Raw genomic sequence first — 230,686 nt, forward strand, 5'->3', positions numbered from 1 at the left:
CATAGTGATTTGATGCGTCGTTTGTCAGAAGTTATCCGAGGATTACCCCATAAGGAGCGAATGGTACTCTCTTTGTATTATGAGCAGGATTTAAATTTAAAAGAAATTGGGGAAGTTATTGGAGTTAGCGAATCACGCGTTTCACAGATTCTTAGCCAAGCAACGCATCGTATCAAATCACGTTTACCGGAATAAAAAACAATGGATGTTTTAACTTTAATAGGGATGTTAACCAGTTTTTTAGCAATTTTAATCGGCCAAATGTTTGAAGGCGGAAACATACAGGCTTTAATCAATTTATCTGCATTGTTTATCGTACTTGGAGGAACAATTGGTGCCGTCATGGTGCAAACACCACTCAGTACCTTTAGGAGAGCATTTTATATTTTACCCTGGGTCATCAAACCGCCCAAACTTGATTTTGAAGCCTGTCGAAACAAGATGTTTGAGTTAGCACGAAAAGCACGTCAATTGGGATTGCTTTCTCTAGAGGAACACTTGGAAGTTGAGAAAAATCCGCTCATTAGTAAGGGTTTGGAATTGTTGGTTATTGGCGTAGATAAACTCACTATTAGACAAGTTCTGGAAGACGAGATTGATCGAATTGAAGCTCATGACATTCATGCATCACAAGTTTTTGAAAGTATGGGAGGATATAGTCCAACCATAGGAATTATGGGGGCAGTATTAGGATTGATCCAAGTGATGCGTCACTTATCCGACCCAAGCGAATTGGGATTAGGCATTGCGGTTGCTTTCGTTGCTACTATTTACGGGGTTGGAATGGCTAATCTCATTTTTTTACCAATAGCGAATAAATTAAAAAGTTGTGTTGCCCATAAGGTGCACTATGACGAAATGATTGTAGAGGGTTTAGTTGCCATCGCCTCTGGGGAAAGCCCAGGGATCCTGCTATTAAAACTTAATAATTTTGGCCAGCACAAGAAAAATGAAATCAAGAAAAAAAAGAAATGAACAACATAACGACCATCATCGTTGGGTTGTCTCTTATGCAGATTTTATCACCTTGTTATTTGCATTTTTTGTAGTGATGTACGCTATTTCTTCCGTTAATATTTCAAAATACCGATCACTTTCGGAGGGGATGAAATCGGCTTTCAATAAAAAAGATGCAGCTCGTGCGCTCAAATCAACAGACAATAAAAAAGATGGGCCACAAACCAAACAATTTCACGGACTCTATAATGATGGGCTTGATGAACTAAATCAATCGTTATCAGAATTAGAAGATGGAAATTATAAGATTAATCGTCAGGAAGGCTGGATAGAGCTGGATATTAAATCAGGAGCTTTGTTTGAGTCGGGTGAGGCTGATTTAAAACCTGAGGCTTTTGTTAAATTAATGCGATTGGCCAGTAAGATCAAAAAATCTAACTATATTGTTGCAGTAGAAGGGTATACTGATAATGTTCCTATAGAAACTCCTCAATTCCCATCAAACTGGGAGCTTTCAGCCATGCGTGCAGCAGTTGTTGGTCGGATTTTAAATTCATTTGGTATTTCAACACAACATATTTTAGTAACGGGTTACGGCGAACAATTTCCAGTTGCAGATAACATCACGGAACAAGGGAGAGCCGCAAATCGCAGAGTAAGTGTCGTTATTGCCCTGAGTCGAAGTGTTCCTCGCCTTTTTAATCCGGCATTAAGTGAACAAGTGCACCGTGTAGTCATTGGGAATAAGGAAATAAAATGATGATTTTTCTTTTATGTTTGAATGTGGTTATTTTTTTATTAGTAGTGAATTACTTATTAGATCAGCGAAAAAAATTAATTGATTTTCAGGAAAAATTAGATACACAGCAAAAATCAATTGATCAAATTACAAAAGATCATCCTATGTTAATACATGCTGATTTATTGTTCTCCAAGCAATTAAAGGAAATTAATACCCAATTGATTAGTATGGATAACCAGATTCAGGATTTGGAGAATAAACGAGAGAATGATGGTGGTTATCGTCATGCTTTACGCATTTTGGAAATGGGGGGTAATCGGGATGAAATTGTGGAGAGTTGCCATTTATCTCCTGCGGAAGCTGATTTGTTAATGAACTTGCAAGCCTACCGAACCGCTATGAAGACTTCATAATGTTGTTTTTTTGACTGCATTCACGGTAAAATCTCAAGCTTATTTTTTACCAGATCATACTTAATCGTATTGTAGCCTGGGTGAAGCGAAGCGGAACCCGGGAAAGTAGTATTACCGATCCTGGGTTCCGCTTCGCTTCACCCAGGCTACAATAGAAATAAAAGCTTTGACTCAATTACTATTTTTTAAAGAGACACATATGTTAGAAGTAAACCAAATTAATCTTAATCTGGTGGATCTTGAGAAGCGAATTGAAGCGCTTAGGGGGTATCTTTGACTTTGATGCGAAAAGTGAACGTTTGGAAGAGGTTGTCCGAGAATTAGAATCTTCTACAGTTTGGGATAATCCAGAAGTTGCTCAGGCATTAGGTCGTGAAAGAACGCAGCTGGAAGCAATCGTTTTTACTTTAACTCAATTAAGTCAATCCATTAATGATTTTCATGAATTATTTGAGATTGCACGCGACGAAAATGACGAACAGACTATAAATGAAATTAGCAAAGAATTGTCCTCTATTGAGCAAAAAGTTGCTGATCTAGAGTTTCGTCGCATGTTTTCGGGAAAAATGGACAATTCAAATGCTTATTTAGATATTCAGTCAGGCTCAGGTGGAACTGAAGCCCAGGATTGGGCCGAAATGATATTGCGCATGTATTTGCGTTGGGGGGAGCAACATGGATTTATTACTGAATTAATTGAATGTTCTCCAGGAGAGGTCGCTGGTATTAAAAGTGCTACTATTTATTTCAAAGGCGAGTATGCTTTTGGATGGCTGCGTACAGAAAGTGGTGTGCACCGCTTGGTACGGAAATCTCCTTTCGACTCAGGAAATAGACGACATACTTCTTTTGCAGCAGTATTTGTTTCACCCGAAGTTGATGATGATATTGATATAGAAATTAATCCGGCTGATTTACGTATTGATACGTACCGAGCATCCGGAGCTGGGGGCCAGCATGTTAACCGAACTGACTCGGCAGTACGTATTACTCATGCTCCAAGTGGGATTGTAGTACAATGCCAGAATGATCGAAGTCAACATCGCAATAAAGATCAGGCAATGAAGCAGCTGCGTGCTAAATTATATGAATTGGAAATGCAAAAGAAAAATGCAGAGCAGCAGGCATTGGAAGCCAGTAAATCAGATATAGGTTGGGGATCTCAAATCCGTTCTTACGTATTAGATCAATCTCGTATTAAAGATCTACGCACCAGTGTTGAAACGAGCAACACCCAAGCAGTATTGGATGGGGCATTGGATCAATTTATTGAAGCCAGTTTAAAGGCAGGAGTAGGGCAGCATGAGTGATGAGCAAATAGAACATATCGATGAAAGTGAAGTTTATTATATTCGCAAACAAAAATTGGCTGAATTACGTACAAAAGGGTTTAATTTTCCAAACCAGTTCCGTCGTGAAAATCTAGCCCAGGAAATTATAAAGCACTATGATTCTTTGGATAAGGAAACTTTAGCAGAACAACATGTTAAAGTAACTGTAGCGGGTCGTATTGTATTAAGACGTATTATGGGGAAGGCCAGCTTCTTCCATATTCAAGATTTTTCAGGCCGTATGCAAGTATATATTCGAGCAAATGATCTTCCTGAGCAATATGAAGAGTTTAAGCATTGGGACTTAGGCGATATAGTGGGTGTTCAAGGTGAGCTGTTCAAAACAAATACGGGTGAGCTTACGGTACATACGGAACGCGTTGAATTATTAACGAAATCATTGCGACCTTTGCCTGATAAGTTTCATGGCTTAGCAGATCAAGAAATCAAATATCGTAAACGCTATGTGGACTTAATTGCTAATGATGAAAGTCGTCTTACTTTTTTAACACGCTCACGATTAATTCAGGCGTTTAGACAATTTATGGATAAAAACTACTTCCTGGAAGTAGAAACCCCTATGATGCATCCTATCCCTGGTGGTGCTATGGCTCGACCTTTTGTAACGCATCATCATACATTGGATATGACCATGTACTTGCGTATTGCGCCTGAGCTTTATTTAAAACGTCTCGTTGTGGGTGGTTTTGAGCGAGTTTATGAAATTAATCGTAATTTCCGCAATGAAGGTATTTCAACACGCCATAACCCAGAATTTACAATGGTTGAGTTTTATCAAGCCTATGCAGATTATAAGGATTTGATGAATTTTACAGAGGAATTATTACACTACATCTGTGATACAGTAATAGAAAAACGGCAGATTGAATATCAAGGCCAAATTATCGATTTTAATAAGCCATTTACGCGCATGACCGTAAAAGAGGCAATATTATATTATCATCCTGAAATTGATGCTCAGCAACTTGAGAGTATCGTGAGTTGCCGTGCGATTTTACAGAAAAAAGGATTTCCTTTTAAAGAAACTGATGGCTTAGGCAAGCTGCAAATTATATTGTTTGAAGAAACCGTTGAACACCAGTTATTTCAACCTACTTTTATTACGGGTTATCCCACTGAAATATCACCTTTGGCACGTCGCAGTGATGATGATCCAGAAGTGACCGACCGGTTTGAATTTTTTATCGCGGGTCGAGAAATCGCCAATGGATTTTCTGAATTAAATGATGCAGAAGATCAAGCTGATCGTTTTCGTAAGCAAGTTGAAGAAAAGGATGCAGGTGATTTAGAAGCCATGCATTTTGATAGTGATTATATTGAAGCGCTGGAATATGGATTACCTCCCACTGCAGGAGAGGGCATTGGGGTTGATCGCTTGGTTATGTTATTTACCAATTCACAGTCAATCCGTGATGTAATTTTGTTCCCTCACTTGCGTCAATAAAATGAAATTCTTCTTTCATTTGCGAGAGAGATAGTTTTTTGTAGCCCGGATTACGCTGTGCTAATATGGGCTACAATACACCCAGGCTACATTTTAAGAGTTTTTATAGGTCTCCCAAGTATAAAGAATAATAATAATTATCAGGAGGTTTATGTTTGTTACTCAGTTGCAGAAAGCGCTTGCATACATTCGAGAAACACAGGATATAGCCTTATTTACGACAATGGCTGATGCAGGATTATCAGCAGCATTTCGTGCTTCACCCTTGTTTTACATCATGTTACCTTTTATAGGTTTTTTATTGACTGTAAATGCACTAATGAATGGCTATTTACTTGCAAAAGCCAACAATCGCAATTTTGATCTATGGTTTCTTTTTATTACTTCAACAGTTTGTGCCGTGTTAGCAAGCATATCACTTTATGGTGCAGCGATATCAGCATTCCTTAGTTTTAGCTTTACTGCTGGTCCTTGGTTTTTTTTTAGCAGCTTAGCTGTGGCATTGAGCCATCAGCTGCTGATGCTTGGACTCAATTTATTGAGAGCCTATGAATCTCCCCAAAACAGTATTCAGCGTATGCATTACATCCAGGCGGCACTCAATAACTTGTTTGTGATGGCTATTTTAGCTTCTGCTTTGGGGGCAGTTGTCTTTGTATTGCTTTTTCCAATTATCCCTGCTGCAGGCACAGCGTTTTCAATTGCAGCAGTCTTGTTTACTGGTTTTGATATCTTATGGCGCATGATTCCTCGTGAAGGAAAACAATTAATCAAGGGATGGTTTTATTTGAGTAAACCAGAGGTCATTCAGGATGCAATTGCGAACCAGGAGGAGATCTTAAAACCCAAAGATTCTAAAGAAATAAAACCGAAACATCACAGGATGTTTACATGTTGTGATTACAGTGCAGTTATTCGCTTAATGGAGATGGAGAAGGTCAAACCTTATCTGTTAGAACTGATTCAATATAAATTGCAGTTACTAGTACAAAAAGCCGATCCCCAAAATGAAAAAATAAAAGATAAAATTTCTTTACTAAAAGTACTGCTAAGCGAAATAGAAAAGCCTCAAGAAATTTCTAAATCGGATGCATTGCAAAGGTATCCCTTAGCTTTTCAAAGCTTTTGGGCTGAAAAAGGCGAGGTGGAGCAAATATTTGACGCAGTAACTGTTTCTCAGGATCGGCACCGCCATAGGGAAGAAAACAATCCATCAGTCAGAATATGTGCATAAAAAATATAAATAATGTATAAAATTATGTATAATAGTGTCATTGTATTTGCTTATGAAAAAAAATGCGGGATTGAAAATAGGTTATCCAAATCTCGCGTTATGTTATTCGCTATGGTCTATATTAATAATATGCATTAACAAACTGATCGAGCAGTAAAGGAGAGTTTTATATGCCCTTTGAATATCGATCGATTACAGCAAACTGTGGTAATGACACTCTTGGTCCAAGAGCTTGTAAAAAAATTAAGCAGTTAATTGCAAGTGACGGCGATGGTGCCGGTGCCAGTTTTTTTGTTATTAATTGTCAAGAAGTCCATTTCGGAAAGACTCAAAAGCAGTTGGAAGCTCTATTTCCACCAGGCTCAGGTTATAAAGTAGAATGCTTGAGCCAGATGGTAACCCGTACTAAACTGGACACGGTTTTTGGTACTACAGGGATGGCTACCTTTGTTGTTTGTAAGGAAGATTTGGAGCTAACCGTCGTGGGTAAGCCTGTAGAGGCAAGACGAAGTACGGATATACCATTTGGTTCAGCATACAATAAAGGGGGGTTGGTTACCGATTTTACTGTGACACGAACCTCAAACAATGAAAGCATTAAGGTGCAAGCGGTTACTGGACATTTAGATGCAAGTGATGCAGTCAAACGGAATCAAGACTGGCATAATCTCAATAAAGCAACTGTAAAAAAAGTTACCACTTGGACTGGGCTTGTTTCTGCTTGCCCAAATTTAATGCTTTCTGGATATGATGCAAATACCCGAGATAGACTCAATCAGGACGGTACTGGAAGAAATATGTGGTTGGATCCTAATGCTCATCCTGAAATACATGCGCTTGATCGTGTTTCCCTGGCAGCTTCTCGATTCAGCCGACCAGTAACCTATAATCATGTAAAAAGTGAACAAGAACTAGCTGATAGAAACCGTCCCGGTTATTTAAGACGTGGTATGCTTGATCTTGTAACTATCCATGGTGGTAATATTCCAAATGGCACTATAAACCCACAAGGAATTGAAACTGATGACGTAATACAAATTGAACCAGAGCCTAATGATTCTAAGCGTGATCATTACGTGATTATCAGCCCCCCTCAAACATACACCCCTCTTAACGAGTTTGATCGAGTTAAAACGCTAATGGCTTCTCGTTTATATGGGGTTGCTCCAAAAGTAGCTGAAACAATTCTAGCAATGAAGGATGATGCTACATTGGATCCTGAATTGGATCCTAAATTGCAATTGCTTGATTACTACAATCAATATTTAGGTCCCGATGGATTCTTAGATAAGGCGATTGGTTTGCATGTAGATAAATTAGAATGTGTTCAACGTCTAATGGAAAACCCACAAAATGAGCGTTTAGAAAAAAAGCTAAATGAAGTTCTGTTTGATGAACGTGAATGGTGCGCTGACGAGCCAAAACAATTAAAAGCAAAACAAGAGCTTATGCAAGCATTGCTGGATTCATTAGCTGGGTGTGAGCATGCAACAGGTATCGATGCGCGTTTGAATTGCTATCTTGCTCTGAAAGAAAAGATTGCCAATAAAGAAGAAATTGATGCAGGCAAGGCACTTAAGGATGCAGTAATTAAAGCATATCAGGCTCATTATGAAACCTTTTTAACAGAAGTGAGAAAAGAACCGGACTTTCAACTTCAAGAAGCAATGGAGCGAGTATTAATGCAACTTGATGCAATTTGTGATTATAGAAGTGAATATCAATTGGAAATGCTGGATCCAAAAAAATTGGATACAATGACTCATATTATTGCACAATGTTATAAAAGCCTTAACCTGGCCCACACAGGTGAAAGCGAGGAAATGGAAAAAATTAATGGAGAATTAATGACCCTTTCTCATGAGGCAATGAGAAGTTCTTCTTCATTATGGCGAGCTTTAGCTGAGGCCGTGAAGTGCTTTGTGTCTTTAGTTTCCAACCCAACGTTGACTGGGCAGGTAGGTATTGTTCGAGACAAAGAATTATCTGATTCCATAATAAAATATAACTCTGCTCTTTATAAATCAGTTGTCAGAGTTCCTCAAGAAAAGGAAGAAAGCGATCAACTTATTGGTAGACCTTCAAATGGGGGATAAAATAATGCTCCTAGGGAAATCGTTATTTCAATTTAATTAAAGATTAAATGATGAAAAAATCAAACAAAAACAAAGTTTATGAAACTTATGATCAAATTATTGATTGGTATGATGCTCATCGGAATAAAGAGCTGAATATGGAACAATTATATTTGGGAAAAGTAAAAGAATATTTTCCTCGTGGAGGGAGTGTATTGGATGTTGGATGTGGCACAGGTGAGCCTATTGCACGATTTTTTATTGAAGCGGGTTATGAGTTAACCGGTGTTGATGCCAGTAAAAAAATGATAGCTCGCTGCAAGCAAAATTTTCCGAATGCTCAATGGATCTTAGCGGATATGCGCGCGATGGAATTTAATGAGCAATTCGATATAGTGATTGCATGGCATAGCTTTTTTCATTTACCTCAAGCCGATCAAAGAAGTACGTTGAGTTTATTGTCTTCCTTAGTTAAACCTAAAGGTTTATTACTTTTTACTTCGGGCCCTGAAGCAGGAGAGGTTTGGAGCGATAATGGTGGTTATGATTTATATCATGCTTCACTGGATACCAAGGAATACGAAACGATTTTACATAGCAATAAATTGCAGGTATTGGTACATAAAATTCGCGATCCAGATTGTGGGGGCGCAACAGTATGGCTTGCTCAGAAGAGTTCATTTTTCTAAATTTTCAATAAGTACTCACTTATCGCGCCGCTCACTTCATTATTTTCGTTCAACCACCCCATTTTCCTCATCACTTCCTGACTGCGTTTTCCACTGCCTTGTTTGGAATGACCTTGAGCATGTTCAACTAACTCTTTTAAGGACATGTCATTATTAACATAGCTTGTAGCAAAAAATGAATAGAAACCACACCATGCTTTTTGATCGGAGGTAAATTTTGCATTATATTTTTGAATAAAATCGTTTTTTAACTTTTCAGCTTCCAATCGTTGTTTTTCCAACTCTATATTTTCTTTTGCTAAAACAAGATGTGTATTTAAAAAGTCAATATTGGTGGGATTTCCATATTTTGTAGCTGTAGCCATAATTTGATCAATTTTTTCTTTAGGCAAATCAGTAGGATTAGGATGGATTTTGAAAGCGCGCTGGAGTAAAACAGGTTCATCGAGGGAGAGAGCGGACTTCATGAACTCAACAAAACCCTCGGGAGAAATATTTTTATTTTCAAAGTCTTTTAATTCATTTAACAATTGGGTAAAAAAATTAACTCCCTGCTTTCTTGCTTGAGCTAGAGCTTCATGAAGAATCGCGTCATTGTTTAAAACTTGAATTAAATCATCTTCAATTTCTTTTACAAACGCAAAAGAATGAGATAACTCATTATTTGAGTTTTTATAAGACATTTCGAGCATAGTACAAGCAACGTTATTTGCTAGATGCTCTAATCCTCGAAGAGGATGGTAAAAAAGATCGGATTTGCTTCTAGTGCCTGATTTTAAATCCTCTAGGGTTGGAACATAGGGTAATTCTGGTCCTGAAAAATCTGAGACAACATCCCAAAACATAAAACCTATTACTGGGGGCTCATTAGATTCATCGGGAGGTAATTTAAAATAAAAATGCTGGCTATCATCTAAGGAGCCTAGAATGCCAATTGGCAACGAAAATGTGAATGCGGTTGCATATTCATGGATGATTCTTTCCATCATTTTTACCGCGAATGCCTTATCCTTCAGGCGTTTTTTCATGGCACTAATGTCTGGAGGTGTACCAATAACCCTTTGATCTCCTTTGGGGTTATAAATAACAATGGATTCTTCTTCGCAAAGACTTTCAAAATCTTTTGTCACAAGAACATTAATTGTATGTGGCGGTTTTCCTGGTTCTCGAATTTCAATTGGAGCAATTTCAAATCGTTGTGTTTTTAACCCTAAGTCAGTAATTTGATCAAGTAAGTATTTTTCCGCTTGAATTTTGTTATCCCAATTACCCCAACCTTTATTAGGGATAAAAAAGCATTGGTTTGTGCCTTTAATCTTATAGACATGTTTTTCGGAACCACCACCAATTCGTTCACAATCCGTTTTTTTAAAAGTTTTACCGTTTAAAGTTAAGGTAGTTTCTTGATTTGATGCATAAAAAAGAGTTAGCCATTCTTTCATTTGTTATAGGGTAAAGATTGGGGTGCCCATTATTTTGCCATTTGAATTAAATAATGGCAATGGTTTTTATAAATTGATCATCTTGGGGAGGCAAACAGGTAATATTACAAAAAATCCTGTATACCTGGTATTGAATTAATTGGCTGCAAGATATCAGTTTCTTCAACTGAGAAAGATGGAGTGTTATCCGGTTTAATCCCAAAAATAGTTTGAGTATTTACCCCCAGCAATGCATTAGAGCGTGCTTGCTTTAGTTTCTCTGTTTCTTCATTGACACGTAGATCTTGAGGGGCTAATTTTCTCGCTTCAGCAAGCGAATTTTCTGCTTCTCCCCAATTTTTTTCAAGTCGATAACAGCATGCTATATTTAACCAGGCATCCGCTCGATCTTGAATGTCAACGGTTCGTTCAAGAATCGTTACAAACGTTTTTCTTGCTTCCATGTACATCCCTTGTTTGAATGAACATATACCCATTTGATTGAGTGCAGGAATATGATTTTTATCCAGATCAAGAGTTAAAGAATATAAAATTTGAGCTATTGTATACTCTTTGTTTTGGTACAGATGATGTCCAAATTGCGCATAACATTCGGTTAAATTCTCTGTGATCATTTGGTGAAGTGAATGGTCATCTTTATGACAATGAGCCAGTGCTTCCCGATAATAGTGAATAGCACATATAAAATTCACGCTAATGTCTTCTTGAGTATTTTTCTCTTCTGCTAATTGATTTAGTAGATCAATACATTGTTCGTGCCAGCTCGCCACTGAATGTAAAAGCATTGGATTATCACGGCATAGTGCCAAGGCTGACGTGAGTGCAATTTGCGCATCCCTAAGTAAAATAAAACAATTATTTAAATGCGACTTGAGATAATTTTGAGCAAGCTTCATATAACTTAACCCCAAATTATGTCGTGCCGATACACAATTAAAGTCATTCTCAATCGCAGCAAAATAATATGTGATTGCAACCTCATCTTGGTTGTCAGCAGCATAGCATTGTCCTAAAAGCTCAAAGGCATAAGACCAGTTGTCCCGATTTTTTTTGTTCATAGTTAATTCAATAAAGCGATTTAAATAAGAAATGGCCTCATTTTTTTCATCAGACAAAAAGCATGTTTGACCTAAAAGAAAATAAGTATCCGGTATTTCATGATTTAGACTAATCGCTTGAAGGAATAGTTTTTTAGCGTGTATATACTCACCTTTTTTAAAAGCCTCTACACCTTGTATATGGAGCGAATGAAACATATTGTCATCCTTAGAGTAGTTTAAATGCTTTTACGTTGTATATGCTAAATCAACCCCAAATTTAGAATATAATAAGCAGATGTTTTTGAATAGTCATTGCACTGATGAGGGCATCTTATGGTCATGGTACTGGGCGTTAGTGGGGTATCAGGTGCTGGTAAAAAGAGCTTTTGGATGAGTTGGAATTATATTTAAATGAAGCCAGAACCTTATTTTTTGATGAAGAATTGAAAAAAAACGCAGATTTTATTCTTGATGGCATGTCTAAAATTGAGTTGCAAGTACAAATAATTAAACGTTTTTTTAGCTGTGGGAAAATATGTAATGCAAACAAATCCGATTATTGAACTAGGCATTTGGTTGGAGAGTGAACGAAAGGCAGGGGCACCTAATCCGAACCATGCTGTTTTATCTTCTACTGCATCAGATGGTGCCGCACATGGTCGTGTTGTTGCTGTTCGTGAAATTTCGGAGGAAGGAATTTTATTCTTTACGCAAAAGGCTACGCGCAAAGTAGGAGAATTGAAAAGCAATCCCTGCGTAAGTCTGGTTTTCTGGCTGGAACTTTTGCAACGAGAAGTGATTATTGAGGGTAATGTATACCGTTTAAATTATGAAGAGAATAAAAAATATTGGGAAACTTACCCGCAATGGGCCCAAATTCGTTTTTTAAGTTACGCATCTACTTCGATGCAAGTAATTGATAACAAAAATACTCTCGAAGAAAAGCGTCAGAAGCTTGCGGATTCGTTTGATGGCAAATCAATTCCTTTCAGCTCCGAGTATTGTGGTTTTCGTGTACAACCTCAACGTTTCGTGTTCTATGCCTATCGGCAGGATGAATTGTCGGATGTTTGGGAGTATGGTTTAAAACAAAATGAATGGTATTTACAATGCTTATCGCCTTAAAATGGTGTTCAACGGTATGTAGCTCAAAAATAAGTTTAGTGAAGCAGAGTGAACTGCTTCACCAACGTTATAATTATTTTATTTAGCTGAACTGAAATTGAGAATGATGCTCCATTAACCTATCATGAGCTTGTATTAAACAATCGAGACAACATTTTGTAACTTTTGCATAGTCATCACTGGTTAATACGGTTTCAAGGTGTTTCAATAATTTCTCAATAATTTCCTGAAGTTCTAAGCCTAAAAAGGAAATATTAGCTTGGCTTTCAGTAGAAAATTGCAGTCTTAGATGGCTAATAAATTTTTCAGGTGGTGTACGTAGTAATGAACGGACGAATGGTTTTAAAAGAGGGGCATAGGTCTTTGATAAACCATTTAGTTTTTCATTAGCTTCGTATGCTGTTTGGGTTTCTTTTGCGCAAGCTAATGAAAATAACTGGAGTGCCATTTGAATGGCTGGATTAAATCGTTTATCTTTAAAAACCGAACTTTCTTTTTTTAAGTTGATCGCAGCAAATAATAAAGAATGAGCTATTTTTTCTAGAGATTTTTCAGTTCTTTGGGCTTCTGAATATTCATCTCTTGTATAGAAGTATGCATGAGCCCATTTATTGAATTCATTTAAAAACTTCTTACTATCTTCTGCAGATTGGGATAAATGTGGTTGTGTCCCAAAAGTTTGCACTCCCAGATTAGGTTCTGACATAGGCAGAGCCATAATATTGTCATCATAAGTCAGCGCCATAGGTTCTGGCATGTGCAGAACCATAACGTTATCATTATGAGTTATCACCATGGGGGCAATATCAAGGGCAGCGGTACTTAGAATTTCTAAACCACTCAATTCAAATGGTGTAGTTCCATTTTCAGAATTTGTATTTGTGGAATTTGATGCACTTGTTTGATTATTACTTGTATCTTGTTTTTTCTTTTTTGTTTTGGATAAAGCTTCCATCTCTTCATCTTCATCGAAATCAACTACCGGAGCAGTATTAGTGTGATAACGCTTTGTTGTTTGTTGTGCTGCCGTGGTATCAAATAATTTTTTTGCTAATTTAAACCCTTTATCAATATAATTTAAGAGATCATTATCGATGGAAAGTTGCTCTCTAAGTATTGGATCTTTATAACTCTTATTCAGGATTTTTTTAAAATTATTATATTCATGAATAATGCTTCTTAACTCTTTTCGAATGGAGGTAGTATCTTGTGAATTACTCTTTATTTCTTTTTCAATAAAAAAGAGTCGCATATCAGCTTTAAGGAGTTTAATCTTCTGCAATTGAAAGTTGGCGATGAGTAACTGTTCTGAGTGTTCTTCACTTAACAGTGCAGGGGGAAGTGACTCATTGGTGTCAATAGTTCTCTGAAAACAATCCGCTGCTTTGTTTAAAAGAACAAGTAGATCATCAAGGTTGGTGTTTTTTTTATTTTCAAGTGCATATTGAATGTAGCTGTCTGCGATAATTAAGAGAACCCGGTTATTTTCCACCACATCAAAAGCAGAGGCTCGTTTAAAGATTTTTCTTAAATCAGAATCAGGTATTTTTTCAAATAGCTTAATATTTGCTGCTAATAATTTTACTTGCTTTGGATCAGCTAAATACGTATTAAAATTAGTAAGTACTTTTTTATATATATTCGTTAATATGGACATAGGTACCCTTTGAAGAACAGTCAACAGCTCAACGCTGTTTCACTCATTAAATTAATTAAATTTATAAGGGGCGAATTATGATGCAGAATGTTGAAAAAAACACTATTAAAACAGTATTTTTTGTAAAATTGTTCAATAATGGATTCAATGCAGGTTGAATTTTAAAATCCAACCTGTTTGATCGTTACATACCAGAATAATTAGGTCCGCCACCGCCTTCAGGTGCATGCCAGACAATATTTTGTCGCGGGTCTTTGATATCACAGGTTTTACAATGAATGCAATTTTGAGCATTGATTTGTAATCTAGGACCCTGTTCTTCTTCGATAATTTCATATACTCCTGCAGGACAATATCGGCCTTCAGGGAATGCATAGGTTTTTAAATTGACGTCAATTGCCAATAAAGGTTTTTTCAATACGAGATGGCAGGGTTGATTTTCTTCATGATAGGTATTTGATAAAAAGACAGATGAAAGTCTATCAAAAGTGAGAACTCCATCAGGTTTAGGGTAATCTATTTTCTTGGCTTTACTTGCTGGAATCAATGTATTGTGATCCGCATGATTGGTTAGGGTCCATGGAGAATGGCCACGTGTAATATAAGTTTCGAGCGCTGCATTGAGCAAACCTGGAATCAAGCCGTATTTAAATCCTGGTCGTATGTTACGTACTGAGTGAAGTTCTTGATCCAGCCAAGAATTTTTGACTTTTTGAGAATAAGTGAATAATTCAAATTGGGAAGGGTTTTCTTGCTGTAATGCGTCGAAGCATGCTTCCGCTGCAAGCATGCCTGATTGCATTGCTGTATGTATTCCTTTAATTTTAGGAACGTTAAGAAAACCAGCAGCATCACCAATTAATGCACCACCTGGAAAAGTAAGTTTTGGTAAAGATTGCCATCCACCTTCGTTGAGTGCACGTCCACCATAACTGATTCGTTCACCTCCAGCTAATATAGGTTGTACTAATGGATGTGTTTTGAAACGTTGAAATTCTGCAAAAGGGCTTAACCAGGGATTTTTATAATCCAAACCTACGACAAAACCAATGGCAACGCGTTGATTCGATAAATGATATATAAATGAACCACCATAAGTTGCATGATCCATTGGCCAGCCTACTGTATGAATCACTTTTCCGGGTTTATGTTGCTCTGGTTTGATCTGCCAAATTTCTTTTATACCCAAACCGTACGTTTGTGGATTAGATTTATCTCTAAGATGATAACGAGCCATTAGGTTTTGGCTCAGTTGGCCACGACATCCCTCGGCAAGCAAAGTCTGTTTCGCAAGCAAATGCATTCCAGGTTGGTAATTGTTTGTTTTTTCCTTATTTTTATCGAGGCCCACACTCCCAGTTGCAACACCAATTACTTGATTCTGATCATTATAAAGCGCTTGAACCGCAGCAAAACCAGGGTAGATTTCACAACCCAGAGATTCTGCTTGTTGCGCAAGAAACATGCAAAGCTCACCCAGGCTAATAATATAATTGCCTTCATTATGCATGGGTTTGGGAGTAGGAAGTTTATAGGCGCTTTTTTTAGTTAGAAAATAAAAAAGATCTTCAGTTACTGCAGTATCTAAAGGTGCATCCTGCCAGGTTTCTGGAAGAAGCTCTTTAAGGCTTCTCGGCTCTAAAACTGCCCCGGAAAGAATGTGAGCTCCAACTTGAGCCCCTTTTTCCAAAATGCAAACCGATAATTCTTTTTGAGCGGCTAAGGCCAATTGTTTTAATTTAATCGCGGCAGATAACCCCGCCGGTCCTGCACCGACGATGATTACATCAAATTCCATGGTTTCGTGTTCCACGCGCGCTCCTAACTGTGATTACAAAGGATAAAATAATCGCTTTTCTATGCTTTAAGATCAAGATTTATATTGAAAATTAGTGCCTTGTAGCTCAGCTTCATAAAATCTAACGGTAAATGGAATAGGGATCATTGTCTTCACAACAATCAGTTGTTGCAGAAACAGCTGTCGCTGCTGATCGAGTAAAGAGGGAAATAAGACTATGTGGAATACTAAGAACTGTTAGTAATGCACCTGCAGCAGTTCCAAGAAGTGATAAACCTACTAGTGCAAGGCTGTCTGCGATGCCTTCTAATGCAGTATTACGATGCTCCACACTCATCATGACAATCGACAAAAGGCCATACAACAGGAAGCCAACGAAGTAACAGGCAGCAATAACTGCCGTAAATGCCATAAGGGCTGTACCAATTGTCGAAGCTAATGGATACCAAATCGGCGCCAGTAACTCTCCTGCCAATTCTTTACCCTCCTGATAAGGGGTAAAAAAACCGGGACGCTCTTTATATTTACTAACGGTGCGTTCGATGACTCCTGAAAGATAATGTTCATCTCCTGCTTCATCTTTAAAATCTAATATTTCGCTTATATCATTCCAGCCAATTAAATTGAGCATAAAAATCCTCCGATGATTCAGCTTTGCGCAGAGTATCTAATTTTATGAATACAGTCAATTAGTTAACCCTGAACAATGTCGAATTGTTACTCTTTTATATAATCGAATTTTTGACCAAAATTGTTATATAGGAATAATGAAATGAAGTAACAGAATTTAGCAAAATAGGCTAAACTGATGTGTAGAAAAAGAAAAATCCAAAAGGAGCTTGTGAATGAAAACAGCACTTGGTCTATTGCTTCTCAGTTGCTCAATGATGGCTTCTGCAAATGATAATTCAACTATGGAAGTTAACGCGAATAATCCTAATTTTGTTGTAAGCTTACCTGCAAATCCAACTACAGGATTTCAATGGAAGGTCGTCCATTTTGATAAAAATTTATTAACCCTTAGCAGCAGTACTTTTGAAAGACCAAAGACTAATCTTATTGGTGCTGGTGGTCAAATGCACTTCACTTTTGCATTACAGAAAGGAAAAAGCTACCCTGCAAGTACTGTGATTGTACTTAAATATGCTCGTTCCTGGGAGCCTGAAACTGCAACAGTTAAAAAAATTACAGTGAATTTTGTAAAAACAGATGGGAATTAGGGTGAGTTAGTGTGGATACTCAGCAAAAAACAAAAGGATATTCGTGCTTTAAACCGAATGACTCTATTGAGTACCTAGCTTCTGCAAAAATGAAATAAAAAAAGTATAATCGGAGTACGATTTACCTAATTTTAATTTATTCAACAATGTCTCTCAACAACACTAAGTGACAACAAGCTTGTCTGAGGCTCTTTTTGAATAAGTTCAGCAATACTATTGAAATTTTTGTACTATTTATTACGCTCTTAATGAGAATATTTTAACTACCAAGAGATGTTAGATATTATAAGGATGTTATCTCATGAAAAAAATTATAGTTTGTGGCGCATTATTCAATTTGATCTGTCTTCAAGTATATGCTGCGCAAACCCCAGATGCTATTTCTGAAAAAATATCCACGAGCGTCAAACCCTATCGGGGGTTACAGCAAGCAGAGGCAGTTCATCCAAAAAAGACAAACACTACCCACCAATCAATCGGAATCAATTGTGATTATAGGATTTCAGCTGAAACTCAAATTGATAAAACTTTAATGGCCAACTGGGCAAAATATGCTGTACTCCATTCCTTTGATTTTGATTCTCTATCTCTTGATGGTCAATTGAAAAATTTACGAGCATGTTATACTAAAAATGGATGGCTAAGCTTCACTAATGCATTAAAAGACAATATTAATTCAATTAAAACACAAAATCTAATTGTAAGCAGTACATTGGATGGAGAAGTTCAACTTATTGATGTTCAAGAAAACCAATGGAAAATGAATGTACCTATTAAAGTTCTTTATAAAAACGATAAAGAAGAGGTGACGCATTTTCTCAATGTTTACATAATTATCAGCTGGAGAAACGCATTTAAACTTGGGATAGTTCAAATGGTCGCTACACCCCGTTCTGCCTCATTATCTCAAAAAGCAATATCAATGAGAGAGGCGATGAAAGGTCTTTCTTTTAGTGTGGCTGAGCAAATAAACAAGGCGGAAAGCCTGCAAAAAGAGGTTTCTTCGTTTATGGCCTCTTTATTCGTCAGTGCGCCAAGGGCACCTTTTTCTGAGATAGATGGCGCTCTAAGTCAGCCACAATTAGGTCTAAAAATAGAGCGAGATAATGCAAAACTGCTTCAACATCTCGTTAAGATACAAAAGCATCAATACCATGAGAAATCAATAGAAACTCAGACAGCAAACTTAATTCTTGATGAGTATAAAAATTTGGTGAAAATAGTGGGAATAGAAAAGTCTGCTAAGGCTGGTGTTGAGTGGGCTAAAAATCAGTTCCTTGCTGTTAAAACCGATGTCTTTGATACTAAATTGCCTCAATTACTCTCCTCTTTTAAAGAAAGAGGAACTGTTGGATTTAATTCTGCATTACAAAATTTAAAAGCAATTAAAATTCAAATTCCAGCCAGTCAGCAGAGAGATAAGAAATCACAACGTGTCGAAAATAAAAAAAATCAATGGAACATTACCTTCCCAATGCAAGTAGCTCAACAAAATGATAAGAATCAAATTACCCAATTGAACGTTAATTTAACTATAGGCAGGAACACAAATGGTGAGCCCGTCATTTTAAAAGTGAACGCCATTCCGAGCGGGACTACTTCGTCTTCCAACAATACTGAGATTGTGGCATCCAATGCACACATACCTTCCAGTCAGCAACGAGCAGGTTCGATTCAAAAAATACAAAGGAATAATGAAATAAAACCAGTTCAAGGTCTTGAGATTTCACAAGAAGCTCAAGTTCCCAATATTATTTTTAACACATCATCTGAGCAACTAAATCGGCCAGAGACAATTAATTGTGATTTCAAAATTCCAGACGGAATGGCAAAGATTGATGAAGGACTGGCTATAAAATGGGCAGAAAATGCCGCGATCCAATCTTTTGACTTTAACTCTGCATCTATAGATACCCAGTTAGAGAAATTAAAGTCTTGTTATACTGCAAAAGGTTGGGAACACTTTAAGAATGCATTAGACAAATCAGGGAACATAGAGGCAATTAAATCACAAAATCTCATTATGAGCAGTAAGGTGAGTGGTCAAACAAAACTAGTTGGAATTAAAAAAAATCAATGGAATATGGAGTTACTTCTACAAGTTATTTATCAAAACAAACAAGTCAAAGTAATTAAGTTTCTGAATGTTAATTTATCTATGGAACGTAAACCTTCAGGCGAGTTCGGTATTACGCGAATTATTGCGACACTTAATGATCCAGAGAGCACTAATAAAGCAGCGACTAATTTATCTAATAAGAACATCGATTCAGTTCAAAATACGCAACAACCCACAATGGAACAACAAAAAAAAGTAGATTTGATCGATTGTGATTATAAAATTCCTGTTGAAATGAAAAATATTAATCAAGATATCATCTCGGATTGGGCTGAGTATGCTGTAACTAAGTCTTTTGATTTTGATTCTGAATCTATAGATACCCAATTGAAGAAATTGCAATCCTGCTATATGGAGCAGTCATGGTATGAATTTATAAATTCCTTGGAAAAATCAGGTAAGATGAAAACATTTAAAACCAAAAAATTAAGGGCAACAAGTCAAATAGATGGAAAAATCCAACTCATTGAATCTAGGGATAACATATGGACACTTTCCCTTCCTTTAAAGATTAACTATCAATTCGAAAGTGGTAATGTAATGCAATTGCTCAATGTTGATTTAACTATAGGCAGGAAAAGTACTGGTGGTCTTGGGATAATACAACTAAATTCTTCATTACGTGTCGCGTCCATCCCACGAAGCACAGAGCTTCTTGCAAGTCCTGAGCATGCGTTGGGTTAGGGTTATGTGACGGGTAGCCTGGGTGCAGCGCAGCGAAACCCGGGTTTAAGAAGTTTTGCCCCCGGGTTTCGCTGCGCTGCACCCAGGCTACAGGAATTATCATGCTTTTTTAAATTGAAATGGCAAATATCTTGGTTCCCAAAACATATCTGCTATCAATTTTTCCAAATCTGCATCATGATTTTTTTGCGCGAGCCCAGAATCAATAGCACAACGTGCTACTGCTGCTGCAATTTCCTTAGCAACAATTTGTGCATCATCTAAAGAAGGTAATAAAGGTAAGTAACTTTCTTTTTTACTTGGTGCAAACTTACATAAAGCACGTGCTGCAGCCAGGATCATGTCTTTTGTTAATTTCGTTGCATTAACAGCAAGTACTCCTAATCCTATTCCAGGAAAAACCAATGCATTATTGCATTGGGCAATCTGCACCATACGATTATGGTATTCAACTGCAGGAAAAGCAGTTCCTGTAGCAATTAATGCTCTTCCTTGACTCCATATTAGTATATCTGCTGGTTTTGCTTCGCATTTTTCATCTGGATTTGATAATGGAAAAATGATAGGGCGTTCGCAATTGACAGACATGGTTTCAATGATATCTTGTGAGAAAGCTCCTGGTTGAGCAGAACAACCAATAAGAATAGTGGGTTTAACATGTCTTACAGTGTCAGTCAGGGATGGATGTTGTTTTTCATTAATAGCCCATTTCTCTACCTCTTTAGGATCTCGTGCATAACACTTTTGTGCTTCAGTAAGATCTGGGTCAGTGCTGAGTAGTAATCCTTGACGATCAATTAGCCAAAAACGTTGATAGGCTTCTTCCGGGCTGATTCCTTCGCGAACCATAGCATCAATAATTTGATCACTAATACCCGTTCCCGCTGAGCCTGCACCAAAAACAACAATACGTTGTTCATGTAATTTTGAATCGGTTACATCACATGCTGCTAATAATGCAGCCAAAGTAACTGCACCAGTACCTTGAATATCATCATTGAAGGTACACAATTGATCTTGGAATTTTTCCAGGATGCGTCGTGCATTCCCTCGGCCAAAATCCTCCCAGTGTAAGAATGCATTGGGAAATTGTTTGTGGATTTCATGAACAAAAGTGGAAATAAAGTCATCATAAGCTGCAGGGCTGATGCGTGGATGGCGACAGCCTAGATACATAGGATCATTGAGTAGTTCCTGATTGTTTGTACCTACATCAAGAAAAACCGGCAGAGTACGAGTCGGTTCAATTCCACCACATAAACAATAGACCATTAGTTTGGCAACAGGAATATCCATTCCCCCGATTCCTTGATCCCCAATGCCTAAAACACCTTCCCCATCAGTTACAACGATTACGTCGATTTCAGGGTTGGAACGATTTTTTAATATTTCTTCTATTTGATTTTTATCTGAATGGGAAATATACAATCCTCGAGGTTGCCTGTACTCATGACTAAAACGCTTTACTGCGGTTCCTACTATTGGAGTATATATTGTAGGCAACATTTCACCTAAATGGCGGTTGATCAATTTATAGAAAAGAATTTGATTCTTATCATGTAAATTATTCAAGTAAATATTTTGCTGTAACCGTGTGGTATAACTGGAATACTGCAAATAGGCGCGTTTGACTTGTTCATCCAGTGTCTCAACTCGATGGGGGAGTTTACCTAACAGGCCGAACTCTTTTCTTTCTTCATTTGTGAATGCGGTCCCTTTATTTAATTGGGGCGTAGTGAGAAGTGGTTTACCACAAAGGGAGGTTTCAATATATTGTTCTCCTGTTTGTGGATCACGTAGCAATTTAAAATCAAGCATGGTTATCTCATAAGATGGCGTTAGCAGTTGTCTAATGATAATATCGCTTTTTTGTAGTTTATAATAGGTTGAGTATGAATAAATATTTGACAGTGCTCTTTGTCATTTTAGGATTAACATCTTGTACAGCAAAAAATGAACATTATTACAAATCGCACCCCAATGAATTGCAACAAGCGATAAAAAGTTGCCCAAATAGACAGCCACAGGGCTTAACTTGTGAGCAACTAGAAGCTCTTGCTAATCGTATGAATAAACTCGCGTATCAATTACAACTTAGTCCCCAGGGTTTCGGGAAAAAAATCATGGGATTGCAAACGGCAATTGCGCAACAACAAGTACAATTAAAAACTGTGGGAACTAATGAAAATTTACAAGCCGATTTAACTCAGAATAAACGTGATCTAGCTGATCATTTAGCAGTGGTTAGATGGTTTGAATCACCAACGAGTTAAAGATGAACGTATTGATAAGTAATGATGACGGGGTTTTTGCACCTGGAATTAATATATTAGCTAAAGAATTATCAACTTTTGTAAATGTCGATGTCGTTGCTCCAGATAGAAATAGAAGTGGCGCAAGTAATTCTCTGACTTTGTCTCAGCCCATAAAAGTCAAAAAATTGGATAATGGCTATTATAGTGTTGAAGGTACTCCTACTGATTGTGTGCATTTGGCAGTGACTGGTTTTTTAAGTACTGAATTTGACATGGTTGTTTCCGGGATCAATGAAGGGGCTAACTTAGGAGATGATATCCTCTATTCTGGCACTGTAGCTGCTGCAATGGAAGGACGCTATTTGGGTTTGCCTGCTCTTGCGATTTCTATGGTAGGGGATAACATTCAGCATTATGAAACAGCAGCAATTATTGCCAAACAATTGGTGATGAAATTGGGCAAACACCGTCTTCCTTCCCAAACGATTTTGAATATTAATATTCCTGATGTGTCCATGGATAAATTAAAAGGATTGCAAGTGACGCGACTAGGAACACGACATGGGGCTGAACCTGTTGTAAAAGATCGGGATCCTAGAGGGCGTCCTATTTACTGGATTGGTTTACCTGGTCCACAAGCAGATGCAGGTCCTGGAACAGATTTTCATGCGATAAGCGAAGGGTATGTTTCAATCACACCGCTTCATTTGGATATGACGAATTATAAAATGTTTGATCAATTAGCCAACTGGCTCAATGGGGTTGGCATTGAGTAAAACGATTTGTTTGGGGTGATAAATGATAGTTACATTTTGCCAAAGATTTTTATGTCTTTTCCTTGTCGTAACCTTAGTTGGTTGTGGGAGTAATTGGGCCCCAGTTACTGAGTTGAAATGGAATCCTTGGCGGCATCAAAAAATTTATATTGTGAAGCGTGGAGACACACTTTTTTCCATTGCATTCCGCTATGATACTGATTATAGAACTTTGGCTCGCTTAAATCATATTAATCCTCCTTATTCCTTAAGAGTCGGACAAGTAATCAACTTACAGGGTATTGTTCCAAGGCATAGGCAGACAGCACATCGCCCTGCTCCAATGAGGCATTATTATGTTGCTCCTCGAACAAGACCTTCAATAATTTATTCACCTGCAAATAGATATGTCCGCTCTGCCTCAGGATGGTTGTGGCCTGTTAGTGGACGAGTGGTCACATCATTTGTTCCTGAACAAGGCAAAAAAGGCATAAATATTGCTTGTAAAAAAGGTGAAAAGGTAATTGCGGCAGCAGAAGGCGTAGTTGCTTATGCTGGAAGTGGTTTGGCTGGTTATGGTAACTTAATTATTATTAAGCATAATCATGAATATTTAACTGCTTATGGTAATAATGCGCGAATCATGGTTTCTGAGGGGCAACATGTGAAAGCCGGGCAAGTTATCGCAGAAGCCGGGGTTATCGATCACAAGTATACAGGCGTTCATTTTGAAATTAGAAAATCGGGTGTACCAGTCAATCCTTTGAATTATCTACAAAAAGGTTGACAGATAACTTATAGTTATAGCAACAATAATCTTTGTTTTGAAGTATAATGTAGTTATGGAAAAAATTTCGCAACATGACTAACACTATAGGTGAAAAAGAATGCACGAAGACGATGAGTCAATTAAAGAACCAGAACTTAAGGATGGAGATTGGCCTGAACCAGACGATGAATCGCTCTTAGCGGAAGAAGACATTGATTCGCTTCTTGAAAAAGATGAGGAAGATGAAGAGGTTCATGATTTTACGGATGATATCGCATTCCCTACTTTTCGTGGCAAAAGTGCACTTAAAATGATGGATGCAACTCAGCTGTATTTGAGTGAAATTGGATTTTCTCCTCTACTCAGCGCTGAAGAAGAAGTGCATTATGCTACCCTTGCTTTGAAGGGAGATGTTGCCGCTCGCAAAAAAATGATTGAATCCAATTTACGTCTAGTTGTTAAAATTTCGCGTCGTTATCTTAATCGTGGTTTACCTCTTCTTGATTTAATCGAAGAAGGGAATTTAGGTTTAATGAAGTCTGTAGAGAAATTTGATCCTAAACGTGGTTTTCGATTTTCCACTTATGCTACATGGTGGATTAGACAAACGATTGAACGTGCAATTATGAATCAAACACGAACAATCCGTTTACCTATCCATGTAGTTAAAGAGCTAAATGTGTATCTTAGAGCTGCAAGACAGCTCACACAAAAATTAGATCATGAACCTTCACCCGAAGAAATTGCAGATATGGTTGATAAGCCTCTGGAAGATGTACAAAAGTTGTTGGGGTTAAACGATAAAGTGACTTCTGTAGATACCCCCATAGGCTTTGATGAAAATAAATCATTATTGGATACTATTGCTGATGAAAACAGCGTGAATCCAGCAGAACTCTTAACTAATGAAAACTTACGATTACATATAGAATCCCTGTTGGATAAATTAACTGAAAACCAGCAGCAGGTTATTGCAAGAAGATTTGGTTTAAGAGGCTTTGAAAAAGCTACCCTTGAAGACGTGGGTAAGGAAATAGATTTAACCCGGGAACGTGTTCGTCAAATCCAAGTCGAAGCATTAAAGACATTGCGTGGCTTGTTGGAAAAAATGGGATTAACACAGGAAGATTTGTTTTAAACCTGCACCTGTAAAGCATTTCAATGAGTTACTTATCGTAGCCTGAATCAAACGAATAATTTGAAACTTTCATGACTCTACTTCGTTTAATTCAGGCTGCTTTATTAATAAAATCTGAAAATAAGGAGAATAGTTGTAATGAAAGCAATGATTTTATCAGGATTGATTCTTTTATCATCGGTAGTTCATGCAGAACAATTAACAACATTTACGGACATCGCTGATTCTATCTCCCAAGGAAAAAAAATCACATTAGTAATGAGTATCCATGAATGCAATGCACAAAAATTGCCTTCAAATTCTATTATTGCCTCAGCACAACCTAATGCTTTTCTAGTTATTGATAACAACCGGATTACCGCTTCCGTGAAGCATTTTACTTTGGATAACCCTCTTGCTCGAGGTAATCCTATATTGGAATTTGTTAAATACAATATTAATTCAGATGGAAGTGTTTCTGTAAAAAATACAGTAATGAATGCTACTAATTATGAACAATTAGCAAGCTTTCAAATTGATTGTGCTTTAAATAAAGGATTTAAAGCTTTTGGTTAATCCTTTTTTGTAGCCTGGGTGCAGGGCAGCGAAACCCGGGGAATCAATTCTACTACATTCCCGGGTTCTGCTGCCCTGCACCCAGGCTACAAAGATTTATGGACACTCAAAATTGGCTTTAAGTCCTTTCCAGCAGTCAGCATAATTTTTTTGCATCTGTGGAATACGCATTGCCTGCTCAGTAACAAGCCATACATCTCTGGTTTCAAACATAAAGGCCAAGGTATTCAAATAAGGCTCAGGTTGAAGTTTTTGTGCTACAGCGTTTTCATAACTTATTTGATCAGGTCCATGTGGTGTCATGCAATTATGGATGCTTACTCCACCAGGCGAAAATCCTTCTTTTTTTGCATCATATTCACCACGAATAAGACCCATGAGTTCATTCATGTAATTACGATGATAATAAGGTGGTCTAAATGTATGTTCAGCAACCATCCATCGAGGAGGGAATATGACAAAGTCTAAATTGGCTACGCCGGGCGTATCACTTTCTGAAGTTAATACAGTGAAAATAGACGGATCAGGATGATCAAAGCTCACCGAATTAATCGTATTAAACAAGCTTAAGTCATAACAATAGGGTGCATAATTACCATGCCATGCTACTACATTAAGTGGAGAGTGATTGCATTTTGATGTCCATAATTTATTTTGATACTTACATATAAGGGTCGTTTCGTTAATGTCTTGTTCAAATGCAGCAACTGGATATTGAAAGTGTCGAGGATTAGCTAAACCATTTGCGCCTATAGGACCTAACTGTGGCAGAGTAAGTGGGGTGCCGCTGTTTTCACAAAGATATCCTTTGGTTTCTGTACCAATAAGCTCCATTTTGAATTTAACACCACGTGGTATGACGGCTATCATGCCGGGGCAAATATTTAACTTCCCAAATTCAGTGTGCAAATTAACTTCACCAGAGTAAGGAACAAAAAGCATTTCTCCATCATTATTGGCAAAGTATTTATAGTGCATGGAGCGAGTACAATGATAAAGGTATGCATTCACATTTTGGCTTCCAGCAAGATGAAACATTCCTTCTACAAAATCAAAATCTTCTTCTTTAAATAGCTCTATGGGGGACCAACGCAAAGGATTGGGAGATTGTTCTGCATGATAGGGTTTAAACAGTTCCATTTCATAAGCTTGATAAGTGCCTTGAACCACAGAAGGTACTATTCGGTAAAGCCAGCTATGCAAGTTATTCTGTCTTGGACGAGTAAAGGCTGTTCCACTTAATTGTTCGGCATAAAGTCCTAAGTTACAGTGTTGTGGTGAATTTTGGCTACTGGGTAAAGCACCTGGAACTGCTTCAGTTTGATGATGATTACCAAATCCTTGCAAATACACTGTTGATCTCCTCTAGCGTTATAACTTATTAGTAGCCTGGGTGCAGCGCAGCAGAACCCGGGAATGCTGCATTATCGACATCGGGTTCCGCTGCGCTGCACCCAGGCCATAATATCTCCAATCATTTTAAAATTGGATGCTGGTGGCTACTATAGTCTAAAAAAGTTAAAAATGTCGAGTCCAAATGCAAGTTAAGTTATTCTTTTTAACAAAAGAGCATGTATAATTTATGCTAATTAAACAAGGTTTCGAGGTAGTATTATGGCAGGTCATAGTAAGTGGGCAAATATTAAATTCCGCAAAGGAGTTCAAGACGCAAAACGTGGAAAAATATTCACTAAATTAATTCGTGAAATTACCGTAGCTGCACGTATGGGAGGAGGAGAGGAATCTTCCAATCCACGATTAAGAGACGCAGTTAAAAAAGCGCTTGCTGCGAATATGAAGCGCGACACAATTGATAATGCCATCAAACGTGGTGTTGGTGGACTTGATGGTGAAGCAATGATTGCTATGCGTTATGAGGGTTATGGACCTGGCGGGGTTGCGGTTCTCGTAGATTGTTTATCAGATAATAAAAACCGAACTGTATCCGAAGTGCGTCATGCATTCACAAAAAACGGCGGTAATTTGGGAACAGACGGCTCAGTATCTTATCTCTTTACCAATCAAGGTGAGATTCTTATGGCACCTGGACAGTCTGAAGAACAGGTTATGGAAATCGCCATAGATGCAGGAGCCAGTGATGTTTCTGTAGATGAAGGGCAAATTGAAGTGATTACCCCTGTTGAGGCCTATCATAGTGTATTAAATGCGCTTACCGAAGCGGGTCTAGAGATTGAACAATCTCATTTAACTATGCGGGCGCAAACTTTAGTTTCTATCGATGATGAGTCAGCGGAAACTCTTTTAAAGTTAATTGATATGCTGGAAGACTTAGATGATGTACAAGAAGTATACAGCAATGCAGAGTTTTCGGAAAAATTATTAGAATCAATGAATTAATGACCATTATTTTAGGGATAGATCCCGGATCAAGGATTACTGGATACGGTTTGATAAAAGAATCAAATCGTAAAATTGAATACATTGACAGTGGCTGTATACGTACTACTCCAGATGGTGAATTAAGCCAAAAATTATTGCAAATATATGATGGTATTTGCCAATTAATGGACCATTATTCACCTGGTGAAGTGGCGATCGAACAAGTATTCATGCATGAAAATCCTAACTCAGCTTTAAAGTTAGGGCATGCTCGTGGTGTTGCGATGGTTGCCGCAGCATCCCATCGTGTGAAAGTAAGTGAATATTCAGCACGTGAAATTAAGCAAATGGTTGTTGGTTATGGGGCTGCAGAAAAAGCTCAAGTAAGTCACATGGTCGTGCATCTTCTTGCATTAAATAAGGCACCACAAAAAGATGCTGCAGATGCATTGGCTATAGCAATATGCCATAGTCATATGCGTCATAATTTATCATCTACGATTGGCAGACGAGGATTAAGGAGAAGAAGAAGATGATTGGTTGGTTGGATGGGCATATTATTGATAAACATCAACCAGGAAAATTGGTGCTTAATGTCCATGGTGTAGGGTATGATGTGGAAACCTCATTAAATACTTTTTTTCAGTTAGAGAGCATTAATTCTTCTGTGGGATTGCACATACATACTGTAGTTCGTGAGGATGCTTTATTGCTATATGGTTTTTTAGAACGGCAAGAAAGAGAGTTGTTCAGAGCTTTGATTAAAGTGAATGGTATTGGTCCAAAAGTTGCTATGTCAATACTTTCCAGTACTACCCCGAATGAGTTTATTCAATGCATTCAACAGGAAAATGCTTCTTTTTTAATGAAGTTACCAGGGATAGGTAAAAAAACTGCAGAACGTTTAGTTGTTGAAATGCGTGACAGTATTAAACAATTCTCTGTACCTGTTTCTAATTCGCTCAGCAAATTTATTCCTATGATGAGTGGTCCAGATGAGGCGGTGAGTGCTTTGGAAGCTTTAGGTTATAAATCTCAAGAGGCATTAAAAGCAGTCAATAAAATAAATGATGGTTCTAAAAGTTGTGAGCAGTTAATTCGCGACGCACTACAAGTTTTGGCGGTTCGATAATTTAATAAACAAGTTGTAGTCCTGTGTGTTTTGTAGCCTGGGTGAAGCGCAGCGGAACCCGGGAATGCAGAATTACCGATCCCGGGTTCCGCTGCGCTTCACCCAGGCTACAAAAAACTTCGATGTATAAAAAAGGATTCGCGCTATTTTTCTTGCATAGGTATAAAGAATCTTACAATTAGACCTGTTCCTTCTTTGGGTGTATCCAGCATCAACCTTCCACCATGTAATTCGGCAATTTGTTGAACTATTGCCAAGCCAAGTCCGCTTCCGGGACTTTTGTTTCCAAGGACGCGGAAGAAACGTTCAAAAACACGTGGTTGTAATTCTGAAGGAATACCTGGTCCATTATCACTGACTTCAAGCATTATTTCATTTTGCAGCTTAGCTAAACGCACTATAATCCGACCGTGTTCATTACAGTAACGTATGGAATTGTCTACAAGATTACGAATTAATATTCCAAGAGCAGTTGAATTGCCATAAACAGTTAAGTTTTCAGCATCGCTTTCAAATTCAAGATCAATTTGTTTTTCTACGGCAGCTGGTGCAAGCATAGCCAGTATTTCTCGGGTTAGCCTGCTTAGATTCACTTCATCTTTTTCTTCCATATGAGCCGCTTCGGGTACTAGTCGACTCATAGTAAGTAATTGTTGGACTATATGGGTACTACGGTTAACGCTTGCAATCAGTTTTTGTAATGCCTGATTTTTTTCTTCTACATCATTAGAATGTAATGCAACTTGTGCTTGTGTTTTAAGTGCAGCAAGTGGGGTGCGCAGTTCGTGTGCTGCGTCAGCAGCAAAACGTTTTTCGCGTTCAAATCCTTCTTTAAGTCTGAAGAACAATTTATTCAGTTCATCGATCACCGGCTTAATTTCTTCGGGCACTTCATGTAAATCAACAGGTTCAAGATGGCTGGGGGCACGGTTAGCCACCTCTTCGGCAACCTTGTCTAAGCTATCTAGTCCTCGACCAATAATAATCCAAATTAACAAACCGGATAATGGGAAAGTCAAAAGCATAATGTAGAGGTCATCTTGAGCAATTCGATGACCCAGTTCATTTCGTGTATCATAACGCTCGGCTAAAACAGTACGGATACCTGCTTTATCATTGTAAGTTGTAAAAACGCGCCAATCCTGTTTTGATATTTTTTTATCACTAAATCCATCAACTTCAGAGGTTAAAGGAATTTTTGGGGCTGAAGACGAATGTAATAATAATTTTCCACCATTGGTCCAAACCTGAAAATTAAACTTATCCAGGTAATTTTCCGGTGGTTCTTCATTCAAAAATCTTTTTTGATAGTAGGTATCAATTTTTTGAGGGATTGTTTCAAGTGCTTCTTGAATTTTAGAAAGAGGGCGCTCATGGAGATCATCACCTAACAACGCTTGATATGAAAGTGCAGAAACGGCCATTAAACTATCTAAGTGATCTTGAATGTCTTTTTGATCGAGGTAATAGTTACCTATGGCAGTTAATGTGGTCGTTATAGTAATGGCCAACAACAGATTTATGAGAAGAAATTTTCTTATAGATGATTTCACGATACAGCGATACCATCATTTTTTTCTGCCATATATCCAACACCTCGAATTGTTCTAATAAAATTGGCATTAAGTTTTTTACGTAAATTATGTATGTGAACTTCCAAGGCATTACTGTCCACATCTTCTTCCCAGCCATAGATACTTTGCATCAGTTGCTCACGTGATAAAACTTGGCCGCTGTTTTCCAGAAGTTTTTGCAATAGCGCGAATTCTCTGCGTGGGACATTAACAAGTACATCATCAACGAACACAGAGTGAGTAGCAGGGTCCAGAGTAATATTTCTATATTGCAGAACTGAATCAGCTCGGCCTTGTGAACGTCTGACCAGGGCTCTGATTCGTGCGCTGAGTTCATTGAGATCGAAAGGTTTTATCAGATAATCATCTGCGCCGCTATCTAAGCCTTTTACACGATCCTCAACTGACTCTCGAGCAGTTAAAATAATAACGGGAGTAGGATTGCCATCATGGCGTATACTTTGTAATAATGCGAGCCCAGAGAGTTTTGGTAAACCTAAATCTAAAATAATTAGCTCAAATGATTCAGACTTTAAAGCGGCACGAGCAGCTTCACCGTCTTTAAGCCAATCTACAATATAACCAAACTGAGTTAATCCGGTTTTGACCGCATCACCAAGCAATTCGTCATCTTCAACTAGCAATAGTCTCATTCTTGCTCCTATTGTTTTTCAAGGCCGGTTTCATCCATATGTTTTGTTAGATAAAAAGCTTGAATTAACACAAAAAGCAGAGTAAAACCCACCCCACCAAATAACTTAAAGTTAACCCAGGCATCAGTATTAAAATTATAGGCAACGTAAATATTTACTGCGCCCATTAAAAGGAAAAATAATACCCATGCCATATTAAGCCTATGCCAAATTTTTCCAGGTAGTGTTACATTGGCTTCCATCATTTTTTGGATTAATGGCTTACTTCCTATATAACCTGAGCTGAAAAAGGCTAAAGCAGAGAGCCAATAAATACCTGTAGGTTTCCATTTAATAAACCAGGGATTATGGAAGAAAAGCGTTGCTCCTCCCAAAATCATAATGATTGCAAGGCTGATTAAATGCATTTTTTCATAATGTTGAAATTTTAATCTATAAAAAGCTACCTGACTTAAAGAAGCAATCATAGCAACAGCCGTCGCGGTATAGATACCAAAAAATTTGTATACTATAAAAAATAAAACTATAGGAAAAAAATCAAATAGTAATTTCATATATCTTAATACAATAAAAATAAGTTACTTTGAGTATAACACAAGTTTTTGAGCTCTCCTCCTTGCTTTATGTCAGAAATGAAAAATAATTGTTAATAACGTACAATTATGGAGTTCTTAAAAACGATCAGACCATTTCAGGAGCAGAATGATCGAGGGCTAAAACCAATAATAGTTCTCGATTGTTCTAAAGACAATTTTTTAACCAACGAACAGTTTTTGTCCACTATATAATGGATCATTTCGCTTCAGACCAGGGTTTAATGCAATGATACGCTCTATCTTGGTTTTATGCTGTTGTGCTATGGTGCTAAGACTGTCGCCTTTTTTTACAATATATTGAATGGGTTGATTTACTTTTTTCCAGATTACAAGTTGTTGCCCTGTGCTTAAAGGCTGATTGCTCGCTAATTTATTCCATGTCTGAATATCTTGAGCACTAACCCCATAAGTTTTTACTAATTTTTGATACGTATCATTTTCTTGAACAATGTGAATGACGCGATGATTTCGTAGTGCAGCTATTTGATGTTCTAGAGGCATTGTAGCAGCGGCTGGTTCCGCTTTAGCGACAGCAGGCGTATTTTTGGTACTTGGGATCAAAATAGATTGATTAAGTCTAATTTGGTTGGTTGTTAGCTGATTTAATTGTTTTATTAAATTAACAGTGGTGTGGTATCGAACCGCAATATTATCTAGGCTATCTCCTGGTTTTACTGTATGTATTTCCCAGCTTACTCGTTTTTCTTCAGGAAGATTGGCGAGGTTTAAATTGAATTGGTGTACTTTCTCCGCGGGAATAAGCAATTTAATTGGTTTATGTGGGTCAGTGGTCCAGCGATTAAATCCCGGATTTAATTTAATTAACTCCTTATAGCTAATCCCTGCCATTTTTGCGGCGTGGTTTAAATCGATTGGACTTCCTATACTTACTTCCTCGAAATACGGGAGATAAGGTATTTCAGGCAGTATTAATTTATATCGACCTGGATCTCTAATGATTTCTGCTAAGGCAAGCAGGCGAGGAACATAAATTTGGGTTTCTTTTGGAAGAGATAATTCCCAAAAACTTACCGAGCGTCCACCTGTAGCTTTGATCGCCCGATCAATCGTTCCCTCTCCTGCATCATAGGCTGCTATGGCTAAAGTCCAGTTTCCATTAAAGAATTTATTGAGATAAATCAAGTAACTTAGTGCAGCATCCGTTGACGATCTGATACTGCGTCTGGCATCAAACCACCAATCTTGTTTTAAGCCTAAACCGGCTCCTGTACGTGGCATTAATTGCCATAATCCAGCTGCACCGGCCCCGGAATAAGCAAAAGGATCAAAAGCACTTTCAATCATGGGTAGCAGGGCCAATTCACCAGGCAGTCTTCTTTTTTTAACTTCATCAATAATATGATAAATGTAAGGTTCGGATTGACGGCACACTTTATGAAGATAGCCAGGATGAGCGATTAGCCATCGGATTTGCTCTTGTACTTCAGCGCGTGACGCTTCATGATTTAAAGCAAATTCACCACGCAATACGTCCCATGCATCAGGAGCTGCATGTGTTAATGACCCATTAGTAATGCCAAAAAAAATGAGTAAACAGAATAAAAATACTTTTATTTTGAAGCACTTATATTTCAATGGTAATACCTATGAATATTATTGGGTACTGAGTTTACTAAAATTAGTTATAGGATTAAACCCTTTTTGCATTCAATTAATCCATAAAGAATTAAATTAATTCTTTTTGATTAATTATTTAAATAAGTTTTTTTCTTCTCTTAAGACTCTAAATATTTCTAATGAATTTTTTGTTGCTGCTCCATGCGTTAAGGCATATTTTTGCACTTCAGAATGATCAGTCCGTAAAAAAGGATTAATTAATAATTCTTGTTCTAATGTTGATGGAAGGGTACAGGCATTGGGTGAGTTATGTATTTTTTGCAAGTATTTTTGAATAGTATGGTTATTAGGTTCCACCGTTTGCGCAAAGCGCAAATTTTGCAGAGTGTATTCATGGGCGCAGAAAATTTTTGTAGTTAAGGGTAATGTTTTAAACAGATTGAGTGATTGATGCAGTTGCTCTAAAGTTCCATCAAAAACACGTCCACAACCCGCGGAAAAAAGGGTGTCGCCGCAAAATAATAATTCTTGCTGAGGTTCATAATAACTAATATGACTTGAGGTATGTCCTGGATTAAATAAAATTTTGAAAACACACGTTCCAACTTGGATGGTTTGATGCTCTTGTACGGTACTGTTTACATTGGGGATACGTGAATCACTTGGGCCATAAACAGTACATGAGTGATAAGTTTTGAGTAATTGACTTACACCGCCTATATGATCCTGATGGTGATGAGTTAATAAAATGGTACGCAATTTTAGCTGATTAGCATGAGCAAATTGCATTACTGGCTCTGCGTCACCTGGATCCACACAGTCAAATAATCCTTCGGTTTTATCAATAATTGCCCAAATATAATTATCTGAAAAAGCAGGAATAGGAAAAATAGTCATGAATAGTTCTCAATAATATAAGAAGAAACACCTGGATTAAAATAAACTTTAAGTGAATTTAACACTATTTTCATTTCCTCTGCCAAAGTAAATGGTGGATTTATAATCCATAGACCACAACCGGACATACCTTCCATGGGGGTGGATGTCAGGCTAAACTCAATCCGCAAAGCATTTCTGGCTTTGATTTCTTTCATCCCTCTATGGAGTTTATCTGTTAATTTTTTATCGACCAATGGATACCAAAGACAAAAGACTCCTGTAGCAAAACGAGAATAAGCATGTTTCAATGCAATGGGAATTTCTTTATATTCTTCTTTTATTTCAAATGAAGGATCAATAAAAATCAGTCCTCTTTTTTCTGGCGGAGGGAGTAATGCTTTCATTGTTGCGATACCATCAGCATTACTAAAATGTACTTTTTTATTGAAACGATGCAGTTGGTTCAGTGCTTCAAACTCCCGGGGATGAAGCTCGCAAAAATACATTCTATCTTGCATTCGTAACTTGTTTATGGTCAAAAAGGGGGAACCTGGATAGTATTTTAATGCACCAGTAGGATTGAGTTCCTCTATGACTTGAACGTAATCTTGAAAAACAGCGGGGAGCGAATTTCTCTCAGGCCAAATCAATTTAATGCCTTGTTTGTATTCTTGGGTTTTTTCAGCTTGTTTATTTTTTAAATCATATAAACCTTTCCCTGAGTGCGTCTCAAGATAAAACAGGGGCTTTTCTTTATGAGTTAAATAGTTTAGAAGACGGGTTAAGGTGATATGTTTGATGACATCTGCAAAATTTCCTGCATGATATCCGTGTTGATAACTGAGCATGTGGTTCCTAAAACTTTTTCAAGATTGTCTACTATACTCTTTTTAAGAGAGGATAAAAGGGGAAAGCTATGGGACTTCACGAAGATTATGATGACCAATCGTTCTCTGATTATAATTATGATGAGGATATTGATCCAACTGACTCTACGGATCATCGAAAGAACGTTAGACGTATGCTCGAAGAGAAGCTGGAGCGTAAACGTTTAAAAGAAGAGTTTAAAGATGATTTTGATGAGTTGAGTGGCGATTTTGATTGGGATATTTTAGATAAATAATTTATTTTTAACCTGAGTGAGCGCACGCTGAACCCAGGAAATAAAATGTTTATAAAAAAAGCTACGGTATTTGCTTTGTTTTATTTCTTAGAGTCGCAGCCTTTAGCGTATTTTCAAGCAAAGTAACAATAGTCATAGGTCCTACACCTCCAGGTACAGGTGTAATCCATGAGACCTTGTTTACCGCATTATTAAAATCGATATCACCTCGAATACTACCATCCGCCAATCGATGAATACCAACATCTATAATCACTTGCTCCTTATGGAGCCACGCAGTATCAATAACATCCATTTTTCCTGTTGCTACGACGACAATATCAGCGATACGTACAAACTTCTCTAACTGCTGGGTAAACTTGTGGGCAATTGTGACCGTTGCTCCAGCGAGAAGTAACTCTAAACTCATAGGTCGACCAACAATATTTGATGCACCAATCACAAGTGCATGTTTTCTTTTGACCTCAATCTGATAGTGTTTCAATAAGTTCATGATACCAACAGGGGTGCATGGACGTAATAATGGATTACGTTGAGCAAGCCGTCCTAAATTGTAAGGATGAAAGCCATCAACATCCTTTTCCGGTTTAATGTGCTCAATAATGACACTTTCATTGATGTGCCTGGGTAATGGTAATTGAATGAGAATTCCATCAATTTGTTCAGAATGATTTAAATCATCAATCAGCTTAAGTAATTCTTCTTGTGTTGTTTCTTCAGGTAAATCAAAGGAGTGAGAGGTAATACCTACTTCGGCACATGCTTTACGCTTATTCGCCACATAGACAGTAGAAGCAGGATCATTGCCAATGAGGACTACGGCAAGACCTGGCGCACGGTGAGTTTCTTTCAAGAACTCGCGTACGTGTTCTTTCAGTATATCTCGACGAAGAGAAGAGACAACTTTTCCATCAATTAGAGATGCAGACATAGTTACCCAGAAGAAAAGCAAGGTGATAAATTATGAATTAGAGGGTGTGGTAATGCAATAGGATATACGGTTGCGCTAGCTGTTTAATTTGTTTCTCAGGAAATTGTATGCCCATGCAATGATATAACTACCAATAAAGGTGCTAACTGCCACTGTGACTCCACCTAGCAGGCATTGGAAAAAAGAAAGATCATAGGGAATGTATAATGTTCCCATCATTCCATTAAAGGGCTTCCCAGTATTAAAAATTAAAACCATCAATCCCGCAAAAAAAGTAGATAGCCCCGATAGAATACCGAGAGAGACTGCTAAAGAAACGGGATCTATTTTGCCAAATGTCATGATAATTGCCCTATGATTCATAAATCTATCCCATTATTAATCATTATCATGGCTATTGGAAGTGGTTCATTATGAAAGATAAATTGAAAACATGTATTCAGTAGTATGTAATTTTCTTACTGCAACGAGGAGGGAGTTAAAATTACAAAAAAGGTTTACTGAAGAGCATGATTGACTCACGAGCTTGCTATGTCTATACTGGAAAATCATTGATTTTCTGGTAAATATCGTGGATGAACTTACTGAATTACTTAGGCCATCTTGGGGTGCTGAAAAATGGATTTTAGAAGGATGGAACAAGATTACAGCAGATGAGAAACAGCTCATTAAAAATAGAATAGATGAGTTATTTTGCGATGGCTTACCTTTTGAACTTAAATCTGACAAACTTTTTTATATTTATACCTTTTCACTTTTAGCGCAGCTCGAAGTATTAGCAGTTCAAATTCCTCTTAAATTTGAATCAAAAATGTCTACTGCTGAATACAGAGAACGTATGCGTCAGCAATTACTCGATGAAATATTTCATGGTTTAGTATTTACTAAAATTGTTTATATGCTGTGTGCTCCTTATGCATCTCCACCTCCATATAGTCCGCATATTGAAATTATTTGTACCTATATCCGTAATGAAACGTGCCCCAAAGTAGCAATTATGATGCTTAATCTTATTGGCGAGGGATGGATAGAGGAAATTTTTGAAAGTTTACATCGTTATGGTGTGGCCCCAAAAGTATTCACAACAATTCTAGAAGATGAACATCGCCATGTTTGTGAGGCGGATTTATATCGAGATATTGGACTGCCAGATGTTGATCAAATAAGACCAAAAATTGCTTATCTGGAAGAGCAATTGATCACTAATATTTTTATGCAATATAAATATATGTCTTCAGTTTGTGCTTTATTGGGCGTCGAGGGGGTTATTCATTTTAAAGATTCACTCAATAAAAAACATACTCAGCAACTAAGTAAAGTTAATCTCCAACCCACTGAAAATTGGAAAAATTTCATGGAGTTTACGGATGAACTATTGCCTAGAGTTCAAAGTTACACTGAGGCAAATCGGGAAGTTGAAATGACTCCCATTCGCAAAGTGTTTATGACTCAGTGGGATGGACCAAGTGATCCAACCATGACGGGGCAGTTTAGTATTGATATCTCATGCCTTGATTTTTTTAATAAAAAATTTGCTTCAGAAACTTTGACTACTCTGATGTTGCAGGCTGTTAGTTCCTGGATGACAATGTCTGATCATCATAGAAATTACTTAAGCTTTAGAAAAATCTTTCAAACCAAAGAAGCCTACGTTGGCTTGGTAGTCATGCTGCCAGGATGTGGCGATCATTTAGGTACGATTGTTTTTGAAAATTGTCATAATCTTAATTTTTATGAGTTGTCTGCAAAAATTCGCGTCATTGTGAATATGATGGCTTATTGTTATAAAAAACGCGAACAACTTGAAAAAACAAATCCACGTGTACAACAACTAATGAAAGATATGGTTTATGAATATGCTTATAACACATATCCATATCCTCTCGCGGGAATTCCTTATATCACATTAAGTAATATTGGTGTTTTTGGCTATACCCAATCAGTAGCGCCTCTTCGTAAAACGGAGGCTATGAGATTTACTATAACGGAAGTTGACCGAAAACTTGTTTGGCAAAAAGACACCCAATCATTTGAACCTAAAGATATGTTGCCAGTATCCATAAGTGCAGACCATCGTATTTTTGATGGCAATTCGACAGTTCCTAAAATGGTAGAAGAAAGGTTTCAGGCTATGTTTGCCAAAATGTCCAAAGAAAAGCCGAAAGCAAAGCACTCATTGCATCAGCAAGATCAATTAGAATTACTTATAGATCAATTAATTGCAACGAACATTGAAATGGGATATAAAACTTTGATGTTACTGCAAACTTGCTGGTTTGATTTTATTTCACTTGAAGAATGTTATGCTGCGTCTAATTATCATGGTAACGTAAAAAACCAAGATCAAACTCGGGAAGCGACACTTATCTAATGTAATCAAGTAGGAAGTTGTATATCCAAGCAACTATATAACTACTAATAAAAGTGTTCATAAGTACTATCGCTGCACCTAGACCGGCATTAGCCATGGAGGGATTATATGACAAATACATATTTCCAACCATGCCTACGATGGGTTTATCGGCAAAAAAAACAAATGCTGCTAAGCCCATAAAAAATGAAGCGATTGCTGATGGAATACTAATAGATATCCCCAAAGCAAGCGGGTTTATTTTGGTGAATTCCATGATTTTTATCCCTGTTTTCAATGAATATTAATTGATTCTATTATCAATCATTCTTCTTAAGATGGGAAGCTCATTTTTGCCAGAATTTTTAAACGGGATATGTAAGGGCTCCTATTAACAAATATGGATAATGAATGATAATTTAGAAATGAAAATTCACAATTGAAATATATCTAGATTATATGCTCATTAAAGCTCTAATTGCTTGAATAGATAAGTAAATAATGTTAATTTTTTTATAATTAACTTCCTATCTTCAAACCCCAGTGGGCATGGAGCTCTGATTGAAAAAAACTGCTTTATTTTCATCTTTATTTTCACTTACTTTGCCTATATGTGTTTATGCACTTGGTTTGGGTGAAATGAAAGTAGAGTCAGCTTTGAATCAGCCTTTTCTTGCCGAGATTGAACTAATCGATGTACGCAATAGTTCTTTGTCCAATCTCAGGGTGGGGCTTGCTGATCCACAAAGCTATCAAAGCTTGGGTGTTGAGCGTTCTGAGGTGGTTGGTACTCTTTTTTTCGATATTAGGAAAAATAAACAAGGGAGATTCGTTATACATGTTTATTCCACAGAGCGAATGGATGAGCCTTATATGCAGCTTATTGTGGATTTAACCTGGCCTAAAGGCCAAATCTTTAAAGTTTATACCGTCTTGTTAGACCCACCAGGTTATAAATTAACGAGTACCATGGCGCAAAGCGGTCTAACTTATCAGAGAAAGTTCACTAATTATCGTCAGAATACAACATCTTCCACTGAAGAGTATAAAGGTGAGCTCAGCAGGAAAGCGAAAAAAGCAATTTATGGACCTACAGTATCTAATGAAAATGTATGGCAAATTGCTCAAAGGTATAAAACTCCGGAAGCAATTTTACCGCAAATTGTTCTTGCTATTGTGGGAGCAAATCCTGGCGCCTTTATTGATGGGAATTTGAATGGATTAAAAACGGGCGTTCGCCTTAAAATTCCTTCTGATAAAGAGTTCCTAGAAGTGCCAGCCGATTTAGCTACTGTTGAGGTAATGGCACATGATAAGGCATGGAACGAAAAGACATCGATTAATCATGTGTTGGCTCCACCTTATATGACAGGGCATGCATCCAACGCTACTGCGGTTGAGTATTCTCAAATACCTCCTGTGCCAAAGTTTTCTGAGACCGAAACTTCTATACCAGAGCGTATTTTGTCTTCAATACCGTCTTTGGTAACCCCAAAGCAAGTAAGTCCAGAACAAAGCAGGACACTCAAGGCAGAAATATCAATAACAACTGCAGCAGTAGATTCTTTACGTGAGTCTAATGCCTTGCTAACAGAACAATTGAGTTTTTTACAAGCGCAAAATAAAAAACTGCAAGAACAATTGGATGTACGTGATAAAGAGCTTCAATTAATTCATAATCAAATTCAAACCATGATGAAAGAGCGAATGGCAATAGCTGGGCAAGCCAGCTCCATGAGCTCTCCCAACAATTCATCTTCTGATTTTTGGCTTTTACTTATGTTATTGCTTGTTGCTGGAGGAGGCGGTGGTGTTGCTGCTTATTATTATTTTAAACGATCTGCTCAACTCAAAAAAGAAGTATCAGCAGCAACAGATTCTTCTACCATAGCAGCATCTTCAGCTCCGCCTGTTATTAGTCCAAAAGAGGGTCTGGTTACACAAGAACCATTAAAGGAAGTAACATCAGAATCTAAATTAAAACAGTCTGACTTAAAATCGGAGCCTGAGTTAAAGTCTGGACTTAAGTTATCTGGATCCAAATTAAAGCCTGAGACTAAGCTAAAACCTAAACCTGAGCCTGAATTAAAACCTGAGCCTGAGTTAAAACCTGAGCATGAGTTAAAACCTGAGTCGGAGTTAAAACCTGAGCCGGAATTAAAACCTGAGCCGGAATTAAAACCTGAGCCGGAATTAAAACCTGAGCCTGCGTTAAAACCTGAGCCTGAATTAAAACCTGAGCCTGAGTTAAAACCTGAGTCGGAGTTAAAACCTGAGCCGGAGTTAAAACCTGAGCCGGAGTTAAAACCTGAGCCTGAATTAAAACCTGAGCCTGAATTAAAACCTGAGCCGGAATTAAAACCTGAGCCGGAATTAAAACCTGAGCCGGAATTAAAACCTGAGTCGGAGTTAAAACCTGAGCCGGAGTTAAAACCTGATCCTGAATTAAAACCTGAGCCTGCGTTAAAACCTGAGCCGGAGTTAAAACCTGAGTCGGAGTTAAAACCTGAGCCTGAATTAAAACCTGAACCAGAGCTGAAATTTGAACCTGGATTAAATATAGAATCTGAGGCCAAAACAGAGATAACACCCGATCTTACATCAAATAGTTCACTTGCTATTGAACCTCAATCTACAACAGCAGATGAAGAGCAATTATTGGAAATTATACCGACAGAAAATGAAAATCAAACAACCCAAACTGATGAAAGTAAATCTTCTATAACTGATGTATCTCAGGAAGATAATCTACTTGAATTTGAATCTGGTCTACATCATTTACTTACTAAAAATCCAGTATCCAAGGAAGATAACACCCAAGAGCAAGTCAGTGATGATGGAAATAGCTTGGATTTTACTCCGTCCGCCCCCACCGAGTTACCAACACAGAAGGAGGATCAAAGTAAAAATCTTTCTAGTTTAAAGAACAAAAAAGCATTAGATACACTATTAGCGTTAGCAAGAACCTATATAGGAATGGAAGATATAGAGTCTGCATTACATTCTTTAAATGAAGTAATGGAACACGGAAGTAAATCACAAAAAGAAGAAGCGCAAAGTTTAATTGATGAGATCAAAGGAAAGTCCTAGTATTTTTGATAAAGTGTGTGCTTTGCAACTCGGATTAAAACAGCAAATATAAATTCACTGTCAACTGTTCTCTTCGCAAAGATCAAGTGATTGAGCTTATTCATTATCAATTAATCTGATTAAAAAACAATCATTTTAAATTATTAATGTACTATAATTACATGATGGATAAATGTTTATTTTAACTTTATGGTGAGGGATTATCATGAAAGAGAGAAGGGATAGAAATCCAAAAAGGCAGGAGATTGAGAGGATTAATTTAGAATTACAAAACTTGCAAGAGCAGGTTAAAACGTTAAAAGGTACCTTTTACGATACTTATACGGTACAAGAGACTGTGCCAGACACATATAGATTTAAATCGGAAATTGATCCTAATGCCCCTGATGAGTTTAATATGGAGCCTGATACCTGGAAGAAAGTAGACAAACAGATATGGGTTCCTCGTGATCCAACAACTTTGGAAAGAAATCAACTTGATGAGCTAGCACAAGGAATTAGAGCTAAAGAGAGGGCAATTGGTAGATTAGTCGATGAAATAAACGTAGCAAAGGTTATGGAAACTGTTTCAGACGTTTTAAAGTATCTTGATCCAAAGAAGCATAAAAACGATATTGCTAATTTGAAAAGCTTAGAAGAGCAACATTTTTCTAGTTTGTATGATCTTCAAAATCATATTTCTAGATGGTCAGGTGGTCAATCTAGTGTAACGCGAGAACTATATAAGGCTATTAAGAAATCAGACGGGTCAGATATTGATTACCAGATGGGCAAGGTTGCTAAGCAACTAGAGGACAGAGTGAACGTTCATAAAACTGAAAAGACATTTAACTTTAATGCATTTAAGGAGCAAATACCTCGTGTGAATATAGATGAGGATCTGGATAAAGATGACAGTCACAGTAACTCGTTATAATTCAATGAGAGATTATATTTTCATTATCTATTCTCAAAAATAGTTTTTGAGTTGGTACTAACTTTGCTTTGAATCCTGGACGCAACGAAGAAATCCAGTCCACATAACTTTTTATGAAGCAACCTAATTAAAGAAAATTAGGTTGTTTTTAAAGACAGTATCTAGAAGAGTAGTTTTATCAATTTAAAAATTACATCAATTTTGGTTATCTATGGTTTTATTTTATAAAACTTTTTTCTTTACCGAAAAGATAGGTTGCGGTGACTAAAACCTCATTTGACCTATAGGAGCCAGGATTCAAGGATTGTTCAGCCCATGTATTAATTCCATTACCAGAGGAAATAGGGCCTAAATCTTGATAAATGTAACCTACAGAAAAGATAAGTTGAGGGAAAAATTGCACATCAATCCCTGCACCTACATTATAAGCAAATTCACTGGTATTCGAGTCTCTAAATCCGGGACTGACTCTTGGAGTAACACCGGAAAATGCTTCTTCTCGATAGTTAGATACATTGTTGAATGAACTCCCTATTCCTCCATTAACATAAGGTGAAAATATTACATATCGGAACAGATTAATTTTTCCTGATGCTAATAAAAGATTGGAAGTAAAATCCAAGTTGTAATTGTAGTTAGTAAATTCAGGCAAGGAATATTGTGTTATTTCACCACGAATATGAGTTTTGAAAAAATACTGCCAGAAGACGCTCAATGAGTAGGAAGGAAACCAAAAATTATTATTTTGCCAACGTCGACCTGCAGATGCCGCAATAACCCCACCATTATCATTAGTGATTGAGTATCGATCAAAATCAAAAGGGGATGGAAATCCTGAGCCGTTATTTACTTTCATTTGGGAATGTAACTCAGGAAATTGGGCGCCTCCTCCAAGAGCTATAAACCAACTGCTTTGCGTATTGAAAATAGATGGTGGTACTGTATTTTTTATACTTTCAATATCCTTAGAGAAAGATTGACCATGGTAGACAAATAATAAAGCGGCAATACTTGGATAAAATAAATTCCATTTCATAATTAGTCTCAAAAATTTAATAATCGTTATAGTAATCCGCGTAATTGGTGACAATGATTAATTGCGGCATGAGAAAGTATCATAATTAAATGAATTAAATCAATAAAATGATTGCCTCTGTTTCCATTTCTACTATCTTGGTCAAACTGCCCTGATTTTCTGTGCTCCAATGCTCACATACTTTATGTATGCTGCGCTTCGGTGCTCGAAAATCAAGTCATTTTGACTCAAGCTAGCGACATGGAAACAGACGCTGGCATAAGCCCAAAATAAGCATTAATCATTAAAAATTAGAGCTTAGGACAAGAGAAATTACTATAATAATTAATAAACTTGAAAATCAATTAGATTAGGGTATAGACAAAACATATGCTGTATTATAAATTGGCCTTTTTATCAGGAATAATCAATGCGTATTGCCTTGGTGCTTGAGTACGATGGTAGCCAGTATCATGGCTGGCAAGCACAAACAGGCTTGCATACTGTGCAACAAGCCGTAGAACATGCTTTATCAAAAGTGGCAGATTGCCCTATTTCTGTAGTTTGTGCGGGCAGGACAGATACTGGTGTACATGCTACAAATCAAGTGATTCATTTTGACTGTGATAAAGTTCGAAGCATTCGTGCATGGATTCATGGTGCGAACTCTTTTCTACCTAAAGATATTTGCGTCAAATGGGGAAAGGAGTCGACGGAAGAGTTTCATGCAAGATATTCTGCTTCTGCGCGACGATATCGCTATGTCATTTATAATGGTGCTATTAGACCCGCTTTACTCCGGAGTAATGTTACTTGGCAGTACAGGCAATTAGATCACCGACAAATGCATCAGGCTGCTCAGGTTTTATTAGGAGAGAATGATTTTACCTCATTTCGTTCCGTTGAGTGTCAATCGAATACGCCTATGCGGAATATCCATAAATTACAGGTTAGTCGTATGGGTGATTTAGTAATCATTGATATTACTGCCAATGCTTTTTTACATCATATGGTACGGAATATTGCTGGTGTATTAATTGCAGTAGGCTCAGGAAAACACCCTGTATCGTGGGTAGACGAAGTACTCAGAGCAAAAGACAGAAGATTAGGCGCTGAAACAGCCCCTGCTTATGGATTGTATCTAGTGCAAGTGACTTACCCTCAGGAATTTTCTATATTACAGAATAATCCAGGGCCTTCTTTTCTTTTGGAGAAATAATTGAGTCTGGCACGTATACGAGTCAAAATGTGTGGTATGACGCGTAGCGAAGATATTGCACATGCAATTAATCTAGGTGTTGATGCGATAGGTTTGATTTTTTATCCAAAGAGCACTCGCTGCGTCTCTATAGAACATGCCAAGGTATTATTAAAAGAGCTTCCTGCATTCGTAGACTCGGTTGCTGTTTTGGTTAATCCTGAACAAGAATTGGTCTATAAAATAATAGAGGAATTACCAATCCAGTTATTGCAATTTCATGGTGATGAAACCGTTGAGTTTTGCCAGCAATTTAAGAAACCTTATATTAAAGCCATACATGCTGATTCGGCAGAACATATTCATCAAACAGCTCGAAATTTTGTGTCGGCACATGCTTTATTGTTAGATACTCCTTCTAAGACTGTTAGGGGTGGAACTGGATGTGCTTTTGATTGGAATATTATTCCGCAAAGGGTAGAAAAGCCTTACATATTGGCTGGAGGACTGGATGAGTTTAATGTACTTGAGGCAATTAAATCATGCCATCCTTATGCCCTAGATCTGTGTAGCGGCATTGAGATGTCGCCTGGAGTTAAAGATCATGGCAAAATGAGTCGATTTATGCAGAAATTATTGTAGTAGCCTGGGTGAAGCGCAGTGTAACCCGGGTTTGGTTAACTCTGAACTCCCGGGTTATGCTGTGCTTCACCCAGACTACATTTTTAAAAGTTTATGAAGGTAGATTAATGAATAAAAAAGAGCTTCCTGACGAGCGCGGACACTTTGGTCCCTATGGCGGTATCTTTGTCGCAGATACTTTGATGTATGCATTAAAGCAATTGGAAGAGGCTTACACAAAATATCGAAAGGATCCTGATTTTTTAGCGGAGCTGAATGCTGAATTAAAAGATTATGTGGGACGTCCTAACCCACTTTATCATGCACAACGTTTAAGCCAAGAAATAGGTGGCGCACAAATCTACTTAAAACGAGAAGATTTGAATCATACTGGGGCACATAAAATTAATAATACTGTAGGACAAGCGCTACTTGCCAAACGTATGGGCAAAACTCGGGTCATTGCCGAAACGGGCGCGGGTCAACACGGGGTTGCCTCGGCAACAGTAGCCGCCAAATTAGGTTTAGAATGTGTCGTCTACATGGGTGCTGAAGATATAAAACGCCAATCATCTAATGTTTATCGCATGAAATTGTTGGGTGCAGAAGTGGTTCCGGTCACAGCAGGTTCACAAACGTTAAAAGATGCATTAAATGAAGCCATGCGTGATTGGGTAAGCCATATTGATGATACTTTTTATATTATTGGAACAGTTGCTGGTCCACATCCTTACCCTCAAATGGTTCGCGATTTTCAGACGGTTATTGGTATTGAAGCACGATCTCAATTTTTGGAAAAAAAAGGGCAATTACCCGATGCTTTGGTGGCTTGTGTAGGTGGTGGCTCTAACGCAATCGGCTTATTTTATCCTTTTTTGAATGATTCAACAGTTGCCATCTATGGTGTTGAAGCTGGAGGTAAAGGTTTAGAAAGTGGCGAACACTCAGCTTCACTGATTGCAGGAACACCCGGTGTTTTGCATGGTAATCGTACCTATTTGCTGTGTGATGAATACGGTCAAATTAAAGATACTCATTCCGTTTCAGCAGGTCTTGATTATCCTGGCGTAGGTCCCGAACATGCCTATTTAAAAGATACAGGGCGTGTAATTTATGAAGCAATTAATGATGATGAGGCGTTGCATGCATTCCGTACCTTAACGCGGGTTGAAGGCATTATTCCTGCTCTTGAATCCAGTCATGCAGTTGCTTATGCAATGAAACTCGCTAAGAAAATGTCTGTGAGCCAAAACATTATCGTGAATTTATCAGGTCGTGGTGATAAAGACATGCATACTGTTGCTCAAATTGATGGAATTACCGTATGAATCGAATTGACAAAACTTTGATGCGCCTGAAATCGCAAGGCAAAAAAATGCTGAGTCCTTATATTACTGCTGGAGATCCTTATCCAGAAGTCACAGTGAAACTGATGCATGAATTGGTTAGGGCTGGGGCGGATGTTTTAGAATTAGGTATCCCATTTTCTGATCCCATGGCAGAAGGACCTGTTATCCAAAGAGCAATGGAACGTGCGCTTGCTCAAGATGTGCATTGTCATACGGTACTGAATATGGTTAAAGAGTTTCGTTTAGAGGATCAAGAGACTCCCATTGTGATAATGGGTTACTTAAATCCCATTGAGCATTTGGGTTATGAGCTTTTTGCACAACAGGCCGCAGAAGCGGGCGTAGATGGAACCATTTTGGTAGACTTACCTCCTGAAGAGAGTGAAGATGTAGCAAAAATCTGGCAAAAATATGGTTTATACAGTATCTTTCTGTGTTCACCAACGACCTCAGATGAGCGGATGGCATTAATTAACCAATTCGCTAAGGGTTATTTGTACTACGTGTCTTTGAAGGGTGTTACTGGATCAGAGTTGGATGTTTCATCTGTAAAATCGCAATATCAACACCGCAAAGCGCAAACCGCACTTCCGCTAATGGTAGGGTTTGGTATAAAAACGCCTGAAATGGCCGCAGAGGTTGCTAGTTTTGCAGATGGTGTTATTGTGGGAGCAGCCCTCATTACGCAAATTCTGAATGCTTACAACACGAATAATGATATATTGCAAGCGGGAGCAGATTTAATTTATTCCATGCGACATGCTATGGATAATTTAAAATGAACTAGGGGTTTGTTGACAATTCGCTAGACTGAGCCCAAATGGTGTGATTTTAGAGCACCGAAACGCGGCATACACAAAGTATGTGAGTATCGGAGCGCATAAAATCATGCCATTTTGGCCAGGATAGTAGAATTATCAGCAGCCCCAAATAACAGCGACGGAAAAATCTAATGACAGAATTAACTGAAAAACGAGCTCATTTTATAAGACAACTGATTACTGATGAGCTAGCAAGTGGCAAACATAAGTCAGTAGTTACTCGTTTTCCCCCTGAGCCTAATGGATATTTGCATGTAGGGCATGCTAAGTCTATATGCTTGAATTTTGGTTTGGCTCAAGAATTTAACGGTATTTGTTTTTTACGATTTGATGATACTAACCCAATTAAAGAGGAAGAGGAGTACGTCAATGCAATTATTGAAGACGTACGCTGGCTAGGCTTTGAATGGCATGCAATGACTCATTCTTCAGACTATTACCATGAGCTCTATGATTTTGCGGTATTATTAATTAAAAAAGACTTAGCTTATATCGATAGTTTGAGCATGGATGAAATTCGTGCTTATCGTGGAACTTTGCAAGAGCCTGGACGTGAAAGCCCGTACAGAAATAGACCAATAGAAGAAAGTTTGGATTTATTTGCTCGTATGAAAGCAGGGGAGTTTCCTGATGGTACGCATGTGTTAAGAGCAAAAATTGATATGCAATCCGGTAACTTGAATATGCGTGATCCGGTAATCTATCGTATTCGACATGCACATCATCAGCGCACAGGCGATGAATGGTGTATTTATCCTATGTACGACTATGCACATCCTATTTCTGATGCGCTGGAAAAAATTACTCATTCTTTATGTACATTAGAGTTTCAAGACCACCGTCCTCTTTATGACTGGTGTGTTGATAATTTACCTTTACCTGCAAAGCCGATCCAAACTGAGTTTGCACGTTTGAATTTATCACATACGGTGACTTCAAAGCGTAAATTACGTACCCTGGTTGAAAAAAAGGCGGTCACTGGATGGGATGACCCACGAATGCCTACGCTACGAGGGATGCGTAAACGTGGTTATCCACCTGCGGCAATTCGCCAATTTTGTGAAGTAATAGGGATATCGCGTAGTGATTCTGTGATTGATATGTCTATCCTTGAGGAATGTGTCCGCGATGAATTAAATAGGACAGCGAAACGTGCTTTGTGTGTTATGGATCCTATAAAAGTAGTTATAGAAAACTATCCTGAAGGTAAGGTAGAAATGTTAAAGCCTGTTTTTAATCAGCAGGACCCAGATTCAGAAACACGGGAATTACCTTTTACTCGTGAGCTCTTTATTGAACGTTCTGATTTTATGGAAGAACCACCTAAAAAATATTTCCGTTTATCTCCTGGTGCTGAAGTACGTTTACGTCATGCCTATGTGATTAAATGTCGTGATGTTGTTCATGATGAACAAGGTAATATTATAGAATTACGTTGTACTTATGATGAAAAAACGTTAGGGAAAAATCCTGAAGATAGAAAGGTAAAAGGGGTCATTCATTGGGTATCATGTGCACACGCTTATCCTGTGACTGTACTGGAGTATGACCGCTTATTTAATGATCCTAATCCTGGTCGAGAAGAAGATTTCTTCCAATTTTTAAATCATAATTCATTGCAAGTAAAACAGGCATTTTGCGAGCCGGCTTTAGCGAATCAGCCAGTAGGCGAAGTATTTCAATTTGAACGCTTAGGATACTATTGTGTTAACGAAGCAAAAGAGGGCCATGTTAGTGTATTTCATCGTGTAGTTGATTTAAAAGATACTTGGGCAAAACAATAGAGTCATTGACAATTCTACTATCTTGGCCAAAATGACGTGATTTCATGCGTTCTGATACGCACATGCTTCATATTGTATGCTGCGTTTCGGTGCTCTAAAATCACGTCATTTTGGCTCAATCTGGCGAATTGTCAAAGACTCTAAGATAAGGGGCAGATATGTTGCATTTATATAATTCTCTAACCAGAACAAAAGAACCATTTGTTTCCATTTCTCCTGGAAAAATAGGTATCTATGTTTGTGGTATTACTGTATATGATCGTTGTCATATAGGCCATGCCCGTTCTATGGTATCTTTTGATGTCATTGTTCGATACCTGCGCTCTCAAGGTTATGAGGTAAAATATGTTCGCAATATTACTGATATTGACGACAAAATTATTGCGCGCGCACATGAACGTGCAATACCTATCGATGAATTGACTGCTCAGTATATTGAGGCAATGAATGAGGATACACGAGCTCTAAATATTTTGACTCCGGATGTGGAACCACGTGCTACAGAACATATAAGTAGCATTATTCAGTTAATTGAACGGTTACTTAAGAAAGGAAATGCATATCTTAGTGATAATGGCGATGTGTGTTATCAAGTGGATTCATTTGCTGATTATGGGAAATTATCGCACAAAGACCTAGAAGGTTTGGTTGCGGGAGCACGAGTAGAAATTGTTAAAGAAAAACGCTCTCCATTGGATTTTGTTTTATGGAAAAAGGCAAAGCAAGGTGAACCAAGTTGGCCTTCACCATGGGGAGAAGGGCGTCCAGGTTGGCATATCGAATGTTCCGCAATGGCTATGAGTGAATTAGGTGAGCAATTTGATATTCACGGAGGAGGGTTGGATTTACAATTCCCACATCATGAGAATGAAATCGCTCAAAGTGAAGCGGCTACTGAAAAACCTTTTGCAAATTATTGGCTGCATGTAGGGATGCTTCAGGTTAATAATGAAAAGATGTCTAAATCACTAGGTAATTTTTTTACCATAGCTGATGTTTTAGCCAAACATCATCCAGAGGTTGTACGTTATTTTCTTTTAAGCAGCCATTATCGAAGTTCATTAAATTATTCCGAAGAAAATTTAACCAATGCAAAGAAAGCATTAACACGCCTATACCAGACAATAAAAGAGAGTCAGATCAGTACAGATGGTGAATTAGAAAATCATTGGGTTAATGAATTTAATCAAGCAATGAATGATGATTTTAATACACCTGTAGCGCTATCTGTTCTGTTTCAACTGAGTCATGAAGTAAATAAAAATCGTTCACCTACTTTAGCGAACACATTGAAGCATTTGGCAGGGATCATGGGGTTACTACAAGAAGACCCCGCATCTTTTTTACAATCAGGTTTTGCTGAACAAGATCGAACTGAGATAGAACAACTAATTGCTGAGAGACTTCAAGCTCGTGCTGATCGAAATTGGGAGCGTGCTGACCAAATAAGAGCTGACTTGTTAAGTCGAGGAATTGAGTTAGAAGATGGACCGAATGGAACTACTTGGCGTAGGATGGAATAAGCAATTTTTTACTAACTTATTTGTAGCCTGGGTGCAGCGCAGCGTAACCCGGGTTTCCAGTCTAAATGAACCTCGTTAACCCGGGTTACGCTGCGCTGCACCCAGGCTACGGATCAACAGTTTTTTAAGATCTTTATTTTTATTCAATATTAGGAATACCTTCATCTAATAATAACTGCTTGTCTTTTTTCGCCTGAGTTTGAGTTCTTTTGGTGCGAAATAAAAAAATAGCAATTAAAAAAAACAACAAAAAGAGAGCAATCCAACCCATCAGATAAAAGCAATCATCTAATCCTAAGGCAGTTGCCTGTCGTGTAAGATAAACATTTAATTGAGCGGAAGCGTGCTTTCCTTGAAGATGAAATAATTTTGCACGCTCAAAAAACTGTTGAGTTTCATGGGAAAATGCAGTCAGGCGGCTGCCTAAACGAAGATGAAAAAATACTTCTCGCCTATGCCATAAAATAAAAAATAAAGATACGCCTAATCCACTGCCAAGCAATCGGGAGACGTGAAAGAAGCATATGCTTTCAGCAAGCTTTGTCTCAGGAAAAGCTTGAACTGACAATTGAAAAAGGGGTGATAAAAAAAATGCAAGTCCTATACCGGCCAATATTCGAGAAAAAGCAATCCGATTAAAATCAATATCCACATTAAAGTAGGTGGTATAGAAACATGAAATGGCAAAAAAAAGTAAGGCAATGATTAATGGAAAAAATGGGTCATATTGTTTCTTATTGAAGAGTACAGGAATCCATCCACAAAATGCCATGGTCCCTATAATTAGCGCGATCCAATTAGGCGTATAATTGACATAAAGTTTCAACCATATGGACAATAAGATTACCATACCAAAATAAAGTGCAAAAAATAAGATGATGTAAATCATCGCAAGCGAAAAATAAAAATTTTTAAGCAATTTTAAATCGATGACAGGATGTTGTGCTGACCAAGTACGCAAAATAAAAAAAATAAAACTGATTACGCCAGAAATAAGTAAAAACGTAATTAAAGGGGAACGAAACCAATCTAACTCTTGGCCGGTCGTTAAAGCGCTTAAAATAAAAATCATGCTGATGCAGTAATAAAAATATCCAAGTTTGTCAAAATATGCTTTTTTAACAGGTTCGTGATATTTTCTATAGCCACACCCAACGTACACAATTAAAAACAAACAAATAGGGACATTAGAATAAAAAAGAATACGCCAATCGTAGATGTACGCAATCCAAGCGCCATATGAGGCACCAATTACAGGAATTATTGAGAGGCAAATCAATACTAATGAAACAATATAGACTTTATCTTTATTCGGTGAAAGTAAAGGAATAAGTGTATACGTAATCAGAAGAAATACTGGTCCTGACGCAAATCCCTCTAAAAACCTAAATAAGATAAAAGTAAAATAATTGCTGGCGGTAGCACATCCCAGCGAGAATAAAGCGGTAAGACTAAGACATACCACATAAAGCTGAATGGGGCTTAGTCGTGTTACCGAAGGTTTGCCTAAAGGTACTCCTAATAAGTTGCCAATACAAAAGAAAGCGACAGCATAAGAAGTCATATATGGACTTCCGCCCAGATCACTGACAATATACAGACCAGCCATTATAGGTAAGGTCAGATTGAAAATTACAGCAGCCAACGATAAGAGTAAGATATAAAGAATCATCGTTTATCTATCCATTCAAAATATCTTTATTAATCATCAGCGGAGCATTGGCATATTTCTGAAGATTAGGATCCAAATTGCTCTGAATAATATCAGTGATGAGTTTCTCATTGCCTTTTTCTTCTTTTTGGAAAATGTTAGTCATGTACTGAGGTGAATTTGAAGTCGAAGTAGGTACTAAAGGTCCGTTTTGGTCGGACAGATCTGCGGTTAACTCTAAAGAGAGACCAAGTCGAAGTGGGTGTTCCTTTAGTTCATCTTGAACTAGTGCAACTCGCACAGGTAGTCTTTGAACAATTTTAATCCAATTTCCACTGAGATTTTCGGGGGGCAATAATGAAAAAACATTCCCTGCACCTCCTGGTAAACCAACAATTTGACCGTGATATACAACGTTGGATCCGTAAAGATCAGAAGTAAACTTAACGTTTTGACCAATACGCATTCTTTTCATCTGGGTTTCCTTATAGTTGGCATTGACCCAAATTTGATCGAGAGGAATAATGGCCATAAGCGGATCTTTTGGTGAAATCCACATACCTACTTGAATTGTTCTTTGTGCGATCAGTCCCTCTACTGGAGCATAAATTTTGCATCGATACAATTGTACCCACGCATCGCGTACTTCTTGTGCCGCTGCTTGTACCCAAGGATGTTCTTTAATGGAGGTACCTTGTACAAAAGCAAGCTTTTTTTGATAATTGTGTTTCGTACTTTTTAATGCAGCAGTTGCAGCTTTGAGATCATCTTGTGCATTTTGGTAATCTTCTAATGAAACTGCTTTGGCACCAATGACATCATAACGATGTTTAAGGTTTTGTTGTGTTTTTAAAAGTTCTGCTTTCCTTACTTCAATTTCTGCCGCCAATATAAACACATCATGAAATGCTTGGCATACATTGCGCACTGTTTTGGCAAGTTTCTTTTTTGCTTTTTCCAGAGCAATCAAAGAATCTGTTTCATTTAAAGAAACTATGAGCTGCCCTTTTTTTACCAGAAAACTATCATCTGTATAAATGCCGGTAACAAATCCTGGCCGTAAGGATTTGATGTAAACCTGATTTCCTTCTACATAAGCATTATTGGTATAGGCTTGGTTTCTCCATACAAAAAACCAATATAAAAAAAGGAAAATAAACAGGACTATAAGAATTATTGTAAAATAAAAAGAAGGTGATCTTTTTTTCATGAGTTTTTCACCAATGGTACGGTATTTTGATAGTAACCTCCTCCCAACGCTTTAGTTAATTTGATAGAGGCTAGGTATTGGTTATAAAGTAAAGTAGCATCTACAAGTCTTTTTTGAATCACTTCTTCTTGTAAAATATAAAGATCAAGTAAACTATCCAAACCTTTTTTCTGGCGTAGGTAACTCAATTCATAGCGTTGTTTTGCATACTCAACTACTTGATTTTGTTCCTTTTTCTGTTGGTAAATGTCTTCAGCAAATGCGAGGACATCAAGGACTTCTTGGGTACTGTACAAGAGTAAATTATTGTATGCATCAATTGCTGCATCAAATTGAGCTTTAGTAGCTTTGATATTGGCTCGTATGGCTCCGGCAGTGAAAATAGGCAGATCAATAGCGGGCCTTAGAGCTGCTGTACCACTTGATATATCCAAAAATTTTCTCCAGCCAGTGCTTTCAAGACCAATAAGACCAATAAGGTTTACATTGGGATAATATTCAGCCATGGCTGCCCCGGTTTTATAGGCTAAAGCCTTGGCGCGCCAAATTTGAGCGATAAGATCAGGTCTGCGCGCTAAGAAATCTAATGGCACGATTTGAGGAATTTTTAAAATTTTGGGCAATGTGGGCAAAGAAGGAGAAATCGAAAGTGGATTATCGGGTCCGCGTCCTGCTAAAGTATTCAGTAAATGTTGGTCAACAGAAAGTTCAGCAGTGATGCTCGATAGAAACTTGTTTGCCTCAAGTAAATTTTCTGATGCTTCGAGTGCTGGTAATTTTGAAGACAGTCCCTTTCGTACTAATAATTTTTCTAGTTTTACAATTTTTTTACGTACTTCAATTAACTGTACATACAGCTTTTTTCGTATGAGATTGGTTTTATAAGCAAAATATGCCTGTGCAATTGCTGTACTTGTAATTAATTCTACTTCAGCAGCTTCCGCTTCTTGAGCTTTAGCTTCACCAATAGCAGCACGAAAGAGATTGCGATTTTGTCCCCAAAAATCAAAATCAAAATTAAATGAGAGAGAGAGATCCAAGACTGTAGAATTCAAAGGAAGCCTGTGATTGAATGCACGATACAAACCATTTTTACTTAAGTATTGCCGGTTCTCATCTGCATCAAAAAATACTAAAGGAAATAATAGGGAGCGGGTAACAATGGCTTGTTGCTTTGCAACGGTAATTCGGTTTTTAACTTCTTGAATGGAAGGATTATTTGCCAAAGCCTCTTTAACTAAATTGTTGAGCTCAGGAGCATTATAAGATAACCACCATTGTTCTTTTGGCCATTTGCCTTTAGAAAAAATATCTTTTTTCTGTAAACTTTTTTTAATAGAGTGTTCCATACTGGGAACAGTCTTTATATCTTTAATCTGGCTTTGTTGGGGCAGAGAAACAGTACAGGATATTAATGCGTATAAACTGAAGCAAGTCCATCCTACTATCCAAAGCCGCATAATTGATCCCTTTTATTTGGCACACATCTTAGTCGTTAAGTAACTTCACTGCATATCATCATAAAATGTTTTTTTATGGCACTGAAGCTATCTTATATAGTAACCATTAACATTTGATTTTCATAGGAATTTTCTTTGCTCAATAGAAGCAACAATATTATCAACTAACCTTGTGTTGTTACTCGAAGAATTTCAGCAAGTGAGGTATCTCCGACTAGCACTCGCTTAAATCCATCATCACGAATACTGGGAGTAGTGGGGCGTAAATAATTTTCCATTGTTTGCAGGTTTTCATGGCGATGGATCATTCCTCTCAACGCTTCATCCACCGTAATCAGTTCATAAATCCCCGTTCTTCCCTTATAGCCCAGGTGATTGCATAAGTCACAGCCTTTGGGCTCAAAAACGTTTGAGGTATCCGTGTCAGGGGCAAGTCCCATCAGTTCTTTTTCGTCATCTCTCAATTGATGTGGAGTTTTGCATTGATGACATAATTTTCTAACTAGACGTTGCGCGATAAGTCCAACAATACTTGAAGAGAGAAGAAAAGATTCGACACCCATATCGCGTAGACGGGTTAGTGCACCTAGGGCACTGTTTGTATGTAAAGTTGATAATACTAAGTGTCCTGTAAGACTTGCTTGAACAGCAATTTCAGCAGTTTCCAAATCACGAATTTCTCCAATCATGACTACATCGGGATCTTGCCTAAGAATGGCTCTCAAGCCTTTTGCAAAGGTCATCTGTACTTTGGTATTAACTTGCGTTTGTCCTATCCCTTCAAGATCATATTCTATGGGATCTTCAATGGTTAGAATATTACGTGAAACTTCATTTAATTCTGTCAACATGGCATACAAGGAAGTAGTCTTCCCAGAACCAGTTGGTCCAGTAACTAAAATAATGCCATGAGGCTCGGCAATCATTCGTCGCATGGCTTTCACAGTTGGTTCAGGCATACCCAACAAATTTAAATCCAATTGCGCAGCTTGTTTGTCTAGAATTCTTAAAACCACGCGTTCACCATGGTTGGAAGGAAGGGTTGAAACCCGAACGTCGATATTATGTCCACCAATACGAAGTGAAATACGACCATCTTGTGGAATACGCTTTTCTGCGATATCCAGCTTGGCCATAACCTTGACTCTAGAAATTACTAGGGGGGCGATGGCACGTTGAATTTCTAAAACTTCATGTAAAACACCGTCAATGCGATTACGTACTAATACTCGATCTTCATAAGTCTCAATATGAATATCAGAAGCCTTTTGTTTTATTGCCTGAGTAAATAATGCATTTAATAAGCGAATGATTGGTGCATCATCTTGGTTTTCTAACAAATCTTCACTCACTGGAAGCTGGCTTGCCAGTAAGGACAGATCCATGTCTTCCTCCATACCTCCAGCGGCTTCTAATATCGATGATTTTGATTGATACACATGGGCTAAATGTTGCTGAAATGCTGATTCATCAACTTGTTTTAAGGTAAATTCACATTGTAATAATCGTTTTATCTCAGCAAGTGCTTGCAAAGGAGTATTTGGTAAATAATAAACAAGAACATGGTTATCGCTCATTTCACTGGCAACAACAATCCCATGGTTTTTTGCAAAACTGTATGGGATTCTCAGTGATTTATCTTCATTTTCCATAGTTTAGTTCGTTACTAATAAAGGTGGACGATTAAACGGTTTAGGTAATTCTGCCTGTTTTAAGGCGGGCATCACCGTAGAGTTATTACTTTGTAAATAGGCATCTTGTGATCTTAACCAATCCAGCTCGTGTTGACGTACATTATTATACTTTTCACCGGTCATATGCATTGTATCTCGTTCATTACGTAAAATAATGGGTTTAATAAAGACCATAAGTACACGTTTTTCACGAGAATTTATATTACGCCTGAAAATGCGTCCAAGGCCAGGTATGTCCCCTAACACAGGGATACGATTATTATCATTCCCCAGACTGTCTTGAGTTAAACCTCCTAAAACAACGATGTCACCACTCTCAACATGAACCGAAGTGACTATGCTACTAATTCTAAATGTAGGGGTAGTTGTGTTTGGAGCAACAACGGGCGGATCCAAAGTGTCATTACCTTGATCGATTTGCATTTGAATGCCTTCGCCACGTGTAATTTGCGGTCTGACATAAAGATGTAATGCCACGTTAACCCGATCAAAGGTTGTAAATGGACTCGCAACGGTTGTGCCTCCAGCATTATTAGGGTAATTAGTCGATGCGACTGAAACCTGTTTACCTACCAATATCTTCGCTTGGCGATTATCAAGAACTACTACCGAAGGCGTTGATAAAATGTTCGCTTTATTTTGTCTTGCTAAGGCATATATTTGTGCCTGAAAATCATCAAGTCTGGTTTTGCTATTAATTATAGCAAATCCTGGCCTAAAGCTGGCTGGTTTTCCTGTTTGTTGTTCACTACCCCATTCTATACCTAAGTCATTGACGTCTTCTTGATTTATCTCGGCTACCAAAGCCTCAATGAGAATTTGAGCCGGTTTAATGTCCAATTGAGTAATTACTCTTTTCAGAATCCGTATTACAGATGCTGGTGCATTAAGAATAATGGAATTTGTATTGGGCTCTGCAATAATTTGTACCGATGGTTTGGTGGTGCCTTCATTTTGTGAGGTTGCTGACGTAGTATTTGCAGTAGCCCCAGGTGATGTCAAAGAGGGACTACCAGCTGGATAAAGAGAAGTGGCACTAGGACTTGGCGTATTAGAGCCGTTATTATTACTTACAAGATTGGAGGCAGGGTTAGTACTGTCTAAAGCAGGTCGAGTGATTGTGCCAATGGTTGTCCCAACATTACCACTGAAATTTGCCTGAGCAATACCGGCAAGAATGGGTACCAGGTCTTCTGCCCTGAGATAGTTCAGATAAACGACTTGAGTGTTAGAGTTCAGGCCCGCAGAACTTTCTCTGTCTAATTTTAATATGAGCATCCTCAGGCGTATTCTATCCGTTTTGGAACCACTGATTAATAGAGAATTTGAACGATCATCTGCTGCCACAGTTAACTGAGTTCGCGCGCCTCCCATACTGGGTTGGATTTTTACTAGATCTTTTAAAGTCGCCGCAATGTCCATTGCTAAAGAGTGTCGTAAATGGACCATATCGATACCATTTGCAGATGAGTTATCCACTTGTTTGATAATATCTGCAAGACTATGAATGTTGTTCGCTCTTCCTGACAGGATGAGCATGTTTGAAGGAGCATATGCAGAGATACTGCTCCATTGCGGCATTAGTGGACGTAAAACAGGCACTAATTGCTCTGCTGGAACATAATGAACGGGTACAACAGCTACCATCATGTCATCGCCTTGAGGAGGATGTCTTATTTCGTTCAGAAGATCAGGTGATTGGGTTTTCGCATCAATATTAGGAATAATTTTAATAATCGCACCATTGGGTATGGCGGCGTAGCCTGACACTTGCAAGACTGAAAGAAAAACCTGATAGAGTTCATTATTATTCATCGGTGTTGACGATACTATCGATATTTTTCCTTGAACCCGAGGATCAATAACAAAGTTTTTCCCAGTAACGCGTGATACTTCAGCGATTACAGCTCGGATATCCGCGTTTCTTAAATTCCATATTTGACCATTTGGCGGTAGTGATTCAGTCTGGTCACTTGAACTCTCAGATTGGTTTGTTTGTGTCGAGGAAGGAATTTGATTGTTATTTTTTTGAATTTTTTGAGCAATGATCTTTTGGGATAATTTATTCTGCAATTCTCGAGCTGTAAGGTAATCGCTAATAGGGCCAATTTGTACAAGATATAGTTTCTTATCCGATAGATTTTTAATTTCTATATGCTCACTAACGAGAGCAGACAACTCTTTTTCACGCTGTTTTGCATCTTTTTCCAAATTAAATGCTCCAGCTTGCAGGTAAAAAGTAGTATTCCCGTTCTTAGTTGTGGTGGAAATATTAATTTCGTTTGCATGAATTAATGCAGAGCAAATAAATGTTAAAATTATAATTACTATCGAGCGCATCGAAAAACCGCAAAATCATAAGTAAGTAACATAATAACTAAATTTATAAACTTACAATAGCTTTTTTGGCGAGTAACTGAAGGTATTTTGGAGCATTTTTCCTTTTTGCTTCAAGATTATCTTAATTGTTAAGAAATTAGTGAAATACTATGAGTATCTCTTCGTTTTTTCTCTAAATTTATTTCTGAAAGTTCATTTTCTATACAGAGAAATTACTAGGTTGAATACACTATTGTAGTCCCGGATAACCTGATGTTAATCCGGGACTCACTCTTACCGAGGAGTGTGATTATGCGTATGTGAATCATGTTGTTGGTGATGTTGATTTGGGTATGGATTATGTCCATGCTGATGTGGAGGAAAGAAACCATTAGGATGGGCACCTTGTACTGGAGTCGTAACAACTACTGTAGTTTGTGGTTGAGTAACAATTACAGTAGTTTGTTGGGTAGTTGTTGGATGGCCGTGTTGGTGTGAGTTTTGTTGATGTCCGTGATTTGTTCTTCTCATATTATTTCATCCTCATTAAATAAAGAAATTGAATTTTATTTATTGACGCATACAGATGATTATGAACACATAATTGTACATTTTAAATATCATCTTAACGCATTATATGCAGAGAGTTTGGTAAATGTATATGTCTTTTCAAATACTTCAAAGTTTCAACAGCATCAGCATTTACATAATTTATAGAGAACGGCCTTCTACTTTGATGTGCAGAAGGCTTCTTCAAACTCTAGAAGAGTTAAGGACAATAAATCGTATCAATCACTTCTTCGAGATCTGCATTACTTGGATCTTTTAAATCAAAATTGCCATGAAATTCTTCTCCTGATGAACTGATATAATGCTTTTCGAAAAATCGTGACAACACGGCATTTTCTCTCCGAAGTACGAGAGAGGGCGGCATTTCATCGGGATTAGGTAGTTGAACTAATTGATTTTCTGATAAATCAGCTGTATTTGTTTTGCCTCCAGTAACAAACAATGTTTTTGTTTTTCTATCGAAAAATTTAGTCATGCGTATCTCCAGTGAATGAGTTGGTGATTACCTACAACAATTCAATTGAACTTATATTGCAGACTAAGCTCAATCAACTTTTCTACACGAATGGGCTTGTCCCGTCAACAGCTCCTAGTATTTAGAAGACGATATTTCAATTGTACGATCCCACACCCGATATTTTTTGTATGCAAAAGTTCAAGTTCGAGATCATTCTTCAGAGGTCCAAATAATGACCTGCCAGAACCAAGTAATACAGGAATCAAGGTGATGGTTAATTCATTAATGAGATGTTCTGCAATGAATTTTTGAATGGTGATACCTCCATCAATATAAAGGTGTTTCATTCCTTTTTTGGTTAAGCGTTGAACGAGGGTAGTGGGTGATTCAGACGAAAAGGAAACGTAGTTTTGCAAATGTTGGGGGATACTTACTGCCTTACTACACATAACAATCACTGGAAGTGTTCCATAGGGCCATTCATCAAATGATAATACCTGCTCAAAAGAATGCCTTCCCATGATCAATCCATCGACTGTAGAAATAAAGGATTTATAACCACCATCCTCACCTTCGGGTACAAGAGAATTGACTTTCATGAGCCAATCAATAGAACCATCATTTCGAGAGATAAATCCATCGACACTGGTGGCAATAAATACGGAGCATTTGATGGACATAACAGAATATCCTTGTGAGTAATTGTGCAAAATATGAAGTGTAAACGAATTCAATCCAGTTTTAACTCACTAGAAAAAATATGACAAAAACAATACTTAATATGAAGAGCAACAAATTAATTTTTTGTCGTGTTAACAGTTTTAGCAGAGTATAAAGAATAATACCTCCACCAATTCCATCGGCAATCGATGCAGTAAAGGGAATCATCATGATCGTAACCATACAAGGCGCTGTTTCACTAATATCTTTCAATTTCATATCAGTGAGATGTTTCATCATACAACACGCTACATAAAGAAGCGCAGGGCCTACCGCAAAATTAGGGATCATTCGCGCTAAAGGCGAGAAAAATAGCATCAAGATAAAACCGATTGCAATGACTATTGCAGTGATGCCACCACGGCCACCTGCTTCAATACCCGCTGCAGATTCAATATATGGGGACGTACTGGCTGAGCCCAGCAATCCTGCCACAGCAGAAGCTGCTGCATCTGCTGTTAAACAGTTACTCAGTCGTTTCGCATAGTTTTCTTGTTGTTTGAATACAGATGGATTCAATAACCCAATCAGTGTTCCTGTTGCATCAAATACAGCAATTAAGAAAAAAGTAAATGTTGCCTTGATGGCGAGAACAGTATTTAGACCAGAAAAGTCGAGTTTTAAAAAAGTAGCCTGCATGGAAGGGGGCATAGAAATTAATCCTTGCCAGGTAGATAAACCCATGAACAAACTTAAAATGCTAATACCAAGTATCCCGAGAATAATAGCCCCTGGTATTTGAAAATAATCCAGAATAAGTATCAGAAGAAAACCTAAGAAAAATAATCCACTTTCGGGACGATTGATTTCGCCAAGACGCATTAAATTGTGATTATCCGCGATAATAATTTGATTATTTTGTAAGGTAATTAACGCAATTAACAGACTAATTCCTATTAAGATTGCAATTTGCAAATTATAGGGAATTGCTTCGATTAAAAGTCGTCGCAGGCTAGTGAGTGAAATTAAAAAAAATAAAACACCAGACAGAAACACAATGGTTAAGGCTTGTTGCCAAGGTATTCCCATTCCTTGCACAACCGTATAAGAAAAGAAGATGTTTAAAGCCATGCCAGGAGCAATGCCAATGGGGGTGTTAGCAAATAGCCCTGCGAGTAAACAAGCAAAGGCGGTAATAAGACAGGTAGCCGTAAATACTGCTCCCTGATCCATTCCTGCGTCATGAAGGATGCTTGGATTAATGAAGGCGATATAGACCATGGTTAAAAAAGTGGTAATCCCTGCAATGATTTCAGTTCTTAAAGTAGTGTCTTTAAGAAAATAGGATTTTAACCGTTCCATAGTATTCGATTCCCCTATTAAAAACATTCTTCTCAGTAATGCAGTACTATTAGTATTAACCATAACAAAAATTTGATTTAAAGTATCTACGGCTTATGTAATTATTTGAGAGAAAAGAAAGACTTAATAGTAGACTGGGTTATTGTGACCCAACATTAGAGAAATTTTTAAATTATTTGTTGGGCCAAGGCCCAACTACTAGGCGTATTCATATCAACCCATTGTTCGTGTCGCTTATCTACAGATCAGGATAATAATGTTGTTTAAACAGGTAATTTAATTTATTTTTCTAATCTTATTGCATAAACATCTGTTGTACTTTGACCCTGATGAAAGAAAGAATAAGTTTTAATTTCCTTTGTATTAGCTCGCATGGAAAATCTATGACCTTCAATATGCGGAACACTTTTGACCGCTTCTTTTATCCTCAGGGGGCCATGCTTCGCGTATTGCTTGCAGATAAGCATTAATTATATCTCGTTTTTTGGGGACGTTCTTTAGCATAAGTAGCAAGATTTTGAAAATATTTGCTGTCGATTAAGATGTTCAATTATGTTTCTTTGGTGTTAAAGCAATATTAAGTGGTAATTCCTAATCGGATTGATTTGTATTCCAGGAATTGGTATTAAAAAATGAGAATTAGTAAAATTGATTTTTTTGCTTTATGAAACAAAGTCATAAGTGTTTAGAAGCATCTCAATTTGTATTTATCTATATAGCTGGTGTTAACTTTTTCGTCATGCGATAGTTTGTAAATATAATGCCGTGCAGCTCTTTATTTTGAATTGCCTCAGTAATATACCCTTGGCTCTCGAAAAATGGTTTTGCTGTAATGCTGACGTCTGAAAAAAGTTTAGGTATACCTAAGGCCATCGCTGTATGTTCCCGAGCTTCTAATAAGGCTTTACCAATTCCTTGTTTTTGATAGTCCTTATGTACATATCCTCGATTAAGGTAACCATTTTGTTCCATATCTGAAAATCCAATAATTTTGCTGCTTTCTTTATCAATGGCTACAAAGCTATGGTTCCTATTGAGAGATTCTCGCCATTTGGATAAATCGGGATTCTGAGGAGCCCATGCATCAAGTTGCTCTTGTGTATAATCTTTGCAGTTGACATAGTGGACTGTATCGTAGAAGAGTTGGTAGATTGCCGCTTCATCGCCTGGCTCAAAAGCTCTAATATAAAATTTTTGATCCGATGTTTTAAAGGCAGGATAAAACTCGAGTGGTTTCGTATCAGTCCAAAGTTTCTTAATCTCAAGGAGTATGTTTTCTGACATTTGTTTTAAGTGAGGCAGTAAATTATTTTGGGAGGCGACATGAATAAATGCTTGCAAACGCGATAAAACTCTTGGCCTCACCCAATTTTCTTCGGTGTTCCATAATGAATTTTCAGGCAGAGGTCCTGATGGACCCACTCTGTCTTTCTCTAGAGTTGAATTAAGAAAATGGAGTGTTTGTTGCAATAACCAGAACCCACAAGCTTCCGTATAGGCTTTAGCATAAGCCAAATCATCTGATGCTGCTGGAATTGTTCGTTTGAGTTCTTCTCGATAAATAATCTCTAGAGGGGTTATGACCTCCTCAGGTATGGCTTTGGCACACCAACACGTAGGCATGCTCATTCTAAGATAAGTACCATCCAATAGTGCATTGCGTACAAAAGCCCATTCAAAATCTATGAGTTGCAAATCACGTGTCTCTTCATGGTCAAAAACATTATCCGGACAAATATCCCCATGAGTTAAAACAGTAAATGGGCCGGGTTTAAGTAAAGACTCAATCAGTGAGGTAGATTCATTAATGCATTCTGTTGTTAAAGGTAGATTGAGTTTTTTATTAATTGCGTGCAATTTTTCGAGTAAATCAGTACGAGTGAAGTCTAAATCTTCTTGCAGTGTTTCGGCGTTGCCATGAATTCCATTTAAAATAGCTTCATAGAGCGCTGTGTTAGCAAAACTTGCTGCATGAAAACTTCCTAATGCCTTCATGAAACGTCTTAAGGCAAGAATCGCTTTATCCCGATAGGGACGTGTTAATGCGTCAACTAAACTTACATGCTGCTTCCCTAAATCTTCAATCAGAATAAACCGATGTTCTTTATCACCACCATAAAAGCGTGGAACATTATGCATGGTTTGATGAATTTGATTTGCAAACTCGAGACCTGCCCAATCGCGAGCAAATCGTGCGTATGCGTCTTGATCATCGGATTCTGACTTTTCAGGTAATGATTGTTTGAAAATAATGCTTTGGGGGATAGAGCTCGATTCACTTTTAAGCATGATTCGTAACACAACATTTCGACGTTCTGGTTCACTTAAAAACTGCAAGGAATCAATTTCAACTTTTGCCATAAAAAGTTGCTGAAGCATTTGGGTTACTTTTTGTAGGATCTCCGGATTGATTGTTTGTTGTTGTGTACTCATATTATTAAACCTTTATCGTAACGTTTTCATCAGAAGCAAATAATCTTTATCTTCGCTATACCCAGTGCGTTTAAATCCTGCTTTTTCATAGCAGCGAATTGCATGGTAATTATTAATTTCAGGATCAACAGCAGCAGCACGGAACGTGTTAGGTAGGCTTTCTGTAAAAATATCTAAGATCTGTTTACCTAATCCTTTACCTCGATGATCACTTGCTGCAATAAAGAGATCCAAGCCAACCAATTCATGCGGCTGATATATATGAAATAAAGAATTCCTTGTATCCAAAATACCTTCAGGAAAATGATCTTTGAAGGAATAATATTGAATAAAACCTATCGCTTGTTTCTCTAAGTAAATGATAAAACTAGGGACAATATCATTACCATGAATTCTCGGTAAGTACTTCTTCTTAATATTTTCAAGTGACCAGACCTTATTACGAGCATACCATTGATTAATGGTGGGTTCCTGAAACCAACGATAAAGAAGGATGATATCCTGTTCATGTAAAGGTTTAAAATTGAGCGATTCGAGATGATTCATAATATTATATTTTAATGATGAATTTTATTTTTGAATAAGGTTTTTCTTTTTAGGCATCGGCACTTCGAATGCCGTAATCTTAAAGAGATGAGTTAACCATTCACCTTCATCCCATAGTTCAGCCGAGATAAATAAATAGGGCTTTGCACCTGGATAAGGGATGCCTTCATTATAGTTAATTATAAATTTTTTACCAGCATGAGTGGGTTTGACATATAATTGGTCATCGCAAACTAAAGCAATGACTTTGTTGTCGCAATAGATAGCATACTCACCAAACATCTTTTTCGCATATACACTTCCTGCTTTTGCCGTTTGATCAAGGATAAAATCCACAGTGCTTTTTTTGGAGGCCATTACTCATTCCTATGCTAATCCCGTTTTATTTGTTCTTAATAATGCCAGATAATTTTTAGTTTAAAAAGTTATCAAAAGATTAAAGCCTGGAGCTGGCTAGTTAAAACAAGCCTAGTTGCATGTAACTGTCTTTTGATCACATCTCTGCCTGCGCCGTCTCGACGACTTGTTCGCGGGGGGTAGTATTTTAGGGCATTTTCCTGGATCTCGAGGACAAGCCGCGGGATGTCAGAGAGCAGAGCTGGACTAGGTTTTTCAGCAGGCGTAGGTTGGGCCTTGGCCCAACTTTCTTTTAGCTTCGAACAGGTTAGCGTGTTATTAATTGAGTACCAGTGGCAGTGACTTGGCATTTAGAAACATTATCGCTTGCGGCATTGGTAATATAAGCTAGAGTTTCATTGTCGTTAAACACTAAAAAGCGAGAACTACTGCCTGGAGTAGCGCTAGTAGGCGCGCAATTAATTAAGTTGCCATTTGCATCCACATCAAAACGGGTTACCGTCGGCACCAGTGGTTACCTGGGTAATTCCTTGGATGGGTCGCTAACACATTGAACTGACGTTCATTGATGTTAAAGCGGTTTTTTCCAGTTCAGCTCTTTCTGCATCTAAAGCTGTGAGCTCTTTTACTAACCCATCATGTTTGAGTTTCTTAGCCCAAATTAGGTGATGAGTTTTGTTAGAAATATCAACTACCTCTCTTTTAATAGCACGAATTTGTTCAACACTAAGGTTCTCTGTACGACGATAAAACGCATAAAGTTGAACACATATCTTCTCAATTTTTTCTGATTCACTTAAGTTTTCACTTTCAGGTTTTGTGTGGAAATCAATCACACAACACTCTGTGACGCGAACGTTGTTCATATGAAAAAAAGACCCTAATGCTCGATAAATAGAGTTGTTGCGAACAAATACAGGGATGAACGGATTATCTATGCTCCAGAAACCATCAAGTCTAAGAACACGAATAGCTGCATTATTCTTCACTGCGAGCTTAGCTGCTCCGTCATAGACTCGGTGTGGTTCTTGGCCTATTTTTGCAAAATTACCTTGAGGGAAAAGTGCGAGGCAACCCTTTTCTCTAAGTACTTTCCCCGCCTTTTCTAATGCTTCGGCATTAGCAGATCGTCCATCACCGCTTTTTGTTGCCTGTGCTTTAATTGTTATCGCTTGAAACATCTCCATAAAAGAGCGGACACCGGGTATAAAGTTATAAACATCTGTGGCAAAAATATGAGGTGGTATGCCTTCCATTTTTGAGGCGACAACAGCCCCATCCACGAGACCAGTTCGATGTGGTCCCACTGCAATGATTTGGCCTTCATGGCCGGTAATTTTTAAATCACCACTTTTTGTATGCAAGAGGTCTGTTGTAACTTTTATTAAACCGGATATTATGCGGGCAGAGCGACTTTCATAGTTAAGGCGATTGCGAGACTCAAAGTATCTTGCAAGCAAATACGTTACTGTAACAAGCGCAATAAGTAGGTACAAAAGATTATAAGCACTGGATGCAAAATCATCATTATCATTATGTAGATCTAAACGAGAATCAAGTCCGGGCATGTTTATTACTCCTTTAATAACGATACATCAGCCAGAAAATTGTATTCTAGCAGGTAGGTTGGGTTATTTTGACCCAATATTTATCTTATATGTCTTGTTATAGAGTTACAACAATTAGAGAGTTTGTGTTAAGGAATTCTGTTGTTAATTAGGAGTGTTCCAAAATCGGGAAAGACCCAAGTATTAGCCATCTCTTGGGAATAGAGTTGATTTTAATGGTGGCTATGGGTGGACTCGAACCACCGACCTCAGCATTATGAGTGCCGCGCTCTAACCGGCTGAGCTACATAGCCACAAGACGCGAGATTTTGTCGTTTTAATGGAAAGTTGTCAAGTCTGTTAACCTATTTTTTTTGGATTTTTTTCTGATTATTCTATGCTTTTATGTAACTTTATTATCTCTCCTTCAGTAACCACAATAAATACGAGTGCTATACTCAAGAAAAGTGTTAATGCGTTTAAAAAGAATTGAATACTTTCTTATCAATTAAATGAGTTAATTATGCTGCGATTGAATGATTTAATAATGGCAGTTTTGAGTTTGATTCTACTTTTGGTAGTAAATCAATATGTACCTCTAGAGAACTTAATTAATTTACTATTTAATTGCTTGATGATAGTAATCATTATTATTTATTTTATGCAGTTTTTAAATTTAATAAAACCTATATTGCCGACACCAAAAATCTTTTAAGCTGAATGGCATGTAGTAGTCTGGGCCTAGTAGTATTGTAGCCTGGGTGAAGGCGTAAGCCGTAACCCGGGTTTACCTATTGTAAATTTCCCGGGTTACGGCTTACGCCTTCACCCAGGCTACATTTTGAGAAAGTTAGATGATCAGTAAATACATAGCGCCTGGCCCACGTAATACTTGAACCAATAACTCTTGTTTTTTCTGTTGAGCAATTTGTTGTAATGATTTAACGTCTTTAACTGGAGTTTTATTTGCAGAGATAATAATGTCTCCAGGTCTTAAACCAGCACGCCATCCTGCACTTGTTTCTGAAGCACCGACGACTTGTACACCGATCACGTTACCATGAGGTGGGGTTTCTTGCTCAAAGTTTCTCAATCCTAGTCCATACAGGAAAGGATTTTCTGATTGCAGTTTTTGTTCATGAGATTTAATGTCGGTTACGACCGCATCCAGGCTAATTGTCTTGCCATCACGTTGAACAACCATTTTAACATTTGAACCGACACGTAAGAGGCTGATGGTTGTCTTGACCTGAGTCGCTTGTGTGATTTTTGTATTGTTAATTTGGGTAATTATATCGCCTGATTTTAAACCTGCACGTTCCGCAGGAGAGTTCGGATTAACTTGTGATACCAATGCACCTTGGAAATCTTCAGGATATCCTAATGAATGGGCAAGTTCAGGAGTTAAATGTTGAACAAATATACCCATTAAGCCTCGATGAATTGAGCCAAATTTGATTATTTGCTGGGCAACATCTTTTGCCATGTTAATGGGGATTGCGAAACCAATTCCCACATTACCGCCATAAGGAGAAAGAATAGCAGTATTAATCCCAATCAATTCTCCTTTAGTATTAACCAGCGCACCGCCAGAATTACCTGGGTTGATTGCGGCGTCAGTTTGAATAAAGTTTTCTACTCCTTCAATATTTAAATCACTGCGTTTTAAAGCACTGACAATACCAAATGTTGCAGACTGGCTATTACCAAAACTGTTTAAGCCGAAAGGATTACCAATAGCTACTACAAAGTCACCCACTTGCAGTTGATCCGAATCACCTATAGGCAAGGATTTTAAATTTGTAGCATTGATTTTTAATATGGCTAAATCAGTTTCGCTATCACTGCCAATTAGTTTTGCTTTCAAACGTCGACCATCTTGCAAAGTAATTGTAACAAGGTTCGCATTACGAATTACGTGATCATTCGTGATGATGATCCCATTTTGCGCATCTACGATAACACCAGAGCCTATGCTTTCAAATTTACGCCCTTTTTCAGGAGTTGTATGCTGTGGTTGTTTGTTGTTTTGTGCTTCATCATCATTTCCAGCGCTGCCTGGTGGTGTTGCATTAGCAGGTAAATAACCTTGTACTGCAACGTTTACAATCGCAGGCATTATGTTTTTTAAGGCTGGAGCCAAACTGGGCATGGCAGTGGGGGCTGCTTCATTAGCCGCATAAGTTAATGAGGCCGTTAAAAGAAGCAGGGTACTTATAATGAATTTGATATTTTTTATCATATTATTAGTCCTGAGGTTGATCATTAAACCAGATTAAGGTAGCTATTCTACCTGTTTGTGACGTTCTTCGATAGGAATACAACTCATTTTTTAACTCAAAAGTACATAATCCAGACTGATATACAGCTTTAATGCCATTTGAAGTCAAAACAATTTCAGCGATTTGAGGTAAATTAGCCAACCATTTTCCATTAACAGGTATGAATGCCTGTTTACTTAAAGGATAAGTATCGGTAAACGTTTGATATACCTCTTCGCCAACTTCATAACACTTTTGACAAATTGATGGTCCTATCCAGGCTAATACATCGGATGTCAGACTTTTCATTTTATCAACTGTATTTTCAATGATACCATGAGCCAAACCTTTCCAGCCAGCATGAATTGCTGCAATTTCTGTACCTTGAACATTACAAAGCATAATGGGCAGACAATCGGCGGTAAGAATAGCCAAAGGATGATTCATGGATCGAGATATGGAAGCATCCGCATTTCTATTGGGATCTTCTTCTACAATAACACAATGAGTACCATGTGTTTGATGTAACCATTGAGGCTCGCCGGGCAAGTGCAACAATTCCACAAGCTGTTGCCTGTTTTGCAACACGTGATGTTCGTTATCACCTACATGAAAACCCATATTATTGCTGTCATAGGGAGCTTGGCTATACCCTGATAAGCGCGTGGTACTTAAAGCAGTGATATTTGTTGGAGCTGGCCAATTTGCTAAATTATTCTTCATAATGCTCGTCCAATGTGTTAAGAAGAAGTTGAAAATCATCAGGTATTGGAGCCATAAACGTCATCTCATTTTCTGTTTTTGGATGATGAAATGAGAGTGTACGTGCATGCAATGCCTGTCTTTTAAAATCCTGGAGTAGGGTTCGTAATTCTTCCGTTGCATGAGCTGGGAATCGCATACGTCCCCCATAAAGAGGATCCCCAACAACAGGGTGATTGATATAAGACAAATGAACTCGAATTTGATGAGTTCGTCCAGTCATTAGATTGACATCCAGTAAGGTGAAATCTTGATATTGTTTTTTTACTGAGTAATGAGTTATTGCTTGCCTACCTTGCTCTTGCACGGTCATTTTTAATCGATTTCGGGGGTGCCGCCCAAAACCTGTATCAATCGTACCGCCTGAAATAATATGTCCTTGTACTAATGTAATATAATGTCGTTGAATTTCACGTGCTTGCATTTGGCGTATCAAGGAAGTATGTGCTGGTAATGTTTTTGCTACGACCAACAGCCCCGTTGTATCTTTATCTAATCGATGAATGATGCCTGCTCTAGGTAAGTGTTGTAAGGATGGGGCATGATGTAACAACGCATTAACTAAGGTATGTTCTTTATTTCCCGCGCCGGGGTGAACGACCATGTTTGCAGGTTTGTTGAGTACTAAAATATCTTCATCTTCATAAACAATATGTAAAGGAATTTCTTCAGGGGTACAGTGATTAAAATCCTGATCCATTAAAGTGAAATCAACATTGATCTCAATCAAATCTCCATCTAATGTTTTGTCTTTAGGTTTACACAGTTTCTGATTGAGTGTTACTGTGCCGTTTTTAATCCAATTGCTGATTTGTGAACGCGAATAATCGGGAAGTAAGTGCGCGAGTACACTGTCGATACGTTGATTATGGCACTCGCGTGGAACAGTGAATTGTTTGTGAATATGCTCTATCATCAAATTGTTTCAATCTCAACTTCAATGAGACGCCCTCGTAACGAATTAGGTAATGCTTCATTGATTTGAACAGTGACGAATTGGCCTATTAAATGGGCTGGGCCATCAAAATTCACTACCCGATTGCATTCAGTACGGCCTGAAAGCTGCTGGGAATCTTTTTTAGCATGGCCTGTAACCAATATTTTTTGTGTACTTCCAATCATCGATTGACTGTAACGAGAAGCGTTTAGTAACAGTCTATTTTGCAATATCTGCAGTCGTTGCTTTTTCACTTCCATAGGTGTGTCATCTGGCAAATTCGCTGCTGGAGTACCTGGTCGGGGGCTATAAATAAAGCTAAAAGAGGTATCAAAACCTATTTCATGCACCAAATCCATAGTGTCTTGAAAATCTTTATCTGTTTCTCCTGGGAAACCAACAATTATATCTGTAGATAAACGAATATCTGGGCGTACCTTACGTAATTTTCTGATCTTAGATTTGAATTCTAAAGCAGTATAACCTCGTTTCATTAAGCCTAAAATGCGATCAGAACCACTTTGTACAGGTAGATGGAGGTGATTAGCCAACTCCGGTACTTCTGCATAAGCATTAATTAAATTATCTGAGAATGCCAAAGGATGTGACGTTGTAAAACGAATCCTGCCTATACCGTCTATGGCAGCAAGATAATGAATTAAAAGAGCCAGGTCAGCGATATCACCATTTTCCATCACCCCACGGTAATCATTAACATTCTGTCCCAATAAATTGATTTCTCGCACGCCTTGTGTTGCTAATTGGTAGCACTCCGCAAGCACATCATCAAAAGGACGACTAATTTCGGTACCACGGGTATAAGGGACAACACAGAAACTGCAGTACTTGCTGCAACCTTCCATAATCGAGACAAATGCAGTTGGGCCTTCGGCTCTAGGTGCTGGCAGATGGTCAAATTTTTCAATTTCAGGAAAACTGATATCAACCACCGGTTTTTTCTTCTCTGCTCGCTCATTGAGTAATGCGGGAAGTCGGTGTAATGTTTGTGGGCCAAAAACGATATCGACAAAAGGGGCTCTTTTAATTATATCTTCGCCTTCCTGACTTGCAACGCAGCCACCAACACCAATTACAACATGAGGGTTTTTCGCTTTATATTCACGCCATTGGCCTAATTGAGAAAAAACTTTCTCTTGTGCTTTTTCACGAATAGAACATGTATTGAGCAATATCACATCTGCTTCTTCAACGTGATCCGTTTTGACTAAGCCATGCGATTGAAGCAAAACTTCTGCCATTTTAGTTGAATCGTATTCATTCATCTGGCAGCCGTTGGTTTTGATGTATAGTTTTTTAGCCATATCAAATCTACTTTAAAAATGTATCTGAGTGAACGCATAATCTGCAATAGGGAAACCCGGGTTTCGCTTTGCTGCACCCAGGCTACTAAATCCCAGGAAGTTTCGTATTATTTCATTAATGTACACTTTGGCAATAAGTTTCTTTAATTTTTGGTAAAATAATTAAGGCAATAAGCATCCCTAGAGGAAGAATAGCAAGTCCGGTATGGTAAGCTTCCAATGGATATACTCGAACATTCCCATTCAGCTCTCCTTCCCACATTCTATCAAGGACGAAACCAATAAGTGGTTGTGCTAATGCAATACCTATCATATTCATCATGTTCATAAAGCTTAAACCCGAAGCGACATATTTTTTATTGCATAATTCTTTTGCTACAGTAAACGCAGGTAAAAAACCTGCAGAAAATATACCAAATGCAAACAACAAAATTTCCATATATAGTGCAGTATTAATTGGAGCAAAAATAAAAATCGTAGAACAGATAAGTGCACCGATACATCCTATGTACATGGGGGGTTTGCGTAAACCAATACGATTCGAAAATATTCCCCATAAGGGGCTAGCAATTGCCCAACCGATGAAAACTAAAGAAATATAATTTGCCGCAGTTGTCTTGGTGATCGCCATTTTAGTCATTAGGAAGGGAACACCCCATAAGCCACAAAAAACTGGGGTTGCCATATACATTAGTCCACCATAGCAAGCAACCAACCAAAGTTGCTTGCTTTTTATTAGTGTCAGTAAACTGGGTATTAGAGGTTCTTCTTCAACAGGGTGATGATGAGATATTTCATGATTCGTAGGAGTATCTTTAGCAATGACAATCAATAAGATGGCAAGAACAATACCAATGGTACCCATAATGAGCATGCTGTGACGCCAACCAAAGCTATCAATTAATACTGCTAAAGGAGCTTCACCACCAATTGCCCCCAACATCCCTATGGTAACCATGAGACCAGTAAGCAAGGCAAATCGTTGTGCTGGGAACCAGTTTGCAGCGAGTTTCATAGTACCTACAGCTGCAAAGGCCGAACCAAAACCTATCATTAATCGGGCTACACAGGCCATAAAAAAGCTATTGGTCATCCCAAATGCAATGGTGCTTACAGCGCAAACAAGAGTCGCTAGAGTTAACAATCGATGTGGACCAAAATAGTCCATTAACACGCCACCAGGTAATTGCATTGCAGCATAAGAATAGAAATAGACCCCGGATAGAATTCCTAATGTTTGGCTGGTAACGGAGAAATCCCTCATCAATTCGTTACTCATAACGCTAGGTGAAACTTGCAAAAGACACTCATAAAAATAAAATAAACAACCCAAGCCCCATACCATCCAAGGCATTATCGATTGCATCCCAAAACTAACTACTGGTTCGGACCGTGTATTGTAATGTGCCATGCTTTTATCATTCTCCAAATTCATCTAACTCATCTATATGGAATTGATTTTGCCTATACAACTTTGGTCATAAGGTTAGAGCTCAGTATTACTTGGCCAATTATTTTGAGGCAGTCTTGAATTGAAAAAGATGCTCATATGTAGCCTACGTAACCGCACGTTTTTTCTGACCATAGCGTACTTTTAAAATTTCACTTTGTGAGTATGCAAAGTATGTATTTTGAATAAAAACTGAGATAACTCCGTAGGTTAGATTTGCTAAAACCTCGCGTATTTGTAAATGCAGTTTTTTAAATCACAAAGTCAACCGGCAACGTTATCACACAAATATATAAATTTCACCATATAAAATATTAACAGGTTGTCTATAATTTGTCTATTGTTCGTTTGGGTCGTCAGGAGGGTCAATGATTACGCGAGTACCTTTCATTCCATCACCAGGCAGATCAACAAACTCTTCATTAAGCCAACGTGCATCTTCAATAAACATCCTGACACAACCATGACTTGCTCTGAATCCTGGTACATCATAACTCCCGTGTAATGCATAGCCTCTAAAAAAATGCATGCAATAGGGCATTAAAGCTCCGCCGTCATTACCATCAGCTCTTCTTGGAAATACGGTGGATACGCAGTCTATATCTTGTTTACGAACAATGCGAAATGAACCTGTAGGTGTACTACAACCACCTATGACTCCAGGACACTTTCCTATTCCCGAAGAAATAGGCCCCCACCAGAGTAATTCACCATCTTGATCATAGGCAGCCCAAGCTAATTTTTTTTGACTTACATAAATTGTCTTTTCTCCTGCAGAGTCAATATATCTTGGGAAAGGGGAAACATCATAGATGGTTAAGCGATCGATGTTTTTGGGTACAGCAATAGTCATTCCAGGGCGCAATGAAACATTCATGCGGTTAATTCGTCGTACCATATCTTGCTCTTCGGCATTAGGAAAAAGTTTTTCCCAGCTTTCGCCACTTTTAATTTTCATGCAGAAATAATCAGGTGAATTACATAAAGTTTCACCATACCGTGTGTAGGCAAAAGCAAGTTGACTGACTGTTAGTAAAGCGATGGAGACTGTCATTGATATCATAATTTTCATAAATGATCTCAATTTTGGCCATTGTACTCTCTATAGCGGCACTTTAAAAAATAACTTTAAGCTCTTTTGAATGATTAGAATGCGAAAATAAAAACGCTATTCAGCACAATTTCGATGCCAATAAAATTTTAGTAAAAGGAGGGATATTGAGTAAATAGAGCTAACGTTAATAGGGAGAAATAATAAGGATAATCCTTAGTGAAAAAAAGAAAAAAAGCTTTTAAGATTAAAAACGCTAAGATGTCTGCATCTTTTTGAGGTAAGTGTTTTTTACTTAAAAAAACACAAATCCTCGTAAATTCTTGGGTCAATGAGCTGGCGCGTTTGACCTAACAATTATATGAGGACCTGTGTTTTTAATTAATTGCTAACCTAAGAAAGGTAGAATTGCAAAGTGTCTCATAATTTCTTCTGCTCTGACTCCATATGTACCTGAAGCACCAGGAACACCCACGGTAGTTAGAGCACCATTACCTGTGTCAAAAACTGGAGCTGATGCTGCGCCTACACCCCATGCTGTAGCCGATGCTGTAACAGCGGAGCTTGGGTTTCCAGTTCCAGTGACAATAAGTGCTAAGTTAGCATAAGCTGTAGTGGGAGGAGTGAAGGATGTAGCTGTTGCTGTAGTTGCAGGGACTGTTGTTGTGGTAACAGAGTCATACACGATAGTTGACATAGTTCCGATTGTTGTTTTAATCGGTGTTACTGCTACTGAACTAATACCAGTACAAGAAGTTGAGCTATGAGTATTTGAAGCAGCCCACTTGACAGTTACTGTACCGTTATAGGCAACAGTTGCAGTAGTTGAGCATGGTCCTGTACTGTCAGATACTACTACAGAAATACTTGAAGCTGTACTTCCAGCGTTGCCTGAAGTGGAGTCTACATTACCAAGGCCATTAATTATGACAAGTTGTCCACTTGTAACACCAGCTGCAAACACAGAGCTTGATGCGAATAAGGCAACTGCAAGGGTAGATTTTAAAAAGGTATGTTTTAATTGTTCCATGTTAAATATTCTTCCTTTGATTGATGTTTAAACAACAGAACGTGGAATATACAGCAACCACTCGTGGTAAAGTCTAGCATAAAATTGCAAATCTGCAGTATTTTTTAAAATAAAGTTTTGTAGGTATAAGAGTGGGTTGCCACCATTGATTGAAATGGTTGCAAGTTTATGTTGATACTAATGCGTTTTGCTCGATAAGAGGGAGACTTGGTGGTGTTTTGTAGCCTGGGTGTAGCGCAGCGAAACCCGAAATCTGTGGTGCATCATTCCCGGGTTTCGCTGCGCTACACCCAGGCTACAGTGTTTATTAAGTTCAGTATCTACAATTAAGAAGAGTGCGATGAACCCTATTCTAGATGATCGGGGTTTACCTTTTGCCAGGCTTCATGCAATTGTGCAAGCAATGAATTGGATTGTGCTAACAGCTCTTTGTCATTATTAAGATTGGCTTTTAACAACAAAAATTCAATATGACCATATAATTGGAGTAAGTTCTCAGCTATCTGCCCACCTTGCTCGCGGTTTAAGCTGGTTTTTAAACCCTCAATAATACTTAATGCTTTACTAATATGCTCTCCCTTTTCTTGAATTTCTTTGCGATCAATATTGCCTTGCGCTGTGGCAATATGAGTTCGTGCGCCCTGTAACAACAGATTAATTAATTCATGAGGCGAGGCAGCATCAATACGAGTTTGCAGTTCAATTGTTTTGTATTGATTTATAACTTGTTGATAGGGTTTTTTCATCAATCATGCTCCAATTATTTGGTTTTCAATTTGGGGAGGTTCGACAAGATTTGAGTTAACGTATTACTGGTGTTTTGCATCTGTGAGATTAAGAGATCTACCGCATTCCATTGTTTATAATATCTTTTTTCTAGAATAACGCTACGATCATTAATACGCTTTTGCACTTCATCTAATTGTTTTGCTTGGTCATTTAAACGATCTATCCGTTCTTCAATTTCACCATCTTCATCTACTAGAGAATCTAAATAGCTATCAATCATTGAAGCGAGACCATCGCTAACGATAATTTGGCCTCTATCTCCAGTTTGTCCCGAGAGTACATCGATCGATAGGGTACTGAAATCTCCTGTACCATTTAGAGTAATTCCATCTGTTGAAGTAGCTAAAATGCCACCGATAGTCCCAGACATACTCACTCCAGGAGTATATTCGCCTAATATAACATCATATGATCCTGCTGCGACTTCGGTATCAATGGAATTGATTTTGATGTTTGGATCGGTAGCTGTAATTTTTTTTGCAAATAAGTTACCTATATATTGATAATTATTATCAATAGCTTCATCTAACATTTCCGGGTCAATTTCTAACAGGCCATGTTTATCCGTGGTAATACCTAAGTCGGCGAGACTTTGAATTGGTCCAACCGAAGTTAATGGGTTGGTAGCCAAGTTATATAGGTTAGTTTTTAATTCTCTAAGCTTGCTGTCACCTTGTAACACTCCCTTTTTTCTGGTCTCCATATCAAAACCAGTTAAGTTAGTAAGGAATTTCATAAAATCATTATATTTTTTGACGAAATCATTAATCAAACCTTTTACATGATCAACATCTTTTTCTAGAGTTAAAGTGACTGTTGTTGCTGGGTCTGCTTGTTGTAAGTCGAGTGTGACTCCTGTTATTGCACCTTCAATTTGGTTACTGCTTTCATTTAAAAGTAATCCATTAATTTTTACTAGGCTATTTTGAGCCGCCATGGTCTCGGTTAATGAAGTGTTGCTTGTAGTAGGATCATAATTCAAAGCAGTCAAGCTGCCTGTAATTTGCATGGCGTAATTTTCACCTGTTTCTGATGAGGTTAGGGTTAATCTTGATCCAAGACTATCTTGTACAATCGATGCGGTAACACCTCCATTTGCAGCATTAATTGCATCGCAAACAGCAGTCAGACTGTCGTTTCCTGCAGCAATATTAATTGTTACTGGAGAAACTGCTGTATTTTGTGTGAATATTGTATTGTTATTGCTGTATGTGCCAAAGTTAATGGTAATACTACCACTACCTACCGGAGTACTGCTGTTGGCGAAATAACCACTGGCAAGACTTTGTGCTTGAGCTAATTGTTGGACTTGTATTTGATATAAACCTTCGACTGCTTGCCCCGTATCTGTAAGGGATGCAGAAACATATCCAGTTTCATTGATTAAGCAGCTCATTTGATTAAATTCACTAGCAAAAGATAGAGAATTAAGTGTTGCTTGAAAGGTTGATATGGCACTTTTTAATTGTCCAAATGCAGACAATTCGGTAGTAACTGAATTAAGTTTTTTATCGTGCTTTAGTTGTAATGGCATGAGATCTGCTTTTACCAGGCCCTCAACCATTGATTTAATATCTAAACCTGATCCAATACCTGGCGTTGATAGACCCATAGCATTCCCTTTTTTGTTTTGGTAATTTCCTTCGAAATTACGTTTTATCCATAAATTGCATCAAACATGTTTATCTATAGAACCACTAATTATCCCATCAAGCAAGTGCAGTAAATGCAAATACTCGTCTGAGGGTATTTTACGAATTATCTTAGCCGAGATTTTATCAGTGACTATAGTTTGCAGAAGGCCTGTAGCATGATCAATGGCCTGTTTCGAATCAGTATCCAAATTAAGATCCGATGTGGCGCATTTGGTCACAGGCTTAATGTTTTTGTCTTTTAATTTGACTGAATCTGTCTGTAGCAATTTATTATTTGCTGGAGGAATCGATTCCATAGTCATTTTTTACTCCTTTCCCTTGATTGCTACCTTTAATCATTGGGATACAAATAAGCCGAAAGCGGCAAAATGCCGCATTTCGGTTTTTACTTCTTTTTTTACAACTATCCTAACAAGGAAAGAACAGATTGTGGCATTGCATTTGCTTGTGCCAACATTGCTGTTCCAGCTTGTTGCAGGATTTGGTTTTTAGTTAAATTAGCCATTTCAGCTGCATAATCAGTATCTTGAATACGGCTGCGTGCAGCAGACATATTGTCGGATACGTTTTGCAGGTTATTTACCGTTGCATCAAGTCGGTTTTGTAAAGCACCTAATGAAGAACGGTTAGTGGTAATACTGTCCAGAGCTGCACCAATTCTTAGTATGGCTTTTTCTGCACCAGCTTGGGTAGTGATATCAACTGTATTAACCCCATTGGTATCCAAACTAATACTGGTTAAACCGATATCTGCTGTTGTACCACCCACAGTAATCGCTTCAGCAGCGCTCATAGTGATATTTCCGCGTAGGGTTGAAGCAAATGAACCACCTGTGACGGATAATCCGTTAGTACCAGCAGTAAATCCAGTACCACTTTCTGTGACGGCAATGTTTCTACCATCAGCTGCAGTTAAAGTCATGCTACCGCCGTTGAGTGTAGCCACAACACCAGTTTGTTCGCTTGATGCATTGATTGCATCCAAAAGCGCGTTGTTGGATAATGCAGTGGACACATCTTGGTTAATAAATATATTAACACCATTAATACTCAGGTTATAAGTATCTCCGGCTGCACCACCGATAGCACCAACAGTTGCACTACCACTTGTAGAAGCAGTTACTGTTAAACCAGAGATACCTGCTGCATTAAGTGCTTCTGCTTTGGCAAAAGCTGATGAGCTGTCTTGACCAGTTGCTGCACCGACAAAGTTTGCAGAAGAGCCGATACTGACTGCTGCACCAGAGCCAAGAGCAATAGTAATATCACTTGCAGCGTTGGCACTTACTGTACTTCCTGTTTGATAAGCAATATGACCTATATCTGCAGATGCAATACTGTTTATTGAAAATGAAATGGTTTCACCAGAATTAGCACCTATTTGCAGCGAAGCATTTGTATAGGATCCATTCAATATGGTTTGGCTGTTGAATTCAGTGCTGTAAGCGATATTGTCCATCTCACTCAAAAGGTTGTTTACTTCATTCTGTAATGCTTCACGGTTTGCTTGGCTATAAGTTCCGTTTGCAGATTGAAGTGCTAACTCTCTCATGCGTTGTAAGAGGTCGGTTGATTCTTGCATCGCACCTTCAGCTACCTGAGCTAGTGAAATACCATCATTAGCGTTTTTCACTGCTTGGTCCATACCGCGAATTTGTGATGTCATATTTGTTGCAATTGCAAGCCCTGCAGCATCATCTTTAGCGCTATTAATTTTTAGACCAGATGATAATCTTTGTATCGCAGTAGCCATCGCGTCGCTTGATTTAGATAAGTTACGCTGAGCAATTAACGACGGTACGTTGGTGTTGATAATTTGAGCCATAGTTATAGTCTCCTCAGACCTGAATCCCTGGTTTGGGACATTTGTTATTTGGTAAATTCCTTTTCACCTGCAAATTTACCGTACGCAAGAAGGTTATCGGACATAATGTGAAAAACTTTAGGCTGATACTCGTTTTTTTTGAAAAAAATGGAAAATTTATACATTAAAATTAATAAGTTGTATTTTTTGCTCAGTTTGTTTTTGTTTCAATTATTTTGAGTTTTTGCTTTGTTGTTAGAGGAGATACCAAAAAATGTATCCATAGTTGATGGTAATCTGGACTAAGTGATAAAAGAGGCAAGCTATACTTGATATGGATTTAAGAAAATTTTTTTCTGTGTATAATACTGTGATTCTATAATATTAGGTTCCAATTATGAGTTGGTTTAAAAAACTATTGCCTTCAAGGGTCAGTACGGATGCTTCTCAAAAAAAAGGAGTTCCCGAAGGTTTATGGCTTAAATGTTCAGGATGTAATGAAGTTCTTTATAGTACTGAATTGGAAAGAAATTTAATGGTCTGTCCATCCTGTAATTTTCATCACAGGATATCAGCTCGTGTCCGAATTAAGCAATTTCTTGATGAAGGTGGCCAAGAAGAAATCGCTGCATCATTAGAGCCTCAAGACCGATTAAAATTTAAAGACTCAAAAAAATATAAAGACAGAATTTCACAAGCTCAAAAAGCAACGGGTGAGAAAGAAGCTTTGATTATTGTCAAGGGAACTGTGTTGCAACAGCCTGTGGTTGTTGGTTCTTTTGAATTCAATTTTATGGGTGGCTCCATGGGGGCTACAGTAGGAGAGAAATTTGTTCGTGCAATTCAAGTTGCAACAAAAGAACAAAGGGCCTATATCTGTTTTACTGCGAGTGGTGGAGCACGCATGCAAGAAGGACTTTTTTCTTTAATGCAAATGGCTAAAACTTCAGCAGCTCTTGCAAAATTTTCAGAGCTAGGGCTTCCTTTTATTGTGGTTCTGACTGATCCAACAATGGGTGGGGTTTCTGCAAGCTTTGCTAGTCTTGGTGACGTGATTATTGCTGAACCTAATGCATTAATTGGCTTCGCTGGTCCAAGGGTTATTGAACAAACAGTAAGACAAACTTTGCCTGAAGGGTTTCAACGGAGTGAATTTTTGTTGGAACATGGACATATTGATATGATTCTCGAACGAAAAGATATCCGTCCAGTTGTTGCAGAGCTGATATCTAAATTAACGCGTAAAAACGCAGGGGATTCAGTTGTCAAAGTCGCATCGTATTAGACTTCTTACGAAACTCGCTGTAGAGAGAGGGGGACGCGTTGATACGGAGCATAAAACTGGAGTGTACCCAAGTGTACAAGAAGATTTGAGCACCGTATCGACGAAGCAATTTATTTCTCCAGAAGAGTATCGCAGGTGGTCAGTTGATGAATGGTTACATGATTTAGAAACTAGAAATGCTCAAGAAATACAGCTTGGTTTAACACGCATTAAGGAAGTTGCGCAAAAATTATGCCTTCAACTTCCAGGTTGTCCAGTTATTACTGTTGCGGGTACTAATGGAAAAGGTTCAACCGTAACTGCTCTCGAAACGATTTATCATACTGCTGGATATAAAGTAGGCGCTTACACTTCACCCCATCTTATTCAATTTAATGAACGTATTCGTGTGAATTTAACTCCCATTTCTGATGATGATTTATGTCAGGCTTTTAGTATTATTGAGGAGTCTCGTGGAGAAACCCTTCTAACTTATTTTGAAATGACTACGTTGGCAGCATTATGGTATTTCAAAAAAATGGATTTAGATATTATTATTCTTGAAGTTGGATTAGGGGGGCGTTTGGATGCTACTAATATTGTTGATGCAGAATTATCTATAATTACTACAATAGATTTTGACCATCAGGACTACTTAGGTACAACGCTTGATGCGATTGGTTATGAGAAAGCGGGGATTATCCGTCCTGGTAAACCGTTTATTTACACTGATTTTGACCCACCTAAATCAATAACTGATGTAGCAAAGCAACTTGCAGCACCTGCTTATTTTTTCGGACAGGAGTTTTCGCTTCAAGAACAAGACTCCGTCTGGAGCATTCATTATGACGAAAAACTTCAACTTACTTCAGTGTATGGATTGCCTAAACCCTCAATACAATTGAAATCGGCAGCTGCCGCAGTTACTGCTTGCCTGTTGCTAGCTCATGATATACCGGTGACGAATACTCATTTTCAAGTTGCCATGCAGCGCATTTTTATTGCTGGGCGTTTGCAGTTGCATGAGGACACGGTGAGTACTTTATTTGATGTGTCTCATAATCCTCAATCGGTAAAGTTGCTCGCTGATACTTTATGCACGTTAAAAAAAGCAAAAGTACATGCTGTATTCTCAGCTTTAAAAGATAAGGATATTTTGGGTTTGATAATGCCATTAAAGGATTGCGTTGATTGTTGGTATCCTGCACAATTAGATAGCAAGCGTGCTGCTAGTGCGGATTTGTTGCTTGCATTTTTTGAGGATGCAGAAATTCCTGTGGAAATTTGTTATAATAACCCACTTGTAGCTTTTGAAACTGCATTGAAACAAGCTAAACCTGGTGACTTAATTGTTGTTTATGGGTCTTTTTTTACTGTGAGCCATGTTATGGCTAATAGGAGATTCAATGAAATTAGTAATTGATGAGAAGCTAAAACATCGTTTAGTCGGTGTGGCTGTTGTTTTATCATTAGGGGCAATTTTTCTACCTGCGATGATGAAGAAATCCAGCCAACGTCTTGAAAATAATTTTAGTGTTAATGTGCAGTTACCTCCCAAACCAGCAACTCCTAATGTAGTGATGACTAATGAAAAGGAGATGTTTAAAACTATAAAAGTAGCCAGGATTGAAACTCCTGATTTAGAGCAAAAAGGCTCTGATCTTGGTAAAGAAGATTTTATTCAATCCATTCAGGTAGCTGATAATGCTGCTGTTGGTGCTGCTGTTCCTGTTGCTAAAGCTACGTCAGCACCTAAAACTGATGCACTAGCAAAACCAATCGAATTGGCATTAAGTAATGCAGCAAAAAATGTTGTCAAAAAACAAGTCAAAGCGACCCCTGCTAAACCTGTTCGACCCATTGTACAGGCAAAGGCAAAACCGATAAGTAAGCCGTATGTAGCTAAAGCAAATGTAAATACTAAACGTCTTTTGAATAAAAAGGATATTTATGCTGTTCAGCTGGCTTCATTTTCAAAAGTGACTAATGCCCAAGCTTTAGTTAATAAACTACACAGTAAAGGGTATAAAGCAAATTATATCAAAACCACTGGACGACAAGGTGCTGTCTATAAAGTCTATGCGGGACATTCACCGGTTAAAAGTGATGTGCTGAAATTAAAAAATCAATTAGCAAGTGCCATGCAGTTGAATGGTTTTGTGGTCAATACCGGAGTTAGCTAATGCAATTTCAATGGGTTGATATTATTTTAATAATAATAATTGGTTTATCCACCATTACCGGCTTACTAAGGGGATTTATTAAAGAGTTTATTGCCTTAGGAGTATGGGTTTTAGCCGTATGGGCAGGTTATACCTACTCAAATGCCCTTAATCCCTATCTACAACCTTATATACAAGATCCATCAATTCGTTCTATAGCTGGTTTTGTTATTGTTCTTCTTGGTGTTCTAATCGTTGGTGGTATCACTAATGCGATACTTGGCCTCTTTTTAAGGGGTAGTGGCCTAGGGGCTATGGATAAAGTCTTAGGTGGCCTTTTTGGTTTTGCTCGCGGGGTTTTTATTCTTTCACTTATATTCTCCGTGCTCAGCATGACCTCTTTGCCATATCAGCAATATGTTCAAACTTCTAGAGTTTATAATCAACTTTTACCTGTTATTAACTGGATTTCAGGTTACTTACCAGGGCTTATTAATAAAGCAAAACAAACAGTATCGCTAAACGAATCCTTGAATCTTATTGATATAGTCCCTGAGACTTAATGTATTCATAGACTGTATAAGGGAGCATGTTGCTTACATCAGCTCCCTTTTTTATTTCTTCACGAACTGAAGTGGAAGAAATTTTGTAATTTCCCGCGTCAAATAAAAACACACATCCAGCTTGATTGTTTAAGAGTTCAATTTTATTTTTAATGCTATATTTTTCCAAAAAATTGCTCATGATTTCTGGAATGGGATGACTGGTAAATTCAGATCTATTGATTACTAGTAAATTAGCTAGAGTAATAATTTTCTCCCACTCATACCAAAGAGGTAATGAGATAAAAGCATCATACCCAATAATTAAAGCTATGGACGAGTTAGGGTATTCCATCCTGAAACTTTTCAAAGTTTCAACCATGTAGGATGGGGTATCACGCTCTACTTCACGTAAATCGAGCTTAAAATCCGGTATATTTTTTATTGCCAGTTTAATCATTTCGACTCTTTGAACAGTATTGGCAAGTGTAGGGAGTTTTATAGTTGGTGTTTTACAAGGAAGAAAAACAAAGGAATCAAATTTAAAATGTGTTTGTATCGCTATACTCGTTTGCAAATGACCATTATGTATGGGATCAAATGTACCGCCCAAAATAGCTATACTGTGCATGTGTCACCTATTAAATTCCCTAAACAGAGTGATAGAGCAGCATTTTCTAAGGAGCTCCATACTTGCGTATTTAGATTCGATTTAATTCGTTCGTCAATAAAATAACAGTATCGATGGAGCTGTTGTAACATGGTTTTATTGAGACGATTACAACATATTTTATAAAGGTTAATGCGGTTAGGCCAAATTTTCAATTGATTGCATGCAGTTTGCGCATCAATATTTTGTCCCAATAAATAGGACAATTGCATGATTAATCTTATTTCTTGACTGATCATCCACAAGACTAAAGTTGCTTCTGTCTTATTATTTGCAGCATGGCGTAAAATCTGGATTGCTTTATCACCTTGGCCAAGCAGACATGCATCAACTAATTCAAAAAGATCATGATCACATTGATCGGATAAGTGTTCCAATACTTGCTGCGTATCTACCTTACAGTCGGGTGTGCAAGATAATGCTATTTTTTCAATGACTTGAGAACAAGCCAACATATTTCCTTGGGTGTATTGATGAATTAAATCAGGAACTTGAGGATCATAGCTCATTGAGTTTTTCTTTAATTGTATGGCTATCCAACTTTTGATTGCATCTGAATTAAGCGGGTAGGCCACTGTAAGAACGGCATGTTCATGAGAGGATAACCATTGTAATTGCTTCGCAGGGACATGGGGTGCTCTAATAACAATAAAGCAACGTGAATTAATCGAGTTTAGGTATTCAGTTAGAATTTTTTTTCCAGTAGCGTCTATTGATTTTTTTTCATAGAAAACATTTAAAAATACTGTCTCTGAAAATAAAGAATAACTGTTTGCTTCTTCTCTTACAGTATTCCAATCTTCGACCGATTGGATGGATATGATTTTTTCGTCATAATTATGATTTTTTTTAATTGCCGATTTTATGGTAATTAAAGAGTCTTCCAGCAAGTAATTATCTTGCCCAATAATCATATAAAGCGGTGCAATTTTTTTTTGAACTTGCTGAGCAAGCATTTGCTGTTTGATTTGCATAGATACCTCCCGAGTGACCTACTCTTTTCTCCCCAAACTACTTTTTATCTGAGTGGGGGAGGGGGTACATGACCAAGTCGATAAATTATTTGAGTCACAGCATCTTGTTTCATTTCACCGATTAAAATACTTTCTTCGTCTTTAGAGCCAAGGATTCTATTATTATTCAGCGTTAGTTCACGAGAAATATTTATTTGACCAGGAACTTCTACAATCTGGCCTGCGCGTGTTTTCAGTGCAAATAATACAGTTAGGGTTAAAGTATATTGCCTGGGATTTGTGCTTGCTCCAACACTGATAATCTGTTGCTGCAAGTTCACTTCATTAACTATAAGCCAATATTGTGCCCGCGAAGGATCTGGGTTAACTTGAACTTTTGCTCCTTCGAGCCGAGACTCTAATATTGAGATAAATTGCTTGTCATTATTCTCAGAAATGATAGCTACATTATTAAGCCAACTGGGTACAGTGCTTATTCCTCGCAGATGAAAACCACAAGCTGATAGTAATAATACGAGCAAAAAAGGGGCTGTACAACGCAAAGCTGAAAATGAGCGTGCTGGTCGCCTCTGATGACCCGTAGGTTGTTCTTGAAGTCGATACGAGACATTAGAAGAGTCAGGGTAATTATACTTCATTAGCCAACAACCAAATTAATTAATTGTCTGTGTGCTACAACGATCGCTTTTTTTACTGTTTTATCGGCAAGAAAATCTTTTGCATGTTGTTTTGCCGCAGTAATTAAATCCTCTTCTGAAGCATCAACGCTAGCGGTAAATTGAGCTCTTAATTTTCCATTAACCTGAACCACATAATCTACTTCATCAGTTTTTAAAGCACCTTTATCTACTCTGGGCCAATTCGCATCAATAATTGCTTTTTCAAAGCCTAATTGTTGCCAGATGTGATGTGCAATATGTGGTGTTATAGGAGCCAATAATCGCAACAGAATACTTAGACTGGAATGAATAAAAAATTTATCTTCTTCAGTTTCTATAGCGTAATTGGAAATTTCGTTAAACAGTTTCATACAACCTGAAACTACTGTATTGAATTGATTTCGATCATAATCATGAGTTGCTTGTGCAAGAATTTGATGCACGACATGACGTGATTTTTTTAATCGGCTTTCGGCTTGTTGCCAGTTCACATGCCCATTGCCACTCAGGATGATGTCATTGACTTCAATGAACATATTTTGGTGCTGGTAAGCAAAAGCCCAAATTCGTTTTAAGAAACGATGAGCGCCTTCCACAGCAGTATCTGACCATTCCAAGGATTGCTCTGGTGGGGCTGCAAACATAACAAATAATCGTGCTGTATCTGCACCATAAGTATCAATCAGGTGGTTTGGATCGACGACATTACCTACGGATTTAGACATTTTATGTCCGTCTTTTAAAACCATGCCTTGGGTTAGGAGGGCTTTAAATGGCTCGTCTGAATTTACTAAGCCTTCATCACGCATTAATTTATGAAAAAAACGGGCATAAAGCAAATGCATCACAGCATGTTCAATGCCACCGACATATTGATCTACAGGAGTCCAGTATTTTGCTCGATCATCAAGCATTGCGTTTTCCTGGCCTTTACATGCAAAACGGGCATAATACCAAGATGACTCAACAAAAGTATCAAAGGTATCCGTTTCACGATATGCATCCTGACCGCATTTAGGACAGCTTACATTGACGAATTCTGGGCATTGAGCTAATGGTGAACCGGTTCCCGTAAATGTCACGTTTTCTGGAAGAACGACGGGAAGCTCTTCATCTGGAACAGGAACAGTACCGCATTGGTCACATAAAATCATGGGAATAGGTGTTCCCCAGTATCTTTGTCTCGATACACCCCAATCGCGTAATCTGTAGTTAATCGTTGCTTTACCTACATCATGTTCTTCAAGGTAGCTGGTTATAGTTTCTACTGCTTGAGAAGAGCTTAAGCCATCGAACTGGCCTGAATGAATCAATGTACCTTCTCCTGTATAAGCAGAAGCATTGAAATCATGTTTTGTATCATTTGCAGGTTTAATGACTTCCTTAATGGGTAGTTGGTATTTACGTGCAAATTCCCAGTCTCTTTGGTCGTGTGCTGGGACTGACATTACTGCTCCGGAGCCGTATTGCATGAGTACAAAATTTGCAACCCATATAGGGAGTTCTTCACCGGTTATGGGATGGATTGCTGTCATGCCTGTAGCCACGCCTCGCTTTTCCATGGTAGCAAGCTCCGCTTCAGCCATTTTGGTGCCTTGGCAGCTGTCAATGAATTCTTTGACTTCTTTACGGGTACTGGCTGCTTCTTTAGCAATGGGATGATCCGTTGCTATGGCAAGATAGGTTGCACCCATTAAGGTATCTGGTCGTGTTGTGTATATTTTTAAGCGTTTAGGATAATTATTAACGTTAAAATGAATTTCAGTCCCTGTGGAACGACCTATCCAATTACGTTGCATTTGTTTTACTTGTGCCGGCCATTCGTCCAATGTATCCAGTGAGCTGAGTAACTCATCAGCATAAGCCGTGATTTTTATAAACCATTGAGAAATTTCCTTTCGCTCAACAAGCGCGCCTGAACGCCAGCCGCGTCCATCAACGACTTGTTCATTTGCCAAAACAGTTTGATCTACCGGATCCCAATTCACTACGGCATTTTTTTTGTAGACTAAACCCTTTTCAAATAATCGAATGAAGAACCATTGTTCCCATCGATAATATTCAGGTGAACAAGTACAAATCTCACGTCTCCAATCATAAGCATTGCCTAGACGTAAAAATTGCTTTTTCATAGATTCAATATTTTTCCGAGTCCATTCAGCAGGTGGAATTCCATTTTTAATGGCCGCATTTTCAGCGGGTAAACCAAATGCATCCCAACCTATAGGTTGAAGCACATTTTTGCCCAAAGCACGCTGATAACGAGCAATCACGTCTCCAATGGTGTAGTTGCGAACATGCCCCATGTGCAATGTTCCACTCGGATAGGGAAACATGGATAAACAATAAAATTTCTCTCTGTTTAAATCTTCTGAAACATTAAACGATTGTTTTTTATGCCAATACTGTTGAGCTTGTTCCTCAACTTCTTGTGGTATATAGGTATTATCCATAGTCCAATTTTTAAGTGACTCTAAATCTGCTAAGGATAACTCCTCTTGTGTCTGCCAGCAATAGATTATTGTTGGAATAAGCGACGAAGTTGAATAAAAAGTATAAAAATAAGGAAAATTGAGCAAAAAATGAGAGAAGGATACTCATACCAAATGATCCAGGGAGTCAAACCTTCAGCAGGAAATATACTACTTTGTAAAAGACCGGGACTAAAAGGAGGAAGACTTTCTATTATATCTCCGTTGGAGGCTATGACTGATGATAGACCGTCATTATTGACAACTACCTGATAGCGACCTGTAAGCAGAGAAAGGACTTGGGCCATTTGTAATTGTTGGTAGCTGGCTAATGAGTGTCCAAACCAGCCATTGTCACTAATGGATACGATCCATTGAGCTTTAGGCATTTGTTCGCGCAATAGTTTCGGATAAACAATCTCATAACAAATGAGACTAGCTATTGGATGGTTTTCAATTCGAATTAGAGATTGTTTTCTTTTTCCGGGCAATAAATTGGGTTCAGGTAAATTAAGCCAACGATTAATCTTAACTAAAGGTTTGGGAATGTATTCTCCAAAAGGAACGAGTTGGCGTTTGAGTTTTTTTCCTTTTGCTTGTCCAAGCGTAATCACTGAGTTGTAATAATTAGTTTCCCTATCATTTGTAGGCTGTAAAATACCTAACATAAGCGCACTTTTTGCTTTCAATGCTTTATTATTCAGCTTAAGTAAATATTTATCCAAATAACTTGCGGGAAGCGGTATGGCTGACTCGGGCAAAATAATTAATTGTTTTCCTAAAAGTTTATTAATCGCATTTTCATAGTACTTTAGTAAGTTCCAAAATAAGGTTTCATCCCATTTATCTCGCATGGATAAATTAGCTTGAACAGCGCCAATGCTAATAGGCTCTTGCTTGATTTGAGACCATGAAATATTTTTGCATAGTGTTGGGCTGATAAGAATCAGCACAATAACGATTAAATAGTGGTAACGTTTTGGGGAGTTTTGTGAGACAGCTAAAGTGAGTAATGCCGAAATAAAGACACAAACTAAACTTAGTCCATAAACTCCTAAAATAGGAGCAATGTATTTTATTGGCGTATCAATAAGAGGTGTGCCTACTAACAACCAGGGGAAGCCAGTAAATAAAGAAGCGCGGCAATACTCGCTCAAACACCATAAGACACAAAATAGAGTTAAAGAGAGAAGCTTTCGATTTTTATCTTCAAGCAATTTATATAGGTAAGCAACAAGTGCGGGGAAGAGCGAAAGATACATAATGAAAATTAATGTAACTAATCCCGCAAGGCAATAATTGAGTTGACCATAATCATGAATACTGACTATGACCCAAGAAACTCCAAACCCGAAATAACCGATACCGTAGAGAAGTCCCAGAAAAAAACCTTGTTTTCTAGAGCAATTTTGAAGGCTAGAATAAAGGAATGCCAAACTTAATAGTGTCAGCCCTGGTATATGAAAAGGTGCAAAACCAAAGGGCGCCATTAGGCCTGCTATAAATACAAAAAAATATTTAACATAGCCAAGACGAATTGAGGAATTCAAGGGAATGGCATTGGCTAAAGCGGTTTGCTTCATGGGTGTAAAAAAATTATAAAAGAGTAAGATAATGGAGTCCTCTTCTTAGGTCAAGAATTAGTGAAACATTTTATAATCCTGGGCACTTTGTAGCCAGGGGGAAGCGCAGCGAAACCCGGGTTTACGGACATGAATAAAACCACCAATCCCGGGTTTCGCTGCGCTTCCCCCAGGCTACAGCTCAAATCAGGCTTTTCCTCAAGATTTTAAAATTGTGATGAATGGTAGATTTTATGCTCAGTACGCTCTCCAGGAGATTTATGTTATTTTTTCAGAACATAAGTCCCTGGTGCATCGCAAAGTGGCCTTATATTTTTTGCGGGGTTACCCAGTTCAGGTGGTTTCTTTTTAGGTCCTGAATAATCCACAAGCCATTTTTCCCAGGTTGGCCACCAGGAGCCTTCAAAATGAGGCGCTCTTTCTAGCCAAACATCTGGAGCTAAATGCTTATCATCTAGTTTATGTGTTAGCATTTGATAGCTTCGGCTGGAATCACCTGGCTCATTAACAATCCCTGTGTTGTGTCCTGCATCAGTTAATACAAATGTAATATCACTATCAGTAAAGTAATGAATTTTATAAACGGATTTCCAAGGTGCTATGTGATCTTTTATGGTACTTACGGCAAAAATTGGTACCCTGATGTCGGCAAGATTGACAGTTTCATCAAGAATGTTAAAACGTCCTTCAACTAAGTCGTTATTTAAAAATAAACTACGTAAATACTCGCTATGCATTTTGTAGGGCATTCTTGTAGTATCATAGTCCCATGCCATTAAGTCACTGACCTTCTGTCGTTTACCCAATAAATAATCATAAACCAGGCGAGACCAAATGAGATCTATAGACCGTAACATACTGAACGCACCGGCCATTTGAGACCCGTCCAGGTAGCCTTTTTCCCACATAATGTCTTCAATGTAAGTAAGTTGGTTTTCGTCAATAAATAACTGCAGTTCACCTGCATCCTGAAAATCAGTTTGGGCTGCAAACAAAGTCATTGATTTTAATCGATCATCTTCTTTTGCCGCCATTTTTGCTGCAACCATGGTTAATAAGGTTCCTCCGATACAATAACCTACTGTATGGATTTTTTCATTTGGGATAATTTGATTAATTGTATTTAATGCATCCATCACACCATGTATTGCATAATCGGAGAAATCTAAGTCCCGATCTTCAGAAGTTGGATTTTTCCAGGAAATCATGAATACCGTGTGTCCTTTATCCACTAAAAATTTAACCATGGAATTGTTAGGTGAAAGATCGAGTATGTAATACTTCATAATCCAGGCAGGGATGATTAAGATAGGTTCTGGATAGACAGTGGATGTTGTTGGCTCATATTGGATAAGCTCAATTAATTGATTTCTATAAATAACCTTTCCAGGTGTTATCGCTATGTTTTCTCCTACTTTGTAGTGTTCACTGCCTGCAGGCGGTTCATTATTTAGATTCCTGGTCACGTCATCAATAAAATTATTCCATCCTTTGATAAAATTCATACCTCCCTCATTAAGTGTCTCAGTAATTACTTCAGGATTCATTCCAGGAACATTTGAGGGAGCACAGACATCCAAAAATTGACGTGTGACAAAATTAACAATATTTTCATTATGTTTGGAAACCCCACGAAGATGTGTAGTGGCATCATCCCACCATTCTTCAGTTAACAAAAAAGATTGAGAATATACGTTGAATGGAAATTGAGACCATAACTCATTTTGAAAGCGATAATCTGTTTGACGCACTTCGATACAAGGTTCGCATTCATCCTGACTCTGTTGTTGTATATACAACAATAAATGGCCCAATTTTTTGAGTGCTTCTTTATTTAAGTTGGCTAGTTTTGCTGGTGAAAAATATAAATAAATTAACCAATCTGCAAAAGATAGCAAGAGCGTACCAGGTGATAACCAGTTGCTGAATTGGCTGATTGCTGCATGGAATAGTCTATCGTAACTAAGCCCTTCATAGTCGCATTTTTTTTCTGATTCAGTGGATAGATGGGGTTGTATATTTCCAACTGATTTTGGATGCTTCTTTTTTGATTTATACATGACAAACTCCTTTTGCCAAATCCAAAAAATATTTTTAAATAGAGGTTTTTACAACATTATGCATCAAAAATAGGAATAACTCGATTTTTAAAAAATAACACGTTGAGTTTCTTGAGTATAGTTCAGAGAATACTATCCAATTCCCAATATTTTGTGTAGGATGATCGCGTTTTATAATGGGAGAGGGATTAAATGTATAATGTAATGATTACTGGCGCAGGGAAAATTGGTAGCTTAATCGCTTGTTTATTATCAGACAGTGGTTCCTACCAGGTTCATTTAGTTGATATCGATTTTAATGGATCGGATGTGAAAAGGCTGTTGGAAGCAGTACCCCAAATTAAAACTGTAGCCTTAGATGTTAAAGATCAGCAGTCAACACAAGCTTACATGGAAAAACATGATATTGTTGCTGTGATTTCAAGCCTTCCATATTTTTTAAATACCTATGTTGCTGAAGCTGCAAAAGCTGCTAAAGCGCATTATTTTGATCTCACGGAAGATACAGCAGTTACAGAAGCTGTAAAGGCAATCGCGCTTGATGCAGAAACTGCTTTCGTTCCTCAATGCGGATTAGCTCCTGGCTTTATTAGCATTGCAGCGAATAGTCTTATGCAGGAGTTTGAAGAGAATTATCATGTGAAATTACGTGTAGGAGCTCTTCCACAAAATGCAAACAATGCACTTCAATACTCATTAACGTGGTCCACTGATGGGGTGATCAACGAATACGGCAACCCGTGTTATGCAATTAAATATGGAAAGGCGGTCACTTTGGCACCTTTAGAAGGATTGGAAACCATTCAAATTGATGGTTGTGAATATGAAGCGTTTAATACTTCTGGAGGGTTGGGAAGTTTGGCAGAGATGCACGCTGGTAAAGTACAAACCATGAATTATAAAACAATGCGCTATCCAGGCCATTGTTCAAAGATGCGTTTATTAATGAACGACTTAAGACTAAATCAAGACAGGCCTACTTTAAAACGCATTTTGGAAAATGCAATTCCCAAAACGTATCAAGATCTTGTTATTGTCTATGTGTCCGTTGAAGGAATGAAGCGTGGCGAGTTGACGGAAAAAAATTATGTGAAAAAGATTTATCCCGAAGAAATTTGTGGTTTGGAGTGGTCAGCAATTCAAATAAGTACTGCTTCAGGTGTTTGTGCAGTAGTGGATTTGGTACTGGGACAATCTAATGAATATAAGGGTCTTGTATTACAGGAAAAATTCCACTTGTCTGCTGTTTTAGAAAATCGATTTGGTCGCTATTACGCGTAACCTGGGATGTCGTTGTACTGTTCCCGGGTTTTACATAGTTGTACCCGGGCTACTATGGAGATAATGAATGGATATATTAAAACGCTTGAAAATTCATGCAGTTAATCCAGGCGCGTATAGTGGTCAGGGTTGGCAAAGTGGAGTTCATGAACATCAGTTAATCTCTTATAATCCAGCAAATGGTGAAAAGCTTGCAGAAATAGCAACCTGCACTATGGATGATTATGAGGAGATTATGACCCGTGCGCAGTATGCGGCACATGAGTGGAGAAAAGTTCCAGCTCCAAAAAGAGGCGAAATAATAAGGCAAATTGGTCAAGCATTGCGTGAACATAAAGATGCCTTAGGTAGTTTGGTTTCTTTAGAAATGGGTAAGTCCAAGCAGGAAGGGGATGGTGAAGTTCAGGAAATGATTGATATTGCTGATTTTGCAGTAGGTCAATCACGAATGTTATATGGGAATACGATGCATTCTGAACGTCCTCAACACAGAATGTATGAGCAATGGCACCCCTATGGTATAGTAGGTGTTATTTCTGCATTTAACTTCCCAGTAGCAGTTTGGTCTTGGAATGCTTTTCTTGCGGCTATTTGTGGTAATGTGACTCTGTGGAAACCTTCGGCAAAGACTCCCTTGTGTGCCATAGCCGTTCAGCATATTTGTAATGATGTGTTAAAAGCTAATGGTTGTCCTGAAATATTTAGTTTAGTTATTCCGGAAGACCATGATGTAGTTGAGGCTCTCGTTAATGATAAACGCATTCCTCTTATTTCATTTACTGGCTCAACGGCAGTAGGAAAGCAAGTTGCCGCAAAAGTTGCTGCCCGATTGGGTAAGACTATTCTGGAGTTAGGTGGTAACAATGCGATAATTCTTGATGAGTCAGCTGATCTTCATTTAGCAATTCCTGCGATTGTTTTTGGAGCAGTGGGTACTGCGGGGCAACGATGCACTTCTACACGTCGTTTATTTGTTCATCATTCCAAGTACGATTATGTCGTTGAACGGTTACGTTTTGCTTATGAACAGATAACAATTGGTGATCCTTTAGATAAGATCAATTTAATGGGTCCGCTTATTGATAAACAAGCTGTAGATCAATTTAATCAAGCAATAGTTCAAATCAAAGAAGCAGGCGGGCGAATTATTTTTGGTGGTCAACCAATACATGGCCCAGGCTTTTTTGTACAACCTACATTGGTATGTGATGTAAAAAATCATTGGGATATTGTACAAGAAGAAACATTTGCACCGATTTTATATGTTATGCCTTTTCAGACCATTGATGAAGCGATTGCGTTACAAAATCATGTACCTCAGGGTTTATCTTCTGCCATGTTTACTCAAAATTTAAAAAATGCAGAGCATTTTTTAAGTGCCTGGGGAAGTGATTGCGGTATAGCCAATATCAACATCGGTACTTCAGGTGCCGAAATTGGCGGCGCGTTTGGAGGAGAAAAAGAAACCGGTGGTGGTCGTGAGTCGGGGTCTGATTCCTGGAAAGCATACATGCGTCGACAAACCAATACGATTAACTGGGGAAACGAATTACCTTTAGCTCAAGGTATTCGTTTTGATTTGGCTTGATTGATACTGAGCCGCAAATTATAACCGCGCGAAGTACAGTAAAAATTGTAGCCTGGGTGAAGCGAAGCGTAACCCGGGTTGTTTTGTACGATAAGAAACCCGGGTTACGCTTCGCTTCACCCAGGCTACATTTTAATTAACGAGGGAAAATGAAATGCAGGGACCTTTTTTTATTAAAAAAGTCGCAGTTCTGGGAGCCGGTGTTATGGGGGCACAGATTGCGGCGCACTGTGTTAACGCAGGTTTTGAAACCTTACTTTATGATTTGGCGTCTAAAGAGGGGAACACGAATGCGCTGATCGATAAAGCAATAGCTAATTTAGGGAAGCTAAAACCTGCTCCGCTTGCAACAACCCAAACTGGTGCGTTATTGCAAGCACGAAATTATGAACAACACCTTGCTGATTTATCTTCATGCGATTTAATTATCGAAGCAATTGCTGAACGCTTGGACTGGAAAGAAGATTTATACAAGCGTATTTCACCATTTATAGCAGAACATTCTATTCTAGTGAGTAATACATCGGGTTTAAGTATTGATTCATTATGCTCTGTTTTACCCGAAGCGCATAGAAAGAATTTTTGCGGTGTGCATTTTTTTAATCCCCCACGTTACATGCATCTCGCTGAACTGATTCCTGCTAAAACTACGGATAAAGAATTAGTAGATAATCTGGAGACGTGGTTAACACGTTATTTGGGTAAAGGAGTGGTGCGTGCTAAAGATACACCTAATTTTATTGGTAATCGTATTGGCGTATTTTCACTCTTAACGACTTTGCATCATGCTTTTGCTATGGATATGGGATTGGATGAAGTCGATGCATTAACTGGCCCTTTGTTGGGGCGACCAAAGTCTGCAACTTTTCGTACTATGGACGTTGTTGGTTTAGATACTATGCAACATGTAATCCATACAATGCAGCAACAGTTGCAAGATGATCCATGGCATCACAGCTTTAAACTTCCTGAATGGCTCACTAATCTGATTAAAGAAGGGCATTTGGGGCAAAAAACTGGTCAAGGTATTTACAGAAAAAATGGCAAGATTATCGAGGTGTATGATATTAAATCCGCGACTTATCGCCCAGCTCAACCTGCTGTGAATGATGAGTTAAAAGCAATTATGCGTGAGTCTGATCCTGCTGCGCGTATGCAAAAACTTATCACTTCCAACAATAAGCAAGCGCAATTTTTGGCGGCATGTTTCAGAGATTTATTTCATTATTGTGCGTATCATCTTGAGGCAATTGCAGACAATGTTAGAGACGTTGATTTGGCAATACGGTGGGGCTTTGGTTGGATGCAAGGACCATTTGAAACATGGCAGTTAGCTGATTTGACAAGAATGACACAGTATATTAACCAGGCTATAAAAGAAAAATCAGCACTTAGTACAGCACAATTACCTGGGTGGCTTTTTGAAATCGATGCCTTCTATACCGAAAAAGGTGCTTATTCTCCACAAATAAATAATTATCAGCCTCGAAGTCAACTGCCTGTTTACAAACGCCAATTTTTTACCGACCGTGTCATTAAGGAAACAGCTCATTCTACATCTGTAATTTATGAAAATGAAGGTGTGCGCTTATGGCATTTACAAGATGATGTTGCTGTAGTGAGTTTTAAAAGTAAAGCGAATACAGTGGGGCAATCAGTTCTTGATGGACTGGAAGCTGCAGTTGACGTTGCAGAGAAACAATGCCGTGGGATGATCATTTATCAACAAGACGCAACTAATTTTAGTTCTGGTGCTGATTTACATGGTGTTCTAAGTTTAATTAAAGACAAGAAAATGCAAGCTTTGGACGATATGATTGGACAATTTCAACGTGTGGTTTTGCGTTTTAAATACAGTTCTATCCCAACAGTTGCGGCTCTGAGAGGACGTGCTCTTGGTGGTGGTTGTGAATTAATGATGCACTGTGATGCTGTTGTTGCTGCTTTTGAAGCTTATCCAGGCCTAGTTGAGTTTGGGGTCGGAGTGATACCTGCTGGTGGTGGGTGTAAGGAGATGGCAATGCGGGCTGCTCATCTTGCTCCTAAAGGTGATTTAATGACAGTGTTACAGAGTTACTACCAACAAATAGCTACTGCACAAGTTGCTGGTTCAGCTGCCGATGCAATGCAGATGGGGTATTTGCGCAGTACAGACAGCTATGTGATGCATGCGGATGAGGTACTTTATGTAGCCTTGGCCAAGATTAATTTTATGCATGCAGCGAATTATCTGCCTCCTTTAAAGAAACAGTTTCAAATTGCAGGAATTGAAGGTAAAGCACGATTGCAAGCAGGTTTAGTTAACTGGTTAGAAGGTGGATTCATCTCTCAGCATGATTATTTTATTGCGACGGAGTTGGCAACTGTACTTTGTGGTGGCAATCTCAATCAAAACACTTTTGTTGATGAAAACTGGATGCTTAAATTAGAGCGTGAAGCCTTTATAACACTTGCTGCATCACCATTAACACAAGCACGGATTAGTCATTTATTAGAGACTGGCAAGCCGTTACGCAATTAAGGGAGATTTAAAAATGACTAATGTATATATAGTTGACGCATTACGTACTCCTGTTGGTAAAGCACCACGTGGTGTATTTAAACATACTTTACCGGACGATTTATTGGCTCATGTAATTAAAAATTTAATGGAGCGTAATCCATCTGTGGATCACCAAGAAATAGGGGATATTGCAATAGGTTGTGCTATGCCTGAGGCTGAACAAGGCATGAATGTGGCACGTATTGCAGCGTTACTTGCTGATTTACCTCAATCTGTTCCTGCAATGACAATCAACCGTTTTTGTTCTTCTGGAGTACAAAGTATTGCTACAGTTGCAGAGACCATACGTTGTGGGGATATACACTTGGCCCTTGCAGGTGGTGTTGAAAGTATGTCCATGGTTCCTTTAGGTGGAAATAAATACACAGCTAACCCTATTATATTCAATAACGAAGATATCGCGATCGCATATGGCATGGGGATTACTGCAGAAAATGTTGCAAAACGCTGGGAAATTACTCGTGAACAGCAAGATGAATTTGCTGCTGAAAGTCATAAGAAAGCGGTAGCGGCACAACAACGGGGTGATTTTAAAGCAGAAATTAGCCCCGTAGAAATTACTATAAGACAGGCTGACTTAGGTCATTCTACCACTTTGGTAAAGAAAAAGTGGATTAATGATGATGAAGGGCCACGAGCAGATACTTCTTATGAAGTCATTTCTAAATTAAAACCTGTTTTTGCCGCAAAAGGAACAGTTACTGCAGGAAACAGTTCACAAACTAGTGATGGAGCCGGTATTGCTTTACTCGCCAGTGAGCAAGCTTTGCGTCAATATAATTTAAAACCGATTGGTCGATTGTTGAGTTATGCTGTAGCTGGTGTTCCACCTGAAATTATGGGAATTGGTCCTATAAAGGCGATTCCTGTCGCCTTAAAGCGAGCAGGTATTACTATAGAGCAACTTGATTGGATAGAGCTTAACGAGGCATTTGCCGCTCAAGCTTTGGCTGTAATTAAAGAACTCGATCTTCCTTTAAGCAAGGTAAATCCTTTAGGCGGAGCTATTGCCTTAGGACATCCTTTAGGTGCTACGGGGGCGATAAGAACGGCTACTTTATTGCATGGTCTAAGGAGGATTAAAGGACGATATGGGATGGTCACCATGTGCATTGGTACGGGCATGGGTGCCGCAGCAATATTTGAAGCTTTATAGTCGGTAACATAGTCCCGGGTTATGCTGCGCCAATTCGACTACAAAAGATGAAACCGTCATCTAACCGTAGTTGGTGAGGAGCGAAAGCCATACCCGGGAAAACATGTAGATCACATGTCGTAAAGAAAAGTTTTTTAAATAAGATGCCGCCTAGTTTTTATCGCGGAATATGATGCGGCCTTTAGTTAAGTCATAAGGGGTTAACTCGACTTTAACTTTGTCGCCAGTCAAAATTCTAATGTAATTTTTACGCATACGACCAGAAATGTGTGCAGTGATAACATGTCCATTTTCTAATTCAACACGAAACATGGTGTTGGGTAGGGTATCTATAACGGTACCAGCCATTTCTATATGATCTTCTTTTGCCATAGGTCTCTCAGTGATGTACCAAATAATGTTTATTGGATATGCGTGTATACTGCACTAAAATGAAGAAAATGGCAATCTAAGCGCGTCAAAATTTAACTATAATGTCATTTCGTAATGGGGTTTATTTGTATCACCATCTGTAAACTATTTATCAAGTTAAGTTTGAACCTAAATTTTTATTGATATTGGTTAAATGAGGGGTATCTTCAGTTATAAATGCATCACCAACGTAGCCCAAAAAATGCTTTTCCTTACTCACTTGTGTATGGCTCGGTCTAATAAGTCTACTCAGATCAAATCCATACTCTTCTTTTTTTAATTCGAGGCTTAACATCTTAATTTGCTCGGGGGTAGCTTTTTGTTCAAATAGAGTCTTTGCAGTTTTGATAAAACTCTGCATTTCTTTATCAAATTTTTCCTTATCACGAATATATTTAGTTTTTACCTCGAGTGTAGCAGTAAATGAAGGCTCTTTAGGGGGCTTGGGTACACGTTTCCAACCTTCGTTGGTTAAGCCGAATCGGAGATTTTTTACCATATCTTGTTCTTGTGAGTAATATGAAACAGTCATAAGCCCTTGAAAATTCTTATCTTCTCTAATTAAAAATACGGCTTTAGTTTCTTTTTTTTTGGCATCGTTGTTTTCCAAAATTTTATGTAATACGCTCTCCTCAATTTTTCCAAAAATAACAGGAACCTTTGACGCTGGTTTTGATTCCATAGAAAAATACTCCAGGTGCTTAACACATTACATTATCATTTCATGAGGGCATTACCTACGTGAATGATAATTACTAATTCGCATTGTATAATGATAGTACATTATTGTTATTGTTTGAAATAATTAAGTCAAACAGATGTTCCATAAGCCTTTTTTTGTAGGGTGTTCTAATGATTGATGCAGTAAATGAAGAAATTCTCTACGATCAATAATTTTAGCTCCAAGGTTTTGTAAATGACTCGTGGGAATTTGGCAATCAATAAAATCAAAATTCCATTCTGCCATGGTTTTAGATAAATAATAAAAAGCAATTTTTGATGCATCAGTCATTTTATGGAACATCGATTCACCAAAAAAAGCATGGCCTAAGCTGAGTCCATACAAGCCTCCAACCAGTTTATTCTCATACCATATTTCAAAGGAATGTGCATAGCCCATCGTATGCAAGTGGGTATATGCTTCAATCATCTCTTGAGTTATCCAAGTATTATCAATTCGACCTGAACAAGTAGCGCATGCCATAATGACTTGTCTAAATTCAGTATCCACAGTGAAGGTAAAGGGTTTTTTTAGTGATTTTTGCAAACTACGAGACACCTTGAATTCGGTGGGAATCAATATAAGCCTTGGATTTGGGGACCACCAAAGAATGGGCATTCCAGGTTCGTACCAGGGAAAAATGCCTTGTCTATACGCTTGAAGTATGCGTTGGGGAGATAAATCACCGCCAATGAATAATAAACCCTGATCATCACTATTTTCTGGATTCGGAAAGGAGTAGATTTCATTATAACCCAATACAATCTCCTAGATTTATCTGGAATTTTTCTCTCATAGAGTCTTTTTGTATTCTACAATTATTATAAACAAGAATTGGAGGAAACAATTGGATTATTTGTATAGTTTGGGAAATATTTTAATTCTTCTTAGCCTTAGCTTTAGGAAGGTGCTTTTTATTCGTACCATATTTGTATTATCTGATTTATCGTTTTTGCTTTATGGGGCATTAGCAAATGTTCCTCCTGTTGCGTTTTGGGCTATCGCATCATTACTCATTAATTTCGTACAGATCGGCATCTTGTTAAGAGATATGATCCCCAGAGATTTGCCTTATGATTTACAGCAAATAAAAGATTTATTTTTTTCTGATATGCAAACGAGTGATTTTGTTCGTCTTATTAAATTAAGTTATCGAGGTACTTCCAGTAATAAAGAAATATTAATTAAGGGAAATCCTGTAGAAAATCTCATGTTGATTACAAAAGGGAAAGTCTATATTGAAGTAGAGGGATCTATTCTTGAGCTTGGTCCCTATCACTTTATTGGTGAGATGAGTTATTTTAGAGATGGGAAAGCGAATACTACAATCCATGCACAAGAGCCTGTAGATTATTTGTATTGGCGGTATACCGATTTGCAGCGCTTGCAAGAAAAAAAACCACCTTTATTTATGAAAATGGTTGAGGCTATGGGAAAAGATATTATGTTGAAAATGCTTAACCAACAAAAAGCATCTGAGTCATCAAAAACAGTGTAGCCCAGATTAGCGCCGCGTAATCCGGGTAACAAGATTTACGAGACTATATATTCCCCAAATTCAAATCTAAATATTGTTCTGCATCAAGTGCTGCCATACAACCAAAGCCAGCAGAGGTAATGGCTTGTCGATACACATGATCTGCCACGTCGCCACAGGCAAATACACCTGGAATGGAAGTGCTGGTTGCCATCCCTTCCAGTCCCGATTTAATAACGATATAACCATTATTCATGAGAAGCTGGTCTTTAAATAAATCAGTGTTGGGTGTATGTCCTATGGCGATGAATACGCCATCCACATTTAATAATTCTTTTGTATCATTTTGTACATTGCGGATTAAAGCACCAGTTACTTTTTTATCATCGCCAATTACTTCATCAAGAGTAGCGTTCCATATTATTTTAATATTACCATTGCGTGTTTTTTCAAAAAGTTTATCCTGAAGAATTTTTTCAGCACGCAGGCTGTCTCGTCGATGCACTAAAGTTACAGTAGAGGCAAGATTTGATAAATAGAGTGCCTCTTCAACAGCAGTATTCCCTCCACCAATAACGCAAACTGCTTTATTGCGGTAAAAAAAGCCATCGCAGGTGGCGCAGGCAGATACTCCTCTACCTTGATAAGCTGACTCCGATTCTAATCCCAGGTAGCGTGCAGAAGCTCCTGTTGCAATGATCAGCGCGTCACAAGTATAGGTATCGCTATCGCCATGAAGAGTAAAAGGTGCTTGTGTTAAATTCGCTTTAACAATATGATCAAAAATAATTTGAGTATCAAAGCGTTCTGCGTGTTTTTGCATACGCTCCATCAGGGCAGGGCCTTGTAATCCCTCGATGTCACCAGGCCAGTTATCTACATCTGTGGTGGTCGTGAGTTGACCTCCAGGTTGCATTCCAGTAATTAAAACTGGATGAAGATTGGCTCTTGCGGCATAGACTGCGGCGGTGTAACCTGCTGGCCCTGAACCTAATATAATTAAGCGATGATGATTGCTTGAGCTCATTGTCTCTGCCTTCCTTAATATTTTAATATTTTGTGTTAAGATGGCGAATATTATGACAAAAACGAAGATATGAAAATACCTATGGAAAAACAACATTCAGGAAAAAAAGCGAGCAGTTCTAAAAAACATATGCCTACCTATGTTGTAAAGCGACTTAGCGAGGGTAGTTTTATATTAATTTTAACAAGCGCTCTTTTTGTGCTCTTGTCATTGCTCACTTATAAAATCAGTGATCCGGGCTTTTCACATGGTTCAAGAGCTGGAACTGTTGTTGTGAATTCGGGTGGGCAAGTAGGCGCTTATATTGCTGATGCACTTTATTTTGTATTTGGCTATTTTGCTTATTTGGTACCGATTGCCTTTGTTTATATCTCCTGGGCTCTATTACAAGATTTACGCGCTTTAAAGAGTCTTGATAAATTCGTTTTACTACTTCGTTCCGTTGGTTTAATGCTCATGTTTGCAGGAGGGTGTGGCTTATTAAGTCTTGAAGCCGAAATGAATCAATTGGATTCCGTCCATGGCGCTGGGGGATTCGTAGGACAAGCAGTTGGTGGTGGTTGGTACCAAATGCTCAATTTGCATGGGGCAAGTTTAGTTCTATTAGCCATGCTCTTAGTGGGGACTACTTGGCTAACTGGTTTGTCCTGGATAAAAGCGATCGAACTGATAGGTTTTTATACTTTATTTGCTGTAAATTATGTTTCTAAAGCAGTACAGAAAACACTATCATTTATTAAGTCACAAGTTGAGCGTTCTAAATCAAGCAAAATCGCTATAACATCGAAAATACCGCGAGAAAAACCTGCTCCTAAATTATTTAAACCTAAAGCAGAGAAGGAAAAAGAAGTGAGTGCTCCTCCTGTTTTAATGACTCATGAGGTAAAACCTGAAATTGTCAAACTGGTTAAAGAAGTAAAAGAAATCCGCATTCCCAAAGTGAGTACCTCAGGTGATTTGCCATCACTCAGCTTACTGGATAAAGGTCAACCCGGTAAACCTATGGGCGGATATACCCATCAAGAATTGGAGAATTTATCGCGGGAGGTAGAGCAACACTTACTCGATTTCGGTATCCAAGCGGGTGTAGTGGCTGTGCACCCAGGACCTGTAGTAACCCGTTTTGAATTGCAATTGGCTGCTGGCGTCAAAGTGAGCAAACTGACTGCTTTGGCTAAAGATCTCGCTCGTTCTTTATCCGTAATTTCAGTTCGAGTAGTTGAAGTAATTCCAGGTAAAACTGTAGTAGGTCTAGAGCTGCCGAATCATTCACGAGAGACTGTTCGACTATCGGATGTTTTATTAGCGGATGTATACCAGCAGGCTCATTCGCCAATTACCTTGGCCCTAGGTGTAGATATTGCGGGCCACCCGGTAGTTGTTGATTTGGCAAAAATGCCTCATTTATTGGTTGCTGGAACAACAGGATCAGGTAAGTCAGTTGGTATTAATGCGATGATTTTAAGTATCTTGTTTAAGGCAACTCCAGACCAGGTACGCTTAATTATGGTTGATCCTAAGATGTTGGAACTATCAGTTTATGATGGAATACCGCATTTATTAACCCCTGTCGTCACCGATATGAAAGAGGCTGCCAGTGCTTTGCGTTGGTGCGTTGAAGAAATGGAGCGACGTTATAAGTTGATGGCTGCTTTGGGCGTAAGAAACTTGGCAGGTTTTAATAGTAAAATTTCCGAGGGCATTGCCAATGGTCAACCCATCGTTAATCCTTTATGGAAGCCTGTTGATTCAATGGATGAAACTGCTCCAGAGTTGGAGCTTTTACCACATATTGTTGTCGTGATTGATGAGCTTGCAGATATGATGATGGTTGTGGGCAAGAAAGTGGAGCAGTTAATTGCTCGTATTGCTCAAAAAGCTCGTGCAGCAGGAATTCATATGATTCTTGCAACCCAAAGACCTTCTGTAGATGTTTTGACTGGGTTGATTAAATCAAATATTCCGACGCGAATGTCATTCCAAGTTTCATCAAAAATTGATTCTCGTACTATATTAGATCAACAAGGTGCTGAACAATTATTAGGACATGGGGACATGTTGTATTTAGCACCAGGAAGCGGGGCGCCTTTACGAGTTCATGGCGCTTTTGTTGACGACAAAGAAGTACATCGTATTGCGGATGATTGGCGATCTCGTGGAGAGCCTGATTATATTGATGATATTTTAAAGTTGACGGCTGACGGTAATGAGGGAGGCTCTGATGAAGATGGTCAATCTGTCGAAGATGATGATCCTCTTTATGATCAAGCTGTTGAGTTCGTGATTCAAACACGTAAGGCCAGTATTTCTGCAGTACAACGACGTTTAAAGATAGGCTACAACAGAGCAGCTCGAATGGTTGAAGAAATGGAGCGAACAGGAATTGTAGGCCCATTAGATGGTGGTTATCGAGATGTCTTAGTGTCATCTGTGACGGAGGATTAACAATGAAAAAAATAGTGATCGCATTACTTTTAAGTGTTTCTACTGCTGTATTTAGTGAAACCCCCGATGTGTTACTGCAGACTAAATTAAATGGGATTCGTTCGATGACTGCTGTGTTTAAGCAAACAGTAAAAGCAAAACATCGGATAGTATCTAACTCATCAGGAACTATGGCATTACAGAGACCTGGTAGATTTCGTTGGCAAACCGTTCAACCTATGGCGCAATTAATGGTAGCTGATGGTCAGAGAATTTGGGTTTATGATAAAGACTTAGAGCAAGTAACTGTTAAAACGCAACGAAAAGGTTTAGGGGGTACTGCTGCTTTGTTCTTAAGTGGCTATGATAATACAGTAACCCGAGATTTTACTGTGACTCAGAGCAATGTAGGTAATGAGTTGGTTTTTGATCTGAAGTCAAAGTCACCTAAAGCAAATTTCCAACGAATAAAACTGGTGTTTCGCCAAAATAACCTTACTGGATTGGAGTTATACGATCAATTAGGCCAAGTGACTACGGTTCAATTATCACAAATTAAATCAAACCCTAAATTGGCAGCTAGTTTGTTTCAATTCAAAACGCCTAAAGGGGTTGATGTGGTACAGCAATGAGTTTGTTTAAAACAATGCCTGAACCACCTTTAGCAGAACTTTTAAGACCTAAAAACTTAGACGAAGTAATTGGACAAAGTCATTTATTAGGTGAAGGTAAATCTTTGCGACTTAGTTTTGCAAGTAAAAAACTTCATTCAATGATTTTATGGGGACCACCTGGAGTTGGTAAAACAACAATTGCCCGTATTGCTGCAGAAGCGTTTGATTGTGAATGGATTGCACTTTCTGCAGTGTTTTCGGGGGTTAAGGATATCCGTGCGGCAGTTGAAAAAGCACAGGAAAATCTAACTCATGGTCAACACACTATATTGTTCATTGATGAAATTCATCGTTTCAATAAAGCGCAACAAGATGCGCTATTACCATATACTGAATCAGGTCTAGTAACTTTTATAGGTGCTACAACGGAAAATCCTTCTTTTGAAGTAAATTCCGCTTTGTTATCACGTGCTCAGGTCTATGTTTTAAAATCTTTAACTGATGAAGAATTGAGGCAATTATTTCAAAAAGCGCATCAAGCGGTTTTATCTCCTATTCAATTTGATGATGATGCTATAGAAATGCTCCTTGGATTTGCTGATGGCGATGCCCGACGATTATTGAATAGTCTTGAACAATTACATACTGCATGTACTGCAATGAATAATGTTCATGTGACTAAAGAATTTGTTATGAATGTCTTGGCAGAACAAGTCAGGCGTTTTGATAAAAGTGGAGAAAATTTTTACGATCAAATTTCTGCGTTACATAAGTCAGTACGTGGTTCTAATCCTGATGCTGCTCTTTACTGGCTTTGTCGTATGTTAGATGGAGGAGTGGATCCTCGTTATTTAGCTCGGCGTATTGTAAGAATGGCTTGGGAAGATATTGGTTTAGCTGATCCTCGTGCGATCCAAATTGCAAACGATGCTGCAGTAACCTATGAACGATTAGGTTCTCCGGAAGGAGAGCTTGCACTAGGACAGGCTGTTATTTATCTATCAATCGCTGCAAAAAGTAATGCAGGGTATGTTGCTTTTAACCAAGCGATGGATTTTGTAAAACGTGATAAATCTCGGGAAGTGCCCGTCCATTTGCGTAATGCACCTACTCGTTTGATGAAAGAGTTAGGCTATGGAAAAAAATATCGTTATGCTCATGATGAACCGCATGCATATGCTGCTGGAGAACATTATTTACCCGAAGGAATGCAGGAGCCCGAATGGTATAAACCCGTACCACGCGGCTTGGAAATAAAAATTGCAGAAAAGCTAGCGTTTTTAAAATCATTGGATAAAAAAAATCAAGAGTCATAATCCGAACTACAGGGCACCCTCATAATTTGCAATCCAAAACATTCCAATTTGACTCAATGATATTTGCTCCTGCTTCATCATATCGACTGTAGTTAAATACTAATGGTTTGTCATGACTAAAAAAAGGAGCATAGAAATTTTTATAGGTTATTTGATTATCTGTAAGAAACACTGAACAGGTATTTGGTAACAATTCTGCGACGCTTTTTATGTTTTTATAACGAGTATTCCCACTAATATATCCGTGATCAAAACCTAAGAACGACAGATAGGGCTCCCCACCGCTTTCTTTTTCAATAATTTTAGCTGCATTGCCATTGAAACTATGGATTCTGAATCGTTCATCTCCATCCAGGTATTTTATTTTAAAGCTTTTAATATAGGATAAGATGGCAGGATAAGTATCCAAGGCAACCACACGAATCCCTGCTTTTTTTGCTGCTTTTACAATGTCAGTATAACCAGAAAACCCACAATTGCTTGCTACATCTTTGAAATGCAAATAGGCAGCCAATTCAGTAGGAAGTTCTTGGCTTGGGCTATTAAAATACTCATCAAGCAATTTTTGATGTCGATCGTAAAAGAGAAATTCAAAAAACAAAGTTTTTACTCCTAATTGTTTAAAGTATTCCAAATTTTCAGTTAGAAATTTTTTGGGAAATTTATGATGGTGAATTTCACAAAGATAAATTCCTAAGGGGAATGAATTTTTATTTTTTAACTCACTAAATGATTTTTTTAGTGCTTCCTTTCTTTGTGGCACCGATAGATAAGAATGTGAGGCGTGGGAGAAGTTCCAACAAGTATGGGGATGGTTTGTTTGTTGCGATAGGTCAATAGATAATTGGACCAACGATTTAATTTCAGATACGTATTCTTCTGCTGATTTATTATGCCAAAGCACGTAGCGATTACCATACCAACTTGATGCAAAGGGTTGTTGGGTTATATGAAGTTGCAGTTTGTCGTCATCAAAATTTGTATAAGTGATTAGAACATCCAGTTCGTCAGGATAGTAATCAAAATGAATTTGTCGCTTCTCATCATCAAAATAGATTTTGATGTGTTCCAACAGAAATCCTTTTTTAACCAAAGCATCAATGAATTCCTGATAACATTGTTTAATAATTGGATAATCAATTTCACTAATAGACTCGCTGTTTGTACCTTTCAAAATGCATATGCTCATAGATAAGCCCTCGAGTTTTTAACTAGGGCGCTTTGGTGAGATTTATCCTGAACACTGGTATTGGGAATGTGGGGAGGTTATAGCGCCACATTCAACAGCACATGCCCAACCTGAAAAACAGTGTTCAGGCTGCTCATGTGCATAGTCATGTTGAGACGCATTATTGTCATAAAACTATATTATTGGTTAATTTAATGACAATATTATTAACACGGTTACTATTTGATGTCAATAAAAAGAAGCTCTAAAATTTAAAGTAATTAATTCTATGATTTTAAATGTATTTTCATTTTATCCTAAATTTGTTACAGTCTTATTATTAATTATAATAATTTCATCCAGTATGCATTATTCTAATTACCAAACATGTGCGGTAAGACCACATATACCTCTTTCTGAGTGGGATATTTTATCCAGCTTGCCAACGGCTTTGGTAATTATTAATTCTCAGGGACGTATCGTATGGCTAAATCCTCCAGCTGAAGCAATGCTAGGATATGGATTACTTGATTCTCTATGGTTGGATGTGATTTTACGTGCTTTTGTTCCTCGTGCTGATGATGGCCATGAGGTTTCTCTTGCAGATGGTCGTCGTGTCCATGTAGCCATTTCAACTTTGGACAGCTTGCCTGGCATATTAGTCAGTTTAACTGACATAACAGCTACCAGAGATTATGAAAAAGCGAAAGAGAATGAAAAACGTTTAGTCTCAATTGGTACAATGACTGCACAGCTTGCACATCAAATCAGGACTCCCTTGTCTTCGGCAATGTTGTACACAGAACATTTGAATAATCTTCTTGATTTGGATGTGCGCACTCAAAATTGGATTCATCGACTGCAAGAATGTCATACCAGTATCGAGCAGCAAATTCAGGACTTATTGCTGTTTGCTCGAGGTACTACAATAGAACCATCACGCATGGATATGAATTGTTGGTGTTCTTTACTGGTACAACGCGCACAGCCTTATGTTTTAGCTCGTGATGTAACATTCAATGTGAATAATCAGCTGGTTACTGGTGAGTCATTAATTCATGCAGAATCATTAATTGGTGCTGTTTTAAACTTGGTGATCAATTCATTGCAGTCTGATGCAACAGAAATTAATTTAACACTTGCATCTATGGATGATTCAGGTATACAAATATCAGTAGAGGACAATGGTAAAGGAATGACAGAAGAGGTGAAGAGTCAGGCTTTTTCACCTTTTTATACTACAAAAGCTCAAGGGAATGGTTTGGGTTTGGCAGTTGTTTACGCAGTAGTAAAAGCACACGGCGGTCGAGTAAGCCTGGAATCTGCAGAAGGAGTAGGTACACAAGTTAATTTGTTTTTGCCGTAATATGTTGAGTCGTCATCCTGAGTATGATGGAATGCCCCTGATTTTGGCTTTTAAAATTTGGGGAGCGTTTTGTCATGCTCGGGATGATATCCTTTTTATAACACTTAGAAAAAAGGACTTTTTTATGAGTCACGTTTTAATCGTTGAAGATGATCCAGTATTAAGGGAAGCGCTGGCTGAAACAATGACTATTGCTGGCCATACATATATTACTGCTAAAGATGGCAAGGAAGCTCTAGCACTTCTTGAAATCCATAATCCATCGGTTGTATTAACGGATATTCGTATGGACGAGCTTGATGGAAATCAGTTACTTGCCGAGATCCAAAAAAGAAGACTTGGATTGCCTGTGATTTTGATGACCGCTTATGGATCAGTACAAGATGCGGTGAATGCGCTTCATCATGGTGCGGTAGATTATTTACAAAAGCCATTCAGTGCTCAGGTATTAACCGAAAAAATCAATCAATACATTAAAGTAGAGTTTGATGAAGATACCGGAGAACCCATTGCTAAAGACCCTAAAAGTCAAGCTTTGCTGACTATGGCATTAAAAGTAGCTCAATCCGATGTTGGTGTTATGATTAGCGGAGAAAGTGGTACTGGCAAAGAGGTTTTAGCCCATTTTATTCATGATCATTCACCACGGAAAAAGCAACCGTTTATTGCAATTAATTGTGCCGCAATTCCAGAGCAAATGCTGGAGGCTACTTTATTTGGCTATGAAAAAGGTTCATTTACTGGAGCTTATAAATCAACTCCTGGAAAGTTTGAACAAGCTCAAGGTGGAACTTTACTTCTTGATGAAGTCAGTGAAATGCCCTTAAGCTTACAAGCTAAGTTGCTACGTGTTTTACAAGAGAAAGAAGTTGAACGAATTGGTGCCAATAAAACAATTAGCTTGGATGTACGCATACTCGCTACAACCAATAGGCAGCTTAAGGATGAAGTAAAAGTAGGGCGTTTTAGGGAAGATTTATTTTACCGTTTGAATGTTTTTCCTTTGCAGTGGCACCCGTTACGTGAAAGAAAGAATGACATTATTCCCTTAGCAAATTATTTGATTCGTAAACATTGCCAGCATAAACAGCCTGTTGTTCCGGTGATTTGCCCAGCAGCTCAGAAACTGATGTTGGCTTACCCTTGGCCGGGAAATGCGAGAGAGTTAGATAATGTGATTCAACGAGCATTAGTATTACAAACACAAGGTATTATAGAAGCAGAGCATTTGCAATTGTCATTAACCACTACATTGGTTCCTGAAACCTCGCCGGCAGCTCACAGTAAGAATTTACAAATTCATGAGTTTGAACTGATCGAAAAAACTTTACTGGAGAATGAGGGGAATAGGCAAAAAGTGGCTGCGTTATTAGGGGTGAGTGAACGAACATTACGTTATAAACTAGCAAAAATGCGCGAAGAAGGGTATACAGTATAAATAAATCTGTAGCTAGGTTTTTAGTTTGTAGCCTGGGTGAAGGCGCAGCCGCAACCCGGGTTGTGAAGTAGAAATTCCCGGGTTGCGGCTGCGCCTTCACCCAGGCTACAAATGCAAAGACTACAAGGATAATAAGCAAATAATTATGAGGTAAATAGGGATATGAACGATATTAATACAGTTAACCTGCTAAACCAGATAAAGACAATGTCTGCTAAGGCTGAGGGTGGAGTTATTGAAACAGAGACTAATCAATCTCCCTTCGGTACCGTATTCCAACAAGCATTAAATCAAGTCAATGATTTAAACCAAACTGCAGATGCTTTAAAAACCCGTTTTGAAATGGGTGACCCCAATGTCAGTTTAGGGGAAGTGATGATAGCAACCCAAAAGTCCAATTTGGGGCTTGAGGCTACTGTTCGAGTTCGTAACAAAGTCGTACAAGCATATCAAGACATAATGAATATGCCAGTATAATTAGGAGCTTGATATGGCATTGGCTGATAGTGCATCAACAGTAGCAGCAAAGTTTGCAAATCTATCTATTGCCCGACAAATTGGTTTATTAGTCGGGATAGCTGCAAGCATAGCAATTGGTTTAGCGGTAGTTTTATGGTCTCGTGATCCGAATTATGTGCCTTTATACACACAAATGAATACACGTGATGCAGCTGAGGTGGTATCTGCACTCGAACGTAATGGTATTGATTTTAAGATTGATAGTAACAACAGCATGGTTATGGTTGCAGCAGATAATCTGCAAAATGTGCGTCTTAAATTGGCAATGGAAGGATTACCACGTGAGCCAGTGGGTTCAGAAGAGCTTTTTTCCAGCTCTAATGCATTTAATAGCAGCCAATTTATGGAAAATGCACGTTATAAACAAGCATTGGAAGCTGAATTGGCACGTACTATAAGTAAATTCAATGATATTAAATCAGCCCGAGTTCATCTAGCAATTCCACGTGAATCTGCTTTTGTTCGTGATGCTCATGAACCGAGTGCATCTGTTTTTCTTGATGTTTATTCAGGTTTGGAACTTAAAAAACATACGATAGCCGCTATTGTGAATTTGGTTGCATCCAGTATTCCTAATCTATCTGCAAGTCGAGTTACAGTGGTCGATCAAGATGGTCAGTTACTAAATGAAGGCGGTGGACAAACTCTCTTTTCTGATACAGAGCGCTTTTTAGATTACAGACAAAATATGGAACATCAATATGCGCAAAAGATTCAAGATATCTTAACGCCGATACTTGGGTATGGTCGTGTTAGAGCAAAAGTTTCTGCTGATATCGACTTTACTAGTTACGAACAAACGCAAGAAATGTTTAATCCAGAATTGCCTTCTTTGCGCAGTGAGCAAACAATGGAAGAAAAACGTAGTTCTTCAAATGATGCAGTCGGAGTACCTGGTACTTTATCTAATATACCACAAAATAACCCTGCTCTTGCTCCCAAAAATGCTCCCCCTAAAAATGCACCACCACAAGCACAAGCACAGGCACAAGCAGCATCCGATACAAATCAATCTACTGATTTGCGTACGCAAAGTACCAAAAATTTTGAGTTGGATAAAACAATTAGTCATACTAAAAATCAACCAGGAACAATTAAACGACTCACTGTGGCCGTTTTGGTGGACAATCGCGCGGTAATGGATGAAAAGACGAAAAAAATGACGAAAACTCCTTTGACTCCAAAGGAAATAAAGCAAATAAAGTTGCTTGTTGCTGATGCAATTGGGTTAAATGCGCAGCGCGGTGATAGTTTGAATGTAATCAATAGTGATTTTGTTAAACCCGATCCTGTAGCAGCTATTCCTGAAGAGCATTTTTGGCAGAAAGATATTTTCTGGTCCATAGTGAAGCAAACAGCGGCTGCTTTATTTGTTTTAGCCTTAATTTTTGGTGTATTAAGACCCATGCTTAAAACGTTAGCAAGTAACCGAAATGTTGCTAATGTCGCGAGTGATGATCAACCTATAGGTGATTTAACGTATGATGGGACCATCTCAATCAAAGACGCAAATGATTATGAGTCGCAATTAAATTTATTACGCCAGGTTGTTGATAAGGAACCCAAACGGGTAGCACAGGTTGTTAAAAATTGGGTTGATCGGGGGTAGTTATGGATGGAATAGAGCGTGCGGCCATTTTGCTATTAAGCATGGGTGAAAAAAATGCTGCTGAGGTATTAAGACACCTAGAGCCGAGACAAGTACAGAAGGTCGGTGTTGCAATGACGACACTCAGTAATGTGACTAAGGCAAAAATGGAAAATGTCTTGATTGAATTTACTAATGCTATTGGGGATCAAACAAGCTTAACTGTAGATACAGAGCATTATTTGCGCACAGTACTCATTGAAGCATTAGGATTGGAAAAAGCAACTCCATTTATTGATCGAATTCTAGTATCTGATAAAGACAGTGGACTTAATCGCTTAAAATGGTTAGATGGTCGATTAATTGCTGATGTGATTCGTAATGAGCATCCGCAAATTATCGCAACCATATTAATTCATTTGGATAGTGAGCAAGCATCTGAAGTAGTACGCTATTTTAGTGTGGAGAAAAGGTCGGAAGTATTATTGCGCATGTGCAATATTGATACGGTTAAGCCTGAGGCCATTTCAGAGCTTGGACAAGTCATCGAAAAACAACTCAGTGGTCAAAAGGTTAGTAAAACTGCCTCTGTAGGAGGAATTAAGAGTGTTGCCGATGTGATTAACTATTTCGATGGTGCAATGGAAGAAGAAGTACTGAATAAGATTAAAGATTGGGACCAAGAACTGAGCGAAAAAATCCGCGACAAAATGTTTGTTTTTGAGAATTTAGTAGATATGGACGATCGAAGCATGCAAACCTTATTGCGTGATGTGAGCCCTGAACAATTAAAGCTGGCTTTAAAAGGTACTACTGAAACAACTAAAGAAAAAATATTTTCCAATATGTCCAAACGTGCTGCTGACTTATTGCGTGAAGATATTGAATTACAGGGGCCTGTTAAAGTTGTTGATGTAGAGCGCGCACAACGTGATATTCTATCAATAGCAAAAAGTCTTGCTGAAGAGGGTAAAATTGCACTGGGCTCTAAAGCTGGCGATGAGATGATTTAGGTTGTAGCATTGGAACAATGCAGTGGACTATATTTTTTGCGTTTATTACAAAAGCTACTTTTTATGATCGGATATGATTTCAGGATGATAAGTATATGTCGGATAAATTTGAACCCTACTTAAAGAAAAAAGAGAATAATCAAGGGTTTAGTACTTGGGAATACGAATCGATTATAAATAATGAAGCAAAAGTAGAAGTCAATGAGGAGGAACGTTTTCTTGCGGAATGCGAACGGTTAAAAAACGAAGCTATCGAGAAAGGTTATGCTGAGGGAATGCAACAGGCGCAGGCAGAAATTAATGAAAAGAGAAAACAATTCATACGGTGGTTTGAAATACTAAAAAATCCGGTAAAACTTCTGGATGAACAAGTAACGCAAGAAATAATTCAAACAGTAATTTGGTTAAGTCAGCATTGTATTGGTGTTGAGTTATCCACACATCCTGATAAGTTAAAAAACTTGTTCAACTCCATCAAATCAGAATTACCTTCCTTAAAAGCCTATAAAGTACTTGCCATGCATCCCGAGGATGTTAATTGGGTTCAACGTGAGTTTGGTGAAAAGGACATCGAAGGATTACACGAAATTTTGGTAGCAGATCCTTCATTAAGTCGTGGTGATTTCTATCTAAAAGGCGATTATAGTGAATTAGATGGTAGAGTATATTCTCGTTTAACAACTTTATTTTCGAAATATATAACTCAAGATAATCTGATTGCACCGATTAAAAATCAGGATTGATCGATGAATGTTTACGAGTCTCATTTGGTTAAAATACTGTCTGAAATTCGCGAGAAAGAGCAATTGGGATTATTGCATTGTGGTCGAATAAGCCGAGCAGTAGGTCTCACTCTAGAAGCTAACGGTTTTAATCAGCCTGTTGGTGCGCGTTGTTTTATTACCATTGATGAATCACATACTATTGAAGCGGAAGTAGTTGGTTTTGGCCATGATCGTGTATATTTGATGTCCATTGGCGCGATCCATGGTCTTGCGCCAGGCATGATTATTACGCCAACTGGACGTGTTGCTCAAGTTGAGGTAGGAAACCAATTGCTAGGGCGAGTTGTAAATGGTTCTGGAGTACTTATAGATGACGGACCTCGTCTTGAGTTAAATGAAGCATATCCTTTACTCAGCCCGGCTATTAATCCTTTAAAAAGAGCTGTTATTGATACACCTTTAGATGTGGGGATACGTGCAATTAATGGATTACTTACTGTTGGGCGTGGTCAGCGAATAGGATTATTTGCAGGATCTGGAGTAGGAAAATCGGTTTTATTAGGCATGATGACTCGTTTTACAAAAGCGGATGTAGTAGTTGTTGGATTGATTGGTGAACGAGGTAGGGAAGTCAAAGAGTTTATTGAATTAAATTTAGGGAAAGAAGGCTTAAAGCGAGCAGTTGTCGTAGCTGCGCCTGCAGATGAAAGTCCTCTGATGCGATTACACGGTGCTAAAGTCGCTACAAGCATTGCTGAATATTTTCGCGATCAGGGCAAACATGTCTTACTTCTTATGGATTCTTTAACCCGGTTTGCCCAAGCTCAAAGAGAAATTGCGCTTTCTATAGGTGAGGCACCAGCAACTAAAGGCTATCCACCTTCGGTATTTGCCAAATTACCAAAACTCGTCGAACGTGCAGGCAATGGAGAACCTGGAAGCGGTTCGATTACTGCGTTTTATACTGTTTTAACTGAAGGGGACGATTTACAAGATCCTATTGCTGATGCAGCACGAGCTATTTTGGATGGACATATCGTTTTAAGTCGGTCTATAGCTGAAGAGGGACAATATCCTGCTATTGATTTGGAAGCCTCTATTAGTCGAGTCATGCAAACTATAGTACCTAAGCAGCAAATGGATGATATGTTATTATTTAAAAAGTACTTATCGCTTTATGAGAAAAATAAAGACTTCATATTGCTTGGTGCTTATGCTAAAGGAAGTGATCCAAATCTCGATAAGGCAATTCAAGTTAGAGATAAAATTCGAGAGTATATGGAGCAGGGCATTAATGAGCGGCTTGATTATAAGGAAAGTGTGGATATGTTGTCCCGTTTAGCATCATCTTTTGGAGCTAATGGATGAGTCAGCGATTAGAGCGTTTAAAACAACTTTTGCAAATTAAAAAGGATGCAACGTATGCTGCTTATCAAGAGCTCTTAAAAGCCCAGGAACAATTCAAGCAAAGTAAAATAAAACATGAGCAGTTAGTGGGTTATCGACAAGATTATTTAAAGCAAGTTGAGAAAATTGGGGAACAAGGAACAATCATTGCTCGATTACGTAACCGCATCGATTTTATTAGCCATTTAGATACAGCTTTAATACAATTGAATACACATTTAGCATATTTAGGAAAAATAAGGGCTAAGGCCGAACTTAATTACAAGCAAGCGAGAATTTCTGAAGAAGGAGTTAGCCAATTGGTAGAGCGAGTTAACAAGAGCGAACAAGTAAAATTGCAGCGCATCGAACAAAAAGAAAATGATGAGTATGCGCAAAAGCAGTGGTATAGTAAACACATCAATGAGTAATCGAACACTAAGCGTGAGCAAAGTACTAAAAAGAATTTGGATGCTTTTAGCTGTCCTGATTATTTTTATGGCGGTATTATCCAGCATATTCCGTTCTCTAACTCCCTGGGCAAAAGAATATAAGGGGGAAGTAGAGCATCATCTATCAATTTTAATAGGACAACCTGTAACTATTCAAACAATGGAAACCGGATGGTATTGGTTTCAACCCGTGCTTAAATTGAATCAGGTCACTTTGGGTGACGATTCAAAACATAATTTTCGTATCAATAAGCTGTTAGTAGGTATTAACTTATTTAAATCCTTATGGAGTTGGCAGATACAACCTGGAGTTCTCTATATTGATGATATGCACCTGAATTTGAGAGAAATAGATAATCATTGGACTATTGATGGCGTTACAACCGACTCACTCAATAGCGGTGATATGACCCCAGAGAAAACGAAACAAATCTTAATCTGGCTATCACAGCAAGAACATTTAATCATCAGACGTGTTTCGGCATATTTTCATTTTAGTGATGGGGGATTAATCCCTGTTAATGGTTTAAATATATCAGTGGCAAATCGTGGAGGACATTATAAATTTAAGGGTGAAGCACGACTTGAACAAACAAGCAGCACTGATTTTCAACTCTTAGGAGATGGGTATTTTGATCCTGACCACTTTGAGGATATTCAAGGACAGTTTTATTTTTCAGCTAAAAATATAATTCCTGCTCAGTGGCAAAGCCTATTTCCAAAGGCAACAGAGCATTTGGAGGGAGGCAAAGGTAATATTAATTTATGGCTTGATGTACATCATGGCGCAGTTTCTTCGGTACAAGCACAGATATCATTTAAGCGACTCGCTTGGAGGCTACTGAACAATCAACAGAGTCAACTTATTCAATCATTTTTTGCCAACCTTTCCTGGAAGCCTGATAAATCGGGTTGGCAGCTCCATGTTGATCCAATCAAATTACGTATTGGTGGTGTGACATGGCCTGAAAATCAGTTATTACTTAAATACAATAGGGAGCAACAAAGTTATCTATTATATGTAAAATCAATCATTATTGAATCACTGTTGTCTAATGCCATTAATTGGCCGAAGAGTATCCAGAGCTTATTAGATATGAAACCTCAGGGAGTCTTAAAAGATACCCAGATTTTTGTTACATTAAATAATAATGTTTCAGTTATTCCTCCAATTCCATTTTTTAGTACGCTTGCAAACGAGCACTCACAATCTTCAACTTCTCCAACTGCAACTCAAAATACCACGGACACATTGCAAAAAAGTGAGAATAAGTTTTCCATTAATGATTATTCAATAAATTATGCTTTAACACGATTTGAGCAGTTAGGATGGAATGCTAAAGACAATATTCCTCAAGTAAAAAATCTTTCGGGTGCTATTAATTGGCAGCCGGATCAAGGACGTTTAGAGCTTGACTCCGAAAATACATCAATTAAAGTCAAGGGGTATCCAGAACAAACATTGACATTATTCAATGGTGCTCTTGATTGGAAAGAATTAAGTGATGGTTTGCGAATTAGTATGGAGCGATTTGTAATAAACCAACCTCAGTTAACGTTAAGCATAGAGGGTGCTGTAGATCAAGTGACTCGCCACTCTGTAGGTCATATTCGTCTTGGTGCAGAGTTTGCTGGTAAAAATTGGCAGCAATGGACCGTGTTTTTACCTAAAAAATACATGAAACCCAAATTGTATCTCTGGTTAAAGAATGATGTGAAACGTATCGCTGAAGCCAGTGGAAAAATTAGACTCAATGGTTTAGCGAAAGATTTCCCTTTTGATAATAATACTGGAGAATTCTCTATAGAGAGCTATGCCAGTGGAGGAGAAATTGCGATTAACTCCAAATGGAAGGTTGTAAAAGAGATTGATGGATACATTCATTTAAAAAACCGTAACCTGAATATTGATATAGTCCATGCTAATTTTCATGGAGTGCCTACAAAAGAAATGCATTTGCTCATTGCTGATATTGGAAAGAATAAAGAGAATTTACTGGTAAATGGAACAATTGACGCATCAGTACAAAAAATGATGAATTATGTTATGGCTTCTCCGCTAAAGAAAAAGCTATCACTTTTAAAAATGTTGTCGATTAAAGGCTCAGCTTTAGTCAATTTAAGTGTAGAAGTCCCTTTATATCCAGAAAATGATGAAGTACTGGCTAAGGGGCGGGTGGTGTTTAAAAAGAATACAATTACGGTCAATTATGAGTTAGCACAATTTGTTGTACGAAATTTATCGGGCCAGTTGATGTTTAATGAAACAGGAGTATCAGACAGCTACCTTTTTGCTGATATTTTGGGGCACCCAATGAATATCAAAATTCAATCGGTTAAATTACCCAAGCCTGCTACAACGATTGCCATTAATGGAAAATGCTCTGTTGATTCTTTGAAGAATCAATTTAAATTACCATTGCTTGATTTAGTGGATGGTACTTTTGATGCGAATGCCTTATTAAAGTTAAGTGATAAACCTTCTGAAGCCGACAGCATTAGTTTTAAAAGCTCTTTGGAAGGATTGGATGTTAACTTACCTGCACCTTTAGGCAAAAAATCAGATGCAAAAGCGCCACTTGAGTTAAATCTTGAACTCAAAGCAAAAAAATTAATTCGCTTACGCGGTAATTATGACAATCGTTTAAGTACTGATTTGTTGTTTAAAAATTCCAAGGAAGGTTATGCCTTTGATTCTGGACAAGTACGTTTAGGCAGTGCAAATGCTGTAAATCAGAATTTACCAGGGCTTTCAGTTGTAGGTACTCTACAAGGATTTGATCTACAAGAATGGAAAGATATATACAATCAATTTTCTTCAGAAAAAACCGATACCTCTATAGTGTCACATCTGCGAATTATTAATGTAACTATAGATAAACTTGGCTTTTTGAAACAGCAATTTAATAAAATGATTGTCAAAGCAAAAATATTGCCTAATAAGGATTGGTCTTTCAATTTGCAACAAAAAAATATTGCAGCTGACTTAATCTATCATCCATCTGCAAATGAATTAAGTGGTCATCTACGCTATTTACATTTGGATAAGATTGATACCGCAGGTGATGATCTTGCAGAGACAACGCAACTGCATCCGAATCAAATACCAAACCTTAATTTACGCGTTGACAATTTATCTGTGGGTAAAATTGAAGTTGGTAATCTAACCCTGAAAAGTCAATCGACTGCTGAAAAATGGAAAATGGAATATTGTCAGATTAATTCTCCAGTATATCAGCTTAATGCCCAAGGAGAATGGATTCAAAAAGAGAATCAAAATCAGACGAATGTTGATGTCAAACTGAATATCACTAATTTGGCTAAAACTTTAGAGCTTTGGAATGTAACACCGTCTGTTCATGCTAAAAAAGGGTATATGGAATTTCATGGGGGCTGGAAAAAAAGTTTGTATCAATTTTCTCTTGCTTCGCTTAAAGGAACTATGTATTTACAACTTAAAAACGGAAGAATTACGCATCTAAGCAAGGAGACGGAAGAAAAATTAGACCTTGGTAAATTATTAAGCATCCTAAGCTTGCAGACTATTCCACGCCGCTTACAATTGGATTTTAGTGATTTGGCACATCAAGGGTATAGTTTTGATATTTTTCAAGGAAACTTCATTGTGAATAAAGGAATTATGGGGACACAAGACAGTTATCTTGATGGTCCTGTCGCTTATGCGAGCATGAAAGGAGATCTGGATTTGGTCAAACACACTTATGACCTGAATTTGAAAATATCGCCACACATCACAGCAAGCTTGCCTGTTGTGGCGACGATTGCTGGTGGTCCTGTCGCAGGTGTTGCTGCTTGGGTTGCGAACAAAATTATTAATCAAAGTATGCAAAAAATTTCTGCATACAGTTATAAAATTTCAGGGCCATGGAATGAGCCTGTTGTGCAACAACTTAATATGGTAAAGAAGTTAGTAAAAAAAGAATCATAGTTTGGGTATTTTGTAGCCTGGGTGCAGCGCAGCGGAACCCGGGAATTTTCTTATATGAATAGAACTTGTTAGACCTGGGTTCCGCTGCGCTGCACCCAAGCTACCAGGCTACCAGGCTACCAGGCTAACTCGGACGTCAAAGGTCTATGCTACAATTAACAAAAAACGAAGAATTAAATGCTACATCTTATATTTGATCGTTATTGGGATATTTGCTTATTAAAAGATAGCCCCGAAAATACACCTTATTCTATTACTCGAATGGTTTTGAGTGGCATTTTGTTGGCGTTACTTATGACGATCGAATGGAATTATTCTTATTTTAACTCTTCTGAAGATATGGTAAATAATGTTTTCATTTCAATATGCTTGGTCATATCCTATATTATTTATACTTATCTAATTTTATACTTTAAAGGATTGACCTCACGACTCGTGCAAACAGTCATCTCATTATACTGTATTAATATTATTATCCATATATTGGTTATTCCTTTATTGGTCCTTGCACCTTATTTATCGCTTATTCATTTAAGAAATCCTTTATTTTTATTTGTTGGTATTGTTTATTTATTTTTAAGTTTAGGTTTGTCTGTTTGGCAATTTGTTATTACAGCACATATCTATAAGTTCGCATTAAACACAACAGCAATTCAATCCGTATTAGCTGCATTTGGTTTAATTGCGGTTAATATTTTAACTGTTTCTTTTTTACAATAAGATTAGGATTATCATGCACTTACATATTTTAGGTATAAGCGGAACTTTTATGAGCGCCCTTGCTCTACTGGCGCGGGAAGCAGGATACAAGGTGACTGGATGTGATGCAAACTGTTATCCACCAGTAAGTGATTTGCTTGCAGCTAAAGGGATAACCTGGACTGAAGGTTATGATGATACTACCTTAGCACTGCAAGCAGATTTGATTATTGTGGGCAATGCAATAAAAAGAGGTATGCCCGTACTTGAAGCAGTAATTGAATCAGGTAAACCATACACTTCTGGGCCACAGTGGCTGGCTGAAAATATTTTATCCAAATATCAAGTGATTGCAGTTTCTGGTACCCATGGCAAAACGACTACTACGTCAATGATTGCCTGGATTTTACATCAAGCAGGACTCAATCCAGGTTTTTTAATAGGCGGAGTATCCTCTGATTTTAAAACAAGTTCATGTCTAGGATCAGGCAAATGGTTTGTGATAGAAGCAGACGAATATGATAGTGCTTTTTTCGATAAACGCCCCAAGTTTATGCATTATCGACCCAGGATTGCTATTTTAAATAATCTGGAATTTGATCATGCCGATATTTATCCTGATTTGGCAGCGATTCAATTACAATTTCATTATCTACTAAGAACAATCCCTGCAAGCGGCGTTGCAATTAAGCCGCGAGATGATAAAGCACTGAATGAGGTTATTGCTCGTGGCAAATATTCACGAATTGAAGAACTGGCTGTGGATAGCGACGCGCAATGGTCAGCGCAATTGATCGAAGAAAATGGTTCAGCATTTAAAGTCTTGCATCATGGTAAAGAAGTGGCGGAAGTCAGATGGCCTTTGATTGGACGTTTTAACGTAGAAAATGGTTTAGCCGCTCTGGCTGCAAGTGTCAATGCAGGAGTCAGTCCCGAAGTAGCTGCGGAGGCTTTAGGGCGTTTTACTCCAGTAAAACGTCGTTTGGAGGTTCGAGCAAATAAACATGGCATAACAGTTTACGATGATTTTGCACATCATCCTACAGCCATTATGCGAACGGTTGACGCTTTAAAACGAAGTAACCGACATCAACGTATTTTTGCAGTGCTAGAATTTGCATCGTATACAATGCGTACAGGAGTTCATGCTGATGAAATGGCTCATGCCTTGAAACCAGTTCATGGTGCATATGTTTTAGAGCCACATGATTTTAATCTGTATGAAACTCTAACAAACTGGACTTGTCCTTATAGGGTTTGTAAAAATCATGATGAAATTATTAAAGAAGTAACGAATATAGTGCAAGAAGGAGATGCCGTTTTAGTTATGAGTAATCGAGGTTTTGATGGGATCCATCAAAAATTAATCAATTCCATAGATGAACGATTTTCTAGATAATTTGTAGCCTGGGTGCAGCGAAGCGGAACCCGGGAAATAGGATGACCGCTTTAATCCCGGGATCCGCTTCGCTGCACCCAGGCTACAATGTTGCGTTAATCCGGCTACAACTCTTATTTTATAAATACTTTTTTATTTAGCTCTACTGAGTTATCCTCGAACGTATTGGCCATAAAAAATCAGAAAAAAAACTTTTAATTCTTTTTATGTTCAATTAGTTAAATTAATAGTTGCAATATTTTTTATAGGTTGCTATAAAAAATGAAGGCGTTTACATTTTTGGACAAAATGACGCGTTGCAGTTATTGCGGGTCAATATTTGCAGGAGGGACGCAATGACAAAGTTTGCCGAATTTCAGCAAAAAGCAAAACAACTAGCGACGTGTTTAGCAAGAACTTATGGACAACATGTAGGGTGTTTCAGTTTTTTTTCACTACTCATCCCTAATCATGTTGCCATGGATGATGCGATTACAATAAGTATGTTGGCTCATAGCTTAGATGAGACATATGACTTAATCCAATATGTTAGGCTCGTTAAAAGAGATCCTCAGCTCACCCTAGATGATTTCAATGAATTTAGAAGAAAGGTTATTATTGGAATATATTTGATAAAGTGGTTTCAGTATGATTCCTTAGTAAGCAATTATCTTCATCAATCGTTGATTGATTTATTTCGAAGTCATTTAGGAGTGCAATCCATTGAGGAGATAGATCAGGATTTTTTTAACTCATGCCTAAGCGAACTCAGTTACTATTGTACTTTTGTGTATGAGCATCGCGAAGAAAAAACATATTTTGATCTAAACAAGCGATTAGGAGCGACAATTCAAAAAGACATTCATGAGGTAAAACACTTTTCGTTTAACAAAGATTCCTCGTCTTTATGTGGGCTTTATAGAGGAATCATGAATTCTTTAGGAATGAGTATGTATTAAGGAGGATGTATGACTTTTATCCCGCCAGCATTTGCAAAACTTAGAGTCAATACACTCAATCTGGAAATTAAATATTCCACTTTATTAGGAAGGTATAAAGTAGTGGATAGCCAGGTTGGTGAAGGGTCCTCAGCAGTACAACCATCTAGTCTTGAGGTACTGATAGCTAGAACAAATGACGTAATAAAATGTAAAACAGGTAGAGATTCACAGCTTGAGGTATTCAATTCATTAGTTAATGATTTGCGTCAAATTCCCAAAGAAGATAGAGAGCAAATCAAACAAGGTACTTTGTTTTTGTTAGGTGCATTAATTCATCGTTATTTTCGACTAATTAAAGAATACGAGAATCCTGATGGATATATTTCTTGGAACTTTTTTGGTTGTGATGTAACCACGTGTAAGTTATTCATCGCTATAAGAAGAGCTTTGAAGTTTAAAGAAATAGACGTTATTAAAAAGAGATATAAAGAGGATGATTTAAAGATTCTTGATGCGGTTACCGCAGTAAAAGCATTGGAGACTTTTCGTGACAATATGTTTATGGAGGACAGTGAGAAAGTTCCTCAATTTATGAATTATCCCCACTTTGCTAAAGATGTAAATTTCAAGCAATATTTGCAGGATATTATCAAAGAACAAACAAAGCGTGGAGAAGTTATCTTACATCGATTTAAAGCAATTTCGTTCATTCAATCTCTGGCAACACAAATCGAAAATGAGCGGCAACTGATTGAAAAAGATATCGAAAAATGGTGTAAGGGCGTGGCAAAAGAAAAAGAATATAAGGATTTTAATACATTTCGAACTTTAAATGATAAAAGCATCAATGAGAGTATCACGAAACACGTTGAATCAGAAAAAGCTAGAAATATAATATTCAGTTTATTTTATACCCCCTTGATTCAAGAAAATTTAGAGTCTATGGATCACGGCGCGTTTCTAATAAAAATGAAAGAATGTTATGACTTTACCTGTAGTTTTATGCTTTTTGGTGGTTATGCATTGTTACTACAACATGAACCAAAGATGTTCGACAAACATTTTTCATTTATTATGCAACAAGCTTTGGGACTGGAGCGATCTCTTGATGATTTGACTAAAGAAGATATGTTTAATGGGGTTAAGTTTCTCAAACAGTTTTTTGAAACAGAACCCGCTGTTGTCTTGGATTTTGAGTTTTTTGATGGAAGGGATAAAATGAATACTGCGCTCGCTACGGCGGAATCAGAATTGCACAGTTTACTCACCACTCCTCAGAAAAAAGAAACTGAATTAGCAGCGCTCACATATTGATTTGAGGTTTTTATAAGGTAGTCTTAGTCTGGATAAAGAATTCATAGAGAGTTCCAGTTCTGCACTCGTCCAGACTACATGTTATTATTTTTTATTATACTATTTAAAAAACTCATTTTCTCGTTCTTTGTAATCAAGATCTAAACAAAATAAATTAAATTTTGTTTTTTTATCATAAATATCAATTTGCTCTAATTTTTTTAGTTTATTAACCAAATTTATAGAGAGAGGAAGCCCACATAACTCCATAAATACCTTAATAAACCACATAGTAAACATCATGGCCATAAACACTGAATCAGGTACTGTTTTATAAAATGCAATGGTTGTGAAAATCATACTGTCGAGACCTGATGCCAAAAATGAGGATAGGAGAAATCGACCAGCCATATATCGTCCCTGAACTTTAATTTTAGTTTTGGCAATAAGATATGAATTGAAGGATTCAGAAATTAGGTAGCTGATGAGCGAGGCTAAAATAATTCTGGAATTAATGGTTAATAGCGCGTCAAAAAGGGCATTATTTGTTGCAAAACTGGGATTGGGCATATGGATTACAAGTTGACCATACAAAATGAAAAACAAATTGAATACGAACCCACACCAAATAGTACGGCGTGCGTATTTATAACCGTATACCTCTGTGATCAGATCAGAAAGTAAAAAGGATAATGGAAAGATCAATGTTCCAGCATCTGTTGTTAACCCCCAAATACTAATTAACCGTGGATCAAACCAATTGGCTAATACGATGATCATTGAATAGGTTAAAGTTAGATACCATAAATGACTTGAATGAATAATAACTGGGGCATTTTCAGATGAGGTATTTATTGTTGTATCCATTATCAAAGCTCTAATGAGAATGGATTGAAATTGGTTTTCACATCATAATGATCGACATTATCTTTTCTTTTTAAATAGTTTGAAACTTGATATGTAATTGGTAGAGCACATACTTCATACAGTACTTTGAGCAAATACATCGTTCCAATGATTTGCCAAATTCCTGCGTAAGGTATTATGAATAAAAACGCAATATGGGTAAAAAGCACTGTATCAATGCCAACGCCAATCACAGTACTTGTAATTGCACGCAGCCAAAGTCGCTCTCCAGATGTTAGTACTTTGAGTTTGGCCAAAATAATTGAATTGGTAAATTCACCGAAAAAGTAACTGATGACTGAAGCTAAGAAAACTCTTAAGGTGCCTTGGTAAACTGTTGCATAGGCTTCTTGATGAGGCCAATAGGGGGATGGGGTTAAATAAATGGTAATCCAGGTACCCAAAAATACAATGGTATTCGCGAGTAATGCCATCCAAATAATTCGCCTGCTCACTTTGAATCCGTACACCTCTGTTAAAATATCATCGAAAACATAAGTTAAAGGGAAAAAAATTAAACCGGCAGCAAAATTGATTGAACCCCAAGCAGCGATTTTAAACGCAGCTAAATTTGATAAGATTAAAAAAGTTGTAAACAGTATCCCTACACTGATAACGCTGGATTTGTTCGCCGCAGTGTGTTTCGGAAATTTTTTGATTAAATCCAGATTATTAGTTTGCTCGGCGGAATATAAAGCCGCAATATGTGCCACATCTTCGCGTGAAAAATTATCCAGCCAATTTTTTTGATACAATTCATTTACAGGTTTATCAAAAGTTGTTGCTTTACCAGTTACTTGGATTTTCACATAAACCTTGGCGGTGTTTTGATAATTGCCATCAACTGCGATAATCCTATACGCATTAGAAATAATTTTATCTGTTGGTATTTGAAACAGTTGTTTTATTTGCTGAAATAATTTATTGATCATGATTTTTAGATTGAGGAACAATAATGTCTGACTCGCTTATTATGCCTAAAAATAAAACAAAAGTCAGTATGCTTGTGCCCGAAATTCTGATTGGTACCACAATTCGAATGGAGCCCCTTTCCATAAGGCATTATGACTGTTTGCGTTCTCCAGCTGATGATGCACGAATTTGGACTTATATGCCAAATAAAGCGAACGGCATGTTTTATGAATCTTGGTTTCAAGATTGTTTGATGAAGCAGATGCAAGGCATGCAACTTACTTATGTCATAAGGCGACTCAAAGATAATGAATTAATTGGAAGTCGTGCATATTATGAGATAGAGCCACAGCATAAAAAACTGGAAGTTGGATACGGTTGGCTTACTCCATCAGTATGGGGTAAGCGATACAATCACGAGTCTTTGCTGTTATTATTTCAGAATGCATTTGAAACATGGAATATTAACCGAGTCCAAATCGCAACCGATCCTCGTAACGTTAAAAACTACAATACTTTAAAAAAATTAGGGGCAATTCATGAGGGAATTCTACGCCAACATATGATCCATCATAATGGCCAAGTCACAGATACCGCCTTGTTTAGCATTCTTGCTGAAGAATGGCCTGGGGTGAAAAAGAGGCTGGTGGAACGACTAAAACGTGTGGAATATTAATTGAAGCGCAAGGCAGAAAAAATCCACTTCATGCCCCAATGCCATATATTCAATCATAATTTAAATTTATCACCTATTTTTTGAATTAGATTGGATCTAAGGCTTAAAATCATTACAATAGTGTTACAGTGAAAACACAGTACGTCATTAGTCATCTGTTAAAGATCATTGTCCCTAACTTGTAAAAGTATATTGAAGTATATTGAAGTATATTGAACATATCAAAAATGAAGCAATGTAATTCTTGTGAGAATATACAAAGAGACTTATAATTGAGCACTTTTTTGAGTGAAATCACTATGTCTAAAAAAATTACAATATCTAAGAGTTCTTTTTTTGAAGATTTAATAACAAAACAACATTTTTTAACTCAGCCTGACGCTCCTTTTCTCTGGGACGAGATGGTTGCAGAGAAAGAAAATATAAAAAAAATAAAAAGAGAAAAAGACAGTGATGTATTTTTTGCTTACATTGAATCCCGATTTGCTTATGCTTATGCCAAGCTCTTTAATGCTAAGTTAATGGAAAGAAATGTAAACGCAAGTGATGAAGAACATTCAGAAGTTAAAAAAATCTTAGCATATTTCATTAGCGATGATATAAGTAGGCACTCTTCCCAAGTGTCTCAAATTAATGCTTTTCGTCGATGGATAGATACAGCCTTCATCTTGAGGAAAATGCATAATTATGAAGGATATTTTTTGGTGCGTGACACCTTAATGGAAATGGAAGAAGAACTTCAATTAACACAAAATAAAGCGTTTAAATCCCATCTTAAAATGTACAACCAACTCGTACAGATCAATGCCACACTAATTGATGAACAATTAAAAACAGATTACAGCAGAATTCCGTTGCAAGATTTTGCAAACCCAGACGGTTTTGCCAAGAGAGGCAAGGCGGGTCCAAGACTTAAAACGTTTTTTGAGGGTAGGGAGTACATAGAGTCTTGCCTTGAAAGAGAGATAATGGGGGCTCAAGGAGGCAATCAAATTAAGATGTTTTGTAAGTGGATTGATATAGCAATTGATCTAAGAAAAAAGCATAATTATGAGGGATATTTTTTAGTGATTACCAATTTACAATTGATCGATAGAGTGATTAAAGCAGGGGATCTTTCTCAGTCTTATCTTAAAAAATACAATCAACTTCTCGCGCATGCAAGTCCATTCGACAATTTTGGAAAACTTAGAAAACTATGGGGTAACGATAATTCTCCTGATAAATTAATCTCTACTTTCTACTGGACCAAGGAGTTAGCTAATCTTAATGAAAAAATGGAGCAGCAAGAAGGTAATGAGGATATACTCGTATTAATGCTTCGAGAAAAAAATAGAAAACTTGCTCTTATCGCTAAAGAGCAGCAAAGTTTTGCAGGTAGGGTTGTAAGTTATTCGACTAAGATACCAAAGCATTTGGAATCTGAATTTGCAACCATAGAGAAGCAATACAACAACAATAAAGAAGAAGTAGCACGAGCAAAATTTTTAAATACAAGAGGAGCCTAGTTTAGGTTTAGAAAATACTTTGTGAACCTAGTCGCCAATTGGAAAAAGGGACAACAATTACAGTGTGCTAAAGCTTCGCACACTTGCACGCACTTGTCATCCTCGCAAAGGCAGGGACGACAAAATTGTGCAGGGGTATATGTGTGCGAGATGTTGTCTACAGTCCTTGCACTTAGTGGCTTTTAAACTTCATTTCACCATCTTTATAAGTCACTTTAATTGTTTCACCTGACTTAAATTTCCCCATCAGTATATCTTGAGCGAGAGGATTTTCCACTTGCTGCTGAATAGTGCGTTTCAAAGGTCTTGCACCATATACCGGATCAAAGCCTGCTTCTGCTAAATGCGTTAGGGCTTCCTGAGTTACATCAAGATGAATATCTTGTTGTTTCAAGCGTTTTTGCAAATAAGCAATTTGAATCGCAGCAATTTTTGCAATTTGGTCTTTTGCAAGAGAATGAAAGACCACAGTATCATCAATACGGTTAATGAATTCAGGACGAAAGTGTTGTCGTACCATCTCCATTACTGCATCTTTAATTTGTTCGTATTTAAATTTATCACCCATCTCCTGAATTAGATTGGAGCCAAGATTTGAGGTCATTACAATAATGGTATTGCGAAAATCAACAGTACGTCCTTGGCCATCTGTCAAACGACCATCGTCCATAACTTGTAACAGTATATTGAACACATCGGCATGCGCTTTTTCTACTTCATCAAGTAATATTACTGAATAAGGTCTGCGACGCACTGCTTCGGTTAAATATCCACCTTCTTCATAGCCTACATATCCTGGTGGTGCACCAATCAGGCGAGCAACAGAATGCTTTTCCATAAATTCGGACATGTCGATACGAACCATAGCTTCTTCAGTATCAAAGAGAAATGAAGCAAGGGCTTTACATAATTCAGTTTTACCTACACCAGTGGGACCAAGGAACAAAAATGAACCTATAGGTCGATTAGGATCTGATAATCCAGCACGTGAACGACGAATGGCATTGGATACAGCATCTATTGCTTCATTTTGACCTATGAGACGATTATGTAGGACTTCTTCCATACGCAATAACTTTTCCTTTTCACCCTCCATCATTTTGGCTACAGGTATACCGGTCCACTTGGAAACAACTTCTGCGACCTCATCTTCGGTCACTTTATTTCGTACTAATTTGTTCTCATGAGACTCCACTTCAGCTACTTGCGCTAAACGTTTTTCAAGTTCAGGAATACGACCATATTGTAATTCAGACATACGGCTTAAATCCCCAGCTCGTCGTGCAGTTTCCATTTCAAGCTTTGCTTGTTCTAGGGACTCTTTAATTTGTGTGGCTCCCTGCATGGTTGCTTTTTCAGCCTTCCATACTTCTTCCAAATCAGAATAGTTATGTTCCAATTCGTCAATGGTATTTTGTAAATCATCAAGTCGTTTTTTAGATGCTTCATCATGTTCTTTTTTGAGTGCTTCACGTTCAATTTTCAGTTGAATTAAACGTCGCTCTAATTTATCCATACTTTCAGGTTTTGAATCGATTTCCATACGAATCAAGCTTCCTGCTTCATCGATTAAATCAATTGCTTTATCCGGTAGTTGTCTGTCTGTAATATATCGATGCGATAGAGTAGCCGCTGCGACTATAGCTGGGTCGGTAATTTCAACTCCATGATGTACTTCATAACGCTCTTTTAAACCTCGAAGAATAGCAATTGTGTCTTCAACACTAGGCTCATCGACCAAAACTTTCTGGAAACGACGTTCTAAAGCGGCGTCTTTTTCGATGTATTGTCGGTATTCATCAAGGGTGGTTGCACCGATACAATGGAGTTCTCCACGTGCTAAAGCAGGTTTCAACATGTTACCCGCATCCATTGCACCTTCAGCTTTTCCAGCGCCAACCATAGTATGAAGTTCATCAATAAAGAGAATAATCTGACCTTCTTGTTTTGCTAAATCATTAAGAACAGCCTTGAGTCGTTCTTCAAATTCACCGCGATATTTTGCTCCGGCAATTAAGGCGCCCATATCTAAAGAAAGCAAGCGTTTGTTTTTTAAACCTTCTGGAACTTCTCCATTAATAATGCGTTGTGCCAATCCTTCAACAATCGCGGTTTTCCCAACACCAGGCTCACCGATTAAAACAGGATTGTTTTTAGTACGTCTTTGCAACACTTGGATGGTTCGACGAATTTCATCATCACGACCAATTACAGGATCTAATTTACCTTGCTCCGCACGGGCGGTTAGGTCAAGCGTATATTTTTCTAAAGCTTGACGTTGCTCTTCGGCGTTAGGATCGTTAATGGTTTCTCCTCCTCGTAACTCATTAATAGCGCCTTCAATTGCTTTAACTTCACCACCTGCTTGTTTCAGGATACGAGAAAGACTACCCTCTTCACTTATTGCTGCTAAAATAAAAAGTTCACTGGAGATAAAATTATCTTTCTTTTGTTGCGCTAACTTATCCGTAAGATTTAATAAACGATTCAATCCGTTGGAAAGATGGATGTCACCTCCAATTCCAGATACTTTTGGAAGTTTATCTAATGCTTGATCTAAAAGTGTTCTTAGTAGAGGGATATTAACCCCAGCTTTACTGAGTAAAGGTCTGCAACTTCCTCCTTGTTGATCTAGAAGAGCCTTCATTAGGTGTTCTGGCTCTATAAATCCATTATCTCTTCCTAAAGCTAATGATTGGGCATCTGCTAAGGCTATTTGAAACTTTGATGTCAGTTTATCCATTCTCATAATATATAACCTTTTTATAATGGGTGTTAATTTTCTTGTATCTACCGTAAAATGAGGTTTAATTTAATTTTTTCAAGTGATTCATTATGACAAATGACCATTCTTCTAATTCTAATCCGGATTCTCAAGCTTTGCTGAATCAAATCATCATTGATTATATGAAAGAAGCAAAAAGGAAACGCAGATGGAAATGGGTAATGCGTGTAATTTATTTACTAATTATTTTGTTCATAGTTTATCGGGTGTCGTTAAGTACTAATGAAGACATAGGTACCAACATTAAACCTCATGTAGGTGTAGTAGATATTACTGGCGAAATGTCTGAAGCTAAAGCCAATGCAGATGATTTTGCTAAGGGTTTGGATTCAGCTTATAAAAATTCTGGGTTAAAGGCATTGATTGTTCGTATTAATAGTCCTGGCGGTAGTCCTGTTCAGGCTGAATACATGTATAACATTGTAAAATTTTATCAAAAAAAATATCCGGATATAAAAATTTATTCAGTATGTGTGGATGCTTGTGCCTCTGCCGCATATTATGTTGCTGTTGCAGCGGATAATATTTACGCCAGTCCCGCGAGCATGGTTGGTTCTATAGGTGTTTTGTATAATGGTTTTGGTTTTGTTGATCTCATCAACAAGATAGGTGTTTCACGTAGATTACAAACCTCAGGTGCTAATAAATCATTTTTGGATCCTTTTTCTCCTGAAACAGATTTTGCAAAACAAAAGTTGCAAGTTATGTTGGATCAAGTTCATCAGCAATTTATTAGTAGAGTAAAAGAGGGACGGGGGAGCCGCTTGCACATTGACGATGAAACATTTTCTGGACTTTTTTGGACTGGTGAGCAAGCTTTAACGATGGGGCTAATTGATGGTTTGGCGAGCAGCGGACAGGTCGCTCGTGATGTGATTAAAGTTCCAGAGGTTATTGATTACACTCATAAGCAAAATCTTTTTGATCGCGTGACCAAGAATTTGGGAACTGCGTTGGCTGATGAACTGCCATTAAGTTTTGGAGCGAAACAAGGATTTAAGTAATTTGTTGTCTGGATTAGCACAGTATAATCCGGGCGTATCCACAAATTTTTCAATCTACCTATCGCGCTTCATGCGCGATTTGAAAAATACGTGAATTACATCACAGAGATGCTTTGATAAGTGATGAATTAAATCAAAATAAAATTTTAAGTACTTGTAGTCTGAGTGAAGCGAAGTGAAACCCGGGTTACGGCTTCGCCTTCACCCAGGCCACATATATTGTTACATCGAGTAGCCTGGGTGCAGCCCAGCGGAACCCGGGATATAGGCTTGATTTTTATTGAAACCCGGGTTACGGCCTTTCACCCTGGCCACTTTTTAAGTTAATGTCATACATGAGCGGATACTAATAATTCTGAACAGCTGATTCTTTATTATTTCAAAACAGGTGAAATCGTTTGTAATAACGATTTAAATACCTTAGGTGTGCCAGCAACAATATCCCCATGTTTTAGAAAATCATCGCCTCCTTGTAAATCACTAATTAATCCACCTGCTTCTCTAATTAATAATGATCCCGCAGCAATATCCCAAGGACGTAATCCTAACTCCCAAAATCCATCAAGTCGACCGCTGGCAACATAGGCCAAATCAAGTGCGGCTGATCCTGTTCTTCTAACCCCAGCACATTTACCAAATAATGCTTCAAAAGTAGGCAAGTATTTTTGTGCCATAGTAACATCGCGTGATGGGAAGCCAGTTCCTAAAAGTGAAGACACAAGTTGAGTTTGTTTGGAAACACGTATTCTCCGATCATTCAATCGTGCTCCGCGTCCTCGGCTTGCAGCAAAACATTCATGGCGTAAAGGATCGTAGATAACCCCATGTTCGATTCTTCCTTTCATTTTTACAGCTATAGAAACGGAAAAGAAAGGAAATCCATGTAGGTAGTTGGATGTTCCATCGAGTGGATCAATAATCCAGATTGACTCGCCATCTCCTTCTTGTACACCACTTTCTTCAGCAAGAATACCGTGCTCCGGATATGCTTTATGAATTGTATGAATAATTGCTTGTTCGGCTTTAATGTCTACTTCACTAAAATATTCATGGTTATTTTTAGCGGTAATTTTGAGGCGATCCACTTGCTCCATATGTCGAATGATAATTTCACCGGCTTGTCGTGCCGCGTTAACTGCTATATTTAAAAGTGGTTCCATGAATATACTCTTTAATCTACAAAACCGGTGATTCTATCATATTTTTTTTGAGCAAAGAGAGTGAAATATGAAAAAAGCAAAAATCGTAAAAAAGGCGGTTCAATGATATGATATAGAGATCCCAATGCATTAATTAAAAGTTTTTTATGAATTTAAGTTCAATCCGTATTATTTTAGTAGCAACATCTCATCCTGGTAATATAGGCTCAACAGCCAGAGCAATGAAAACAATGGGATTAAGCTCACTGTATTTGGTCAAGCCTAAATCTTTTCCTGATTATAAGGCAAGAGAAATGGCGGCAGGTGCTGATGATCTTTTGGAGCGTGCCATTGTCACTGAAACTTTAGATGAAGCACTAATCGGGTGTCAGCTTATTTTGGGAACTAGTGCAAGACCTAGAGGACTTTCCTTACCAGGATTAATTCCTGCTTCCAGCGCGGATTTAATTAGTAAACAAGCTGAAAATACTCAAATTGCCATTGTATTTGGAAGGGAACATGCAGGTCTTACTAATGAAGAACTGCTAAAATGTCATTATCATATTCATATTCCAAGCAATCCAGAGTATGCTTCGCTTAATCTGGCACAGGCAGTACAGATAGTTGCTTATGAGTTGCGAATGAAATTATTAGCACCTAAGGCTGAAGTAGCATTGCGTCAGGATGAATATGCTACAGCAGATGAAATCGAACAATTTTACGAACATCTAAAAAAAGTTTTTATTGAGATTCAATTTTTAAAAGCTTCAAATCCGCGACGTTTAATGCAGCGAGTACGGAGGTTATTTAATCGCGTAAACTTAGAAAAAATGGAAGTGAACCTGTTACGAGGAATGCTAAGTCAAGTACAGAAATCGTTGGAATGGGCAGGTAAAAGAGGCTTAAGTGAACGGGATAATTAAAATACCAATCTATTTTGATTATATGGCTACAACGCCTGTTGACCCACGTGTAGTGGAGCGCATGATCCATTATTTGGGGCCGGATGGTGATTTTGGTAATCCTTCTTCTATAACCCATGAATATGGACGAGTTGCAGCTCTTGCTGTGGAACATGCGCGCATGCAAGTTGCAGATTCAATTCACGCATCAGCATCAGATATAGTATTTACCTCAGGTGCTACAGAAGCAAATAATTTGGGAATAATCGGTGCCGCTCATTTTTACCAGAATAAAGGGAAACATTTAGTTACAATGAGTACAGAGCATAAAGCAGTGCTCGATAGTTTTAACCGTTTGGAAAAAGATGGATTTGAGGTAACTTACCTTCATCCTGAACCCAATGGGTTACTCGATCTGGAACAATTGGCCCAAGTTTTAAGACACGATACCATTTTGGTTTCTATCATGCATGTAAACAATGAAATTGGCGTAATTCAGGATATTGAGTCCATTGGGGCTTTATTACGTAATAAAGGCATTATATTTCATGTGGATGCGGCTCAAAGTGCAGGGAAAATTCCTATCGATCTAACTCGTCTTTCTGTAGATTTAATGGCACTTTCCGCACATAAAAATTATGGACCCAAAGGTGTTGGTGCACTTTATGTTCGACACAAACCACGAATTCGTCTCCAGCCGCAAAGCTTTGGTGGTGGGCATGAAGGAGGCCTACGTTCAGGAACCTTAGCCACGCATCAAATTGTTGGTATGGGGGAAGCATTCGCATTGGCTGAAGGTGTTCGAGAAGAAGAACAATCACGACTTTTAAAATATCGCCAGCGTTTATGGGATGGCATTAAGCATCTGCCAGGTATTCAACTTAATGGAGACAAACAACAGCGGATTGCGGGGAATCTGAATATCAGCTTTGCTGGTTTGGATGGCGATTCCTTATTGTTAGCCTTGAACGAGTTAGCATTGTCTACTACATCAGCATGTACTTCTGCCAGTATTCAACCTTCTTACGTGCTGAGGGAACTGGGCTTAAGTGATGACTTAGCACAAAGTACTATAAGATTATCCATGGGACGTTTTACTAAGGAAGAAGAAGTGGAGCACGCAATTCGTGTTATTTGTACGCAAGTAACTCGATTGCGTGAAATGTCGCCGTCATGATGTATAATAGAACTGTACAAGATTGTTTTTTTTCACCCAGGCATGTGGGAGTTGTTGATTTAACAAAGCGTTTTGCAATCGTTGTTAAAAACAATCAAAAAGGCCAAGGAATTATTGAGTTTTACATGCAGTATAATTCAGAGGGTACAATTGTGCGGGCTTGCTTTAAAGCCAATGGTAATCCTTATGTCATAGCAAGTCTAGAATGGTTATGCAGGCAGCTGGAAGGGCAGACTATCAATACTGCCCCACAAATTGATTACCCATTAATTGTTAAAAAATTGGATATCCCTGTTGCTCAGTACCCTATAGCATTAAGAATTGTGGATGTTTATAAAGAAGCATTGCTATTAATAAAAGAAGATAAATCGAATTGAGAGGTAACATAATGAGCGTCGTAATGCATCATGTAGAAAGTGCAGTACCGGAAATCAGTTTTACTGAAGCAGCGATAAAACACGTAGTGTCTTATTTGCAGAGAAATTCTGAATATACTGGAATTCGGTTATCTGTAAAAAAAACGGGCTGCTCTGGTTTATCTTATGTAGTCGATTATGTCCTTGCTCCTCTGGATGGTGATTTAATACTTGCTTTGACTGAAAATTATAGTGTATGTATTGATAAATCCAGTTATCCCTTCTTGAAAAATATGAGCGTTGATTATGTAAAACAGGGATTAAATTATAAATTTGTTTTTAATAATCCTAACCAGACAGGACAATGTGGGTGTGGAGAGAGTTTTACTGTGGATTAGAAATAATACATTGATGGAACACAATACCGCGAACGATCAGATTTTACCTCCAGCTGCTTCGCTTTAAGCAGTCATTTTTGTGCTTTTGGACCTATCTATCCTTAAAAAATTATATGAACCCGTTTTATTAAGAATATTTTTTTAAAATAAATAAGCACTTACGATTTTTCTTTATTTAAAGAAATAAAAAAGCACAAATTTACTTATTATTATCCAACACTTAAGAAAAAATAATAAAGGTGAATAAATTAATTAATAAATTCGCCTTGTCCATTTTAGTTGTAAAGTGGTAAAATTTTTTTTTACTTAATATTTCCTTAAGAAATGAATATCATTAAAATAATATTTACACTCTTTGAGATGTTTGATACTATATAGGCCATAGTGTTCGGTGAGTGTATGTACTGGGCATAATTTTATTTGTTTATTTCATTAATTTGTACTAGGAGACTTAAATGAGCACAGATACAATGGTGCAAAGCAGCGAAGCACTGTCACATCAAGTAATTCATGCTGTTAAAGGTTATTTAACCAGTGTTAGTAATAAAGACTCTAACTTGAATTTATATCAATTAATCGTTGAAGAAGTTGAAGCACCTTTATTTCGCACGGTTATGGAATTAACCCGTTACAACCAATCAAAAGCTGCGCGTGTTCTTGGCGTGAGTCGTGGTACTTTGCGTACTAAATTAAAGCGTTATTTTGATGACGAATTTATCGGAACTCGTGATTTCTAAGTGATTAGAATAACTTGGTTTCGTCGGTTTTATCTTATTAAATTTGTTAATGTAGTGGTCTTTGACTAGGCACTCTGCTACTATTGATATCAGAGTTGGTCAGACAATCGCTCTTTGCTTTTTGCAAAGGGAGGAAAGTCCGGGCTCCAAAGGGTAGAGTGCCAGGTAACGCCTGGGAGGTGTGAACCTACGGAAAGTGCCACAGAAAATATACCGCCTCTTTGTAGGTAAGGGTGAAATGGTGCGGTAAGAGCGCACCGCACGGCTGGCAACAGGCGTGGCAGGGAAAACCCCACTCGGAGCAAGACCAAATAGGAGTCCATTTGGCTGAAAAGCCATTACGTGTGGCCCGCACGGGACTCGGGTAGGTCGCTTGAGGCATGTGGTGACACATGTCCCAGATGAATGATTGTCCATGACAGAACCCGGCTTATCGACCGACTCTTTTTATTTTCGTACTTATATCGCTCTCCTAAAATCTGGTCAAAAAACTTATCAATTCATGAAATGGCGTTGACTTAAGGATGTGGTCTGGGTGAAGGCAAAGCCGTTATCCGTAGGCCAGGCATCATTCAAGCTTGGATCCTGGGTTTCGCTACGCTGCACCCAGGCTACAATTTTCTTTTAGTTGACGCCATTAGCTCAATAGATCGAAACTTTTGTAGATTAATAGCCTAACTTTCTTATTTCTTTTAAGAAGTCATCAATTTGTCCTTAGTGTATATTGAATTTTCATTTAACTAAGAAATAATGTTATTAGTTGCTCAAATAGGTTATAATATGATCATCTTGTTTTAATGTGTCAAAAAATATTATGATGATTCAACAGCTACAGGCCATTTTTTCTAATCCAGAAGTAATCTCCATTAAGCCAGGTCTCCTAGAGCAAATTAAGGATCTCGCTGAAATCGGGTTTAGTGAAAAACTAAATAAATTCATTAGATCAAATAAAAAGAAATTTGAGTTATACAAGTCTACCAAGTTTGATGCATCAAAATACAATGAGAACTATTTGAAGTTCCTAAATGAGCTCATTGATGCCTTGTCTTTGACTAAAGAAGATATCGTTACAGAAACTATTCGTTGGAAATATGCTGACCTTAAGCATATTAACAGGTATGATAAAACTAAAAATCAGCTTACTCAAACCATTGAGGATTCTGATCTCGCTACGAATGTTATCATACGACTGGAAGCATTTAGAAAAAAGTTAGATCCCATTAAAAATCAACAACAAGTCTTCCAACAACAAATCTTTCAAGCTAAGACTTTAGTAAATTTAACAAACGATGATGTAGTTGCAAATCGGAGCAACCTGACCAGAATGCAAGGCGACTATCTTAATTTGCTGTCAAGTTCAGAAACTTCGCTTGAATCATTAGCTGAGTTTGACAGGAATTTTGATCTTTTGTTTGGTCAGAAAACTTCTTCCGCACTTCAGCAAGAGCTTGCTGAAAGAAAGCGCATTATGGGTAGAATCATAGAAGAATGTGTAGCAACCTCAGTTGAAGAAGGAATTAAGAAGGAGCAATCTAAGCTTAACGAACTCATAAAGAACACTGAATCGATTTTGGAGCAAGCCACAGATTTAAAAAAATTAAGTGAACTGTTTCAGCAAGTCAAAACTATTGAAAGAGTTGTCACACAAAAAGCAGCTGAGCTACTATCACCATCTGATGTTCAAAAACTGAAACAACTCATTCAATTTATTGAAGAGAAGGAAAAAGAGATACTGAGGATTAAAGAAGGGATTACGGGTGCCGAAAAAGTACATCAACAAACTATCCAGGCTATTGAGAAGATTGAGAAATCAATTCAGCAAAAAAAAGAACAAGCCGCATCGTTTTTAGAAGAAATGAGAAACTCAAGCAGTAAAGATCAACAAAAAGCAGTAGAAGAAGACCATGTTCCTGTAGAAGTGGATCAACGAACTGACCAGACTGTTGGGGTGATTGAACAACCCATTCAGCAAAAAAATGAACAAGCCGAATCATTTAAAGAGCAACCACCAACAAGAGAAGATCACCAAGACAATGGCGAGCCTCCTCCGGAAAGCGACCGGATACTCAAAGTAAAGAAAGCGCGACTACAAGAGGCAATCTCATTAATAAACGCATATAAAGAAACATTAGAATACGAAAAAAAACATTCGATAAAATTTTTCCATAGATCACGAAATCAAGCGAAGATTGACTATTGCAATTTATTAAAAAATGAACTTAGCACGAAAGTTGATGGTTTAAAGTCTGATAGCAAGTTACTTTCGATTATTAAAGAAGCCCATGAAAAAGCGATCAAGAGCTGTGATGCTCAAGAAGTCACCAAAGGGGGTAGTTATTTCGGTACAAGCCGCATGCTCAGTGTACAACGACTTTTGGGTATTGCAGAAGCCTGGGAAACGAAAGGGCGCTCCAAGTTTCTTGGATTCTCCAGGAAGTCGGATTTTCATGGGCTTAAAACCTCGGGTATCGTTACTGAGCACGAAAAAAAGACCGTGGAGAATTTTTATAATGAAGAAGCTGAAAGTAATGATGCATACCAGAAGCTAAAAGAACAGGTATTCCCGAAAGCAACCGGCAATAGTAAAACACTGAATTAATAAAATTCACTTAATTTGAACTCAAGAAAGAGTGCTTCTTTAATTTTGTAGCCGGATTAAGCTGCGCTAATCCGAGCTACAATGTTTGTATCAATAATACAAATGTTATCAATTTTTTATCCAAGATTACTAATTTTCTAGCAAGTGCTTTTTTAGCAGAGTATTAATTTGCTCAGGATTAGCCTTTCCTTTGGTTTGCTTCATGATTTGTCCCACGAAGAAGGCCAATAATTTTTCTTTCCCGGCTCTGTAATCAGCTGCTTGCTCAGGGTATTGTTGAATCAATTTAATAATCATTTCCTCCCATGCAGCAGTATCATCGGTTTGTTGATAGCCTTCACGTGCGATAATTGCTTCAATATCTTCCTCACCGGCCCATAGTAAGGCAAAAATAGCGCGTGCATTGTTTAGAGAAATAGAGTTGTCATGGAGTTTATCGAGAAGACGTCCCATAAGTTTTGCTGAGATTCGTGGTGTATCAAAAGTTAAATTTTCTTCATTTAAAGCAGCAGCGTATTGGCCTTTTAACCAATTAATAATCATTTTTTCCGGGGCGCTACATTGACTTTTAATTGATTTAAAAAATTGATAAGCGCTGGGTGAAGAAAGAATAAAATTAATGTCTTCATCATTGAGAGAAGGTGTGTTTTTTAATTCAGCATGTATTTTATCAGGTAAGTCCGGTAAATTATTCTTAACTTCAGCAATAAGGAAGCGGGTGATTTGTATTGGTAGCAAATCAGGATCAGGAAAATATCGGTAATCATTTTCATTTTCTTTACTGCGCATAGCATGCGTAGTATGCGTGTCAGGATTGTACAGACGCGTTTCTTGAATTACTTTTTGTCCACTTTCCAACAGATCTTGATGTCGTGATTGCTCATAAGCAATCGCTTTCTCAATGAAACGAAAGGAATTCAAATTCTTCAATTCAGTTCGTGTTCCTAAAACAGAAGCCCCTTTAGGTTTTAATGATAAATTGACATCACAGCGGAAATTCCCTTCTTGCATATTACCATCGCAAATGCCTAAAAACTGAACCAATTGATGCAGTTTTTTAAGATAGCTCACTGCTTCATGGCTTGAAAACATACAGGGGGCAGTTACTATCTCTAATAGAGGGGTTCCTGCTCGGTTCAGATCAATACCGCTATAGCCAGAATGAACCCCGTGCAATGATTTACCTGCATCTTCTTCTAAATGAGCGCGGGCAATCAAAATATCTTTTACACTACCGTCATTCAGAGTAAGTGCTAATGTACCATTGCTGACTATAGGTTTTTGAAATTGGCTGATTTGATAGCCTTTGGGTAAATCCGGATAAAAATAGTTTTTGCGCTCAAAAACAGATTGATCATTAATGTCTGCTTGAATCGCCAAGCCAAACTGAATGGCCATAATGACTGCTTCTTGGTTCAATACGGGCAAAACTCCGGGAAACCCTGCATCGATAAAGCACGTTTGAGAATTAGCGGCAGAACCAAAAGCCGTAGCTGCGCCAGAGAAAAGTTTCGATTTTGTTTTTAGCTGAATATGTACTTCAAGGCCAATGACTGTATCCCATTCCATAATTCACCTTTATTGGTTTGGACTGGCTAAATGCCAGTTGGTCTGTTGTTGATAATGATGAGCAATCTGGAGCAAGTGGCTTTCACCAAAATGTTTGCCCATGAGTTGCAAACCTATAGGTAATCCCTGAGCGAATCCTGTGGGGATGGAAATTGCAGGGAGCCCAGCAAGATTAGCAGCTACTGTAAATACATCAGCAAGGTAATTTTGAATTGGATCAGCAATTTTTTCACCAAGTTTAAAGGCGCACGTTGGGGATGTTGGTCCAAGAATAACATCAACAGACTTGAGCGTTGTGACAAGTTCTTCCTGGATAAGGCGACGAATTTTCTGGGCTTGTAAATAATAAGCATCAAAATATCCCGATGAAAGTACATGTGTTCCCGTAAGAATTCGACGCTTTACTTCTATTCCAAAGCCTTCACTGCGCGTATTGCGAATAAGCTCAGTTAGTGTTGATGCATGCTCACTGTGATAGCCAAATCGCAAACCATCATAGCGTGATAAATTGGATGAAGCCTCAGCACAAGCCACCACGTAATAGCATGGTACCCATAAAGGTTGCAGCTCCAAATTTAAATGAATAATTTCAGCGCCCATGCTTTCAAAAACCTTTACTGCTTCGAGAATCGCTTGTTGTATTGCGTGATCAACTTGGGGTTGAAAAAAACATGAAGGTAAACCAATTTTTAGTTTGGATAAGGGTTTATTCAGTTCCGCGTAATAATCAGGAATTGTTGATTCAACGGAAGTAGAGTCCTTAGGATCATATCCTGCCATTGCCTGGAGTACCAATGCCAAATCTTCAGCACTGCGCGCCAAAGGCCCGGCCTGATCCAAACTGGACGCATAAGCTATCATTCCATAGCGAGAAATAAGTCCATAAGTAGGTTTTATCCCACTGATTCCGCATAAGGCTGCAGGTTGTCGTATTGAACCTCCAGTATCAGAACCTATAGCGAAAGGAACTAAGCCAGCAGCTACCGCTGCTGCTGAACCTCCTGAAGACCCCCCAGGAACGCGTTCTTTATCCCATGGATTTTTTACAGCACCAAAGTAACTGTTTTCATTGGACGAACCCATAGCAAATTCGTCCATGTTTGTTTTCCCAATCAGCAGGGAACCTTGTTCGAACAACTTACTGACCAACGTTGCTTCATAGGGCGACTGAAAATGTGCAAGCATTTTGGAGGCACAGGTCGTAGGCATGCGTTTAGTACAAAACAAATCTTTTAATGCCATAGGAATGCCAGTAAGGATTTTGCCATGACCTTTTTTTAATTCTTGATCTGCTTTTCGCGCTTCATTAAGAATGTGCTCTTTATCCAAGCTGATAAACGCATTTAAATCTTGATGTTTTTGAATTTGCGTTAGGTAATGTTGGGTTAATTCAACACTAGAGAGTTTACCCTGATGTAACGCTTGGGATAGTTGTTTTAAGGATAAATTTTCCATGATTACTTACTCTGCTCTATAACTTGAGGCACTAAATAAAGATCCTGTTCAAATTGCGGTGCAAGGGCTTCTAATTCAGAAAGACAGTTTTCTTCAGTTACCACATCAGCTCTTAAACGTTGATTTAACGCAAGAGGATGAAAAAGTGGTTCTACTTTTTGAGTATCAATAGAACTTAGTTGGTCGACAAAATTCATTATCGCGTTAATGTCTTCAATGAGTTTGGGTGAATGCTCCATATCTGTATCCAGATAAGCGAGCTGAGAAATTTTCTCTAATTCTTTAGCCGAGATAGTCATAAAATAGTGCCCCATAGAGTGAACACCTCATTATAGCGAGGATGTGATAACTTAAAAATATAATTGTAGTCAGAAGTGTAATATAAGTAGTGATATTCTATTGCAAAGAGTATTCATAATGGAAATTATAGATACAATGGGTTGCGATAAATATGCAATATGATCTTAATCTATTGAGCTCTATGTCCCTCTCGGGACGAAGATAAAAAAATAGCGGCCTACGCTGCGTAATCAGGGCTACCATTGGGACTCTAGTCATATTACTTTTTCAGATAGGGAAACTCATCATGCAATAGTTGGATTACATCGTTTAATTGTTCTTTACTTTTTACAATGAGGAGTACGGTATCGTCACCAGCTATCGTACCTAATATTCCTGAGCTTTGAATGGATTGAGGTGAAAAGGATACGAATTTTCTATCAATAAAAAAAGCCAAACTGTTTGCATTTCCAGGATGAGTATGAAGCACAATAAGACCGTAATCTGACACCTGCATATTCAGCACCAAAGGCAAGTTAGGTATATTGAAGTCAACTACTTGATAAGTACCGCCTATTTTTGCAATTTTTAATTTTTTAAGTCTTCGCGATAGCGTCGCCTGAGGAATCGTATAGCCTCGTGCTTTTAAGCTGTTTTGTAAATCAATTTGTTCTGCAATTTTTTCTGTTTGCACAATATTTAATATATGCCCATCAAGAGCAGCGTCTTGGCTCATTCAATTCTCCATTATTAGTGCTTTTGTGAATATAAAATCATTATTTTGAAATTATATTCAAAATATCTTGACAGAGCAAGTCAAGATTGTTACATTTGAAAAACGCATAAAAACTGGATACATATTCAAATGAAACAATTATTTTTTATCATTCTAGTAGGATTTGCTTTGCTTATTTCTCTTTGTTACGCAAAAATTCCTAATGAAAATACTCAATATATTCATTTTGCTGTGGCGGCGGAATATCCACCATTTGAATACAATGATCATGGGGAGATCAAAGGGTTTGATATTGATCTTGCCCGATTGATTGCAAAAAAACTTGGTAAGGAAGCATTTTTTGATACCATGCAATTCAGCAGTATTTTACCTGCCTTAAGTTCTGGACAGGTTGATGCAGCGATTTCTACGATTACTATTACAGAGCAGCGCAAACTGAATTTTGATTTTACCAAACCCTATTATTACGAGAGTATGGCGGCTGTTTTTCCTGAAAAAAATCCAATTAAAGACGTGCAACAATTAGCTGGTAAAAAAATAGCAGTTCAATTAGGTAGTACTATGGAAATTTGGTTGAAACAGAAGGTCCCGAATGCCAATCTTTTAGTTATGGATAACAATAATCAAACCATCGCTGCCCTAAAAGCGGGTCATGTTGATTTGGTTCTAATGGATGGCGTACAAGGTGTAGTATTTAGTCAGAAAAACCCCGGGCTATCATTTGCTGTGATTGCCAAATCAGATGATGGTTATGGTTTAGCTTTAAAAAAGAACTCAGAATTAACTCAAAAAATAAACCAGGCTTTATATGAACTAGAACAAAATGGTGAGTTGGCCTTGCTCAAGAAAAAATGGCTGGAGGGTACACAATGGAAGAGCTAAAACAAAATATCCTCTATATTGGTGAAGGAACTTTAGTTACTTTAATCTTATTACTTGGTGGTTTATTCATAGGGACTTTATTAGGAACATTGCTGGCTTTATTGCGATATCAAGGGATTATGAAACCAGTAATTAATGGATTTATTTCAGTGATGAGAGGAACGCCAGTAATTTTACAGCTTAGTTTTATTTATTTTGCTGTACCGACATTAATCGGTGTAAAAGCTAATATCTTAATGGCAGGGCTCTTAACATTTGGTCTAAACAGTTCAGCATACATTGCCGAAATTCTGCGATCAGGAATAGAGCATTTGCCCAAGGGCCAGTTTGAAGCAGCAAAAACTTTGCAAATACCTAATTTTTATTTATGGAAAGATATTGTTTTACCACAAGTGGTGAAAAATATTTTTCCTGCCTTCATTAATGAAATGATTGCCCTACTGAAAGAAACAGCTTTAATTGCGACTATAGGTGGAATGGACTTGATGCGTAGAGCTCAATCTATTGCTGCAGAACAATTTACCTATTTTGTACCCTTGTGCACTGCCGGTTGCTTTTACTATGGGATGGTCCTTTTGATCGAGTTCATGGGCAAAAAAATTGAAGAAAGGGGGCTTTATGCTAGCAATTAATCAGGCATCTAAATACTTTGGCTCTCTGCCCGTATTAAATCACATTAGTTTAGAGTTACAGGCTCAGACGGTGCTGGGTTTGGCAGGACCATCAGGAAGCGGTAAATCCACGCTCCTGCGATGCATACAACAATTAGAAACACTGGACTCTGGTACGATTGAAGTAAAGGGTCAAAGCGGCTTTATGTTTCAGGATTTTCAACTTTTTCCTCATATGACTGTGATGCAAAACTTAGTCTATGCACCTCGCTTACAAAACAAAATGTTACAGCATGAAGAGCACGCGCACTCTTTGCTGCAGAGCTTAGGAATTAGTGATAAAGCTTCTGCTTATCCACATCAGTTGTCTGGTGGGCAAAAGCAACGCGTTGCTTTAGCACGCAGTTTAATGATGAAGCCCAATTTATTGCTTTGTGATGAGCCTACCTCGGGTCTTGATCTGGCGACGATTGATGAAGTTATTAGTTTATTAAATTCAGTGAAGTCTTTTGGCGTTACGATGGTCATTGCCTCTCACGATCTCGATTTTCTCAGCAAAATGTCGGATCGATTGATTGTTCTGAAAGGTGGTCAATTAGTCGCCGATGTGGTCCCTAAAGAATTGGCTGAGCCTATTTTGCATTTAAAACAATACTATCAGGAGTAAATCCATGAATGAATCGATTAAAAAAATTGTCCTTGCTTATTCAGGGGGACTGGATACTTCAGTAATGATCCCATGGCTTAAAGAACATTACCAACAGGCAGAGATCATCGCTATGGTTTGTGATTTAGGACAAAATGAAGATTTAGCGGCGATTAAGGAAAAAGCAATAAAAAGCGGCGCCTCAAAAGCCTACGTAATGAATGTTCAAGATGAGTTTGTTAGTGATTATCTGTGGCGACTAGTCAAAGCAGGAGCGCTTTATGAAAATCAATATATTTTAGGGACCATTTCACGACCTCTTATCGCAAAAAAACTGGTTGAAATTGCATTGGAAGAAAAGGCAGAAGCCATTGCCCATGGAGCAACTGGAAAAGGTAATGATCAGGTTCGCTTTGAATATACGGTCAAAGCCTTAGCTCCGGAACTTAAAATTATTGCCCCATGGAGAACTTGGAAGATTAAATCAAGACAAGAGGCGATTGAGTATGCCAAATTACATGGGATAGAAGTACCAGTTACCCCCAAATCACCTTATTCACGCGATCACAATCTTTGGTATATTTCTCATGAGGGCGGTGTTTTGGAAGATCCAGGACAACCAAGACCTAATGATTTATTATTAATGACTGCATCTTTGGAGCAATCAGCTGACAATCCAGAATTAGTGAGCATTGAATTTGAACAGGGGGTACCTGTTGGATTGAATGCTACAAAAATGTCCCCAGTCGAATTACTTGGACAATTAAATCAGATTGCAGGTTCTCATGGAATTGGGGTGGCTGACATTGTTGAAAATCGATTGGTTGGCATGAAAATCAGAGGAATTTATGAAGCACCCGCAGCCGCAGTATTGTACAAGACGCATCAGATGCTCGAAAGTCTATGTCTTGACCGTGCAACCTTGCATTTAAAACAGTCTTTGCAACAAACTTATGCCAATCTTGTTTATGAGGGACGATGGTTTTCTCAAGCCAAGAATGCGATGGATGCATTGATTGACGTGACGCAACAACATATGACTGGAACAGTAAGTGTGCAGTTATTTAAAGGGAACATAATTCCTTATGGAATGTATTCACCATTCAGTTTACATGATCCTGCCTTAGCGACATTCGAAGAAGATGGTGTTTATAATCAACAGGATGCTGAAGGATTCATTAATTTATTTTCCTTATCGGCACAAGTGTATGGCAAGGTACATAAAGGAGGTAAGTGATGGCCCATAAAACTTGGGGAGGGCGATTCAAGAAGGAACTTGACCCTCGTGTCATGCATTTTAATGCGTCTTTGGCTTTTGATAAGGTCCTTTATGCCCACGATATCGTTGGCAGTCAAGCACATGCAAAAATGTTAGCCCGACAAGGGCTTATTACTGACAATGAAGCAGACTCAATCTGTAATGGCTTGGAAGAAATAAGTCATGAAATAGAAAAAGGCATCCATGAATTTGATGAGACATGTGAAGACATCCATATGTTTTTGGAGCAATTGCTCATCAGCAAAATTGGTGACGTGGGTAAAAAACTTCATACCGGTCGCAGTCGCAATGATCAGGTTGCTCTGGATTTAAGGTTGTATTCTCGTGATGCTGGATTGCATATTAACTCACTTTTACACAATTTAAACCAGGTTTTGGAAGAGCTGGCCAAGGCTCATGCCGATGATAAAATTCCAGGGTATACCCATTTACAACAAGCCCAACCCATTTATTTAGGGCATTTTTTTGCTGCTTATCTGGCAATGTTTCAACGTGATTTGGGACGTTTGCATGATTGGCATACACGAATGAATTTTTCTCCTTTAGGTGCTGGTGCTTTAGCAGGGAGCTCTTTACCTTTGGACCGTATATGGGTTGCAAAAACTTTGGGTTTTACTGGGGTTATTGAGAATACGCTGGATGCAGTAAGCGATCGAGATTTTATCATTGAATTTTGTTCTGTTGCTTCAATCGTGCTAATGCATTTATCTCGTCTTGCAGAGGACTTGATTCTTTGGGCTACTCAAGAATTTGGCTTTATTACTCTGGATGATGCGTTTGCTACGGGCTCCTCTTTAATGCCTAATAAGAAAAATCCAGATGTTTTGGAATTAATCAGAGGTAAAAGCGGTCGAGTGTTTGGGCATTTAATGGGGATCCTAACTGTAATGAAAGGGTTGCCATTGGCGTATAACAAGGACATGCAGGAAGATAAAGAATGTTTGTTTGACACCGTAAATACCTTGGCAGCATGTTTGGAAATCATAACTCCTTTTCTGCGAAGTGTGCAATTTAATACAAAACTAATGGCACAGAAAGCCAACAGTGGTTATCTAAATGCTACAGCAATATTAGAGTCCTTGGTATTGAAAGGAATGCCTTTTAGGGATGCTCATCATCAAGTTGGTTTATGGGTTCAGGCTGCAATCGATAGGAATTGTTCGCTTGAGGAAATCATGAAAAGCGAGTCTTAAAAATGTAGCCTGGGTGCAGCGCAGCGGAACGGAACCTCATAAAAATCCCCTCTCCCACAAGTGGGAGAGGGGTAGGGGTGAGGGTTCATTAGCCACAATCAATACCCCCTCATCTGCCCTTGCGGGCACCTTCTCCCCAAGGGGAGAAGGGAAACAAAATTGTGCTGCGCTGCACCCAGGCTACGAGATTCTTGCAGAAGCCCATTTTTAAAGTAGAATGATGTACACACCATAATTATTCTATTGAGTTAGTCATTCATGTTGCAACATTATAAAACCCAAGGGGGCATTGAGTTAGAGTGTTTTCAGGTTTCTCTGGATTATCAACAAGGTATAGAAAATCTTCTTGAACATTTGGATTCACAAAGAGGAGCCCTATTTGCATCAAGTTTTGAATATCCAGGACGCTACACATGTTGGGATATAGGGTTTTATAATCCACCTTTGGCTCTTATTTGTAAGCAGAATTTAATTCAAATTGATGCTTTAAATCAACGTGGCAAGATATTATTAACATTCATTATTCCATTATTGAAAAATGAAACCTGTTTAGAAATCGTTGCACAAAGCGATGCATTGCTGCAAATCAAAATTAAAACTTCCGAAGAAGTTTTTAGCGAAGAAGAGCGTAGCCAGCAACCTTCTGTATTTACCGTGATGCGTCTAATCCTGGCTTTTTTTAAAGTAGAAGATGAGCCTTATTTGGGATTATATGGTGCTTTTGGTTTTGATTTGATTTTTCAATTTGAAGACTTAAAGAAGCATAAAAAAAGAGAGCCATCTCAAAGAGATATGGTTCTTTATTTACCTGATGAAATATATGTGGTTAACCACCGTAAAGAAGAAGCTATTCTTCGACGTTATGATTTCCAATTTCAAGGTCAATCAACAAAGCCTTTGGCACGGGAGGGTGTTTCTGCAAAATACCAATCACCGAATAAACCAGAAAAAGCATGTGATCATGCCCCAGGAGAATACGCGCAGGTTGTAGCCAAGGCCAAAGATCGTTTTGCTTGTGGTGATTTGTTTGAAGTAGTACCTAGTCAGACTTTTTATACCCATTATCAGGACCAACCTTCCTCTTTATTCAGACAAATGCGCCGTTTGAATCCCTCACCCTACGGTTTTTTTATTAATTTGGGTGATGATGAATATCTGGTTGGTGCATCCCCAGAGATGTATGTGAGAGTTCAGGGGAAAAGAGTAGAGACTTGTCCTATTTCTGGAACCATTAAACGGGGTGCCGATGCTATCGAGGATGCAGAAAACATTCAGACTTTACTTGATTCAAAAAAGGAAGAATCTGAATTAACCATGTGTACTGATGTGGACAGAAACGATAAATCACGGATTTGTGAAGCTGGCTCTGTAAAAGTAATCGGTCGCAGACAAATTGAAATGTATTCACGAGTAATTCATACCGTCGATCATGTTGAAGGGATTTTAAGAGAAAGCTTTGATGCGGTAGATGCTTTTTTAACCCATATGTGGGTTGTTACGGTCACAGGTGCACCTAAAATTTGGGCCCTTAATTTTATTGAGGAACATGAAAAATCTCCTCGTAAGTGGTATGGCGGTGCTGTAGGATGGTTCGGTTTTAATGGAAATTTAAATACGGGTCTGGTTTTGAGAACTGTGCGAATTGAAAAAGGAGTTGCTGAAATTCGCGTGGGTGCCACCTTGCTCTATGATTCGGTACCTGAATCGGAAGAGCAAGAAACACGCTTAAAAGCATCTGCTTTTTTAGATATGTTACAAAAGCGGGAGCATGCTGAAAGCAAGGTAATGCATTTGCCTTTAACTGGGAAAGGTAAGCATGTATTACTTATCGATCATCAGGATTCTTTTGTGCATACTTTGGCAAATTATCTTCGTCAAACTGGAGCGGAAGTTAGTACAATTCGTTTTGATAAGGCTTTGCATTATTTGCAAAATCAAAAATATGACCTTGTTGTTTTATCTCCTGGGCCAGGCAAACCAAGTGATTTTAATCTATCGCAAGCAATTGATATGGTTGTTTCTAAGGGTATTCCAATATTTGGAGTTTGTTTGGGCTTACAAGGAATTGTTGAGTATTTTGGTGGTATTTTGGATGTTCTAAAATATCCCATGCATGGTAAGCCATCAATCATAAAAGTGGTTGGTGAACCTAAATTGTTTTCTGGATTAGGGGAAAGTTTCAAAGCAGGGAGGTATCATTCACTTTATGCGCGTTTGAGTGCTGTACCCAAAGAACTGAAAATTACAGCTTTGAGTGATGATGGGGTTGTGATGGCCGTTTCACATCAGCAACTACCCATTCATGCAGTCCAATTTCATCCTGAAACCATATTGTCTTTAGTCAATCAAGCTGGATTAAAAATTATTACTAATTTAATGGGGATGGTTTAAGGCAATGCGCAATAAGATATTGATGCTTTATGCTGTATCTTTTGTTTTAGGCATTGTCGTAGGTCTTGTAGGTTCTACATTTCGACTGTCAATCGATGTGCTGAGTAATTTGTTTGATAACTTTTTTCATTTTCTTAGTGTTCATGGATGGCCTGCGGGTCTTATTTCTGGCTTGGTTTCTATGGTTTTGGTTTATGCAGCTTATTTTGCTGTAAAGCAGTATGCTCCTCAAGCATCGGGAAGTGGCGTCCCAGAGATTGAAGGTACACTACTTCATTTAAAAACCATATTGTGGCGCCGCTTATTACCTGTAAAATTCTTTTTTGGAATTTTGGCGCTTTCTGCGAAGATGATTTTGGGCCGTGAAGGACCCACGATTCATATAGGTGGTAGTTTGGGAGAAATGCTGGGAAGCTTGTTTAATCTGTCTCGACGTAGAAAGGATAGTTTGATTGCTGCAGGAGCTTCTGCAGGTTTAGCGGTTGCATTTAATGCTCCTTTAGCCGGGGTTATTTTTGTTATGGAAGAAATGCGTAACCAGTTCAACTATTCTTTTACCAGCTTCAGTATGGTTGTAATCTGCTGTATTACAGCTACAGTTATTCTTGATTTAATGATTGGCCCTCAACCAACGATTCCAATGAATGTATTTGAATTCCCACATCTTAATTCTTTATGGTTATTTGCTCTGTTTGGTATTGTGGTAGGTTTTGTTGGACTTTTATTTAACCTTTCTCTAATCGGGTCTCTAACACTCTTGGATAAACTTACTGCAAGACAAAAATCATATTACGTCCTAATCGTAGGATTTTTGGTTGGCTATTTAGCAGTAGATCATCCTGCGGCAGTAGGTGGTGGTATGCATATTATTCATCAGGCATTAACCCTGTCACCTGGATTTGGTCTTTTGTGTTTTCTTTTAGTGGTACGGTTTATAGGAACTATGGCGTGCTATGGAACATCTGTTCCTGGAGGAATTTTTGCGCCTATCCTTTCTTTAGGTACTCTTCTTGGTTTAGCGATGTTCCATGTTTTAGAGTTTTTACATATTGATTTTTTAATACAACCTGGCATGTTTGCCGTTGCAGGAATGGCTGCACTTTTTGCATCATCCACGCGTTCTCCAATAACTGGAGCAGTATTGGTGGTAGAAATGACTCATAATTATTATTTGATTTTTCCTGTGATGATGGCATGCATTACCGCAACTATAGTGCTGCAACTTACTCCGAATGGACCTATCTATGAGCAATTATTAAATCGTGCGCTTCGATTAGACGCTAAAAAAGTTACATTCAAGTAAGCAATAGTTTTTTATTAAAAATACCAGCTGGGTATATTGTAGCCTGGGTGCAGCGCAGCGGACCCCGGTTTTCTGGACTCGAATGAACTCCCCGGGTTCCGCTGCGCTGCACCCAGGCTACAATTCAGACATTATTTGATAAGTATTTATATAATCAATCTACATGAACCACAATTTTTCCAAAATGCACCCCTGATTGCATGTGCTGGTGGGCTTCTTCAATGTGTTCTAATTTAAACTCTGAATCAATGATTGGAGTTAATTTTTTTGTTCTTAGATGTTTCTCCCATGCTTTATGAGCTTCGGTCCATAATTTGCTTTTTTCCGCAATGGATTGAGAACGAAGTACAAAGCCAATAATTTGCAATCTTTTTCTCATAATCAGTGCCAGATTGCATTCCACGCTACTTCCTTTAAGACATGCGATTTGGATCAGTTTACTTTGGGGCTTTAATAAGTGTAAGTGCTTATTAAAATAATCGCCGCCTATAAAATCAATAATTAAATCAACGCTGTGATCTTCAATTAAATCTTCAAAATCTTGTTTATGGTAATTGATGATTTGATCCGCGCCAAGTTTCATTGCCTTATCTAATTTGTCATCGGTTCCTACTGTAGTGATTACGTGTGCACCGATTAATTTTGCCATTTGGATTGCTAATGAGGCGATACCACTTCCTGCACCATGAATAAGCAATGTTTGACCTGATTTTAGCTCTCCTAGATCAAACAAGGTAGCATACACAGTCACCAATGCCTCAGGAAGTGCTGCAGCATGTGAATAATCCCAGGTTTCAGGGATGTGCTGGGCTAACGATGCTTCAACAGGACAAAATTCAGCATAAGCGCCACTACCAACCAGTCCATAAACCTTATCACCTAGTTTAAATTGAGTGACATTCGCACCTACTTCAACTACTTCTCCTGCAATTTCCAAACCCAGAATATCAGACTCTCCGGAAGGAGGGGGATATTTGCCATAACGTTGCATAATATCAGCGCGATTTAGAGCAGTCGCTTTTACGCGAACTAAAATTTGTGATTCGCTGTATGCTGGTTTTGGGCCATTTTCGATGACTAATCGACTGTGTGGGCCAGGGTTTTCTATGTGTATGTAGCGCAAAATTTTTTCCTTAAATTAAATAATTAATTGTAGCCTGGGTGAAGGCGAAGCCGTAACCCGGGATAGCTTTTTACTCGACTCCAGAAAACCCGGGTTCCGCTGCGCTGCACCCAGGCTACGTATTACATAAGCTTCTTTACTATTTTATCCCTTTACTTAAACAACCAGAGCTATATAATTGCTTATACAGACCCTCTTATATATTGGGCAATGGCTAAATTTAATCATCAACGTTTTTATGCTTGGCTTTTTATAGTTCCACAGCTTATTGTTACCCTGATGTTTTTTATTTGGCCTGCATGTAATGCATTATTGCAATCTTTTTTTTATACAGATGCTTTTGGCCTACATAAAAAATTTGCAGGGCTTTCCAATTTTCGGGATCTTTTTTTTGATCCGAGTTACAGCAAGGCAATTGGAGTTACCTTTATTATTGCTTTTAGCGTGACGTTCTTCACGATGAGTTTAGGACTCCTTATGGCCATATTAGTGAATAATAGAGTCCGGACGCAAGGGGTCTATAAATCTTTATTAATTTGGCCTTACGCAATAGCTCCTGCTGTAGCAGCTATTTTATGGCGTTTTTTATGTCATCCAACTTTAGGATGGTTGACGCATTTTTTGCAATTGCTTGGGATTAATTTTGATTATGTAAATAATGTTAATCAGGCATTTACCGTGGTGATCCTTACCGCAAGTTGGCAGCAGTTCAGTTATAATTTTCTATTTTATCTTGCGGCACTTAAAGCAATCCCCTCATCGTTAATTGATGCGGCAATTATCGATGGTGCTTCTGGATGGCAGCGTTTTTGGCAAATTATTTTTCCACTTTTATCGCCAACAACTTTTTTCTTAATCATTATGAACTTGATGTATGGTTTTTTTGATACTTTTGGCATTATTCAAGTGATGACACATGGTGGTCCTGGTAATAGTACAACCAATTTGATTTATAAGGTGTATCAAGATGGATTTGAAGGAATGGATTTAGGAAGTTCATCAGCACAATCCGTGCTCTTAATGATTATTGTCATTATTGTTTCTTTAGTGCAATTTAAATACCTCGAAAAAAAGGTTCATTACGCATGAAATCATATTTCGCTCGTGTGCTATCCCATGGATTTTTATGTTTTTTTGTTATTTTGATGTTGTTGCCTATTTATTTGGCGCTTGTTGCCGCCAGTAATGAAGGCAGTGTTATGATGCAATCTCATATTCCTATGGTTCCAGGTACATTATTATTCAAAAACTTGAAGGCAGTTATGACACAGGGTCTGGCGGTTACAGGAGGTGAACCGATTACGTCAATGTTATTGAACAGTTTTTTTATGGCTATGGCCATTGCATTAGGTAAGATTATTTTTGCTTTAGGTTCCGCGTTTGCTTTGGTTTATTTTGATTTTCCATTTAAAAAGTTATGCTTTGCCTTGATATTCACTACGATGATGTTGCCTATAGAAGTCAGGATTGTGCCTACATTTCAGGTAGTTGCTTCTTTTGGCTTATTAAATTCATTTACCGGACTAACTCTACCTTTATTTGTGTCCGCTACAGGGACTTTTTTATTTCGCCAGTTTTTTAAAACCATTCCACCTGAACTTGTTGATGCGTCAAAATTAGATGGGGCAGGAGCTGTTCGTTTCTTTTTTGATATCGTTTTGCCTTTGTCCAAAACTCAAATTGCATCATTATTTGTTATTTTGTTCGTATATGGTTGGAATCAATATCTCTGGCCTTTAGTGATTACTACAGAAACAAAAATGGCTACAGTAGTAATGGGTATTCGCTATTTAGCCGGAGTGGCAGATCAAATCCCACAATGGCATTACATCATGGCTGTTGCATTGATTGCATTAATTCCACCTTGTATGGTGGTGATGTTCATGCAACGCTGGTTTGAAAAAGGGCTAAAATAAGTTATGGCAACAGTCAATCTCATTGAAGTGTCTAAAAGTGTTGGGCCTACAAAGATTCTGGATAAGGTAAACGTTAGCATCAAAAAAGGCGAATTTGTGGTAATTGTCGGGCCTTCTGGATGTGGAAAAACTACTTTATTACGTTTAATTGCGGGTTTGGATGATGTCAGCTCAGGTTCAATTTTAATTAACAATCAATGTGTTAATGAGATTCCCGCTGCCAAAAGAGACATGGCTATGGTTTTTCAAAACTATGCTCTATATCCACATATGACTGTATTCGAAAATATGGCTTATGGATTAAAAATGAGACGTTATAAAAAGGTTGAGATTAAAAAAAGAGTAGCTGAAGCAGCTCAATTGTTGCATTTAACCCCTTATTTGGAGCGCAAACCTCAAGCGCTTTCAGGAGGACAAAAACAAAGAGTTGCTATGGGAAGAGCCATGGTGCGATCCCCGGCTGTTTTTTTATTCGATGAACCTTTATCAAATCTGGATGCAAAATTACGAACAGAAATGCGTCATGAAATTCGTCGGTTACATCAACAATTAAATACAACCAGTTTATACGTAACACATGATCAAACTGAAGCCATGACTATGGCTGAACGTGTTATTGTACTTAATCAAGGTATTGTTGAACAAATAGGTACCCCGCAAGAGCTTTATCAAAATCCAGCAACTTTATTTGTAGCAGGATTTACAGGACAATACCCTATGAATTTAATATCTGGAATCTTCGATAAACGCAGTAACACTGTGCAAACGGATTTGGGAGTTAATTATCCTATTCCAGAGTTGATGTTTGATCTTGAAGATCAAGATGAATTGGTTTTGGCAATTCGCGCCGAACATATTTTGCTTTGTTCTGAAAATAATCCACAAGGTATTCCCATCCATGTCGAATTTATAGACGATATGGGTGCTGACCAATTGATTCATGCAAAATGCATCAAAAACGGTCAGTGTTTTAATTTGCGCGTTACTGCGGATCAACTACTGACGAGTGGACAACTCTGGGTTGAGTTACCTAAAATTAAATTACATCTTTTTCATCGTAGTTCTGGAAAGCGTATTGGAGAATGGCGTGCGTAAAGAAAGAAACAAACTAAAACCAATTGATACCCCGGTTTATCACTATTGGTCTGCATTGTATATGTCTTTTTATTCACGACGTCTTTATGTGGATGTTGGAAAACGTTGGAAAGGATTTGCTCTTCTTTATCTCTTATTGACCATAGCCTTATTTTCAATTCCATTTTCTGTAAGAATGAGCTTCAGTTTGAATCAATCTTTTAAAGAACAAATTACTGATCCTTTATCAAAAATCCCTGTTTTTTATATACAAAATGGTGAGGTTTCTTTTGATAAACCAATGCCTTATTTAATTAAGAATGATCTGGGGCAAGTCGTTGTTGCTATTGATACTACGGGAAAAATCAATGATTTTCCTCGAGATTATCCTTATCTTACGATTTTGATTAATAAAAACAAAATTTCTCTTAAAGTACCGAGCCTTAAACTTTTTAATATGGTGGATTCAAAGCCAAATAAGGGTGCTCCTATAGTGCAAACCTTTGATAAAGGGACTAACCTGGTATTTGATGGTAAAAAAATTGCAGAAGAAAATTCAATTCAAAAATTGAAATATTTTTCACAACTGATGATCTATCCTATGGTTGTTGCAATATTCTTTTCAATTTTTATTGTCTTTTTCTTAGTATTAGCGTTCCTAGGACAAGTATTTTCAACTATATTTTTTTCTTTTAATGTAAGCTTTTTACAATCGAGCCGGCTTTTAATTGTCGCTGGAACGCCTATGTTATTACTTCTGTTTATTATGCTCACACTCAATTCAATTTTTCAGGGGTCAGGATTCATTTTATTCGCCTTGCTTATCGCATATTACAGTTTTGCACTTCATTCTCTGCGTGCAGAAAGTAGACGTATTGTGACTTCATGAAAAAATGTTTTAATTCCTTATGGGGATATAGTTGGGGGTATTCTGGATTATTTATTGAAATTTCTACTGATAGGCAGATGCAAATGGTGACTTTATGAAAGAGTTGATTCATTTTGCGCATGGGAATGGTTTTCCATCTTTATGTTATAAGCAGATGCTAGATGGCCTCGAGAAAGAATTTGATTATTGTTTTATCGATAGAATTGGACATGACCCTTTATTTCCGGTTAGTGAAAATTGGCACAATCTTGTATCGGAAGTTATTTCCAGTATTCAAAAGCAGGCCAATCAACCCGTAATTGCAGTAGGGCATTCTCTAGGAGGAGTTTTAAGCTTACTAGCAGCAATTGAAAAGCCAGAGTTATTTAAAGCGGTGATCATGCTGGATTCACCTTTATTGGGCACGTTTAAATCAAGTATGGTTCGTTTGGCAAAAGCACTTGGCATCATTGATCGGGTTACACCGGCATTTAGAACTCAAGGTCGCCGTATGTATTGGAAAGATCACGAGCAATTAATTGGGTATCTGAAAACGCGAGACTTATTTAAAACCTTTACGGATGCCTGTTTAGATGATTATATTAACTATGGCTTAGAGTATAAAGAGGATGGATATTATTTACGCTTCGATAGACATATTGAATATCAGATTTATCGAACGATTCCACATGTTATTCCAAACTATGAAGGTAAGTTATTAATTCCAGCAGCATTAATTTATGGTGACAAAAGTACTGTGGTTGGTAAAATGGATGTGCGCTACATGAAAAAGTATTTTAATGTAATAAGTTATAAAACCAAAGGGACCCATTTATTTCCTATGGAATACCCCGAAGTTGTGGCAAAGCAAATAATAAAAATTGTATCTGGTTTAAACTTAAATAGTACCGGTCAGAAGGCCCAAAATAATTAAGGAGAATAATGTGCTACACGCTATTTTAGTGCTCATAGTCATTGGAGCTGCAGGGATATTGCTAACAAGGCAGGCAGCAATTTCGGTGTGGGCTATTAGCTTTGGTTTATTTAGTGCTCTTGTTTTCTATTATGGATCTCCTGGCTTGGCGACAAAAATCATTCTCGTTTTAGTCGAACTTGCTTTAATTGCTGGTGCTATAAGACCTTTAAGACGAACATTATTGTCCAAATATTTTTTTAAAGCAGTAAGCAAAGCTATGCCAGCTATGTCTGCAACAGAAAGAGAAGCGCTCGAGGCCGGCACAGTAAGTTGGGAAGGTGATTTATTTAGCGGCGCTCCTGACTTTTCTATACTGAGGAATGCACCTACCGTTCACTTGACTGATGAGGAGCAAGCTTTTATTGATGGTCCAGTAAACACCTTGTGTGCAATGATTGATGATTGGGACATAACCCATAATCTTACTGACTTACCTCAGGAAATCTGGCAGTTTATTAAAGACAATCGATTTTTAGGCATGATTATTCCTAAGCATTATGGTGGCCTTGAGTTTTCTGCCACAGCGCAAATGTCAGTTTTAGTAAAAATCTATGGCCGTTCAATTACAGCAGCTACAACTATATCTGTACCTAACTCTCTGGGCCCAGGTGAATTATTGCTTAAATATGGAACTGAAGAACAAAAAAATTACTATTTACCACGATTGGCAGATGGTAGGGAAATTCCATGTTTTGCTTTGACAGGACCTAATGCCGGTTCTGATGCAGCATCAATCCCAGATAAAGGTATAGTATGTCATCAAGAAATTAATGGTACTAAAGTATTAGGTATTCGGCTAAATTGGGATAAGCGTTACATTACTTTATGCCCAGTAGCTACAGTAATTGGATTAGCATTCAGGTTATTTGACCCAGAGAATTTGTTGGGTAAAGGTGAAGATATAGGTATTAGCTGTGCGTTGATACCAGCAAACACTCCTGGTATTACAAAAGGCCGTCGTCATTTCCCACTAAATACTGGCTTCTTGAATGGCCCAACTCAAGGAAAAGATGTATTTATTCCAATGGATTACCTAATTGGTGGCGTTGCTATGGCCGGTTGTGGTTGGCGTATGCTGATGGAGTGTTTGAGTGCTGGGAGAGCCATATCTTTACCTTCGAGTGCTAATGGTGGTGCCCAGTCAGCTGCTTTAGCTTCCGGGGCTTATGCACGTATCCGCAAACAATTTAGCCAGCCAATTGGCCGGTTTGAAGGGATAGAGGAACCTTTGGCTAGGATTGCAGCGAACACGTATATTATTGATGCTGCTTTAAGAATGGCTGCTGCTGCTATTGATAATGGAGCCAAACCTTCTGTAGTTGGTGCTATATTAAAATACCATACCACGGAACGAGCAAGACAAGTTTCGCTTGATTCAATGGATATTCATGGTGGAAAAGGAATTTGTCTTGGCCCTAATAATTATTTGGGTAGGGGATATCAAGGTTCTCCCATAGCAATTACTGTTGAAGGTGCAAATATATTAACTCGAAGTTTAATTATTTTTGGCCAAGGAGCAATCCGATGCCATCCATATGTGTTTAAGGAACTTGAAAGTATCAGAAATAATAACCTGGTTGAATTCGATAAGGCATTTTTTGCCCATGCTGGATTCATCATAGCTAATTTTACTAAGTCGGTTATTTTTGCCTGGACTGATGCACGTATGTCTAAAGCGCCTGTTAGTAGTGTGAAGCGGTACTATCAACTCGTACATAAATACAGTGCTAACTTGGCGTTTCTTGCTGATTTCTCAATGACGGTTCTAGGTGGTGATTTAAAGCGTAAAGAAAAACTATCCTCTCGGCTTGGAGATATGTTGAGTGCATTATATTTGCTTTCAGCTGTCTTGAAACGTTTTCATGAAGATGGGGAACCAAAAGCTGATTTACCTTTAGTAGAGTGGAGTTGCCAGCAATTATTGCATGAGTGTGAAATGGCAATGCACGGTGTTATCGTGAATTTTCCAGCACGTTGGGCGCGAGTCGTTTTACGCTTGATTATTAAACCACTGGGTAATCGAAGAAATAAACCAAATGATCAGCTAGGTCATAAGTTAGCCCGTATTTTAATCGAGCCTGGTGAAACACGTACACGTCTAACTCATTTAGTTTATAGTAAAGCAGGTGAAAATTGTCCATTGGGTCGCATGGAAGAGGCGTTCCATAAAATTTGCGCTGCTGATGAGTTAGAAAGAAAAGTAATGCGAGCAGTAAAAGATAATGTTTTAAAATCACTTACCTTGCTTGAACAGATCAATGAAGCTTTAGCATGTGGATTGCTTACTGAAGCAGAAGCGAAGCAATTAAAAGAAGCGGAGTTGGCAAGACAAGATGTGATCAAAGTAGATGATTTCAATGATGAAGATCTACGTCGCGCGCCATCAATAAAATCTACTCGAAGCAAAAAAGTCATTGTGAATAAGGACGATATAGAGTCAGAGATGATTTGACTTTGAATTTCTAGTCCTCATGGTAGTTTTTTTGCTTATCAAAAATACTTTAGCATTTGTGCCCCGGATTAACGCAGTGTAATCCGGGTTTACATGCAAAGATCCTCGATGACGATTGTGCTAGTCGGGCTACGATTCTACAATCATCCAGGGTATTTTAGTCTATACTTAGACAAGGCCATTCTGTCAAAGCGATGTTTATCGTCAGAAAAAATTATTCTTTAACTTTGGGAATAATTTGAAAATATGGAGGTTAGCATGAAAAAAAGTTCAATAAAGAACTGCATCATGAAGGCCATATTCATCGCTTGTTTTTTATTGTTAACATCCCTATCGACTATAACCTTCGCAGATCCCCCCAATCAAGTTGCCCGATTAAGTTATATTAATGGAACAGTGAGTTTTTTACCTGCAGGGGAAACCCAGTGGATAGGTGTAATGCTTAATCGACCATTAATCTCAAATGATCAAATATGGTCAGATACAGGAGCACTTGCTGAAATACAATTGTCTGGTGCTGCTGTTCGTATAGGAAGTCAAACCGCTTTAAAAATATTAAATCTGAATGATGAAATAGCACAATTTCAAATCACACAAGGAACTCTTGTTTTAAGTATCAAGAGTACAAACTCTCAGCAAGCTTATGAAGTAGATACGCCGAATTTGGCTTTTGTCGTTACTGAACCCGGGTATTATCGCTTCGATGTCATAGCAGAAGATGATATGACAACTGTTAGTGTAAGAATGGGGCAGGGGACAGCTTATGGGGAAAGTACATCCAATACGATTAGTGTTGGTAATTCATGTAGTGTAACAGGGACTAATTTAGATAATTTTCAGTGTACTACCCTTGGCATAGCATACGATGATTTTGAAGGCTGGAGTTTAGATCGTGATAAGATGGCAGGTACAGTCTCAACTCAATATATTTCTCCAGAAACTATAGGATATGAAGATCTAGGCAATTATGGATCTTGGACTGAAGATCAACAATATGGCCCCGTTTGGTATCCTAATAATGTAGAGCAAGATTGGGCTCCTTACCAAAATGGCCAATGGATTTGGCTAGGTCTCTGGGGCTGGACTTGGGTGGATAATCAGCCTTGGGGTTTTGCACCATTTCACTATGGGCGTTGGGCTTTCATTAGGAATCGATGGTGCTGGGTCCCTGGACCAATAGGTGTTCGTCCTATGTATGCACCTGCATTAACCGTATTTATTGGAGGCAATAATCCTCAATTCATGATAAATGGCGGATATGGTATTGGTTGGTTTCCTTTAGCCCCAGGAGAACCTTATATCCCTCCTTATTATGTTAGCCACCACTATTTTACTGCAATCAATCTGAGTAATACCGTTATTGATCCTGCTTTCATTAACACTATTTACAAAAACCAAAATAAGGTAATTAATTACAGAAATGTACGGTTTGCTAATGCGGTTACCGTTGTATCTTCTGATGATTTTATTAACTCGAGGATAGTGAATAATCTTCGTTCACGGGTTCCTAATCAAATTCTCTTTAATGCCGAACAAACTCATGTCGCACCTGTTGTGCCCCGATCTATTAGCATATTTGGGGGAAAAGGATTTACTCAAGTGATACCCCCTGCTGAAATAATATCAAGACCAATCATAACCAAAACTCAGCCTCCTTCAGCAACACCTTCTTTTTCAGAAGTAAAACCACTTTTATTAAAAAATGGAGGCAGGCCTCTTAGCCCAGTAGAAGTTAAGAATATAAACACTGGACAACAAGGTATCATTACACAACCACCTCCGGTAACAGTTCATCCAGTACCTGGCCAAGCTCCAGGTAAACAACTAGTTCCTAATCAACCTAATCCCAAAGCTCGACCAGGTCTAAATGTTCAACCCAACGAAAATGTTCAACCTGGTGTAAATGCTCCACCTGGTATAAAAGTTCAACCTGGTCCAAAACTTCGACCTGGCCCAAGTGTTCAACCGGGTCCTAATGTTCAACCAGGTACTGGAGCTCAACCAGTTCCTAATGTCCAACCAGGTGTTCAACAAGCTCCTATTATTCATCATGGTCATAAAATACATCCAGGTCCTAATGTCCAACCTGGCCCTAATGTTCAGCCTGGCCCTAATGTTCAACCTGGTCCTAATGTTCAACCTGGTCCAAGTGTTCAACCTGGTCCTAATGTCTATCATGGTTATAAAGTACATCCAGGTCCAAATGTTCAGCCTGCTCCTAATATCCAACCCGGCCCAGGTGTGCAGCCTAGTCCTAATGTCTATCATGGTTATAAAGTACATCCAGGTCCTAATGTTCAGTCTGCTCCTAATATCCAACCCGGCCCAGGTGTGCAGCCTAGTCCTAATGTCTATCATGGTTATAAAGTACATCCAGGTCCTAATGTTCAACCTGGTCCAATTGTTCAGCCAGCTCCAGTTATTAAACAAGGACCTATAGTTCACCCATCACCAGGAATTCAAAATCAACCCATGATCAAACCACAGCAGGTACCTCATAATATGCAAAAACCACAATATTAACAGGTGTTATTAGGACTTCGAATAACCAATTGACGTAAGAATTAATAAGATCTTTCAGAGATCTTATTAACCTATTTCTCAGGAGAAACAAATAAGTGGCAAGTGATCAAAAAAATTAAGTGGGTATTATTGATGAGGCACATAAAATTCCTCGTCTAGTTTTGTTCCTTTTTATTCAGCGTTATGTTTTGTAACTATTATTTACTTATAAGTTAAAAATCTTATGTTTTAGTGGGTTAAACCAAATGATGTTTTTTAAAGAAAAATTAATTGGTTAGGTTTAAACGACTTTTTTGGATAAAAGATATTTTTAAAATCTTATCTCTAAGATAATTGAACAAAAATAAAGCAAATAAAACTATTATGCGATCTCTTTAGTGTCATCCGGCATGGTGATGTTTAATTCAAGCACTGAATTGTCCCCCATGCGCTCAAGGTTCACACTAACCTGATCCCGTGTAACATGTACATACTTGGCAATAACAGCGAGAATTTCTTCCTGAAGCTTTGGCAGATAGTCAGGTGTATTACGTTGAGAACGTTCATGAGAAATAATAATCTGTAAACGTTCTTTAGCAACTGACGCTGTAGCACTTCGTCTACGCAAGTAATTGAAAATACTCATACCGTCACTTCCTCCTTGTTTTTACTGAATAAGCGACGCAATAATCCCTTACGATCATTACTTATGAAGCGCATTGATCTCTCTTCACCGAGAAAACGAGCAATTGCATCTTGATAGGCAATACCGGCGTCACTTGTTTCATCAAGTACTACTGGTGTACCTGTATTTGAAGCTTTAAGCACTGATTTTGATTCTGGAATAACACCTATTAATGGAATAGCCAATATTTCTTTCACGTCAGTAACAGAAAGCATATCGCCACGTTCGACACGCTCTGGGTCATAACGTGTTAACAATAAATGTTCTTGAATCGGTGTTTTATTTTCAATAGCTCTTTTAGTCTTACTTGCAAGAATTCCCAGTATTCGATCTGAGTCGCGCACTGAAGAAACTTCTGGATTCGTCACAACGATTGCATGGTCAGCAAAATACATAGCCATTAATGCGCCTGTTTCAATTCCAGCAGGTGAATCACAAATAATAAAGTCAAAATCCTTTGAAAGATCATTTAGGGTTCTTTCAACTCCTTCGAGAGTTAATGCATCTTTATCTCGTGTTTGTGATGCAGGCAGGATATAAAGGTTTGGAATACGTTTGTCTTTAATTAAAGCCTGATTGAGGTTTGCTTCACCATTTATGACATTAACAAAATCATAAACGACTCGTCGCTCACAGCCCATGATGATATCGAGGTTTCTTAAACCGATATCAAAGTCAATAACCACTGTCTTATGCCCTAAGAGGGCAAGACCTGAAGAAATAGCTGCAGAAGAGGTAGTTTTTCCTACTCCACCTTTGCCAGATGTAATTACGATTATTTTAGCCAACGCTGAACCCTTCCTATTTTTTTTGATTCAACACAATATTTAAACAACAGTGTACACGTTAATTGATAAATAATTCAAGTAGTGCAACGGTAATCTGTGGAAAAACATTTCCCAAAATTAAGAAAGTTAAAGATAATTTTTAACCTTTTTTGATGATTTATTGCTCCCTTTGTTTTTAAGAATATCGAATAAAAAAATTGAATGAGAAATTAACATGAATGTAGATCTGGAATTTTGAAAGAACTAACCAATAACCCCTATAATTAATAGGTATTATTTTTGTTTATTGTAAATTATCTGTTTAATTTGTCCACAATTTATAGTAAACTATTCGGTTAATTTAACCCCTGATAGCGAGAATAAAATGGCGCTTTCTATTGTGCAGCAATCATTAACCTTTGACGATGTACTTCTTGTCCCTGCACACTCTTTAATGCTTCCTAAAGATGTGTCACTGAGAACAAAATTAACTCGTGAGATTAACCTGAATATTCCTCTTGTATCTGCGGCTATGGATACTGTGACTGAGGCTCGCTTAGCCATTGCTCTGGCACAAGAGGGTGGTATTGGTATTATTCATAAAAACATGACTATTACGGCACAGGCTGAAGAAGTCAGAAAAGTGAAAAAATTTGAAAGTGGCATGGTTCGAGATCCAATTACAGTGACCCCCAATATCACAGTTAGAGAATTGCTTGAGGTAATGACTAAATATAATTTCTCAGGTGTTCCTGTAGTTGATGGAGAAGATTTAGTTGGCATCGTAACGAGTCGTGATATCCGTTTTGAAACTAATTTGTCCTTGAGTGTTGAACATGTGATGACTCCTAAGACTCAATTAGTAACCGTCAGCGAAGGTGCAAGCCGTGAAGAGGTACGTAGCTTATTGCACAAGCATCGAATCGAAAAACTGCTTGTAGTAAACGATGCTTTTCAATTACGTGGATTAATTACGGTTAAAGACATACAAAAAGCCAAAGAAAATCCTTATGCGTGTAAAGATACCGCAGAACAATTGCGTGTTGGTGCGGCTGTTGGTGTAGGAGAGGGTACTGATGATCGCATTGGGGCATTAATTGAAGCGGGTGTTGACGTACTTGTTGTTGATACAGCTCATGGACACTCACAAGGCGTGCTTGATCGTGTAAAGTGGATTAAGAAATTCCATCCCGAGGTACAAGTGATTGGTGGAAATATCGCTACAGCTGCTGCAGCTCGTGATTTATATGCTGCAGGTGCAGATGCTGTAAAAGTTGGTATTGGCCCAGGCTCTATTTGCACAACGCGGATTGTAACCGGAGTTGGGGTGCCACAAATTACTGCCATCGCAAATGTAGCAAAAGAACTTAAAGGAAAAATTCCAGTAATTGCTGATGGTGGCATACGCTTTTCAGGTGATGTTTGTAAAGCACTTGCTGCTGGCGCTGATACCGTAATGCTTGGAAGCATGTTTGCAGGAACAGAAGAATCACCAGGTGAAATTGAATTATATCAAGGTAGAACGTATAAAAGTTATCGAGGTATGGGATCAATTGGAGCTATGGCTTCATCACAAGGTTCCAGTGATCGTTATTTCCAAGATGCTTCATTAGGTTCTGAAAAATTAGTTCCAGAAGGAATTGAGGGTCGAGTTCCTTATAAAGGCTCAGCGCAAACAATTATTCACCAATTGCTTGGTGGTTTGCGTTCTTGCATGGGATATACAGGATGTGAAAATATCGAACAATTACATACTAAGGCTGAGTTTGTACAAGTGACTAATGCAGGAATGAGAGAATCACATGTTCATGATGTTAGCATTACAAAACAGGCACCAAACTATCAGGTGGATAATTAATAATGAATGACTTAAAGCAACATCCTATGCTGATTCTTGATTTTGGTTCTCAATACACACAATTGATTGCTCGCAGAGTACGTGAGTTGGGTGTTTATTGTGAAATTCATCCCTTTAACATATCGCAAGAAGAGTTTGCTTCTTTAAGTCCTTGCGGCATCATTTTATCTGGTGGTCCAGCAACGGTGACCCACAATGAGAACCCTCGAGCACCACAATGGTTGTTTAACGCAGGACTGCCTATTTTGGGGATTTGCTATGGGATGCAAACCATGGCAGTACAATTAGGGGGGGAAGTACAGTCATCTTCAGTCAGAGAGTTTGGTTATGCTGAATTGAAATTACATGGTCACAGCAAATTGTTTGCACAGATTGAGGATCGGCTCAACTCAGATGGAAATGCGTTATTAGATGTTTGGATGAGTCACGGAGATAAGGTGACGAAATTACCTCTTGGTTTTAAGGTGATTTGTGAAACACGTAATGCACCAATTGCTGGAATGGCTGACGAAAACCGTCAAATGTATGGAGTACAGTTTCATCCAGAAGTAACACATACACTACAAGGGATGCGTATTTTATATCGTTTCGTTGTGGATATTTGTAAGGCTTCAACTAATTGGACTTCAGATCTTATTATTGATGAAGCAATCAATAAAATCAGAGCTAACGTAGGAACAGATCGCGTTTTACTTGGTTTATCTGGTGGTGTAGATTCTTCTGTGGTTGCTGCCTTACTACATAAAGCAATCGGCAAACAATTAGTTTGTGTTTTTGTTGATACGGGTTTGTTGCGCTTTAATGAAGCCGACGAAGTCATGGAGATGTTTGGCAAGCACATGGGTATTGAGGTAATTGCAGTTCATGCAGAAGAGAAATTTTTTAATGCACTAAAAGGTGTTACCTGTCCTGAAGAAAAAAGAAAAATTATTGGACGTACTTTTATCGAAGTATTTGATGAAGAAGCACTAAAAATTCCTGGGGTTTCTTGGCTGGCACAAGGAACGATCTATCCCGATGTAATTGAATCGGCAGCAACAAGTACCAATGGTGCCTCAGTCGTTATTAAATCTCATCATAATGTGGGTGGTTTGCCAGAAACATTAAACTTAAAATTATTAGAGCCTATCCGTGAATTATTTAAAGATGAAGTACGTAACATTGGTCTTGAGCTAGGTTTGCCACATGATATGGTTTATCGCCATCCATTTCCTGGTCCAGGTCTGGGCGTACGAATTCTAGCAGAAGTGAAGAAAGAGTATGCTGATATTTTACGTCAAGCTGATGCGATTTTTATTGAAGAATTAAGAAAGGCGGATCTTTACCATAAAGTCAGCCAGGCTTTTGCTGTATTTTTACCGGTTAAAAGTGTGGGTGTAATGGGAGATGGACGTAAATACGATTACGTGATTTGTCTTCGTGCAGTTGAGACGGTCGATTTTATGACAGCGCATTGGTCGCAATTACCTTGGGAATTTCTTGGTCATGTATCCAATCGCATTATTAATGAAGTACATGGGGTATCTCGTGTCACTTACGACATCTCGGGCAAGCCACCGGCTACGATTGAATGGGAATAACTCTAGAAATGTAGCCTGGGTGAAGCGAAGCATAACCCGGATTTCCTACACCTGTTTCCCGGGTTATGCTTCGCTTCACCCAGGCTACATTTTTTAAAAATTTTTTTCTATAACTAATAATGAATGATCACTACTGGATGCAAAAGGCATATGAGCAGGCAATTCTGGCCCAAAATGAGGGAGAAGTTCCCGTTGGTGCCGTATTAGTAAGCAAAGATAATCAGTTATTAGGCTTAGGACGAAACGTCATACAAAACAGTCATGATCCATCGGATCATGCAGAAGTCCGTGCAATCAGGCATGCATCGCAACAGGTAAAAAATCACCGACTATTAGATACAACACTCTATGTGACTCTTGAACCCTGCGCCATGTGTGCAGGACTTATTGTTCATGCACGGATTAAAAGGTTGGTTTTTGCAACCCGAGATTTTAAAACAGGAGCCGCAGGATCAGTCTATAACTTATTGCAGGGTTATCCTTTAAATCATAAAGTTCAAATTGATGAGGGAATTATGCAAGCGGAATGTTCTTTATTGCTGACTGAGTTTTTTCAAATTTTGCGGTAAATTTTTTAAAAGTTTTTTCTATTGAGATTTATAGGTGCTTATGAATTACCGGAGATAACTATAAATTACAGAAACATTCACATGCTTAGATGATGACTAAATTTTGGATTGAGTAAATATAAAACTTATATGAACTTAGGTTGGTCTTTTTCATGTATCTCCTGTTGTTTATCCACTATCGTCCGACCCTTAAAAAATCTTAATGTATCTTTTTCAACGGGTGTCATCTTCTTATCAAAGTCCAGAATTGCTTGATAAAATTCGGTAGTTTCTGGCTTTTGTAACTTTTTGGGGCTACGAATAGCTTTCTCGGCAGCTGCTAGGATTTTTATATATTTTTCTGCCGAACTTAAAGTAGGGTCTGTTGCAATCTTATAAATACGCGCAACACGATGAGGAACTGTTTTCTCCTGTCCATCAATAGAAATAGTCTTGCCTCCTCCTAATCCCAAGAAGCCCGTCTTCCATATTCCTTTTTTTATTTCATTTTTGAGTAGATCAATTATAAAACTATTAAAAAATGCATGGTATTTTCTGTTGGGGATATTTTGGGGTATGTAAGTCCTTACAATCTCTGGATTTGACTCCCAAGGGGCTTCTACTTTTTTTAATTGATTGTTTTCGTCTAAGAAGTAAAAATTGATTTGTCCCCGTTCATAATAAGGTTTAAATTGCTCCCAATAGCGGTAAAGAAAGCGAAGTTCAGCAAAAGTTATTTTGTCGAATTTTTTGTCAAAACACAGCTTGTAATCTATTTTGTTCAAAACAAAATGCAGCTTATGTTCATTACTAAGCGTCCAAAAAACGCCCATCTTTGACATTTTTTTAATGAAGGGCATTTTGTCAGTTTGTTTTGTTAAGGGCGAAAGTTGTTCAATTTCATTGTTTAAAAGACTGGCATATGATTTAAATGTTTGTGCGGAGGCATAAAAGGGATTGGTTGGTTTTGCAAAACTGGGATCGAGAAGGGGGTCAAGAAAGGGATCAATAGTTGCATTAAATAGCTCATCTACTCTTGTAGCGAAAACATCTTTTCCTTGTTCTCTCAAAAAATAAAATAAACTAATACGAGAACCGCTTATTCCATAAACTAGATCTCCCTCCTCAAATCCATCTAATAGTGTATCTAAGTTTTCTTCAAGAATATTCGGAATAAATTCTTTTAAATAAAATGGATAATGAGGCTCAGATGGGTTTGAAATTACTTCTATAACATGATGACATTCCTCTTCTATTTCATCGGGAACTTCTTCTTCATCACCAAGATGTACTAAAGTATTATAACTTTTTTTCAGCTCTTCAATTTCATCAATATTGGAGTCCCTATAGGTTCGCAAAATCGAAGCTACCTGCCGTTTTTTCATATTACATCGAGTTAATTATTTGTTTGCTTCAATATAGTCAAATTTAGAGTGATATGCAAATTAATGCGGCATTTTGATGGTTTTTATTTCGCCTCATTTGTTATGATATTCTATATTTCTTGAGATGTTACTTTGAACTAACAAGTAATTCCTGAGTTAGTTTTTGTTTTAAAACTTCCTTTTCGTCCTGATTTAATGACTGATTTTGTTGATTTGTAATATAAAATGTATCTTCTGCACGTTCTCCGGCAGTTACAATTTTTGCATTATGCAAGTGAATATTTAAGGTTGAAAATACCCTACCTATAGTTGCCAGTAGGCCAGGTCTATCTCCAGTGACCAGGAATAATCGAGTATGGTGATAAGTCAGATCATCGTTGTAATGAATTTGAGTTTTGACATTAAAATGTGCCAAAGCTCTTGAAAGTCTTTTTCGAGCTATGGCAGGCAATTGCTCTGTTTTCGCTAAATGGGTACATAAAGCCTGTTGAATATCATGGGAGCGTTGTTTATTAAAAAATGCCTGATTTTGCTCATCTAAAATAATGTAAGTGTCCAAATCATATTGATTATCACAGGTAAGAATCATTGCTTCTTGAATGGTGACATTGTGGTTACTTAAAACAGTTGTCGCAATGGCAAACCGATCATCTCTATGGGGCATGTAGATAAAAACTTCAGTTCCACCTTGGCTATGATGAGGCATAATCATGACTAAGGGAAATTTTGTGCATGCAAGAATTGCCTTGGTATGTCGGGCTATGATTTCGGGAGATTCATGTAAAAAATATTTATCTTTAAATTGTTCCCATAAATCTTCAACAATTTTTGCTGATGTTCCTTCCGCAACCAATATCGACAAAGCATAGTGCTTACGTGCTTTAATGAGTTCTGTTTCATCCATTAATTCTTGTTCTTTATGTAACATATGTTTGGCAGCTCGATATAACTCTTTAAGCAGAGAATCTTTCCAAGAATTCCATAACGTGGGGTTGGTACCACAAATATCTGCAACCGTAAGCAGATACAAATAATCCAAATAGTGGGGGTGGGGTAAGAGTTGGCAAAAATTCTTTATCGTATTGGGATCATAAATATCTTGGCGCTGTGCTGTTTGGGACATGATGAGGTGGTTCCGTACAAGCCACACAAGCAAATCACAGTCTTCTTTTTCAAGATTGTGATTTTGTGCAAAATGTAATGCTTCAACTGCACCCAGTTCAGAATGATCGCCTCCTCTTCCTTTGGCAATATCATGAAATAATGCGCTTAGATAGAGTAGTTCAGGTTTGTTTAAAGTAGACATGATTTGTACGCAGAGGGGAAATTGCTCGGCATAGTTTTTTTCTTTGAAACGTGACAGATTGCGAATTACGAATAATGTGTGCTGATCTACTGTATATACATGAAATAAATCATATTGCATTTGCCCAGTGACCATAGCGAAACATTCCAGATAATGGGCTAGAACACCATATCGGCTCATTCTATGTAAGGCTTTATAAGGTCCATCCGCTGTTTTAAGAATACTCATAAATAATTCAGTTGTTTCTGAGGAAGCTTTAAAGCGCTTATTCATCAGATAAAGTGATTCTCTAATTAATCGAATAGTATTCGCTCGGACTCCTTCAATATCCGGGCGTTTTGCTATCCAGAGAAATAATTTTAATAGTGCTTGTGGATGGTGGATGAATATGCGAGTGCTTCTTACTTCGATGTAATTATTAGACAGTTGGAATTCATTATCTAGATGAAATAGTTTTTGTTTGGGGGAGTGAGCAATGATTTCATCAAACCATTGTAATAACATCTCATTGAGTTCTCTATTCCGTTTAATTACTTTAAAGTAATCTTTCATAAATTGTTCTATGGCTAATGAATGAGGTTTATCTTTATAGCCAAAAAACTGAGCTAATTTGATTTGATAGTCAAAAGACAAGCGTTCTTCTGCCTTTTCAGCTAATACATGTAAGGCAAAACGTACGCGCCAGAGAAAATGTTGACAATACATAAGTTTTTCATATTCTTTATCCGTAATGAATCCATAACCTATGCCATCCGCTAATTTTTTAATATTAAAATGACGTTTGCCAATACTGAGCAGAATGTGTAAATCGCGCAGGCCGCCAGGACCATATTTGACGTTAGGTTCCAGGTTATAAGCCGTTTCACCATACTTTGCATCCCGTTTTTTTTGCTCTTGGAGTTTCGCCAAAAAGTAATCGTGACTAGTCCACATATGTAGGGGGTGGATTTGATAAATTAATTCTTCCATTAATGCGCCGCGACCGCATAATAAAAACATATCCATGAGACTGGAAATAACCGCAACATCTTGACTCGCGAGTTCTGCACAAGAGGAAACGCTGGTGATTTGGTGGCTGAGGTCCAAACCTACATCCCAGCAATCCTGGATAAAGTTTTGTGCGCGTTGTAATTGTAATTTAGAGACTTTATCAGTATGCAGCAACAATATATCGACATCAGAGTAGAGTTGCAGTTCTCGACGTCCATAACTGCCAAGAGCGAGAAGACAAAAAACCTCATGATCCAATTGATTTTTAATGAATAGATTAATAACCAGTTCATCGATGAAGGTAACTAATTTACGAATAATGGTTGTGATATTGGTTTTGTAATCGAATTCTTCGCGTAGATGTTCTTTAAATTGTCGTAGAGTATTTTTAAGATGTTGTAATTCTAAGGCCATCCCTTTTTTTTCTGCATCCTGTAACTGTGCAAAGGGAGGAGCCTTTGTATGTTTATTTTCGTTCTTCATCGCGCAGAGTCAAAATTTCTACACCATCATCGGTAACCAATAAGGTATGTTCCCATTGGGCTGAAAGACTGTGATCTTTAGTAACTACTGTCCATTGATCAGGCAATAAACGCGTATGGTGTTTTCCCACATTGATCATAGGTTCTATCGTGAATGTCATACCGGGCTCTAGTTTCATTCCAGTGCCGGGTATTCCATAATGCAGTACTTGTGGATCTTCATGGAAGATACGACCTATACCATGGCCGCAATAATCACGGACAACCGAACAACGATTTTTTTCCGCATGTTGTTGGATTGCATGGCCTATATCACCTAAACGAACTCCAGGTTTTACTAGGTCTATTCCTATAAACAAACACTCATGAGCCACCTGAGTTACATGTTTTGCTTTGACTGATGGCGTACCAATAATGAACATCTTACTGGTATCCCCGTGATATTCGTTTTTGATTACTGTGACGTCAATATTAATGATGTCACCATCTTTTAAAACCTTTTTCCCAGGGATCCCGTGGCATACTACATGATTGACTGAGGTACAAATGGATTTTGGAAACCCATTATAATTTAGAGGAGCAGGAATTGCTTTTTGTACATTCACGATGTAGTCATGACAAATAGTATTCAGTTCATCAGTGGTGATGCCTTCTTGTACATGAGGTCCAATCATTTCAAGAACTTCTGCGGCCAGTTTGCCGGCAACGCGCATTTTTTCGATTTCATCAGAGGTCTTTATAGTAACTGCCATAAGGTGATCCAAAAGTGTTTATTTGATTTTGTTCCAATATATATAGTGTAGGCTATGTAAAAGCAGCATGTATTCATGGTCTTGGAACGAAGTCATCTTAGCATAATTGATTATGTATGTCATCGAATCCTGTGTGTAGTCAGATTAGTGAAGTGGAATCTGGTTTTTTTGTAATTCATATTTTATTTAACATGAATTTTTGTTTTACCTACTTTTATTTCGGGTACTATACTTTATTAAAATCTGGCCGCTTAACTCTAAGGAAAGAAAATGAAAGTATGTGCCCGCAGTTTAATGTTTGCTTTATGCTTTCTAATCAGTTTTTCTATTTTTGCTTTTGAGGGGCATGTTGGGGGCGGCTATCATGGCGCACCACCATCAAATACCGGGTATCACAATAATGGTTATTACAATAATTATCACGGTAATGATTATTATCACAACGAAGATTGGTATGGAGGTAGTGTTAATGTGAATCATGATGATATTTGGTATGATGATAACTTGAATGATAATGCCGATGTGGTTGTTGGAGTGCCTGGAGAGGGTTATTACGATCCTTCATGTCAAACAGTAGATGATTGCAGTTCAGGTACTTGTGTGTTAGTTAACAGTTGTGAATAGGGATTATGGATAAGAAAACATATCAATGGGCAGTGGTAGGTGCGGGTCCTGCAGGGATCGCAGCAATCGGTAAGTTATTGGATAATGGTATTTTAGCTGAAGATATCTTATGGGTTGACCCCCATTTTGACGTTGGAGATTTGGGTTTATATTGGCGTAATGTTTCGAGTAATACCAAGGTAAAATTTTTTAATGATTTTTTATTGGCAGTTCGTTCTTTTCGTTACCAAGATGCCCCTGATTTTCAGTTAAATCATTTACCAGTGGATGAAACATGTACTTTAAGTTTCATAGTTGAACCTTTGAAGTGGATTACAGAACATTTTTTACAAAGAGTTCAAGCAGTAAAGACAACAATCCACAGTATGTTCTTATCCAAACGTGTATGGTCTTTATGTACCGACTCAAAAAACTATCAAGCAAAAAATGTAGTATTGGCTACAGGTGCATTACCGTCAACATTAAATTATCCCGGGGTTAATGTAATTCCTTTTGATACAGCAATTGATAAAGAGAAGCTGTCTTCTGTTATTCGGCGTGACGAGACTTATGGCGTATTCGGTTCATCTCATTCTGCAATCATCATATTAAGGCATCTTGTAGAATTGGATGTTAAAAGGATCATTAATTTTTATCGGTCTCCATGCTGCTATGCTATAGAAATGGATGATTGGATCCTTTTCGATAATACTGGACTTAAGGGGCAGACTGCGGCTTGGGCTCGTGAACATATTGATGGGGTTTTACCGCCGAATTTGCTTCGCTATAATGTCAGTGAACCTAACATTGCACGTTTTTTACCTGAATGTGATCAAGTTGTTTATGCAGTAGGATTCGAGCAACGGAAAAGTATTGTAATTGGTGACTATGAAAATGCACGTCATAATCCCTATGTTGGCATCATTGGACCAGGGTTATTTGGTTTGGGTATTGCTTATCCAGAGACCAAGACTGATGTCTACGGTAATATAGAATCCCAGGTAGGTTTATGGAAGTTTATGGTGTACCTGAATAAAGTGATGCCCGTTTGGTTGAAGTATCCAACTTAAATTTTAATCCGAGATTAATAAACTGGTATGCTAATGGCTCCAATAATCCTTTATTAGGCTTCGATTATCGCACTTATGACCTAAATACAAGACTACTCAATCCCCACCAAACCTACGTCCTGCGGCTTGTCCGCGGAATCCATGGGTCTTGAGAATAATAAAACTTGGTGTACCTCTAATACACATCACGAATTACTATCAAAGATAAAAAAAAATTTGTAAACTATGCCAAATTTTAAGGAGATAGTTATCATTTTTAAAACAAGTCGTACAAGTTATTGGTCTAGCGAACTAATCACCTTAGTGTGTAGCCTTTTTTTTACCTTAGCATGTAATAGCTCTTTCTGGACGGAGTTACTTCAAGGTAAAGAGTTAATGAATCCACATACCTGGTTTATTATCTTTTGCACCGCAACCGCAATCACGGGTTTACAATGGTTTTTACTTCTTTTAGTGATTAACCGTTGGACTTTTAAATGGTTTACCATTGGTTTGTTGCTGCTTACGTCTGTTGCTGTGTATTTCATGAGTACATTTCATGTTTATATTGACCCAACCATGATTACCAATGTGGTGAGTACTGATTACCAGGAAAGCAGCGAATTTTTACAGTGGCGTATTCTTCCTTATTTTCTATTTTTAGGTGTGCTTCCTTGCTGGATCACTTGGCATATTAAAATTTATAAAAGAAGTCTTCCTTCCTATTGGGCAGGACGATTAGGGACTATTTTTTTATCATTATGTATGATGTTTGGTGGTTCATGGGCCGTATTTCACGAACTTGGTCCAGTTCTTCGCGAAAGAAAGCAAATTGTTTATTTAATTACGCCCTTGAACATAATTTCATCTTCAACAAAAGCATACTGGAGAGCGCGACATGCTCGAGTTGATAAAACAAAAATCAAAATTGGAGCGGATGCACATAAGCTTCCACGATCGGAAAATAGCAAACCTCGTGTTATTATCCTTGTCGTTGGTGAAACTGTTCGTTCTGTAAACTGGGGCTTAAATGGATATCAAAGACAAACAACTCCGGAACTTGCTAAGCGCGAAGTTGTTAATTTCAGTCAAGTAACCAGTTGCGGTACTACGACATCAGTTTCCTTACCCTGTATGTTTTCTCCTTATGGGATGCATGCATACAACAGTAAGAAAATCAATCAGACTGAATCTTTGCTTCATTTATTGGATCATACAAATATCTCAGTATTGTGGCGGGATAATCAGTCTGGCTGTAAAGGAGTGTGCGATGGTTCAATGGTTGAAAAATTACATGTAGATGCTCTATGTAAAAATAGACGCTGTTTTGATGAAATTCTTTTGCATCAACTTCAGGAACGAATTACTCGCAAAAAGGGGGATCAGCTGATCGTATTGCATATGCTTGGCAATCATGGCCCAGCTTATTTTGAACGTTACCCAGAACAATTTAAACATTGGACTCCTACTTGTGAGACAACAGATTTATCCACTTGTTCGCAAAAAGCACTCGTGAATACTTATGATAATGCCATTTTGTATACCGATTCGATATTAGCTCGCACAATTGATTTGCTCGATAATATCAAATCTTATGATACAGGGTTAATTTATGTATCGGATCATGGTGAGTCACTTGGTGAACATAATTTATTTCTTCATGGGTTGCCTTATTTTATGGCTCCTGATGAACAAAAGAAGGTTCCTATGGTTTTATGGTTATCACAAGGATTATCCCAACAATTAGCCATGAAAGAAGATTGTTTACGTAATAAGCAATCTGACCCTATATCGCATGATTATCTATTTTCAACTCTGTTGTCGCTTTTTGATGTAAAAGCAAAGGAATACGATCCAAAATTTGATTTGACATATTCATGTCGTAAATAATTGTAGCCTGAGAAATTTGTAGCCTGGGTGCAGCGCAGCGAAACCCGGGTTGTTCATGTCCAGAAATCCCGGGTTCCGCTGCGCTGCACCCAGGCTACGAGGCTTAAACAACGATACATTTGTCCAGATTATGTTTGGCGCGATCGGTAATTCCAAAACTTTGGAAAAGCCAGGCAACAAATAGTTACCCCGAGAATGCATAATACACCACCTGAAATCAGTGCTGTGGTAATACTAAAGCTAGATGCGATAAATCCGGCGCGGGTATCACCTAGTTTAGGACCACTTAAATAACTGATCATTTCGATGCCAGCTAATCTGCCACGATATTCTGTTGGAATGGTATTGTTCCATAAAGTGGTACGAAATATTCCACTTATGGCATCAAATGCACCAGCAAGTGCCAGGAAAAATAGGACAAGCCAAAGTGAACTTGATAAACCAAATCCAATAATGGCAGCTCCCCATAGAGCAGCGGCCATTGCAATTGCTTTACCATCGCGCTCTATTTTTGCGGTCCAACCACTGAAAAATGAAATAATCAATGCTCCTACTGCTGGCGCTGAATAAAGCAAACCTAAAGTTTTCGCTCCGCCAAACGATTGAGCTATCGCAGGAAGTAACGAGTTAGGCCATGAAAAAACCATGGCAATAAAATCAACAAGATAGCTCCCCATTAATTCTTGTCGATTCAATGCAAAGGAAATTCCTTGTTTTAGTGAAGATACAATAGAAGGATGCTCTTTCACTACGGGCTTGGGAATATTATGTAATCTAATTAATGTGATTAATGACATCAAAAATGTAATCAGATCAATTAAATAAGTGATGACAATGCCATATTGAGCAATAATAAGTCCAGAAATAGCTGGCGCAATAATCATACAAAAACTGAATTTAAAGGTAGCAAGCGCGCCTACATTTTTATAATCACTGGGATTAACAATTTGCTGGATAACGCTATCAAAGGCAGGACGATGTAAGCCGTTAATCGCTGACATAGACGCTGAAACAATAAAAATTAGGCTCAGAGAGGGAGTGGCCTGATAGGAGTTAAGTACAAGTATGCAACAGCCCCCTACAAGAAGTAATTCGCTGATAATCAATAATCCACGACGGTTGTACCGATCTGCAAATACCCCACCAATCAGAGCAGTAATTAGCAGAGGCAGTAATTGCACTAAACTCAATAATCCGACCATGAACGTTGACTGAGTCATTTGATAAATTTGATAGGGCAGTGCGACGCTGCTGATCATAGTACCAATAAATGAAATAAATTGACCAAAATAGAGTAGTCTGAAGTCACGATTTTTTTTAAGAAGAGATAGATCTAAGAGTTGGCTCATTTTGAAACATCCAAAGGTACATAATATAAGCAAATTTTATGCTTTTAAATTGATTCAGTATTGTACTAACTACCTTACAAGAACTCAATTAATTAGATTACTGAACCTAATGGATTAAAAGTCATTATTATCTCTATCTCTATTGTTATCTTTATTTTTGATAATCAATGGTTCAACAAAACTTAATGGGGTAGAGTAGGTCATCGGTATTTTCTCCTCATCAAGTGCTTTTTTAACGCTTGTGAGTACCTCATCAAGTGAACGGCGTTGGTGGTTAGGTTCGGGTTCTGTCCACCAATATATTTCAAAATCAATACCATTAGAGGAAAAAGAAACAACATAAATTTGAATGTACTTATCTTTGGAAACAGTTTCACATTGCTCTACTGCTTTGGTTATGACCGAGCGTGCTTTTTCCAGATCAGCAGCAAAATCAACACTACAACCAATTTTTTCACGTCTTAGTTTTGTATCAGTAAATACGTGTACTACGCTGGTATACATTTTTGAGTTGGGAACAAATACTCGAGTACCATCAGTTTTACGCAGATGAGTATTTTGAATTGAAATACGATGAACATACCCTTGTTGTGAATTGACTTCAATAAAATCTCCAATACCAAAAGGTTCTCTGAACAACAATAAAATTCCTGCAAAAAAATTTTCAAAAATATTTCTGAAAGCCAAACCGACAGCAACAGAGGTCAACCCTAAAGTTGCCATAATATTTGCCGTAGTTACTGAGGGAAATACTATAGCCGAAATAATTAACATTCCTATAAACCAAACTACTATAATGGTCAATTTATCAAAAATTGTTACTAAATTAGTTCGGATTGCCATTCTTGGTAGAAACGAACTGAGTATGCGACTAATTATTTTCGCTAAAAAATAGGTGATAATGGCGAAAAAAATGGCAATAAGTATATTGGGAATTAGCGAAATGAAATTTTGCGCAAATTTATCTAGAGTTTTTAGAATAAGTTGTAAATAGTTCATATTGAATTTCCTTATTCTATTTATTTAATGAATCAGATTAAGATAATAAAATGACTCCAAATTATTCCATCTAATGTTTTTAGTGTAGCAAAAATTGAACAGAAGTAATAATTTCTACTTAGTCATATCTCGAAGTTATAGAATGTGTAGCAACAGTGAGACTGTGAATATCCTGAAAATCCAGATTTTCTGAAGTAAGCCCTCGCTTTCCTTTAATAATTCATATACGATAAATTGATTTATCATATTGTTAATATAAGGAATTATGGCAATACTGCGACGTGATCCCAAATCCAAAGCCTCAAGAAAAGTTTCCATTGCCAGTTTGATTGGAACAACAATTGAATGGTATGACTTTTATCTTTTTGGTACTGCTGCTGCTTTATTTTTCAACACACTTTTTTTTCCTAAGATTAGCCCTGTAGCAGGAATTATGGCTGCATATGCAACCTATGCAGTTGGTTTTTTTGCCAGGCCGTTAGGAGGGCTTATTTTTGGTCACTTTGGGGATAGGTTAAGCAGGAAGAATATGCTTATTATCACTCTTTGTTTGATGGGTACATCTACTTTTTTGATCGGATTACTTCCTACGTATGACAAGATAGGGATATTTGCACCACTTTTACTTGTGATTTTACGATGTACTCAAGGAATAGCTGTTGGGGGTGAGTGGGCTGGGGCAGTAGTAATGTCTGCTGAGGTTAGCCGAGAAAAAGAAAGAGGATTCTATTCAAGTTGGCCAAATGCCGGAGCTCCATTTGGTTTAGTTATTTCCATTGCGGTATTTCTTATTTTTTCTGCACTCCCTAGAGAGCAGTTTCTGGCATGGGGATGGCGTATTCCTTTTTTACTCAGTTTTATTGTAGTTCTTGTTGGACTTTATATTCGTCTACAGATTATGGAGAGTAAAGTTTTTGTAGAAGCAACGAAGAATAAACGTCCTCCCAAAGTTCCAGCATTAGAAATGCTGCGTTCTCATTTTAAAAACTTTCTTCTCGCAATAGGGGCACGTTTAATTGAAAGTTCTTCATTCTATATTTTAACCGTTTTTATCTTAAGTTATGGAACGTTTAATCTGCATTTATCAAAAACACTTCTTCTTTATGCAGTGATGATGGGGGCTATTATTGAAATGCTCCTGATTCCATACTTTGGCATGGTTTCGGATTTAATTGGACGTCGCCCAGTTTATATTTGTGGTGCTTTATTGATGGGGTTGTTTGCATTTCCATTTTTTTGGTTGCTGCAATCAAAAAGCCCACATTTGATCTTTTTTGCTGTAATTTTTGGGATGTGTGGACCTCATGCAATGATGCATGGTGCTCAGGCTGCATTTTATTCCGAGCTCTTTAAAACACGGATTCGTTACAGTGGAACCGCAATTGCTTATCATTTATCAGCAGCATTGTCTGGAGGATTAACCCCATTAATTGCTACCGGTCTTGTAGCGTGGGCACATGATAAAACCTGGCCTGTATCAGTCTATCTAATTATCATGGCAGTGATTACCATCACTAGTGTTTATTTAGCTGCAGAAAAGGCGCAAAAGGATATTTCTTAATCACCTAACTTTTTATTTCCATAGGTTTTGTCGGGCCAAGGCCTGACAAAACCCTTGCTATTTACCCAATCAATTCGTTGTTTGTAATTTATTGGGCAAGCCCAATCATTGTTGGTTCCTTTTTTTAATATATCTGGAGTATTCTGTCAGCCAAGACCCGATCTACACTTGTTCATCTTGCTTATGCTCTTTTTGGAAGTGCCGCCGGGATGCCAGTAAGCAAGATGTAAAAAAAGCTTATAGACGTTTATTAAGCAAATTGATGGTTTGAATTTCCTATACCCATCGAGACAGTCAATTAGAAAATATTTATCTATAATGTATAAATAAAAATCAATCAAGAGATAAATATGTTTCTACGTGTTCGTTGCTACAATCAATATCCTGGATTATATAAAAATTTTGATGCCATGCGAGATGATCTTTCACGACTTAAGAGGATGGGATTTAAGGAAGTTTGGGCGAATCCATTTTATACACCCTGCCAACATAACCCTATTCCTAACATGGAGCATCGAGTTCATAGCCCTTATGCCATGCAAAATGAATCGATCTACCCTCGATATGCTGAGAGTGAAGAAAGCATTATAAAATACACAGAAAGAGCGGAACAACTTGGGTTAACACCGATGTTTGATTTAGTAGCAAGACATGTAGCCATTGATCATCGTTTTGTGAATGGAGATAAGTTTCTACTTGAAAAATACAATATTGATACTAGAACATGGTTTAAACGGCATCCAAATGGAAATTTGGTTATGCATAATATGGATGAAAATTATAATCCATTAAGCAGTAATCCTTGGTGTGATGTTGCTACATTTAACTATGATGACCCTGAGATTCGAAAACAAATTATCGAATATTTTTGGAAACCATTTATCGAACATAATATTGAGCACCTTGGATTTCAAGGAGTGCGTATCGATGCCCCGGCTATGGTAAATAATGATGTATTATTTCAGTTAGCAGACATTGCAAAACGTGCCTGTCAACGAAAGTTTAAGCACGATCCGCTTATTATGGCAGAAACGATAGGTAGAGGCTATATGGAGGAAAACCTTGCCTTGAAAGGCATAGTGACTCATACAATGAATAGTATATTCTGGATGCCGGGGCCTGAAGGTGGATATGGCTATCAATTTGATTTATGGAAGCAAGATGACAATTGGTTTACCCAAAATAAAGGACTACTACAACAAGCTGGACCAACTGTTGGTTTTCCAGGTTCTCATGATGAACCTCGATACGTTCAACAATTAATTGATAAAGGAGTTGTAGACGATGATGTACTTGCAAAACGCATGCGTGAAAAAATTGCCGTAACTGCATTTGGCTCTGATGGCGGTTGGATTTTACAGTATGGCGATGAATTTGGTGCTACCAAACCCATTAATGTTTTTGATCCAACCCCTGTGGAGTATCATCAAAAAGATAGTCTACAACGTTTCGATCTTTCTGATTATATATGCGAAGTTAATACAATCGTTGCACAACTACCCGAACCTCAGTTTCCTGAGTGGGCTCAACGTGTATTTCTTGCGGACCATCCTGATCTGGTGACTTTTATTGTTCATCAAGGGTGGGGCTATACAGGAAGCTCATTTGTTGTCGTAGCTAATACAAACCCATCTCAGCAAATTACATTAACTACAACCGATCTTGAAGAGATAATGCGTGCTAATGGACGAAATGATACAGCGGAAAAACAAGTAGATCCTACAACACTTTATTTATGCGGCGCACTTAGCGCTTCCTCTGGATTACAAAAAGTAACCAATGTTATTACATCCAGTCTTACTACAGGCGCTGAATCCCCTCGCTTTTTTAAACAATATCAGGGAAAAGATCAGCAAAATGGCTCCGACCCAGTTTTTGTAAAAAATAAATGAGTTCCTTTGTTTCGTTTTTGTCATCAAAATCAAAAAACCTTAATGCTTAGATATTGCTACTCAGCTCTTTTATAAACGTATCTATTCTTTTTCTGATTTCTGCTTTTTCTTTAACTTTGATCCTTTTTTCTTTGAAGGATAAACATCAGCTAAAGAAACAGAGGTACCGTGTTCTGAGACGATGCGCGCATGATGTCTTCTTAGCTCCCTGGGTTCTTCAACGCCACAGGAGTGGCAGATTAGGCCAACTTCAAAGGTAAGATTTTTGACATAATGATAAACGCGGACAGCTTTATTTTTGGGGTTTAAACCTCGAACCAGCCATTTATTATGTGTCGTAATCCCCGTAGGGCATGTATTTTTGTGGCATCTCAGAGCTTGTACACAACCCAGCGCAAACATAAATCCACGTGCTGAATTAACAAAATCAGCTCCAACACAGAGGGCCCATGCGACTGTTCCCGGGGTAATTAATTTTCCAGAAGCGATGATTTTAATTCGATCGCGTAAATCGTACTCTACTAATTTATCAACAAGAACTGGGAGACTTTCTGCCAGGGTTAACCCCATATAATCTGCGAGTGTTAAGGGGGCTGCTCCGGTTCCTCCTTCAGCCCCATCTAATGTAATAAAGTCTGGTGCATATTCGATTCCTCGTTTGATGATTTCCTGACATAATTCATCCAACCATTGATAATTACCAAGAACCACCTTAAATCCTGTGGGTTTACCCGTTACTTCCCTGACATGATGAATCAAATTAAGTAATTCAAATGAATTTGAAATCTCAGGAAAACGGTTTGGACTAATGGAGTCTTCATGAGGTTTAATTCCTCGAATTTTGGCAATCTCTTCTGTTACTTTGACAGCAGGTAATATTCCACCTTTCCCTGGTTTTGCACCTTGGCTTAGCTTGATTTCAAACATTTTGACTTGAGGATATGCTGCTGCCTCTTTTAATTTCTCATCAGATAAATTGCCATCTTCATCATGATAGCCATATTTGGCGGTTCCTATCTGAGCAACCAAATCACATTCTCCTGTTAAATGATAGGGTGATAATCCTCCTTCACCAGTATTTAGCCAGCAACCTGCTTTTTTGGCACCATGAGATAGAGCAAGAATTGCATTTTGTGAAATTGATCCATGGCTCATTGCTGAAATATTGATTAATGAGTTCGTTGTGTAGGGATGCCTGCAATGTTGGCCAATCGTAACAGAATGAGCGTTGACCACATCTCTTTTAAGCACGGGAAAAGGGGAGTCAACAAAATATATGGTGTTTAGAGGTCTTCGATCACGAGTTGTGCCAAATCCTATAGTGGTGTCTGTATTTTTGCTTGCTTCGTAAACCCATGTTCGTTCTGTACGATTAAATGGCAGCTCCTCGCGGTCTCGAGCATAAAAATATTGCCTTAAATAGACTCCCAATGACTCAGCAATATAGCGTACATAACCTATGATAGGAAAGTTTCTTAATATGGTGTGTTCTTTTTGAAATACATTCCAAATTGCTAACAAAATGACTAATACGAGTAAACCAGTTAATATCAATCCTAGCAAACTTAAAGAGTGGAAATAATGTTCTTTCATAATTAGCGTCCTAGCTAAAACCTAATCAGAATACACTACAAGAGTATTTTTCAGCAACTATGGTATTCATTGGTAAATATGATCGATCTTTGTAGTAAAAATAAAAATCAAAATGATTTAAAAGTGTTGGTTATTGGCATATAATAGTCATCTTGTTTAAATTAATTAAAGAGATGATATGACAACAAATACGAATGCTCACAATCTTAGTAATGAAAATGAAATCTCAGAATCAGTCACAGAAAATGATCCACAAGTTTTAAAGCCTAATCAAATAATTAAATTATTAAAATCTGAAACCCGCAGAAAGGAAGCAAAAAGCGTTTTTTTATATGCTTTTGCAGATATAGATCCAAAAGCAGTATTGGATTTAATGAGCAAACTGCAAAAGTATCCTATAAATACTCCGGACGAAGTATGCGCAGCAGTAATTCATCAATGGTACCATACGGTTGGAATGGAAAATAAAATTGGATTTGTAATGACTGATAAGGAATATCAGACTTCTAAAGCTGCAAATATTGCTCGTATTATTACATCAGGTTTATCACCACAAAAGAGAGAGCGGTTGAAGGGAAAAGCACTTCTCGATATAGGTGCTGGTGATTGCGCTATGACTTATTTAGTAAGCAGACAACTTCAGATGGAAGGAAATGCAATTGATATTCAATCTGATATTGATTGGGGTGGTGAAAACAGTAGTAAGAAAAAAAGAGAAAATGATTATATGTCACAAATTGATCATCATTATGTCTATGATGGGAGTGATTTACTAGGCGCGCTTAACGGGAAAAAATTTGCAGTTGTGATGTATAATCATTCATTACATCATTTCCCCTCGTTCCAAGCTCAATTTGACAGCTTAAAACAGGCAAGTCAACTTTTAGAGCCAGGAGGAGTTCTCTTTTTATCCGAACATGCGAATTGTTTTGATGATGATATTTTAGATCTCTCCCATATTTTATTAAACCTTAGGTATAGCATTGACAAAAATCAAATTCCTACTCCTGAAGAGGCCATGAAGGCTGTTTCAAAATTTAAATCTGAATATCAATCGCATTATTTTTCTAAAAATATTCTTGATGTGATTATGGGGCAATTGGGATTTACTTTGGTTAAAGAAGATGTTCGTTCTAATACGGACGTAGCTAAAGCAACGTTTTTCTGTTTTGTTAAAAGATCAACTAGAGCAGAATTAACCTATTCACCATACTTCTTTGATATGGATAAAGCAAATAGGCTTCATCACCATATAGAAGATTCAGATCATGATGAATTACCTCAAAGAAGATATTCTGCAGAATCAATTAATTAATATTCTGAGGCCAACTCTAAATGAATAAAACGATTCAGGAAAGGATTCCCTTTACTTGTTAAGATCAATTTTTTAATTAGGGCTTTGCCTGTATTAATTTTTTAAACTTAGGTACAGGCAATGTTCTATTAGTATTATTTAGTGTAGGTAAATGAACGGGTTTCATCCGTTATTAGAGAAGTATCCTTATCAATCGCTTTTAAGGCTTCAGAAGAAATATTTTTATATTCAGGAAATAAATTCGCATAAAAAGTAAGATCCTCGCGTGCCTGCTCGATGGTATTTTTCCTGTATTTCTGAACATATTCTTCATCTTCAAACATAAGAGATTGGCGATCTAAATTGGACAAAACATTCAGCACATTTTGTTGATAGGTTTTAATTAATTCTCCAACATTAGCTCGGTTTGCGAATAAATTTTGATCTGATGAGCTATTGCGAATCGTTGTATCTAATACTACAACAGTTCTATTCCAGTAATCATTATACCGCTCTTCAAATAAAGAATTTTCAAATTTCATAGTAAAAACCTTTTATTAACACGGCTGATAAATATATAGACAAATTATTAAGAAAATATTAAGAAAGCTGATTTCTAAGAGTGACGAAAAAAAGTTGAAGTAACAGGATGTAGGGTGTTGAACCATAAGTTTCAAAATTTATTTTTCTCTTCTAAATGAGCCTTTAGAGGATATTTCGTCCCATAATTCATGAATAAAATCAGTATCTTGTAGTTCATGTATGGTAAGTTCTTGAGGTAATGCAGGATTGAAATTAGCGAAAAGATTTCTTACGGGCTCTCCTTCTACAAGGCCTTCTAAATTAGTTACAAAAGCAACGATTCGATCCTCAGTTAAATTTTCAATAATTGCTTCATTCTTTTTGATAAAATCTGCTACTGCATTAGTCGCTTCTTCTTGGTTTAAACCAATAAAATAATCGCATAAAGGTTCATATAAAGAAGATAACTCGATTACTCTTTCAGGAATGCCCACAATTAATCCACTCTTCCCATTTTCAATTTTCTTATCTTTTAAAAATCCTGTGAATAAGTTTTCAAGAAGAATAGTTCCTCCGTAGGCTACAAGCGGTTTGTTTGTCGATATGTATCTAGCTAATGCCTCAATAGTTACTCTGTCAAAATTACCTCTGGTTGGTAAACCCTTCTCAGGACAACCACCGTGAATCCTATAATAAGGTATATTATGCTCTATTTCTGACGCTAATTGAGTAATACCTTGAGGTTTTGTTTTGAAAAGACTGAATATATTTTTTCCAAAACTCATACCAATACTCCTAAAGACAACATTCTTTAAAAAACAAGAATCAATTAGTGTAAAGCAGGTGCGCAACTAAAGATCGCCTTGATTTAAGTATAGACATTATTTGGCTTTGGAAAAAAGAAATATGTTCATAATGTGGCAATGGGTAAGACATCATCTTATCCTTGTTGCTTGCATATTGACACGATTCGATTATTCTAACTTTGAAAATAATAACAGCTTTGGGAGTTCAATGGATGAAAGCACTTGTTTATTACGGGCCTCAAGTACAGAAATGGGAAGATAAACCAGAGCCTAAAATTTGTTTTCCTACTGATGCAATTGTTCGTATGAAAAAGACCACAATTTGTGGTACGGATTTGCACATCATGAAAGGTAATGTACCCACTGTAGATGGTGGTCGTATCTTAGGACATGAGGGGATAGGGGTAATTGAAGAAATTGGGCCCGGGGTTACGGAGCATCAAGTCGGTGATACAGTGCTGATTAGTTGCATTACTTCATGTGGGAAATGCGCTAATTGTAAAAAAGGAAGCTATGGCCACTGTCTTGGTGGTGGTTGGATGTTAGGGAATACCATAGATGGATGTCAGGCTGAATACGTACGTATTCCTCATGCGGATAACAGTCTGCATCAAGTACCAGCCGATGCTGATGAAGAAGCATTGGTTATGTTAAGTGATATATTGCCGACAGGACTAGAGGTTGGGGTTTTAGAAGGTAAGGTCCAACCGGGTTGTACTCTTGCTATTGTTGGTGCCGGACCAGTTGGTCTTGCGGCACTACTCACAGCACAATTTTATTCTCCAGCGCGCATTTTTGTTATTGATAGAGACCATTACCGTCTCAAAGTGGCTGAGTCTATGGGGGCTACCGATTTAATTGATAACAGTAATGGTACCGCAATTGATGAGCTCATGAAATTAACCCAAGGTATTGGTGTTGATGTGGTGATTGAAGCAATAGGGACGCCCGCTGGATGGGATATCAGTGAAAATAGTGTTGCAGCAGGCGGAAATATTGCGATTCTTGGCGTCCATGGCAAATCAGTGACCCTGCATTTAGAACGCATGTGGAAGAGAAACTTCACCATGACGGCGGGGCTTGTTCATACAACAACGATTCCCATGTTAATGAGGGCGGTTCAATCTGGGCGTATTCAACCAAGGAAATTAATCAGCCACTATCTTGGTTTAAGCGAAATGACTCATGCCTATGAACTTTTTGGTTCTGCAGCGAATCATCAAACTCTAAAAGTCATGATGACTAATGACATTTCAAAAGCACCGATAAAAAAGCGCCACACAGAGTCTGTTGCAACAGTGTAAGGATAATAAAATAAGGAGATGATAATAAATGTCGAAGCGTGTAGCAGTTATTGGCGCAGGACCTTCTGGGCTTGCTCAACTTAGAGCATTCCAGTCAGCACACGGTGCAGATATTCCAGAAGTCGTTTGTTTTGAGAAGCAAGCGGATTGGGGCGGACTTTGGAACTATACTTGGCGTACTGGCTTGGACGAATATGGGGAGCCTGTTCATTGCAGCATGTATCGCTACTTGTGGTCTAACGGGCCAAAGGAATGTTTGGAATTTGCTGACTATACTTTTGAGGAGCATTTTGGCAAAGCAATTCCTTCTTACCCTCCACGTGCAGTGCTTTGGGATTATATTAAGGGACGAGTTGAAAAAACAGTGGCAAGAGATTGGTGTCGATTCAATACGGTAGTTCGTTTGGTCACTTATGATGCGATAAAAGAAACGTTCACTGTTGTTGCAGAAGATCTCGCAGCAAAGAATACTTACTCAGAAGTTTTTGATCATGTGGTTGTTGCGACAGGTCATTTTTCCATACCGAACATGCCTTATTTCGATGGTTTAGATTCCTTTAAGGGGCGAGTGCTTCATGCTCATGATTTTCGTGATGCAGTGGAATTTAAAGACAAAGATATTTTAATTGTTGGTACGAGCTATTCTGCAGAAGATATTGGCTCGCAATGTTGGAAATATGGGTGTAAATCAGTAACAGTTAGTCATAGAACTCAGCCTATGGGATACCACTGGCCTGATAATTGGCAAGAAGTGCCGTTGTTGCAAAAAGTTGAAGATAATATCTGTATCTTTAAAGACGGCACGAAGAAGCGTGTTGATGCAATTATTCTTTGCACTGGCTATTTGCATCATTTCCCCTTTATGACTAATGAGTTGAAGTTGGAAACCAATAATCGTCTTTGGCCTTTAGGTTTATATAAAGGAGTAGTATGGGAAAATAATCCCAAACTATTTTATCTAGGCATGCAGGATCAGTATTACACATTTAATATGTTTGATGCGCAGGCTTGGTATGTTCGTGATGTAATTATGGGACGTATTGCTTTACCTTCTGAAACGGAGATGCGCAAAAATTCAGCGGAATGGCGTGAGCGAGAGCTTGCATTAGCAGATGCTTCTGAGGGAATTTATTTCCAAGGGGCTTATGTAAAGGAATTAATCGCTGCAACGGATTATCCGAAGTTCGATGTGGATGCAGTCGATCAGACTTTTATTGATTGGAAACACCACAAACATGAAAGCATTATGACTTATCGAGATAATGCTTATCGCTCTATAGTAACTGGGACTATGCAGCCAACACATCATACACCCTGGGTTGATGCTTTAGATGATTCGCTCGAGGCTTATTTGCAGATAAGACAGCCGGCTTTAGAGTATGAGAATGAATTAATCAGTTAATTGAGTATCAAATAGATTCTTTCCTGTTTATTTTGTCGGGCTTCGGCCCGACAATTCCTTTGACTAAAGCGCCTTAAAAAATGTTTTTTTATCGTCATGTTTCTAAAAATTAACACTTTGCCGCAGTATAAAAGAGAGATACAATGCGCAAAATTATTGCATTGCTGAGGGTATTATGCCTAGTCCTATTTATGGTGGAAGTTATGTTTATTATTATAATTTTCCAAGCCAGCTTGATTTAGATTTTGTTCCGCTTTCACCTCAAGAGAGATATCCCACAATTACCTCAGAAGAGGATCAATATTCCATTGAAAGCACACGGTTTTCTGAGTATTTAAGTAAAATAAAAATTGAATGTGGTGATAAAATGGCATGGCTGATGAATGCAGTTCCTGCTGCATTGGAATCATTAGAGGATGTGATTTCTCTGAAGCAAATATGTAATTATTTGAATACCAGTGATTTTTGGAAAAAAGATGGCGATTGGCCTGAACAAGTAGATGAGGAGCAGTTAAGATCATTTAACATCGAAGTGGTTAGGAATTGGCTTTTTCAGAACACAGCACGACATTTTTACGAGCAAAACCAAGATACGCTTCCAAGTGTAAATGCATATAAAATGCAACTGGCTATTTATCTAGAACAAATAAAGCAGGGATTATTAGCTCTTGATGCGCTTTATTTGATGAAATCCCACCTAAATAGCTACCTTGTTGGACTTTGGGAAAGTTTTAATCCAGGTAGTAGACTTGATAAATTTAAAGTATTTAATATTTCTGCAATTACAGAAAAGATAGAAGAAAAAGGGTTATTTCCAAACACCATGCAACTTATTATTCATTCTGGTGATTTTGAATATTGGCAACAAGTACATCGCGAGCTGGTACATGAATTAATAATAATAATAAATCGTTCAATTCTTGATGAGTTGAAAAAGAAATGCTCATCACATGGCTTTAAAGTTCCCTTTGAACAATTATATACAACGTATTGGCCCACCTCTAAACGTTTAGACGACTACTCTCCACCATTACGTTCATTACCTGAGATTAATGAGTTCATGGAAAAAGTAGCATTAGCTGAGCAAAAGCGACTCAGAATAATTGAAGAAAAAAGGAAAGAATGGAACGGTTCTCCAGCTGGCTTTGAAGTTGCTATGGAGAGAGCCCAATCTATACTGGGGTCTAGAGATGCAAGTCATGCAGATTTGATGCAAATATTCTCAGAGCAGTTGAAAAAAATTGCTGCCGAAGACGAAGTTGTCGAATCTCTTTCATTAGTTAATAAAAATCCTATAGAGATAGTTACAAAAATACTGCATAAGGAACGTGTTGATGAGGTAGCTACGTTAGCTCCTGTAATCGTTCGCGATATTCAACATGTAATTGAGCATATGCCCGATAAGCCTACATTTGTTGATTACTCGAAGAATGTTCAGGCACTGGATCAATTTGTGGTGGGTGTGCGGTCAGCCTGTAATCGTGCAGCTTTGATCGATCTTTATGATCGTTTGGAGCAAAGTACGAACAAACAAATTGCTGAAAAAATGATTGGCGATTGGGATGTGGTTGGAACTGACATTCGCGACAGTGAACGAATGATGACAGAATCGGATAAACTTCGCATTATTGCTTATGCTCAAGGAAAAATGACAAAACAAGAATACAAAGAAGAAATGTCTAAATTAAATGTAAAACTTGAGCGAGGTGAGATCACCGCTCAAGAAGAAGTAGTCATTAAAATGTTTCCTAAGCTCAAGCGAGCACTCACTCGGTTACCTAAAGAATATTTAGAAGATTTTTCTCTCGTCTTAAAGCGAGCATTTGTACATCAGCAAATTACCCACCCCGAAAAATTTCTCCAAAACCCTCATGAGGCGGCTGTTTTCTCTGCGCTTGGTTTAGACTCTAGCAAAGTTAAGGTGAATAAAGAGCTTGTCCAACAAAAAATCAAACATGTGATTCAAAATGCAGTACTCAATGGCCAGTCAGAACATGAATTCCCTACATTGAAAGAACTGCAACATCAGATTGAACTCATGGCTTTGAGAGAAAAAATTAGTGCTGCTGGTGGTGATCCTTCATTAGCTCCTTTGATTCACAAAGTAACCAGTGCAAGGCAAGAAGTTCTCACAACTGCAACTCATTTGTTAGAACAAGCATATGAGCATTGTAAAAAGGAATTGAATGATGCGAATAAAAATATTTCTCAGCACATAGACAGTTCTTTGAAACAAGCAAAAAGTAGATTATTGCGTACATTAAGTCGCTCGATCGATCAAAAAATTAAAAAAAACCAAGACAGTCTTATTGCATTAACGGATCAATATGAGAAAGTTAAAGAAATGATTTCTCCTCTCAATGATCAGTCTTCAAGTACATTCCATGCAAGTTTGCTAAGCGATGTTAAAAAAGATATTAATTTTTTTAATCAATGGGGCGATCCCATTCAGTATGAAAATATTCAAGGATTTATTGGCGGAATTAGCGAAGTATTAGGAGATGGGGCGTGCCAAGCAAATACCTATAGAGTAATTACTCGAGAAATGACCAGTTTGGGCCGAAATAAAGAACTCTCTGATTCTCAATGGAACGCAGAAGTGAAAATTTCACCACAAGATCGCTATAATCAAGCTTTATATCAAGTAGATGCACGGGATGAAGCGAACAATGGTTTATCAAAAGCAGTATTAAAACGTCTTCATTTAAAGAAAATTCAAGCACTACATAAAGATTTTCATTACGCAGATGAACCTGCTTTGAGTTCTGACTCTATTTATCAAGTACTTTTTCAGGCGGTTAATGAACAACAGAAATCCAAACTCAAAAATTTTGGGATTGTAAAATTATCTATTGGGCATCATGCAACTAAAAAAGACGGAACTCAAGCCGCAGATCAGGAGACCTGGGGGCATGCAATTTATTTGCGTTATGATCCAAAGAAAAAAATTGCCTATTTTTATGATCCGAATCATGGACGAAGTATTAATTTTTACACTTGGAAAAAATTGGAAAGCGATACGGATTTTAAAAAGATGGGTCAGAAAGAGCAGGATGAGACGGTTTTAAATTACATGCTTTTATGCTTTTCGCAAATGATGGTTAATGACTTTAATGACATCAATACCGTCAGATGCTATGAAATGGAAATGGATTTTAGTTTTATTGATAAATTAGTTTCTGCCGGTAATTCGCTCATTGGCGGTCTAAATAATTTCTTTAAAAAGAAAAAAGAACCTGATATTCAAATTGAAAATATGACTGTAAACTTTAAAAGTCCATGATATAACGTAGCTAGCAGTCGGGCCCTGGTCCGACTTTTCTCATGTTTAATGTCGGTTTTGATCTGGATTCAGGTCTCTAAATAAGCAGTGTTTATTTTTACAATAAATCGAAACTTGCAAACTAAAAGTACCATCGCGAAAACGGTGAGAGACATAGCCTAGTAAATGCTCTTGTTTCGTGTCGGATGTTTTGTACAACGAATAACCGATGCCCGCTTGATCGCAACCTTGTTTTTTGGCAATAACCAGTTGTATCTTCTCGCCAGGCAAAATTATATTTAGAATACACCCCGACTCAGGCCACATTCTTGTTTGAGATATGAAATAAAAAAATACTATTACTTAGTAACTCATTTACAGAAATGTTGTATTGAGAGTATTTAGGTGCACTTCAGACTTGATTTATTAATTGCTACGTATTGATGCTTTAAGGGAGGTTAACATATAGTAATTATAGTAATCACATGATGAAGGAAATATTCATATGCGTAATAAATTATTGGTCCTGCTCACAGTAATTGCTCCTATCTCTTGTCATGCAGCCAGTCAGTACCCTTGCGCACCAAACAACACCAAAGAAATAATCCGCGCAATTAAAAATTACATTGTCAAAACGGATATATCGTCACAAGACGTTACTATTTCCGCAAAAAAATGTGTAGGAAACTACGCTTATGCCGAAGTGATCCCAAATAAACCTGTTACAGATAATGCTATGGTTTATTTACATAAAGATAGCAACGGTTGGACAGTTATGAATTGGGGGACAAGTTTTGATGAAACATTCCTAGCTAAATTGCCTAAGGAATTGAGAAAGCCTTAAGTTGTTCCAATTATCAGGGATCTATGGGGCAGGGCTTGTATTCTAATGAAGCAGTAACGATGAACTTGGGTTTATTACTATAGTCCACTTAATCGTGTATATCTGTTGGGATATGAATAGTAAATTAATCCAAATTCTTACCGGGGAGCTACTAAATGTTTGCTATGCGTTTGATGGTTTGTTTTTCTATATCGATATTTTTTTCTACGGTGTGGGCTGGGAATGGAATAAAAAAAGTCAACTTTTATAATATTGAGCTCTCAACATTAAAGAACGCTAAACTGGTTGGACCACTGGATTCCCAACAAGTGATTACGTTTACTGTTTGGCTTAAACTCAAAAATAAAGAGCGGCTCGATCAATTCATAAACGAATTATATGACCCCCAAAGTTTTAAGTACCAAAAATTTTTGACAAAAGAAGAATATGAGGCAAATTATGCTCCCAGTGCAGACGCTGTAAAAGCGGTAGAGAATTATTTCCTCGCACAAGGAATGAACACAAGAAGGGTGTTTACTACGATACAAGTCACTGCAAAAGCAAGTAAGATTGAGGAAGTATTACAGATAAAGCTAAATAATTATTTATATAAAAATAAACTTGTTTATGGTAATGCGTCTGAGCCCAGGATAAATTCTGATATTGCTCAATACATATCAGGGATTAGCGATCTGAGTAATATTGCCTATGGATATCCTAAAATCCATCGCCAATCCCCAGAAGAACTAAAAGCGGTAACAGAATCACAAATTAATAAAAAGACTGAAATATTAAATTTGGTATGGGATTCTTTTGTGCCGCAAGCACTACCGACCACTACTTCTTTGCAAGGCTTTACAGGGCAACAAATGCGGATAGCTTATAATATGAGTGGCATTGCTCCTGTGAATGGCGTAACGCTTGATGGTACAGGACAAACGATCGTTATTATTGATGGTTGTGGGACACAAACCCCGAACCAGATTAGGAATGAGGCAAATGTCTATAATACTGCCAACTCCTTGTCTCAGCTTAGTGCGAGCAACTTCACTGTAGTCGATTATACTGGGTCGCCCTATGTTAAAGGATCTATGGTTTGTGACGATGCTTCTAGCTGGGATGGTGAAATCGCGCTTGACGTAGAAGCGTCGCATACAATGGCGCCAGGTGCCAACATTGTTTTAGTTATGACAAACAATACTAATAATACTCAGGCAGCAACAGCGATCCAAACGATTATTAATAACCAGTTTACTCTAGGCGGCTTTGCCAATGCTTATGTAGTTTCCAACAGTTGGGGTAGTGCTGACGACTTACAAAATGAACCACTGGATGCAACCTTGCAAACTGCTGCGGCAATGGGGTTAAGCATTAACTTTGCAGCAGGGGACTGTGGGGCTCAAACCTATCATAGTTTGTGGCCTTGCAGCAAGGCGAGCAGTGGACTTTCAATAGGGTATCCAGTTAGTTCTACTTATGTTACTGCAGTAGCAGGGACAAGTCTGTTTGTTGATAATAACTATAATTATGCATTTGAATCAGGATGGGGTACCTTCAAGAATGGGACTATTTATTCAGGCAGCATGGGCGGAATTAGTCAGTGGCGTGCTTTTCCATCCTGGCAGGCTCCCATTAGTAATTTTATTGCAGGTGGTTATGGTGTTGTCGGTAATCACAATCGTGCGGCTCCTGACATAGCTATGGATGCAGATTATTATACGGGACTGATTATTTATCAGGGCGGAGTTTTTTTTAAGACAGGTGGAGCAAGTCAGTCTACTCCATTATTTTCAGGCGTACTTACCCTGGTTAACCAAGCTCGTGCACTCTTAAACGGAGGAGCGCAAAAACCAATTGGCTTGGCGGCACCCTATTTTTACACGTTCAATAATCTGTTGATCAATAACAAAGCGATTAATCTCATTACGCCGCCACATCAGATAATAAGTGGTGCTACACCAGTTAACAATGCACCGGCTGGCTCTACTCCACCTAATTCTGCATTTAATATTACCGTTAGTGGCGATATTATTACTTTTAATTGGGATGGTGTACTGAGTATTATTGAGGATCAGTTTTGGAATGATGTTGTTGGTGTCGGTTCTCCAAATCCCCCTAACTTTGTTAGTGTAATGGCGAGTCTGTAAGCTTAAAAGCAAATAGGTTGGATCGTTTTGATCCAACCTATTTAAAGTGCACTGCTCAACTAAGGAAGTTGATTCATTAAGCTTAGAAATCTATGGGGCAGGTAAAACTGGATGGATTAAAATGTATAAAAAATTAAGAAAATGCATAAATTATCTCTCTGTATTGTAAATGCCGGCATTTAGGTTAGTGCTCAATTAACCCCATCTATTTTTAAAACCAAGACACTTATTTGAAACAACTTTATCTATAAAAATGCTAATTTAAGGCTTCGTATGAATTAATGCTATAATAATTATATTGAGCTTACGGAGAGACAATATGCTTGATGGTCATCTTACACCTATTATTTCATTAGTTGCTGGAATTTTAATACTGGTTATGCCTCGATTGTTAAATTACATTGTCGCTATTTATCTGATTATTGCAGGCATACTAGGCTTAGGATTTTTGCATTAAGAAGACTTATAGATCTGAGGGTTATGGGTATATCCATATTTTGGACCACATCTTAGATTTTAATTAATCCATCCTGGGTCGATATGAGTCAAGTTATAAACTTATGTGTTTTTGATACTCCTTCAAATACGCGTTAAATCCGGATACCTTAATATAAATTATCGCCTGCCGGACCTACCTTTTATAGTGAGTACAAGCTGCGTTACTCTGTAAACCAAAAGGTGAAAAAAGTATAAAAAAGATTAATATAACAAATTTATGCTGCAAACCCAGATCAAATAGTGTATAATATCTGACAATTTTTTATCCATTTTAATTTTTATATAAGAGTGCTATGGCTGATTTAAATTTATACAGAAATATTGGTATCTTCGCCCACGTTGATGCAGGAAAAACCACCACTACCGAGCGTATTCTTAAGCTCACTGGTAGAATCCACAAAATAGGCGAAGTTCACGATGGTGAATCAACGACTGATTTCATGGAACAGGAAGCAGAACGCGGTATTACCATCCAGTCAGCAGCAGTAAGTTGCTCTTGGAAAGGTACTCGTTTCAATGTTATCGATACCCCAGGACACGTAGACTTCACTGTAGAAGTATATCGTTCACTGAAAGTGCTCGATGGCGGTATCGGAGTATTCTGTGGTTCTGGTGGCGTCGAGCCTCAGTCAGAAACCAACTGGCGCTATGCGAATAATTCAAAAGTATCTCGTTTGATTTTCGTAAACAAACTTGACCGAATCGGCGCGAACTTCTTGAGAGTGACTGAGCAAATTAAAAAAGTATTGGGTGCACATCCATTAATTATGACTTTGCCCATTGGTTATGAAGACAGCTTCGTAGGTGTTGTCGATGTGTTAACTCGTCAAGCGTATATATGGGACGAATCTGGCCAGCCAGAAAATTACAAAATTACTGATGTGCCTGCTGATATGCATGATGACGTTGAAATGTATCGCGCGCAATTAATTGAAACGGCACTTGAAATGGATGATGAGTTGCTGATGGCTTATTTAGAAGGAGAGGAGCCTTCAATAGAAGAGATTAAGCGTTGTATCCGTAAAGGTACGCTTGAATTAGCCTTCTTCCCAACTTATTGCGGTTCTGCCTTTAAAAACAAAGGGATGCAGCTATTATTGGATGCTGTGGTTGACTATTTACCTGCTCCCCATGAAGTTAATCCACAACCTTTGACCAATGCTGAAGGTGAGCCAAATGGTCAATTTGCTATCGTTTCTCCAGATGAGCCATTCCGTGCCTTGGCATTTAAAATCATGGATGACCGTTTTGGCGCGCTTACGTTCGTACGTATCTATTCAGGAAGACTAAATAAAGGGGATACTATTCTTAACTCCTTTACTGGTAAAACGGAGCGTGTCGGTCGTATGGTTGAGATGCAGGCGAATGAGCGTAATGAATTACAAAGTGCTGAAGCTGGCGATATTATCGCGATTGTAGGCATGAAAAACGTTCGAACCGGCCACACTCTTTGCGATCCTAATCATGAGTGTAACCTAGAAGCGATGGTTTTCCCTGAACCTGTTATCTCCATTGCTGTCGCGCCAAAAGATAAAGGTGCTACAGAAAAAATGGCTATTGCTATTGGTAAGATGGTTGCAGAAGATCCAACGTTTAGAGTAGAAACTGATCAAGATTCAGGTGAAACTATTCTTCGTGGTATGGGTGAATTACATCTTGATATTAAAGTAGATATTCTCAAGCGTACATACGATGTTGAGTTAATAGTAGGTCAGCCACAGGTTGCTTACCGCGAAACGATAACCAAATCGATTCAAGACAGCTATACCCACAAGAAACAATCAGGTGGTGCTGGTCAATACGGTAAGATTGATTACACTATTTCCCCAGGCGAGCCAAATAGCGGATTCACTTTCATCACATCTGTTGTGGGTGGAAATGTCCCTAAAGAATTCTTCCCAGCAATTGAGAAAGGGTTCCGTTCAATGATGGACACAGGTACGTTGGCAGGTTTCCCTGTATTGGATGTTGTAGTGAACCTCACCGATGGTGCTTATCATGCCGTTGACTCTTCAGCGATCGCATTTGAAATTGCTGCAAAAGGGGCTTTCCGTCAATCGATACCAAAAGCTGCTCCACAACTGCTTGAACCAATTATGAAGGTTGACGTTTACAGTACCGAAGAAGATGTCGGGAATGTGATTGGTGACTTGAACCGACGTCGCGGCATGATTTCGGGTCAGGAGCCCAGCGCAGCGGGTGTCCGTATCAAGGCCGATGTTCCTCTTTCAGAAATGTTTGGTTACATCAGTACATTACGTACCCTTACCTCGGGCCGTGGTCAATTCTCTATGGAGTTCTCTCACTATGCTCCTTGTCCAAACAATGTAGCTGAAGCTGTAATTGCCAAAGAAAAAGAAAAGAAAGCTTTAGCTACTGCATAACATAGATAGTAACTTAAAAAAGCCCTGTCAGTTTGTTCTGATGGGGCTTTTTTATTTAAAGCCCAAATAAACCAGGATGGTGGCAATAAAATCATGGCTGTTTCAAAAATAAGACCAAATGCTTAAAATTTAATGGTTCCTTAATAATCAATCTTTATAATTAAAAGTTTGATAAATTATTATTGAGACATAGTGCTAGATTTTTACGTTTGGAATCCACGAAACAAAGACAAAAAGAACATTTATGGGTCATTAAAAGGTATTACAAAATCTGTAGTTCAAGGTGGCAATGTGGGGCATATGAGCCTAGCAGTGACGATTTATGAAAACATGCATGACTTGAATTCACTGGATAAACAATTTAAACAACTTAAATTTCAGCAGGCTATGCCGATTTATGAAACACTCAAAACTGGTGAACAAAAGGGTATTGGTTTTTATCAACGGGGAAGAAAATTAAAAGGTCTTAGTGCTTTCCTGAGTCTATGGCCAGGCGATCAAGGTGTTACAAGATTACGTGCTATTCAAAGTTTCTTCAGAGTTGGAGGAAAAATTAAAGCTGCTTTTAATGAGAAGCTTCAAAGGGATATGTGTGAGGAATGGTCAGAACCTGCTTCTGAGGATGCCTCACATCTAAGCCGTATTATTGAACATCACCGAGGCAACGAATTTGAGCTTTCAGAACTATCACAAAAAAAGCAGGTATTGGATAAAAAGATAGAGGAACTTGAAAAACAAAGAAAAGAAATTCGGTTTGAACTCGAACAAAAAGGACGTTTTCCAAAAACAGCTTTGGAAAAAAAGTTAGAAGCGATGAATGAGAGAAAAAGATTGGGGAAGCGAAATGCCCCTGATGTGTTTAAGCTCCTCTCACAGAAAGATAACAAAAAAGCGGAAGGAGTTTCAATCCAACAAAAGCAAGAATTGGAAAAAGAACTTAAAGCATTAAAATTGGAGTTCCACAATTTATTGTTAAACGCCGGCTTAAATGACGAGATACCTAAAGCTTATGCATATGTAGATGAATATCGTCAATTAACTTCTGAGTTTAATAAGATCAATACTCTTTATGAAGACGCACCTGATAGCAATAAGGTTAGACGTCATCTTTTGCTCTATTTTCAACGATACCCTGATAATGAAAAAGCACAACAGTTATTGGTGTTGCAGTCTCAAATCACTGACAAAATGAACAAGCTACGTGATATTGAGAAAGAGGAGCTTAGAATACATGAACTGTTAACTCGGTATGAAAACATAAAAAAAGAAGTGGAAGAGTTAAATAAAGAAAGAAATGATATTGAACTTGAGATCGAAAATAGAGAGGTTACTGAAGGCTTAAGTCCGGATTATGCGGTGTCACTTCCAACAGGCGAAAGTGGTCAACCTTATTTTATTGATGAAATGGAAGTATTAGAAAAGATGGAAAAAATAATTCATGATCCAAAGTATAAATATGACTTATTCGGTCAAAATTGCGCTCGGGCTGTTAAAGAATGTGTCAAGGCAGGACTTTCACCAGCAACTCGCAAGGCGATTGAAAATTTACCTGATTTTTCGAAACATTTTTTTGATTCCAAATTTTTTGAAACACCGGTATCGGTGATGAAGTGGATTTTTAAATTAAATCATTATCTCGATGAGCTTAATAAGGATCCTAAGCTACGGGCGACAACGGCAAATCATAAGGGCTCCTAATTCAAAGGGCGCTTTATGACATTTTTTTCAGAAGGAAATCGCTAATTGACCAAATCAAAAAATTCTGATCTCTTATCAGAAATGCTACTATTCATTTCAGTTTTTCAAATAAAATAATATCCGTGCCACGGATATGCGATATTTTTTTTGCTGTTGTTGATGTTTCCTGTAGGATTTTTTGTATATCTGAAAATAAATCAAAACCATGATGTTTTAATGGTCGTAATAAAAAATAAGCGTTACCGTTGTTTGCAAGCGAATTTTCTAATGCTCGTATATAACTCTGAAAAGAGCTGTCTAAATAAAATCTACACCGATTTTTAAATTTAGAAGGGGAAAGCATTCCGTGGCCTGGTTGGAAATAGGGTGGATTACTAATAATCAAATCAAATTGACCTTCCCATTTTTTTTCATGTAATTCATCATAATTTAAAAGATGCCAGCGAAATTGTAATTCAGGTCGATTGACACTCGCTATGTTTTGATAAAAATATTCAGTATAAATATCCTGGATCTCAATAAAATCAATCTGACGGATTGCTTGTAGATGCCACGATAGTTCAATTCCAATGACTCCACAGCCCGCGCAGAGATCTAATACTCGCAGTGAACCAAGATCTGGGTGGGATTTCAATTGTGATGCGACAAATCTCGCCAAGTGAATTGAATCAAGACTAAAATGATATTCGCCAGGTTGTTTGTAATTATAAGTAAAATTTAAGTTTAGTTCGTTCTGCATTGTATCAATCATTCTGAAATTATTTTCTGTCAATTATAGCTTTAAAGTATTTTATTCCGTTGCGTGTTTCACCTCTAATCAATTTTTCAAATTTATTTCTAACTCTTAGAGATAGGCAGGTAAATTATGTTTTTCTCTTTGCTCATCAACTATCTTTTTAATTTCTGTATTTAATAAATCTTTATTTGCAATCAGAGCATCAACAGAACGAGAAAAAGAGCAGAATAAAACAAATGCTAGAAACTGACTTAACGTGTTAGAGCAACTCATGAAATCCCTCATTCAGTTGATACGCTATGGCGTTGTCACACTTTTGTATTGTCTTCACCCCAATGATGAACTGAAAGTCCGAAAGGATTGAAGGGCACTCCAGAAGTTCTCTTGACTTTCGACATTTTTATTCAAACTCTCATTGAGAATAGAATATAATTGACTGTGACGAGCTGAGCTACCAATAGACTGATATTCTCTTTTAATTTGATCTTGTGCCTCGACTACTGCATTAAATTTTTCTTGCAGACTTAAACTGTCATCTTCTAATTTACGGATTATTGCGATAGCCATTTGCACTCTTTCATCAGATGTTGACTTAAAAAATCCATATCTAGGGTGTTGACGAGCAACATATTGTTGTAACTGATCAATTACTGTTTGAGGATCAAAGTCTTGTTCGGTTATATTTCGTTTTTTGAGTTCGAATTTGTATTGAGTTAATGAAGCAAACTCTTCCTCCGTGCAATTTAATTTTTTCGGATTGAATTGGGTAAAAATAATTTGACGAAGTTCGTCTGATTGAAATAAATCGACAATTTTTTGCAGTTCTGGAATTGTAAAAACAAACGAATCAAAAGCAATTGTCGATAAAAAGCGTTGATGCGTACTTCCAGGCATCAAAGTCAAGCTTTGTTCAAAGAGCTCTTTTGAGTTAAGAAGAGAGTGAAATTTCTCAATCGCTTTTAATTTATAGCGGTTTTTCGTTTTTTGTAATAGAGAAAGTAGTGCATCGCCATCTTTAATTTCATCTTTAAACTTCAAAAAAAGTTGATCTAATAGATCAGATTGAAACTCATGATTTTTCCAGGCGACATAGTGTGTAGTCCATTCTTTAAAGGAAGTTATGCGACTGCTTATCTCATCAACCATAATACGATGTAGTTCTGCTGCGTCATAGATTAGTAAAGATTGATAAAATGAATCGTAATTATCGGGATTTAACCACTGATATAAATTAGGTTTAACAAATGCTAGAACTTTCTTTCTTTGGTTACTGAAGAGAGAAAGTGCTTTAAGTATATCTCGAGTGTTATCATAGCTGTTGAGCAGTACTGGATATTTATCTTCTAGGGATGCGAACACTTCATCAAGTAACTCAGAGCTTACTGTCTTACTTAACTGCAAAAAATCTTGACACGAAGTAATTGACGGTATTAGCTGGGCTGCATATTTTTTTCTAAAACTACTTTTTGCAGGATCTACAAGGTTGGCCATTAATTTTTGATATTTCGCCTCAGTATTATATTCCTGAACAAGTGCATTAAATTGAACATCAACAATAAGTTGTTGTTGTTCTTTAGAGAAGAAATGGATCAGCTTATCGATTCCCGCTACTGAGGTTAGCTCAGCAAAACGAGGTTGAACAAGTGCTGCTACTTCCTTAAAAAGTTCAGAATTGGCGGTCAAATTGCTGAAATCCTGAAAGCTCTGAATAAACGGTTCTATAAAAGTGGCTGCTGTTACACTATGATATGTTGAACTTTCTCGTATCAGTTGAATCAATTGACCAAGCAAGCCTTCATCATTACCATCCAACATTTGGGGACGATGTGCCAAGACTTCTAATACCTCATCCAACAAAGGACCCAAGGATGGTAACTCTTCTTTCGCTTGCGTTAGCTTCACTTCGATGGGAAGTTTATAGAGGTCTGGATATTGATTGAGGAACTCAAAAAGGCAATTGGAAATTTGATAGGCACAAGGAAAAATGTTTTCTTTTTGTTCTCGCTTAAATTCTTCGTCAGTGAGCGTACAATCCTTATGACGAGCAAATAAAGCCAACAAATAACTCTCAAGAGTAAGTTCTGCACGCCCATAACTTTTCAGAGAAAGTTGGCTAATCGGGGTATTTATTGGATGAGGTAAACAAAGGCCGTTGGGGAGATTTCGCCAAAGTTCATAAAACGTTTTAATTGCTCCTGCGACAACCTCGTTATCTGCCCATTCCTCACTACCTGAATCGGCAACTGATGCTTTTTTAAGTTCTAAAGCTAATTTATATAGAGAAAAACCGATTGAATTGTTATCATATTTCTCGCTGTGTTGTTTCTTCAATACTTGAATAAATGTTTCACTGGCCTTGCCGGCAACCTGCTCTAGATTGAGCATGTCTCTGCCGCCCAATTGATAGACCACTTGATTATCAGCCGGTTGGAAATCAGCAATCACCAGATTGCTATCAACCTTCGCTGTTTGAAAGATTTCCGCTACTGGTATCAGTCTATTATGAGCCTGATTAATAACATAATTCTCAAGTTCAAAATGCCCTTCACTTTCTGTCTCAAATTTAAGTTCAGCACTTTTTCGATTCAAACCAACAAGACCTGGCATTAAAATTTGACATATTGCTTCCTTAGGCCCAGCAATCGCTTCAGCAACTTTAAGACATAACTGATTAGCAGGTAAAAAAGGATGACGGGTATAGGCAAGATTCGATTTTTTCAGATGTGCCCAACGAATTTTTAAATACTTCCTGATAATCATGGAGTCTTTGTCAAGAGAGGATTCTTCATCCCGTGCTTGAATTAATTGAGTAAAGAATGAGAAGGTATAGGCAGCTTCTTGCTGCATAATCTTCAGTGTCTTAGCATCCAAGTTTGGAGAAAAAATTGCCTTTTGACTTTGATAAATATCGAGAAGTTCTTTTAATTGTTTTACTGTAATCATAAAGACTTGTACCAAAAAATAATTTTGTGCAACTATAAATTAATCTGTCCTTTTTTCAATAAAAAGATTTATATTATTGTTATAGTAAGAGTGGGGCGGCCTTGGCCTGACGTATCTTCACCCATTAAAGCTATATATCTCTCATTCAACGTCCCGCGGCTTGTCCGCGGGACGTTGAAGTCTATAGAGTAAACAAATTAAAAAGTGATGATCCCTCAAGGCCGTGAACATACCATTATTGCAGTAATAGCACTCTCTTCTTCTTATATGTATAATAAATTAACTTTCTAATGAACTTTGACTAAAAGATATCTGATGAACTATTCTTCATATGTGTGTTCGGTTTGTGAGAAGTCCTTTCCTCAAAATAAAATGACTTCTGGTAAGTTAATTCGTCCAGAAATTAGTCTGGAGATTATTCGCATCTGCCCGGATTGGAATGATCAACACTTCATATGTCATAAAGATTTAGAGGTAATGCGCTCACGCTATGTTCGTAATTTGCTCCTATCTGATCAAAATGAACTTACAACCTTAAAACATAAAGTTCTCAATCGGCTGGACGACAAAGAGTTGTTGTCTATAGATATGGAGCCTCAACTCGATCAAAAATTATCACTTGGAGATCGTCTTGCGGATAGTATGGCCAGCTTTGGTGGAAGCTGGAAGTTTTTAATCTCTTTTTCCATTTTTATGGCGTTTTGGTTAGGTGCAAACTCTTTGATTTATTGGTGGCAACCAACTGATCCTTATCCCTTTATTTTCCTAAATTTAATTCTATCATGCCTTTCTGCAATTCAAGCACCTGTCATTATGATGAGTCAAAATCGAAAGGAGGCAAAAGATCGCATTCGTGCTCAGCATGATTATCAAGTTAATTTGAAAGCAGAACTTGAAATTCGTATCTTACACGAAAAAATCGATCATCTTTTATCACACCAGTGGGAAAAAATGATGGAAATTGAAAAAATCCAACTTGAGTTATTATCTGAGATACGCTCAAACTAAATTAATTCTAAGCCCCGACACGGTGTTTTGTTTATGTTCACAAAACACATGTTAAATTCACGTTGTCTAAACATCCACTTGCCTACCAATTTCTACGACTGCATCGGGAGAAAGCTGAAAATATTCACTTTCATGCAATGCATTACGCTGCATGAAGGCGTAGAGCTTACCTATCCATGTAGGCAATCTATTTCCTCCCTTAGCACGCGAGATAATTGTTGCATGTCCTACATAGTAGATAATGTCATCAAGGACAAGATTATTTTTGCTAATGACTTGTCTAAGCACTCTGGGTATATTCGGGTGCTCCATAAATCCATAGGAAGCCACAACCCGCCAGACATTAGGATAAATCTCATTTAAGATGATTCGATCAGTGCTTTTCACCCAAGGAATTGACTTGGTTTCTACCTTTAAAATAAAAACATTTTTTTGCAAGGCACGATTCTGCCTGACATGCCATATCAACACCGAAGGCGCATCTTGAGATGTTCGTGTTAGAAAAACAGCTGTACCTGGCACCCGGGCAATTTGTTCTTCTGCTATCTGTGTCATAAAGGCATTGATAGGGCGTACTACTTGACTAAGCCGTTCCGAAACTGCTCGTGTTCCTATGTGCCAAATGAGCATAATTGCATATACAAAAATAGCAAAAATAATCGGTACATAGCCGCCCTCCATGAACTTTGACAAATTAGCGACGAAAAATGCTGTATCTATTATTAAGAATACACCGATAATCATTCCAGCTCTCAGAACACTCCAATTCCATATTTCACGAAAAGCAATAAATAGCAGTGCAGATGTTGCAAGCATCGTTGCCGATACGGCAATGCCATAAGCTGCCGCCAAATTATCTGACTTTCTAAACCCTATAATAAGGCCGACTGTTGCTATCATAAGCACCCAGTTGGTAACTCCAATATAGATTTGTCCATATCCTTCACAAGAGGTCTGAGTGATACGTAATCTTGGCAGCCATCCTAACTGAATTGCTTGACGTGTCATAGAAAATGTACCGCTAATAATTGATTGACTGGCAATAATCGTTGCAACAGTTGCTAATATTACAAGTGGTATCATACAGATGTGAGGACATAGCCGGTAAAATATATTATCTGATACTGGCACGCCTTCTAGCACCAATGCCGCTTGTCCTGCATAGTTAAGGACAAGGCTTGGAAACACAAGTCCCAACCACGCAAGGCGAATTGGTTTCGCCCCAAAGTGACCCATGTCTGCATAGAGAGCTTCCGCTCCGGTAACACATAAAAATACACCACCTAGCACTAAAAATCCTTTGAAACCATGGGAAAGTAGAAAGTCAAGGCCATAAGAAGGATTAAGCGCCTTCAGCACTGAAGGATGTTGAAGAATTCCCCATACTCCTAAAATACTAAGAGTGAGGAACCATATTCCCATTACGGGGCCAAAGATTTTTCCAATATTGGCTGTTCCTTTGTACTGAATAGCAAAAAGTGCAATGAGGATGGCAACAGATAAGGGTAGAATATAGGGAGTAAAGGAAGGTGTAATTATGTTTAAACCTTCTAGTGCGGACAGGACGGAGATTGCTGGAGTAATGGCACCATCACCGTATATAAGCGCCGCTCCAAATAATCCCACTGCAATAATAACAGGCCTAGTATGGAGCTTTATACCCAGCAATGACATTAATGCTAAAATGCCTCCTTCACCATCGTTATCAATACGCATGGCAAAATAGACATATTTAATTGTGGTCACTATGATTAGTGTCCATGCAATAAGTGAAAGAGAGCCCAGTATTGCATTTGTGTTGAGATTACCGCCAATGAGCGTTAACACTGTTTTGAAGGTATAAAGTGGACTCGTACCAATATCACCAAAAACGATACCCAAAGCTGAAAAGCTAAGTAAGGCTAAATTGGAATTTGAAACTGAATCCCTCATATTTTTAAGTCCCTTTATATATAAATCTATGGATAATTATGATAACACCTTAAGATTTTATCCTTTATGTAATTTTTCTAAAATCTTTAAAGTATATTTTTCAATGATGGTCAACTTTTTTTGTGCTTCTTCGGTACTAAGACAGTGGGATGCCCGTTGTAGATGTTCCTCTTTGCTAACCATAAAATTATTTTTAAATTCAGGCTCAAGTTGTTCAAATAATTCCAACCAATGCTGAACAAAAACGTGCATGGTGAGATCACTTAAGAAAGCGAATTGTTCTTTATTTTTTTCAAGGCTGATAAGAATTTGAGTTAATGCCGATAGTTTTGATTGAGTATTTAATAAAGAATGCACTATTGCATTGAAATAAATGAGGCAACCTCCTGGCATGCCCGCTTCAACATAAAGTGCAATCTTGGAGTTTTTATTCAAATAATTTAGTTCATCCTCTGGTTTTATCCGCTTTTCTGCTGGCAGTAAATGAAGTACAGCAATAAATTGTGCAATTAAAGCAAAACGAATGAGATGCTCTTTTCTAAGCTGAGATGAAAAGTGAGCAACCTCTTGTGTTGAAAGCAGTAGATTTTTTGATACTCCGTTGATGCTTTCAGAAAGAGCACCCCATACCACTTCAGCTTCCCACTTATGACTGTACGCGTTTAAGGTGTCGTAATTTCCTCGTTCTAAATCAATTTGATACTCAGATAGTGCATTTAAGAGTATTGATACCTTATCATTTATCAATTGGGATTTTAAAAACATCATTCCTCCTGTCACTTCCATTTTTTAATCTAAAGAATGTTGGTTACTGGTATCAGGATCAGTATTCGGATCCGCATCAGTATTCGGATCAGCATCAGTTCCAATGCCTGCGGCCGCAGTATCTAACTCATCGTTTGGATGTTTCTCCAACCTCGCAGCTGCTATCTGCTTATCGTATACTTCTTTATATTGCATAAACTTAACCAATTGCTCATTCGCACTTTCTGTTTCATATTCATCTTTATAGTCATAAGAACCAACACCTGAACTGGATCCCACGGCACTGACCACGGTGGTACCAGTACCTATCCGAGCAGCACTATAACTGGCACCGGTACCGGTCACAGCAGTACCAGTACTGACCCCATTGGCACTGTAACCAACACCAGTAGCACCGTAATAACTGGTCACGGCAGTACCGTGATGAGTCAATGATTGATCATCATCAATATTCAACACATCATTTTTATCACTACCAAACAATATTGCTTCCGCTTCATTATAGGCTGCTTTATATACTGCAAAAGTCCTAACATATTGCTCATGCGCCTTATCTGCTTCGTCTTCATTATCTTCATCAGAGTACTCCTGGTACCTAACATATGCTCGGTATGCTGCTGCTCGATACGCATACTCGTCAGGCATATATCGACGCATGTAATTATGGACCCTATTTCGCTGTCGGGCTGTTTCCTCTGTAGCAATCGTGAGCCCTGGTATTTCTTGCTCAGGACTCGTTCGGGCATTATGGACACTTAAAATATTCGGAGAAAAATCTTTCTTAGGTAAAAGAGAGAGTTCTGCAAGAGCCATTTCTCCCTGATGAAAAGCATTTGCTAATTCGTATGTATCTGCTTGCTCAAGTAAACCAGCAAAGCTTTGTAGGTGAGGAGGGGCCAAATAAGCACACCTATGGATCCCTAACTTTTTTGCTTCTAAAATTGAAAAAGAACCTGTTGCCATCGAATACTCTGCGTCTTGCAAACCTCGCATTAAAATTTCTGTTGTTGATGTTCGAGGAAGAGAATACGTTGTTAAGCCATGCTCTCTACATAATGCATCCCAGCTTTTATAATTTTCTGTGTTTCCGTTTCTCTCTTTTGTTCCAATTAAAAGGACGGGATAATTTTTTTTCTTCTTTACCACAATATCCTCGATAAACTCACGACCTTTGTGTCCAGGATTATCTTTACTGCAATAAATGACGATGAGCTCATCTTTTGCTGTAGTTGCTGCAGCTGCAGCAACGTTCACTTTTATTAATCTTGGAGTGAGTTCTTGCAATTCATTTGCAAGTAAATACTTTATCCAATCATCTCGTGTTTGTTCTCGTTGTACTGCAGCTAAAGTGGTGGACGTTGAGGTAATTAGCCCACCAGCTGAGTAGACTCCTGGTTGCAGACAATAGACATTTTGATATTGATTTTGAATGAGTGCCGCTTTCATACTTATGCTTGGTCGAAGGCCTTTGCTTATATTCCTGTGATCTATATAACCACCAGGAGGAGCACACAGTAAAATTTTTGCAGTTTCAGGGACTTTTAACATCTTTTTTATGTGGTCAGCCCCATTCTCGTTAAGTTGATGTGCCCATCCAGCAATAATGAATAAATCTAAAGTAGGTTCCCTAAGTTTGGTGGGTTTAATAAATAGGGTAATTGTTAGGCCAGATGATTTCTTGACTGTATTGGGAGGAGTAATGCATTTAGTGGTTGTTTGAATGCATTTAGAAAGAAGCGCTGTACCTTGTTCTTCTTTGTATTTTGACTTGTCAACAGGGACCTCTTGAAGCCAAAATTTAATTTTATCAGGACTAAATCCCATCGCCGTCATTTTTACGAGCAACTTATTCACCGCTTTTTGAGCACGTTCCTCTGATTTTTTATCATATGCAATATAAATTCCAATTTCTGCGTCTTTAGATAAACCTTGAATAACCGCGCCATGGATAATTTCTAAAAATCGCTCATCCCCTGCGGTATTTCCTTCAAATTTGGTATAAAAGAGCACCTTTTTACTGGTCGCTTGCGAATTGTTTCCACCCACCCGATTCCTGGATGTGTCAATTTCAATAACTTTCTCTTTATCAGACTTTGAATGCATTTTAGTTTCCTTACCTAAGCACCTTGTGATCAAGTGGCTACAAGGGGCATTCTCTTTTGTTTAATTATAGCTCGAGTAATAAACACAAAATCAAAGAGAACAATGTAATCCACTGATGTTAGAAATGCTGACTGATGAACGTCTTGAAAAAAGGGGGACAAGGGAACAAGCAATAGACACGCCAACTAAAGAGCAAAGAGAAGAAACAGTACAACATCAATCTGGTTTAGTATATCACGGACCATCTTACACCTTCTTTGAAAATCATCCATCACCAGATTCAATGAGTAGCGAAAGTTTGTCAGTCCAACACACAAGTGACGAAACGGATGAAGAGGACACGATCGAAAAAGGCACTCAAGAAAAAATTCTCCAAGGCCCTAAATAATATGAATATCACTTAATGCTTATTTGGAAACTGCTGCTGAGTAAAAATTATATTCCGGATATGATAAGCTTGACTTTATCACCAAAGAATTAGGCAAAGATTGCTGTTCACCAAAAAGGAGTTTATAGAAGATGTTATACTTGGAAAAATTATTTTCAGTCGAAGATAAATCTGTCTTAATTACAGGTGCCGCTTCAGGACTTGGTCAACATTGTTCCGCGTTATTTGCAAGATTAGGCAGTAAAGTCGCATATGCTGATATTAACTCAAAGGGTTTAAATGAAACTGAATCAGTAATCAAAACATCGAAGCATCATCCAATCAAATTGCATCTAGACATTACTGATGAAAAGAAAGTAGAACAGGCTGTGGTTCAAGTCACAGAAACTTTTGGCTGCATTGATGTATTAATTAATTGTGCGGCTGTAATTGATTACAGACCGTTTATGGAGGTGACTCAGTCAATTTGGAATAAAACATTTCAAGTTGACCTGCTAGGAACCTGGATCGTTTCAAAAGCAGTAGCGACCAGTATGATTAATAAAAAAGTCGCTGGGTCTATCATTAATTTATCTTCCTCGCTTTATCATCGTACTCAAAAGGATTTAATTCCTTACAATTCAATTAAAGCAGCTATTGCACATATGACAAAAAGTATGGGATTAGAGCTTTTAGAGCATAATATTCGGGTTAACGCAGTAGCGCCGGGTTTCATGAAAACCAAAATGGTTGCTGAATTCTTAAAAACTGAAGACGGAAAAAAAGCGATAAAATCTGTTCCTTATAAACGAGCAGCTGAGTTGGAAGAATTGGATGGCTGTATTTTACTGCTTGCTAGCAACGCATCGAGCTATATGTCTGGTACTATTATAAAAGTTGATGGCGGACTTGCTTTTAATCATATAGAAATCTCAAACGACTAGATAACAATTAAGTTTGGTCATTTTGACCCCTTGGCTACGTGCATTAGTACCTTTTATTTCAGAAATCTCAAATAAAAGGCAGTAAAAACCAAAACGATGCCTATGTTCGCCATCAGTCGCTCCCAGAACCGATCCATGAAGAATAACAGATCAATGCCGACGACTACAGCGATTAAGATCACAATATATATTACAATCAAAATCTGTTTTGTCATAACATACAGAATAGAGTTGTTTTAAGTAAAGATCAAAACAGCTTATTTGCATATGAAAATTAAATGGACTATAATTTCATATGAAATATGAGGGAAAGAGGTATTTATGAAAACTTCCTTAAAAATTGATCATCAAAAAGAGCGAGTTTTAACTAAGGCTATTTTAAAATTAGCTGATTTTTATAATTTAACTGGTAAAGATTTACATAGCATTATTGGAGTTAGTGAGTCCACCATAACACGATTAAATCAAGGTAAAGCATATATATCGCCAACTACCAAAGAAGGAGAAATAGCATTACTTCTTTTAAGAGTATACAGGGGATTAAATTCATTAATTGGAAATAATCACGAAAAAGCAAAATTATGGCTAAATAGTCACAATAAATATTTCAACCAAAAGCCTATTGATCGGTTAAAGACGGTTACTGGCTTAGTCGAAGTAGTAAGTTATATCGATGCAATGCGTGGAAAGCTATGAATATATGGAAGTTGTGTGAGGGGAATCAATTCATCAGTACTATTTCTGTTGAACCATGGAGAGTAGTAGAGGATCAACATATTTTAAGTTCCCGTGATTTAGTTGATTCCATAGAAGAACATGATCTTTTAGAAGAATTAATAGAGGAATCAAAACCATTAATTGAAAAAAGAAAAGATTATTTAATATTTACTCCTTTTCGATATCCTCCATTAAAATACGGCTCTCGTTTTGGTAGTACGTTTGAACCGTCACTTTGGTATGGCTCTTTACAACTTGAGACAGCTTTTACTGAGGTCGCTTATTACAGATTAAAATTTTTTGAAGATACTAGTGCTGATTTAGGTTATGTTGAAATTTCTATGACTGCATTTACTGCCTTTATAGTCAGTAATAGGGGAATAGATTTAACAGATAAGCCATTTAATCAATACACGCAATATATTTCCGACAAAAGCACCTATGATTATAGTCATTTATTAGGCACACACATGAGAGAGGATAATATTGAAGTATTTATTTATAGTTCCGCGCGAACGGCTGAAATGACTAAAAATATAGCAGCATTTACGCAATCTGTATTTCAACGTAAAAAAAATCAATATGTTAATAATGAACAAAAATGGAAATGTTTCGCTAATAGACACAGTATAGAATTTACACGTATGGAGCTTAAGGGAAACAAAAGATTTTCTTTTTCTGAAGATTATTTCTTATAAATGCTCTAAATCAAGACCTTAAATTGAACATGCTGTTGACAAGTTGGCTTAAATGAGTTGAAATTTTTGGTTTGAATTTTAAATCTGAGAATGAAGTTATTAATTGAGATTTGTTATGTTTACAATTAAATTTAATGGAATTGTTATTGGTACTCTTGAGGATCATGCTGATGAGCATAGTTTAAATCTTTTAATCGGTCGTTATCTATTTGGAGAATTTGCAATCGGTCGGATTTCAAATTCTGTAGAACAATCCTCTGGTTGGCTTACTTTAAAACCCAAAGCTTCACTTCATATTGATTATAGAGTTACCTTTCCTGTTGCCTCTCCTGACAGAAATATTAAGGGAAAACCATTAATTCAATATTTCACAAAAGAGGAATTTAAAACGGGATTAGAGATTACTATACAACATAAAAAAAAGGAGTACATTTACATTGAAAGTGACATTTTGCAGCAAAGGAAAAATTTCATAAATCAACTCAAGGTTACTCTGTTTGCATTGGCGAGCAATCGCCTTGATTCTCTGCCCCTTCTTCCTATTGAACTGATTAAACTTATTGTATTCAAAGCAAGCCCACGTACAGTGACCATGGAAGATATAAACAAGTGGACAGAAGTTATTTTAAAAAGAGATATAAAAATAGTTGAATCATTGCCTGAGCGCGAGAGTAAAGATATTACTTTTTTTAGACCTAAAAACAGGAACTCCCAAACTACATGTGACAATTTTTTGAATGTGAGTATTGTGACTCTCGGTGCCATAGCAGCTATTGGAAGTATGTTATCGTGAGATAGTAATTGGGGAAAGCCTTGCTTTTTTCCTAAAGCAATATTGAACTGTACAATCAATATTTAGAAACTCTAAAAAAACCAATTAATTAGTCCCTAAGCATTACGTATTTAAAAGAATATATTTTACACATACGGTATATTTGATGTATATTTTCTGGGATAATATAAATTATCAAATGAATAGTCATGCTCACCAAAACAGAAAACCCAAACGAAACTTTAGAAATTGAAATAAAGACCTTAACAGGTAAAATATGTATTATTGTTTTGTCAAAAAAATCTTCAAAATCTCCCTTAGATCAAATTTATGAACAATTGGTTGCCAAAAGGGAACTAAAAGAAAATGAAATTGATAAATATATGATTTTTGATTTGCAGTTATTTGGTGGAAGCCTAAATCTAAAACACGCAACTACTTTTGAAGACTTGGTTGCTGCTTTTGAAAAACGAAAACCTACGCATAGAATTTTTGGCCTTAGATTAAGCCCTGGTTTGCGTGAAGAAATAACAAAAAATGCTAATAAATTGAGTTTTTATTCAGTATCTATTATTAACCTCTATCTTCAAATGTTTGATATTTGTGATAGAGATAGAGGCTTAAAGAATTATGCAAAAGGTGCTGAAGAGACCTTTTTAAGCACTGTTTTTACGCTTCTATATGATCAAACAGAGCGCGAAGCTTTTTTGCTTGGTGATCGAGAGTATCTTTTCCAAAATGAGGATCTAAGAACTCTTGTAACTTCCTTTTTACTCAGTAATTCCGAGTTAAAATTAGAAAAAGACTTTGCAATAGAACAAAAAAGACATATGAGAAGAAATTTCTCAATGTTTATTGAAAAACTATTAAAAGATGTTACTAATATTGCTGTTAAGGAAAAAGAAGAAGGATCAATAATATCAAGAACAGAGGATGTCATTAGCAGAAAGTTAAAACCACAAGAGTTAATATTGACGCAGACTAAGGCTGTTGGGCTTTTGCAGATAGTAAACGGGGAGCGTGAGCAGTATGCAAGCTTGGAAACACCAATGGAAGAAGTTCTTCCAGGCCTTTATCTTGGGAATCAAATAGCGCATGAAACTATATTTGATTTAATACAGAGGAATGAAAGTTCTTTTACGTTTAATTTAGATTGCGGATCTCAGAAAAAGGATAACGATGCAAAAACCACTGGTTATTTAGCGATACCTCTAGCTGATACACCCGATGTATTTATTTCACCAGAAACTTTTTCCAGAGGCATTGATGCAATTGAAAAAGGATTAAAAACAGGTAATGTTTTAGTAAATTGCCAAGCAGGAACTGCGCGCAGCGCAAGTATGGTGGTTGCCTATATTATTAAACATTTTAGCACTGAAGAAATTAGACAAAAAAGCGCTAAAGAGCTAGTAGACACGGCAGTTGCTGTTGTGCGGAAAAAGCGCAAGTGTGCATTTGTAGGTCAACAAGAGAAAGCTTTAATAATCTTTGCAGAAAGTATAAAAGCAATTGAACTGAGTAAATTTGAACAAAATGAGGTCAGGGCTATTATTGGTGAATTAAAAGCCCTTGATAATACACGTGATGTTCACCTTACCCCAGGAGAGAGAGAGGCAGTCCAACGTCTGATTAATACGGCAAACGCTGTCTTAGGTAATAATTATCAAGAAGAATCGCTATTAAAGAATGATGATGTTGATGTTTTACTTAGTAACCCAAGGATTAGCCCCATAATTAATTTTTTCGCTCTTGCATTCCAAAAGATAATGGATTTTGCCGCTGAAACGTTACACGTCAATTTTCAATTTTGCCCATCGGTTTTGAACTGATTTTTGTCGGAGTCAAGTTGTTGGTGATACGGGAAACAGTTCTATCAACTCGTCGCTGAAGCATGACTTCAACCATTACTGTCTCATTCGGATGAAGAATTTTGTTAATATCCGCAAGCGAGGAATGAAAATCAAGTAACCTGTAATAGGCAAGGGCTTGAGTACTTGCTTCGGGGTGTGCCTTAATACGAAACCCCAAATTGCCTTGCATTTTTGGCGTATTAATCCCGGCTTCCATGATGTCGTAGTTAAGAAAATAAGTCAGTTTTCCTAAATCACGCTGGTTTCGCTGGCGGTCCGCGAAGAAACCTGTAGGAAGCGCATCCTCGCTATATTTGGGGCCAGCAGTTAGATAAAGATCATAATCGTCAAGACGATTGCCCCGGTCATCAATAAGTCGGAATATAATCATAGAGTAGCGATTGGTGATGTATTCGCGCTTATAGATAAGCGTCTTTACAAGTTCTGTTTGCTCATTGATCTGGGTTTCTTTAGTAATTTTATCGAGCTCTTTTGCTAATGTATTATAGGAGTCACGGTTTTTTACTTGGAGGCATCGCAAGACCCATATAGCCGTAGGATGAGTGGCGGCATTGGCCATAGTCACACTGCGGATGATTCCCATTTTTTTACCGGAATGTGAGCACCCAGGCAGAACTCCAAATGCCATTGGCCGTGTCCGTCTCATTTTGGCGACAACAAGATTTTCACCGTTAGTTCCTTCCTGATGTAACTTTAATAGACTGTAATTCATATTTGCAGAAGTTACGCGGACCACCCCATCAGATCCGGCTTCTCCCGTGTAGGAGTTAACCGCATCATAAAGTTGGCGGTCAATTTTTTGGCCTGTAAGTACAAAGGAATAGATGCCATTAGTAGTGCAATCGTAATCAAGCCAACTTTCATTAAGTTGCCAGCTCATATCGCTTCCGAGCTCAAGCCAATCAAGTACATGCTGTCCCGGTTCAATACCTTCAAAAAAACTTTTTATGCGGCCTAGCCGGGATTTACCAAGTTGAGCAAGCGCGGAACCATGGTTGGCGGGAGCCAGCATGATAAGATGACTCAATGGGCATTTTGCAAGATTATTCTTAAAGTATAAATCCATCCATTTACGAACAACGGGGCCGCCGGTAGAGTGGGTGATGCAAGCAAAACGCTCCCCATCTCGCAGCTTATTAGCAATTTCATCACGCACAGCCTGATCAAATGCACGCGCTATATCGTCGACTGTTACTGTATCGTCAAAGCTGATATAGCGCCCGAGATAGATATTACCAACTTGAATATTCAACTTTCCGTCTTTGCTCTGGCTTGCAAGCCATTGAGGAAGCTCTCCATAAGTATTGGTATGTGTGACACTCCAACCATGGACGAAAATAACAATCATAATTTTCCTTAACTATTGACACTACAAGAGGAACGTGTTGAATAAATCGATGGTATTGGATTATTTTACAATAAGATAGCTAAGTCAAATTAAAAAATCGAGGATTGAACCTTATTGTCAATAATTGACTCTGACTGTTGTTGCTCGAATTCATAAACCCTTTTATAAACTATGCATAATCAGTTTTTCAGTTAGCCTTTTAAAGCATAATTGATCTATCCGTGATCAGTTGGTATAATTTTACACTATTCCTTCTGGAGTAAACTTAATGGTGTTAGAGTGGTGTAAACTAATTAAGAAGTTAGGAGCTGGTAAGTTTGGCTGTGTTTCTTTATACGAAAACCATTTAACTCATCAGCGATATGCTGTGAAAGAGTTTTTCCCTAGAAAAGCTAGATCAACAGAATTTTTATCTACTGCAACATCTGAAAAAGAAAATTTTAATCATTTTATTAATATAATGAAGATTCCCGCAGGGCAAGCAATTGTGGAAAACGGTAAATTAATCATGCCCTTTTTTACTGGGAAGGAGCCATCTTGGGAAGAGATTCAAGAGTATTTATTAAAAATGTATAAAAGTGGATTTGTTATGGCTGATCCCAAACCAAATAATTTTATGCACACTCAATATGGTTTGATGCCTATTGATTATGGTGCTGTTTTTGATATTAATGATCCAGTGTTTATGAAGAACCTTTTAGCTCGCAACTTCACAGTGGATGCGGTACTCACTTATTCAAAAGCCTTTAAAGCAGGGACAGGGCTTGCAGAGGCTTATAATAAACTTCATTCTGATGAGCTAATAGTGCTCGATGATGAGGATGATGAAGAGGAAAGTATTGTTCTTACTTTACCTGCATTTTTCACTAAGCTCTCAGTACAAAGTACAGCGCAGCCTACTTTAGTGATAGGAGATGTTACACAGAAGAAGTCCGATTCATCAAGCCCTCACTCTTTTTTTAAGAGTCCTAGTTCTGAGCCTGCTTCGGCTCCGGCTTCGCAACTTGCTATCAGTACTAAATAAACTCTTAAGTTATCCTGGTAATTTGTGGGGTAAGTCCGAATTTTAATTTTTAATACAAAATTCAAGACTTGATCCTAGGCTCATTGGACTAATTAGAGTCTACCATTTTTTTCCTATGAGAGTATTTTTAATCAGTTCGATTCCACGTCGAATTTTTTGTTCGGGTCGAGGTCTATATGAAATCCCTTTGAAAAAATAATCTTCACCTAGAGGAGATTGTTTAGAAAAAAAATAGTTAAACACACAACATCGAGGAGCGTCACATCGAACTTCATTAACAGCATGCCAAGATATTCGATTTGTTTCCATTACCACTAATCGATTAAAAAAATTAGGGACGACAATGTGATTTTTGATTTCACTGTCCCAAAGTTCATAATTGCCGCCATTTTCTATCTGCCAATTAGGAGACACATAATACAGTACATTCACTGTTCGGTAATGTTTTCTGTTTACATCATGCGAAAGGTCTAAATGAGGATTAATATAATATCCTTTAAGTAGTGTACTAATTCCACCAGCATACTGGGTAGGATCAGGAATTTGATTTTTAATCTCTGTGATCTCTTCTATCACAGCAACTATTCTAGGATCTTGAATCGCAAAATTAATATCTTGCAATAAACTGGGCACATCCCTTAAATGACTGTATCTTAATCTTAATTTTCCAGTAATACTTAATAAATGCATTTGGCTTGGTTTGGGAAAGCTAGCATATATTTTTTCAGCCAGTTCAATTGGAAGAAGATTATCAAGTGCAAAATGACGACCAACTTTTATAGGATGTTCAAAAAAAAACTGCTGTTTCAAATCCTCCTTAGCTTCATTTAATCTTTTTAGGATCAGATCGGTTAATTGGCTTCTCATATTGATTGACATTTTCAACTCTCTATATCTGATATTACTGAATATAATCGGATTAATTTAGTATTGTTCAAAAATAAGCTGCATTCGTTTTATATGGAGTACTATCCATATATTTAGAATAGCAGATGATTTATGACACTATGGCCTTATCTATTAAAATGATTCAATCAATTATTTTTATTTGATACTTAATCAAGATTCTTGAGTTTAAAATAGTATCAAAACCGAACCTTAGGTAAAATAGTTTTTTATTTAACTTATTGATATATATAAAAAAAATTAGATATGGTTTTTCTATAAAAAAACAAAAAACCATTTTATAATAGTACTTATTTTATTCTTCATGGCATTTTATGCTTCGATTTTTATTTTTATTGTGCTTTGCCTTCCTAGCTTTCGCCCAATCCCCAAGCTCTTTTCCACAATCTAAGAAAAGTGCCGCACAATTATTTCAGAAACACCCACAACCCCTTTATTGCCAATGTAGTTATGAAGATAAAGAACTGAATTTAGTCTGTTGCGGTATTCAGTCTGCAGATTCAATGCAACGAGCGCATCGCATTGATTGGAAGTATGTTATGGCAGCTGAGCATTTTGGACGGCAATTTGAGTGTTGTCGTAAGCTAATCTGTGAGGATGATCATGGCAAGCCGTATAAAGGGCGTCGTTGTTGTGAGAAAATCGATGAGCAATTTCGTAATGTGGAGGCCGAGCTTTATAACTTATGGCCAGAAGTAGGCATGATGAATCAAGCACATTCGCACCATCAATTTGGTATGTTGCCTCAGCAAACGGATGCGATGAAAATTGATAGGGTCTCTCACCGTGTAGAGCTACCAGATTCAGCTAAGGGTATTGTCGCTCGAGCTTATTTATTTATGAATGAACATTATGGGCTTACCTTAAGTCCGTCGCAAAAAAAATTATTTATTGCTTGGAATAAAGCATTTAAACCCAAGGCATGGGAAAAACAATGGGCATTACAAGTGGCTTTGATTGAGGGGTATGAAAATTCATACATGACTCATTGGCAAGTGAAGGCACATGTGGCGCTTTAAGAGACTATGAAGCCATAATACTACCTTTATATTGTTTTTTGCCACATAGACCGAGCCATGAGAAATCAATCAGAGTCAATTCGAACGACTATTTTTTATCAGCATAAAAAAGTGTGGAGAATTACGTAAAATTTCTTAATTTTAAATTTTCGATTCAGAATGTTTAACATATTGAAGTTGCGATCGTTATGCCCTAGAAAAAAGTTAGGGACATTGCCTAACAGAATGAGTTTGACTCTTTGATATTCATAAGTTTTTCTATATGATTTGCTAAGAATACTCATGAAACATAAATACAAAAAGGATATTTTACACGATGAACAAAATTGTATCATTGACCTTAAGAAGCCTGTATCAAATCATTTTAACAATCTGGGCGCCAGGGGTCAAAGTTACTTTTTACACTTTCCTATGTGTATTTTCTGCATTTGCCTTAGCAGCTACAGAGCCCGCTACGCCTTCGAGTTTTCATTACTTGGTTGATTTAAGCTTTGGACCGGCTTGGATCAGTGGGGCAACACAAAATCCGCAAACATTCAATTGGCATACAGATTTAGAAACAACGTTTCTTCATCATGGAGGCAGCAATTCTCCTGTATTTAATGGCGCTCAATTTCTTGGAGTTCAAAAAAAAGTTACATCAAACCTAATAGGTCAGATCGGCTTAGTTGTAGCCGAAACCAGTACCATTGCTGTAAATGGAAGTATATGGAGTGGGGTTGATTCTAGTTTTCATAATTTCAACTATAAATTTAGGCTAAGTCATACCGATATGGGGGTCAAAGGGAAACTGATTTATGATTCAACATTAATTATGAATCCTTACGTTAGCGCAGGTATCGGAATAAACTTTAACCAAACTCAAGGACTTGGGATTTCTTCTCTTAACAATGAAGAAGTATTTAATCTTTCTGTAGAAAATCAAAGTTCAAATTCGTTTATGTATCAGCTAGGCGTGGGGTTGCATGAGGCGATTAATGCCCATTTGTTATTAAGTATAGGTTATCAATTGAAACATATTGGTCAAACCCATCTGAATGTAAGCGGAAATCAATTAAGTAGCGGCACTCTATATCTCAATATTGTACAACTTGAAATTGCTTATTTAGTGTAAAGCACTAATCTATTGAGTTCCTTTCTAATTTTAATAAAACCACATTGGTTACATTTTTGTGTTTTTTACCATTATTGATGACGCCTGTTTTGTATCTTATCATAAGGAGAAAAGTACCAGGCTTTTACTGAAGTGAAATTGGAAATGAAAGTATTTAAGTTATATAAACAACCCTATTTTCAAATACTGTTTGCTCTATTCATTGGCATTGTATTGGGATATTTTTACCCCGATCTAGCTACAAAAATGAAACCGTTAGGTGAGGGGTTTATCAAATTAATTCGTGCTGTAGTACCGTTAATTATTTTTTCTACTGTTGTTATGGGTATTCTAAAGTTAAAAAATATAAGAGAAGCAGGGCGAATTGGTATAAAAGGATTAATATATTTTGAGGTAGTAACGACGATAGCAATGTTTTTAGGGCTTGCTGTTGCAAATTACTTTCAACCAGGGGCAGGTTTAAATATTGATATTCATTCACTAGATAAAACAAGTATTCCCACTATCCCAGCTCATACTGCTCCATTTAATTTGACCGATTTTATATTAAGTATTATTCCAGATACATTGATTAGTGCTTTTACTCAAGGGAATACGTTACAAATTTTATTTGTTTCTACTCTTTTGGGCTTTGGTTTATTGCGGGTTAAAGACAAAACCCAACCAGTTATCAATCTCATAGAACAATTATCTGAGATTTTATTTTCTATCGTTGCATTGATCATGAAAATGGCACCCATTGGGGCTTTTGGTGCCATCGCATATACCATCGGGACACATGGAACACATTTTTTGGTTATGCTGAGTAAATTATTGGTCTGCTTTTATCTTACGTGCATATTTTTTATATGCATAATCTTAGGCTTGATTGCTAAGTTATTTAAATTTAACCTTTGGATTTTTTTAAAACATATAAAAGAAGAACTCCTTATTGTATTAGGTACAGCTTCAACTGAAGTTGTTTTGCCAAGAATGATTAGTAAGCTTGAAAAAATAGGATGCAACAAATCCATTGCAGGATTTATCTTGCCAGCAGGCTATGCTTTCAATCTTGATGGAATGAGTATCTATCTTACAATGGCGCTCATGTTCCTTGCTCAGGTCTTTCATCTTCATTTTGATTTTCAACAACAAATCATGATAGTTGTTATGCTGATGTTAATTGCTAAAGGAGCTGCTAATGTAACTGGTGGAGGCTTTATCGCACTGGCTACAGCTGTGACCAGTATGCATATTATTCCAGCCGAAGGATTGGTACTATTATTAGGGATAGATAGATTTATATCAGAGGCTCGCGCCTTAACTAACCTAATAGGTAATGGTGTCGCAACAATGGTTATTGCCAAATGGGAGGATGATTTTAACTCTCCTCTTAATTCACATTTTAAGAATGAGCTATCGTCCCAGGAAGGCGGGGCTCCGTTCTTTACAAAAGGTGAGGATCTTGCTTGATGATCCCCCCTTTATTGTAGTGATTAACGGCAATCTGCTTCTTTTTTATAGGGGTCCGTCCCGGACCGTCCCCTTAATTGGAGTGTTTATGCAAAGAAAATTAAAAAAGTATATTTTTATAGTGCTTCTCTTACCAATTTTATTCACGTTTAGTGCTAGTGTACAAGCAAATGAACGTTATGTTGTTATTCTACCTGCCTGTCTTAAGAACGGTTTAGAAGTTAGTTATAAAACATTATCTTCCTCTAACACTCTTTCGCTCATAGAAGTTAATGAACGAGCTATTGAAAAACTTATAGAACTAAAACAACAAAATCGTGCCCGTCACTGTGGTGGATTTATTGATGTCACAGAAAGTTGGAAAAGTTTTCAATTAGAAAACCCTGGCATACGTTCAAATGCCACCGCTTTTTTAAATAGTTATAAGACTACCAACAAAAAAAATCACAAAAAATCTTCATACAGCATCAAATACGAAAATAAGATAAATCCACTGCTTGAGCAATTAAGTACTGAGAAAATGATCAATAATCTTACTACGCTAACTAATTTCACCGATAGGGATGCAAAATCACCCAATGGTCTTAAAGCGGCTCAGTGGATTAAAGAACAAATCGAATTATTGGCAAAACAATACAATAGGCATGATATAACAGCTTATATGCTAGATACTGGTGGTAAGTATATTCAACCTTCTGTAGTTGTTCGATTGGGAAATTCACCTGAACCTGGAATTATTATAGGTGCGCATATGGATACGGTATCTGCTAAAAAGGAAAACAAACCGGGAGCGGATGATGATGGTAGCGGGGTTGTAACTCTATTTGAAGTCGCCAGGATACTGTTTGCCAATGAGATGCATTTTAAGAAGCCTATTTATTTTATTTGGTATGCAGCGGAGGAACCGGGCAATCGTGGCTCAGAACAGGTAGTCGCCGATTTTTTAAGGCAAAATATTTCAGTTGAAGCAGTATTACAACTCGATATGACTGGTTATGAAAACCAGGCAGATCCTACCATATGGTTGCTTGATGACTATGTCGACAGCGAATTAAACAGTTACATTGAGACTCTGGTTAAGACTTATGTAAAACAACCTGTAAAATATACTTCATGCGGTTATGGATGTAGTGATCATGCTTCTTGGTTTATTAAAGGCATACCGGCTGTTTCCCCTTTTGAAGCAGAAGTAGGAAAAGAAAATCCGTATGTGCATACGGCTAGAGACACGATGGATATATTATCGTGGGATCATATCTTGGATTTTGCTAAATTGACTATGGCATTTACTGTAGAATTAGCTGAGCCATTTGATTAAACATTATTGAATTTGTAATTAATCAGAAGCCACAGTTATGCGACAATTTATGACAGAGTTTTTTGCTTATAATTAATAAAAAAAATAAATAATTAGGTTTCGTTTACAAATAAAACTATTTGACCAAATGATTTTATCATGCAAAAATAGGCGGAATTTTAAACAAATTGCTCCCCATATGAATAAATTTTTTTATGTGTGCTGTTTATTAATAGTTCAAATCCAAGCATATGCAAGCCCTGAAGAAAATACTCAAGCTTATTTTGATTCCATTAAAACAACTCCCAATATATTAAAAAAATTTTTAACTAATATGCCTAAAGGGGGGGATTTGCATATGCACGAGAGCGGTTCATCATTCGCTGAAAATCTAATTCATTATGCTGAGAGGGATAATTTATGTATTGATAATAACAATTGGTCTGTTTTTATCAATCCTGCATGCGATACAGAAGATTATTTAGATACCGCCTTATTTAATAAAAGGTTATACAATTCTTTGATTGACGCATGGTCAATGCGCCATTTCGATAAAATGGGAAATGAATCAGGACATGATCATTTTTTTAATGCTTTTGGAAAATTTGGCCTCATTACCAAAATGCATGGAGGAGAAATTTTAGCTGAAATGACTCAGCGTGCGGCTGTCCAAAATGAACTCTATTTAGAAATCATGACTACACCGGACGGTAATGAAGCCAGTGAGCTTGGAAAACAACTGGGGTGGGATCCTAATTTAGAAAACCTGCGCAATCAATTGTTAAGTGCTAATTTTAATCAAGTAGTGACTAATATCTCCCATAATTTGGACAAGGACGAAGCTAAAAAGGATGCATTACAACAATGCGGCACTAATAATGAACAAGCTGGTTGTCAAATCACGGTTCGTTATTTGTATCAAGTTCGTAGAGAACAGCCACCAGAGATGGTTTTTGCACAATTACTCGCGGGATTTGAATCTGCTTCACAAGATGCGCGTATTGTAGGCATTAATATGGTCCAAACTGAAGATGGTACAATATCAATGCGCGATTATCGATTACATATGCAAATGGTAGCTTTTTTGCATACCCTCTATCCTAATGTTCATATTACGCTACATGCTGGTGAGCTTAATTCTCAATTAGTAAAACCAGAAGGACTGACATTTCATATTTATGAAGCAGTAGAAACTGCTTCTGCAGAACGAATTGGACATGGTGTTGACATTCAATATGAACACAATGCCTCCGAATTAATAAATAAAATGGCACAAAAAGAAGTACTGGTTGAAGTCAATTTAAGTAGCAACGATTATATTTTAGGCATCAAAGGAAACGATCATCCATTAGCTTTATATTTAAAACATGGAGTACCTGTAGCTTTATCAACTGATGACGAGGGAATAAGCCGTGAACCATTAACTCGTCAATATGAGCGTGCCGTTGAAGAACAAAAACTTTCTTATCTTACTCTAAAACAATTAGCACGAAACAGTCTGTATTTTGCTTTTTTACCCGGCGACAATCTTTGGCAAAATTCTCAATATAAGACAATGAATGCCGCTTGTGCCCCAATTAAATCAGAAACAGAACAACCAACACCTGCGTGCCTGAATTTTCTAAATGTTAACCAAAAAGCTAAACTTCAATGGAAATTGGAAGAACAGTTTGCCAAATTTGAATCACAATATTGACATCAGATTTAATTATTGGATATCTCCGCTAAATGGAAAGATATCTCAGCCTTAAGTAATAGCAGAGATTTGTTGACTAAATTTCCTATACTCGGTTAAGAACAATCTGTTCAATAAAGCCTAAAAGATTTTGATCTATTCTAACGATTTTGCCTTTGTCCGCAGTTGAAAAAATTATAGTCTGATGATGATTTTCCCAGTCTGTGGTAGAATGCGCCCCATAGCTAAATATTTAGCTATGGCGACCTCAAGGATGGCAGGAAAACTGGAGTTTCCTAGTCTTAAGAATTAGCGGGTTTGTCGTCGAGATAAAGGTTGAGAACAGACAAATTCTACGGTGCTTTAGTTTCGCCACAATACTTCTATTAATAGCTCGCAAGCACCATTTGATCTTGCCTCTTATTTTTAGGGGGCTTTTAAACGTCAACAAGAAAGAGCACTGAAAGCAGCTAATGCATCAAAAGAACAAAATAACTTAGAAATTCTTAATGAGGCTTCTGCATTACTCCCTGAAGAAAGACCAATTCCTGCAGCCGCCTTAGCCCATATCCCTGCGAAAGAAACGAAAGAACCAGCAGCCTTTTGCCAGAAGAAGGTAAAACTGCGGATGAATTAGAAGAGGTACAATTTATCGATGAAGAGTTGCAAAGATATGCTAAAGTAATTGATGGCTTTAAACCTCTTCTTTTCTTTAGTTCTAAAGAAGCCGGGAATTCTAATAACGTTGAAACTTTAACTCTAACTCTTTAATAACAACAAATGCACTAATCCTTCTCTTATCAAGGGCGGGTAGTGCATATTTATAAATAAAAAAAGGCAGCTTAATCAAATTTGCTTTGAAGAATTGCAACTTCGCGGTTTGGGTTTGATGCCTATCCTGCCGAACTTAATTTATCCGAATGATTAAGTTTCTACATACTGAAACTCATTTTTAACAAAGGTAGCATAGCCTTGATGAAGCATTGTGTAATCAAGGCCATGCTAGCTTGATCGGGAACTTACTTCCGCTGCAAGCTCATGGGTTGCTTTTTATATTTTTTTTAGCCACACCTACCTATGACTTAGTATGACTGACGCCATCTTCACAAGTACACGTTCCGCTTTTTGTGGTGATATCAATGATGCAAGACTTCATCCCTTGATGTGCTTGACAAAAACGGCCGCAGTTTTCTTGCTGTTTGGCATTGCACATTTTCATATCATCCGCTACTGCTAAAAAAGGACAAAAATACAAGGCAAAACCAAACAAAGCAATTACCGGTTTAATAAACATTTTTTCCTCCAGAATAAATATTAATCACCATTATTATAGCAAGCGTACCAATCTTAGCTTGATGAATCATCAGCGAAATCAAGTTGTTTTTTTGCATAGCTGTAATACGGGGGTTAACCTTTAAAAATAAAATGCGTTATAATACCTAGCTCATGAACTAATGATTAACAATAAATGCTGAATCTTCAAGAAAATGTTGATTTAACCCCTTTAAATACCTTACATCTAAAATCAACTGCATCTCATTATGTAGTCTTAGATCATATTGAACAATTAGATGAACTTTGTTTGCTTATATCTCGCTTTCCACAGTTTTTTGTTTTAGGTGGTGGCAGTAATTTAATTGTTCCTCCAACATATCAAGGTTTAGTCATTCATAATCGATTGCATGGAATTAAGATTATTAAAAATGGGAAAGAACGGATTGTTACAGCAATGGCAGGGGAGAATTGGGATGAGTTTGTGGCTTATTGCACTGCAAATGGTGCATTTGGGCTAGAGAATCTAAGCTTGATCCCTGGTACTGTAGGTGCATCGCCTATTCAAAATATTGGAGCGTATGGGGTCGAGGTAAAAGATTTTATTGAAGAAGTTTTAGCTTATGATCTACAAACTGCACAATTAGTTACACTCAGTAATAATGAATGCAACTTTAGTTATCGAAACAGCCTATTAAAAAATAATTCACGCTACATAGTCATTAGTGTAAGTTTTAAACTATCCAATCAATCTGATCTTAATTTGAGCTATGGAGATGTAGCACAAAGAATTGCTTCTATTACTAATCCTACGCCGCATGAGCTACGTAAGATAATTATTGGTATTCGGCAAAGCAAGTTGCCTGATCCGCAAGAGCTTGGCAATGTAGGAAGTTTTTTCCATAATCCTATTGTGCCACAGGATTATGTGCAGAAACTGCTTATTCAATATCCCAACCTTCCCATTTTTGCCACAGCTAATCTTGCGTACATTAAAATTTCTGCGGGTTGGCTTATTGATAATTTAGGACTAAAAGGATTTCGGCATGGTAATGTAGGAATTTATTCAAAACAAGCACTGGTATTAGTTAATTATGGCGGAGCTTGTCAAACAGAATTGCTGAAATTTGCAGAGTGGATTCAGTCTCAAGTTCAGAATCATTATGATTTGCAACTTCATATTGAGCCTATTATTTTAAAAGGGCATGCACGTACTCATCCTGGATGAGCCAATAAAATGAGTTATTCGAAATGTCGGTTAAAAGAGAGCAAGTAATCTTGTTAAATTTTTGTCATTTCTTTGGGGGCCTATTCCCTGGATGATTGAAGCAGCACTTCTCTTATCTGCAATTCTACAACACTGGGAAGATTTCTGGGGTTATCTTTTTTGATGTTGGCACTTAATGCCGGTGTGGGTTTTTGGCAACAATATCAAGCAGATAATGCCATTGAAGCTTTAAAAATGCTAAAGACTATTTTGAGCTGTCTTTGTCAATGATCCAAACCTTTATTTTTACCTACAGAGCAAACAAAAGAAAAAATTGAAACAAGAGGGCCTATTAAAGGACCCCCAAATTTTGTTCACACTGGATGAGATTGAAGAAAAAAAGAATGCCAAAAGTCTTTTGGTACCCATGCAGCCAAAGCACCAGCAATAATTAATCCAACAACTATATCTTTCCAGATAGCAGCCCAATCTATGATAAAATAGTGACTTACTGCTGTAATTCCTTTCTTTGAAAAAAGCTTTTGCAAAAAATTTCCTTCTTTAAGTGAACATATCCATATGGGCATGAGCTTCCATTTTGCCAGCTAAATTACGATCCGCATTTTTAGTTGCACTGGACTCATCACTTCCTTTAAAGAAACTGTAGTATTTGGTTTTACTGGGTAAGTCGCTGTCATCGTATGAAACCTTTTTTTGGGTGTTTTGCAACCATGTTTTATCACACTGTATTCTAATATCACACCCTGCCAGTTGAATTTTTTCCTCGTAGTCTCCCGGCGATTGAATGGCGGCAAGATTTTCCCTAAAGTTACTTTTGGTTAATTCTTCAGAGGGAAATGCTTCCATTTCATTTTCAGTATAAGGGGAAGATTTTTTCTTATCTTTATAAAATACGAACTCCTCAATTGCATCACAAAAGGAATTAACACCGGTGAGACAAGTGTTTGCTCTTCTTTTATTAGTTTTTGTTGAAGTTCCTTGAACAAAAGGAAATCGTTTGGCATCCTGTTCTGTCGCAAACTCATAACCCATTGAATATTGTGCCTTATGATTTTTAATTTCTGATTGGACAACACCGATCAATTCTATAGCTAACTTCCGTGTACTTTGTTTAGAATTCTTTTTAACCTTTAACAGAGTTGTATACTGATCAATTAGGTTATCAATCGCTTCCCATACCTTAGCTTTATCATTCTCAACAGATTTTCGTGTCCTTTTGGGCAAGTTATTTAAATCCATTTCATCAAAATTGACGTTATTTAATAAATGAAGTTCAAAGGACTTGTTCAAAAGCTCACTCATAAAATTATTTTGAGCATTTTTATCACTAGTTAATTTAGATAAAAAATCGCGTTCAAAGGTGCCTAACGGTTGCTTTAATTTATCGACAATATCTGTAAAACCGTTTTTAAAAATCACCGGTTCTGTTTGCAACTGAGCATATCTGTTCAACATATGTTTGATTGTTACTCGCAAAATAGGATGGCGAGGCACAACGCCAAAGGCATCATTGTTTCCCTCAATTTCGAGAGGCAATTCAATGCCAAAAAGCCTGGCGTAATAACGCTTTTCCTCCGGGTGTTCAAATCGCCTAAAGTGACCGATTATCCCAAATTTAGGTTTATCTGGTACAAGTGTTGTCGACTTATTCACTAGTGCTAATAAATCGGTGTCCAGATAGTAGCCGCCAAAGTAATATAAGCTACAATACCTAATTAAATCGCTTACCGCTGCTAAATTCTTGTTTCCTATAGCTTCATTTAATATGTGTAATAGTAATGCATTAGTTTCTTTGTCTGAAAAAATTGGATCGTTTTTCAGCCGAGATACCAATTCATTTATATTTCTGATTTCTATATGACAATTTCCTGCATTAATAGGAACATCTAAAGTTTCCGCAAGGGATGGTTCTCGCGAAACCTTGTCTTTAGGATGTCTCTTACTAGGAGCTCTAAGGGGTTTTTGTGATTTGCCAGAACGGTATTTGATTGAAGACTCTTGTAAATCCAAACGGCTCAATGGCTTGTTGATAATTTTTTCATCATCTGTCCAAATGATGGTTTTATTAAAACAATTTCGATAGGCAACCCCCGATAAATCTTTTATTGATTTCAGGTAATGAGGTTTAATCTCGCCACCTACCCAGACATAATGAAAGACCGGTGGGATGCTTTGGAGGGACTTCATAAAAAACACTCCGTGATAATATTCTGCAAATTGGGTAATTATTTTACGCGAAATGAATTTTTAGAGAATATACTCATTTGGAAAGTAATAATTTCGAAATTAGCAGATAGTACAATTGATCTTTTGTATGCTTCACCAACATGCTACTCAATCAATCAAATTGAAGCTGCCATGGGTTGATACCAGTATGTTGACCCTTGAACGTGTTGGCATTGAAAGTTTTAGGCGGCACGATTTGAGGCATACCTTGGCAAGCTGGCATGTGCAAATGGAACTTGGTGGGATGGTCCAGTTTTGAAATGGTTTTGCGATATGCGCATTTATCTGGGGATCTCTTGAGAAGTGCAGCTAAGCGAATTAACTCGTTAGGTTTAGTTGAACATT

194 protein-coding genes, 1 tRNA gene, 1 other RNA gene and 1 pseudogene (1 of these 197 cut by a window edge) are annotated in these 230,686 nt (G+C 37.7%); 113 read left to right on the forward strand and 84 right to left on the reverse strand.

The genetic code is table 11. The annotated features are described in order from the left end of the window. The 9 genes from Lstg_RS00730 to Lstg_RS00770 form a co-directional block, all read left to right on the forward strand. On the forward strand, positions 1–195 hold the final stretch of the coding sequence (locus tag Lstg_RS00730) for an RNA polymerase sigma factor FliA (RefSeq protein ID WP_058475749.1). The gene continues 516 nt to the left of window position 1, outside the view; the window shows 195 of its 711 coding nt (coding positions 517–711); its start codon lies beyond the left edge, outside the window; it ends in the stop codon at positions 193–195. Positions 196–201: 6 nt separating this feature from the next. After that, positions 202–975: a flagellar motor protein gene (locus Lstg_RS00735; protein ID WP_058475750.1), complete on the forward strand. Its 774-nt coding sequence runs from the start codon at positions 202–204 to the stop codon at positions 973–975. Next, positions 950–1,717, forward strand: a complete 768-nt coding sequence (locus Lstg_RS00740; protein WP_058475751.1) for a flagellar motor protein MotB — start codon at positions 950–952, stop codon at positions 1,715–1,717. Before Lstg_RS00735 ends, Lstg_RS00740 begins: the two co-directional genes overlap by 26 nt. Beyond that, positions 1,714–2,112, forward strand: a complete 399-nt coding sequence (locus Lstg_RS00745; RefSeq protein WP_058475752.1) for a DUF2802 domain-containing protein — start codon at positions 1,714–1,716, stop codon at positions 2,110–2,112. Before Lstg_RS00740 ends, Lstg_RS00745 begins: the two co-directional genes overlap by 4 nt. A gap of 199 nt (positions 2,113–2,311) precedes the next feature. Further along, positions 2,312–3,422, forward strand: a protein-coding gene (gene prfB / locus Lstg_RS00750) for a peptide chain release factor 2 (protein WP_115324560.1) whose coding sequence is annotated in 2 segments (ribosomal slippage) — positions 2,312–2,386 and positions 2,388–3,422 — 1,110 coding nt in all. Because the reading frame shifts where the segments join, the coding sequence is not laid out codon by codon here. Then, positions 3,415–4,908: a lysine--tRNA ligase gene (lysS, locus tag Lstg_RS00755; RefSeq protein ID WP_058475753.1), complete on the forward strand. Its 1,494-nt coding sequence runs from the start codon at positions 3,415–3,417 to the stop codon at positions 4,906–4,908. The genes prfB and lysS overlap by 8 nt, the downstream gene beginning before the upstream one ends. Positions 4,909–5,059: 151 nt before the next feature. Continuing rightward, complete coding sequence (locus Lstg_RS00760) at positions 5,060–6,142, forward strand: hypothetical protein (RefSeq protein WP_058475754.1); 1,083 nt, start codon at positions 5,060–5,062, stop codon at positions 6,140–6,142. 170 nt (positions 6,143–6,312) lie between these two features. After that, the gene (locus tag Lstg_RS00765) at positions 6,313–8,238 is read left to right on the forward strand and encodes a hypothetical protein (RefSeq protein ID WP_058475755.1); all 1,926 of its coding nucleotides are present in this window, start codon (positions 6,313–6,315) and stop codon (positions 8,236–8,238) included. Between the two features lie 50 nt (positions 8,239–8,288). After that, positions 8,289–8,906, forward strand: coding sequence for a methyltransferase domain-containing protein (locus Lstg_RS00770; protein WP_058475756.1), 618 nt, complete (start codon positions 8,289–8,291; stop codon positions 8,904–8,906). On the opposite strand, the gene Lstg_RS00775 is transcribed toward Lstg_RS00770, so the two are convergent. Next, positions 8,903–10,348, reverse strand: coding sequence for a hypothetical protein (locus Lstg_RS00775; RefSeq protein ID WP_058475757.1), 1,446 nt, complete (start codon positions 10,346–10,348; stop codon positions 8,903–8,905). The two genes, Lstg_RS00770 and Lstg_RS00775, sit on opposite strands and share 4 nt — an antisense overlap. Positions 10,349–10,452: 104 nt before the next feature. Continuing rightward, positions 10,453–11,604 (reverse strand): tetratricopeptide repeat protein, encoded by a 1,152-nt coding sequence (locus tag Lstg_RS00780; protein ID WP_058475758.1) that lies wholly within the window; start codon positions 11,602–11,604, stop codon positions 10,453–10,455. Between the two features lie 324 nt (positions 11,605–11,928). Between Lstg_RS00780 and Lstg_RS00785 the strand changes: the two genes are divergently transcribed. Next, positions 11,929–12,513: a pyridoxine/pyridoxamine 5'-phosphate oxidase gene (locus Lstg_RS00785; RefSeq protein WP_058475759.1), complete on the forward strand. Its 585-nt coding sequence runs from the start codon at positions 11,929–11,931 to the stop codon at positions 12,511–12,513. Positions 12,514–12,595: 82 nt separating this feature from the next. Here the strand turns inward: Lstg_RS00785 and Lstg_RS00790 are convergent, their stop codons facing one another. The 3 genes from Lstg_RS00790 to Lstg_RS00800 form a co-directional block, all read right to left on the reverse strand. After that, positions 12,596–14,170, reverse strand: coding sequence for a hypothetical protein (locus Lstg_RS00790; protein ID WP_058475760.1), 1,575 nt, complete (start codon positions 14,168–14,170; stop codon positions 12,596–12,598). Between the two features lie 184 nt (positions 14,171–14,354). Further along, positions 14,355–15,983 (reverse strand): electron transfer flavoprotein-ubiquinone oxidoreductase, encoded by a 1,629-nt coding sequence (locus Lstg_RS00795; RefSeq protein WP_058475761.1) that lies wholly within the window; start codon positions 15,981–15,983, stop codon positions 14,355–14,357. Positions 15,984–16,089: 106 nt separating this feature from the next. Beyond that, the gene (locus Lstg_RS00800) at positions 16,090–16,599 is read right to left on the reverse strand and encodes a hypothetical protein (RefSeq protein ID WP_058475762.1); all 510 of its coding nucleotides are present in this window, start codon (positions 16,597–16,599) and stop codon (positions 16,090–16,092) included. A gap of 214 nt (positions 16,600–16,813) precedes the next feature. On the opposite strand from Lstg_RS00800, the gene Lstg_RS00805 reads away from it, so the two are divergent. Further along, a complete protein-coding gene (locus Lstg_RS00805) occupies positions 16,814–17,188 on the forward strand; it encodes a protease inhibitor I42 family protein (protein ID WP_058475763.1) in 375 nt (124 codons plus the stop codon). Between the two features lie 301 nt (positions 17,189–17,489). Next, positions 17,490–19,991 (forward strand): DotI/IcmL family type IV secretion protein, encoded by a 2,502-nt coding sequence (locus Lstg_RS00810; protein ID WP_058475764.1) that lies wholly within the window; start codon positions 17,490–17,492, stop codon positions 19,989–19,991. A gap of 99 nt (positions 19,992–20,090) precedes the next feature. On the opposite strand, the gene Lstg_RS00815 is transcribed toward Lstg_RS00810, so the two are convergent. Next, on the reverse strand, positions 20,091–21,809 hold the full coding sequence (locus tag Lstg_RS00815; protein ID WP_058475765.1) for an NAD-dependent malic enzyme: 1,719 nt from the start codon (positions 21,807–21,809) through the stop codon (positions 20,091–20,093). Between the two features lie 74 nt (positions 21,810–21,883). Between Lstg_RS00815 and Lstg_RS00820 the strand changes: the two genes are divergently transcribed. The 5 genes from Lstg_RS00820 (at position 21,884) to Lstg_RS00840 (ending at position 25,463) form a co-directional block, all read left to right on the forward strand. After that, positions 21,884–22,264, forward strand: a complete 381-nt coding sequence (locus tag Lstg_RS00820) for a hypothetical protein (RefSeq protein WP_058475766.1) — start codon at positions 21,884–21,886, stop codon at positions 22,262–22,264. A 2-nt stretch (positions 22,265–22,266) separates the two neighbouring features. Then, positions 22,267–23,022, forward strand: coding sequence for a 5'/3'-nucleotidase SurE (gene surE / locus Lstg_RS00825; protein ID WP_058475767.1), 756 nt, complete (start codon positions 22,267–22,269; stop codon positions 23,020–23,022). Between the two features lie 22 nt (positions 23,023–23,044). Further along, on the forward strand, positions 23,045–23,788 hold the full coding sequence (locus Lstg_RS00830) for a peptidoglycan DD-metalloendopeptidase family protein (RefSeq protein WP_058475768.1): 744 nt from the start codon (positions 23,045–23,047) through the stop codon (positions 23,786–23,788). Positions 23,789–23,888: 100 nt separating this feature from the next. Continuing rightward, complete coding sequence (rpoS, locus tag Lstg_RS00835; RefSeq protein ID WP_058475769.1) at positions 23,889–24,908, forward strand: RNA polymerase sigma factor RpoS; 1,020 nt, start codon at positions 23,889–23,891, stop codon at positions 24,906–24,908. 138 nt (positions 24,909–25,046) lie between these two features. Continuing rightward, positions 25,047–25,463 carry a VirK family protein gene (locus tag Lstg_RS00840; protein ID WP_058475770.1) on the forward strand — a complete coding sequence of 139 codons (417 nt, stop codon included), beginning with the start codon at positions 25,047–25,049 and terminating at the stop codon, positions 25,461–25,463. A 96-nt stretch (positions 25,464–25,559) separates the two neighbouring features. Here the strand turns inward: Lstg_RS00840 and hmgA are convergent, their stop codons facing one another. Beyond that, complete coding sequence (gene hmgA / locus Lstg_RS00845) at positions 25,560–26,816, reverse strand: homogentisate 1,2-dioxygenase (protein ID WP_058475771.1); 1,257 nt, start codon at positions 26,814–26,816, stop codon at positions 25,560–25,562. Positions 26,817–27,077: 261 nt separating this feature from the next. On the opposite strand from hmgA, the gene Lstg_RS00850 reads away from it, so the two are divergent. From Lstg_RS00850 to ruvA, 3 genes are read left to right on the forward strand one after another with little or no spacing between them, the layout of a single operon-like run. Beyond that, the gene (locus Lstg_RS00850) at positions 27,078–27,821 is read left to right on the forward strand and encodes a YebC/PmpR family DNA-binding transcriptional regulator (RefSeq protein WP_058475772.1); all 744 of its coding nucleotides are present in this window, start codon (positions 27,078–27,080) and stop codon (positions 27,819–27,821) included. Beyond that, entirely contained in the window at positions 27,821–28,339 is a 519-nt protein-coding gene (gene ruvC / locus Lstg_RS00855; protein WP_058475773.1) for a crossover junction endodeoxyribonuclease RuvC, read from the forward strand. The genes Lstg_RS00850 and ruvC overlap by 1 nt, the downstream gene beginning before the upstream one ends. After that, positions 28,336–28,935, forward strand: a complete 600-nt coding sequence (ruvA, locus tag Lstg_RS00860) for a Holliday junction branch migration protein RuvA (RefSeq protein ID WP_058475774.1) — start codon at positions 28,336–28,338, stop codon at positions 28,933–28,935. Before ruvC ends, ruvA begins: the two co-directional genes overlap by 4 nt. A 143-nt stretch (positions 28,936–29,078) precedes the next feature. Here ruvA and Lstg_RS00865 read toward each other — a convergent pair whose 3' ends face one another. The 6 genes from Lstg_RS00865 to Lstg_RS00890 all read right to left on the reverse strand — a co-directional run bounded on the left by Lstg_RS00865 (position 29,079) and on the right by Lstg_RS00890 (position 35,063). After that, the gene (locus Lstg_RS00865; protein ID WP_058475775.1) at positions 29,079–30,488 is read right to left on the reverse strand and encodes an ATP-binding protein; all 1,410 of its coding nucleotides are present in this window, start codon (positions 30,486–30,488) and stop codon (positions 29,079–29,081) included. Beyond that, the gene (locus tag Lstg_RS00870) at positions 30,485–31,162 is read right to left on the reverse strand and encodes a response regulator (protein ID WP_058475776.1); all 678 of its coding nucleotides are present in this window, start codon (positions 31,160–31,162) and stop codon (positions 30,485–30,487) included. The genes Lstg_RS00865 and Lstg_RS00870 overlap by 4 nt, the downstream gene beginning before the upstream one ends. A gap of 8 nt (positions 31,163–31,170) precedes the next feature. Then, positions 31,171–31,716: a septation protein A gene (locus tag Lstg_RS00875; RefSeq protein WP_058475777.1), complete on the reverse strand. Its 546-nt coding sequence runs from the start codon at positions 31,714–31,716 to the stop codon at positions 31,171–31,173. Between the two features lie 201 nt (positions 31,717–31,917). Then, on the reverse strand, positions 31,918–33,354 hold the full coding sequence (locus Lstg_RS00880) for a lytic transglycosylase (protein ID WP_058475778.1): 1,437 nt from the start codon (positions 33,352–33,354) through the stop codon (positions 31,918–31,920). Between the two features lie 114 nt (positions 33,355–33,468). After that, positions 33,469–34,233: a hydroxyacylglutathione hydrolase gene (gene gloB, locus Lstg_RS00885; RefSeq protein WP_058475779.1), complete on the reverse strand. Its 765-nt coding sequence runs from the start codon at positions 34,231–34,233 to the stop codon at positions 33,469–33,471. Next, complete coding sequence (locus Lstg_RS00890) at positions 34,230–35,063, reverse strand: 23S rRNA (adenine(2030)-N(6))-methyltransferase RlmJ (RefSeq protein ID WP_058475780.1); 834 nt, start codon at positions 35,061–35,063, stop codon at positions 34,230–34,232. The genes gloB and Lstg_RS00890 overlap by 4 nt, the downstream gene beginning before the upstream one ends. Before the next feature lie 68 nt (positions 35,064–35,131). Between Lstg_RS00890 and Lstg_RS00895 the strand changes: the two genes are divergently transcribed. Then, positions 35,132–35,338 carry a PA3496 family putative envelope integrity protein gene (locus Lstg_RS00895; protein ID WP_058475781.1) on the forward strand — a complete coding sequence of 69 codons (207 nt, stop codon included), beginning with the start codon at positions 35,132–35,134 and terminating at the stop codon, positions 35,336–35,338. A gap of 61 nt (positions 35,339–35,399) precedes the next feature. Here the strand turns inward: Lstg_RS00895 and folD are convergent, their stop codons facing one another. Both folD and Lstg_RS00905 read right to left on the reverse strand, forming a co-directional pair. Next, complete coding sequence (gene folD / locus Lstg_RS00900; RefSeq protein ID WP_058475782.1) at positions 35,400–36,269, reverse strand: bifunctional methylenetetrahydrofolate dehydrogenase/methenyltetrahydrofolate cyclohydrolase FolD; 870 nt, start codon at positions 36,267–36,269, stop codon at positions 35,400–35,402. Positions 36,270–36,344: 75 nt separating this feature from the next. Further along, positions 36,345–36,632 carry a hypothetical protein gene (locus tag Lstg_RS00905; protein WP_238585342.1) on the reverse strand — a complete coding sequence of 96 codons (288 nt, stop codon included), beginning with the start codon at positions 36,630–36,632 and terminating at the stop codon, positions 36,345–36,347. Positions 36,633–36,840: 208 nt separating this feature from the next. Here Lstg_RS00905 and Lstg_RS00910 point away from each other — a divergent pair, with 208 nt between their 5' ends. After that, a complete protein-coding gene (locus Lstg_RS00910) occupies positions 36,841–38,640 on the forward strand; it encodes a 2-oxo acid dehydrogenase subunit E2 (RefSeq protein ID WP_058475783.1) in 1,800 nt (599 codons plus the stop codon). Here Lstg_RS00910 and Lstg_RS00915 read toward each other — a convergent pair. Continuing rightward, positions 38,633–38,896, reverse strand: coding sequence for a hypothetical protein (locus Lstg_RS00915; RefSeq protein ID WP_058475784.1), 264 nt, complete (start codon positions 38,894–38,896; stop codon positions 38,633–38,635). The two genes, Lstg_RS00910 and Lstg_RS00915, sit on opposite strands and share 8 nt — an antisense overlap. A 284-nt stretch (positions 38,897–39,180) precedes the next feature. On the opposite strand from Lstg_RS00915, the gene Lstg_RS17630 reads away from it, so the two are divergent. Both Lstg_RS17630 and Lstg_RS00925 read left to right on the forward strand, forming a co-directional pair. Next, positions 39,181–41,709, forward strand: coding sequence for a motility hub landmark protein FimV (locus Lstg_RS17630; RefSeq protein ID WP_058475785.1), 2,529 nt, complete (start codon positions 39,181–39,183; stop codon positions 41,707–41,709). Positions 41,710–41,914: 205 nt separating this feature from the next. Continuing rightward, complete coding sequence (locus Lstg_RS00925) at positions 41,915–42,625, forward strand: hypothetical protein (RefSeq protein ID WP_058475786.1); 711 nt, start codon at positions 41,915–41,917, stop codon at positions 42,623–42,625. 217 nt (positions 42,626–42,842) lie between these two features. Here the strand turns inward: Lstg_RS00925 and Lstg_RS00930 are convergent, their stop codons facing one another. Then, complete coding sequence (locus Lstg_RS00930; RefSeq protein ID WP_058475787.1) at positions 42,843–43,661, reverse strand: outer membrane protein; 819 nt, start codon at positions 43,659–43,661, stop codon at positions 42,843–42,845. A gap of 409 nt (positions 43,662–44,070) precedes the next feature. Between Lstg_RS00930 and truA the strand changes: the two genes are divergently transcribed. The 6 genes from truA to cysS all read left to right on the forward strand — a co-directional run bounded on the left by truA (position 44,071) and on the right by cysS (position 50,936). Next, positions 44,071–44,859, forward strand: coding sequence for a tRNA pseudouridine(38-40) synthase TruA (truA, locus tag Lstg_RS00935; RefSeq protein WP_058475788.1), 789 nt, complete (start codon positions 44,071–44,073; stop codon positions 44,857–44,859). Beyond that, positions 44,860–45,480 (forward strand): phosphoribosylanthranilate isomerase, encoded by a 621-nt coding sequence (locus Lstg_RS00940; RefSeq protein ID WP_058475789.1) that lies wholly within the window; start codon positions 44,860–44,862, stop codon positions 45,478–45,480. It abuts the gene before it with no gap. Positions 45,481–45,587: 107 nt separating this feature from the next. Then, complete coding sequence (trpB, locus tag Lstg_RS00945; RefSeq protein WP_058475790.1) at positions 45,588–46,787, forward strand: tryptophan synthase subunit beta; 1,200 nt, start codon at positions 45,588–45,590, stop codon at positions 46,785–46,787. Continuing rightward, positions 46,784–47,590, forward strand: coding sequence for a tryptophan synthase subunit alpha (gene trpA / locus Lstg_RS00950; protein WP_058475791.1), 807 nt, complete (start codon positions 46,784–46,786; stop codon positions 47,588–47,590). Before trpB ends, trpA begins: the two co-directional genes overlap by 4 nt. Before the next feature lie 170 nt (positions 47,591–47,760). After that, entirely contained in the window at positions 47,761–49,413 is a 1,653-nt protein-coding gene (locus tag Lstg_RS00955) for a glutamine--tRNA ligase/YqeY domain fusion protein (RefSeq protein ID WP_058475792.1), read from the forward strand. A 158-nt stretch (positions 49,414–49,571) separates the two neighbouring features. Beyond that, positions 49,572–50,936, forward strand: coding sequence for a cysteine--tRNA ligase (cysS, locus tag Lstg_RS00960; protein WP_058475793.1), 1,365 nt, complete (start codon positions 49,572–49,574; stop codon positions 50,934–50,936). A 139-nt stretch (positions 50,937–51,075) separates the two neighbouring features. Here cysS and Lstg_RS00965 read toward each other — a convergent pair whose 3' ends face one another. The 26 genes from Lstg_RS00965 to Lstg_RS01100 form a co-directional block, all read right to left on the reverse strand. After that, the gene (locus Lstg_RS00965) at positions 51,076–52,608 is read right to left on the reverse strand and encodes an MFS transporter (RefSeq protein WP_058475794.1); all 1,533 of its coding nucleotides are present in this window, start codon (positions 52,606–52,608) and stop codon (positions 51,076–51,078) included. 7 nt (positions 52,609–52,615) lie between these two features. Continuing rightward, positions 52,616–53,797: an HlyD/EmrA/EmrK family protein gene (locus tag Lstg_RS00970; RefSeq protein ID WP_058475795.1), complete on the reverse strand. Its 1,182-nt coding sequence runs from the start codon at positions 53,795–53,797 to the stop codon at positions 52,616–52,618. Continuing rightward, positions 53,794–55,257, reverse strand: coding sequence for an efflux transporter outer membrane subunit (locus Lstg_RS00975; protein WP_058475796.1), 1,464 nt, complete (start codon positions 55,255–55,257; stop codon positions 53,794–53,796). Before Lstg_RS00975 ends, Lstg_RS00970 begins: the two co-directional genes overlap by 4 nt. Before the next feature lie 164 nt (positions 55,258–55,421). Then, positions 55,422–56,909 (reverse strand): GspE family T2SS ATPase variant LspE, encoded by a 1,488-nt coding sequence (lspE, locus tag Lstg_RS00980; RefSeq protein ID WP_058475797.1) that lies wholly within the window; start codon positions 56,907–56,909, stop codon positions 55,422–55,424. A gap of 3 nt (positions 56,910–56,912) precedes the next feature. Continuing rightward, positions 56,913–59,291 carry a GspD family T2SS secretin variant LspD gene (lspD, locus tag Lstg_RS00985; protein WP_058475798.1) on the reverse strand — a complete coding sequence of 793 codons (2,379 nt, stop codon included), beginning with the start codon at positions 59,289–59,291 and terminating at the stop codon, positions 56,913–56,915. A gap of 273 nt (positions 59,292–59,564) precedes the next feature. After that, a complete protein-coding gene (locus Lstg_RS00990) occupies positions 59,565–59,801 on the reverse strand; it encodes a hypothetical protein (protein ID WP_058475799.1) in 237 nt (78 codons plus the stop codon). 238 nt (positions 59,802–60,039) lie between these two features. Then, the gene (locus tag Lstg_RS00995) at positions 60,040–60,315 is read right to left on the reverse strand and encodes a hypothetical protein (RefSeq protein ID WP_058475800.1); all 276 of its coding nucleotides are present in this window, start codon (positions 60,313–60,315) and stop codon (positions 60,040–60,042) included. Between the two features lie 104 nt (positions 60,316–60,419). After that, positions 60,420–60,977: a dihydrofolate reductase family protein gene (locus Lstg_RS01000; protein ID WP_058475801.1), complete on the reverse strand. Its 558-nt coding sequence runs from the start codon at positions 60,975–60,977 to the stop codon at positions 60,420–60,422. 61 nt (positions 60,978–61,038) lie between these two features. Continuing rightward, on the reverse strand, positions 61,039–62,319 hold the full coding sequence (locus tag Lstg_RS01005; protein ID WP_058475802.1) for an NCS2 family permease: 1,281 nt from the start codon (positions 62,317–62,319) through the stop codon (positions 61,039–61,041). A gap of 711 nt (positions 62,320–63,030) precedes the next feature. Beyond that, positions 63,031–64,752 (reverse strand): GNAT family N-acetyltransferase, encoded by a 1,722-nt coding sequence (locus Lstg_RS17440; RefSeq protein ID WP_238585343.1) that lies wholly within the window; start codon positions 64,750–64,752, stop codon positions 63,031–63,033. 12 nt (positions 64,753–64,764) lie between these two features. Further along, positions 64,765–65,298: a GNAT family N-acetyltransferase gene (locus Lstg_RS01020; protein WP_058475804.1), complete on the reverse strand. Its 534-nt coding sequence runs from the start codon at positions 65,296–65,298 to the stop codon at positions 64,765–64,767. A 24-nt stretch (positions 65,299–65,322) separates the two neighbouring features. Then, the gene (locus Lstg_RS01025) at positions 65,323–65,655 is read right to left on the reverse strand and encodes a TfoX/Sxy family protein (RefSeq protein WP_058475805.1); all 333 of its coding nucleotides are present in this window, start codon (positions 65,653–65,655) and stop codon (positions 65,323–65,325) included. Positions 65,656–65,962: 307 nt separating this feature from the next. Further along, positions 65,963–66,163: a beta-propeller fold lactonase family protein gene (locus tag Lstg_RS01030; RefSeq protein ID WP_058475806.1), complete on the reverse strand. Its 201-nt coding sequence runs from the start codon at positions 66,161–66,163 to the stop codon at positions 65,963–65,965. A gap of 34 nt (positions 66,164–66,197) precedes the next feature. Next, positions 66,198–67,223, reverse strand: coding sequence for a lysophospholipid acyltransferase family protein (locus tag Lstg_RS01035; RefSeq protein ID WP_058475807.1), 1,026 nt, complete (start codon positions 67,221–67,223; stop codon positions 66,198–66,200). Positions 67,224–67,439: 216 nt separating this feature from the next. Next, positions 67,440–67,516, reverse strand: a tRNA-Met gene (locus Lstg_RS01040). Between the two features lie 536 nt (positions 67,517–68,052). Beyond that, positions 68,053–69,444: a Do family serine endopeptidase gene (locus Lstg_RS01050; RefSeq protein WP_058475809.1), complete on the reverse strand. Its 1,392-nt coding sequence runs from the start codon at positions 69,442–69,444 to the stop codon at positions 68,053–68,055. Between the two features lie 4 nt (positions 69,445–69,448). Then, positions 69,449–70,186, reverse strand: a complete 738-nt coding sequence (gene pgeF, locus Lstg_RS01055) for a peptidoglycan editing factor PgeF (RefSeq protein ID WP_058475810.1) — start codon at positions 70,184–70,186, stop codon at positions 69,449–69,451. Then, positions 70,176–71,141, reverse strand: a complete 966-nt coding sequence (rluD, locus tag Lstg_RS01060) for a 23S rRNA pseudouridine(1911/1915/1917) synthase RluD (RefSeq protein ID WP_058475811.1) — start codon at positions 71,139–71,141, stop codon at positions 70,176–70,178. Before rluD ends, pgeF begins: the two co-directional genes overlap by 11 nt. Beyond that, positions 71,141–72,484: a tRNA (N6-isopentenyl adenosine(37)-C2)-methylthiotransferase MiaB gene (gene miaB, locus Lstg_RS01065; RefSeq protein ID WP_058475812.1), complete on the reverse strand. Its 1,344-nt coding sequence runs from the start codon at positions 72,482–72,484 to the stop codon at positions 71,141–71,143. Before miaB ends, rluD begins: the two co-directional genes overlap by 1 nt. A gap of 115 nt (positions 72,485–72,599) precedes the next feature. Then, the gene (locus Lstg_RS01070; RefSeq protein WP_058475972.1) at positions 72,600–73,895 is read right to left on the reverse strand and encodes an MFS transporter; all 1,296 of its coding nucleotides are present in this window, start codon (positions 73,893–73,895) and stop codon (positions 72,600–72,602) included. 376 nt (positions 73,896–74,271) lie between these two features. After that, on the reverse strand, positions 74,272–75,006 hold the full coding sequence (locus Lstg_RS01075; protein WP_058475813.1) for a L,D-transpeptidase: 735 nt from the start codon (positions 75,004–75,006) through the stop codon (positions 74,272–74,274). Positions 75,007–75,373: 367 nt separating this feature from the next. Beyond that, positions 75,374–76,015, reverse strand: a complete 642-nt coding sequence (locus Lstg_RS01080) for a hypothetical protein (RefSeq protein ID WP_058475814.1) — start codon at positions 76,013–76,015, stop codon at positions 75,374–75,376. Positions 76,016–76,362: 347 nt separating this feature from the next. Then, positions 76,363–76,761, reverse strand: coding sequence for a flagellar export chaperone FliS (gene fliS, locus Lstg_RS01085; RefSeq protein WP_058475815.1), 399 nt, complete (start codon positions 76,759–76,761; stop codon positions 76,363–76,365). A gap of 14 nt (positions 76,762–76,775) precedes the next feature. After that, positions 76,776–78,416, reverse strand: coding sequence for a flagellar filament capping protein FliD (fliD, locus tag Lstg_RS01090; protein WP_058475816.1), 1,641 nt, complete (start codon positions 78,414–78,416; stop codon positions 76,776–76,778). A 60-nt stretch (positions 78,417–78,476) separates the two neighbouring features. Continuing rightward, the gene (locus Lstg_RS01095) at positions 78,477–78,761 is read right to left on the reverse strand and encodes a hypothetical protein (RefSeq protein ID WP_058475817.1); all 285 of its coding nucleotides are present in this window, start codon (positions 78,759–78,761) and stop codon (positions 78,477–78,479) included. Between the two features lie 101 nt (positions 78,762–78,862). After that, positions 78,863–80,284, reverse strand: coding sequence for a flagellin N-terminal helical domain-containing protein (locus Lstg_RS01100; protein ID WP_058475818.1), 1,422 nt, complete (start codon positions 80,282–80,284; stop codon positions 78,863–78,865). Between the two features lie 376 nt (positions 80,285–80,660). Between Lstg_RS01100 and accD the strand changes: the two genes are divergently transcribed. From accD to Lstg_RS01120, 4 genes are all read left to right on the forward strand, one after another. After that, complete coding sequence (accD, locus tag Lstg_RS01105) at positions 80,661–81,548, forward strand: acetyl-CoA carboxylase, carboxyltransferase subunit beta (protein WP_058475819.1); 888 nt, start codon at positions 80,661–80,663, stop codon at positions 81,546–81,548. Between the two features lie 112 nt (positions 81,549–81,660). Next, positions 81,661–82,950 (forward strand): bifunctional tetrahydrofolate synthase/dihydrofolate synthase, encoded by a 1,290-nt coding sequence (folC, locus tag Lstg_RS01110; RefSeq protein WP_058475973.1) that lies wholly within the window; start codon positions 81,661–81,663, stop codon positions 82,948–82,950. Next, a complete protein-coding gene (locus tag Lstg_RS01115) occupies positions 82,934–83,710 on the forward strand; it encodes an SPOR domain-containing protein (protein WP_058475820.1) in 777 nt (258 codons plus the stop codon). The genes folC and Lstg_RS01115 overlap by 17 nt, the downstream gene beginning before the upstream one ends. Further along, the gene (locus Lstg_RS01120; protein WP_058475821.1) at positions 83,710–84,252 is read left to right on the forward strand and encodes a CvpA family protein; all 543 of its coding nucleotides are present in this window, start codon (positions 83,710–83,712) and stop codon (positions 84,250–84,252) included. Before Lstg_RS01115 ends, Lstg_RS01120 begins: the two co-directional genes overlap by 1 nt. Here the strand turns inward: Lstg_RS01120 and nadD are convergent. From nadD to Lstg_RS01150, 6 genes are all read right to left on the reverse strand, one after another. Then, on the reverse strand, positions 84,227–84,862 hold the full coding sequence (gene nadD / locus Lstg_RS01125) for a nicotinate-nucleotide adenylyltransferase (RefSeq protein WP_058475822.1): 636 nt from the start codon (positions 84,860–84,862) through the stop codon (positions 84,227–84,229). The two genes, Lstg_RS01120 and nadD, sit on opposite strands and share 26 nt — an antisense overlap. Continuing rightward, positions 84,850–85,875 carry a DNA polymerase III subunit delta gene (gene holA / locus Lstg_RS01130; protein ID WP_058475823.1) on the reverse strand — a complete coding sequence of 342 codons (1,026 nt, stop codon included), beginning with the start codon at positions 85,873–85,875 and terminating at the stop codon, positions 84,850–84,852. Before holA ends, nadD begins: the two co-directional genes overlap by 13 nt. Before the next feature lie 44 nt (positions 85,876–85,919). Then, positions 85,920–86,513 (reverse strand): LPS-assembly lipoprotein LptE, encoded by a 594-nt coding sequence (locus tag Lstg_RS01135; RefSeq protein WP_058475824.1) that lies wholly within the window; start codon positions 86,511–86,513, stop codon positions 85,920–85,922. Beyond that, entirely contained in the window at positions 86,513–88,987 is a 2,475-nt protein-coding gene (gene leuS / locus Lstg_RS01140; protein ID WP_058475974.1) for a leucine--tRNA ligase, read from the reverse strand. Before leuS ends, Lstg_RS01135 begins: the two co-directional genes overlap by 1 nt. A 65-nt stretch (positions 88,988–89,052) precedes the next feature. Then, positions 89,053–90,588: an apolipoprotein N-acyltransferase gene (gene lnt, locus Lstg_RS01145; protein ID WP_058475825.1), complete on the reverse strand. Its 1,536-nt coding sequence runs from the start codon at positions 90,586–90,588 to the stop codon at positions 89,053–89,055. Positions 90,589–90,851: 263 nt separating this feature from the next. Beyond that, on the reverse strand, positions 90,852–92,648 hold the full coding sequence (locus Lstg_RS01150; RefSeq protein ID WP_058475826.1) for a PHA/PHB synthase family protein: 1,797 nt from the start codon (positions 92,646–92,648) through the stop codon (positions 90,852–90,854). Positions 92,649–92,840: 192 nt separating this feature from the next. Between Lstg_RS01150 and Lstg_RS01155 the strand changes: the two genes are divergently transcribed. From Lstg_RS01155 to Lstg_RS01170, 4 genes are all read left to right on the forward strand, one after another. After that, entirely contained in the window at positions 92,841–93,929 is a 1,089-nt protein-coding gene (locus Lstg_RS01155) for a saccharopine dehydrogenase family protein (RefSeq protein ID WP_058475827.1), read from the forward strand. A gap of 67 nt (positions 93,930–93,996) precedes the next feature. Then, entirely contained in the window at positions 93,997–95,517 is a 1,521-nt protein-coding gene (gene amaB / locus Lstg_RS01160) for an L-piperidine-6-carboxylate dehydrogenase (RefSeq protein ID WP_058475828.1), read from the forward strand. A gap of 154 nt (positions 95,518–95,671) precedes the next feature. Then, positions 95,672–98,038, forward strand: coding sequence for a 3-hydroxyacyl-CoA dehydrogenase/enoyl-CoA hydratase family protein (locus Lstg_RS01165; RefSeq protein ID WP_058475829.1), 2,367 nt, complete (start codon positions 95,672–95,674; stop codon positions 98,036–98,038). A 13-nt stretch (positions 98,039–98,051) separates the two neighbouring features. Further along, positions 98,052–99,236, forward strand: a complete 1,185-nt coding sequence (locus Lstg_RS01170) for an acetyl-CoA C-acyltransferase (protein ID WP_058475830.1) — start codon at positions 98,052–98,054, stop codon at positions 99,234–99,236. Positions 99,237–99,386: 150 nt separating this feature from the next. On the opposite strand, the gene infA is transcribed toward Lstg_RS01170, so the two are convergent. From infA to aat, 3 genes are all read right to left on the reverse strand, one after another. Then, a complete protein-coding gene (gene infA, locus Lstg_RS01175; RefSeq protein WP_019233117.1) occupies positions 99,387–99,608 on the reverse strand; it encodes a translation initiation factor IF-1 in 222 nt (73 codons plus the stop codon). Between the two features lie 151 nt (positions 99,609–99,759). Then, positions 99,760–100,329 carry a hypothetical protein gene (locus Lstg_RS01180; protein ID WP_058475831.1) on the reverse strand — a complete coding sequence of 190 codons (570 nt, stop codon included), beginning with the start codon at positions 100,327–100,329 and terminating at the stop codon, positions 99,760–99,762. A 123-nt stretch (positions 100,330–100,452) separates the two neighbouring features. Next, the gene (gene aat / locus Lstg_RS01185) at positions 100,453–101,127 is read right to left on the reverse strand and encodes a leucyl/phenylalanyl-tRNA--protein transferase (protein ID WP_058475832.1); all 675 of its coding nucleotides are present in this window, start codon (positions 101,125–101,127) and stop codon (positions 100,453–100,455) included. Between the two features lie 88 nt (positions 101,128–101,215). On the opposite strand from aat, the gene Lstg_RS01190 reads away from it, so the two are divergent. After that, positions 101,216–101,866 (forward strand): cyclic nucleotide-binding domain-containing protein, encoded by a 651-nt coding sequence (locus tag Lstg_RS01190; protein WP_082650772.1) that lies wholly within the window; start codon positions 101,216–101,218, stop codon positions 101,864–101,866. Between the two features lie 43 nt (positions 101,867–101,909). Here Lstg_RS01190 and trxB read toward each other — a convergent pair whose 3' ends face one another. Further along, the gene (gene trxB / locus Lstg_RS01195; protein WP_058475833.1) at positions 101,910–102,872 is read right to left on the reverse strand and encodes a thioredoxin-disulfide reductase; all 963 of its coding nucleotides are present in this window, start codon (positions 102,870–102,872) and stop codon (positions 101,910–101,912) included. Positions 102,873–102,953: 81 nt separating this feature from the next. Here trxB and Lstg_RS01200 point away from each other — a divergent pair, with 81 nt between their 5' ends. The 3 genes from Lstg_RS01200 to Lstg_RS01210 are packed head-to-tail and all read left to right on the forward strand — an operon-like array spanning position 102,954 to position 107,226. Next, on the forward strand, positions 102,954–105,317 hold the full coding sequence (locus Lstg_RS01200) for a DNA translocase FtsK (protein ID WP_058475834.1): 2,364 nt from the start codon (positions 102,954–102,956) through the stop codon (positions 105,315–105,317). A gap of 2 nt (positions 105,318–105,319) precedes the next feature. Then, on the forward strand, positions 105,320–105,928 hold the full coding sequence (lolA, locus tag Lstg_RS01205; RefSeq protein WP_058475835.1) for an outer membrane lipoprotein periplasmic chaperone LolA: 609 nt from the start codon (positions 105,320–105,322) through the stop codon (positions 105,926–105,928). Further along, entirely contained in the window at positions 105,925–107,226 is a 1,302-nt protein-coding gene (locus tag Lstg_RS01210; protein WP_058475836.1) for a replication-associated recombination protein A, read from the forward strand. Before lolA ends, Lstg_RS01210 begins: the two co-directional genes overlap by 4 nt. Before the next feature lie 19 nt (positions 107,227–107,245). Here the strand turns inward: Lstg_RS01210 and Lstg_RS01215 are convergent, their stop codons facing one another. Next, entirely contained in the window at positions 107,246–108,415 is a 1,170-nt protein-coding gene (locus Lstg_RS01215; protein WP_058475837.1) for a TraB/GumN family protein, read from the reverse strand. 343 nt (positions 108,416–108,758) lie between these two features. Here Lstg_RS01215 and Lstg_RS01220 point away from each other — a divergent pair, with 343 nt between their 5' ends. The 13 genes from Lstg_RS01220 to Lstg_RS01280 all read left to right on the forward strand — a co-directional run bounded on the left by Lstg_RS01220 (position 108,759) and on the right by Lstg_RS01280 (position 125,162). After that, on the forward strand, positions 108,759–109,760 hold the full coding sequence (locus Lstg_RS01220; protein WP_058475976.1) for an ATP-binding protein: 1,002 nt from the start codon (positions 108,759–108,761) through the stop codon (positions 109,758–109,760). A 124-nt stretch (positions 109,761–109,884) separates the two neighbouring features. Beyond that, positions 109,885–111,198, forward strand: a complete 1,314-nt coding sequence (locus Lstg_RS01225) for a sigma-54-dependent transcriptional regulator (RefSeq protein WP_058475977.1) — start codon at positions 109,885–109,887, stop codon at positions 111,196–111,198. A 162-nt stretch (positions 111,199–111,360) separates the two neighbouring features. Further along, positions 111,361–111,675 carry a flagellar hook-basal body complex protein FliE gene (gene fliE / locus Lstg_RS01230; protein ID WP_058475838.1) on the forward strand — a complete coding sequence of 105 codons (315 nt, stop codon included), beginning with the start codon at positions 111,361–111,363 and terminating at the stop codon, positions 111,673–111,675. Between the two features lie 13 nt (positions 111,676–111,688). Next, a complete protein-coding gene (fliF, locus tag Lstg_RS01235) occupies positions 111,689–113,326 on the forward strand; it encodes a flagellar basal-body MS-ring/collar protein FliF (protein ID WP_058475839.1) in 1,638 nt (545 codons plus the stop codon). Between the two features lie 2 nt (positions 113,327–113,328). Further along, the gene (fliG, locus tag Lstg_RS01240; RefSeq protein WP_058475840.1) at positions 113,329–114,318 is read left to right on the forward strand and encodes a flagellar motor switch protein FliG; all 990 of its coding nucleotides are present in this window, start codon (positions 113,329–113,331) and stop codon (positions 114,316–114,318) included. Positions 114,319–114,413: 95 nt separating this feature from the next. Next, positions 114,414–115,061, forward strand: a complete 648-nt coding sequence (locus Lstg_RS01245; RefSeq protein WP_058475841.1) for a flagellar assembly protein FliH — start codon at positions 114,414–114,416, stop codon at positions 115,059–115,061. Between the two features lie 3 nt (positions 115,062–115,064). Further along, positions 115,065–116,411, forward strand: a complete 1,347-nt coding sequence (gene fliI / locus Lstg_RS01250) for a flagellar protein export ATPase FliI (protein ID WP_058475842.1) — start codon at positions 115,065–115,067, stop codon at positions 116,409–116,411. Continuing rightward, positions 116,408–116,860, forward strand: coding sequence for a flagellar export protein FliJ (gene fliJ, locus Lstg_RS01255; RefSeq protein ID WP_058475843.1), 453 nt, complete (start codon positions 116,408–116,410; stop codon positions 116,858–116,860). The genes fliI and fliJ overlap by 4 nt, the downstream gene beginning before the upstream one ends. Beyond that, positions 116,853–120,830 (forward strand): YhdP family protein, encoded by a 3,978-nt coding sequence (locus tag Lstg_RS01260; protein WP_058475844.1) that lies wholly within the window; start codon positions 116,853–116,855, stop codon positions 120,828–120,830. The genes fliJ and Lstg_RS01260 overlap by 8 nt, the downstream gene beginning before the upstream one ends. Positions 120,831–121,007: 177 nt before the next feature. Then, positions 121,008–121,550, forward strand: coding sequence for a hypothetical protein (locus Lstg_RS01265; RefSeq protein ID WP_058475845.1), 543 nt, complete (start codon positions 121,008–121,010; stop codon positions 121,548–121,550). A gap of 13 nt (positions 121,551–121,563) precedes the next feature. Then, complete coding sequence (gene mpl / locus Lstg_RS01270) at positions 121,564–122,928, forward strand: UDP-N-acetylmuramate:L-alanyl-gamma-D-glutamyl-meso-diaminopimelate ligase (protein WP_058475846.1); 1,365 nt, start codon at positions 121,564–121,566, stop codon at positions 122,926–122,928. A gap of 335 nt (positions 122,929–123,263) precedes the next feature. Continuing rightward, positions 123,264–123,866, forward strand: coding sequence for a hypothetical protein (locus Lstg_RS01275; RefSeq protein ID WP_058475847.1), 603 nt, complete (start codon positions 123,264–123,266; stop codon positions 123,864–123,866). 9 nt (positions 123,867–123,875) lie between these two features. Beyond that, entirely contained in the window at positions 123,876–125,162 is a 1,287-nt protein-coding gene (locus Lstg_RS01280; RefSeq protein ID WP_058475848.1) for a hypothetical protein, read from the forward strand. Between the two features lie 99 nt (positions 125,163–125,261). Here Lstg_RS01280 and Lstg_RS01285 read toward each other — a convergent pair whose 3' ends face one another. Together Lstg_RS01285 and Lstg_RS01290 are read right to left on the reverse strand one after the other, a co-directional pair. Then, positions 125,262–126,008: a queuosine precursor transporter gene (locus tag Lstg_RS01285; RefSeq protein ID WP_058475849.1), complete on the reverse strand. Its 747-nt coding sequence runs from the start codon at positions 126,006–126,008 to the stop codon at positions 125,262–125,264. Positions 126,009–126,010: 2 nt separating this feature from the next. Continuing rightward, positions 126,011–126,979 (reverse strand): queuosine precursor transporter, encoded by a 969-nt coding sequence (locus Lstg_RS01290; protein WP_058475850.1) that lies wholly within the window; start codon positions 126,977–126,979, stop codon positions 126,011–126,013. 23 nt (positions 126,980–127,002) lie between these two features. On the opposite strand from Lstg_RS01290, the gene Lstg_RS01295 reads away from it, so the two are divergent. Next, positions 127,003–127,635, forward strand: a complete 633-nt coding sequence (locus Lstg_RS01295) for a GNAT family N-acetyltransferase (RefSeq protein ID WP_058475851.1) — start codon at positions 127,003–127,005, stop codon at positions 127,633–127,635. Positions 127,636–127,934: 299 nt separating this feature from the next. Beyond that, the gene (locus tag Lstg_RS01300) at positions 127,935–129,143 is read left to right on the forward strand and encodes a RasGEF domain-containing protein (RefSeq protein WP_058475852.1); all 1,209 of its coding nucleotides are present in this window, start codon (positions 127,935–127,937) and stop codon (positions 129,141–129,143) included. Between the two features lie 172 nt (positions 129,144–129,315). Here Lstg_RS01300 and clpB read toward each other — a convergent pair whose 3' ends face one another. Further along, entirely contained in the window at positions 129,316–131,892 is a 2,577-nt protein-coding gene (gene clpB, locus Lstg_RS01305) for an ATP-dependent chaperone ClpB (RefSeq protein WP_058475853.1), read from the reverse strand. Between the two features lie 86 nt (positions 131,893–131,978). Here clpB and Lstg_RS01310 point away from each other — a divergent pair, with 86 nt between their 5' ends. Further along, positions 131,979–132,932 (forward strand): S49 family peptidase, encoded by a 954-nt coding sequence (locus Lstg_RS01310; protein ID WP_058475854.1) that lies wholly within the window; start codon positions 131,979–131,981, stop codon positions 132,930–132,932. Positions 132,933–133,306: 374 nt separating this feature from the next. Here Lstg_RS01310 and Lstg_RS01315 read toward each other — a convergent pair whose 3' ends face one another. Next, the gene (locus Lstg_RS01315) at positions 133,307–134,092 is read right to left on the reverse strand and encodes an inositol monophosphatase family protein (RefSeq protein WP_058475855.1); all 786 of its coding nucleotides are present in this window, start codon (positions 134,090–134,092) and stop codon (positions 133,307–133,309) included. Between the two features lie 146 nt (positions 134,093–134,238). Between Lstg_RS01315 and trmJ the strand changes: the two genes are divergently transcribed. From trmJ to Lstg_RS01345, 7 genes are all read left to right on the forward strand, one after another. Beyond that, complete coding sequence (gene trmJ / locus Lstg_RS01320) at positions 134,239–134,994, forward strand: tRNA (cytosine(32)/uridine(32)-2'-O)-methyltransferase TrmJ (RefSeq protein ID WP_058475856.1); 756 nt, start codon at positions 134,239–134,241, stop codon at positions 134,992–134,994. Continuing rightward, entirely contained in the window at positions 134,978–136,150 is a 1,173-nt protein-coding gene (locus Lstg_RS01325) for an IscS subfamily cysteine desulfurase (protein ID WP_082650773.1), read from the forward strand. Before trmJ ends, Lstg_RS01325 begins: the two co-directional genes overlap by 17 nt. Continuing rightward, positions 136,147–136,527 carry an iron-sulfur cluster assembly scaffold protein gene (locus Lstg_RS01330; RefSeq protein WP_238585346.1) on the forward strand — a complete coding sequence of 127 codons (381 nt, stop codon included), beginning with the start codon at positions 136,147–136,149 and terminating at the stop codon, positions 136,525–136,527. The genes Lstg_RS01325 and Lstg_RS01330 overlap by 4 nt, the downstream gene beginning before the upstream one ends. 11 nt (positions 136,528–136,538) lie before the next feature. Next, a complete protein-coding gene (locus Lstg_RS01335; protein WP_058475857.1) occupies positions 136,539–136,904 on the forward strand; it encodes a HesB/IscA family protein in 366 nt (121 codons plus the stop codon). A 455-nt stretch (positions 136,905–137,359) separates the two neighbouring features. Next, positions 137,360–137,641 (forward strand): helix-turn-helix domain-containing protein, encoded by a 282-nt coding sequence (locus tag Lstg_RS01340; RefSeq protein ID WP_010653492.1) that lies wholly within the window; start codon positions 137,360–137,362, stop codon positions 137,639–137,641. 91 nt (positions 137,642–137,732) lie between these two features. Next, an RNA gene (gene rnpB / locus Lstg_RS01900) (RNase P RNA component class A) lies at positions 137,733–138,090 on the forward strand. Positions 138,091–138,689: 599 nt separating this feature from the next. Next, positions 138,690–140,240, forward strand: a complete 1,551-nt coding sequence (locus Lstg_RS01345) for a hypothetical protein (protein WP_133129177.1) — start codon at positions 138,690–138,692, stop codon at positions 140,238–140,240. Positions 140,241–140,369: 129 nt separating this feature from the next. Here the strand turns inward: Lstg_RS01345 and gatB are convergent, their stop codons facing one another. The 4 genes from gatB to Lstg_RS01365 all read right to left on the reverse strand — a co-directional run bounded on the left by gatB (position 140,370) and on the right by Lstg_RS01365 (position 144,279). Beyond that, positions 140,370–141,809, reverse strand: a complete 1,440-nt coding sequence (gatB, locus tag Lstg_RS01350) for an Asp-tRNA(Asn)/Glu-tRNA(Gln) amidotransferase subunit GatB (RefSeq protein ID WP_058475859.1) — start codon at positions 141,807–141,809, stop codon at positions 140,370–140,372. 9 nt (positions 141,810–141,818) lie between these two features. After that, on the reverse strand, positions 141,819–143,264 hold the full coding sequence (gene gatA, locus Lstg_RS01355; protein WP_058475860.1) for an Asp-tRNA(Asn)/Glu-tRNA(Gln) amidotransferase subunit GatA: 1,446 nt from the start codon (positions 143,262–143,264) through the stop codon (positions 141,819–141,821). Between the two features lie 2 nt (positions 143,265–143,266). Next, positions 143,267–143,563, reverse strand: a complete 297-nt coding sequence (gatC, locus tag Lstg_RS01360) for an Asp-tRNA(Asn)/Glu-tRNA(Gln) amidotransferase subunit GatC (protein ID WP_058475861.1) — start codon at positions 143,561–143,563, stop codon at positions 143,267–143,269. 260 nt (positions 143,564–143,823) lie between these two features. Beyond that, positions 143,824–144,279: an arginine repressor gene (locus Lstg_RS01365; RefSeq protein WP_058475862.1), complete on the reverse strand. Its 456-nt coding sequence runs from the start codon at positions 144,277–144,279 to the stop codon at positions 143,824–143,826. A gap of 129 nt (positions 144,280–144,408) precedes the next feature. Here Lstg_RS01365 and Lstg_RS01370 point away from each other — a divergent pair, with 129 nt between their 5' ends. From Lstg_RS01370 to clcA, 7 genes are all read left to right on the forward strand, one after another. Then, positions 144,409–145,161, forward strand: coding sequence for a substrate-binding periplasmic protein (locus tag Lstg_RS01370; RefSeq protein ID WP_058475863.1), 753 nt, complete (start codon positions 144,409–144,411; stop codon positions 145,159–145,161). Further along, positions 145,149–145,793, forward strand: a complete 645-nt coding sequence (locus tag Lstg_RS01375) for an amino acid ABC transporter permease (RefSeq protein WP_058475864.1) — start codon at positions 145,149–145,151, stop codon at positions 145,791–145,793. Before Lstg_RS01370 ends, Lstg_RS01375 begins: the two co-directional genes overlap by 13 nt. After that, complete coding sequence (locus tag Lstg_RS01380) at positions 145,780–146,439, forward strand: amino acid ABC transporter ATP-binding protein (RefSeq protein WP_058475865.1); 660 nt, start codon at positions 145,780–145,782, stop codon at positions 146,437–146,439. The genes Lstg_RS01375 and Lstg_RS01380 overlap by 14 nt, the downstream gene beginning before the upstream one ends. 4 nt (positions 146,440–146,443) lie before the next feature. Beyond that, on the forward strand, positions 146,444–147,655 hold the full coding sequence (locus Lstg_RS01385) for an argininosuccinate synthase (protein WP_058475866.1): 1,212 nt from the start codon (positions 146,444–146,446) through the stop codon (positions 147,653–147,655). Beyond that, positions 147,655–148,890, forward strand: coding sequence for an argininosuccinate lyase (gene argH, locus Lstg_RS01390; protein ID WP_058475867.1), 1,236 nt, complete (start codon positions 147,655–147,657; stop codon positions 148,888–148,890). Before Lstg_RS01385 ends, argH begins: the two co-directional genes overlap by 1 nt. Positions 148,891–149,148: 258 nt before the next feature. Next, positions 149,149–151,281 carry an anthranilate synthase component I gene (locus Lstg_RS01400; RefSeq protein ID WP_058475869.1) on the forward strand — a complete coding sequence of 711 codons (2,133 nt, stop codon included), beginning with the start codon at positions 149,149–149,151 and terminating at the stop codon, positions 151,279–151,281. Positions 151,282–151,285: 4 nt separating this feature from the next. Next, the gene (gene clcA, locus Lstg_RS01405) at positions 151,286–152,584 is read left to right on the forward strand and encodes a H(+)/Cl(-) exchange transporter ClcA (protein ID WP_058475870.1); all 1,299 of its coding nucleotides are present in this window, start codon (positions 151,286–151,288) and stop codon (positions 152,582–152,584) included. A 154-nt stretch (positions 152,585–152,738) separates the two neighbouring features. Here the strand turns inward: clcA and Lstg_RS01410 are convergent, their stop codons facing one another. Beyond that, positions 152,739–153,707, reverse strand: a complete 969-nt coding sequence (locus Lstg_RS01410; protein ID WP_058475871.1) for an NAD(P)H-quinone oxidoreductase — start codon at positions 153,705–153,707, stop codon at positions 152,739–152,741. Between the two features lie 210 nt (positions 153,708–153,917). Between Lstg_RS01410 and Lstg_RS01415 the strand changes: the two genes are divergently transcribed. The 7 genes from Lstg_RS01415 to Lstg_RS01445 all read left to right on the forward strand — a co-directional run bounded on the left by Lstg_RS01415 (position 153,918) and on the right by Lstg_RS01445 (position 163,516). After that, positions 153,918–154,796 carry a carbohydrate ABC transporter permease gene (locus Lstg_RS01415; protein WP_058475872.1) on the forward strand — a complete coding sequence of 293 codons (879 nt, stop codon included), beginning with the start codon at positions 153,918–153,920 and terminating at the stop codon, positions 154,794–154,796. Continuing rightward, positions 154,793–155,623, forward strand: coding sequence for a sn-glycerol-3-phosphate ABC transporter permease UgpE (gene ugpE, locus Lstg_RS01420; RefSeq protein WP_058475873.1), 831 nt, complete (start codon positions 154,793–154,795; stop codon positions 155,621–155,623). The genes Lstg_RS01415 and ugpE overlap by 4 nt, the downstream gene beginning before the upstream one ends. A gap of 3 nt (positions 155,624–155,626) precedes the next feature. After that, positions 155,627–156,718, forward strand: coding sequence for an ABC transporter ATP-binding protein (locus Lstg_RS01425; RefSeq protein WP_058475874.1), 1,092 nt, complete (start codon positions 155,627–155,629; stop codon positions 156,716–156,718). After that, positions 156,711–157,586, forward strand: coding sequence for a DUF1189 family protein (locus Lstg_RS01430; protein WP_058475875.1), 876 nt, complete (start codon positions 156,711–156,713; stop codon positions 157,584–157,586). Before Lstg_RS01425 ends, Lstg_RS01430 begins: the two co-directional genes overlap by 8 nt. 94 nt (positions 157,587–157,680) lie before the next feature. Continuing rightward, complete coding sequence (locus tag Lstg_RS01435; RefSeq protein ID WP_058475876.1) at positions 157,681–158,499, forward strand: alpha/beta fold hydrolase; 819 nt, start codon at positions 157,681–157,683, stop codon at positions 158,497–158,499. Positions 158,500–158,509: 10 nt separating this feature from the next. Further along, on the forward strand, positions 158,510–160,993 hold the full coding sequence (locus Lstg_RS01440) for an acyl-CoA dehydrogenase (protein WP_058475877.1): 2,484 nt from the start codon (positions 158,510–158,512) through the stop codon (positions 160,991–160,993). 258 nt (positions 160,994–161,251) lie between these two features. Next, the gene (locus tag Lstg_RS01445) at positions 161,252–163,516 is read left to right on the forward strand and encodes a DUF6600 domain-containing protein (protein WP_058475878.1); all 2,265 of its coding nucleotides are present in this window, start codon (positions 161,252–161,254) and stop codon (positions 163,514–163,516) included. 361 nt (positions 163,517–163,877) lie between these two features. On the opposite strand, the gene minE is transcribed toward Lstg_RS01445, so the two are convergent. Together minE and minD are read right to left on the reverse strand one after the other, a co-directional pair. Further along, on the reverse strand, positions 163,878–164,141 hold the full coding sequence (gene minE, locus Lstg_RS01450) for a cell division topological specificity factor MinE (protein WP_058475879.1): 264 nt from the start codon (positions 164,139–164,141) through the stop codon (positions 163,878–163,880). Further along, entirely contained in the window at positions 164,138–164,968 is an 831-nt protein-coding gene (gene minD, locus Lstg_RS01455) for a septum site-determining protein MinD (protein WP_058475880.1), read from the reverse strand. The genes minE and minD overlap by 4 nt, the downstream gene beginning before the upstream one ends. 364 nt (positions 164,969–165,332) lie before the next feature. Here minD and guaB point away from each other — a divergent pair, with 364 nt between their 5' ends. The 3 genes from guaB (at position 165,333) to tadA (ending at position 168,954) form a co-directional block, all read left to right on the forward strand. Continuing rightward, entirely contained in the window at positions 165,333–166,805 is a 1,473-nt protein-coding gene (gene guaB, locus Lstg_RS01460; protein WP_058475881.1) for an IMP dehydrogenase, read from the forward strand. Positions 166,806–166,807: 2 nt separating this feature from the next. Beyond that, a complete protein-coding gene (gene guaA / locus Lstg_RS01465; RefSeq protein ID WP_058475882.1) occupies positions 166,808–168,385 on the forward strand; it encodes a glutamine-hydrolyzing GMP synthase in 1,578 nt (525 codons plus the stop codon). Between the two features lie 119 nt (positions 168,386–168,504). After that, complete coding sequence (gene tadA / locus Lstg_RS01470; RefSeq protein WP_058475883.1) at positions 168,505–168,954, forward strand: tRNA adenosine(34) deaminase TadA; 450 nt, start codon at positions 168,505–168,507, stop codon at positions 168,952–168,954. 125 nt (positions 168,955–169,079) lie between these two features. On the opposite strand, the gene Lstg_RS01475 is transcribed toward tadA, so the two are convergent. The 3 genes from Lstg_RS01475 to map form a co-directional block, all read right to left on the reverse strand. Next, positions 169,080–170,318: a hypothetical protein gene (locus Lstg_RS01475; protein ID WP_058475884.1), complete on the reverse strand. Its 1,239-nt coding sequence runs from the start codon at positions 170,316–170,318 to the stop codon at positions 169,080–169,082. A 127-nt stretch (positions 170,319–170,445) separates the two neighbouring features. Further along, entirely contained in the window at positions 170,446–173,028 is a 2,583-nt protein-coding gene (gene glnD / locus Lstg_RS01480) for a [protein-PII] uridylyltransferase (RefSeq protein WP_172462853.1), read from the reverse strand. Positions 173,029–173,080: 52 nt separating this feature from the next. Next, a complete protein-coding gene (map, locus tag Lstg_RS01485; protein ID WP_058475886.1) occupies positions 173,081–173,848 on the reverse strand; it encodes a type I methionyl aminopeptidase in 768 nt (255 codons plus the stop codon). Between the two features lie 270 nt (positions 173,849–174,118). Here map and Lstg_RS01490 point away from each other — a divergent pair, with 270 nt between their 5' ends. The 3 genes from Lstg_RS01490 to Lstg_RS01500 all read left to right on the forward strand — a co-directional run bounded on the left by Lstg_RS01490 (position 174,119) and on the right by Lstg_RS01500 (position 177,390). Further along, on the forward strand, positions 174,119–174,472 hold the full coding sequence (locus Lstg_RS01490; protein ID WP_058475887.1) for a hypothetical protein: 354 nt from the start codon (positions 174,119–174,121) through the stop codon (positions 174,470–174,472). A gap of 5 nt (positions 174,473–174,477) precedes the next feature. Then, positions 174,478–175,521: an FAD-dependent oxidoreductase gene (locus Lstg_RS01495; protein ID WP_058475888.1), complete on the forward strand. Its 1,044-nt coding sequence runs from the start codon at positions 174,478–174,480 to the stop codon at positions 175,519–175,521. Between the two features lie 225 nt (positions 175,522–175,746). Further along, positions 175,747–177,390, forward strand: a complete 1,644-nt coding sequence (locus Lstg_RS01500; protein WP_058475889.1) for a phosphoethanolamine transferase — start codon at positions 175,747–175,749, stop codon at positions 177,388–177,390. A 128-nt stretch (positions 177,391–177,518) separates the two neighbouring features. Here the strand turns inward: Lstg_RS01500 and Lstg_RS01505 are convergent, their stop codons facing one another. Further along, positions 177,519–178,739, reverse strand: coding sequence for an MFS transporter (locus Lstg_RS01505; protein ID WP_058475890.1), 1,221 nt, complete (start codon positions 178,737–178,739; stop codon positions 177,519–177,521). Between the two features lie 114 nt (positions 178,740–178,853). Next, positions 178,854–179,738, reverse strand: coding sequence for a mechanosensitive ion channel family protein (locus tag Lstg_RS01510; RefSeq protein WP_058475891.1), 885 nt, complete (start codon positions 179,736–179,738; stop codon positions 178,854–178,856). Between the two features lie 265 nt (positions 179,739–180,003). Here Lstg_RS01510 and Lstg_RS01515 point away from each other — a divergent pair, with 265 nt between their 5' ends. Further along, positions 180,004–181,299, forward strand: a complete 1,296-nt coding sequence (locus tag Lstg_RS01515; RefSeq protein ID WP_058475892.1) for an MFS transporter — start codon at positions 180,004–180,006, stop codon at positions 181,297–181,299. A 350-nt stretch (positions 181,300–181,649) separates the two neighbouring features. After that, complete coding sequence (locus Lstg_RS01520) at positions 181,650–183,191, forward strand: alpha-amylase family glycosyl hydrolase (RefSeq protein WP_058475893.1); 1,542 nt, start codon at positions 181,650–181,652, stop codon at positions 183,189–183,191. Positions 183,192–183,272: 81 nt separating this feature from the next. Here Lstg_RS01520 and Lstg_RS01525 read toward each other — a convergent pair whose 3' ends face one another. Continuing rightward, entirely contained in the window at positions 183,273–184,784 is a 1,512-nt protein-coding gene (locus tag Lstg_RS01525; RefSeq protein ID WP_058475894.1) for an FMN-binding glutamate synthase family protein, read from the reverse strand. A 178-nt stretch (positions 184,785–184,962) separates the two neighbouring features. Between Lstg_RS01525 and Lstg_RS01530 the strand changes: the two genes are divergently transcribed. Next, complete coding sequence (locus tag Lstg_RS01530; protein WP_058475895.1) at positions 184,963–186,099, forward strand: class I SAM-dependent methyltransferase; 1,137 nt, start codon at positions 184,963–184,965, stop codon at positions 186,097–186,099. A 134-nt stretch (positions 186,100–186,233) separates the two neighbouring features. Here Lstg_RS01530 and Lstg_RS01535 read toward each other — a convergent pair whose 3' ends face one another. Then, positions 186,234–186,620: a hypothetical protein gene (locus Lstg_RS01535; protein ID WP_058475896.1), complete on the reverse strand. Its 387-nt coding sequence runs from the start codon at positions 186,618–186,620 to the stop codon at positions 186,234–186,236. Between the two features lie 138 nt (positions 186,621–186,758). Continuing rightward, a complete protein-coding gene (locus tag Lstg_RS01540; RefSeq protein WP_058475897.1) occupies positions 186,759–187,385 on the reverse strand; it encodes a hypothetical protein in 627 nt (208 codons plus the stop codon). 233 nt (positions 187,386–187,618) lie between these two features. Here Lstg_RS01540 and Lstg_RS01545 point away from each other — a divergent pair, with 233 nt between their 5' ends. The 8 genes from Lstg_RS01545 (at position 187,619) to Lstg_RS01575 (ending at position 200,924) form a co-directional block, all read left to right on the forward strand. Continuing rightward, on the forward strand, positions 187,619–188,710 hold the full coding sequence (locus tag Lstg_RS01545) for a zinc-dependent alcohol dehydrogenase family protein (RefSeq protein WP_058475898.1): 1,092 nt from the start codon (positions 187,619–187,621) through the stop codon (positions 188,708–188,710). Positions 188,711–188,738: 28 nt separating this feature from the next. Then, positions 188,739–190,112: an NAD(P)-binding domain-containing protein gene (locus Lstg_RS01550; protein ID WP_058475899.1), complete on the forward strand. Its 1,374-nt coding sequence runs from the start codon at positions 188,739–188,741 to the stop codon at positions 190,110–190,112. 175 nt (positions 190,113–190,287) lie between these two features. Beyond that, positions 190,288–193,395: a hypothetical protein gene (locus Lstg_RS01555; RefSeq protein WP_058475900.1), complete on the forward strand. Its 3,108-nt coding sequence runs from the start codon at positions 190,288–190,290 to the stop codon at positions 193,393–193,395. Positions 193,396–193,879: 484 nt separating this feature from the next. Further along, on the forward strand, positions 193,880–194,218 hold the full coding sequence (locus Lstg_RS01560) for a hypothetical protein (RefSeq protein WP_058475901.1): 339 nt from the start codon (positions 193,880–193,882) through the stop codon (positions 194,216–194,218). Positions 194,219–194,373: 155 nt separating this feature from the next. Beyond that, positions 194,374–196,344, forward strand: coding sequence for a S53 family peptidase (locus Lstg_RS01565; RefSeq protein WP_058475902.1), 1,971 nt, complete (start codon positions 194,374–194,376; stop codon positions 196,342–196,344). 319 nt (positions 196,345–196,663) lie between these two features. Then, on the forward strand, positions 196,664–196,801 hold the full coding sequence (locus Lstg_RS17445; RefSeq protein WP_082650774.1) for a DUF3096 domain-containing protein: 138 nt from the start codon (positions 196,664–196,666) through the stop codon (positions 196,799–196,801). A 334-nt stretch (positions 196,802–197,135) separates the two neighbouring features. Next, positions 197,136–199,226, forward strand: a complete 2,091-nt coding sequence (fusA, locus tag Lstg_RS01570) for an elongation factor G (protein ID WP_058475903.1) — start codon at positions 197,136–197,138, stop codon at positions 199,224–199,226. Positions 199,227–199,418: 192 nt separating this feature from the next. Next, entirely contained in the window at positions 199,419–200,924 is a 1,506-nt protein-coding gene (locus Lstg_RS01575; protein WP_058475904.1) for a coiled-coil domain-containing protein, read from the forward strand. Between the two features lie 91 nt (positions 200,925–201,015). Here Lstg_RS01575 and Lstg_RS01580 read toward each other — a convergent pair whose 3' ends face one another. From Lstg_RS01580 to Lstg_RS01585, 3 genes are all read right to left on the reverse strand, one after another. Next, positions 201,016–201,675 (reverse strand): methyltransferase, encoded by a 660-nt coding sequence (locus Lstg_RS01580; protein WP_058475905.1) that lies wholly within the window; start codon positions 201,673–201,675, stop codon positions 201,016–201,018. Positions 201,676–201,768: 93 nt separating this feature from the next. Further along, positions 201,769–201,933: a hypothetical protein gene (locus Lstg_RS17635; protein ID WP_156413864.1), complete on the reverse strand. Its 165-nt coding sequence runs from the start codon at positions 201,931–201,933 to the stop codon at positions 201,769–201,771. Positions 201,934–201,987: 54 nt separating this feature from the next. Further along, a complete protein-coding gene (locus Lstg_RS01585; RefSeq protein WP_058475906.1) occupies positions 201,988–204,603 on the reverse strand; it encodes a hypothetical protein in 2,616 nt (871 codons plus the stop codon). A 315-nt stretch (positions 204,604–204,918) separates the two neighbouring features. Between Lstg_RS01585 and Lstg_RS01590 the strand changes: the two genes are divergently transcribed. Next, the gene (locus tag Lstg_RS01590; protein WP_058475907.1) at positions 204,919–205,611 is read left to right on the forward strand and encodes a DUF1003 domain-containing protein; all 693 of its coding nucleotides are present in this window, start codon (positions 204,919–204,921) and stop codon (positions 205,609–205,611) included. Positions 205,612–205,677: 66 nt separating this feature from the next. Here Lstg_RS01590 and Lstg_RS01595 read toward each other — a convergent pair whose 3' ends face one another. From Lstg_RS01595 to Lstg_RS01605, 3 genes are read right to left on the reverse strand one after another with little or no spacing between them, the layout of a single operon-like run. Continuing rightward, positions 205,678–207,543, reverse strand: coding sequence for a potassium transporter Kup (locus tag Lstg_RS01595; protein ID WP_058475908.1), 1,866 nt, complete (start codon positions 207,541–207,543; stop codon positions 205,678–205,680). 57 nt (positions 207,544–207,600) lie between these two features. Further along, positions 207,601–208,311, reverse strand: a complete 711-nt coding sequence (locus Lstg_RS01600) for a hypothetical protein (protein WP_133129178.1) — start codon at positions 208,309–208,311, stop codon at positions 207,601–207,603. Between the two features lie 21 nt (positions 208,312–208,332). Continuing rightward, positions 208,333–210,411, reverse strand: coding sequence for a hypothetical protein (locus Lstg_RS01605; protein ID WP_058475910.1), 2,079 nt, complete (start codon positions 210,409–210,411; stop codon positions 208,333–208,335). A gap of 115 nt (positions 210,412–210,526) precedes the next feature. Here Lstg_RS01605 and Lstg_RS01610 point away from each other — a divergent pair, with 115 nt between their 5' ends. The 6 genes from Lstg_RS01610 (at position 210,527) to Lstg_RS01635 (ending at position 215,738) form a co-directional block, all read left to right on the forward strand. Further along, positions 210,527–210,799 carry a hypothetical protein gene (locus Lstg_RS01610; protein WP_058475911.1) on the forward strand — a complete coding sequence of 91 codons (273 nt, stop codon included), beginning with the start codon at positions 210,527–210,529 and terminating at the stop codon, positions 210,797–210,799. Between the two features lie 131 nt (positions 210,800–210,930). Beyond that, entirely contained in the window at positions 210,931–211,722 is a 792-nt protein-coding gene (locus tag Lstg_RS01615; RefSeq protein WP_058475912.1) for an SDR family NAD(P)-dependent oxidoreductase, read from the forward strand. A gap of 321 nt (positions 211,723–212,043) precedes the next feature. Then, positions 212,044–212,418, forward strand: coding sequence for an antitoxin Xre/MbcA/ParS toxin-binding domain-containing protein (locus Lstg_RS01620; RefSeq protein WP_058475913.1), 375 nt, complete (start codon positions 212,044–212,046; stop codon positions 212,416–212,418). Next, complete coding sequence (locus Lstg_RS01625; protein ID WP_058475914.1) at positions 212,415–213,137, forward strand: RES family NAD+ phosphorylase; 723 nt, start codon at positions 212,415–212,417, stop codon at positions 213,135–213,137. Before Lstg_RS01620 ends, Lstg_RS01625 begins: the two co-directional genes overlap by 4 nt. Positions 213,138–213,252: 115 nt before the next feature. Continuing rightward, entirely contained in the window at positions 213,253–213,930 is a 678-nt protein-coding gene (locus Lstg_RS01630) for a hypothetical protein (protein ID WP_058475915.1), read from the forward strand. A 188-nt stretch (positions 213,931–214,118) separates the two neighbouring features. Then, entirely contained in the window at positions 214,119–215,738 is a 1,620-nt protein-coding gene (locus tag Lstg_RS01635) for a dual specificity protein phosphatase family protein (protein WP_058475916.1), read from the forward strand. On the opposite strand, the gene plaB is transcribed toward Lstg_RS01635, so the two are convergent. Then, a complete protein-coding gene (gene plaB / locus Lstg_RS01640; RefSeq protein ID WP_058475917.1) occupies positions 215,704–217,128 on the reverse strand; it encodes a phospholipase PlaB in 1,425 nt (474 codons plus the stop codon). The two genes, Lstg_RS01635 and plaB, sit on opposite strands and share 35 nt — an antisense overlap. A 367-nt stretch (positions 217,129–217,495) precedes the next feature. Here plaB and Lstg_RS01645 point away from each other — a divergent pair, with 367 nt between their 5' ends. Further along, positions 217,496–218,152, forward strand: a complete 657-nt coding sequence (locus tag Lstg_RS01645; protein ID WP_133129179.1) for a hypothetical protein — start codon at positions 217,496–217,498, stop codon at positions 218,150–218,152. A gap of 99 nt (positions 218,153–218,251) precedes the next feature. On the opposite strand, the gene Lstg_RS01650 is transcribed toward Lstg_RS01645, so the two are convergent. Next, positions 218,252–219,031, reverse strand: a complete 780-nt coding sequence (locus Lstg_RS01650) for a 2OG-Fe(II) oxygenase (protein ID WP_058475919.1) — start codon at positions 219,029–219,031, stop codon at positions 218,252–218,254. A 341-nt stretch (positions 219,032–219,372) separates the two neighbouring features. On the opposite strand from Lstg_RS01650, the gene Lstg_RS01655 reads away from it, so the two are divergent. The 6 genes from Lstg_RS01655 to Lstg_RS17640 all read left to right on the forward strand — a co-directional run bounded on the left by Lstg_RS01655 (position 219,373) and on the right by Lstg_RS17640 (position 226,386). Further along, positions 219,373–220,077, forward strand: a complete 705-nt coding sequence (locus Lstg_RS01655) for an endonuclease (RefSeq protein WP_058475920.1) — start codon at positions 219,373–219,375, stop codon at positions 220,075–220,077. A gap of 316 nt (positions 220,078–220,393) precedes the next feature. Further along, on the forward strand, positions 220,394–221,191 hold the full coding sequence (locus tag Lstg_RS01660; RefSeq protein WP_058475921.1) for a hypothetical protein: 798 nt from the start codon (positions 220,394–220,396) through the stop codon (positions 221,189–221,191). A 144-nt stretch (positions 221,192–221,335) separates the two neighbouring features. Next, the gene (gene dctA, locus Lstg_RS01665) at positions 221,336–222,643 is read left to right on the forward strand and encodes a C4-dicarboxylate transporter DctA (protein ID WP_065235595.1); all 1,308 of its coding nucleotides are present in this window, start codon (positions 221,336–221,338) and stop codon (positions 222,641–222,643) included. 88 nt (positions 222,644–222,731) lie between these two features. Continuing rightward, positions 222,732–223,961 carry a M20/M25/M40 family metallo-hydrolase gene (locus Lstg_RS01670; protein ID WP_058475923.1) on the forward strand — a complete coding sequence of 410 codons (1,230 nt, stop codon included), beginning with the start codon at positions 222,732–222,734 and terminating at the stop codon, positions 223,959–223,961. Between the two features lie 178 nt (positions 223,962–224,139). Next, positions 224,140–225,636 carry an adenosine deaminase family protein gene (locus Lstg_RS01675; RefSeq protein ID WP_058475924.1) on the forward strand — a complete coding sequence of 499 codons (1,497 nt, stop codon included), beginning with the start codon at positions 224,140–224,142 and terminating at the stop codon, positions 225,634–225,636. A 582-nt stretch (positions 225,637–226,218) separates the two neighbouring features. Further along, complete coding sequence (locus Lstg_RS17640) at positions 226,219–226,386, forward strand: hypothetical protein (protein ID WP_156413865.1); 168 nt, start codon at positions 226,219–226,221, stop codon at positions 226,384–226,386. A gap of 304 nt (positions 226,387–226,690) precedes the next feature. Here Lstg_RS17640 and Lstg_RS01680 read toward each other — a convergent pair whose 3' ends face one another. Beyond that, positions 226,691–226,909 carry a hypothetical protein gene (locus Lstg_RS01680; RefSeq protein WP_058475925.1) on the reverse strand — a complete coding sequence of 73 codons (219 nt, stop codon included), beginning with the start codon at positions 226,907–226,909 and terminating at the stop codon, positions 226,691–226,693. Positions 226,910–227,083: 174 nt separating this feature from the next. Between Lstg_RS01680 and murB the strand changes: the two genes are divergently transcribed. Beyond that, on the forward strand, positions 227,084–228,115 hold the full coding sequence (murB, locus tag Lstg_RS01685) for a UDP-N-acetylmuramate dehydrogenase (protein ID WP_058475926.1): 1,032 nt from the start codon (positions 227,084–227,086) through the stop codon (positions 228,113–228,115). A 353-nt stretch (positions 228,116–228,468) separates the two neighbouring features. On the opposite strand, the gene Lstg_RS01690 is transcribed toward murB, so the two are convergent. Both Lstg_RS01690 and Lstg_RS01695 read right to left on the reverse strand, forming a co-directional pair. Continuing rightward, positions 228,469–228,642 (reverse strand): permease, encoded by a 174-nt coding sequence (locus Lstg_RS01690; protein ID WP_162264072.1) that lies wholly within the window; start codon positions 228,640–228,642, stop codon positions 228,469–228,471. Positions 228,643–228,655: 13 nt separating this feature from the next. Next, positions 228,656–230,302, reverse strand: coding sequence for a glycosyltransferase (locus Lstg_RS01695; RefSeq protein ID WP_058475928.1), 1,647 nt, complete (start codon positions 230,300–230,302; stop codon positions 228,656–228,658). 127 nt (positions 230,303–230,429) lie between these two features. Here Lstg_RS01695 and Lstg_RS17790 point away from each other — a divergent pair, with 127 nt between their 5' ends. Beyond that, positions 230,430–230,600, forward strand: a complete 171-nt coding sequence (locus tag Lstg_RS17790) for a hypothetical protein (protein WP_162264071.1) — start codon at positions 230,430–230,432, stop codon at positions 230,598–230,600. After that, positions 230,563–230,661 (forward strand): annotated as a pseudogene (locus Lstg_RS17965) (hypothetical protein); the annotation flags it as partial. The gene Lstg_RS17790 and the pseudogene Lstg_RS17965, both read left to right, overlap by 38 nt. Positions 230,662–230,686: the final 25 nt, after the last annotated feature.

It is taken from the genome of Legionella steigerwaltii (assembly GCF_001468065.1).
GTDB classification, from domain to species: domain Bacteria; phylum Pseudomonadota; class Gammaproteobacteria; order Legionellales; family Legionellaceae; genus Legionella; species Legionella steigerwaltii.

Excerpts from the sequence above, each read along its gene's own strand:
- Lstg_RS00995 (WP_058475800.1), bottom strand. The coding sequence starts at position 60,315 with ATGACTAAATTTTTCGATAGAAAAACAAAAACATTGTTTGTTACTGGA.
- ruvC (WP_058475773.1), top strand. The coding sequence starts at position 27,821 with ATGACCATTATTTTAGGGATAGATCCCGGATCAAGGATTACTGGATAC.
- Lstg_RS01290 (WP_058475850.1), bottom strand. The coding sequence starts at position 126,979 with ATGATCAATAAATTATTTCAGCAAATAAAACAACTGTTTCAAATACCA.
- Lstg_RS01285 (WP_058475849.1), bottom strand. The coding sequence starts at position 126,008 with ATGGATACAACAATAAATACCTCATCTGAAAATGCCCCAGTTATTATT.
- Lstg_RS00815 (WP_058475765.1), bottom strand. The coding sequence starts at position 21,809 with ATGCTTGATTTTAAATTGCTACGTGATCCACAAACAGGAGAACAATAT.
- Lstg_RS01315 (WP_058475855.1), bottom strand. The coding sequence starts at position 134,092 with ATGGAACCACTTTTAAATATAGCAGTTAACGCGGCACGACAAGCCGGT.
- Lstg_RS00905 (WP_238585342.1), bottom strand. The coding sequence starts at position 36,632 with ATGAATCATAGGGCAATTATCATGACATTTGGCAAAATAGATCCCGTT.
- Lstg_RS01260 (WP_058475844.1), top strand. The coding sequence starts at position 116,853 with ATGAGTAATCGAACACTAAGCGTGAGCAAAGTACTAAAAAGAATTTGG.
- Lstg_RS01220 (WP_058475976.1), top strand. The coding sequence starts at position 108,759 with ATGCATTATTCTAATTACCAAACATGTGCGGTAAGACCACATATACCT.
- tadA (WP_058475883.1), top strand. The coding sequence starts at position 168,505 with ATGAATGATCACTACTGGATGCAAAAGGCATATGAGCAGGCAATTCTG.
- Lstg_RS01695 (WP_058475928.1), bottom strand. The coding sequence starts at position 230,302 with ATGAAGTCCCTCCAAAGCATCCCACCGGTCTTTCATTATGTCTGGGTA.
- Lstg_RS00785 (WP_058475759.1), top strand. The coding sequence starts at position 11,929 with ATGCAAACAAATCCGATTATTGAACTAGGCATTTGGTTGGAGAGTGAA.
- amaB (WP_058475828.1), top strand. The coding sequence starts at position 93,997 with ATGGATATATTAAAACGCTTGAAAATTCATGCAGTTAATCCAGGCGCG.
- fliD (WP_058475816.1), bottom strand. The coding sequence starts at position 78,416 with ATGGGTCTATCAACGCCAGGTATTGGATCAGGTTTAGATATTAAATCA.
- Lstg_RS00850 (WP_058475772.1), top strand. The coding sequence starts at position 27,078 with ATGGCAGGTCATAGTAAGTGGGCAAATATTAAATTCCGCAAAGGAGTT.
- ruvA (WP_058475774.1), top strand. The coding sequence starts at position 28,336 with ATGATTGGTTGGTTGGATGGGCATATTATTGATAAACATCAACCAGGA.
- guaA (WP_058475882.1), top strand. The coding sequence starts at position 166,808 with ATGAATGACTTAAAGCAACATCCTATGCTGATTCTTGATTTTGGTTCT.
- Lstg_RS01275 (WP_058475847.1), top strand. The coding sequence starts at position 123,264 with ATGACAAAGTTTGCCGAATTTCAGCAAAAAGCAAAACAACTAGCGACG.
- Lstg_RS00930 (WP_058475787.1), bottom strand. The coding sequence starts at position 43,661 with ATGAAATGGAATTTATTTTATCCAAGTATTGCCGCTTTATTATTTGTC.
- Lstg_RS00875 (WP_058475777.1), bottom strand. The coding sequence starts at position 31,716 with ATGAAATTACTATTTGATTTTTTTCCTATAGTTTTATTTTTTATAGTA.
- Lstg_RS01560 (WP_058475901.1), top strand. The coding sequence starts at position 193,880 with ATGCGTAATAAATTATTGGTCCTGCTCACAGTAATTGCTCCTATCTCT.
- Lstg_RS00780 (WP_058475758.1), bottom strand. The coding sequence starts at position 11,604 with ATGTTTCATTCGCTCCATATACAAGGTGTAGAGGCTTTTAAAAAAGGT.
- Lstg_RS00790 (WP_058475760.1), bottom strand. The coding sequence starts at position 14,170 with ATGTCCATATTAACGAATATATATAAAAAAGTACTTACTAATTTTAAT.
- Lstg_RS17635 (WP_156413864.1), bottom strand. The coding sequence starts at position 201,933 with ATGAGTTGCTCTAACACGTTAAGTCAGTTTCTAGCATTTGTTTTATTC.
- Lstg_RS01380 (WP_058475865.1), top strand. The coding sequence starts at position 145,780 with ATGCTAGCAATTAATCAGGCATCTAAATACTTTGGCTCTCTGCCCGTA.
- fliE (WP_058475838.1), top strand. The coding sequence starts at position 111,361 with ATGAACGATATTAATACAGTTAACCTGCTAAACCAGATAAAGACAATG.
- Lstg_RS01135 (WP_058475824.1), bottom strand. The coding sequence starts at position 86,513 with ATGAAGTATAATTACCCTGACTCTTCTAATGTCTCGTATCGACTTCAA.
- Lstg_RS00740 (WP_058475751.1), top strand. The coding sequence starts at position 950 with ATGAAATCAAGAAAAAAAAGAAATGAACAACATAACGACCATCATCGT.
- truA (WP_058475788.1), top strand. The coding sequence starts at position 44,071 with ATGCGTATTGCCTTGGTGCTTGAGTACGATGGTAGCCAGTATCATGGC.
- Lstg_RS01550 (WP_058475899.1), top strand. The coding sequence starts at position 188,739 with ATGTCGAAGCGTGTAGCAGTTATTGGCGCAGGACCTTCTGGGCTTGCT.
- Lstg_RS01525 (WP_058475894.1), bottom strand. The coding sequence starts at position 184,784 with ATGAAAGAACATTATTTCCACTCTTTAAGTTTGCTAGGATTGATATTA.
- Lstg_RS01370 (WP_058475863.1), top strand. The coding sequence starts at position 144,409 with ATGAAACAATTATTTTTTATCATTCTAGTAGGATTTGCTTTGCTTATT.
- Lstg_RS01020 (WP_058475804.1), bottom strand. The coding sequence starts at position 65,298 with ATGAATCATCTCGAATCGCTCAATTTTAAACCTTTACATGAACAGGAT.
- Lstg_RS00975 (WP_058475796.1), bottom strand. The coding sequence starts at position 55,257 with ATGCGGCTTTGGATAGTAGGATGGACTTGCTTCAGTTTATACGCATTA.
- cysS (WP_058475793.1), top strand. The coding sequence starts at position 49,572 with ATGTTGCATTTATATAATTCTCTAACCAGAACAAAAGAACCATTTGTT.
- accD (WP_058475819.1), top strand. The coding sequence starts at position 80,661 with ATGAGTTGGTTTAAAAAACTATTGCCTTCAAGGGTCAGTACGGATGCT.
- Lstg_RS01675 (WP_058475924.1), top strand. The coding sequence starts at position 224,140 with ATGAATAAATTTTTTTATGTGTGCTGTTTATTAATAGTTCAAATCCAA.
- nadD (WP_058475822.1), bottom strand. The coding sequence starts at position 84,862 with ATGCACAGTATAGCTATTTTGGGCGGTACATTTGATCCCATACATAAT.
- Lstg_RS00810 (WP_058475764.1), top strand. The coding sequence starts at position 17,490 with ATGAAAAAAATTATAGTTTGTGGCGCATTATTCAATTTGATCTGTCTT.
- Lstg_RS01590 (WP_058475907.1), top strand. The coding sequence starts at position 204,919 with ATGAACTATTCTTCATATGTGTGTTCGGTTTGTGAGAAGTCCTTTCCT.
- Lstg_RS00800 (WP_058475762.1), bottom strand. The coding sequence starts at position 16,599 with ATGCTCAATTTAATTGGCTGGAATGATATAAGCGAAATATTAGATTTT.
- Lstg_RS00955 (WP_058475792.1), top strand. The coding sequence starts at position 47,761 with ATGACAGAATTAACTGAAAAACGAGCTCATTTTATAAGACAACTGATT.
- Lstg_RS01165 (WP_058475829.1), top strand. The coding sequence starts at position 95,672 with ATGCAGGGACCTTTTTTTATTAAAAAAGTCGCAGTTCTGGGAGCCGGT.
- Lstg_RS01500 (WP_058475889.1), top strand. The coding sequence starts at position 175,747 with ATGCCAAATTTTAAGGAGATAGTTATCATTTTTAAAACAAGTCGTACA.
- Lstg_RS17445 (WP_082650774.1), top strand. The coding sequence starts at position 196,664 with ATGCTTGATGGTCATCTTACACCTATTATTTCATTAGTTGCTGGAATT.
- Lstg_RS01075 (WP_058475813.1), bottom strand. The coding sequence starts at position 75,006 with ATGAAAATTATGATATCAATGACAGTCTCCATCGCTTTACTAACAGTC.
- trmJ (WP_058475856.1), top strand. The coding sequence starts at position 134,239 with ATGAATTTAAGTTCAATCCGTATTATTTTAGTAGCAACATCTCATCCT.
- Lstg_RS01620 (WP_058475913.1), top strand. The coding sequence starts at position 212,044 with ATGAAAACTTCCTTAAAAATTGATCATCAAAAAGAGCGAGTTTTAACT.
- Lstg_RS01330 (WP_238585346.1), top strand. The coding sequence starts at position 136,147 with ATGATGTATAATAGAACTGTACAAGATTGTTTTTTTTCACCCAGGCAT.
- Lstg_RS01150 (WP_058475826.1), bottom strand. The coding sequence starts at position 92,648 with ATGTATAAATCAAAAAAGAAGCATCCAAAATCAGTTGGAAATATACAA.
- gatC (WP_058475861.1), bottom strand. The coding sequence starts at position 143,563 with ATGACTATCTCGGCTAAAGAATTAGAGAAAATTTCTCAGCTCGCTTAT.
- Lstg_RS01115 (WP_058475820.1), top strand. The coding sequence starts at position 82,934 with ATGAAATTAGTAATTGATGAGAAGCTAAAACATCGTTTAGTCGGTGTG.
- trpB (WP_058475790.1), top strand. The coding sequence starts at position 45,588 with ATGAATAAAAAAGAGCTTCCTGACGAGCGCGGACACTTTGGTCCCTAT.
- Lstg_RS01505 (WP_058475890.1), bottom strand. The coding sequence starts at position 178,739 with ATGAGCCAACTCTTAGATCTATCTCTTCTTAAAAAAAATCGTGACTTC.
- Lstg_RS01225 (WP_058475977.1), top strand. The coding sequence starts at position 109,885 with ATGAGTCACGTTTTAATCGTTGAAGATGATCCAGTATTAAGGGAAGCG.
- Lstg_RS01035 (WP_058475807.1), bottom strand. The coding sequence starts at position 67,223 with ATGCCCGGACTTGATTCTCGTTTAGATCTACATAATGATAATGATGAT.
- Lstg_RS01050 (WP_058475809.1), bottom strand. The coding sequence starts at position 69,444 with ATGATAAAAAATATCAAATTCATTATAAGTACCCTGCTTCTTTTAACG.
- Lstg_RS01200 (WP_058475834.1), top strand. The coding sequence starts at position 102,954 with ATGGAAAAACAACATTCAGGAAAAAAAGCGAGCAGTTCTAAAAAACAT.
- Lstg_RS00765 (WP_058475755.1), top strand. The coding sequence starts at position 6,313 with ATGCCCTTTGAATATCGATCGATTACAGCAAACTGTGGTAATGACACT.
- Lstg_RS01565 (WP_058475902.1), top strand. The coding sequence starts at position 194,374 with ATGTTTGCTATGCGTTTGATGGTTTGTTTTTCTATATCGATATTTTTT.
- Lstg_RS00915 (WP_058475784.1), bottom strand. The coding sequence starts at position 38,896 with ATGGAATTCACCAAAATAAACCCGCTTGCTTTGGGGATATCTATTAGT.
- pgeF (WP_058475810.1), bottom strand. The coding sequence starts at position 70,186 with ATGAAGAATAATTTAGCAAATTGGCCAGCTCCAACAAATATCACTGCT.
- Lstg_RS01080 (WP_058475814.1), bottom strand. The coding sequence starts at position 76,015 with ATGGAACAATTAAAACATACCTTTTTAAAATCTACCCTTGCAGTTGCC.
- Lstg_RS00840 (WP_058475770.1), top strand. The coding sequence starts at position 25,047 with ATGAAAGCAATGATTTTATCAGGATTGATTCTTTTATCATCGGTAGTT.
- gloB (WP_058475779.1), bottom strand. The coding sequence starts at position 34,233 with ATGACTATTTTTCCTATTCCTGCTTTTTCAGATAATTATATTTGGGCA.
- Lstg_RS01545 (WP_058475898.1), top strand. The coding sequence starts at position 187,619 with ATGAAAGCACTTGTTTATTACGGGCCTCAAGTACAGAAATGGGAAGAT.
- Lstg_RS01375 (WP_058475864.1), top strand. The coding sequence starts at position 145,149 with ATGGAAGAGCTAAAACAAAATATCCTCTATATTGGTGAAGGAACTTTA.
- Lstg_RS01515 (WP_058475892.1), top strand. The coding sequence starts at position 180,004 with ATGGCAATACTGCGACGTGATCCCAAATCCAAAGCCTCAAGAAAAGTT.
- fliJ (WP_058475843.1), top strand. The coding sequence starts at position 116,408 with ATGAGTCAGCGATTAGAGCGTTTAAAACAACTTTTGCAAATTAAAAAG.
- rpoS (WP_058475769.1), top strand. The coding sequence starts at position 23,889 with ATGCACGAAGACGATGAGTCAATTAAAGAACCAGAACTTAAGGATGGA.
- trpA (WP_058475791.1), top strand. The coding sequence starts at position 46,784 with ATGAATCGAATTGACAAAACTTTGATGCGCCTGAAATCGCAAGGCAAA.
- Lstg_RS01600 (WP_133129178.1), bottom strand. The coding sequence starts at position 208,311 with ATGATGTTTTTAAAATCCCAATTGATAAATGATAAGGTATCAATACTC.
- Lstg_RS01630 (WP_058475915.1), top strand. The coding sequence starts at position 213,253 with ATGTTTACAATTAAATTTAATGGAATTGTTATTGGTACTCTTGAGGAT.
- lnt (WP_058475825.1), bottom strand. The coding sequence starts at position 90,588 with ATGAAGCAAACCGCTTTAGCCAATGCCATTCCCTTGAATTCCTCAATT.
- Lstg_RS00735 (WP_058475750.1), top strand. The coding sequence starts at position 202 with ATGGATGTTTTAACTTTAATAGGGATGTTAACCAGTTTTTTAGCAATT.
- Lstg_RS17440 (WP_238585343.1), bottom strand. The coding sequence starts at position 64,752 with ATGAGTACACAACAACAAACAATCAATCCGGAGATCCTACAAAAAGTA.
- Lstg_RS00870 (WP_058475776.1), bottom strand. The coding sequence starts at position 31,162 with ATGAGACTATTGCTAGTTGAAGATGACGAATTGCTTGGTGATGCGGTC.
- Lstg_RS00895 (WP_058475781.1), top strand. The coding sequence starts at position 35,132 with ATGGGACTTCACGAAGATTATGATGACCAATCGTTCTCTGATTATAAT.
- Lstg_RS00830 (WP_058475768.1), top strand. The coding sequence starts at position 23,045 with ATGATAGTTACATTTTGCCAAAGATTTTTATGTCTTTTCCTTGTCGTA.
- Lstg_RS00770 (WP_058475756.1), top strand. The coding sequence starts at position 8,289 with ATGAAAAAATCAAACAAAAACAAAGTTTATGAAACTTATGATCAAATT.
- Lstg_RS01605 (WP_058475910.1), bottom strand. The coding sequence starts at position 210,411 with ATGCATTCAAAGTCTGATAAAGAGAAAGTTATTGAAATTGACACATCC.
- mpl (WP_058475846.1), top strand. The coding sequence starts at position 121,564 with ATGCACTTACATATTTTAGGTATAAGCGGAACTTTTATGAGCGCCCTT.
- gatA (WP_058475860.1), bottom strand. The coding sequence starts at position 143,264 with ATGGAAAATTTATCCTTAAAACAACTATCCCAAGCGTTACATCAGGGT.
- plaB (WP_058475917.1), bottom strand. The coding sequence starts at position 217,128 with ATGATTGTTATTTTCGTCCATGGTTGGAGTGTCACACATACCAATACT.
- argH (WP_058475867.1), top strand. The coding sequence starts at position 147,655 with ATGGCCCATAAAACTTGGGGAGGGCGATTCAAGAAGGAACTTGACCCT.
- minE (WP_058475879.1), bottom strand. The coding sequence starts at position 164,141 with ATGAGTATTTTCAATTACTTGCGTAGACGAAGTGCTACAGCGTCAGTT.
- Lstg_RS01520 (WP_058475893.1), top strand. The coding sequence starts at position 181,650 with ATGTTTCTACGTGTTCGTTGCTACAATCAATATCCTGGATTATATAAA.
- Lstg_RS01635 (WP_058475916.1), top strand. The coding sequence starts at position 214,119 with ATGCTCACCAAAACAGAAAACCCAAACGAAACTTTAGAAATTGAAATA.
- Lstg_RS00990 (WP_058475799.1), bottom strand. The coding sequence starts at position 59,801 with ATGAGAAGAACAAATCACGGACATCAACAAAACTCACACCAACACGGC.
- infA (WP_019233117.1), bottom strand. The coding sequence starts at position 99,608 with ATGGCAAAAGAAGATCATATAGAAATGGCTGGTACCGTTATAGATACC.
- gatB (WP_058475859.1), bottom strand. The coding sequence starts at position 141,809 with ATGGAATGGGATACAGTCATTGGCCTTGAAGTACATATTCAGCTAAAA.
- Lstg_RS01280 (WP_058475848.1), top strand. The coding sequence starts at position 123,876 with ATGACTTTTATCCCGCCAGCATTTGCAAAACTTAGAGTCAATACACTC.
- Lstg_RS01400 (WP_058475869.1), top strand. The coding sequence starts at position 149,149 with ATGTTGCAACATTATAAAACCCAAGGGGGCATTGAGTTAGAGTGTTTT.
- rluD (WP_058475811.1), bottom strand. The coding sequence starts at position 71,141 with ATGATAGAGCATATTCACAAACAATTCACTGTTCCACGCGAGTGCCAT.
- Lstg_RS01245 (WP_058475841.1), top strand. The coding sequence starts at position 114,414 with ATGTCGGATAAATTTGAACCCTACTTAAAGAAAAAAGAGAATAATCAA.
- Lstg_RS01005 (WP_058475802.1), bottom strand. The coding sequence starts at position 62,319 with ATGGAACGGTTAAAATCCTATTTTCTTAAAGACACTACTTTAAGAACT.
- miaB (WP_058475812.1), bottom strand. The coding sequence starts at position 72,484 with ATGGCTAAAAAACTATACATCAAAACCAACGGCTGCCAGATGAATGAA.
- Lstg_RS01310 (WP_058475854.1), top strand. The coding sequence starts at position 131,979 with ATGACAAATGACCATTCTTCTAATTCTAATCCGGATTCTCAAGCTTTG.
- Lstg_RS01120 (WP_058475821.1), top strand. The coding sequence starts at position 83,710 with ATGCAATTTCAATGGGTTGATATTATTTTAATAATAATAATTGGTTTA.
- Lstg_RS01340 (WP_010653492.1), top strand. The coding sequence starts at position 137,360 with ATGAGCACAGATACAATGGTGCAAAGCAGCGAAGCACTGTCACATCAA.
- leuS (WP_058475974.1), bottom strand. The coding sequence starts at position 88,987 with ATGGATAATACCTATATACCACAAGAAGTTGAGGAACAAGCTCAACAG.
- Lstg_RS01215 (WP_058475837.1), bottom strand. The coding sequence starts at position 108,415 with ATGAGCATATGCATTTTGAAAGGTACAAACAGCGAGTCTATTAGTGAA.
- Lstg_RS01650 (WP_058475919.1), bottom strand. The coding sequence starts at position 219,031 with ATGTCAATCAATATGAGAAGCCAATTAACCGATCTGATCCTAAAAAGA.
- Lstg_RS01625 (WP_058475914.1), top strand. The coding sequence starts at position 212,415 with ATGAATATATGGAAGTTGTGTGAGGGGAATCAATTCATCAGTACTATT.
- Lstg_RS00820 (WP_058475766.1), top strand. The coding sequence starts at position 21,884 with ATGAATAAATATTTGACAGTGCTCTTTGTCATTTTAGGATTAACATCT.
- Lstg_RS01585 (WP_058475906.1), bottom strand. The coding sequence starts at position 204,603 with ATGATTACAGTAAAACAATTAAAAGAACTTCTCGATATTTATCAAAGT.
- Lstg_RS01295 (WP_058475851.1), top strand. The coding sequence starts at position 127,003 with ATGTCTGACTCGCTTATTATGCCTAAAAATAAAACAAAAGTCAGTATG.
- lspE (WP_058475797.1), bottom strand. The coding sequence starts at position 56,909 with ATGGAAAATGAAGATAAATCACTGAGAATCCCATACAGTTTTGCAAAA.
- dctA (WP_065235595.1), top strand. The coding sequence starts at position 221,336 with ATGAAAGTATTTAAGTTATATAAACAACCCTATTTTCAAATACTGTTT.
- holA (WP_058475823.1), bottom strand. The coding sequence starts at position 85,875 with ATGCAAATCAAACAGCAAATGCTTGCTCAGCAAGTTCAAAAAAAAATT.
- murB (WP_058475926.1), top strand. The coding sequence starts at position 227,084 with ATGCTGAATCTTCAAGAAAATGTTGATTTAACCCCTTTAAATACCTTA.
- Lstg_RS01210 (WP_058475836.1), top strand. The coding sequence starts at position 105,925 with ATGAGTTTGTTTAAAACAATGCCTGAACCACCTTTAGCAGAACTTTTA.
- Lstg_RS01000 (WP_058475801.1), bottom strand. The coding sequence starts at position 60,977 with ATGTCCATCAAATGCTCCGTATTTATTGCCACCAGTGTCGATGGATTT.
- Lstg_RS01490 (WP_058475887.1), top strand. The coding sequence starts at position 174,119 with ATGAAAGTATGTGCCCGCAGTTTAATGTTTGCTTTATGCTTTCTAATC.
- Lstg_RS01610 (WP_058475911.1), top strand. The coding sequence starts at position 210,527 with ATGTTAGAAATGCTGACTGATGAACGTCTTGAAAAAAGGGGGACAAGG.
- fliS (WP_058475815.1), bottom strand. The coding sequence starts at position 76,761 with ATGAAAAAACCCTATCAACAAGTTATAAATCAATACAAAACAATTGAA.
- Lstg_RS01425 (WP_058475874.1), top strand. The coding sequence starts at position 155,627 with ATGGCAACAGTCAATCTCATTGAAGTGTCTAAAAGTGTTGGGCCTACA.
- Lstg_RS00970 (WP_058475795.1), bottom strand. The coding sequence starts at position 53,797 with ATGAAAAAAAGATCACCTTCTTTTTATTTTACAATAATTCTTATAGTC.
- Lstg_RS01385 (WP_058475866.1), top strand. The coding sequence starts at position 146,444 with ATGAATGAATCGATTAAAAAAATTGTCCTTGCTTATTCAGGGGGACTG.
- Lstg_RS01530 (WP_058475895.1), top strand. The coding sequence starts at position 184,963 with ATGACAACAAATACGAATGCTCACAATCTTAGTAATGAAAATGAAATC.
- Lstg_RS01680 (WP_058475925.1), bottom strand. The coding sequence starts at position 226,909 with ATGTTTATTAAACCGGTAATTGCTTTGTTTGGTTTTGCCTTGTATTTT.
- Lstg_RS00925 (WP_058475786.1), top strand. The coding sequence starts at position 41,915 with ATGAAAGAGAGAAGGGATAGAAATCCAAAAAGGCAGGAGATTGAGAGG.
- Lstg_RS00745 (WP_058475752.1), top strand. The coding sequence starts at position 1,714 with ATGATGATTTTTCTTTTATGTTTGAATGTGGTTATTTTTTTATTAGTA.
- clpB (WP_058475853.1), bottom strand. The coding sequence starts at position 131,892 with ATGAGAATGGATAAACTGACATCAAAGTTTCAAATAGCCTTAGCAGAT.
- Lstg_RS01180 (WP_058475831.1), bottom strand. The coding sequence starts at position 100,329 with ATGGAATCAAAACCAGCGTCAAAGGTTCCTGTTATTTTTGGAAAAATT.
- Lstg_RS01660 (WP_058475921.1), top strand. The coding sequence starts at position 220,394 with ATGAACAAAATTGTATCATTGACCTTAAGAAGCCTGTATCAAATCATT.
- Lstg_RS00775 (WP_058475757.1), bottom strand. The coding sequence starts at position 10,348 with ATGAAAGAATGGCTAACTCTTTTTTATGCATCAAATCAAGAAACTACC.
- Lstg_RS01415 (WP_058475872.1), top strand. The coding sequence starts at position 153,918 with ATGGCTAAATTTAATCATCAACGTTTTTATGCTTGGCTTTTTATAGTT.
- Lstg_RS01435 (WP_058475876.1), top strand. The coding sequence starts at position 157,681 with ATGAAAGAGTTGATTCATTTTGCGCATGGGAATGGTTTTCCATCTTTA.
- Lstg_RS01495 (WP_058475888.1), top strand. The coding sequence starts at position 174,478 with ATGGATAAGAAAACATATCAATGGGCAGTGGTAGGTGCGGGTCCTGCA.
- Lstg_RS01265 (WP_058475845.1), top strand. The coding sequence starts at position 121,008 with ATGCTACATCTTATATTTGATCGTTATTGGGATATTTGCTTATTAAAA.
- Lstg_RS01095 (WP_058475817.1), bottom strand. The coding sequence starts at position 78,761 with ATGACTATGGAATCGATTCCTCCAGCAAATAATAAATTGCTACAGACA.
- Lstg_RS01100 (WP_058475818.1), bottom strand. The coding sequence starts at position 80,284 with ATGGCTCAAATTATCAACACCAACGTACCGTCGTTAATTGCTCAGCGT.
- Lstg_RS01070 (WP_058475972.1), bottom strand. The coding sequence starts at position 73,895 with ATGGCACATTACAATACACGGTCCGAACCAGTAGTTAGTTTTGGGATG.
- ugpE (WP_058475873.1), top strand. The coding sequence starts at position 154,793 with ATGAAATCATATTTCGCTCGTGTGCTATCCCATGGATTTTTATGTTTT.
- Lstg_RS01335 (WP_058475857.1), top strand. The coding sequence starts at position 136,539 with ATGAGCGTCGTAATGCATCATGTAGAAAGTGCAGTACCGGAAATCAGT.
- Lstg_RS01025 (WP_058475805.1), bottom strand. The coding sequence starts at position 65,655 with ATGGCCTCCAAAAAAAGCACTGTGGATTTTATCCTTGATCAAACGGCA.
- Lstg_RS00760 (WP_058475754.1), top strand. The coding sequence starts at position 5,060 with ATGTTTGTTACTCAGTTGCAGAAAGCGCTTGCATACATTCGAGAAACA.
- Lstg_RS01655 (WP_058475920.1), top strand. The coding sequence starts at position 219,373 with ATGCTTCGATTTTTATTTTTATTGTGCTTTGCCTTCCTAGCTTTCGCC.
- fusA (WP_058475903.1), top strand. The coding sequence starts at position 197,136 with ATGGCTGATTTAAATTTATACAGAAATATTGGTATCTTCGCCCACGTT.
- Lstg_RS01445 (WP_058475878.1), top strand. The coding sequence starts at position 161,252 with ATGAAAAAAAGTTCAATAAAGAACTGCATCATGAAGGCCATATTCATC.
- lspD (WP_058475798.1), bottom strand. The coding sequence starts at position 59,291 with ATGCGCTCGATAGTAATTATAATTTTAACATTTATTTGCTCTGCATTA.
- Lstg_RS01155 (WP_058475827.1), top strand. The coding sequence starts at position 92,841 with ATGTATAATGTAATGATTACTGGCGCAGGGAAAATTGGTAGCTTAATC.
- guaB (WP_058475881.1), top strand. The coding sequence starts at position 165,333 with ATGGCGCTTTCTATTGTGCAGCAATCATTAACCTTTGACGATGTACTT.
- Lstg_RS01535 (WP_058475896.1), bottom strand. The coding sequence starts at position 186,620 with ATGAAATTTGAAAATTCTTTATTTGAAGAGCGGTATAATGATTACTGG.
- Lstg_RS00890 (WP_058475780.1), bottom strand. The coding sequence starts at position 35,063 with ATGCTCAGTTATCAACACGGATATCATGCAGGAAATTTTGCAGATGTC.
- Lstg_RS01510 (WP_058475891.1), bottom strand. The coding sequence starts at position 179,738 with ATGAACTATTTACAACTTATTCTAAAAACTCTAGATAAATTTGCGCAA.
- Lstg_RS01615 (WP_058475912.1), top strand. The coding sequence starts at position 210,931 with ATGTTATACTTGGAAAAATTATTTTCAGTCGAAGATAAATCTGTCTTA.
- Lstg_RS01300 (WP_058475852.1), top strand. The coding sequence starts at position 127,935 with ATGTCTAAAAAAATTACAATATCTAAGAGTTCTTTTTTTGAAGATTTA.
- map (WP_058475886.1), bottom strand. The coding sequence starts at position 173,848 with ATGGCAGTTACTATAAAGACCTCTGATGAAATCGAAAAAATGCGCGTT.
- fliI (WP_058475842.1), top strand. The coding sequence starts at position 115,065 with ATGAATGTTTACGAGTCTCATTTGGTTAAAATACTGTCTGAAATTCGC.
- Lstg_RS01595 (WP_058475908.1), bottom strand. The coding sequence starts at position 207,543 with ATGAGGGATTCAGTTTCAAATTCCAATTTAGCCTTACTTAGCTTTTCA.
- Lstg_RS01540 (WP_058475897.1), bottom strand. The coding sequence starts at position 187,385 with ATGAGTTTTGGAAAAAATATATTCAGTCTTTTCAAAACAAAACCTCAA.
- Lstg_RS17790 (WP_162264071.1), top strand. The coding sequence starts at position 230,430 with ATGCTTCACCAACATGCTACTCAATCAATCAAATTGAAGCTGCCATGG.
- Lstg_RS01365 (WP_058475862.1), bottom strand. The coding sequence starts at position 144,279 with ATGAGCCAAGACGCTGCTCTTGATGGGCATATATTAAATATTGTGCAA.
- lolA (WP_058475835.1), top strand. The coding sequence starts at position 105,320 with ATGAAAAAAATAGTGATCGCATTACTTTTAAGTGTTTCTACTGCTGTA.
- fliF (WP_058475839.1), top strand. The coding sequence starts at position 111,689 with ATGGCATTGGCTGATAGTGCATCAACAGTAGCAGCAAAGTTTGCAAAT.
- surE (WP_058475767.1), top strand. The coding sequence starts at position 22,267 with ATGAACGTATTGATAAGTAATGATGACGGGGTTTTTGCACCTGGAATT.
- glnD (WP_172462853.1), bottom strand. The coding sequence starts at position 173,028 with ATGGCCTTAGAATTACAACATCTTAAAAATACTCTACGACAATTTAAA.
- trxB (WP_058475833.1), bottom strand. The coding sequence starts at position 102,872 with ATGAGCTCAAGCAATCATCATCGCTTAATTATATTAGGTTCAGGGCCA.
- Lstg_RS01580 (WP_058475905.1), bottom strand. The coding sequence starts at position 201,675 with ATGATTGATACAATGCAGAACGAACTAAACTTAAATTTTACTTATAAT.
- Lstg_RS01475 (WP_058475884.1), bottom strand. The coding sequence starts at position 170,318 with ATGAAAAAACGGCAGGTAGCTTCGATTTTGCGAACCTATAGGGACTCC.
- Lstg_RS00965 (WP_058475794.1), bottom strand. The coding sequence starts at position 52,608 with ATGATTCTTTATATCTTACTCTTATCGTTGGCTGCTGTAATTTTCAAT.
- fliG (WP_058475840.1), top strand. The coding sequence starts at position 113,329 with ATGGATGGAATAGAGCGTGCGGCCATTTTGCTATTAAGCATGGGTGAA.
- Lstg_RS01670 (WP_058475923.1), top strand. The coding sequence starts at position 222,732 with ATGCAAAGAAAATTAAAAAAGTATATTTTTATAGTGCTTCTCTTACCA.
- Lstg_RS01555 (WP_058475900.1), top strand. The coding sequence starts at position 190,288 with ATGCCTAGTCCTATTTATGGTGGAAGTTATGTTTATTATTATAATTTT.
- folD (WP_058475782.1), bottom strand. The coding sequence starts at position 36,269 with ATGTCTGCATCTCTAATTGATGGAAAAGTTGTCTCTTCTCTTCGTCGA.
- Lstg_RS00805 (WP_058475763.1), top strand. The coding sequence starts at position 16,814 with ATGAAAACAGCACTTGGTCTATTGCTTCTCAGTTGCTCAATGATGGCT.
- lysS (WP_058475753.1), top strand. The coding sequence starts at position 3,415 with ATGAGTGATGAGCAAATAGAACATATCGATGAAAGTGAAGTTTATTAT.
- clcA (WP_058475870.1), top strand. The coding sequence starts at position 151,286 with ATGCGCAATAAGATATTGATGCTTTATGCTGTATCTTTTGTTTTAGGC.
- Lstg_RS01170 (WP_058475830.1), top strand. The coding sequence starts at position 98,052 with ATGACTAATGTATATATAGTTGACGCATTACGTACTCCTGTTGGTAAA.